At 35.0% G+C, this 230686-nt stretch carries 206 protein-coding genes and 2 tRNA genes (2 of these 208 only partly in view); 89 read left to right on the top strand and 119 right to left on the bottom strand.

Going from position 1 to position 230686, the window contains the following annotated elements; genetic code table 11:
• A protein-coding gene (locus AC0608_RS05680) for a HesA/MoeB/ThiF family protein (RefSeq protein ID WP_478288396.1) crosses the window boundary here: on the top strand, nucleotides 1-646 show its 3' portion. It extends 65 nt beyond the left edge of the window; 646 of the gene's 711 nt are visible here — the last part of the coding sequence; its start codon lies beyond the left edge, outside the window; the stop codon is at nucleotides 644-646.
• Here AC0608_RS05680 and aat read toward each other — a convergent pair.
• The 3 genes from aat to AC0608_RS05665 all read right to left on the bottom strand — a co-directional run bounded on the left by aat (nucleotide 643) and on the right by AC0608_RS05665 (nucleotide 2642).
• Nucleotides 643-1287, bottom strand: a complete 645-nt coding sequence (gene aat, locus AC0608_RS05675; RefSeq protein ID WP_478288395.1) for a leucyl/phenylalanyl-tRNA--protein transferase — start codon at nucleotides 1285-1287, stop codon at nucleotides 643-645. The genes AC0608_RS05680 and aat overlap by 4 nt on opposite strands.
• A gap of 74 nt (nucleotides 1288-1361) precedes the next feature.
• Entirely contained in the window at nucleotides 1362-1739 is a 378-nt protein-coding gene (locus AC0608_RS05670; protein ID WP_416856237.1) for a DUF3127 domain-containing protein, read from the bottom strand.
• 27 nt (nucleotides 1740-1766) lie between these two features.
• Nucleotides 1767-2642, bottom strand: a complete 876-nt coding sequence (locus tag AC0608_RS05665; RefSeq protein WP_478288394.1) for a flavin reductase family protein — start codon at nucleotides 2640-2642, stop codon at nucleotides 1767-1769.
• Nucleotides 2643-2817: 175 nt separating this feature from the next.
• Here AC0608_RS05665 and AC0608_RS05660 point away from each other — a divergent pair, with 175 nt between their 5' ends.
• Complete coding sequence (locus tag AC0608_RS05660) at nucleotides 2818-3972, top strand: ATP-binding protein (protein WP_417958720.1); 1155 nt, start codon at nucleotides 2818-2820, stop codon at nucleotides 3970-3972.
• 5 nt (nucleotides 3973-3977) lie between these two features.
• On the opposite strand, the gene AC0608_RS05655 is transcribed toward AC0608_RS05660, so the two are convergent.
• The 3 genes from AC0608_RS05655 to greA all read right to left on the bottom strand — a co-directional run bounded on the left by AC0608_RS05655 (nucleotide 3978) and on the right by greA (nucleotide 6203).
• The gene (locus AC0608_RS05655; protein WP_478288393.1) at nucleotides 3978-5135 is read right to left on the bottom strand and encodes a transglutaminase domain-containing protein; all 1158 of its coding nucleotides are present in this window, start codon (nucleotides 5133-5135) and stop codon (nucleotides 3978-3980) included.
• A 100-nt stretch (nucleotides 5136-5235) separates the two neighbouring features.
• Entirely contained in the window at nucleotides 5236-5625 is a 390-nt protein-coding gene (locus AC0608_RS05650) for an HIT family protein (protein WP_478288392.1), read from the bottom strand.
• Between the two features lie 101 nt (nucleotides 5626-5726).
• Nucleotides 5727-6203: a transcription elongation factor GreA gene (gene greA, locus AC0608_RS05645; protein ID WP_417958723.1), complete on the bottom strand. Its 477-nt coding sequence runs from the start codon at nucleotides 6201-6203 to the stop codon at nucleotides 5727-5729.
• Nucleotides 6204-6365: 162 nt separating this feature from the next.
• Here greA and AC0608_RS05640 point away from each other — a divergent pair, with 162 nt between their 5' ends.
• The gene (locus AC0608_RS05640; protein WP_417958724.1) at nucleotides 6366-6779 is read left to right on the top strand and encodes a Rieske (2Fe-2S) protein; all 414 of its coding nucleotides are present in this window, start codon (nucleotides 6366-6368) and stop codon (nucleotides 6777-6779) included.
• A 127-nt stretch (nucleotides 6780-6906) separates the two neighbouring features.
• Here AC0608_RS05640 and AC0608_RS05635 read toward each other — a convergent pair whose 3' ends face one another.
• The 6 genes from AC0608_RS05635 to AC0608_RS05610 all read right to left on the bottom strand — a co-directional run bounded on the left by AC0608_RS05635 (nucleotide 6907) and on the right by AC0608_RS05610 (nucleotide 13823).
• The gene (locus tag AC0608_RS05635) at nucleotides 6907-9057 is read right to left on the bottom strand and encodes a TonB-dependent receptor (protein ID WP_478288391.1); all 2151 of its coding nucleotides are present in this window, start codon (nucleotides 9055-9057) and stop codon (nucleotides 6907-6909) included.
• A 244-nt stretch (nucleotides 9058-9301) separates the two neighbouring features.
• Entirely contained in the window at nucleotides 9302-9706 is a 405-nt protein-coding gene (gene arfB / locus AC0608_RS05630) for an alternative ribosome rescue aminoacyl-tRNA hydrolase ArfB (RefSeq protein WP_478288390.1), read from the bottom strand.
• Nucleotides 9707-9728: 22 nt separating this feature from the next.
• Nucleotides 9729-11852 (bottom strand): DUF4301 family protein, encoded by a 2124-nt coding sequence (locus AC0608_RS05625; RefSeq protein ID WP_478288389.1) that lies wholly within the window; start codon nucleotides 11850-11852, stop codon nucleotides 9729-9731.
• Complete coding sequence (pnuC, locus tag AC0608_RS05620) at nucleotides 11807-12436, bottom strand: nicotinamide riboside transporter PnuC (RefSeq protein WP_417958728.1); 630 nt, start codon at nucleotides 12434-12436, stop codon at nucleotides 11807-11809. The genes AC0608_RS05625 and pnuC overlap by 46 nt, the downstream gene beginning before the upstream one ends.
• 2 nt (nucleotides 12437-12438) lie before the next feature.
• Nucleotides 12439-13155, bottom strand: coding sequence for a phosphoglycerol geranylgeranyltransferase (locus AC0608_RS05615; protein ID WP_478288388.1), 717 nt, complete (start codon nucleotides 13153-13155; stop codon nucleotides 12439-12441).
• Between the two features lie 35 nt (nucleotides 13156-13190).
• Nucleotides 13191-13823: a 4'-phosphopantetheinyl transferase family protein gene (locus AC0608_RS05610; RefSeq protein ID WP_478288387.1), complete on the bottom strand. Its 633-nt coding sequence runs from the start codon at nucleotides 13821-13823 to the stop codon at nucleotides 13191-13193.
• A gap of 250 nt (nucleotides 13824-14073) precedes the next feature.
• Between AC0608_RS05610 and ahcY the strand changes: the two genes are divergently transcribed.
• The 3 genes from ahcY (at nucleotide 14074) to AC0608_RS05595 (ending at nucleotide 16444) form a co-directional block, all read left to right on the top strand.
• Nucleotides 14074-15390 (top strand): adenosylhomocysteinase, encoded by a 1317-nt coding sequence (ahcY, locus tag AC0608_RS05605; protein WP_417989585.1) that lies wholly within the window; start codon nucleotides 14074-14076, stop codon nucleotides 15388-15390.
• Between the two features lie 369 nt (nucleotides 15391-15759).
• On the top strand, nucleotides 15760-16098 hold the full coding sequence (locus AC0608_RS05600) for a DoxX family protein (RefSeq protein ID WP_417958732.1): 339 nt from the start codon (nucleotides 15760-15762) through the stop codon (nucleotides 16096-16098).
• Between the two features lie 7 nt (nucleotides 16099-16105).
• A complete protein-coding gene (locus AC0608_RS05595; protein WP_417958733.1) occupies nucleotides 16106-16444 on the top strand; it encodes a DoxX family protein in 339 nt (112 codons plus the stop codon).
• 204 nt (nucleotides 16445-16648) lie between these two features.
• Here AC0608_RS05595 and rpmA read toward each other — a convergent pair whose 3' ends face one another.
• Together rpmA and rplU are read right to left on the bottom strand one after the other, a co-directional pair.
• A complete protein-coding gene (gene rpmA, locus AC0608_RS05590; protein ID WP_086453627.1) occupies nucleotides 16649-16915 on the bottom strand; it encodes a 50S ribosomal protein L27 in 267 nt (88 codons plus the stop codon).
• A 23-nt stretch (nucleotides 16916-16938) separates the two neighbouring features.
• Entirely contained in the window at nucleotides 16939-17361 is a 423-nt protein-coding gene (rplU, locus tag AC0608_RS05585) for a 50S ribosomal protein L21 (RefSeq protein ID WP_417958734.1), read from the bottom strand.
• A 234-nt stretch (nucleotides 17362-17595) separates the two neighbouring features.
• Here rplU and AC0608_RS05580 point away from each other — a divergent pair, with 234 nt between their 5' ends.
• Together AC0608_RS05580 and AC0608_RS05575 are read left to right on the top strand one after the other, a co-directional pair.
• Nucleotides 17596-18921 (top strand): M16 family metallopeptidase, encoded by a 1326-nt coding sequence (locus AC0608_RS05580; RefSeq protein WP_417989586.1) that lies wholly within the window; start codon nucleotides 17596-17598, stop codon nucleotides 18919-18921.
• A gap of 11 nt (nucleotides 18922-18932) precedes the next feature.
• Nucleotides 18933-20981 carry an insulinase family protein gene (locus tag AC0608_RS05575; protein ID WP_417989587.1) on the top strand — a complete coding sequence of 683 codons (2049 nt, stop codon included), beginning with the start codon at nucleotides 18933-18935 and terminating at the stop codon, nucleotides 20979-20981.
• A gap of 94 nt (nucleotides 20982-21075) precedes the next feature.
• On the opposite strand, the gene AC0608_RS05570 is transcribed toward AC0608_RS05575, so the two are convergent.
• Nucleotides 21076-21942, bottom strand: coding sequence for a DMT family transporter (locus AC0608_RS05570; protein ID WP_478288386.1), 867 nt, complete (start codon nucleotides 21940-21942; stop codon nucleotides 21076-21078).
• A 108-nt stretch (nucleotides 21943-22050) separates the two neighbouring features.
• On the opposite strand from AC0608_RS05570, the gene AC0608_RS05565 reads away from it, so the two are divergent.
• Nucleotides 22051-22428 carry a heavy-metal-associated domain-containing protein gene (locus AC0608_RS05565; protein WP_478288385.1) on the top strand — a complete coding sequence of 126 codons (378 nt, stop codon included), beginning with the start codon at nucleotides 22051-22053 and terminating at the stop codon, nucleotides 22426-22428.
• 64 nt (nucleotides 22429-22492) lie between these two features.
• Here AC0608_RS05565 and gldD read toward each other — a convergent pair whose 3' ends face one another.
• The 4 genes from gldD to mutY all read right to left on the bottom strand — a co-directional run bounded on the left by gldD (nucleotide 22493) and on the right by mutY (nucleotide 26018).
• On the bottom strand, nucleotides 22493-23056 hold the full coding sequence (gene gldD / locus AC0608_RS05560; protein ID WP_478288512.1) for a gliding motility lipoprotein GldD: 564 nt from the start codon (nucleotides 23054-23056) through the stop codon (nucleotides 22493-22495).
• A gap of 88 nt (nucleotides 23057-23144) precedes the next feature.
• The gene (locus AC0608_RS05555) at nucleotides 23145-24440 is read right to left on the bottom strand and encodes a gliding motility-associated protein GldE (protein WP_478288384.1); all 1296 of its coding nucleotides are present in this window, start codon (nucleotides 24438-24440) and stop codon (nucleotides 23145-23147) included.
• A gap of 23 nt (nucleotides 24441-24463) precedes the next feature.
• Nucleotides 24464-24904: a single-stranded DNA-binding protein gene (locus AC0608_RS05550; RefSeq protein WP_417958740.1), complete on the bottom strand. Its 441-nt coding sequence runs from the start codon at nucleotides 24902-24904 to the stop codon at nucleotides 24464-24466.
• Nucleotides 24905-24950: 46 nt separating this feature from the next.
• On the bottom strand, nucleotides 24951-26018 hold the full coding sequence (mutY, locus tag AC0608_RS05545) for an A/G-specific adenine glycosylase (RefSeq protein WP_478288383.1): 1068 nt from the start codon (nucleotides 26016-26018) through the stop codon (nucleotides 24951-24953).
• 133 nt (nucleotides 26019-26151) lie between these two features.
• On the opposite strand from mutY, the gene AC0608_RS05540 reads away from it, so the two are divergent.
• Both AC0608_RS05540 and AC0608_RS05535 read left to right on the top strand, forming a co-directional pair.
• Entirely contained in the window at nucleotides 26152-26442 is a 291-nt protein-coding gene (locus AC0608_RS05540) for an HU family DNA-binding protein (RefSeq protein ID WP_016989051.1), read from the top strand.
• A 324-nt stretch (nucleotides 26443-26766) separates the two neighbouring features.
• Nucleotides 26767-28311: an Rne/Rng family ribonuclease gene (locus AC0608_RS05535; protein ID WP_417958742.1), complete on the top strand. Its 1545-nt coding sequence runs from the start codon at nucleotides 26767-26769 to the stop codon at nucleotides 28309-28311.
• 180 nt (nucleotides 28312-28491) lie between these two features.
• Here the strand turns inward: AC0608_RS05535 and AC0608_RS05530 are convergent, their stop codons facing one another.
• Nucleotides 28492-28935, bottom strand: coding sequence for a nucleoside deaminase (locus AC0608_RS05530; RefSeq protein ID WP_478288382.1), 444 nt, complete (start codon nucleotides 28933-28935; stop codon nucleotides 28492-28494).
• Nucleotides 28936-29058: 123 nt separating this feature from the next.
• Between AC0608_RS05530 and AC0608_RS05525 the strand changes: the two genes are divergently transcribed.
• A complete protein-coding gene (locus tag AC0608_RS05525) occupies nucleotides 29059-30840 on the top strand; it encodes a 1-deoxy-D-xylulose-5-phosphate synthase (RefSeq protein ID WP_478288381.1) in 1782 nt (593 codons plus the stop codon).
• A 37-nt stretch (nucleotides 30841-30877) separates the two neighbouring features.
• Complete coding sequence (locus AC0608_RS05520; protein WP_478288380.1) at nucleotides 30878-31906, top strand: DUF3078 domain-containing protein; 1029 nt, start codon at nucleotides 30878-30880, stop codon at nucleotides 31904-31906.
• Between the two features lie 48 nt (nucleotides 31907-31954).
• On the opposite strand, the gene AC0608_RS05515 is transcribed toward AC0608_RS05520, so the two are convergent.
• From AC0608_RS05515 to AC0608_RS05505, 3 genes are all read right to left on the bottom strand, one after another.
• Nucleotides 31955-34618, bottom strand: coding sequence for a T9SS-dependent M36 family metallopeptidase (locus tag AC0608_RS05515; protein ID WP_478288379.1), 2664 nt, complete (start codon nucleotides 34616-34618; stop codon nucleotides 31955-31957).
• Nucleotides 34619-34703: 85 nt separating this feature from the next.
• The gene (gene dgt / locus AC0608_RS05510; RefSeq protein WP_478288378.1) at nucleotides 34704-36047 is read right to left on the bottom strand and encodes a dGTP triphosphohydrolase; all 1344 of its coding nucleotides are present in this window, start codon (nucleotides 36045-36047) and stop codon (nucleotides 34704-34706) included.
• 131 nt (nucleotides 36048-36178) lie between these two features.
• Nucleotides 36179-36640: an Lrp/AsnC family transcriptional regulator gene (locus AC0608_RS05505; RefSeq protein ID WP_282710921.1), complete on the bottom strand. Its 462-nt coding sequence runs from the start codon at nucleotides 36638-36640 to the stop codon at nucleotides 36179-36181.
• A 155-nt stretch (nucleotides 36641-36795) separates the two neighbouring features.
• On the opposite strand from AC0608_RS05505, the gene metE reads away from it, so the two are divergent.
• Nucleotides 36796-39120, top strand: coding sequence for a 5-methyltetrahydropteroyltriglutamate--homocysteine S-methyltransferase (gene metE / locus AC0608_RS05500; RefSeq protein ID WP_478288377.1), 2325 nt, complete (start codon nucleotides 36796-36798; stop codon nucleotides 39118-39120).
• A 119-nt stretch (nucleotides 39121-39239) separates the two neighbouring features.
• On the opposite strand, the gene AC0608_RS05495 is transcribed toward metE, so the two are convergent.
• The 5 genes from AC0608_RS05495 to AC0608_RS05475 form a co-directional block, all read right to left on the bottom strand.
• Complete coding sequence (locus AC0608_RS05495; RefSeq protein ID WP_478288376.1) at nucleotides 39240-39938, bottom strand: type 1 glutamine amidotransferase; 699 nt, start codon at nucleotides 39936-39938, stop codon at nucleotides 39240-39242.
• Between the two features lie 17 nt (nucleotides 39939-39955).
• Complete coding sequence (locus tag AC0608_RS05490) at nucleotides 39956-40450, bottom strand: RDD family protein (RefSeq protein WP_417958751.1); 495 nt, start codon at nucleotides 40448-40450, stop codon at nucleotides 39956-39958.
• Nucleotides 40451-40826: 376 nt separating this feature from the next.
• Entirely contained in the window at nucleotides 40827-43238 is a 2412-nt protein-coding gene (locus AC0608_RS05485) for a ribonucleoside-diphosphate reductase subunit alpha (RefSeq protein ID WP_417958752.1), read from the bottom strand.
• A gap of 214 nt (nucleotides 43239-43452) precedes the next feature.
• Complete coding sequence (locus tag AC0608_RS05480; RefSeq protein WP_478288375.1) at nucleotides 43453-44430, bottom strand: ribonucleotide-diphosphate reductase subunit beta; 978 nt, start codon at nucleotides 44428-44430, stop codon at nucleotides 43453-43455.
• A gap of 264 nt (nucleotides 44431-44694) precedes the next feature.
• Nucleotides 44695-45261, bottom strand: a complete 567-nt coding sequence (locus tag AC0608_RS05475) for a DUF3109 family protein (RefSeq protein ID WP_417989600.1) — start codon at nucleotides 45259-45261, stop codon at nucleotides 44695-44697.
• 478 nt (nucleotides 45262-45739) lie between these two features.
• Here AC0608_RS05475 and AC0608_RS05470 point away from each other — a divergent pair, with 478 nt between their 5' ends.
• The 4 genes from AC0608_RS05470 to AC0608_RS05455 all read left to right on the top strand — a co-directional run bounded on the left by AC0608_RS05470 (nucleotide 45740) and on the right by AC0608_RS05455 (nucleotide 48037).
• On the top strand, nucleotides 45740-46315 hold the full coding sequence (locus AC0608_RS05470) for a MarC family protein (protein WP_417958755.1): 576 nt from the start codon (nucleotides 45740-45742) through the stop codon (nucleotides 46313-46315).
• A 127-nt stretch (nucleotides 46316-46442) separates the two neighbouring features.
• Nucleotides 46443-46643: a hypothetical protein gene (locus AC0608_RS05465; protein ID WP_417958756.1), complete on the top strand. Its 201-nt coding sequence runs from the start codon at nucleotides 46443-46445 to the stop codon at nucleotides 46641-46643.
• A 644-nt stretch (nucleotides 46644-47287) separates the two neighbouring features.
• Nucleotides 47288-47596 carry a hypothetical protein gene (locus AC0608_RS05460; RefSeq protein WP_478288374.1) on the top strand — a complete coding sequence of 103 codons (309 nt, stop codon included), beginning with the start codon at nucleotides 47288-47290 and terminating at the stop codon, nucleotides 47594-47596.
• Between the two features lie 6 nt (nucleotides 47597-47602).
• On the top strand, nucleotides 47603-48037 hold the full coding sequence (locus tag AC0608_RS05455) for a lysophospholipid acyltransferase family protein (RefSeq protein WP_478288511.1): 435 nt from the start codon (nucleotides 47603-47605) through the stop codon (nucleotides 48035-48037).
• 29 nt (nucleotides 48038-48066) lie between these two features.
• Here AC0608_RS05455 and AC0608_RS05450 read toward each other — a convergent pair whose 3' ends face one another.
• The 3 genes from AC0608_RS05450 to AC0608_RS05440 are packed head-to-tail and all read right to left on the bottom strand — an operon-like array spanning nucleotide 48067 to nucleotide 50665.
• A complete protein-coding gene (locus tag AC0608_RS05450) occupies nucleotides 48067-49638 on the bottom strand; it encodes a S41 family peptidase (RefSeq protein WP_478288373.1) in 1572 nt (523 codons plus the stop codon).
• Nucleotides 49639-50070 (bottom strand): deoxycytidylate deaminase, encoded by a 432-nt coding sequence (locus AC0608_RS05445; RefSeq protein ID WP_417958759.1) that lies wholly within the window; start codon nucleotides 50068-50070, stop codon nucleotides 49639-49641.
• A gap of 1 nt (nucleotide 50071) precedes the next feature.
• The gene (locus AC0608_RS05440; protein ID WP_417989605.1) at nucleotides 50072-50665 is read right to left on the bottom strand and encodes a HupE/UreJ family protein; all 594 of its coding nucleotides are present in this window, start codon (nucleotides 50663-50665) and stop codon (nucleotides 50072-50074) included.
• A 178-nt stretch (nucleotides 50666-50843) separates the two neighbouring features.
• Between AC0608_RS05440 and AC0608_RS05435 the strand changes: the two genes are divergently transcribed.
• Complete coding sequence (locus tag AC0608_RS05435) at nucleotides 50844-51275, top strand: TerB family tellurite resistance protein (RefSeq protein WP_417958761.1); 432 nt, start codon at nucleotides 50844-50846, stop codon at nucleotides 51273-51275.
• Nucleotides 51276-51333: 58 nt separating this feature from the next.
• Here the strand turns inward: AC0608_RS05435 and fbp are convergent, their stop codons facing one another.
• On the bottom strand, nucleotides 51334-52353 hold the full coding sequence (gene fbp / locus AC0608_RS05430) for a class 1 fructose-bisphosphatase (RefSeq protein WP_417958762.1): 1020 nt from the start codon (nucleotides 52351-52353) through the stop codon (nucleotides 51334-51336).
• A gap of 252 nt (nucleotides 52354-52605) precedes the next feature.
• Here fbp and AC0608_RS05425 point away from each other — a divergent pair, with 252 nt between their 5' ends.
• From AC0608_RS05425 to AC0608_RS05410, 4 genes are all read left to right on the top strand, one after another.
• Nucleotides 52606-53085, top strand: coding sequence for a GNAT family N-acetyltransferase (locus AC0608_RS05425; RefSeq protein ID WP_417958763.1), 480 nt, complete (start codon nucleotides 52606-52608; stop codon nucleotides 53083-53085).
• Nucleotides 53086-53115: 30 nt separating this feature from the next.
• On the top strand, nucleotides 53116-54372 hold the full coding sequence (locus AC0608_RS05420; RefSeq protein WP_478288372.1) for an aspartate kinase: 1257 nt from the start codon (nucleotides 53116-53118) through the stop codon (nucleotides 54370-54372).
• Between the two features lie 190 nt (nucleotides 54373-54562).
• A complete protein-coding gene (locus AC0608_RS05415; RefSeq protein WP_478288371.1) occupies nucleotides 54563-57994 on the top strand; it encodes a DUF8818 domain-containing protein in 3432 nt (1143 codons plus the stop codon).
• 95 nt (nucleotides 57995-58089) lie between these two features.
• Nucleotides 58090-59172, top strand: coding sequence for a glycosyltransferase (locus AC0608_RS05410; protein ID WP_478288370.1), 1083 nt, complete (start codon nucleotides 58090-58092; stop codon nucleotides 59170-59172).
• A 56-nt stretch (nucleotides 59173-59228) separates the two neighbouring features.
• Here AC0608_RS05410 and AC0608_RS05405 read toward each other — a convergent pair whose 3' ends face one another.
• Nucleotides 59229-60290, bottom strand: a complete 1062-nt coding sequence (locus AC0608_RS05405; RefSeq protein WP_417958767.1) for a sensor histidine kinase — start codon at nucleotides 60288-60290, stop codon at nucleotides 59229-59231.
• Nucleotides 60291-60974, bottom strand: a complete 684-nt coding sequence (locus AC0608_RS05400; protein WP_417958768.1) for a response regulator transcription factor — start codon at nucleotides 60972-60974, stop codon at nucleotides 60291-60293.
• Nucleotides 60975-61150: 176 nt separating this feature from the next.
• Between AC0608_RS05400 and AC0608_RS05395 the strand changes: the two genes are divergently transcribed.
• The 4 genes from AC0608_RS05395 (at nucleotide 61151) to AC0608_RS05380 (ending at nucleotide 66856) form a co-directional block, all read left to right on the top strand.
• Nucleotides 61151-63901: a TonB-dependent receptor gene (locus AC0608_RS05395; protein WP_478288369.1), complete on the top strand. Its 2751-nt coding sequence runs from the start codon at nucleotides 61151-61153 to the stop codon at nucleotides 63899-63901.
• Nucleotides 63902-64078: 177 nt separating this feature from the next.
• Nucleotides 64079-65287 carry a beta-helix domain-containing protein gene (locus tag AC0608_RS05390; protein ID WP_478288368.1) on the top strand — a complete coding sequence of 403 codons (1209 nt, stop codon included), beginning with the start codon at nucleotides 64079-64081 and terminating at the stop codon, nucleotides 65285-65287.
• A gap of 102 nt (nucleotides 65288-65389) precedes the next feature.
• Nucleotides 65390-65728, top strand: a complete 339-nt coding sequence (locus AC0608_RS05385; protein WP_478288367.1) for a T9SS type A sorting domain-containing protein — start codon at nucleotides 65390-65392, stop codon at nucleotides 65726-65728.
• A 147-nt stretch (nucleotides 65729-65875) separates the two neighbouring features.
• Complete coding sequence (locus tag AC0608_RS05380; RefSeq protein WP_478288366.1) at nucleotides 65876-66856, top strand: LuxE/PaaK family acyltransferase; 981 nt, start codon at nucleotides 65876-65878, stop codon at nucleotides 66854-66856.
• A 37-nt stretch (nucleotides 66857-66893) separates the two neighbouring features.
• Here the strand turns inward: AC0608_RS05380 and tyrS are convergent, their stop codons facing one another.
• Entirely contained in the window at nucleotides 66894-68192 is a 1299-nt protein-coding gene (gene tyrS, locus AC0608_RS05375) for a tyrosine--tRNA ligase (RefSeq protein ID WP_478288365.1), read from the bottom strand.
• A 93-nt stretch (nucleotides 68193-68285) separates the two neighbouring features.
• On the opposite strand from tyrS, the gene AC0608_RS05370 reads away from it, so the two are divergent.
• Nucleotides 68286-69275, top strand: coding sequence for an NAD-dependent epimerase/dehydratase family protein (locus tag AC0608_RS05370; RefSeq protein WP_478288364.1), 990 nt, complete (start codon nucleotides 68286-68288; stop codon nucleotides 69273-69275).
• An 11-nt stretch (nucleotides 69276-69286) separates the two neighbouring features.
• Here the strand turns inward: AC0608_RS05370 and AC0608_RS05365 are convergent, their stop codons facing one another.
• Genes AC0608_RS05365 through AC0608_RS05355 form a run of 3 tightly spaced genes read right to left on the bottom strand, consistent with a single transcriptional unit; the run spans nucleotide 69287 to nucleotide 71802 of the window.
• Nucleotides 69287-69712: a DUF4296 domain-containing protein gene (locus tag AC0608_RS05365; RefSeq protein WP_417989613.1), complete on the bottom strand. Its 426-nt coding sequence runs from the start codon at nucleotides 69710-69712 to the stop codon at nucleotides 69287-69289.
• Between the two features lie 11 nt (nucleotides 69713-69723).
• On the bottom strand, nucleotides 69724-71064 hold the full coding sequence (locus AC0608_RS05360) for a dihydroorotase (protein ID WP_478288363.1): 1341 nt from the start codon (nucleotides 71062-71064) through the stop codon (nucleotides 69724-69726).
• A 12-nt stretch (nucleotides 71065-71076) separates the two neighbouring features.
• Nucleotides 71077-71802, bottom strand: coding sequence for a polyprenol monophosphomannose synthase (locus tag AC0608_RS05355; protein ID WP_417959391.1), 726 nt, complete (start codon nucleotides 71800-71802; stop codon nucleotides 71077-71079).
• A gap of 105 nt (nucleotides 71803-71907) precedes the next feature.
• On the opposite strand from AC0608_RS05355, the gene AC0608_RS05350 reads away from it, so the two are divergent.
• From AC0608_RS05350 to AC0608_RS05340, 3 genes are all read left to right on the top strand, one after another.
• Complete coding sequence (locus AC0608_RS05350; protein ID WP_478288362.1) at nucleotides 71908-72579, top strand: DUF4271 domain-containing protein; 672 nt, start codon at nucleotides 71908-71910, stop codon at nucleotides 72577-72579.
• A gap of 13 nt (nucleotides 72580-72592) precedes the next feature.
• Entirely contained in the window at nucleotides 72593-73342 is a 750-nt protein-coding gene (locus AC0608_RS05345; protein ID WP_417958778.1) for a uroporphyrinogen-III synthase, read from the top strand.
• A 269-nt stretch (nucleotides 73343-73611) separates the two neighbouring features.
• Entirely contained in the window at nucleotides 73612-74082 is a 471-nt protein-coding gene (locus AC0608_RS05340; RefSeq protein ID WP_417989616.1) for an Lrp/AsnC ligand binding domain-containing protein, read from the top strand.
• A 95-nt stretch (nucleotides 74083-74177) separates the two neighbouring features.
• On the opposite strand, the gene AC0608_RS05335 is transcribed toward AC0608_RS05340, so the two are convergent.
• Together AC0608_RS05335 and AC0608_RS05330 are read right to left on the bottom strand one after the other, a co-directional pair.
• Nucleotides 74178-74864, bottom strand: coding sequence for a zinc metallopeptidase (locus AC0608_RS05335; RefSeq protein ID WP_478288361.1), 687 nt, complete (start codon nucleotides 74862-74864; stop codon nucleotides 74178-74180).
• Between the two features lie 233 nt (nucleotides 74865-75097).
• Nucleotides 75098-78073, bottom strand: a complete 2976-nt coding sequence (locus AC0608_RS05330) for a leucine--tRNA ligase (protein ID WP_478288360.1) — start codon at nucleotides 78071-78073, stop codon at nucleotides 75098-75100.
• A gap of 216 nt (nucleotides 78074-78289) precedes the next feature.
• Here AC0608_RS05330 and AC0608_RS05325 point away from each other — a divergent pair, with 216 nt between their 5' ends.
• The 4 genes from AC0608_RS05325 to truB all read left to right on the top strand — a co-directional run bounded on the left by AC0608_RS05325 (nucleotide 78290) and on the right by truB (nucleotide 80999).
• A complete protein-coding gene (locus AC0608_RS05325; protein ID WP_417989618.1) occupies nucleotides 78290-79165 on the top strand; it encodes a cell division protein FtsX in 876 nt (291 codons plus the stop codon).
• Between the two features lie 73 nt (nucleotides 79166-79238).
• On the top strand, nucleotides 79239-79481 hold the full coding sequence (locus tag AC0608_RS05320; RefSeq protein WP_417958783.1) for a DUF3098 domain-containing protein: 243 nt from the start codon (nucleotides 79239-79241) through the stop codon (nucleotides 79479-79481).
• A complete protein-coding gene (locus tag AC0608_RS05315) occupies nucleotides 79482-80291 on the top strand; it encodes an undecaprenyl-diphosphate phosphatase (RefSeq protein WP_478288359.1) in 810 nt (269 codons plus the stop codon). It begins immediately after the preceding gene.
• 6 nt (nucleotides 80292-80297) lie between these two features.
• On the top strand, nucleotides 80298-80999 hold the full coding sequence (truB, locus tag AC0608_RS05310) for a tRNA pseudouridine(55) synthase TruB (protein ID WP_478288358.1): 702 nt from the start codon (nucleotides 80298-80300) through the stop codon (nucleotides 80997-80999).
• A 564-nt stretch (nucleotides 81000-81563) separates the two neighbouring features.
• Here the strand turns inward: truB and AC0608_RS05305 are convergent.
• A complete protein-coding gene (locus AC0608_RS05305; protein ID WP_478288357.1) occupies nucleotides 81564-82169 on the bottom strand; it encodes a thioredoxin family protein in 606 nt (201 codons plus the stop codon).
• 105 nt (nucleotides 82170-82274) lie between these two features.
• On the opposite strand from AC0608_RS05305, the gene AC0608_RS05300 reads away from it, so the two are divergent.
• The 3 genes from AC0608_RS05300 to frr all read left to right on the top strand — a co-directional run bounded on the left by AC0608_RS05300 (nucleotide 82275) and on the right by frr (nucleotide 84463).
• A complete protein-coding gene (locus AC0608_RS05300; protein ID WP_478288356.1) occupies nucleotides 82275-83054 on the top strand; it encodes a patatin-like phospholipase family protein in 780 nt (259 codons plus the stop codon).
• 67 nt (nucleotides 83055-83121) lie between these two features.
• A complete protein-coding gene (gene pyrH, locus AC0608_RS05295) occupies nucleotides 83122-83829 on the top strand; it encodes a UMP kinase (RefSeq protein WP_417958788.1) in 708 nt (235 codons plus the stop codon).
• A 70-nt stretch (nucleotides 83830-83899) separates the two neighbouring features.
• Complete coding sequence (gene frr, locus AC0608_RS05290; protein ID WP_417958789.1) at nucleotides 83900-84463, top strand: ribosome recycling factor; 564 nt, start codon at nucleotides 83900-83902, stop codon at nucleotides 84461-84463.
• Between the two features lie 77 nt (nucleotides 84464-84540).
• On the opposite strand, the gene AC0608_RS05285 is transcribed toward frr, so the two are convergent.
• Together AC0608_RS05285 and AC0608_RS05280 are read right to left on the bottom strand one after the other, a co-directional pair.
• Nucleotides 84541-84870: a DMT family transporter gene (locus AC0608_RS05285; protein ID WP_478288355.1), complete on the bottom strand. Its 330-nt coding sequence runs from the start codon at nucleotides 84868-84870 to the stop codon at nucleotides 84541-84543.
• Between the two features lies 1 nt (nucleotide 84871).
• Nucleotides 84872-87142, bottom strand: coding sequence for a cation:proton antiporter (locus AC0608_RS05280; protein ID WP_478288354.1), 2271 nt, complete (start codon nucleotides 87140-87142; stop codon nucleotides 84872-84874).
• Between the two features lie 198 nt (nucleotides 87143-87340).
• Between AC0608_RS05280 and AC0608_RS05275 the strand changes: the two genes are divergently transcribed.
• The 4 genes from AC0608_RS05275 (at nucleotide 87341) to AC0608_RS05260 (ending at nucleotide 94329) form a co-directional block, all read left to right on the top strand.
• Complete coding sequence (locus tag AC0608_RS05275) at nucleotides 87341-89758, top strand: efflux RND transporter permease subunit (protein ID WP_478288353.1); 2418 nt, start codon at nucleotides 87341-87343, stop codon at nucleotides 89756-89758.
• A 465-nt stretch (nucleotides 89759-90223) separates the two neighbouring features.
• Nucleotides 90224-91660, top strand: coding sequence for an asparagine--tRNA ligase (gene asnS, locus AC0608_RS05270; RefSeq protein WP_417989805.1), 1437 nt, complete (start codon nucleotides 90224-90226; stop codon nucleotides 91658-91660).
• A gap of 83 nt (nucleotides 91661-91743) precedes the next feature.
• Nucleotides 91744-93210: an RNA polymerase factor sigma-54 gene (gene rpoN, locus AC0608_RS05265; RefSeq protein WP_417959249.1), complete on the top strand. Its 1467-nt coding sequence runs from the start codon at nucleotides 91744-91746 to the stop codon at nucleotides 93208-93210.
• A 210-nt stretch (nucleotides 93211-93420) separates the two neighbouring features.
• The gene (locus tag AC0608_RS05260) at nucleotides 93421-94329 is read left to right on the top strand and encodes a hypothetical protein (protein ID WP_478288352.1); all 909 of its coding nucleotides are present in this window, start codon (nucleotides 93421-93423) and stop codon (nucleotides 94327-94329) included.
• An 87-nt stretch (nucleotides 94330-94416) separates the two neighbouring features.
• On the opposite strand, the gene AC0608_RS05255 is transcribed toward AC0608_RS05260, so the two are convergent.
• On the bottom strand, nucleotides 94417-95007 hold the full coding sequence (locus AC0608_RS05255; protein ID WP_039108599.1) for a thymidine kinase: 591 nt from the start codon (nucleotides 95005-95007) through the stop codon (nucleotides 94417-94419).
• 247 nt (nucleotides 95008-95254) lie between these two features.
• On the opposite strand from AC0608_RS05255, the gene AC0608_RS05250 reads away from it, so the two are divergent.
• The 6 genes from AC0608_RS05250 to AC0608_RS05225 all read left to right on the top strand — a co-directional run bounded on the left by AC0608_RS05250 (nucleotide 95255) and on the right by AC0608_RS05225 (nucleotide 101041).
• The gene (locus AC0608_RS05250) at nucleotides 95255-96298 is read left to right on the top strand and encodes a DUF8457 domain-containing protein (RefSeq protein WP_478288351.1); all 1044 of its coding nucleotides are present in this window, start codon (nucleotides 95255-95257) and stop codon (nucleotides 96296-96298) included.
• Nucleotides 96299-96374: 76 nt separating this feature from the next.
• Nucleotides 96375-97088 carry a 16S rRNA (cytidine(1402)-2'-O)-methyltransferase gene (rsmI, locus tag AC0608_RS05245; RefSeq protein ID WP_417959246.1) on the top strand — a complete coding sequence of 238 codons (714 nt, stop codon included), beginning with the start codon at nucleotides 96375-96377 and terminating at the stop codon, nucleotides 97086-97088.
• A 14-nt stretch (nucleotides 97089-97102) separates the two neighbouring features.
• Nucleotides 97103-97447 carry a HopJ type III effector protein gene (locus tag AC0608_RS05240; protein WP_417959245.1) on the top strand — a complete coding sequence of 115 codons (345 nt, stop codon included), beginning with the start codon at nucleotides 97103-97105 and terminating at the stop codon, nucleotides 97445-97447.
• Between the two features lie 116 nt (nucleotides 97448-97563).
• Nucleotides 97564-99252: a single-stranded-DNA-specific exonuclease RecJ gene (gene recJ, locus AC0608_RS05235; protein WP_478288350.1), complete on the top strand. Its 1689-nt coding sequence runs from the start codon at nucleotides 97564-97566 to the stop codon at nucleotides 99250-99252.
• A gap of 14 nt (nucleotides 99253-99266) precedes the next feature.
• Nucleotides 99267-100535 carry an MFS transporter gene (locus AC0608_RS05230; RefSeq protein ID WP_417959243.1) on the top strand — a complete coding sequence of 423 codons (1269 nt, stop codon included), beginning with the start codon at nucleotides 99267-99269 and terminating at the stop codon, nucleotides 100533-100535.
• Between the two features lie 149 nt (nucleotides 100536-100684).
• Nucleotides 100685-101041, top strand: coding sequence for a hypothetical protein (locus AC0608_RS05225; RefSeq protein ID WP_478288349.1), 357 nt, complete (start codon nucleotides 100685-100687; stop codon nucleotides 101039-101041).
• A 3-nt stretch (nucleotides 101042-101044) separates the two neighbouring features.
• On the opposite strand, the gene AC0608_RS05220 is transcribed toward AC0608_RS05225, so the two are convergent.
• From AC0608_RS05220 to AC0608_RS05210, 3 genes are all read right to left on the bottom strand, one after another.
• Complete coding sequence (locus AC0608_RS05220) at nucleotides 101045-101797, bottom strand: UDP-2,3-diacylglucosamine diphosphatase (RefSeq protein ID WP_478288348.1); 753 nt, start codon at nucleotides 101795-101797, stop codon at nucleotides 101045-101047.
• Between the two features lie 4 nt (nucleotides 101798-101801).
• Nucleotides 101802-102266, bottom strand: coding sequence for a 6-pyruvoyl trahydropterin synthase family protein (locus AC0608_RS05215; RefSeq protein ID WP_417989801.1), 465 nt, complete (start codon nucleotides 102264-102266; stop codon nucleotides 101802-101804).
• 249 nt (nucleotides 102267-102515) lie between these two features.
• Entirely contained in the window at nucleotides 102516-103283 is a 768-nt protein-coding gene (locus tag AC0608_RS05210) for an enoyl-CoA hydratase/isomerase family protein (protein WP_478288347.1), read from the bottom strand.
• Nucleotides 103284-103408: 125 nt separating this feature from the next.
• On the opposite strand from AC0608_RS05210, the gene AC0608_RS05205 reads away from it, so the two are divergent.
• Nucleotides 103409-103482 (top strand) — tRNA-Ala (locus AC0608_RS05205).
• Between the two features lie 88 nt (nucleotides 103483-103570).
• On the opposite strand, the gene mtgA is transcribed toward AC0608_RS05205, so the two are convergent.
• Nucleotides 103571-104317 carry a monofunctional biosynthetic peptidoglycan transglycosylase gene (gene mtgA / locus AC0608_RS05200; protein ID WP_417959238.1) on the bottom strand — a complete coding sequence of 249 codons (747 nt, stop codon included), beginning with the start codon at nucleotides 104315-104317 and terminating at the stop codon, nucleotides 103571-103573.
• Nucleotides 104317-105429 carry an NAD(P)/FAD-dependent oxidoreductase gene (locus AC0608_RS05195; protein WP_478288346.1) on the bottom strand — a complete coding sequence of 371 codons (1113 nt, stop codon included), beginning with the start codon at nucleotides 105427-105429 and terminating at the stop codon, nucleotides 104317-104319. Before AC0608_RS05195 ends, mtgA begins: the two co-directional genes overlap by 1 nt.
• 255 nt (nucleotides 105430-105684) lie before the next feature.
• Here AC0608_RS05195 and AC0608_RS05190 point away from each other — a divergent pair, with 255 nt between their 5' ends.
• The gene (locus AC0608_RS05190; protein ID WP_478288345.1) at nucleotides 105685-107586 is read left to right on the top strand and encodes a S9 family peptidase; all 1902 of its coding nucleotides are present in this window, start codon (nucleotides 105685-105687) and stop codon (nucleotides 107584-107586) included.
• Between the two features lie 266 nt (nucleotides 107587-107852).
• Complete coding sequence (locus AC0608_RS05185) at nucleotides 107853-110132, top strand: ATP-binding response regulator (protein ID WP_478288344.1); 2280 nt, start codon at nucleotides 107853-107855, stop codon at nucleotides 110130-110132.
• Here AC0608_RS05185 and AC0608_RS05180 read toward each other — a convergent pair.
• The 9 genes from AC0608_RS05180 to pdxA all read right to left on the bottom strand — a co-directional run bounded on the left by AC0608_RS05180 (nucleotide 110129) and on the right by pdxA (nucleotide 117477).
• On the bottom strand, nucleotides 110129-111475 hold the full coding sequence (locus AC0608_RS05180) for a sigma-54-dependent transcriptional regulator (protein ID WP_417959234.1): 1347 nt from the start codon (nucleotides 111473-111475) through the stop codon (nucleotides 110129-110131). The genes AC0608_RS05185 and AC0608_RS05180 overlap by 4 nt on opposite strands.
• Nucleotides 111476-111591: 116 nt before the next feature.
• On the bottom strand, nucleotides 111592-111888 hold the full coding sequence (locus AC0608_RS05175) for a hypothetical protein (RefSeq protein WP_417959233.1): 297 nt from the start codon (nucleotides 111886-111888) through the stop codon (nucleotides 111592-111594).
• A 43-nt stretch (nucleotides 111889-111931) separates the two neighbouring features.
• Entirely contained in the window at nucleotides 111932-112228 is a 297-nt protein-coding gene (locus AC0608_RS05170) for a hypothetical protein (RefSeq protein ID WP_478288343.1), read from the bottom strand.
• Between the two features lie 263 nt (nucleotides 112229-112491).
• Nucleotides 112492-113838, bottom strand: a complete 1347-nt coding sequence (gene accC, locus AC0608_RS05165) for an acetyl-CoA carboxylase biotin carboxylase subunit (protein WP_417959231.1) — start codon at nucleotides 113836-113838, stop codon at nucleotides 112492-112494.
• 84 nt (nucleotides 113839-113922) lie between these two features.
• Nucleotides 113923-114402, bottom strand: a complete 480-nt coding sequence (accB, locus tag AC0608_RS05160) for an acetyl-CoA carboxylase biotin carboxyl carrier protein (protein WP_417959230.1) — start codon at nucleotides 114400-114402, stop codon at nucleotides 113923-113925.
• A 23-nt stretch (nucleotides 114403-114425) separates the two neighbouring features.
• Nucleotides 114426-115424, bottom strand: coding sequence for a beta-ketoacyl-ACP synthase III (locus AC0608_RS05155; protein ID WP_478288342.1), 999 nt, complete (start codon nucleotides 115422-115424; stop codon nucleotides 114426-114428).
• Between the two features lie 171 nt (nucleotides 115425-115595).
• Nucleotides 115596-115790: a 50S ribosomal protein L32 gene (gene rpmF / locus AC0608_RS05150; protein WP_007137315.1), complete on the bottom strand. Its 195-nt coding sequence runs from the start codon at nucleotides 115788-115790 to the stop codon at nucleotides 115596-115598.
• A 9-nt stretch (nucleotides 115791-115799) separates the two neighbouring features.
• A complete protein-coding gene (locus AC0608_RS05145; protein ID WP_478288341.1) occupies nucleotides 115800-116342 on the bottom strand; it encodes a YceD family protein in 543 nt (180 codons plus the stop codon).
• 85 nt (nucleotides 116343-116427) lie between these two features.
• Nucleotides 116428-117477: a 4-hydroxythreonine-4-phosphate dehydrogenase PdxA gene (gene pdxA, locus AC0608_RS05140; protein ID WP_478288340.1), complete on the bottom strand. Its 1050-nt coding sequence runs from the start codon at nucleotides 117475-117477 to the stop codon at nucleotides 116428-116430.
• Between the two features lie 58 nt (nucleotides 117478-117535).
• Between pdxA and AC0608_RS05135 the strand changes: the two genes are divergently transcribed.
• Nucleotides 117536-118123 (top strand): riboflavin synthase, encoded by a 588-nt coding sequence (locus AC0608_RS05135; protein ID WP_478288339.1) that lies wholly within the window; start codon nucleotides 117536-117538, stop codon nucleotides 118121-118123.
• Nucleotides 118124-118154: 31 nt separating this feature from the next.
• On the opposite strand, the gene AC0608_RS05130 is transcribed toward AC0608_RS05135, so the two are convergent.
• The 3 genes from AC0608_RS05130 to mce all read right to left on the bottom strand — a co-directional run bounded on the left by AC0608_RS05130 (nucleotide 118155) and on the right by mce (nucleotide 119208).
• Complete coding sequence (locus AC0608_RS05130; protein WP_478288338.1) at nucleotides 118155-118394, bottom strand: Fjoh_0651 family PID-CTERM protein; 240 nt, start codon at nucleotides 118392-118394, stop codon at nucleotides 118155-118157.
• Nucleotides 118395-118590: 196 nt separating this feature from the next.
• Nucleotides 118591-118664: transfer RNA gene (locus AC0608_RS05125), tRNA-Ile, on the bottom strand.
• Between the two features lie 142 nt (nucleotides 118665-118806).
• Complete coding sequence (mce, locus tag AC0608_RS05120) at nucleotides 118807-119208, bottom strand: methylmalonyl-CoA epimerase (RefSeq protein WP_417959408.1); 402 nt, start codon at nucleotides 119206-119208, stop codon at nucleotides 118807-118809.
• Nucleotides 119209-119417: 209 nt separating this feature from the next.
• On the opposite strand from mce, the gene AC0608_RS05115 reads away from it, so the two are divergent.
• Entirely contained in the window at nucleotides 119418-121070 is a 1653-nt protein-coding gene (locus AC0608_RS05115) for an Ig-like domain-containing domain (RefSeq protein ID WP_478288337.1), read from the top strand.
• On the opposite strand, the gene AC0608_RS05110 is transcribed toward AC0608_RS05115, so the two are convergent.
• Complete coding sequence (locus AC0608_RS05110) at nucleotides 121067-121843, bottom strand: nitrilase family protein (RefSeq protein WP_478288336.1); 777 nt, start codon at nucleotides 121841-121843, stop codon at nucleotides 121067-121069. The two genes, AC0608_RS05115 and AC0608_RS05110, sit on opposite strands and share 4 nt — an antisense overlap.
• Nucleotides 121844-121916: 73 nt before the next feature.
• Here AC0608_RS05110 and AC0608_RS05105 point away from each other — a divergent pair, with 73 nt between their 5' ends.
• The gene (locus AC0608_RS05105) at nucleotides 121917-122480 is read left to right on the top strand and encodes a hypothetical protein (RefSeq protein WP_478288335.1); all 564 of its coding nucleotides are present in this window, start codon (nucleotides 121917-121919) and stop codon (nucleotides 122478-122480) included.
• A gap of 108 nt (nucleotides 122481-122588) precedes the next feature.
• Here AC0608_RS05105 and AC0608_RS05100 read toward each other — a convergent pair whose 3' ends face one another.
• The 4 genes from AC0608_RS05100 to AC0608_RS05085 form a co-directional block, all read right to left on the bottom strand.
• Nucleotides 122589-123335 (bottom strand): succinate dehydrogenase/fumarate reductase iron-sulfur subunit, encoded by a 747-nt coding sequence (locus AC0608_RS05100; protein ID WP_417959221.1) that lies wholly within the window; start codon nucleotides 123333-123335, stop codon nucleotides 122589-122591.
• Nucleotides 123336-123423: 88 nt separating this feature from the next.
• Nucleotides 123424-125424 (bottom strand): fumarate reductase/succinate dehydrogenase flavoprotein subunit, encoded by a 2001-nt coding sequence (locus AC0608_RS05095; protein ID WP_417989785.1) that lies wholly within the window; start codon nucleotides 125422-125424, stop codon nucleotides 123424-123426.
• 12 nt (nucleotides 125425-125436) lie between these two features.
• Nucleotides 125437-126102, bottom strand: coding sequence for a succinate dehydrogenase cytochrome b subunit (locus tag AC0608_RS05090; protein WP_478288334.1), 666 nt, complete (start codon nucleotides 126100-126102; stop codon nucleotides 125437-125439).
• A 380-nt stretch (nucleotides 126103-126482) separates the two neighbouring features.
• The gene (locus tag AC0608_RS05085) at nucleotides 126483-127964 is read right to left on the bottom strand and encodes a helix-turn-helix domain-containing protein (RefSeq protein ID WP_478288333.1); all 1482 of its coding nucleotides are present in this window, start codon (nucleotides 127962-127964) and stop codon (nucleotides 126483-126485) included.
• Nucleotides 127965-128082: 118 nt separating this feature from the next.
• Between AC0608_RS05085 and aceB the strand changes: the two genes are divergently transcribed.
• Nucleotides 128083-129684: a malate synthase A gene (gene aceB / locus AC0608_RS05080; RefSeq protein WP_478288332.1), complete on the top strand. Its 1602-nt coding sequence runs from the start codon at nucleotides 128083-128085 to the stop codon at nucleotides 129682-129684.
• Nucleotides 129685-129723: 39 nt separating this feature from the next.
• Nucleotides 129724-131004: an isocitrate lyase gene (gene aceA / locus AC0608_RS05075; protein ID WP_478288331.1), complete on the top strand. Its 1281-nt coding sequence runs from the start codon at nucleotides 129724-129726 to the stop codon at nucleotides 131002-131004.
• A gap of 73 nt (nucleotides 131005-131077) precedes the next feature.
• On the opposite strand, the gene AC0608_RS05070 is transcribed toward aceA, so the two are convergent.
• Complete coding sequence (locus AC0608_RS05070) at nucleotides 131078-133915, bottom strand: WD40/YVTN/BNR-like repeat-containing protein (protein WP_478288330.1); 2838 nt, start codon at nucleotides 133913-133915, stop codon at nucleotides 131078-131080.
• Nucleotides 133916-134120: 205 nt separating this feature from the next.
• Between AC0608_RS05070 and AC0608_RS05065 the strand changes: the two genes are divergently transcribed.
• Entirely contained in the window at nucleotides 134121-135413 is a 1293-nt protein-coding gene (locus AC0608_RS05065) for an aminopeptidase P family protein (RefSeq protein WP_478288329.1), read from the top strand.
• 392 nt (nucleotides 135414-135805) lie between these two features.
• Nucleotides 135806-136606 (top strand): TIGR00266 family protein, encoded by an 801-nt coding sequence (locus AC0608_RS05060; protein ID WP_478288328.1) that lies wholly within the window; start codon nucleotides 135806-135808, stop codon nucleotides 136604-136606.
• A gap of 36 nt (nucleotides 136607-136642) precedes the next feature.
• Here AC0608_RS05060 and AC0608_RS05055 read toward each other — a convergent pair whose 3' ends face one another.
• Nucleotides 136643-137881 carry an AbiH family protein gene (locus AC0608_RS05055; RefSeq protein WP_417959212.1) on the bottom strand — a complete coding sequence of 413 codons (1239 nt, stop codon included), beginning with the start codon at nucleotides 137879-137881 and terminating at the stop codon, nucleotides 136643-136645.
• 106 nt (nucleotides 137882-137987) lie between these two features.
• On the opposite strand from AC0608_RS05055, the gene AC0608_RS05050 reads away from it, so the two are divergent.
• Nucleotides 137988-138770, top strand: a complete 783-nt coding sequence (locus AC0608_RS05050) for an alpha/beta fold hydrolase (RefSeq protein WP_417989777.1) — start codon at nucleotides 137988-137990, stop codon at nucleotides 138768-138770.
• Here the strand turns inward: AC0608_RS05050 and AC0608_RS05045 are convergent.
• The 4 genes from AC0608_RS05045 to AC0608_RS05030 all read right to left on the bottom strand — a co-directional run bounded on the left by AC0608_RS05045 (nucleotide 138767) and on the right by AC0608_RS05030 (nucleotide 147534).
• Nucleotides 138767-141532: a PD-(D/E)XK nuclease family protein gene (locus AC0608_RS05045; protein WP_478288327.1), complete on the bottom strand. Its 2766-nt coding sequence runs from the start codon at nucleotides 141530-141532 to the stop codon at nucleotides 138767-138769. The genes AC0608_RS05050 and AC0608_RS05045 overlap by 4 nt on opposite strands.
• Before the next feature lie 64 nt (nucleotides 141533-141596).
• Nucleotides 141597-143030, bottom strand: a complete 1434-nt coding sequence (locus tag AC0608_RS05040; RefSeq protein ID WP_417959208.1) for an OmpA family protein — start codon at nucleotides 143028-143030, stop codon at nucleotides 141597-141599.
• A 112-nt stretch (nucleotides 143031-143142) separates the two neighbouring features.
• Entirely contained in the window at nucleotides 143143-144336 is a 1194-nt protein-coding gene (gene kbl, locus AC0608_RS05035) for a glycine C-acetyltransferase (RefSeq protein ID WP_417989774.1), read from the bottom strand.
• Between the two features lie 48 nt (nucleotides 144337-144384).
• Entirely contained in the window at nucleotides 144385-147534 is a 3150-nt protein-coding gene (locus AC0608_RS05030) for a UvrD-helicase domain-containing protein (protein WP_478288326.1), read from the bottom strand.
• A 221-nt stretch (nucleotides 147535-147755) separates the two neighbouring features.
• On the opposite strand from AC0608_RS05030, the gene rbfA reads away from it, so the two are divergent.
• Together rbfA and AC0608_RS05020 are read left to right on the top strand one after the other, a co-directional pair.
• The gene (rbfA, locus tag AC0608_RS05025; protein ID WP_417959205.1) at nucleotides 147756-148148 is read left to right on the top strand and encodes a 30S ribosome-binding factor RbfA; all 393 of its coding nucleotides are present in this window, start codon (nucleotides 147756-147758) and stop codon (nucleotides 148146-148148) included.
• Between the two features lie 3 nt (nucleotides 148149-148151).
• Nucleotides 148152-149351: an ABC transporter permease gene (locus AC0608_RS05020; RefSeq protein WP_417959204.1), complete on the top strand. Its 1200-nt coding sequence runs from the start codon at nucleotides 148152-148154 to the stop codon at nucleotides 149349-149351.
• Between the two features lie 97 nt (nucleotides 149352-149448).
• Here AC0608_RS05020 and dusB read toward each other — a convergent pair whose 3' ends face one another.
• The gene (dusB, locus tag AC0608_RS05015; RefSeq protein ID WP_417959203.1) at nucleotides 149449-150441 is read right to left on the bottom strand and encodes a tRNA dihydrouridine synthase DusB; all 993 of its coding nucleotides are present in this window, start codon (nucleotides 150439-150441) and stop codon (nucleotides 149449-149451) included.
• A gap of 292 nt (nucleotides 150442-150733) precedes the next feature.
• On the opposite strand from dusB, the gene lepA reads away from it, so the two are divergent.
• Nucleotides 150734-152530, top strand: coding sequence for a translation elongation factor 4 (gene lepA / locus AC0608_RS05010; protein WP_417959202.1), 1797 nt, complete (start codon nucleotides 150734-150736; stop codon nucleotides 152528-152530).
• A gap of 94 nt (nucleotides 152531-152624) precedes the next feature.
• Here lepA and AC0608_RS05005 read toward each other — a convergent pair whose 3' ends face one another.
• Nucleotides 152625-153557 (bottom strand): 1-phosphofructokinase family hexose kinase, encoded by a 933-nt coding sequence (locus tag AC0608_RS05005; RefSeq protein ID WP_478288325.1) that lies wholly within the window; start codon nucleotides 153555-153557, stop codon nucleotides 152625-152627.
• Nucleotides 153558-153663: 106 nt separating this feature from the next.
• Between AC0608_RS05005 and thiL the strand changes: the two genes are divergently transcribed.
• Complete coding sequence (thiL, locus tag AC0608_RS05000) at nucleotides 153664-154710, top strand: thiamine-phosphate kinase (RefSeq protein WP_417989769.1); 1047 nt, start codon at nucleotides 153664-153666, stop codon at nucleotides 154708-154710.
• 53 nt (nucleotides 154711-154763) lie between these two features.
• Here the strand turns inward: thiL and AC0608_RS04995 are convergent, their stop codons facing one another.
• The 4 genes from AC0608_RS04995 to AC0608_RS04980 form a co-directional block, all read right to left on the bottom strand.
• Complete coding sequence (locus AC0608_RS04995; RefSeq protein WP_417989768.1) at nucleotides 154764-155459, bottom strand: response regulator; 696 nt, start codon at nucleotides 155457-155459, stop codon at nucleotides 154764-154766.
• A gap of 28 nt (nucleotides 155460-155487) precedes the next feature.
• A complete protein-coding gene (locus AC0608_RS04990) occupies nucleotides 155488-157512 on the bottom strand; it encodes a tetratricopeptide repeat-containing sensor histidine kinase (RefSeq protein ID WP_478288324.1) in 2025 nt (674 codons plus the stop codon).
• 103 nt (nucleotides 157513-157615) lie between these two features.
• Nucleotides 157616-157801 (bottom strand): hypothetical protein, encoded by a 186-nt coding sequence (locus tag AC0608_RS04985; protein WP_478288323.1) that lies wholly within the window; start codon nucleotides 157799-157801, stop codon nucleotides 157616-157618.
• Nucleotides 157802-157975: 174 nt separating this feature from the next.
• Nucleotides 157976-158788: a LytR/AlgR family response regulator transcription factor gene (locus AC0608_RS04980; RefSeq protein WP_478288322.1), complete on the bottom strand. Its 813-nt coding sequence runs from the start codon at nucleotides 158786-158788 to the stop codon at nucleotides 157976-157978.
• A 477-nt stretch (nucleotides 158789-159265) separates the two neighbouring features.
• On the opposite strand from AC0608_RS04980, the gene AC0608_RS04975 reads away from it, so the two are divergent.
• Nucleotides 159266-159784: a DUF3575 domain-containing protein gene (locus tag AC0608_RS04975; RefSeq protein ID WP_417989764.1), complete on the top strand. Its 519-nt coding sequence runs from the start codon at nucleotides 159266-159268 to the stop codon at nucleotides 159782-159784.
• A gap of 82 nt (nucleotides 159785-159866) precedes the next feature.
• On the opposite strand, the gene AC0608_RS04970 is transcribed toward AC0608_RS04975, so the two are convergent.
• Entirely contained in the window at nucleotides 159867-161408 is a 1542-nt protein-coding gene (locus AC0608_RS04970; protein WP_417959194.1) for a glycine--tRNA ligase, read from the bottom strand.
• A 97-nt stretch (nucleotides 161409-161505) separates the two neighbouring features.
• Between AC0608_RS04970 and AC0608_RS04965 the strand changes: the two genes are divergently transcribed.
• Nucleotides 161506-162189: a ComF family protein gene (locus tag AC0608_RS04965; RefSeq protein WP_417959193.1), complete on the top strand. Its 684-nt coding sequence runs from the start codon at nucleotides 161506-161508 to the stop codon at nucleotides 162187-162189.
• Nucleotides 162190-162540: 351 nt separating this feature from the next.
• The gene (locus AC0608_RS04960; protein WP_417989762.1) at nucleotides 162541-163149 is read left to right on the top strand and encodes a superoxide dismutase; all 609 of its coding nucleotides are present in this window, start codon (nucleotides 162541-162543) and stop codon (nucleotides 163147-163149) included.
• A gap of 243 nt (nucleotides 163150-163392) precedes the next feature.
• Here AC0608_RS04960 and AC0608_RS04955 read toward each other — a convergent pair whose 3' ends face one another.
• The 4 genes from AC0608_RS04955 to AC0608_RS04940 form a co-directional block, all read right to left on the bottom strand.
• Nucleotides 163393-165291, bottom strand: a complete 1899-nt coding sequence (locus tag AC0608_RS04955) for an amidophosphoribosyltransferase (protein WP_478288321.1) — start codon at nucleotides 165289-165291, stop codon at nucleotides 163393-163395.
• A gap of 132 nt (nucleotides 165292-165423) precedes the next feature.
• Nucleotides 165424-166347 (bottom strand): PfkB family carbohydrate kinase, encoded by a 924-nt coding sequence (locus AC0608_RS04950; protein ID WP_417989760.1) that lies wholly within the window; start codon nucleotides 166345-166347, stop codon nucleotides 165424-165426.
• 167 nt (nucleotides 166348-166514) lie between these two features.
• Nucleotides 166515-167030, bottom strand: a complete 516-nt coding sequence (locus tag AC0608_RS04945) for an ankyrin repeat domain-containing protein (protein WP_478288320.1) — start codon at nucleotides 167028-167030, stop codon at nucleotides 166515-166517.
• Nucleotides 167031-167093: 63 nt separating this feature from the next.
• Nucleotides 167094-168617, bottom strand: coding sequence for a catalase (locus tag AC0608_RS04940; RefSeq protein WP_478288319.1), 1524 nt, complete (start codon nucleotides 168615-168617; stop codon nucleotides 167094-167096).
• Nucleotides 168618-168717: 100 nt separating this feature from the next.
• Between AC0608_RS04940 and AC0608_RS04935 the strand changes: the two genes are divergently transcribed.
• A complete protein-coding gene (locus tag AC0608_RS04935) occupies nucleotides 168718-169656 on the top strand; it encodes a hydrogen peroxide-inducible genes activator (protein ID WP_478288318.1) in 939 nt (312 codons plus the stop codon).
• A 3-nt stretch (nucleotides 169657-169659) separates the two neighbouring features.
• Here the strand turns inward: AC0608_RS04935 and rnhA are convergent, their stop codons facing one another.
• Nucleotides 169660-170133 carry a ribonuclease HI gene (rnhA, locus tag AC0608_RS04930; RefSeq protein ID WP_478288317.1) on the bottom strand — a complete coding sequence of 158 codons (474 nt, stop codon included), beginning with the start codon at nucleotides 170131-170133 and terminating at the stop codon, nucleotides 169660-169662.
• 2 nt (nucleotides 170134-170135) lie between these two features.
• Complete coding sequence (gene purN, locus AC0608_RS04925) at nucleotides 170136-170705, bottom strand: phosphoribosylglycinamide formyltransferase (protein WP_478288316.1); 570 nt, start codon at nucleotides 170703-170705, stop codon at nucleotides 170136-170138.
• Between the two features lie 176 nt (nucleotides 170706-170881).
• On the opposite strand from purN, the gene AC0608_RS04920 reads away from it, so the two are divergent.
• From AC0608_RS04920 to AC0608_RS04895, 6 genes are all read left to right on the top strand, one after another.
• Complete coding sequence (locus AC0608_RS04920) at nucleotides 170882-171118, top strand: acyl carrier protein (protein ID WP_007137004.1); 237 nt, start codon at nucleotides 170882-170884, stop codon at nucleotides 171116-171118.
• Nucleotides 171119-171299: 181 nt separating this feature from the next.
• Nucleotides 171300-172553, top strand: coding sequence for a beta-ketoacyl-ACP synthase II (gene fabF, locus AC0608_RS04915; protein WP_417959183.1), 1254 nt, complete (start codon nucleotides 171300-171302; stop codon nucleotides 172551-172553).
• A 6-nt stretch (nucleotides 172554-172559) separates the two neighbouring features.
• On the top strand, nucleotides 172560-173300 hold the full coding sequence (rnc, locus tag AC0608_RS04910) for a ribonuclease III (RefSeq protein ID WP_417959182.1): 741 nt from the start codon (nucleotides 172560-172562) through the stop codon (nucleotides 173298-173300).
• A 114-nt stretch (nucleotides 173301-173414) separates the two neighbouring features.
• Entirely contained in the window at nucleotides 173415-173903 is a 489-nt protein-coding gene (locus tag AC0608_RS04905) for an IPExxxVDY family protein (RefSeq protein WP_478288315.1), read from the top strand.
• A 5-nt stretch (nucleotides 173904-173908) separates the two neighbouring features.
• The gene (gene pyk / locus AC0608_RS04900; RefSeq protein WP_417959180.1) at nucleotides 173909-175339 is read left to right on the top strand and encodes a pyruvate kinase; all 1431 of its coding nucleotides are present in this window, start codon (nucleotides 173909-173911) and stop codon (nucleotides 175337-175339) included.
• Nucleotides 175340-175504: 165 nt separating this feature from the next.
• A complete protein-coding gene (locus AC0608_RS04895) occupies nucleotides 175505-176275 on the top strand; it encodes a Bax inhibitor-1/YccA family protein (protein ID WP_417989755.1) in 771 nt (256 codons plus the stop codon).
• A 57-nt stretch (nucleotides 176276-176332) separates the two neighbouring features.
• Here AC0608_RS04895 and AC0608_RS04890 read toward each other — a convergent pair whose 3' ends face one another.
• The 3 genes from AC0608_RS04890 to AC0608_RS04880 all read right to left on the bottom strand — a co-directional run bounded on the left by AC0608_RS04890 (nucleotide 176333) and on the right by AC0608_RS04880 (nucleotide 180161).
• A complete protein-coding gene (locus AC0608_RS04890) occupies nucleotides 176333-176848 on the bottom strand; it encodes a PAS domain-containing protein (RefSeq protein ID WP_478288314.1) in 516 nt (171 codons plus the stop codon).
• Nucleotides 176849-176943: 95 nt separating this feature from the next.
• Nucleotides 176944-178026 (bottom strand): DNA polymerase IV, encoded by a 1083-nt coding sequence (gene dinB / locus AC0608_RS04885; RefSeq protein ID WP_478288313.1) that lies wholly within the window; start codon nucleotides 178024-178026, stop codon nucleotides 176944-176946.
• Between the two features lie 47 nt (nucleotides 178027-178073).
• The gene (locus tag AC0608_RS04880) at nucleotides 178074-180161 is read right to left on the bottom strand and encodes a transporter-like protein (protein WP_478288312.1); all 2088 of its coding nucleotides are present in this window, start codon (nucleotides 180159-180161) and stop codon (nucleotides 178074-178076) included.
• A gap of 378 nt (nucleotides 180162-180539) precedes the next feature.
• Between AC0608_RS04880 and AC0608_RS04875 the strand changes: the two genes are divergently transcribed.
• A complete protein-coding gene (locus AC0608_RS04875; RefSeq protein ID WP_417959175.1) occupies nucleotides 180540-181007 on the top strand; it encodes a CYTH domain-containing protein in 468 nt (155 codons plus the stop codon).
• Here the strand turns inward: AC0608_RS04875 and AC0608_RS04870 are convergent, their stop codons facing one another.
• The 11 genes from AC0608_RS04870 to uvrC form a co-directional block, all read right to left on the bottom strand.
• A complete protein-coding gene (locus AC0608_RS04870) occupies nucleotides 181008-181424 on the bottom strand; it encodes a septal ring lytic transglycosylase RlpA family protein (protein WP_417959174.1) in 417 nt (138 codons plus the stop codon). It abuts the gene before it with no gap.
• 147 nt (nucleotides 181425-181571) lie between these two features.
• Entirely contained in the window at nucleotides 181572-181994 is a 423-nt protein-coding gene (locus AC0608_RS04865; RefSeq protein WP_417959173.1) for a hypothetical protein, read from the bottom strand.
• A gap of 96 nt (nucleotides 181995-182090) precedes the next feature.
• Complete coding sequence (locus AC0608_RS04860) at nucleotides 182091-185396, bottom strand: TonB-dependent receptor (protein ID WP_417959172.1); 3306 nt, start codon at nucleotides 185394-185396, stop codon at nucleotides 182091-182093.
• 375 nt (nucleotides 185397-185771) lie between these two features.
• Complete coding sequence (gene pgi, locus AC0608_RS04855; protein ID WP_478288311.1) at nucleotides 185772-187415, bottom strand: glucose-6-phosphate isomerase; 1644 nt, start codon at nucleotides 187413-187415, stop codon at nucleotides 185772-185774.
• A gap of 178 nt (nucleotides 187416-187593) precedes the next feature.
• The gene (locus AC0608_RS04850) at nucleotides 187594-188814 is read right to left on the bottom strand and encodes a M23 family metallopeptidase (protein WP_478288310.1); all 1221 of its coding nucleotides are present in this window, start codon (nucleotides 188812-188814) and stop codon (nucleotides 187594-187596) included.
• Nucleotides 188815-188836: 22 nt separating this feature from the next.
• The gene (locus AC0608_RS04845) at nucleotides 188837-189772 is read right to left on the bottom strand and encodes a tryptophan 2,3-dioxygenase family protein (RefSeq protein WP_478288309.1); all 936 of its coding nucleotides are present in this window, start codon (nucleotides 189770-189772) and stop codon (nucleotides 188837-188839) included.
• Nucleotides 189772-190542, bottom strand: coding sequence for a DUF3108 domain-containing protein (locus AC0608_RS04840; RefSeq protein ID WP_417959168.1), 771 nt, complete (start codon nucleotides 190540-190542; stop codon nucleotides 189772-189774). Before AC0608_RS04840 ends, AC0608_RS04845 begins: the two co-directional genes overlap by 1 nt.
• A 290-nt stretch (nucleotides 190543-190832) precedes the next feature.
• On the bottom strand, nucleotides 190833-191993 hold the full coding sequence (gene hppD, locus AC0608_RS04835; protein ID WP_417959167.1) for a 4-hydroxyphenylpyruvate dioxygenase: 1161 nt from the start codon (nucleotides 191991-191993) through the stop codon (nucleotides 190833-190835).
• A gap of 193 nt (nucleotides 191994-192186) precedes the next feature.
• Nucleotides 192187-193344, bottom strand: coding sequence for a homogentisate 1,2-dioxygenase (locus AC0608_RS04830; RefSeq protein ID WP_417959166.1), 1158 nt, complete (start codon nucleotides 193342-193344; stop codon nucleotides 192187-192189).
• 188 nt (nucleotides 193345-193532) lie between these two features.
• A complete protein-coding gene (locus AC0608_RS04825; protein WP_478288308.1) occupies nucleotides 193533-195731 on the bottom strand; it encodes a patatin-like phospholipase family protein in 2199 nt (732 codons plus the stop codon).
• A gap of 36 nt (nucleotides 195732-195767) precedes the next feature.
• Nucleotides 195768-197570 (bottom strand): excinuclease ABC subunit UvrC, encoded by a 1803-nt coding sequence (gene uvrC / locus AC0608_RS04820; protein ID WP_478288307.1) that lies wholly within the window; start codon nucleotides 197568-197570, stop codon nucleotides 195768-195770.
• Nucleotides 197571-197697: 127 nt separating this feature from the next.
• Here uvrC and AC0608_RS04815 point away from each other — a divergent pair, with 127 nt between their 5' ends.
• The 3 genes from AC0608_RS04815 to AC0608_RS04805 are packed head-to-tail and all read left to right on the top strand — an operon-like array spanning nucleotide 197698 to nucleotide 199478.
• Complete coding sequence (locus tag AC0608_RS04815; protein ID WP_417959163.1) at nucleotides 197698-198681, top strand: succinylglutamate desuccinylase/aspartoacylase family protein; 984 nt, start codon at nucleotides 197698-197700, stop codon at nucleotides 198679-198681.
• On the top strand, nucleotides 198671-199243 hold the full coding sequence (locus tag AC0608_RS04810; protein WP_478288306.1) for a 5-formyltetrahydrofolate cyclo-ligase: 573 nt from the start codon (nucleotides 198671-198673) through the stop codon (nucleotides 199241-199243). Before AC0608_RS04815 ends, AC0608_RS04810 begins: the two co-directional genes overlap by 11 nt.
• Before the next feature lie 37 nt (nucleotides 199244-199280).
• Complete coding sequence (locus AC0608_RS04805; protein ID WP_417959161.1) at nucleotides 199281-199478, top strand: hypothetical protein; 198 nt, start codon at nucleotides 199281-199283, stop codon at nucleotides 199476-199478.
• Nucleotides 199479-199543: 65 nt separating this feature from the next.
• Here the strand turns inward: AC0608_RS04805 and AC0608_RS04800 are convergent, their stop codons facing one another.
• The 9 genes from AC0608_RS04800 to gdhA all read right to left on the bottom strand — a co-directional run bounded on the left by AC0608_RS04800 (nucleotide 199544) and on the right by gdhA (nucleotide 211043).
• Complete coding sequence (locus AC0608_RS04800) at nucleotides 199544-200149, bottom strand: lipoprotein signal peptidase (protein WP_417959160.1); 606 nt, start codon at nucleotides 200147-200149, stop codon at nucleotides 199544-199546.
• A gap of 85 nt (nucleotides 200150-200234) precedes the next feature.
• A complete protein-coding gene (locus AC0608_RS04795; protein ID WP_417989745.1) occupies nucleotides 200235-200615 on the bottom strand; it encodes a TraR/DksA family transcriptional regulator in 381 nt (126 codons plus the stop codon).
• 7 nt (nucleotides 200616-200622) lie between these two features.
• Nucleotides 200623-204081 carry an isoleucine--tRNA ligase gene (ileS, locus tag AC0608_RS04790; protein ID WP_417989744.1) on the bottom strand — a complete coding sequence of 1153 codons (3459 nt, stop codon included), beginning with the start codon at nucleotides 204079-204081 and terminating at the stop codon, nucleotides 200623-200625.
• A 298-nt stretch (nucleotides 204082-204379) separates the two neighbouring features.
• On the bottom strand, nucleotides 204380-205417 hold the full coding sequence (locus AC0608_RS04785; RefSeq protein WP_478288305.1) for an alpha/beta hydrolase: 1038 nt from the start codon (nucleotides 205415-205417) through the stop codon (nucleotides 204380-204382).
• 353 nt (nucleotides 205418-205770) lie between these two features.
• Nucleotides 205771-205974, bottom strand: a complete 204-nt coding sequence (locus tag AC0608_RS04780; protein WP_417959155.1) for a helix-turn-helix transcriptional regulator — start codon at nucleotides 205972-205974, stop codon at nucleotides 205771-205773.
• A complete protein-coding gene (locus AC0608_RS04775) occupies nucleotides 205964-206425 on the bottom strand; it encodes a hypothetical protein (RefSeq protein WP_417989742.1) in 462 nt (153 codons plus the stop codon). The genes AC0608_RS04780 and AC0608_RS04775 overlap by 11 nt, the downstream gene beginning before the upstream one ends.
• A gap of 110 nt (nucleotides 206426-206535) precedes the next feature.
• Nucleotides 206536-207249 (bottom strand): DNA repair protein RecO, encoded by a 714-nt coding sequence (gene recO / locus AC0608_RS04770; RefSeq protein WP_417959153.1) that lies wholly within the window; start codon nucleotides 207247-207249, stop codon nucleotides 206536-206538.
• A 37-nt stretch (nucleotides 207250-207286) separates the two neighbouring features.
• On the bottom strand, nucleotides 207287-209575 hold the full coding sequence (gene porZ / locus AC0608_RS04765; RefSeq protein WP_478288304.1) for a type IX secretion system anionic LPS delivery protein PorZ: 2289 nt from the start codon (nucleotides 209573-209575) through the stop codon (nucleotides 207287-207289).
• A 124-nt stretch (nucleotides 209576-209699) separates the two neighbouring features.
• On the bottom strand, nucleotides 209700-211043 hold the full coding sequence (gdhA, locus tag AC0608_RS04760; protein ID WP_417959151.1) for an NADP-specific glutamate dehydrogenase: 1344 nt from the start codon (nucleotides 211041-211043) through the stop codon (nucleotides 209700-209702).
• Between the two features lie 277 nt (nucleotides 211044-211320).
• Between gdhA and AC0608_RS04755 the strand changes: the two genes are divergently transcribed.
• On the top strand, nucleotides 211321-212124 hold the full coding sequence (locus AC0608_RS04755) for a THC0290_0291 family protein (protein WP_478288303.1): 804 nt from the start codon (nucleotides 211321-211323) through the stop codon (nucleotides 212122-212124).
• A 127-nt stretch (nucleotides 212125-212251) separates the two neighbouring features.
• On the opposite strand, the gene AC0608_RS04750 is transcribed toward AC0608_RS04755, so the two are convergent.
• A complete protein-coding gene (locus AC0608_RS04750; protein ID WP_478288302.1) occupies nucleotides 212252-213397 on the bottom strand; it encodes a cystathionine gamma-synthase in 1146 nt (381 codons plus the stop codon).
• Nucleotides 213398-213498: 101 nt separating this feature from the next.
• Between AC0608_RS04750 and AC0608_RS04745 the strand changes: the two genes are divergently transcribed.
• The gene (locus AC0608_RS04745; protein ID WP_478288301.1) at nucleotides 213499-214242 is read left to right on the top strand and encodes a DUF3298 and DUF4163 domain-containing protein; all 744 of its coding nucleotides are present in this window, start codon (nucleotides 213499-213501) and stop codon (nucleotides 214240-214242) included.
• A 125-nt stretch (nucleotides 214243-214367) separates the two neighbouring features.
• On the opposite strand, the gene AC0608_RS04740 is transcribed toward AC0608_RS04745, so the two are convergent.
• Complete coding sequence (locus AC0608_RS04740) at nucleotides 214368-214823, bottom strand: DinB family protein (RefSeq protein ID WP_478288300.1); 456 nt, start codon at nucleotides 214821-214823, stop codon at nucleotides 214368-214370.
• A 76-nt stretch (nucleotides 214824-214899) separates the two neighbouring features.
• Between AC0608_RS04740 and AC0608_RS04735 the strand changes: the two genes are divergently transcribed.
• The 5 genes from AC0608_RS04735 to nadD all read left to right on the top strand — a co-directional run bounded on the left by AC0608_RS04735 (nucleotide 214900) and on the right by nadD (nucleotide 218443).
• Nucleotides 214900-215250 carry an arsenate reductase family protein gene (locus tag AC0608_RS04735; protein ID WP_478288299.1) on the top strand — a complete coding sequence of 117 codons (351 nt, stop codon included), beginning with the start codon at nucleotides 214900-214902 and terminating at the stop codon, nucleotides 215248-215250.
• Nucleotides 215250-216137: a DMT family transporter gene (locus AC0608_RS04730; RefSeq protein WP_417959146.1), complete on the top strand. Its 888-nt coding sequence runs from the start codon at nucleotides 215250-215252 to the stop codon at nucleotides 216135-216137. Before AC0608_RS04735 ends, AC0608_RS04730 begins: the two co-directional genes overlap by 1 nt.
• A 139-nt stretch (nucleotides 216138-216276) precedes the next feature.
• Nucleotides 216277-217137, top strand: a complete 861-nt coding sequence (locus AC0608_RS04725; protein ID WP_417959145.1) for a YicC/YloC family endoribonuclease — start codon at nucleotides 216277-216279, stop codon at nucleotides 217135-217137.
• Nucleotides 217138-217233: 96 nt separating this feature from the next.
• Nucleotides 217234-217806, top strand: a complete 573-nt coding sequence (gene gmk / locus AC0608_RS04720; RefSeq protein ID WP_417959144.1) for a guanylate kinase — start codon at nucleotides 217234-217236, stop codon at nucleotides 217804-217806.
• 55 nt (nucleotides 217807-217861) lie between these two features.
• The gene (gene nadD / locus AC0608_RS04715) at nucleotides 217862-218443 is read left to right on the top strand and encodes a nicotinate (nicotinamide) nucleotide adenylyltransferase (RefSeq protein WP_478288298.1); all 582 of its coding nucleotides are present in this window, start codon (nucleotides 217862-217864) and stop codon (nucleotides 218441-218443) included.
• Here the strand turns inward: nadD and AC0608_RS04710 are convergent, their stop codons facing one another.
• A complete protein-coding gene (locus tag AC0608_RS04710) occupies nucleotides 218444-219340 on the bottom strand; it encodes a LysR family transcriptional regulator (protein ID WP_478288297.1) in 897 nt (298 codons plus the stop codon).
• Between the two features lie 86 nt (nucleotides 219341-219426).
• Here AC0608_RS04710 and AC0608_RS04705 point away from each other — a divergent pair, with 86 nt between their 5' ends.
• The 4 genes from AC0608_RS04705 (at nucleotide 219427) to AC0608_RS04690 (ending at nucleotide 222922) form a co-directional block, all read left to right on the top strand.
• Nucleotides 219427-220191 carry a type 1 glutamine amidotransferase domain-containing protein gene (locus AC0608_RS04705; RefSeq protein WP_417959141.1) on the top strand — a complete coding sequence of 255 codons (765 nt, stop codon included), beginning with the start codon at nucleotides 219427-219429 and terminating at the stop codon, nucleotides 220189-220191.
• Between the two features lie 4 nt (nucleotides 220192-220195).
• On the top strand, nucleotides 220196-221359 hold the full coding sequence (locus AC0608_RS04700; protein ID WP_417959140.1) for an iron-containing alcohol dehydrogenase: 1164 nt from the start codon (nucleotides 220196-220198) through the stop codon (nucleotides 221357-221359).
• Nucleotides 221360-221669: 310 nt separating this feature from the next.
• Nucleotides 221670-222665 (top strand): NAD(P)H-dependent glycerol-3-phosphate dehydrogenase, encoded by a 996-nt coding sequence (locus AC0608_RS04695; RefSeq protein WP_417959139.1) that lies wholly within the window; start codon nucleotides 221670-221672, stop codon nucleotides 222663-222665.
• A gap of 38 nt (nucleotides 222666-222703) precedes the next feature.
• On the top strand, nucleotides 222704-222922 hold the full coding sequence (locus AC0608_RS04690; RefSeq protein ID WP_417959138.1) for a hypothetical protein: 219 nt from the start codon (nucleotides 222704-222706) through the stop codon (nucleotides 222920-222922).
• Between the two features lie 221 nt (nucleotides 222923-223143).
• Here AC0608_RS04690 and AC0608_RS04685 read toward each other — a convergent pair whose 3' ends face one another.
• From AC0608_RS04685 to AC0608_RS04675, 3 genes are all read right to left on the bottom strand, one after another.
• Nucleotides 223144-223551: a hypothetical protein gene (locus AC0608_RS04685; protein ID WP_478288296.1), complete on the bottom strand. Its 408-nt coding sequence runs from the start codon at nucleotides 223549-223551 to the stop codon at nucleotides 223144-223146.
• A 71-nt stretch (nucleotides 223552-223622) separates the two neighbouring features.
• A complete protein-coding gene (pheS, locus tag AC0608_RS04680; protein ID WP_417959136.1) occupies nucleotides 223623-224642 on the bottom strand; it encodes a phenylalanine--tRNA ligase subunit alpha in 1020 nt (339 codons plus the stop codon).
• 101 nt (nucleotides 224643-224743) lie between these two features.
• Nucleotides 224744-225100, bottom strand: a complete 357-nt coding sequence (locus tag AC0608_RS04675; RefSeq protein ID WP_131990612.1) for a hypothetical protein — start codon at nucleotides 225098-225100, stop codon at nucleotides 224744-224746.
• Nucleotides 225101-225242: 142 nt separating this feature from the next.
• On the opposite strand from AC0608_RS04675, the gene AC0608_RS04670 reads away from it, so the two are divergent.
• Nucleotides 225243-225746, top strand: a complete 504-nt coding sequence (locus AC0608_RS04670; protein WP_417959135.1) for a CvpA family protein — start codon at nucleotides 225243-225245, stop codon at nucleotides 225744-225746.
• A 120-nt stretch (nucleotides 225747-225866) separates the two neighbouring features.
• On the opposite strand, the gene AC0608_RS04665 is transcribed toward AC0608_RS04670, so the two are convergent.
• The 5 genes from AC0608_RS04665 to AC0608_RS04645 form a co-directional block, all read right to left on the bottom strand.
• Nucleotides 225867-226610: a tetratricopeptide repeat protein gene (locus AC0608_RS04665; protein WP_478288295.1), complete on the bottom strand. Its 744-nt coding sequence runs from the start codon at nucleotides 226608-226610 to the stop codon at nucleotides 225867-225869.
• Nucleotides 226611-226681: 71 nt separating this feature from the next.
• Nucleotides 226682-228427: a BatD family protein gene (locus AC0608_RS04660; RefSeq protein WP_478288294.1), complete on the bottom strand. Its 1746-nt coding sequence runs from the start codon at nucleotides 228425-228427 to the stop codon at nucleotides 226682-226684.
• Between the two features lie 20 nt (nucleotides 228428-228447).
• The gene (locus tag AC0608_RS04655) at nucleotides 228448-229206 is read right to left on the bottom strand and encodes a tetratricopeptide repeat protein (RefSeq protein WP_478288293.1); all 759 of its coding nucleotides are present in this window, start codon (nucleotides 229204-229206) and stop codon (nucleotides 228448-228450) included.
• Nucleotides 229207-229253: 47 nt separating this feature from the next.
• The gene (locus AC0608_RS04650) at nucleotides 229254-230285 is read right to left on the bottom strand and encodes a VWA domain-containing protein (RefSeq protein ID WP_478288292.1); all 1032 of its coding nucleotides are present in this window, start codon (nucleotides 230283-230285) and stop codon (nucleotides 229254-229256) included.
• 43 nt (nucleotides 230286-230328) lie between these two features.
• Nucleotides 230329-230686 carry the end of a vWA domain-containing protein gene (locus AC0608_RS04645; RefSeq protein ID WP_417959129.1) on the bottom strand. Its footprint extends 644 nt past the window's final position, so the window shows 358 of its 1002 coding nt (coding positions 645-1002); the start codon falls outside the window, past its right edge — the gene reads right to left on this strand; it ends in the stop codon at nucleotides 230329-230331.

Raw genomic sequence — 230686 nt, 5'->3', positions numbered from 1 at the left:
GGGACAGGAAAAACTCAAGAAAGCCAAAGTTTTAGTACTTGGCGCAGGCGGATTGGGTTGTCCAATTTTACACTATATGGCAACCGCTGGAGTGGGAACCATAGGAATTGTGGATTTTGACACCATAGAATTGCACAACTTGCACCGCCAAATTTTATATATGGAGCAGCACGTTGGGAAATCAAAAGCACTTACAGCCAAATGTGTTTTAGAAACCTTAAATCCATTGATTCATATTGTTGCTTTTGAAGAAAAATTAACCGTTGAAAACGCCAAAGAAATCATCATGGATTTTGATGTAATTGTTGATGGCTGTGATAATTTTGAAACCCGTTATCTGGTAAATGACACCTGCGTAAAACTAGGAAAATCATTGATCTATGGGAGCATTTTGAAATTTGAGGGACAAATGGCCCTTTTCAACCATAATGGAACTAAAAATCTACGTGATTTATTCCCAGAACCACCAAATCCAAAAGACGTTCCCAATTGTAATTCGAATGGTGTATTGGGTACGCTTCCAGGAATTATCGGAACTATGATGGCGCATGAAACGTTGAAACTGATTCTGGAATTACCTACTTTAGAAAATGAATTGGTGCTTTACAATACTTTAGATTGGAGTTTTACTAAACTGAAGTTTTAAAACGGTTGTCTTTTTAATATTTCCATAAAATCACCTCTTTCAATTTCTCTACAACCCAGACTTTCGAGATGGGGATTATACACCTGACAATCTAATAATTGATAATTGGCTTTCATTAATTCGTTTACCAAAGCGATGAAAGCTACTTTTGAAGCATTGGAAACTGTAGAAAACATACTTTCTCCACAGAAAACATGACCTAAATCGATACCATAAAGTCCGCCTACTAATTTTTCGTTTTGCCAAACCTCTACTGATTTAGCACTACCTAATTCGTGTAGTTTACAATAAGCTTCAATCATATTATTGGTAATCCAAGTCCCGTTTTGACCCTCGCGTTTTATGTTTTGACAATTCGAAATGACATCTCTAAAATTCTGGTTGAAAGTAACTTTAAAAATAGGGCGATTAAGAATAGTACGCATACTTTTTGAAACAATCAATTCATCCAGAAACAAAACCATTCTGGGATTTGGTGACCACCATGTAATGGGTTCTCCATCTTCAAACCATGGAAAAATTCCACTTTTGTAAGCAAGTTGCAAACGTTCAGCAGACAAATCTCCCCCAAGAGCGAGAATACCCGCAGCATTAGTCTGAGAAACTGGAGGAAAGAATAGTGCTGCAGTTAAATAATACATTCTTTATTAAAAAATAAACCCGACAGCTATTATAACTGTCGGGGTGTTAACTATTATGAATAAAAATCAAATGATTAAAATGGCAAATCGTCTGCTTCTTCTTCGTTTAAATTTGTAGCTGGAGCAAATGCTTCGGCAGCTGGCATTGGAGGCATTTGCGCATTAGGTGCATCAGCCGCAACTCTTTCTACTCTCCATCCTTGAATTGCATTGAAATATTTAGTCACACCTTGTGGATCTACCCATTCGCGGCCTCTTAAATTGATAGAAACTTTTACCGCTTCACCTACTTTAAAACTATTCAATAAATCACATTTATCTTGTACAAATTCCACTAAAATGTGTTGCGGATATTGTTCTTCTGTTGTTACTACAAGCTCTCTTTTTAAGAAACTACCGTTTCCTACATTTTTAGCATCCCCAAGCATTTTAATTTTTCCTGTAACTTCCATCTTCGTTATTTTTTATTGTTATTTATGTTATTTTTTTGCTAAAAGCACTTTCCAAGCAGACAAAACATCATTGTCATCCAGATATTTTTTAGCCTCTAAGTGCACTTTTTCTGGGTCATCAGAACTTAAAACTCCTTTTACAGCAAAATTCTGGTGTACAAATATACTAACTTCTTCCATTGTAGGCAAGGCTTCTATATTCCCTAACCTACCTAAATCATTCCCATTAAAAATCGGACTTTCTTTTATAAAACTGGGTATCGCATCAACCCCAATTCCTAATGTCGATAGAGGTTTTGGGACTTCAAAAAGTCCTTGATTTGATCTGGAATACCAGTTACCGCCTAATCTGGAAACCAAATCTATTTTATACTGGTCAATTGCTCCGTTTTCGTCTAAAACCGCTTCATCAATATGAATTCTCACCACTTCACAAAGTATTAAATTTCCCGCTCCTCCTTCACTTCCCAAAGGAATAATCTGGGTGACTTTACATTCAAATTGCACTGGAGATTCTTTTACCCTGAAGGGCTTTACCACATCAGAAGCAATGGGCGTCAAACCTGATTTTACAAACTCATTTACACCAGCGGCGTACTCTGTACTTGCAAGAGATGTTTGTTGTACCATATCATAATTCACCACATTAATGACCACTTCACGTGTTGCTTCGGCATTGATCAAAGTGTGTTTAATTGAATTATCACGAACACGTCTGGCCGGTGAAAATATTAAAATTGGAGGATTGGCGCTGAACACATTAAAGAAACTAAAAGGCGATACATTTGGATTTCCTTGCGCATCCATAGTACTGGCAAAAGCAATAGGTCTCGGCCCTACTGAACTTTGCAGATACCCCTGCAATTGTGCCGTTTCAATACTTTTAGGATCTATTGTAATCATATATTTTTGATTTATTACTATAAGACACAAAAGTAGACAAATCAATTAAGTTTTAGAAGTAGTAGACGAAATTAGAATACAATTTTAGGTGGATTTATTCTAAAAAAAAATCTTTGATTAAAACTAAAATACTACAGCCTTTATTTCGTTATATTTATAATTCAAATTTTCATTTATGCAGTTTTCTGAAAGAAGAAATACAACCCGTTGGATTATAATTTTTGCCTCTTTTTTAATAATTTCATTAATTCTTTGGAATACTTATACTTTTTTTCAAATCTTCAAAAACGAAGAACGATTAAAAATGAATCTTTGGGCACAAGCCCAAAAAACACTTATTAACGCTGACGAAAACACTGATGTTGAACTTCCGCTCCAAATTTTTAGTGATAACACCTCGATTCCTATTATCCTTACAGAAAATGACCGCATTATAAACACCGTCAATATTGATGAGGTTATTGTGAAAAACAAACAAAAAGCTATTGCTTTTTTATCCGATTTAAAAAATGAAAATGAGCCCATTGTTATTGAATATGTTTCGGGAAAATTTCAAAAATTATACTATGGAAACTCCGCTTTACTCAATAAATTAAAGTACTACCCTATTGCTTTAGTGCTTATCATTGTACTTTTTGGGGGGTTAGTTTACAATTTTTATCGAAGTACCAAAATGGCCACCCAAAACAAACTTTGGGCAGGAATGGCCAAAGAAACCGCACACCAGATTGGAACGCCGCTCTCTTCATTGATTGGCTGGGTTGAACTCCTGAAATCCGAAGATGTAGCTGAAAGCACTACTTTTGAAATCGAAAAAGACATTGAACGCTTGCAAACCATAACCGATCGTTTTTCGAAAATAGGTTCCGAACCAAAATTAGAAAACAGAGATATCATTCAAGAGACCCTTCAGTCTTACGACTATTTGCAATCCCGGTTTTCCAAACAAATTGAGTTCTCATTCCATGCACCAAAATCACCTATTATGGTATTACTCAATCCTACTTTACACAGTTGGACTATTGAAAATTTAGTAAAAAACGCTATTGATGCGATGAAAGGAAAAGGGAAATTAGCGCTAAGAATTGAACCTGTAGGTGATTATGTAAACATAAATGTTTCTGATTCAGGAGCCGGGATTCAGAAAAAACAATTCAAAACCATCTTTGAACCCGGTTTCACCACTAAAAAAAGGGGCTGGGGATTGGGTCTTTCATTGACTCAACGAATCGTAAAGGAGTACCACAAAGGAACCATCAAGGTACTGGATTCCGAAATTGGAAAAGGAACAACGATGCAAGTGAGTTTTAAAAAAAGTAATTTAGTTTAAAAAAATCACAACCAAGTTACGCTAGAAAACATCGTTTTCCGAACCATTTTAGACTTACTTAAATAGTTTTGCACAAACAACGCATGTTCTTCAGCTTGCGCCAAAGCTTTACTTATCGATTTTTTTATCGATGCCACACTTGCTGCATTTTCTGTACCAACTGAACCAATGCTATAAATTTCGTTTTGACATTTAGCCAGTTTATCCACTGGTATTTCAATCATACTACTAATTTCAGTATCCGAAAAAACAGGGTTAAACTTATTGTTTCTGTAGTGAATAAAATCATTCAATAACACAACGGCATCATTCATTTCATTTACAATAGAATTTAACTTTTCTATATTGGTGTTTTTTCGCAAATGCATAAACTGTCTCTTTTTACCCTCATACCGTTCTACAATCATCGTGTTTTTCAATCCGTTTTTTTCAATTCTATCCGCTGCGGCCAACAATTGATCAACTTCTGAAAAGGCGTTGTATTTGGTAATTTCTTTTTCAAAATCAAAATATTTCTTGCTTTTATTCATTTGGATTTTTCCCTCATAAAACTCCTGATTGGTAACAGGGTAATTCAAAAATTGCCAGACATAGTCAAATGGGATATGAGAGGCAATTATTGTAGTAGGTTCTGCTTTGAAATACAGATTATTCAGTTTTTTTGAAAACTGACCATTGTTTACATAACCCGATCCCCAAGTGGGATCAAAAACATACCATTTTTCATCAATTTTTGCAGCAGTCCAAGCATGAGCCAAATTTCCCACCTTGCCGTTTTGCTTCGTATACCCTTGAATTATATAGGACTGAATTCCGATTTTTTCAGAAAGTGCATTCAAAACTTCAGCATAATGTATACAGACGCCTCTTTTGGTTTTTAAAGTCCTTGCGATTTTCTCTTGTGTTGATTCCTGAAAATTTACTGCATACATATTGGCAACATTATAGCTAATATTGGATGACGTCCAATAAAAAGCAGCTCTGATTTTATCCGTATCGGTTTTAAAATTTAGAGTAATGTATGTAGCGATTGCATCTATAGAATTAGTTGAATTAGCAGGAATAGCAGCCATTTTTGCATCGACCGCAGCATAAGCAGGACTAACTTGACCATAACTAAATAAAGAGAAAAAGAGAAAAAGGAGTACGCAACTATTTTTCATAGTATCGGTTTAGAATCCATAAATTAGAAAAGGGAATAGGTTTTCACCTATTCCCTTTTCTAAACGAAAACCATACCAATTTATTTTATTTGCGTACTTATCACAAATTGGCTTTGATCCGTTCTGCCAAAGCTTCAAATTCATCTTTAGTTAACGATACTTTATTTTGAAAACGCATTTCGTCCATTTCATTCAAGGGAATCAAATGAATGTGAGCATGAGGGACTTCAAGACCTATAACTGCCATCCCGATTCGTTTACACGGAATAGTTTTTTCAAGAGCTACAGCTATTTTTTTTGAAAACTGCATCAACCCAAGGTATAACTCATCTTCTATCTCAAAAAACTTACCAATTTCTTTTTTTGGAATACACAGTGTGTGCCCTTTTGCATTTGGATTTACATCCAAAAAAGCCAAAAAATTATCATCCTCGGCAATTTTATAACACGGAATTTCTCCGTTTATGATTTTTGAAAATACACTACTCATGAGTCTGGTTTTTAGATAATCACTTTTAAAATAATATATAAAGAAACAGCAGATCCTGACCCCTACTTTTAGAGACCAAATACAAATGCCAAATAGTACCTTTAATCTCTTGTAATTTCTAAAATCTCAAATTTTAAAACACCATTAGGAACTGTGATTTCGGCAAATTCACCTACAGATTTCCCTAACAACCCTTTCCCTATTGGGGAAGTTACTGAGATTTTTCCCGTTTTTAGATCCGCTTCACTTTCGGCTACTAATGTGTATTTCATTTCCATTCCATTGGTTTGGTTTTTGATTTTCACATTGGACAATACTAATACTTTAGAAACATCCAGATGCGTTTCATCAATCAACCTGGCGTTAGAATGTACTTCTTCCAATTTCGCAATACGCATTTCCAGCATGCCTTGTGCTTCCTTAGCCGCATCATATTCGGCATTCTCAGAAAGATCGCCTTTATCTCTTGCTTCAGCTATATCCGCGGATGCTTTTGGACGCATTACGCTCTTTAAATAATCCAATTCTTCTCTTAATTTTTTCAATCCTTCTGCGGTGTAATACGATACTGCGCTCATAATTTCTTCCTTTATATAAATAGAAAAAATCCCATCAGGACGGGATTTCTTTCCACAAAGATACTATTATTATTTTTTCGTCTATAAATATATGTTAATCATATATAATTCAAAGTTAAATAAATTAAATTTGTTTCACTAATACTTTGACACTATTTTAAAATGAAAAAATGTGCCCTGCTTTTCTTTATCATTCCTTACTTTTTTTCGTGTAGTGATTCCGGTTTTGACAACACCAATCCGTTTGTGCCTAATTACAGCTTTACTACAGACGTTAATATGAATTTGCCGGCATATTCAAATCTTAAATTTGTTAGTAATGCGGTTTATATTTCTGGAATAGGTGCTCGGGGTGTTATTATTTTCAATACTGGAAGCGGATACAATGCTTTTGATGCCGCTTGTCCTAATCAGGCTATAAGTGCCTGTTCTACTATGACCATAAATGGGATAAATGCCATTTGCGGATGTGACAGCAAGGAATACAGTTTATTTACTGGCCAAGGCGATTTACAATATCCTATGAAGCAATATCGGGTTCAAGTCAATGGAAATGTGCTTCGAGTTTATAATTAAAAGGAGGGCCTATAACACAAAAAAACAGTAGTAAAACGGAACTTACTACTGGGTAAAAAAGCACTTTTATTTTTCTTAATCCTGTATTGTTTTTTCTAGGACCAGACATTGTTGCTACAATAACATCCTAAAACTTCAATGTCAATCCAGCAAGGAAATTAATTCCCGCTTGCGGATAATAATACGGATACACATCATACATATAACCATTGGAAATGTATTTTTTGTCTAAGAAGTTATTCACTAAGCCCGTCAACACAATTTCTTTGAAGATCGTTTTAGGGGTAAAAGAGTAGGCAATATTTAAATCATTAACAAAATAATCCGCCAACTTTGCTGCCGGCAATTCAATATTATTCATGTACTGTTCCCCGACGAATTTTTGCAACCATGAAATATGAAGATGCTCCACTGGCGTATAGACCAAAATATTTCCTGCAATAATCGATGGTGAATATGCGATATCCGTTGTCCCATAATTTTGCCATTCTACTGCTAAATTCGTATTTTTATTAGCACTCAAAGTAAAATTAGGACGAATAATCAATTGATTTGTCAACGCTATTGTAGCATCTACTTCCAGTCCTAAACGGTAACTTTTTTCACTATTGGAACGTATTGGAGCGCCTACATCATCTAAACTTCCTGTCAAAATCAATTGATCTTTATAGGCCATATAATACACATTCGAGTTGAAATGTACTTTCTCTGCAACATATCGCCACCCCAGTTCAAAGTCATTCAATTTTTCCGGCTTTACGTTTCCGCCTTCATAATCACTCCTATTTGGTTCACGGTTGGCTCTGGCATAAGACAAATACACCGAATTTCCAGAATTGATCGTATAGGTTAATCCCGCTTTAGGGTTAAAGAAATTAAAAGTATCATCCACAAGTGTTGGTTGAACGCCATTGGCTTTGTAATTGACTGATCTATATTGCAAATCTCCAAACAAACTTAGCTGTTCCGTGATTTGGTAATTGGCTTTTGCAAAAATATTTTCGTCCGTTTTAGTGGCATAATCATCGTAATACCGATCTCCTAACTCACTCTGCGAAGCTAATCGTGCCCAAATCACTTTACCAAAGTGACTGCCTTCATACTTATTCCATCCGCCACCAAAAATCACATCCAGTTGATCACTCTTATAATTAGCCGAAAATGTCGTTCCGTAAAAATCGTTATCCAACCATTTTTGACGAATCAAGTCCGTTGTTGTTTCTGCGCCTACGGGCTGCAATCCATAATCAGCAAAATCAGCGTCTTCCTTATAATTTTCAAAGAAACCCTGCCCTTTGGTGTAATGCAAAGCAAAATTAGTACTCCAGTTTTCAGATATTTTTTCGTTCCAATGCAACTGAGCGTGATCTTGCTGGTAATTATCGGTTTCATTGTCATAAAAACGAGCCTTTCCTTGTTCATCCGTAAAAGCTCCTGCTGAATTAAACGTCCTATCATTATTCAGCATTTCTCCATCAATTCCGTTCCATGATTGATACGTTTTCTCTTTTCCTCCAAAAACCAAGGCTTTTATCAAAGTAGTTTTCCCTACATAAGTTCCTTGCAGAAAATAAGATTTCAAATCAGACGCTCCACGATCCACATATCCATCTGAATTTAAAGCAGACAACCTTCCCGCGATTTCGAAATGATCATTCATTAGACCTGTACTGAATTTTATAGTATGTTTTCTGGTATTAAAGCTTCCATACGAGTTTGAGATTTCCCCAGAACTTTCTTTGGAAAAATTATCAGTTAGCATATTTAAACTCGCCCCGAAAGCGCCTGCTCCATTAGTCGAAGTTCCTACGCCGCGTTGTAATTGCAAACTCTCCAACGAGGAGGCAAAATCTGGCATATTTACCCAATACGTTCCATGGCTTTCCGAGTCATTATACGGAATTCCGTTGATGGTAACGTTTACACGGGTGGCATCGCTACCCCGAACTCGGATTCCGGTGTACCCCACACCATTTCCAGCATCTGAAGTGGTGACTACAGAAGGTAGGTAATTCATCAGAATTGGAATATCTTGTCCTAAATTTCGGAATTTGATATCCTTTTTGTCCAAATTACTGAAACTAACTGGTGTTTTTGTAGTAACCCGTACTGCCGAAACTAAGACTTCATCGAGTTGGTTTAACTTGGTTGTGTCTTTGACTTGCGAAAATGTAAAAAGTGAAAAGTGAAAAATAAAAAGTATAAAAAGTACTCGAATTGATCTTTCTTGGCTCTTGGCTCTTAGCTCTTGGCTCTTTTTCTTAAATAAAATATTCATCCGTAAAAAAATTACGAATAAAAGGGGGAATTATTCTTTTGTTAAATTAAAAAATGGTTGCTTTCTATGAAAAATAAAGTAGTTACATCCTATTTATTTATCATTTTTTCCCTTGACAACATTACTTGTCCAGGTTCTTTGGGTATAATCTCAGCTCGTTATTTAGAGCACCCCTTTGAGACAACGCAAAAGTAGTTTTTTTTGTTTAAAGTTTAAAATTTAAAAAAATAAAAGTAAAAAGGACTTACTCTACATTTGGTCTCTTCCTGTTTTTCTTAACCTCAGACACATTTTTTTTGTCCTTTATTCGCTTTCTAATAACAGACTTAGGAATTCTCGTGGGTTTTCTTTCTTTGGGAATTACCAATGCATTTTTGAGGAGTTCTAAAAAACGTTTGATTACAATTTCTTTATTTCTAAACTGACTGCGATCTTCGTCACAATTTAAGATTAAAACAGAATCAACTGTCAATCTAGAATACAATTTGGTTTCCATCAAGCGTTTTTCCTCTTCCGTTAAAGCCTGAGAATGATGCAAATCAAAACTCAACACCACTTTCGAGGAAACTTTATTTACGTTCTGACCACCAGCTCCACTGCTGCGAACGGCTTTAAAACTTAATTCAGTTATGATTTTTTCAATTTCCATTGATGTTGCTTTTTTTGTAAAATTATTTAGATTGATGTGCGGGTTTTAATAAATCATTCACCGTTTTTACCGGATTAAAAGTAATTAAAGGCACCTCAACAAATATTGTGAGCCACTTTGCCATGGCACCGTTCCACAAACCAGGTAATTCATAAGCTTTACTATTTTTTCCTAATGTACTTTTCTCCACAATAAAACCACTATTATGATCCACAAATTGTGATAAATCAAACTTCTCCTTTTTATAATTTTTGATACCACAAACTAGATCAACCGGATTGAAATGTGTGGCAGCATGGAGAATCCTCTTTTGATTGTCATTAGACAAATCAACTTGAAAACTTTCTACAATTTGTAATGATACGAGACCATGACTATCTCTGACCCAAAAAGGACCACCACCTGGTTCACCCTCGTTTTTCACCATACCGCAAACCCGAATTGGCTTGTTTAAAATTGATTTTACCTCAGAGACCTTACTCTCAAAACTATAGTTATAAAAACCATCAGAAACTTTGATATTCAATTTTTCTTCTATAAAAAGAATTATTTCATCTATCCACTCTTGCTCTATCGACAAGGTATCTAAACTATGTAAATAATTAAAGACCTGTTGTTGTATTTCTATTAAAGTCCCCGCCAAAGCCTTTTTGTACAAAGCTATTTTTTTGCTATTATTTTGAATTACATTGTCAATATTTTTAATAAATACAATATCCGCATCCAAATCATTTAGATTTTCGATCAAAGCCCCATGCCCTCCTGGTCTAAAAACCAACTCTCCCTTTTCGTTCCTAAACGGTTTATTTTTAAGATCTACTGTAAGTGTATCCGTTTTTTTATTCTGGTACGAATAACTAACAGCGATTGCGGTTTCAGATTGAACTTCAATTTTAGATTTAATATTTTTAATAATATTTTCAAAATGCTTTTGATGCGATTCTGAAACCGTAAAATGCAAATGAGAACTGTTATTCGAACTCGAATAATGAGCACATTCGTGTAAATGTTCCTCAATGGGAGTTGCTATATGAGTTTTGTATTTATGAAAAGGAAGAATTCCCTTTGGTTTGTTGGCAAAATCAAAATAATCGGATGACAACAGCAATTTTATGAAATAATAATTTTTTAAACTAGGATCCATAACATCAAAATCAGCAAAATCGGTTCTCAATTGCAGGTCTATTGCTTCATAAAAAGGGAATTTTTCCATTCCTACAATGAAAACAGAAAGTTTGTTTGCCTGTTTTCGGTTGATGTAAGCATTTATGGTTTCATTCTCTACATCAAAATCTACCAGAAATTCAATTAGAAATTTAAACATTCTACTGGCAGCTCCTGATGCTGGAACGAATTTTTTTAATTTCAAATTTAACTTTTGAAGGTCAAAAAAAAGTGCTTTTTCTTGAAAATCCTTCTCAGAAAATTTTAAAATTCCATTAAATAACTTTGCTGGACTCACTAAATCTGTTTTAGGCATTCCGTGTTCAAAAAAATACAATTGTTTTTGAATATTTTTTAATGGAATTCCATGATCATTGATCTGTACAAAATCAACTGAAGAAAACCCACAATCTTTTGCAAGGGATAACTCCTCAATAATAGAAATTGCTTTTTTAAGTCTCAAATCCTTGTCGCCAGAAAGCGTAATAAAGGGTTTGTTATTATCAATTAAAGATTGTTTAAAGACCGCAAAAACAGATTCTCTCCCTTCTGCTTTATCTCTTAAATCATCTTTTTTCCAAGGCACATCGATATCTGTCAGAAAAAATAAATCATATTCATGATCGCAAGCGGCAATCTCTAATAAAGGATCACAATAATTATAATATACCTCCGAAAAAACTTTAGTAACCATGAGATTAGTATCACAAAAAAGAAATTTATTAGCGGTCAGTGCGCGTTCATTTTCCAATTTGGTCTGGCCATAAGCTATAGATAACATGTCACCTATAACACATACCTGCTCAGCTGTATCCCATTTCTCTTGCAAATATTCTCGTGCAAATTCCGGAACCCATTCAGTTTTATAATACTCAGCAAGTTGCCTGGCTAATGTTGTTTTTCCGGTACTTTCGGGACCAAATAATACTATTTTGATTATTTTTTTAGTTCCGTTACTGTGCTGTCTGAGATTTTCTTCCATTCTAAATAGCCAAAAATGGCAACTACTGTAAATACTAGATACTGAAAACTGGTAAAAGTATAGCCTTTTGCAAAATATAATGGAATGGAAATTACATCCCCAATAATCCAAAATACCCAATTTTCGACTTTCCTTTTAGCCATGAGCCACATTCCTACGAAGAAAATTCCCGTAATAAAGGTATCAACATAGGCATACCAAGTAGTAAATTTCCCAAAATAATGATAAACCGAAACTACAAAGGCAACCGTAAATATAAAAAGAATTATGGCAATTCGTTTTTCTGATCTTGAAATTTTTGAAATTGGAAATTCATCATTCTCCCCTTTTTTTCGCGACCAATGGTACCAACCATATATACTCATCACAAAATAATACCCATTGATCATCATATCACCCCATAGTGTCCATTTCCAAAGCAAGTAAACAAAAATTAAGGTACTGACTAATCCTGTTGGAAAAACTAAAATATTATCTTTTTTAGCAAACCATACACTCAATAAACCAAAAATTACAGCTACAATTTCCAGAACGATATCTAATGTAGGGTAAGTTGCATATTGAGAAAAAAAGTATTCTATCATTATTATGTATTAAAAAAATTATTGTTGCTTTCAAATGCAGTCCCTATTACAACCAAATCAGCTCCTGCATTATGAGCCTTCTGAATTCCTTGCAAATCTACAATACCGCCTCCAACAACTAACGGGATTTTAATATTTTGAGCTACTTGTTTAATCATTTCGAAAGGGACTGCTTGTTTTGCTCCGCTTCCCGCCTCAAGATAAATCAACTTATTCCCAAGCATTTCTCCTGCTTGGGCGGTTTGAATGACATAATCAATATCATTACGATCCAATGGTTTGGTTTTGCTAATGCGTACAACTGCCGGTTCATTCCCGCTTTCGATTAAAATATAGCCCGTTGAAATTACTTCTAAATCTGTTTTTTTCAAAATCGGAACCGCATTTACCTGATGTTCTATTAAATAGTCGGGGTTTCTTCCTGATATTAAAGACAGGAATAAAATCGCATCGGCTCTATCTGAAATCTGTGATGGATTCCCCGGAAAAAGAACGATTGGCAAATCACAACTTTGTTTAATTTGTACAATTAATTCATCTAAAATAGTAGTGGTAACCAAGCTTCCGCCAATGAAAATATGCGTTGCTGGCGAATAATTGATTTTTGAAATTAAAACGGTTAAATTCTCCCAAACAATTTTATCAGGATCAAGAAGTATGGCCAATAGTTTTTGGCTTTCGACTTTTGATTGGATGATTTCATTATAAATATTTGTCATTTTTGGTACGCAGATGAGGCTAATTTTACAGATTATTAATTTTCAAATGCATAAACCAATATAAAATTTTCTATTTCTTCAAAATAAATTTCAAAATTTTTAATAAAACCATTAAAGTCTAGTTCCGCTTTGGTTATCAAATCATTTGTTTTAAAGGTTTTAACCTTAATATGATCCTTAAAACTAATTCCTTGCTCATTTCTAATTTTAAAGACCGCTTCTTTGGCACCCCAAATAACCGTCAATTTCTTAATGAAATCTTGATTTTCTTCAGGTTTTAAATACGAAAATTCTGAGTCTACAAATTTATTGGCAATTCGAATGATTTTCTCTCGCTGCAGTTCGATATCGATTCCTACCGTTCGAGCACTTACAATAATTGCTGAAAAATTATGGGAATGCGTAATCGAGATGTGCTTACCATCATGTAGGTGGGGTTTACCAAACGTGTCATAATACAAATCATGATCCGTATAACTGGCTTGTTGCAATAACTTCCGGACACTAAGAAAAGCGCGTTGGTGCATATGGGATTTCATTCCATCAAGTCGGATCCGATTACTATCATTTAGCACAACTTGCCCAAATAATTCTTCGAATGTTTCGGTGATTTTCCAAATTAGAATTTGGGTAGATGGATTGAAGTATATGGTTTTAAAAAGCGGCATCGTATACTGGTTTCGTTTTTTAGCCCCGGTAGCAGCGCCATCCTTTTTTAAGCATTTTTGCGTAAAAAAAAGATATAGCAAATAACGGGAATAGCTCCTGAAACTGAAACAAGTTCAGTTTTGAAAAATTATTTACTTAATGTTCAAAAGATTAGCGTATTAAACAATTCACAATTATTTTAGAATCTCGTTAAATTATAAAGTTAATGCGTAAATTTGCAAAAAATATACAATTACAAATATACAATAAATGAGTACAGCAACTATGCCTTATGTGGCTTTCAAAGTAAAAGACATTTCTCTAGCGGCCTGGGGAAGAAAAGAAATTGAATTAGCAGAAGCTGAAATGCCTGGTTTAATGGCGCTTCGTGCGGAATACAAAAACGAACAACCACTTGCTGGTGCTCGTATAGCAGGATGTTTACACATGACGATTCAGACTGCGGTTTTGATTGAAACTTTAATCGCTCTTGGTGCTGAGGTGACTTGGAGCTCTTGTAACATTTTCTCTACACAAGATCAAGCTGCCGCTGCAATAGCTGCTGCAGGAATTCAGGTGTATGCTTGGAAAGGGTTAAACGAACCTGATTTTGATTGGTGTATTGAACAAACATTATTCTTTGGCGAGGACAGAAAACCATTGAACATGATTCTTGATGATGGAGGCGATTTGACAAACATGGTGATTGATCGTTACCCGGAATTAGTTGCCGGAATCAAAGGATTGTCTGAAGAGACTACAACTGGAGTTCACAGATTGTATGAAAGAGTAAAAGCAGGAACGTTACCAATGCCTGCTATTAATGTAAATGACTCGGTTACTAAATCGAAATTTGATAACAAATACGGTTGTAAAGAATCTGCAGTTGATGCCGTTCGTCGTGCAACTGATATTATGCTTGCTGCAAAAAGAGTAATCGTTTGCGGGTACGGTGACGTAGGTAAAGGTACTGCTGCTTCTTTTAGAGGTGCCGGTTCTATTGTTACTGTGACTGAAATTGACCCAATTTGTGCGCTTCAAGCTGCAATGGATGGTTTTGAAGTAAAAAAATTAGATACCGTTATTGCTACTGCTGATATCATCATTACCACTACTGGAAATAAAGATATCGTTTTGGGTTCTCATTTCGAAAAAATGAAAGACAAAACTATCGTTTGTAACATCGGACATTTTGACAACGAAATTGATATGGCTTGGTTAAATACAAACCATGGTGCATCAAAAATTGAAATCAAACCACAAGTAGACAAATATACGATTGCCGGAAAAGACATTCTTATCCTTGCCGAAGGTCGTTTAGTGAATCTAGGTTGTGCTACAGGTCACCCAAGTTTTGTAATGAGTAACTCATTCACAAACCAAACGCTAGCTCAAATCGAATTGTGGAAAAACAGCGCGGCATACAACAACGAAGTGTACATGTTACCAAAACATTTAGATGAGAAAGTAGCCATGTTACACCTTGCTAAATTAGGTGTTGAATTAGAAACCTTACGCGTGGATCAAGCAGATTATATTGGAGTTCCAGTTGAAGGGCCATTCAAACCGGAATATTACAGATACTAGATTACTGATTTTAAATTAGCGATTTATGCTTTCATATTTAAGAACCCTTGCAAAAATGCAAGGGTTCTTTGTTTTAATACACTACCTCACCTAACCTTTTTTTAGTAGTAAGAAACCCAATCTAAAAGATTTATCTGTAGTTTAACAATGCCCAACCTCATCTAATTTTTAAATTATTACCTACAAACAAAGATTCGATTGGCGTCATAATGAAAACACCTTTATTATTTACTAATAAACCAACAAAGAAATCATTATAATGTAAGTTTATGGTATATTTGAGAGAATTATTTTTTTTTTAGTAAATTAAACTTACTAAAAAGTCACATTTACAAAACCACAAAAAGAAACAATCTTAACCATAAAATTATGAATACGTATACTATTATTGCCCAACTTGTAATCGCATTGTCTGTAGGTTATGTTTGGATTTTTAGGTTTGACAACATCGTTAAGGAATTCAAACAATACGGTTTATCGGATTTGACAAGAAACGCAGTGGGTGCGACAAAAATAGCCTTATCAACCTTGTTAATAACAGGGATTTGGTTCCCTGAATTAGTTTTTATACCAGCACTTATAATGGCTTTGCTGATGGTAAGCGCACAATTTTTTCATTTCAAAGCAAAGAACCCTTGGTCTAAACATTTCCCCTCTTTATTCCTTTTGGCATTATCCCTTTTTGTTGCACTATACGCTTCCAAATAATCAAAATATGAATTTTTTAAATGCACTCATTTTCTTTTCAGCAATCTCTTTTCTCATCTATGGAATCGCTTATTTCACCTCTACCAGTATGAAAAATGAATTCAAACGTTTTGGTCTTGAAAAGTTTGGAACATTAACTGCTATTTTAGAATTAACGGGTGCTTTAGGCTTATTTATAGGTGTCGAGAATCAAACAATTTTGATTCTTGCTTCTGGAGGGCTAGCTTTACTGATGTTGCTTGGTGTATGCGTAAGAATAAAGATGAAAGACTCTCTATTGGTTTCCTTGCCTGCCTTTTTCTACTTTGTGTTGAATCTCTATATTTTATACAGAACCTTAGAATAAATTAATACTAGGCTTCTCTTACTAATTACTGACGAGTTTTACAATACACTGATAATAAACATCACTCTACTTTATTTCAATTAAGATATCAAACCATTTCAATACTACAACAATCTACAGCTATACTGTAAATCACAATATGAATTTTAAAAACAAAAAACCCGTTTCTTTCGAAACGGGTTTTTTAATAATTGAGAAAATCAATTATGCTTCAACTTCAAATGGAAGGATTGAAACGTATGATTTATTATCTCTTTTCTTTTGGAAGAAAACAACTCCGTCTACTCTTGCGTGTAGGGTGTGATCTTTACTAATGTAAACATTTGCACCTGGATTATGTTTTGAACCTCTTTGTCTTACGATGATGTTCCCAGCAATAGCAGCTTGACCACCAAAAATCTTAACACCTAAACGTTTTGATTCTGATTCTCTACCATTCTTAGAACTACCGACACCTTTCTTGTGAGCCATGACGTATTAGTTTTATTTTGTTATTATTCTTGTGTATCTTCTTTTTTCGCTTTAGCTACTTTTTTCTTAGGAGCTTCAACTTCTTCTGTAGTTGCTTCAACTGCTGCCTTTTTAGGAGCTGCTTTTTTAGCACCAACACCAGTAATACCTTCAATTACAATTTGAGTAAGATATTGTCTATGACCGTTTCTCTTTTTGTATCCTTTTCTTCTTTTCTTTTTGAAAACGATAACTTTATCTCCTTTTAAGTGTTGTAACACTTTAGCTTCTACTGAAGCACCTTCTATAGCTGGGGCGCCTAAAGTGATAGTTCCGTTATCATCTAATAAAAGAACTTTGTCAAAAGTAACTTTTGAACCTTCCTCATTAGTCAAACGGTGAACATAAACCTTTAAGTCTTTGCTTACTTTGAATTGTTGCCCTGCTATCTCTACGATTGCATACATACTGAATTGTTTTAATAATTTTTAAGGTTGCAAATATACAATTAAATATTTAACCTGCAATTTGTAGACCGAAAAATATTTTTAACTACTAAACACTTGATTTTCTTCGCTTTTGCAAACCATAAATAAAAAACCAGACTGAACGGTTGTTAAAGTTTCATTCTGTTGTATTTTTGATGTAACAAAAAAATGACAAATACTACTTACATTTATATCAACAAAATTATTAACCTTATGAAAAATTCATTAATGGCTTTAGGTGCTTTGTTTATGCTAGGTGGAGTCGCTTCAGCGCAGAAAGTAGCTTTTGAGGAATACAAATTAGAAAATGGCTTGCATGTGATTTTACACAACGATCCATCTGCTCCTACTGTTATTACCTCCGTAATGTACCATGTGGGTGCTAAAGACGAAAATCCGGAAAGAACTGGTTTCGCTCACTTTTTTGAACATTTGCTATTCGAAGGAACAGAAAACATCAAACGTGGCGAATGGTTTAAGATTGTAACTGGAAATGGCGGTGTAAACAATGCCAATACTACTGACGATAGAACGTATTACTATGAAGTCTTCCCTTCTAATAACCTGGAATTAGGGTTGTGGATGGAAGCAGAAAGAATGCTTCACCCAGTTATCAATCAAATTGGAGTGGATACTCAAAATGAAGTAGTAAAAGAAGAGAAAAGACTGCGTGTAGACAATCAGCCTTATGGAAACTTTTTAGCAGAAGTAAAAAAGAATATTTTTACAAAGCACCCGTATCGTTGGGCAACTATTGGTTCTATGAGCCATTTAGACGCTGCTACTTTAGAGGAATTTCAGGCTTTCAATAAGAAATTTTACATTCCCAATAATGCGGTTTTAATTGTTGCCGGTGACTTCAAAAAAGAACAAGCCAAAGAATGGATTCAAAAATATTTTGGCCCAATCAAAAAAGGAGCTGCTATTCAAAGAGAAACATTTGTTGAAGAACCGATTACTCAAACGATAAAAGCTAAATTTGAAGATGCTAACATCCAAATACCTGCGATCGTTGCTGCCTACAGAACTCCATCGATGAAAACGAGGGATGCTAGAGTTCTGGACATGATTTCTTCTATTCTAAGTGATGGAAAAAGCTCCAGATTATACAAAAAAATAGTAGACGACAAGAAAATGGCCTTACAAATTGGTGCTTTTAGCAACAATCAAGAAGATTATGGCAGTTATATCATTTACGGTTTGCCTCAAGCTCCAAACACTACTGAAAATATTCTTGCCGAAATTGACTCTGAAATTGTGAAACTACAAACAGAATTGATTTCCGAAAAAGACTTACAAAAATTACAGAATAAATTTGAAAATCAATATGTAAACAGCAATTCTACTATTGACGGTATTGCAGACAACTTGGCTTCCTACCATTTATTATACGGTGATGTAAACTTAATCAACACCGAAATTGAAATGTATCATTCTATCACTCGGGAAGAAATCAGAGATATTGCTAAGAAATATTTAAATCCAAACCAACGATTAGTTTTGGATTACGTGCCATCTAAAGACAAAGCTCAAAACTAAGATATATCATTATGAAAAAATCAATATTAATTTTATCAAGCTTGTTCTTAACAATAAGTATGCAAGGACAAATCATCCCTCAGCCAAAACCAGGAGTCGCTCCGTCTATAAAAATCGGAAAGCCAGTAACCTTTGAATTAAAAAATGGTTTAAAAGTTATGGTTGTTGAAAACCATAAATTACCAAGAGTTTCCTTCAGCCTTACACTAGACAATGATCCGTACGCAGAAGGTGACAAGAAAGGGGTTGCAGATATGACGAGTACCTTAATTGGCAGTGGGACCACTAAAATTTCTAAAACGGCTTTCAATGAAGAAGTCGATTTCTTAGGTGCAACTATCAATTTTAGTTCGAATGGCGCTTCAGCAAGTGCCTTGTCTAAATACTCTGGAAGGGTTTTAGAATTACTCGCTGATGGAGCATTAAATCCAAACTTTACTCAAGAAGAATTTGATAAAGAAAAAACAAAACTTATTGAAGGCTTAAAAGCCAATGAAAAAAGTGTTTCAGCGGTAGCCGCCAGAGTTGTTGATGTTTTGACCTTTGGGAAAAATCATCCTTCCGGTGAATACTTAAGCGAAGCCACCTTGAAAAACGTAACTCTTGCTGATGTAAAATCGAATTACAACACTTATTTTGTTCCAAGTAACGCTTACCTGATTATTGTAGGTGATGTTAAATTTAATGAAACAAAAAAAATGGTAGAGAAATTCTTTGGATCATGGAAAAAAGCAACTGCTCCTTCTATCTCGTATAACGATCCAAAAGATGTTTCCGCTTCACAAATCAACTTTATTGATATGCCAAACGCAGTTCAATCAGAAGTTGCTGCAGTGAACCTTGTAAACTTAAAAATGACTGATCCTGATTATTTTGCGGTTTTGATCGCAAACCAAATTCTTGGCGGCGACTTCAACAGTTACATCAATATGAATTTAAGAGAAGCTCACGGATGGACCTACGGCGCAAGAACAAGCATCTATGGAGACAAACGTATTTCTACTTTTAATGCTTCAACACAAGTTCGTAATGCCGTAACAGACAGTACCGTTGTTGAAATTCTGAAAGAATTTAAAAAAATCAGAACGGAAAAAGTGACAGATGAAATGCTAGCCAGTGTAAAAGCAGGCTATATTGGTCGATTTGTAATGCAAATTGAGAAACCACAAACGGTAGCGGGATACGCCTTGAGAATTCAAACACAAAGCTTACCTAGTGATTTCTATGAAAATTACATTAAAAACATCAGTGCGGTAACCGCAGAAGATGTTTTAAGAGTCTCTAACAAATATTTCTTAGCGGATAACAGCAGAATTGTAATTGTTGGAAAAGCGGCTGATGTAGCGCCTAGTTTAGAAAAATTAAAACTACCTGTTTTATATTTTGACAAATACGGAAATCCAACTGCGAAACCTGAGTTAAAAAAATCGGTTCCAGCGGGTGTAACTGCAAAAAGCGTGATTGACAATTACCTCAAAGCCATTGGTGGAGAAAAAGCTGCTTTAGGAGTAAAAACAATTGTAATGAACGGAACTACTACTATTCCTCAAGCACCATCTCCATTAAATTTTACTTCAAAAATTGATGCTAAAGGAAAACTTATGGTTGAATTGGCCATGGGAACCATGAGCTTAATGAAACAAGTGGTCAATGAAAAAGAGGCTTATGTAATGCAACAAGGACAACGCCAAAACATAGAAGGAACGATGCTTACTGATATGAAAGCTAGCGCAACGACTTTCGAAGAATTATCGCTTTCTAAAAAACAAGGATTAACTTTAGAAACTATTGAGTCTGTAAATGGAAAAGACGCTTATGTTGTTAAAAACGGAAAAACTACTTTATATTATGACGTAACTTCTGGTTTAAAACTGGCCGAATCTAAAGTTGTAGAACAAGGAGGCAAAAGCATCACACAAACTATTAACTACGGCGATTACAAAGAAGTGAAAGGAGTTAAAGTTCCTTTTAATATCATCCAAAACGTAGGTTTTGAATTAGATATAAAAATGTCTGATGTAAAAATAAACGAAGGCGTTACGGATGCTGATTTCCAATAATAAAAATTAGAATTCTTGAATAAGGGCTGTCTTTTTAGGCAGCCCTTATTGTTTTTAGACAATAGTAAACATATTAAATTCCCGTATCCAAAACCTATTTTTTGGCCGATAGATATACTCCAATCAAAATTATAAAAGCACCAAAGAACTGAACTGGTGTAAGCATTTCATTGTCTAACAATCCCCAGCAAAAAGCAACAACAGGAATCAAATACGTAACCGATGTCGCAAAAACAGGTGAAGACATTTGGATGAGTTTAAAAAAAAGAATATTGGCAATTCCAGTTCCTACAACGCCCAGAACCATTATAAACAAAACCGATTCCTGCACATTTACATCCTGTACCACTTCAAAGAAACCAGAAAAAAACAAGATTAGGGAGGCCGGAAAAAACAATACCATAAAATTACCTGTAGTAATACTTAGCGGACTTAGATCATGTAGGTATTTCTTGATTAAATTCACATTGACAGCATAGCATATCGAAGCTATTAAAACCAAAATGGCGTAGTAATAATTTTGTTCCGGGTGATGAATAGCTCCATTCAAAATTAACAAAGCGCTTCCTATAAGACCGATTAGAATTCCAAAAATTTGATTTTTTTTGAATTGCAATCCAAAAACCAAAGCTCCTAAAATTAGTGTATTCAAAGGAGTCAAAGAATTCAATATAGAACTCACAGAACTATCAATTTCAGTTTGAGCAATTGCAAACAAGTAAGCTGGTACAAATGTGCCAAACAAAGAGGTTAAGGCTATGTATTTCCACTTAAACCTCGGGATTTTAGTTAAACTTTTAAATCCTATCACTATTAAAAAAACAGCCGCAAAAATAATTCGTAAGGACCCCAGTTGCAAAGCCGTTAAACCTATCAAACCTTTTTTTATTAAAATAAATGAGCTTCCCCAAACTAAGGCAAGAACCATCAAGTACACCCATTTTAATTGCTTCGATTCCATGAAAATAATTTTACCTCAAAATTGTAATTATTTTATGAATTAGAACTCCTTTTTTTAATTAATTTTGTAAAACATTAAGAACCTATAATCTTAAAAACCCACATTATAATGAATTTCAAAAAATCAATACTAACTTTAAGTCTTATAAGTGTTTTATTTGTAGGCTGTAAAGAAAAAACAACAGATACGGTTTCAAAAGAAACAGCTGAATCAACAGTTCCAAAAATTAAAAAAGATATCGCAAAAGCCAATCTACAAACCGCTAGTTTCACCGTTGAAGGAATGACTTGTGCCATTGGTTGTGCTAAAACCATTCAGGAAGATTTGACAACATTGGAAGGTGTTCAAAAAGCAACAGTAGATTTTGATACAAAATTAGCTACCGTCACTTTTGACAAAACAGTTCAAACTCCAGAAAAACTGACTACTGTTGTCGAAGCTGCTGCAGATGGCAAGACGTACAAAGTATCAAAAATGAAGTCCTAATTCAAACTTTTATATTTTCATAAAAAAGCATTTGCGTAAACCGAATGCTTTTTTTTATGAAATATTATTTCCACTTTAGGGTTTCCATAAGCCGCTGCATGTCATTTTTGATATAACTTGCTGCCGGCATAATAGAATCATAATTGGGTTTTGCATAAAAATAAACGGAGCCTGTCACAAAGTGTTTGGTACTATCCGTAACATAAAATTGTGAACTTGTTGCCGCATTTCCCTCAACTTGATAAAACATTCCGTAGACTTTTTTGTCAGGATTCAAATACGGTTGCTCCAGAATATCATCGGCTTTTATCACGTGCTCATATGTCAGTTTTTGCGCATCACGCAAAAGTGCATTAATGTTTTCCGTCACCGGTTTATAAGTGAGATAAATAGTCGCTTTCATTTTTGGATACGTAATGGTAAAACCACAATCTTTTTCTTTTTTAATAACAGCATCCGAGTTCATTTCGAAAGCGAAAGGACATTCGTTTGCGAAATTTACATATTTGGCCTCTGGATAATCCAATCGCAAATAGCTTGAGGGCTTTGGTAACACATCATCTTTACAACTAAAGATCAAAAACGACGTTATTACTATTACCAAAAAAGTGATTATTTTTTTAAACATTTGCATTCTAAATTTATTTAATCTTTTATTTTTTATAAGAAACACATTCCACACTGAATCCCCAAGTTTCGGTGGAGTTAGAGGTGAATTATTCAATCGTTACTTTTATTTGCTTCACTCTTTTCTGATCAACTTCTTCTACTGTAAAAAGACAATTTTCGAAAACAATTTTTTGATTTTTTTTAGGGAAATTTCCCAAAATTTCAAGTATAAAACCTGCCAGCGTTTCGGCTTCTCCTTTTTTGATTTCGAATAATTCTTCATCGACATCAATAATTCTATAAAAATCCTTAAGGTTTATTTTTCCTTCAAAAAGATAGTTTCTATCATCAATTTGAGAAAAATTAATATTCTCGTCGTCAAATTCATCACTGATGTCACCTACAATTTCTTCAATCACATCTTCAAGCGAAACCAATCCTGACGTCCCTCCATATTCATCAACTACAATCGCGAGGTGGCTTTTCATGCCCTGAAAATCTTTCAGCAGATTATCTAATTTTTTATTTTCAGGTACAAAGAAAGGTTCTCTCAACAATGATTTCCAGTCAAAATCATTCGTGTTAATATGTGGCAGCAAATCTTTTACAAATAAAACACCCTCAATCTGATCTATATTGTCCCGATATACCGGAATTCTTGAATATCCTTTTTCTATAATTTTAGGACAAATAACGGCAAACGATTCGTCTATTTCTAAAGCAAAAATATCGATTCGAGGGCTCATCACTTGTCTCGTATCTGTATTACCAAAACTTACAATTCCTTCTAATATTTTTTGTTCTTCGGTGGACGTTTCATCAGAAGCGGTTAGTTCTAAGGCTTGAGATAATTGATCGACGGAGAAATTTGTTTTTTGTTTACCTAATTTGTTATGCAAATAAATAGTGGCGACCCGCATGGGTAAACTTATTGGAGACAATATTTTATCCAGAAAAGCAATTGGATAGACCACTAATTTGGCGAATTTTACATTATTTCTACTGGCATACACTTTGGGCAGAACCTCTCCAAATAACAAAATCAAAAATGTCACTACTAATACCTCTACAATAAATTTTAAAAAAGGCGACACTATAACTGAAAAAACATTTTCTCCCAAAAAAGAAAACAATAATATTATAGAAATATTCATAAAATTATTTGCCACAAGGAGCGTTGCCAATAGTTTTTTGGGCTTTCCCAATAGTTCCGAAATAATTTTCCCTTTGGAGTTATTTTCTTGTACCGTTTCATCGATGTCTTTTTGTGACAACGAAAACAAGGCTACCTCAGCTCCTGATATTAGTGCGGAACAAAACAGTAAAACGGCAATTCCTGTAAAGCCTAATACTACATTAGTATCAATAGCATACGCAAAAAATAAACTGGGCTCTGGGTCCAAATTAGTTAAGATTAATTAAACAATCAAAATGGCAAGTCATTAATAGGCAAGACATTATTTTCCGGATCAAAATTAGTGTTTTTCGGAATATCAGCTGCAGGAATTTGTTTGTTGTTTTCACTATCTTTTTTGGTTGTAAGAAAAGTGAATTCGGTTACCTGAATTTCGGTAGTATGTTTCGTACTGCCATCCTCTGATTGCCATTGACGGGATTTAATGCGTCCTTCCACATATATTTTATCTCCTTTAGAAAGGTATTTTTCACAAAGTTCCGCCGCTTTATTGCGTACTACCAGATTATGCCACTCTGTGGAAGTGATTTTTTCATTAGTAGTTTTGTTGATGTACACTTCGTTTGTTGCCAACTGAAATCTTCCAATACAATTGCCTCCATCAAAATAATGCATTTTGACTTCGTCGCCTAGAAAACCGATTAGCATAACTTTATTTAATGTTCCGTTCATTGTTAGGATTTGGTATTTATATCAAAGATACATTTTTTTGTAAACGCTATAAATCCTTTTCTATAAAATTATGAATCACAATTGGGAAAGGAAAAGTTCTCAAAGTTCCAGCATCAATTCCGTTTTCAATTGTACCTTGTACCTTTACTTTCCAAAACTTGATGTGTAAATGCTGGTGTGATAATTTATGTACGATACTTTTTTCGTTGAATTCTAGCATACTTACCAAAGTATTATTTTTAAAATAATCCCTTTGAACGGATTCACTAACAAATTCAAAATCTTCTTCCTTTTCGGTTTCGATCAAAGGGAATTCATAGAGATTGTGCCAAATCCCCTTACCTGTTCTTTTCTGTATAATTGTATTCCCCATTTCATCGGCAACAACTAAATAATTAAAGTATCGGTTTCTCACTTTAAGTTTTTTGGACTTTACAGGCAACTGATCAACTTTGTTTTTTTGCAAAGCGGCACAACTTTCGTTGAAAACACAAATGTCGCAATTCGGACTTTTAGGAACGCATTGCAAAGCGCCAAATTCCATAATGGCCTGATTGAAAGTAGCCGGATTATATTCGCTCCATTTGGATCCGCCTCGGGTGTCTTTTGGCATCAGTTCGAAAGCCAAAGCAAAGAATTCTTTTTTGGCGGAAGCCTGAGCAATATCAGTTTCAATATCGAAATAACGTGATAAAACTCGAAATACGTTTCCATCCACCACGGGGACGGCTTCATTATAGGAGAAAGAAGCAATGGCGGCTGCAGTATATTCTCCTACTCCTTTTAATTGCAACAAGTCACTATATGTCCCTGGGAAAATTCCTGATAAATTAAAAGCAATATGTTGTGCGGTTTTATGTAAGTTTCGGGCTCTGGAATAATACCCTAATCCTTGCCAAAGTTTTAAAACTTGTTCTTCATTGGCTTTGGCCAAATCAAAAACGGTAGGAAAGGCGGTTGTAAAAGATAAAAAATAAGGCATACCTTGTGCAACCCGCGTCTGTTGCAACATAATTTCAGAGAGCCAAATAGGGTATGGATTGGTCGTGTTTCGCCAAGGTAAATCACGTTTATTTTGTAAATACCATTGTATTAGTGTATTAGAGAAAATCATATTTTAATTATTTGTTAGCAAAAGTAAAAGTTTATGTAATTAAAATTTAATGAATTAGCTTGAATAATTGTTTTTTAAATTCCTATATTTGCAAACTCAAAAAAATAGTACAACATTATAAATAGGAAAGAAAATGACGAAAGCAGATATCGTAGCAAAAATTTCAGAAAAGTTAGGTCTTGAAAAAGGAGATGTACAGGCAACTGTAGAGACTTTTATGAATGAAGTAAAAAATTCATTAGAAACTGGAGACAATGTTTATTTAAGAGGTTTTGGAAGTTTCATAGTAAAAACTAGAGCGGAGAAAACAGGAAGAAATATTTCCAAAAATACTACAATAAAAATCCCTGCACACAACATTCCTGCATTCAAACCTGCAAAAGTTTTTGTAGAAGGAGTGAAAATAAATAACGAAGCAAAATAAAAATATTAATTAATCATAAAATCGACAAGATATGCCAAGTGGTAAAAAAAGAAAGAGACATAAGGTAGCAACGCACAAACGCAAGAAAAGAGCGAGAGCTAACCGTCACAAAAAGAAAAAGTAGTTTTAAACTACTTTTTTCTTTTTAAACGTTCATTGAAATTGAGAAAAAGAAAACTAGAACAAAGAAGAAAGAATTAAGACTTATAAATCTTGCTTCTTGTCTCTTTAATTTCTATGTCTTTTCCTCCCCGGGTTCAATACCTGTTAAAATATTGTTTAATCCATTTGTTCGCTTTAGCGAATAGATAAAAAATTTACAGTGTGAATAAAGAATTAATCATTAGATCTAGTTCTGAAGCCGTAGATTTTGCCTTATTAAAAGATGGAAAACTAATTGAATTACACAAAGAAGAAGAAAAAAGCAACTTCCAAGTTGGTGATATTTTTATTGCTAAAATCAGGAAACCAGTTGCTGGATTAAATGCTGCTTTTGTAAATGTAGGCTTCGAGAAAGATGCCTTTTTACATTATCATGATTTAGGTCCAAATTTAGCTTCCCAACTGAAATTCATAAAACTTGTAAGCACAGGTAAATTAAAAGATTTCTCCCTAAAAACCTTTCAGTTTGAAAAAGAAATAGACAAAGATGGTACCATAACTGATGTTTTGAGTGCCAATCAATCTGTTTTAGTACAAGTCGTCAAAGAACCTATATCTACCAAAGGACCAAGAATAAGCGCTGAGCTTTCTCTTGCCGGAAGATTTATAGTTTTAGTTCCGTTTTCTGACCGTGTTTCTATTTCACAAAAAATAGAAGACAAAAAAGAAAAAGAACGCTTGAAACGATTAGTACAATCCATCAAACCAAAAGGATTTGGTGTTATTGTTCGCACAGTAGCCGAAGGCAAAAATACAGCCGAATTAGAAAAAGATTTGCAGAACCTGCTTAGCAGATGGACTGCAATGTGTAAAAAATTACCAACTGCTCATCATCCATCAAAAGTATTGGGAGAACTCAACAGAGCCTCTTCGATATTAAGAGATGTATTTAATGATACCTTTAGCGGTATTCAAATTGATGATGAAGAGTTGTACAACCAAACAAAGGATTATTTGCAAGAAATTGCACCATCTAAACAATCAATCGTTAAGTTTTATCAATCAAAAGACACACCTATTTTTGAGAAATACAACATAGAGAGACAAATCAAAACTTCTTTTGGAAAAACAGTATCCATGAGTAAAGGGGCGTATCTTATTATCGAACATACTGAAGCTTTGCACGTCATCGATGTAAACAGCGGAAATCGTTCTAATAAAGCCACCAACCAGGAAGATACCGCCATGGAAGTGAATATGATTGCAGCTGCCGAAATCGCAAGACAATTACGTCTTCGTGATATGGGCGGAATCATCGTAGTCGATTTTATCGATATGTCAAATCCTGAAAATCGTAAAGTCCTGTTCGATTTCTTAAAAGAAGAAATGAGCGACGATAAAGCGAAACATAAGATCTTGCCTCCTAGTAAATTTGGGTTAGTTCAAATTACAAGACAAAGAGTACGACCAGAAGTAAATATTAAAACTAGAGAAGAAGATCCAAACAATGAAAGTGGCGAAATTGAAGCGCCAATTCAAATCATTGATAAAATCGCTTTTGATCTAGAAAGAGTATTAAAAAATCATAAAGATGTTGTACTTAATGTACATCCCTTTGTGGCCGCATACCTTACCAAAGGTTTTCCATCATTACGTTCAAAATGGTTTCTTGAACATAAAAAATGGGTGAAAATTATACCTCGTGATGCTTACACGTATTTAGAATATCATTTCTATGACAAAAAAGAAAATGCTGTCATAGAATAAATTACAAACTCCTCAAGAAATTGAGGAGTTTTTTTTTGCCTTTTTTTAGAATTTTAAGGAGCTAATCCAGCTATCCGTTACAATCTTTTTAGTCCTGAACTTGTTTCAGGATCCTGAAACAAGTTCAGGACTAAAAAGGATTTCTTATGCTATCTGGGCTAGGCATTTACGTAAACCGAATTACTTCCTTCTCTCCACAAAAAATCGCTTCATCAACTCCGAAGCTTCATTAGCCAAAACACCTTTCACAACAGTGGTTTTAGGATGCAGTTGCGTTCCCATTTTTACAAAACCGCGATTTTCATCGGTTGCCCCAAAAACAATTTTCGAAATCTGGCTCCAATACAAAGCACCGGCACACATCTGGCAAGGTTCCAGTGTCACATAAAGCGTACAACCTATTAAATATTTCCCACCGAGATAATTCGCAGCAGCAGTAATGGATTGCATTTCGGCGTGGGCCGTAACGTCATGGAGTAATTCGGTAAGGTTATGTCCTCGAGCAATGACCTTATTATCGATAACAATTAGAGCACCAACAGGAATTTCGCCCTTTTCAAAAGCAATTTCGGCTTCCTGCAGCGCCTTTTTCATGAAATATTCGTCGGTGAAAGGATTTATCATAGTATGGACCGCAAATTCGCAAATTTAAATTTTTTGTGAATCTTCTCTTTATTTTGTGACTCTTTGTGAAACAACTTTTTTTATCGAATGCAAAAATACAATTTCAAATCGTACCTTTGCTTCATGTCAGATAATTTACTTTCAAACATCAACAACCCAACCGATTTACGCCTGCTTGATGAAACCCAACTTCCTCAAGTCGCTCAAGAATTACGGGATTTCATTATCGAAATTGTGGCGGTAAAAGAAGGCCATCTTGGCGCAAGCCTAGGCGTTATCGAATTGACTATTGCATTACATTACGTTTTTGACACACCAAACGATTTATTAATTTGGGATGTAGGACATCAAGCCTACGGACATAAAATACTAACGGGAAGAAGAGAAAGCTTTCATACCAATAGGCGACTCGGCGGTATTTCCGGTTTCCCAAAAAGAAGTGAAAGTATTTACGATGCATTTGGTGTAGGCCACTCCTCTACTTCCATTTCGGCAGCTTTGGGAATGGCAATTGCTTCTAATTTAAAAGGCAATTTCAACAAACAACACATTGCTGTAATTGGCGACGCTTCCATAGCCTCAGGAATGGCTTTTGAAGGCTTAAATCACGCCGGAGTTACAGATGCAAACTTATTGGTGATTCTCAACGATAACGCCATCGGAATTGATCCAAGCGTAGGTGCTTTGAAACAATACCTCACTGCCGTAAAAGAAGGAAAAAATCCGAGGCAAAACAACATGATTAAATCCTTAAATTTTAACTATTCAGGTCCAATAGACGGTCATAATATTTTTGACGTTGTTAAAGAATTAAAACGTTTACAAAAAATAAAAGGACCAAAATTTCTTCATATCATTACCACCAAAGGAAAAGGACTGCTACAAGCCGAAGAAGACCAGGTAAAATACCATGCTCCCGGAAAATTTGACGCTGTAACTGGAGAAATTCACATTAAATCAGAAGAAAATTTACCTCCAAAATATCAGGATGTTTTTGGCTTGACCGTATTGGACTTGGCTAGAAAAAACGAAAAAATAATCGGGATTACACCTGCAATGCCCTCCGGAAGTTCGTTGAAATTCATGATGGATGCGTTTCCTAATCGTGCTTTTGACGTGGGAATCGCCGAGCAACATGCTGTTACATTGGCAGCTGGAATGGCAACTCAAGGAATGGTTGTTTTTTGTAACATTTACTCCACTTTTTTACAAAGAGGGTACGATCAGATCATACACGATGTCGCTTTACAAAATCTTTCGGTAATTTTTTGTCTGGACAGAGCCGGTTTAGTGGGAGAAGATGGCGCAACGCATCACGGTGTTTTCGATTTAGCTTATTTGCGCTGCATTCCTAACATGATAGTCTATGCTCCAATAAATGAGATAGCCTTACAAAACATTCTATACACTGCACAGTTGGGCTTAAACCAACCTATTGCAATTCGTTATCCTAGAGGCCGCGGCATCATTGTAGATTGGCAAAATAAGCACCTAGGCAACTATAAAAAAATAGAAATTGGCAAAGCACATTGTGTGAAAGAAGGTGCGACAGTGGCCGTTTTATCAAATGGTACAATTGGCAACAATGTTACTTTGGCAATAGCTAAAACAAACCATCCAGAAACTATTGCGCATTATGACTTCCCTTTTGTCAAACCTTTAGATAAAAACATGTTATGTGAAATTTTAAAAAAATTTAAAAACATAATTACCATAGAAGACGGCGTTGTAAAAGGTGGTTTCGGAAGTGCAGTTCTCGAGTTTGCCGCTGAAAACAATTATACCACAAGAATAATCGCTCTTGGCATTCCTGATGAATTCATTGAACATGGATCTGTAGCTGAATTACAACAATACTGTAAAATTGACGTTAAAAGTCTTGAAATACTTTTTTCAAGCTATTAAATAATTATCTAGAATGCTTAAATATAACTACACCAAAATGAAATTATTAACCTACACAACACTAGTATTCATAATCTCTTTTTATTGTTCATCCCAAGAAACAGCACCAACACCTTTAACCGTAACACTTAATCCTGTTACATCAATCTCACCCGAAAACAAACCATTAAGGGTAGCCCTAAAAATACTAACCAGACCAGCGTTTATTCCATTATCTCATTGGACTAAAAAAAATAGCTTGGCCTTTGACATTTCAGAAGTTGCTTTTGTCAACTGGAGCGCTGGGGGAACAAGTTCCATTTCTGGATTATTTAAAGGTAAATTTCATAGAGTCTACAACCGAAGCAATTATATTTGGGCAAATGAGCTTTTAATACGATATGGCTTAAACAAACAAGAGCGCACCGAAGTAAGAAAAACCGATGATGCCATACAACTAAACTCTACATTTGGTTACCGTCAAGACACTTTATCCAATTGGTACCATTCTGCAAAATTTAATTTCAACACCCAGTTTACCAATGGATATGCCTATCCAAACACCGAAAAAGCGATATCTAAGCCTTTTGCACCTGCTTATATTTTTATGGGAATTGGTGCCGAAAATGTAAACAAAGAAAAGAAAAGAACATTTTATATATCCCCTTTCACTTTTAAAACTACCTTGGTTTTAGATCAAACATTAGCCAATCAAGGTGCATTTGGAGTTCCTAAAGCTACCTATGATCTGGATGGAAATTTGCTTATTGAAGGAGAAAAATCAAAAATGGAATTGGGTATATTAGCTACCGGTCATATTAAAAAAGAAATTTTTAAGAATATCCATTTAGAAAATCGCTTAAGCTTGTATTCCGATTATGTAAATCGTTTTGGTAATATTGATGTGGATTATGATCTTCAAGTTGAGCTCGTGGTTAATCAATATGTAAAAGCTAATATTGGAGCACATGTTATTTATGATGATGATATCAAATCAAAAAGAGAAATTGCAGGCATACAAGTAACCGAAGGTCCAAAAATGCAAGTACGACAGGCTATTGGTGTTGGAATTGAATATGTTTTTTAAAAACAAAAAGGCCTGAAAAATCCCAGGCCTTTATAATATACTCTTTTTTTAATTTATAATTATTTTCTCCGTGTAATTTAAACCTTCTCCAGTAATTTCAAGTATATAAATTCCTGAATTCAGTTGGCTTAAATTAAAAGTCTTTTCATTATTAAACTCCTGTTTAAAAGCTTTATAGACGAGCCTTCCATTACTATCTACCACTTTAACATCTACATTTCCTGTAAAGTTATTAATTCGCACCGTAATATCTCCCTTAGATGGATTTGGAAAAACTTTCATTACATTGTCATTATCAAAATCAGCAACAGCTAGAGAACAATTAGCCCCATTAGCCGGCCTAGTGTAATCTTCTACTTGATCATTTCCTTTATTTCGATCTCCTGCAGATGCATTGACGCCTAAACCTCTTGAAGCAAATACTTCCCAAATCATGCAAAAATCCTTTCCGCCAGTAATGGCCTGATCCGCTGCTATAATCGCATCTCTTGCATCTATAAAAGAAGGACTGCAAGGTTGTAACTTAATCCCATCCAATACAATTTGCATTAACTTATTATTTCCTCCCAAACCGGAGTATTTATTGTTATCAAATCCATACTTATTGATATAAGCCCATGATAAATCCCATAACATTGTAGCCCAAACTGATCCTACTCCATGAACCGAAGTTTGTTCAACATTATCGCTGTCTAAAAATTGATAATTATTGGTAAAATTATAAGTCATCGGATTAATAGCTCTATCGGTTGAATATGGATAGTCTCTGATCCCTTTACCATCTGTAGGTTCCGATGAAACAAAGGTTCCAATTCCTCTTTTGGCTCCACTGAAATCACCTGGTTTTATTTGCATCATTAATGCAAACCAATCAGACCATCCTTCTCCCATCTGATCTGTATTATTCAAACAACTAGAGTTATTAGGTCCTCCAGCTAAACGAATTGAAATTCCATGGCCATACTCATGCGCAATAATACCGTTGTCAAAATCCCCGTCGGTATTTATAAACGGAGAAGATTCTGTTTGTATTTTTACATTTACAGCCTGCGTTCGCATTTGATTCAAAATATTTTCTCCAATGGAACTGCTGATACTAATTGCAGGGATTATAATTGTTGCATCAGCACCGGACATAGTTAAGTCACCATCTACGTTATTTACAACAATAACAGCTATAGCACCTGCATTTTGAGCTGCTTTTACTTTGATCGCAAAACTACAGTTCCCTCTTCTTAAAATTACTATTTTTCCATTCATCTCAGCTCCATTAGAAGGAGTGACGCACGCCTCTGATGTAGTGCCAGAACTATCAAGGTACAGTACCAAATCTGATTGTAAAAAATCTGGTGCAACCGGCAAAGCAACACGTCCAGGATTAAAAGAATTTTGCCTTGCTACATAGCTTCCTGCCAGACTTGTGGGTGAAGTAATAATTAATGGCTTAATTACAGGTCCTCTATTCCACAAAAACATTTGCATCCTCCCTCTATTACCATCTATTGGAGCTGAAAAATTAGCATTATTCAAACTCATTGGTACAGCCAATGATCCGTCTTGTGCTTCAGCATTTACATAATCCCCTGCTTTTCCACCACGCTCATAATTGTTGTCTTGAAAATTTCCATTTGCTTCATTAAAACCATATTGATACCAAACATCATGCATCACATTATTCATATAAAATAAATTCGTATTTGCCGCATCTATGTAGGTAGACGCATCAACATTGGTACCTTTATAAGGAAAGTCAAACAGTAGCGATTGTCCTCCATCAGGACTGGATCCATTATTTAAGTTATCCCCAGCAAAATCATCTTTAGCCCACACATTATTCCCCCGTGTTATGGTATATTCTGCACCAGCTGCTCCGTTAATATCATGCCATCCAAAAGGAGACGCTTTACTATCCGAAGGGTTGGAAACAAGTTGAAAAGGGCCATGTATCGGGCTTTCAAAATTAAATGGAATGACACGGTATGAACCTCCAGTAGCAACAGAGGAAGATCCTGAATAAATTTGCTTATACGTATTCCCCAAATATTTAGTTGTTGAATTATCTGCTTTGGTAGTGTAAGCCTTATTCTTATCAAAACTACAAGAAATTACAAAATCATTTTTCTCTAACATTTTTCCAGTCAGCGCATCTATCCTCACACTCCAAATATGATCATGGGTACGGGTATGGATTGTGAAATCCCAAGCTAAAATCAATTTATTATCTTTTGCTTGATGGTAAACTAAATTTGCAGTAACAGGCTCTTCTGTTCCCCAACCATTACTTAATTTAAATCTATTCCGTTCTGAATTTTCTAAAACAGTAAATGGATTAATTGCCTTAATTCCTAAATGAAAATACGCATTAGCTAAAGCATCTGAAACTGATAGCGACGGTTTTTTTGCATTAACTTTATTTGAAACATCCTCAACTATCCTTTTCTTAACATCTATTACTTTACTACTCTTTACAGAAAAATTTGAAACCGCTCTGAATATTTCAATTCCCTCATAACGTTGAATTACATAACAGTTTTCTATTCCAGAACTGGTAGATCCACCTTCGCTTTGAATAATCCAATCGTTGAAATCACGATTTGATATACTACTTTTAGCCTGAGGTGTACTTAAATAATTTTGAATTATTTCTTTGTTAGATTGAGAAAAAACCAATAATGGTAGTACAATAAGTATAGAAAGTAATATTTTTTTCATAAATTTTAATCATTTAGCAATATCCTTAGTTAAAAGAACAAACTTAATTATTTTTATTTAATATTACAATTGAATCTAAAAACCTTTAATTTTTAACAGCGGTAATTGTTTTATAGAACAATAAAGCATTCCCATCAGTCAGCAAAGAGATAAAATGACAAATATGAAGTAATCTTCCGTAAAGGTCTTCTTTCTCCAAGTGATGCTTCTCCGGTAACATTTTAAGAATTAAGGCATCATAATTAGATGCATTGCCGTTGAATTTGTTGTTAAATGCTGTTATAAATTTATCCAACAAGGTTTGAATAATTTGATACCCCACAATCTCTTTCTCTATAACTTCGCGGCTTTGATAAATATTATTAACACTAATCTTTATTATATCATCCATTTGAGCTTTGTACTTGCTTTTGTCCATTATAGCGAATGGAAACTTTCCGTTAAGAATTAATACTTCATTTTCGATAAAAACTTTAACGGCATCATTAATTAAACTCCCAATCGCCAAAGCCCGCAAATAACTTATTCGGTCTTCCTTGGTTTCTAAAGTCTTGTATTTAGATGTATCAATACTGTCTTTCACCAATTTAATTAAATACTCCAAAGCAAAATCTTCGGAAACCAATCCTAAATTGATCCCGTCTTCAAAATCGATAATGGTATAACAAATATCATCGGCTGCTTCGACTAAATAAGCCAAAGGATGTCTTTCAAAACCAATGTTGTCTCCCGATTTATTTGGAATCAAACCCATATCAGATGCAACATCTTGAAAAAAGGCTTTATCAGTTTGAAAGAAACCGTATTTCTTATCCGCAATAGCTGCGGTAGGCTTTTTCGGCAGACTTTCTTTTGGATATTTCATAAAAGCACCAAGAGTCGCATAGGAAATTCTAAGTCCGCCGTCAATTCCGGGACGACTAGCCGTCAAAACCGAAAAGCCATTGGCATTCCCTTCAAAATCAATTAAATCCTGCCACTCTTTGGCTGTAAGTTGATCTTTATATTTTAGCCCGTTTCCAATGGAAAAATATTCCCCGATTGCTTTTTCACCAGAATGTCCAAAAGGAGGATTGCCAATATCATGCGCCAAGGATGCTGCTGCTACTATAGCTCCAAAATCATTCATGTGATAGCCATGAACTTCTTTCAAGTATGGGTATTTTTCAATTATTTTTTTACCAACCAATCGTCCCAAAGAACGCCCCACAACTGAAACTTCTAAACTATGCGTCAATCTGGTATGCACAAAATCAGTTTTTGATAACGGGATAACTTGTGTTTTATCCTGTAAACTTCTAAAAGCGGACGAGAAGATGATACGATCATAATCAACCTCAAACCCCAAACGGGTATCGTCTTGTTCTACACGCAATCTTTTGCCTTTGTCGCCCTGTCGTTTTAATGATAAAAGTTGTTCCCAGTTCATTATGATTTATAATTTCAGATTAATGAATTTTGATTTCCGATTTAAAAGAACCAAAAATACATTTTATTTTAAGATTTTACACAGCAATTAAAATTCTCTTAAACCAAAAATCCCAATGAATTTACGCATTATCAAATAGCCAGTGCTGTACTGTGCTTGATTTCTCCCATCACAAAAACGCTTTGCGTATTCCCGATATTTTCGATAGTAGACAGTTTATTCATCACAAAATCTTGATAACTGGACATATCTTCGACCAGAATTTTCAACATAAAATCATAATCGCCTGCAATGTTGTAGCATTCGATAATTTCCGGAAGGGCTACGATATCTTTCACAAAATTACTACCCACATTTTTGGCGTGTTCTTTGAGCCGAACATTACAAAATACGGTCATTCCAAGATTCAATTTTTTCTTGTCCAATAAGGCAACATATTTCATTATATAGCCATCCCGTTCCAGTCTTTTTATCCTTTCATAGACTGGTGTCACCGTCAGAAATAGTTTACTGGCCAACTCCTTTGTATTGATATTTGAGTTTTCCTGCAGGTGTTTTAAAATTTGTAAATCAATGTTATCGATATTTTCCATAGTATTTTTTACTGTTAAAAATCATTTTTAAAGTTTCATTCAGAACTAAAACCTGCGTTACATCTATATAACACTTTTATTCACTGAAATAATGTGCTAATTTAAGTTTAAATATCCAATACAATAACTTTGCCTAGTAAAAAATACTGTAAATAATGAAAACAAATAACCTAGGTTATCCAAGAATTGGCAGCAACAGAGAATTAAAAAAAGCCTGTGAATCCTATTGGGCAGGGAAAATTTCCGTAACAGAACTTTTAGCTGTAGGCACAACAATCCGTAAGGAAAACTGGCAATTACAAGCCGAGGCCGGAATCGATTTAATTCCTTCCAATGACTTTTCGTTTTACGACCAAGTATTGGATTTATCCCTTACATTGGGTGTTATTCCAAAACGGTATCAAGAGTTAGCCAAAACAAACTCCACTATCGATTTGTATTTTGCCATGGCCAGAGGCTCTCAAAAAGAAGGACAGGATGTAGTGGCAATGGAAATGACAAAATGGTTTGACACCAATTACCATTATATCGTACCGGAATTTACCAAAGACCAAGAATTTAAATTATTCTCCGAAAAAATAATCGACGAATTCAAAGAAGCCAGCGCTTTAGGAATCAAAACAAAGCCGGTACTTATAGGTCCTGTAACGTATCTACTCCTTGGAAAAGAAAAAGAACAAGGTTTCCATAGAATGGACCTTATCGATAAATTACTTCCAGTATATTTTGAAATTTTACAAAAATTAGAAGATCAAAATGTAGAATGGATTCAATTTGACGAACCTTTTTTGGCTTTGAATCTAACGGATAAAGAAAGAAGCGCTATCACTTATGTGTATACCGAAATCAACAAACACTTCCCTAAAATCAAATTAATTCTGGCGAACTATTTTGATTGTTTTGGAGAAAATCTTAAAACCGTTCTTGCATTACCTGTGCACACTTTACATTTGGATTTGGTGCGTTGTCATTCGCAATTGGATGACATTTTAGAATCAGGACAATTGTCTAATACTGTAAGTCTTTCGCTTGGTGTTGTCGATGGTCGAAATATTTGGAAAAATGATTTCAAAAAATCGGTAGCCCTTATCAAGAAAGCGACTGATGCACTTGGCGAAAACAGAATCCTAATTGCGCCATCGTGCTCGCTGATTCACTCGCCCTGTGATTTAGATTTAGAAACCAATAAAACTACGCTGACTCCCGAAATCAAACAATGGCTGGCTTTCGCCAAACAAAAAATTGAAGAAGTCGTTCTGCTCCAAAATTTCGCTTCAGGTGAGATAACCCTTGGTGATTCTGTTCTATTTCAAGAAAACACGATCGCCAACGAAAACCGAAAAATATCAAAGTTAATCCATAATGATGCGGTTAAAAATCGTGTCGCCAGCATTACAACTGGTGATGATCAAAGAGAAAATCCATTTTCAGTCCGTAGAAAAAAGCAAATCGACGTATTGAATCTTCCGTTATTCCCAACTACAACTATTGGTTCATTTCCGCAAACTACCGAAGTCCGAAGCTGGAGAGCGAAGTTCAAAAAAGGCGAATTAAACCAACAGCAATATGATGAATTGCTTCAGAAAGAAACCGAAGAAACGATTCGCTTTCAGGAAGAAACAGGCATTGACGTATTGGTTCACGGAGAATTTGAACGCAATGACATGGTAGAATATTTTGGAGAGCAACTAGACGGATTTACGTTTACCAAAAACGGCTGGGTACAAAGTTATGGCAGCCGTTGCGTGAAGCCTCCCGTTATTTATGGTGATGTATCGCGTCCAAATCCAATGACGGTGAAATGGTCGGCCTTTGCACAATCGCTGACGCCAAAATGGGTTAAAGGAATGCTAACTGGTCCCGTGACGATTTTACAATGGTCCTTTGTCCGCAACGATCAACCGCGCTCAGAAACCTGTACCCAAATTGCACTGGCGATTAGAGATGAAGTAGTCGATTTAGAAAATGCAGGAATTAAGATTATTCAAATTGACGAACCCGCCATTCGAGAAGGATTGCCTTTACGCAAAGAAGAATGGGCAACCTATTTGGATTGGGCTGTAAAAGCCTTTAGAATTTCGGCCAGTGGCGTAAAAGATGACACTCAGATTCATACGCACATGTGTTACAGCGAATTCAACGACATTATTCAAAATATTGCCGATATGGATGCCGATGTAATCACCATAGAATGTTCGCGTTCCCAAATGGAACTACTGGATGCTTTTGCCGATTTCAATTATCCAAACGAGATAGGACCCGGGGTGTATGACATTCACTCTCCCCGTGTTCCTTCTAGTTCCGAAATGGTGCAGTTATTAGAAAAAGCGTCGGCAGTAATTCCTGTAGATCAGCTTTGGGTAAATCCAGACTGTGGCTTAAAAACCCGTCATTGGGACGAAACTAAAAAAGCACTAATCGAAATGGTAGCTGCAGCTCAAGAAATGAGAATTGCTGTTGCAAACATTGCAATCGATTAACAACCTGAATTCGGCTAAGCACTAAATTAAAACCCTAGTAAATTCTCGATTTATTAGGGTTTATTTTAAAAAACAATCGGGTTCTATTTAAACAAATTATCCAAAAGCGAAAACATCAGTCAATTATTTTCTTTTATAAATGTAGTATTACTTACAATCTCATCATAGGTTTGAACATACGTGTCTTTTACTAATTCTGATCTTTCATAAAAAGCCATTTTTTTCATAGCCTCATTCGTTACTTCTAAATGGAATTGAAGTCCTAATACTTGATCATTATATAAAAAAGCTTGATTTGCACAGGCTTCTGATTCCATTAAACGAATGGCATTTTTAGGAATCGAAAACGTTTCTCCGTGCCAGTGAAAAACAGAAAATGATTTTGGATAAGCCTTCAGAATCGCAACATTTGAATCTAAAATTGAAACAGGAAACCAACCAATTTCTTTTTGCTCATTATCCGTAATATTTCCTCCCAACACATTTGAAATTAATTGCGCTCCCAGACAGATTCCAATTATTTTTTTTCGCCGGTCAATTGCGGACTTGACGAATACTTTTTCGTCTTTTAGCCAAGGGAATATGGCTTCGTCATGAATACTCATGGGACCGCCCAAGATAATCAGAGCGTCTATCGTATCAAGATCCGGAAATTTAGGATTGTGGTATAATGTGGTATACGAAAGGGAATGCCCGTGCTCTTGAATCCAATTCTCTATACAACCCAGACCTTCAAAAGGAACGTGCTGTAAGCAATGGATATTTAATTTTTTACTCATACTGTCTTGTTCCGGTTCTCCACAAAAATAATGAATCATTACTTTTAGAACTAGTATTATACTCCAATTTCATCCGATGACGCAAACAATTTCATTTTCTCGACAAACTCGTGCTTTTTCACCACATACGTTGCGGATAAAGTATCGTGTAAACCTCTTTCTGCTTTACCCAGAAATGAAAAAGGGTCCATAGGATTGAGGCGGGATACCGTTCGTATCATAAAGTTTTTGGTAGCGGGTTTAGAACCATCAATTCGTACTACAATAGTTTTGGTGAAATACTTAGCGAAGGTTCTGGAGAAATACATTTCCGTAAATGCATAATAAAAAAACAGGATTACAAGCCCAAAAAAGACCTTTTCAATTAAACTCAATGATGTAACCCAATTTGAGGCCTCATAACTATGGGTCAAATCTCCAATGATAATTACTGTGGTGCCAATGCTAATTCCAATAATATAAACAATCAATACATCGATAATAAAATTCAGGAAACGCTGGCTTTTGGAAGCTAATAAATCATCTGTAACAGTAAATTTTTTATTTTCCATTTTTTATCGTTTTTGATTGATACAAAAAAGTTTAAAGAAATAATAACACTCTCAAATATAATGAATTATTTATAATTTCAATATTACCACTTCATAATTTAGCCCCGATTACTTCACTCAACTTTTATTTTATTTGGATTTCAGTGAACTTTGTTTAAAGTGAAAATCTTTTTTATCTTTTCCTTTAAAATAAAAAGATTCCAACGAAAAGAGGGACACGAGCAAAGCGAACTGACTAAATAAATAGCTACAAAAAAAAAGCAGTCATCATTACAATAACTGCTTGAAATTTCTCCTTCGCCAAAATGACTACAGGTTTATTTATTACTGATTTTCGATCAAAAATCAAAAATCGTTAATCATCATTCTTAAATCTTTAAGACCCGCACATCTCACAATCCTCAGGACCAGCGTTTTTAGCTAGTTCGATCATAGACCTGTATTCCTCAGCACTCATTTCTACCGCCGCAACTACAGGAACGGCAATCGGTTGCGATTGAATTTCAATAGGTTCCGCTTTTTTATCGTTGTTCAATGTGAATTTAATCGCATCTACCGCAGCTTTTGTTCTTAAATAATACATTCCAGTTTTCAATCCGGATTGCCAAGCATAGAAATGCATCGATGTCAATTTAGAATAATTGGCATTTTGCATAAACAAGTTCAACGATTGGGATTGATCCACAAAGTACCCACGCTGACGGGACATGTCTATAATGTCTTTCATCGACATTTCCCAAACGGTTTTGTACAATTCTTTCAAGTCTTGCGGAATATTCAGATCTTGAACCGAACCGTTATTTCGCATTAATTCTTGTTTCAATGTTTCGTTCCACAAACCACGCTCCACTAAATCATGCAACAAGTGTTTGTTTACCACAATGAATTCTCCCGAAAGGACTCTTCTAGTGTAAATATTAGAAGTATAAGGTTCGAATGCTTCGTTGTTCCCCAAAATTTGTGATGTAGAAGCCGTTGGCATTGGCGCGACTAACAACGAGTTTCTCACCCCGTGCTCCATCACCTCTTTTCGCAAAGAAGCCCAATCCCAACGACCAGATAATTCCTCATCTTTCATTCCCCACAAATTGTATTGGAATTCTCCTTGAGAAATTGGCGAACCTTCAAAAGTGGAATAAGGACCTTCTTCTTTGGCCATTTCCATTGAAGCGGTTACCGCAGCAAAGTATAATGTTTCAAAAATTTCCTGATTTAGTTTTTTAGCCTCATCACTTGTAAATGGCAAACGCAACATAATGAAAGCATCGGCTAGTCCTTGTACTCCAAGACCAATTGGCCTGTGGCGTTTATTAGAATTCTCTCCCTCGATTACCGGATAATAATTCCTATCGATTACTTTATTCAAGTTTCTAGTTACCCGTTTTGTAACGGTATACATCAATTCATGGTCAAACTTTCCATTAGAAACAAACATCGGCAAGGAAAGAGACGCTAGATTACAAACTGCAATTTCATCTTTGGATGTAAATTCCATAATCTCGGTACACAAGTTCGAAGAACGAATGGTCCCTAAATTTTTCTGGTTTGATTTTCTATTGACGGCATCTTTATACAACATGTAAGGGGTTCCAGTTTCGATTTGCGATTCTAGAATTTTCTCCCAAAGTTCATGCGCTTTAATGGTTTTTCTACCTTTTCCACGTTTCTCATAATCTATGTACATCGCCTCAAATTCTTCGCCATACACATCATACAATCCCGGACATTCGTTAGGACACATCAACGTCCAATAACTGTCTTCTTGAACTCGTTTCATAAATAAATCAGACGTCCACATGGCGAAGAATAAATCTCTGGCGCGCATTTCTTCTTTTCCTGTATTCTTTTTCAAATCTAAGAATTCGAAAATATCCGCATGCCAAGTTTCGATGTATATTGCAAAACTTCCTTTGCGTTTTCCACCACCTTGATCTACGTAACGTGCCGTATCATTAAAAACACGTAACATCGGTACAATTCCGTTTGACGTTCCATTAGTCCCACGAATATAAGAACCTGTTGCTCTTACATTGTGAATAGAAAGTCCCACGCCACCTGCTGACTGCGAGATTTTGGCCGTTTGTTTCAACGTATCATAAATCCCGTCAATACTATCATCTTGCATCGCCAGAAGGAAACAGGAAGACATTTGTGGTTTTGGAGTACCTGCATTGAATAATGTAGGCGTTGCATGCGTAAAGAATTTTTTCGACATTAAGTCATACGTCTCAATCACTGAATCTAGATCATCTAAGTGAATCCCAACCGAAACACGCATCAACATGTGTTGCGGACGCTCTACTATTTTGCCGTTTATTTTCAGCAAATAGGATCTTTCCAAGGTTTTAAAACCAAAATAATCATAATTAAAATCTCTGTTATATATCACATGTGAATCCAAAAATTCAGCATTTTTCATAATCACTTGGTGCACTTCTTCAGATAACAAAGGTGCATCTTGTCCATTTCTCGGGTTTACATAATGAAACATATCGTTCATTGTTTCCGAAAATGATTTTTTAGTATTGGAATGCAAATTCGAAATTGCAATTCGCGCCGCCAATTGTGCATAATCAGGATGCGCAATAGTCATTGACGCTGCTGTTTCGGCTGCTAAATTATCTAATTCTGACGTAGAAACTCCATCATAAAGCCCTTCAATTACTCGCATTGCGACTTTCACGGCATCAACCAAATCATTCAAACCGTAACATAGTTTTTTAATTCTATCTGTGATTTTGTCGAACATTACAGGCTCTTTACGGCCGTCTCTTTTTACTACGTACATACTTTTGTTTGTTTTCAAAACAGAAAATCCCTTTGCTGTTTTTCGTTATTTGTATTATTTTTTTGGAGCTATTTCTAGCTATCCATTGCAATCTTTCTAGTCCTGAACTTGTTTCAGGATCCTGAAACAAGTTCAGGACTAGAAAGGATATTCATTACTATCTGGGCTATTAGAACAGAAGCACGAAGAAATCTAAGGATTCAGGACTCAAATTTTAAAAATCGGCGTCAAAGGATATTTTTTGAGCATCCCCATCCGTATTCATCACACCCGCTTTTTGATATTCAGCCACTTTCTTTTCAAAAAAATTGGTTTTCCCTTGAAGCGAAATCATATCCATAAAGTCAAAAGGATTCGAAGTATTATACTCTCTTTCGCAACCTAATTCGACCAACAATCTATCAGCAACAAATTCTAAATACTGTGTCATTAACACCGCATTCATACCTATCAAACTCACAGGAAGCGATTCAGTAATAAACTCTCTCTCTATATTTAAAGCATCAACAATAATACTTCTAATTCTTTCTTTTGGCACTTTATTTACCAAGTGGTGGTTGTGCAAATGCACGGCAAAATCACAGTGAACCCCTTCATCACGAGAAATCAATTCGTTAGAGAAGGTCAATCCTGGCATTAATCCACGTTTTTTTAACCAATAAATAGAACAAAATGCTCCCGAAAAGAAAATTCCTTCTACCGCTGCAAAAGCGATTAAACGCTCCGCAAATGAATCGGATTCAATCCATTGCAAAGCCCAATCTGCTTTTTTCTTAATTGCTGGGAAAACTTCTAAAGCATTGAATAAATCATCTTTCTCTGCTTCATCCTTTACATAAGTATCAATCAATAACGAATAGGTTTCGCTGTGGATGTTTTCCATCATGATTTGAAAACCATAGAAGAATTTTGCTTCAGCATATTGTACTTCATTCACAAAATTTTCAGCTAAATTTTCATTTACAATTCCATCAGAGGCTGCAAAAAAAGCAAGAATGTGCTTGATGAAATATTTCTCATCACTATTCAGTTTATTATTCCAGTCATGTAAATCCTGTGACAAATCGATTTCTTCAGCAGTCCAGAAACTGGCTTCCATACTTTTATAAAATTCCCAAATATCATGGTGTTTGATAGGAAAAATCACGAAACGATTCTTGTTTTCTTGTAAAATTGGTTCAACTTGCGTCATTGGGTGGGTATATTTTTTTTGAGATTTTAACGAAATTTTGTGCTTTTTGAGAGATACAAAGATTGTGAAATATTGCCGAAGTTAAAAGCCAAACTTATTCACAATCCCCTCTAGTTTTTAACAAATAGAAAATATAGTGTGCTTTTTATAAAAATATCAAAAACATTAAAAATCAATGCTTTGAAAATTAAAAACGAATGAAAAACACCGTAAAATATAGGCATTTTATAATATAAAACTAATGAATATTTAATTTTATGTAAATTATTTTTTCATGTCTTGGGCAACTTTTTCAAGCTCTGCATACCAGTCTTCGCCAAACCTTCTAACCAAGGCCTCTTTGACAAACTTGTAAACCGGAACTTCAAGTTCTTGACCTAAAGAACAAGCCGGATCACAAATATCCCATTTGTCATAATTGACAGCAGCAAACTCGGTAAAATCTTTTATCCGAACCGGATACAAATGACAAGAAACCGGTTTTTTCCAGTCAATTATTCCTTGATTGTATGCTTGTTCAATTCCACACAAGGCTGTTTTACCATCAAAAATAACATACGCGCAATCTTTATTGTCAATTAGCGGTGTTTCAAGATCACCATCGGTTCCTGTTACCCACGTTCCTTGAGCTTCAATAGCAGCAATTCCCTGCTTTCGTAAAAAAGGCTTGACTTTTGGGTAAATAGATTCAAGAATTAAAGTTTCCTCAAGACTCAATGGTGCGCCTGCGTCGCCGTCTACGCAGCAAGCGCCTTTACATGCAGTCAAATTGCAAACAAAATCTTTTTCGAGTAAGTCTTCTGAGACGATGGTTTTTCCTAGTTGAAACATTCTGCAAAGGTATTCAAAGAAATTCAAAAAGCACCTCAGCAAATCATAAATTCTAAAACAAAAAGGAGGAAATTAAAAACTAAACCGTATAAATTTTCAATCTGATTTCACAAATACCTGTACCTTTTTCTCTAAATTTAAACAGGCCACTCAGATACTATTTCCTTTACATATTAGGTCTTATATCTGCACATATTTAACACTAATCACCCTAACCATTTTAAAACCAAAACACCTCCCATTAGGTTCCAGATAACAATCCATAAACAGCTCTTTTATAAGGCCATCTATTTTAAATCATATCCAAATCCATTAATTGACCGCCATGTAGTTGTGCTTTTTTTACAAGAAAAAAGAATCAAATTATTACTTAAAAACTGAGTGAATCTGAACAACAAATACGATTGTAAATTAAAAACCAACGTAGTCGATAACCAAACAAATTTCAATACTTTTGCAATTAATAAACACCAAAATTATGGAATTCGACATTAGAGAAATAATCACAGTAGGAATGGTGCTTTTTGCAGTAATTGATATTGTGGGATCGATCCCGATAATTGTTGATTTAAGAACTAAACATGGGCATATTGAATCTGAAAAAGCTTCTATTGTTGCTGGTATCATTATGATTGTTTTCCTTTTTGCAGGTGAAGAACTTTTAAAATTAATTGGTATTGATGTGAATTCTTTTGCCGTGGCCGGCTCCTTCGTTTTATTTTTTCTAGCGTTGGAAATGATTTTGGGAATTCGGATTTATCGTGACGAGGAAGCAAGTTCCGCCTCTATTGTTCCCTTGGCGTTTCCTTTGATCGCCGGAGCAGGAACCATGACAACTTTACTCTCTTTACGGTCTCAGTTTTACACCATAAACATAGTTATTGCGATTGTATTAAATATTATTCTGGTATACATTGTCTTAAAATCATCCTCTAAAATCGAAAAAATGCTAGGTGAGAACGGACTTGGAGTAATTAGAAAGACTTTTGGGGTTGTACTGCTTGCTATTGCTGTTAAATTATTCGCTGCGAATGTTAAAGGTTTGTTTGTCTAAAATAAATTTTCATAAATTTACCCCTAATTTTATGTAATAAAAACAATTAGATTCTTTGGGGTTACCACTTTAATATAAAAAACACCTCAACTATCTGCTACTCTCAAAACAAAAACAATAACGAATTATGAAAATTTTCACTAACATATTGGTATTTTTAGCAATCGCTTTAATCCTCTTTAATGTTACTTTGCTAGATTTTAGAAATCCATTCCAAGGAGAAAGTGTCGTTGCTTTTATTGGAATTGCAGCTTCCTTTTGTGCTGTAATGATTCTTTTAATCTTTAAAATTTCAAAAAGAATTGAAGAAAAAACCAACGAAAAGTAGTTGTTGTCTTTGAAAAATTTATTTTAAGCAATGGCACTGCAGGAATATCATGTTCCATTATTTTGTATTCGTCTAAAATATATTTTTAAGTGATGAAAATTTGCTTTTTAACAGTATAAACAGCCTTACTCCATTTAGCAGTACTCAACAATACTTACGCGATTTCTCCAAAAACAATATACTCTTTTTTATAAAAGAAAAATATCAAACAACTTTTAGAAAGTTATCCTGAAATTCCTCAAATTCCAGATTAAAAAATTCTGAAAACTGAAGGGCACCATGTGCAATTCTCAGCTATCACAAACAAGAATTCCTATCGCATAAATAATCTTCATAAGCAATAGATAAATTGATACCGTATTCTGAACCAAGTCAAAAAACCCTTCCTGAGAAACAAACCACTCAATTGAAAAATAGTACCACAAAGTTATATAAGGAATATATGTGACCGGAACTTTAGCTGGCTGGAGAGACCATCTCATTATTGCTGCCGGAAAATATCCCTGCGGTTGTAACAAAACTTCTTAAATCGTGGACTAACGGTATGCTAACTCGTCCAGACAACAGTTAAAAGTAAATAGAATTTCATTCTTAAAAATTTCTAAAAAAATAGTGTTAGGTTTACATTTTCAATACACTTTTTTATGTTATCATTTTTATTGGGCTTAACAAGACTCATCGTTTTTATTGTATTTATTTCCTTTTTCTCGGTTCTTTTCTATTTAATGAGTTTCTTTTGTAGCGAGGAAGCGAATACTAAAAGGGCACTTGGCCTGCGTGATTTTTTAATCCGAGTGTCTAATTCCATTTTAGGCATTCGCACCATAATTTACGGAGAAAAACCTAACATACAAGGACTTATCGTAGCCAATCATCGTTCTTATTTTGACCCAATCGTTATCGTAAATGAAATACATGCTTTTCCTGTAGGAAAGAAAGAAGTCGCCTCATAGCCTGTTATTGGGTATATCTGTAAAATATCTGGTGTTGTATTTGTCAATAGAGCGTGCTCAAAAAGCAGACAAGAAACTGCCGAAAATATTAGAGAAGTTCTTGCTAAGGGATATTCCATTATTAATTTTCCGGAAGGCACAACAGCTGTTTTGCCTACGACTGTTGATTTTAATTACGGTTCCTTTGTGATGGCCACTAAGATTAAATCTGCGGTTATTCCTATTTCCATTGATTATAAAGAAAAAACGGATGCTTTTGTGGGAGACGATACTTTTATTCCGCATTTTATTAAATGCTTCGGAAAATGGACTACCGAAATTAAAATAACTTTCTTCCCACCTATTTATTCTGAAGATGCAACCTATTTATTAACTACGTCTAAGAAAATGATAGACGAAGAACTGATTCGGTATAGAAAAGAGTGGGACAATGAAAATTAGGTGCTTTAAACGAATGTCTTCCTGCACTGTTACTTCTTATTAATAGCCTTAATCATCGCATCGTCTTTCAATACAATCTCATAGTAATAGCTTTCTCCATACAATTGTCTTGCAAATTCAGCCGCCAAATATCGTTTTACCAATGATTTGCTTCTTCCAAAATTTAAATCCAAACCATTCCCAAAAATAAATTTTTGAAACAAATTAAAATACAAATCCGTTTGATTCATTTTAATTTTGAATTGATCAAAAGACAATCCTTTAAAAGTGCTTCTGTTTTTATCTAATTGTTCGAAAACAAAATTACCCACGATTCCCGATTGCAATAAATAAGCGGTACTTTCATTTCCATGCTCTACTTCAAGCGGCACAAAAACATCAGGAACAATTCCGCCGCCGCCGTATACAACTTTACCCTTTTTAGTCCTGAATTTTATAGTATCCGAAACTTTTATACTGTCTTTTTCATACAATTCTCCATTCCCAAAACGTGCTTCTGATTCTTTAAAATACGCTTCGTTTCCTTTAGAATAGGGCTTTTGAATCGAGCGACCTGTTGGCGTGTAATACCTCGCTATTGTCAATCGAACGGCTGATCCGTCTGCAAAACCCATTTCTCGTTGTACCAATCCTTTTCCAAAAGAACGACGTCCTACAATAGTTCCCCGATCATTATCCTGAATGGCGCCCGCAAGGATTTCGCTGGCAGAAGCGCTATTTTCATTAATTAATACAAATACATTTCCGTTTTCAAAACTGCCTTTCTGGGTTGCAAATGTTTTGTCTGTGTTCCCATTTTTATTTTTGGTAAAAACAATCAACTGCTTATCCATCAAAAATTCATCGGCAATAGCAATAGCCTCTTCCATATAGCCACCGCCATTATCCCGAACATCAATTACCAGCGATTTGGCACCTTGTTGCTTGAGTTTAGTTAAACCCTCCATAAACTCCCTGTAGGTAGTTTCGGCAAATCTATTTATTTTTATATAACCTGTGGTACCACTCAGAAGCAAAGCGACATCAACACTTTTTAAAGGAATGACATCCCGTATTATTTGTATTTTTAATTTTTTCCTTTCCGATTTTCTGTAAATGATAAGCTCAATATTAGAACCCACCGCTCCTTTTAATTTAGAATACAAACTGTCATTTGGTAATTTTCGTCCAAATAATTTAGTTTTATCAGCATACAAAATGCGATCCCCTGCCTTTATCCCTGCTTTTGCCGAAGGGCCGTCAGCAACTGGTTTTATTACCGCAACAGAATCCTTGTACATGTAAAAATTCACACCAATTCCAACAAAATTTCCTTTCATACTTTCAATAACTTCAAGCTGTTCGCTTGGTGGTATGTAAACAGAATGTGGGTCTAATTTTGCCAAAATATTATCAACGGTGAGATTTACAATAGAATCGGTATTGACATTATCTACGTATTCATTATCAATAAAATCAATCAGTTTATTGAGTTTACTTTTCGAATTATTTTTGACTAAATAATCCGCGGTATTGGGAAAATTCAACATTCCACCCAAGACAACACCCAAAGCAAGTGTTGAGAAAATAAGAATGGGCAAATATTTAGTATTAACGTTCATTTATTCTTCTAAAATTGAAATATGCTCCACTTCTATTCCGGCTTTTATCAAGAACTGAATTCCTGAATCATCCCGATATCCATTATGATACACCACTCTTTTTATTCCGGATTGATGAATCAATTTACTGCACTCTTTACAAGGTGAAAGCGTAATATACAATGTTGCTCCCTCACAGGATTGTGTGGATCGAGCTACTTTTAGAATCGCATTTGCTTCAGCGTGTAAAACATCCCAACGCGTTAATCCTTCTTCATCTTCACAACAATTTTCAAAACCAGATGGTGTTCCGTTATATCCGTCAGAGATTATCATTCTATCTCGCACAATAATTGCGCCAACTTGTTTGCGTTTGCAATACGACAGTAAACTCCATTCTTTTGCAATTCTAAGGTACGCTTTATCGTATTTATTTAATTTTTTTTCGCTCATTTTATCTAATCCAAATTTCACTTTCAACTATCAATGGTATTACAACTCCTATTATAAATGCTGACATTACTAAAGTCCAATCTCGTTTTGAGAATCTAAAAACCGTCTGAACAATATAGGACAAAATTAAAACCACAAAAACCACTACAATCTGTGCCGCTTCTATCCCTAATGCAAATTCTGACAGCGGCAATACTTTAGAGGTTGCATCACCACCAAGAATCGATTTAAAATAGTTTGAAAAACCCAATCCATGGATTATTCCAAAAAAAAGGGTGATAAAAAACACCACATTTATACTTTCTTTCTTGTTTGATTTTCCCGCTGTAAAAATATTAAACAACGCTGTTATTAAAATCGTTATTGGAATTAACAATTCAATCACATTTACTTTTACTGCAATTATTCCATAAACGGAAAGCAACAAAGCCATCGTGTGCCCTATGGTAAAAAGTGTCACCAAAAGTACTATTCGCTTCCAATCCTTAAAAGAGAAAGGAATCGCTAATGCTATTAAAAATAAAACATGGTCGTACGCATGAATATCTAAAACGTGTTTTAATCCTATTTGAAAGTAAATCCAAAATTCTGACATCAGTACTGTATTAAGTTGTTATTGGGGTTGTAAACTTACGATTAATTTTGAAAATGATTGATTTGATTCTTTAATAAATGCAATTCAGCAGCGTTCTAATGGCCCGAAAAAATATAAAAAAATTAAAATCATTAATTTAAAAATAGATTTATCTTTGTAAGATAAAAAACCAATAATTATGTCATTTTCAGATTTATTTGATAGCGAATTCAAACAAAGAAATAAAGGTCATTTTTCAGCAATTGTTCGTGTAGCACTTGCTGACGATAAGTTTGCTCCAGAAGAAAAACTATTTTTAGACAAACTGGCTGTTCGATTAGAAATTTCTAGTGCAGAGTACGAAGAGATTTTAGAAAACCCATTAAAGTATCCTATAAACCCTCCTTATTTACATGAACAAAGACTAGAACGTTTGTTTGATTTAGCAAGAATGGTTCATGTTGATCATCAATTAGGGGACACACAAGAATTATTATTACGGAAAATTGGGGTTGCACTTGGCTTTAATGCTGAAAATGTAGATTACATCATACACAAAGCACTTAAATTAGTAGATAGAAAAGTAGATTTAGATACTTTCCTTTTCGAAATGCAAAACATGAACAAGTAATTATAAAGTATAAAAAAAGCTCTCAGACTTCTGAGAGCTTTTTTATTAAATTTGAATTTTAGTATTTGCTTAATTTAGCGTTATGCATAAATTCTTCTGCTTTTTCCACCATGTTGTAGCTTCCACAAAAGAACGGCACCCGTTCATGCAATTCGGCTGGTTCAATTTCCATGATTCTATTAAATCCGTCAGAAGCTTTTCCTCCGGCTTGTTCTGCAATAAAAGCTAATGGATTGCATTCATACAATAATCGCAATTTCCCTTTTGGTGCTTTTGAACTCGTAGGATATAAATAAATTCCCCCTTTAATCATATTTCTATGGATATCAGAAACCAGACTACCTATGTATCTTGAAGTATAAGGCCTATCTCCTTCTTCTAATTGACAATATTTTATATAATCCTTAACTCCTTGAGGAAAGTGAACATAATTGCCTTCATTGATAGAATAAATATGACCGTCAGTTGGAAATTTCATTTTTGGGTGCGATAAATAAAAAGTACCAATGGCTGGATTCAACGTAAATCCGTTCACTCCGTGCCCAGTTGTATAAACCAGCATCGTCGAGGTTCCGTAAATCACATATCCTGCCGCAACCTGATTGATTCCTGGCTGCAAAAAATCCTCGATTGTAACAGGAGTACCTATGGGAGTGATTCTTCTGTAAACCGAAAATATTGTTCCTACCGAAACATTCACATCAATATTTGAGGAACCGTCAAGCGGATCCATTAGCACGACGTACTTATTATTATGGCTGTTGTCGCTTCCTTCTACGGTGATGAAATCATCATTTTCTTCAGAGGCAATACCACAAACTATTTCGCGATTGATCAATGTTTGTATAAAAACTTCATTTGCATAAACATCGAGTTTTTGCTGATCTTCTCCTTGAATGTTTTGTTCTCCAGCAGCCCCAACAATATCCACTAATCCTGCCTTGTTTACTTTATAATTGACCACTTTAGCAGCGAGTCGGATAGAGTTAATGATACGGGATAATTCGCCTGACGAATATTGAAAAGCGTTTTGATTTTCAATGATAAATTCTCCTAGTGTTTTGTTGCGTTCTTCCATTACGAAATCGATGTAGTTATTTTGAAGTCACAAATATCGTTTTTTTTGTGAAAATGATTTGAATAAAATTTACTTAGTTTATCAGTATTGTATATTTGCTGATTAAAGCTCTGAATTACTACGTAAAAATGCTGTTTTATCGTATTTTAGAATCATTAAAATAAAAATTTATGAAATGAGCATTCCAGAAGGTTGATAGAAACCCTGAAAAATATGCTAATTTCCTAATCAAACAAAAAAATAAAACTACATATGAATATTAGAAGAGGTAATGCCAATGATATGAAAGCTGTTCTGGGACTTATCCAAGAATTAGCCCTGTTTGAAAAAGAACCAGATGCGGTCCTTGTCACTGTAGATGATTTAATTCGAGATGGTTTTGGCGCTACTCCCCTATTTTATGTTTTTGTAGCTGAAGTGGAAGAGGAGATTGTAGGTATTGCATTGTATTATTACCGCTTTTCGACTTGGAAAGGAAAAACAATCCATTTAGAAGATTTAGTGGTAAAAGACAAAATGCGTGGAACCGGATTGGGATATGCTTTATATTCAGAAATTATAAAACAAGGCAAAAAAGATCAGGTGCGAAGAGTAGAATGGAATGTATTGGACTGGAATACTCCAGCAATTGAATTTTATGAAAAATCTGGCGCTAAAGTGCTTCGAGACTGGTATGTTGTGCAAATGGATGAAATAGGAATCAACCATTTTGTGGAGAATAAATTAAAATAACGGATTAAAGAATGATTTTTGTTTAAAACTATGAGAGTATTCAAATTTGGAGGAGCTTCTGTAAAAGATGCCGCAGGAATTAAAAACGTGTATGACGTTTTGCAAAAAGTGGGCTATGAAGATGTATTGTTAGTAGTTTCTGCTATGGGGAAAACGACAAATGCACTGGAAGTAGTCATAAAAAACTATTTCGATAAATCAGCGGAATTAAATTCATCTGTACAGGAAGTAAAAAAATACCACAATCAAATTTTAATGGATTTGTTTGAGGATGAAAAAAACGAAGTTTTTACAGCCGTAAACACTCAATTTACAGATTTAGAATATTTCTTGACACATAATAAATCCCCTAATTATAATTTTGTTTACGACCAGATAGTAAGTTATGGTGAATTAATTTCGACAACTATTCTCAGTCATTTTATGAATTTCATGGGAATAAAAACACAATGGCTGGATGTTCGCAACTTTGTAAAAACAGATGCTAATTACAGAGATGCCGAAGTTGACTGGGAATTGACACAGAAAAACATTGCCAAAAACGTAAAACGCAAAACATTAAATATTACGCAAGGTTTTTTAGGTTCTGATGAAAATAATTTTACTACCACTTTGGGCCGAGAAGGATCTGATTATACTGCTGCTATTTTTGCCTATTGCCTGAATGCCGAAAGTGTAACCATCTGGAAAGATGTACCCGGAGTAATGAATGCCGATCCGCGCTATTTTGAAAATGCCAGTTTATTGAATCAAATTTCGTATCGTGAAGCCATTGAATTAGCTTTTTATGGCGCTACAGTTATCCACCCAAAAACATTGCAGCCATTACAAAAAAAGGAAATTCCTCTCTATGTAAAATCATTTATAAATCCATTATTGAAAGGAACAAGTGTCTCTAAAGGTGTTGATTTAGAACCATATTTACCCTGTTTTATCGTCAAAAGAAACCAGCTTTTGATTTCGCTTTCTTCAATAGATTTCTCTTTTATTATGGAAGAAAACATCAGTGAAATTTTTGCGTTATTTCATCAATTCAAAATAAAAGTAAACTTAATTCAGAATTCAGCGATTAGTTTTTCGGTGTGTGTAGAGGATAAATTTAACCATTTCAAAGCGTTGAACGCTATTTTGTCTAAAAAATTCAAAGTTGAATTTGACGAAAATGTGACTTTGTATACCATTCGACATTTCAATGATACCGCTACTCAAACTGTAGAAGAAAACAAAGTCGTTTTATTGAAGCAAGTCAGTCGTGAAACCATGCAAGTGATCACTAAAGAAGTGTAAGCGCTGTTTATAACACCCTAAAATGGGAATCAATACAATTTGATTCCCATTTTTTATAGTTTTAAAAGACAAAATCTAGAGCTCTAAACTAGAATATCGTAATTTCCTTTTTAACGGATTTTCTGATTGATGGATTTGGTAATTATCAAATTATAAATACTACTTTTGACACTTTCGAGTTATAGTATTTATGTTGAAACCATTCCTTTTTTGGATTCTAATAAGCAGCTTTTCTGGGCTCCACGCACAGGAAATTAATTCGTTATACAAAACCAAAAAAATCCTTCCTTCCCGGGATACTATTTATATTGAAAAAGAAAGTATTAACCCCAGTTTTTTCAAATTGCTGGATACCAATGGCAAACTTATTGACACCACTTTATTTAAAATAAATTTCGAGAAAGGAACTTTAATTTTAAAGGAAAACAGCACTTCAAATGCTGATTCGCTTACGATACAGTATTTGAAATTTCCGGAGATGCTGACCAAAGAATACCGCATTTATGATCCAAGTCGAGTAGTTAGTAATGAGGCTGGATCTGAAAAATTATACACAATTGAAGATAAAAATTTAAAGAAAAACATTCCTTTTGACGGATTGAATACTTCGGGTAGTATTACTCGGGGTGTGACTATCGGAAACAATCAAAATGCCGTTTTGAACTCCAATTTAGACTTGCAAATCACAGGGAAAATTTCTGAAAAAGTGAGCTTAAGGGCCTCCATTCAGGACAGCAATATTCCGTTACAAGATGGAGGGTATTCCCAAAAACTAGATCAGTTTGACAATATTTTCATGGAATTATTCAGCAACGATTGGAACATTCGAGCGGGTGATATTTTTCTGGAAAACAATAAAACTCAGTTTTTGACTTTTAATAAAAAAGTACAAGGATTAGCCACTTCCTTCAACTTTGGTACAGACCAAAACAAAACGAATGTGTTTGCCTCAGCAGCATTAGTTCGAGGACAATATGCAAAAACTGATATTGCAGGACAAGAAGGCAATCAGGGTCCTTATAAATTAAAGGGCCAAAATGGAGAACTGTACGTTCTTGTTATTTCAGGTTCAGAACGAGTTTATGTAAATGGTATTTTACTGAAACGGGGTGAAAATAACGACTACACTATTGATTACAATGCTGGTGAAATTATTTTCACTCCTCTTTTTACGATTACTTCCGAAATGCGTATTGCCATAGAATACCAATATTCAGATCGAAATTACACCCGCTTTGTAACCTATGCTGGTGCAACACATGAAAATAATAAGTGGCGTTTTGGTGGGTATTTATATTCAGAAAACGACTTGAAAAACCAACCCCTTCAACAAAATTTATCTCAAGAGCAAGCCCAAATATTAATCAGTTCAGGAGATAATCCAGATTTAATGGTTGCTCCATCAGCTTACCTTGATACCTACTCTGAGAACAAAGTCCTGTATCGAAAAACATTTTTAAATTCCGTTGAAATTTATGAATATTCTAATGACGCGCAACAAGAATTATTCAATGTAAGATTTACTTTAGTAGGAAACAATAATGGAAATTATATTTTAAAAAATTCGGCGACTCTCACTCGAGTATATGAATACATAGCCGCTATAAATGGAACTTCTCAGGGTAATTACGAACCCATAATACAACTTGTTGCACCTACGAAAGTACAAGTGGCTACTTTTTTGGGGAAATACAGTCCTTCTGAGAAAACAGCTGTCGATTTTGAAATTGGCATCAGTAATAACGATAGCAATTTATTTTCACCCATTGATGATGCCAATAATAAAGGTCTGGCTGGAAAAATCAACGCAAAGCAACGGCTTTTTTCAAAAAAATGGCAAATGGATGCTTTCACAAATTATCAATTTATTCAGGAAAATTTCAGATCAGTGGAGCGGCTTTACAATATTGAATTTGATAGGGACTGGAATTTAGGAACTGCTGGTATTGGAAACCAAAGTCTATTGGTTTCTGGGCTACAACTGGATTTAAATCCAAAACCCAACACTAGAAATAAAGGGCTATTATTGTATCAATTTGAAAAACTGGATTTCTCTGAGAATTTTTCGGGAAACCGACATGTTTTAAATGGTTTATTTCGAATAAAAAATTGGACCTTTCAAAATCAAGGGAGTTATCTAAAAAGCAGCAGTACTTTTCTATGGTCAAATTTTTTAAGAAACCACTCTCAAATACGGTATCATTTTAATAAAAACTGGATTGGTTCCAGCTTAAGATTAGAAGACAACCGAGAGAAAAATAAAACGACAAATCAGTTTTCGGCTTTGAGCCAAAAATTCACGGAATTTGGGTTTTTTACCGGACGCGGGGACAGCACCAACGTTTTTATAGAATTGGGATATCTTCGACGAACCAACGACAGTTTGCAAAATGGTATGATCCAACGGGTAAATTCCTCTCAAACGTTCACCGTTAAATCTAAATTGATTCAGAACAATAAAAGTGATTTATCCGTTTATGCTAACTACCGTATATTGGATTTTGTGAATACTACCCGAAAAAGGGAGTCTACCTTAAATTCCAGAATAGTTTACACGGATCGTTTTTTTAATCAATTGATTCAAAGCTCCACAGTTTATGAAACCAATTCCGGTAGCATTCCACAGCAGGAGTTCACCTATTTGGAAGTTCCCATTGGGCAAGGTGTTTATACTTGGAATGACTACAATAGCAATGGCATTCAGGAATTACAGGAGTTTGAAGTAGCTCCATTTATCGATCAGGCAAAATTCATCAGAGTATTTTTGCCAAATCGGATTTACATCAAAACACATCAGAATAAGTTTTCGCAATCTGTGACATTAAACCCCAATCAATGGCAAAATGAAAAAGGATTAAAGAAAATACTCTCGTACTTCTATAATCAAACTGCTTTTATAATAGACCGAAAAAACAGGAGTGATGATAATAATTTTGAATTGAATCCGTTTAGTGGATCCAATGAGAATGTATTAGGATTAAATTCCAGTTTAAGGAATAGTTTGTTTTATAATCGAGGGAAACAAAATCATTCCACAACCTATTCTTACTTAGAAAATAAAACAAAAAACCTACTATCAATAGGTTCTCAAGAAGCTACCAACAATTCACATCAAGTACAGTATAACCATTTGTTCCAAAAAAATTGGTTGTTTGGATTTTTCGCGAAAACAATCCAGACGGCTATTCAATCCGAGAATTTTCCAGAAAAGAATTACGCCATCAACGGTTATCAAGTGGCACCAAAAATCAGTTATCTTTTTTCCAAGAACACTAGTTGGGACCTCTTTTATGAACTGCAAAACAAAGAAAATCAAATTGGAATTTCAGAAATGCTACAACAAAACCGCCTTGGAACAGCCTTTTCTTATGCAAATATTAAAAAATTCACTATGAACGGAGAGCTTTCTTTTTATCAAAATAAATTTATAGGAAATGAATTTTCTTCGGTTGGATTTCAGATGTTGGAGGGATTGCAAACAGGTCAAAACTTAACCTGGAGATTACTTTTGCAAAAAAACATCACGCAGTTTTTAGACATAAACTTAAATTATCAAGGTAGAAAAAGCGAATCGACCTCTGCTATTCATACTGGAAACATACAAGTGAGAGCTTACTTTTAACTACATAATTTAATAGTTTGGTAATACCCTCGCAATATGAGAAACGGGTACATTGTCTAACTTTAATGTTAAAATAACGAACTTAATTACCGCGCATGGATTTTAAATCGACCCAAAAGACAATATTAATTACACCTTTAAATTGGGGCTTAGGTCACGCTACACGATGCATTCCCATAATTAAGGCTTTAGTAGAAAATAATTTCACTCCCATAATTGCATCTGATGGTATTGCTTTGACCTTACTACAAAAAGAATTTCCTAATGTACAAACGTTAGAACTTCCCTCTTACCAAATAGAATATGCTAAGAAAGGAAAAAATTTCAAATGGAAATTATTAAAAAACGGTGCGAAAACAATTAAAGCAATTTGGCAAGAAAAGAAAATAGTTGAAAACTGGGTTGAAAAATATGCTATTGACGGGATTATTTCAGACAATAGATTGGGCGTTATTAGCAAGAAGGTCCCCTCCGTTTTCATGACACACCAATTGAATGTGATGACAGGAAACACCACCTGGTTGACCAGTAAATTACACCAGCATATTATAAAAAAATATGCCGAATGCTGGGTTCCAGATCTTGCGGGTTCAATAAATTTAACAGGGAAATTGGGGCACACAGATGATCCAAACATAAACATTAAATACCTTGGCCCATTGAGCCGTCTGGAAAAAAAATTAGTCCCAAAAAAATATGATCTGCTCATTATTCTTTCCGGACCTGAACCGCAACGTGGGATCTTGGAAAATCATTTAAAAAACGAAATAACTCAATTCAAAGGGAGTGTGATTTTTATAGAAGGCAATATAGAATGTGAGCAAAAAACTACAGTGAAAGAAAATGTAACCTATTATAACTTCATGAACTCAACTGAGCTAGAACAAGCTTTTAACGAAAGTGAAATGGTACTTTGTCGTTCTGGCTACACTACAATCATGGATTTAGCACAATTGAGAAAAAAAGCTTTTTTCATACCGACTCCAGGTCAATATGAACAAGAATATTTAGCTAAAAAATTGAAAAAAGAAGGTCTGGTCCCTTATGCAAACCAAAATGATTTTAAAATGGAGAATATTCAAGAAATTCAGGATTATAAAGGTCTTCCTCGATTAGACTTTAAAATTGACTGGAGTGATTTGTTCCGAGTTTTTGAAAAAAAACAGCATTTTGTTTAAAAAAATAAAAAAACCGATTCGAATGAATCGGTTTTTTTATAATACCATTTTTACTATTAGATAATTTTCTGTATCGGCTTTACTTTTTCAAGGGTAAAAGAAAATTCAGAACCAACACCAAATGTACTGTCTACATAAATTTTCTCGTCATGTGCTTCAATAATGTGTTTCACTATAGATAATCCCAAGCCAGAACCACCTTCTGTTCTCGCGCCACTTTTATCCACTCTATAAAAACGCTCAAAAAGTCTTGGGATATTCTTTTTCTCGATTCCTTCTCCATTATCAGTTACTCTAACAATGACTTTTTCATCAGTCAAATCCTCTATACTTACCTCAGTTGATCCCTTAAATTTACCATATTTAATTGAATTTACAATCAAGTTCATCACAACTTGTTGGATTTTTTCCTGATCTCCAACTACCCTAATGGGCTTGTAATATTTCATATCAAACATTAACAAGATATCTTTCTTAGAGGCCTTCATTTCTAGTAAATCAAACACATTTTGAACGAGTTTAACAATGTCAAATTCAGCTATCTCTAAATTCAAATCCCCTATTTCGAGTTTAGTAATCATATCTAAATCCTGCACAATGTATATGAGTCTTTCTACTCCTTTTTCAGCTCGCTCCAGATATTTTTTTCGTATTATTTTATCGTTCATAGCTCCATCAATAAGCGTTGATAAATATCCCTGAACCATAAAAAGCGGTGTTTTGAGTTCGTGAGAAACATTCCCTAGAAATTCTCTTCTATACTCTTCACGCACTTTTAAGGTTTCTATCTCAAGTTTTTTGTCTGTTGCAAACTTCTTAACTTCACGAGTAAGGGTTGCCATATCAGTTGTTATGGGCTGGTTTCTAAAGGTACTGGATTCCAACAAAGAAACGTCATCGTATATTTTTTTTACTTTTTTGTAAATAAAACGCTCCACACGATATTGTATTACAATAAATGAAAAAGATGCGATTGAAATAGCAAAAATCAAGCAAAATTGATAGGAAAAAGAGAAAAACAAATAGGTCAGATAACCAACTAATCCTGTAGAAAAAAGAGTAATATAAAGTGCTGATTTAACAGCAAACCGATATGTTTTTTTAAAATTTATTGTCATTTATACCTCAAACTTATACCCTACACCCTTTATTGTTTTGAATAATTCTTCTCCTATTTTTTCTCGTAATTTTCGGATATGAACATCGATGGTTCTTCCGCCTACTACTACTTCATTACCCCAAACTTTATCTAGAATTTCATCACGTTTAAATACTTTCCCTGGTTTTGAAGCAAGCAGATAGAATAATTCAAATTCTTTTCTTGGTAATGCAATCTCAATATTATCTTTTACTATTTTATATTCTTCTCTATTTATTTCGATTCCGCCTACATTAAGAGTTTCACTATTTTGCTCTTTCTCTTTCAATCGACGCAACAAGGCTTTTACTTTGCTGACTAATAATTTAGGTTTAATTGGTTTAGTAATGTAATCATCAGCTCCTGCATCAAAACCCGCAACTTGAGAGTAGTCTTCGCTTCTGGCGGTCAAGAATGTTATCAACACATTACTGAGTTCCGGAATTTTACGAATACTCTCACAAGCCTCCATCCCATCCATTTCTGGCATCATAACATCCATTATAATAAGGTCTGGAATTTCTTTTTTAGCTTTGGCTATAGCCTCTTTCCCGTTGGCCGCTGTAAAGATTTGATATCCTTCCTGAGAGAGGTTGTATCCTACAATTTCTAAGATATCCGGTTCGTCGTCTACTAATAGAATCTTCGTGTGTTTTTTCTTCATAAAGCGCCAAAATTGTTTTTGAATTGTAAATGTAATAATAAAAGAGCCATCGAAAAGGCCTTAACAGTAATTTAATATTGAGCCTATTATACAGTCCAAAACAAAACACAAACGTAACAAGTCAGTAACTTACATTTTACATTTCAAGCGTTACTTTGCAAAAAAATTTAAACCAAATGAAATTCAAATTATTGTTTTTAACGTTATTTATAACTGCTATTTCTTTTTCACAGAATAAAGGAACAATAGCTGGAATCTTGACAGACAAAAATGCTAACAATCAATCATTGCCATTTGCAAATGTTCTTATTAAAGGAACGACTAATGGAACCAATACAGATATTGATGGAAAATACTCCATTACAGCAGCACCTGGAAATTACACCATCCAATTTAGTTTCGTAGGATATGAATCTGTTGAAGTTTCCGTAACGGTAGTAGCGAATCAAACAGTAACCTTAAATCAAGCACTAGGTTCTGCAGGATATAAGTTAGAAGACGTAGTAGTAAGAGCTACTGTAAGCAGAGAAAAAGAAACAGCCTTACTACTTGACCAAAAAAATGCGGTTGAGATAAAACAAACTATTGGAGCACAAGAACTTTCTAGAAAAGGGGTTAACGACGTTGCAACAGCAGTAACTAAAACTACAGGAATAACTAAACAAGAAGGTTCTGGGAATATATTTGTTAGAGGTCTAGGAGATCGCTACAACTCTACTACTATGAATGGTTTACCAATTCCATCAAATGACCCTGAAAAGAAAAATATTAATTTAGAAATTTTCTCTACTGATATTTTAGAATACGTTTCCATAGACAAGGTGTACAATAGTAAATTATATGGTGATTTCGCAGGAGGAAATGTAGACATCGTTTCTAAAGATTACAGAGGAAAAGGATTTGTAAAAGTTGATATTGGGACAAAAGTAAACACTAACTCTATTAACGAAAATAACTTTTCTCTACAAAAAGGACCTAATTTTTCGGGATTTAGCAATGCATCTATACCCGCGAATCCTTTAACTCAATATAATTTTGGGACCTTGCAATTAGACAAAAAGGCTCCTTTTGGAAGTTCTGTTGGAATCTCTGGAGGAAAATCATTCAATGTAGGCTCAGAAAGCAAACTTAATGTTTTTGCAAATGTATCCTTTGGTAACGATTATACTTCTAGAAGTGATGGTTCAGCAAAAGGAAATGTAAACGGGAGTGGTGTGGTTAATAAAAACTTTGAAGACTATACTCTAATTAGTTACAATACCAATTTTACCAGCATGGCTAATATTGGATATAAAATAAACAACAATAATAAGATCAACTTTAATTCAGTTTTTATCAATACCTCTTCACTAAGTAGAGAGGAATACACTGGATATATCGTTGATATTGCCAACAATGGTAACGGTTTAATCCGTCGTAATAAATATGAAAAAAACAGTTTATTTATCAATCAACTATTAGGGGAACATAAAATAGGAGAACGTTCAAAATTAAACTGGGGAGCTTCTTACAATATGATCAAAGGTGACATGCCGGATAGATCTCAAAACATCTTTAGAAAAGAACCAAATGGATATGTTTTATCTAGTATTTCTGCTCCAGACAATCACAGATATTTCCAAAAACTAACAGAAAATGAAGCTGCTGTAAACCTTTCATTTGATTATAAATTTAACAAAACAGATGACGACGCTTACAAAGGTAAATTTACTTTTGGCTACAACGGTAGATTTAAAACTAGGAACTTTGAAGCTTCACAATTTAATTTTAAAGCAAATCAAAACTTCAGTAGCACAATTGTTGATCCAAACAATTTAGATTTATTTTACAACCAAGCAAATTTCAGCAATGGCTATTTTGACATCACAACATTTAGAGGTGGCTTTCAAGTTGCAAATGCCCTGGATCCACAAACATACAATGGTAATCAATATATTAATGGCGGTTTCTTAAACACCGAATATAAATTTAAAAGACTAACCACTGTTGTAGGTTTGAGAGGAGAATATATATTTCAAAAAGTAGACTGGAACACTCAATTAGATCCGGATGGTGGATTTAATGAATTAGATAAAATTGCTTTTTTACCAAGCGTAACAATGAAATATGAGCTAAATGAAAAACAAAATTTACGTTTTGGATTTAGTAAAACCTATACGTTACCACAATTTAAAGAAAGAGCACTATTTGTATACGAAGATGTTACAGAGGTTAAGGTAGGAAATCCAAACTTGTATGCATCTGATGATTATAATTTTGACTTAAAATGGGAAATGTTTCCAAAAAGTGAAGAATTAATATCAGTAACTGCTTTTGGTAAATATATTCTTAACCCTATGAATGAAGTAACAATTGCTTCGTCAACAAATGATATTTCATTTATTAATACTGGAGATTTTGGTTATGTTGCCGGTGGAGAGGTGGAATACCGAAAATTACTTTTTAATTTTGATGAAAATAATGCCAAAAAATTATCAGCAGGAATCAATGCTTCGTATTTATACAGCAATCAAGATTTGAACACTGAAAAGGTAATTAAAGAAACTGATTATAATGTAGTGTTTACTAATGCAAAAAGTGAATTTACTGGTGCATCAGACTTATTATTAAATGCAGATATCTCTTTATTGAACGAATGGAATGATAAAGAAGGTAGTCTCAACACAACCTTAGCCTACACGTACTTCTCAGATAGAGTTTATGCAATTGGAACTAACGATAAAGGTGATCTAGTAGACAAATCATTTGGCTCATTAGACTTTATAGCCAAATCTAAATTAAATAAAAAATTAGGAATAGATTTTATAGTAAAAAACCTTTTGGATCCTACCATAGATAGAGTCCAAGAAAACAGATCCGGCGATGTAAACGTTTTATCTTACAAAAAAGGCCTCCTTTTTAGTGTGAATTTAAATTACCAATTCTAATATTCAAGAGCAGCTAACACTGCTCTTTTTTTATGGAAAACTATCTTAACAAAAGAAACATTAAATTAACAATAAGGTCAAGTTAATTTAAACAAACAATTACAGTTGCTTAACCTTCGCAAAGCAAACTTACAAGACCTTTGACAAATCTAAACAAACACAAATTTTATTACAATCATGAAAAAATCAATTTTACAATTATTAGGAATTTTAACTTTATCGGCAACTCTTGCAACAGGTTGTTCAACAGATAATAATAGTACTGATAATCCTTCGTCAACATTTGTAGTTAATCCTAGTGATTTTAAAGGAACAATTACTGATGGCGAAGTTGTATTAGTATCGGGAACAACATACAAATTGACAGGAAAAATTCAAGTGAGTAGTGGTGCTACATTAACTATTCCTGCAGGAACAAAAATTGAAGGTATCGGTGGAACAGCATCTTACATCGCAGTAGCTCAAGGCGGAAAATTAAACGTAAACGGTACTGCTAGTAATCCTGTTGTAATGACAAGTGGTTTAGCTACTAAAAAAGCTGGAGACTGGGGAGGTTTGGTTATATGTGGTAAAGCACCTATCAACCGTGTAAGTGGTGGAACTAGTACTGCTCAATCAGAAGTTGCAGATTTAACTTATGGTGGTACTATAGCAAATGACAATTCTGGATCTATCAGATATTTAAGAATAGAATATGCTGGAGCTGCTTTTAACAGCGAAAAAGAATTTAACGGAGCATCTTTATTTGGAGTAGGTTCAGGAACGACTTTCGAGTATGTTGAAGCTTACCAAGGTGCTGACGATGGTTTCGAATTTTTTGGAGGAACAGTAAATACATCTAACTTAATTTCTTTTGGTAATGAAGATGACCAATTTGACTGGACTGAAGGTTGGAATGGAACAAACACAAACTGGTACGGAAAAATATCATTTGGAAAAGGAAATAGAGGAATTGAAGCAGATAATTTTGAATTAGGTTTTGCTAATACTCCAATTTCTAATCCAACAATTACTAACATTACTTTAGTTGGTCCTGGAAGTACAGCTTCAAGTGCCACTTATACTGAAAATCAAGGTATAAAATTGAGAAGAGGAACAAAAGCAATTTTCTCAAACGTAGTTTTAAGCTCATGGGCTACAGGAGTTGATGTAGAAAACGATGAAACATTAAGTGCTATTGGTACTGGTCTTAAAATAACTGGAATAAACTTTGTAGCGGATGTGACTACTAAAACAAAAGGAAAAAAGACAGCTGTAGCACCTGCTACAAGTGGAGTTAGTGCAGATGCATCATTAATTATTGTTTCTGAATTAAGCACGTCAAATGGAGCAGGAAATGGCGTAAATGCTCCTTCTTGGTCTACAGGATGGTCAATAGGACTATAGTTTTCACACCATTTCATATTAAACATCCTGAGCAATCAGGATGTTTTTTTTTGGTATGCTTTTTGAAATATATTTTGTATATTTACTATACAAACTAATCTGATGGCAAAAAACTACTTTTATATTATTACAGTATTGGTTATTTTATTTTCTCTAAGCCTTAGTGCTCAGGAACCGAAGCAACAACCAAGAACACAAGAAACCGCCACAATTGAAGGTTTAAGCTTGTACCCGAACCCCGTGAATAATGGGAAAGTCTACATTTCTACAAAAAATGACTTAGATAAAGAAATAATTATCTTTGATGTTTTAGGAAAGAAAGTACTTCAAACAATGTTAAGCTCAAAAGAACTTAATGTTTCTAATTTATCTTCTGGTGTTTACATCATAAAAATCAATGAAAAGGAAGCATCGGCTACGCGGAAATTAATCATACGATGATATTCTAAAGATACAACACATAAGCTTCAATTTTAATTGGGGCTTTTTTTATGTCTTTAACTTACTAAATCAATACCTACATTAAAGCATATACAATCCTGCTATTGGTTTGCCTATAAAATTTTGTTTACTTTTGCAAAAAAAATCTTGATAACATCTTTAGATATATTTGCTCTTTCCAGTCAAAAACAGTTTGAGAAAATTGCCTTAAAAGTGTTTCGTTTCCAGTATGAAAAGAACTTAGTCTATCAAGAATTTTGTAATTTATTAAAAACAGATCCTCATAAGGTAAAATCTTTACAGCAGATTCCATTTTTACCGATTCAGTTCTTTAAGAGTCATCAAGTGATTTCCAATAGCAATCCCATTCAAGAAATTTTCACCAGCAGTGGCACAACCGGAATGATTACCAGCAAACACATCGTCACTGATGTTTCCTTGTATGAAGAGAGCTACCGCAAAGGATTTTCCCAATTTTATGGCAACATTGAAGATTATGTTGTTTTAGCCTTGCTTCCATCCTATCTGGAAAGAGAAGGTTCTTCCTTAATTTACATGGTCAAGGATTTAATTGCATTATCCAATCATTCTGAAAGTGGTTTTTACCTGCACAACCATGACGAACTGATTGCCAAGCTTATCACTTTAGACCAAGCGGGACAAAATGTGATTCTTATTGGAGTTACATTTGCCTTATTAGACTTAATTGAAAAACATCAGTTTCAATTGTTGCATACTATTATTATGGAAACTGGAGGTATGAAAGGGAAACGTAAAGAAATGATTCGAGAAGAATTGCACGAACAGTTGTGTAAAGGATTTGGCGTCTCAGCCATACATTCTGAATATGGAATGACCGAATTGCTTTCACAAGCCTATTCTTTAGGAAACGGCGTATTTGAATGCCCTTCTTGGATACAAATCCTGGTTCGTGACACTGAAGATGCTTTGACCTATATTCAAGACGGAAAAACAGGCGGAATCAACGTGATTGATTTGGCTAATATCAATTCTTGTTCGTTCATTGCCACGCAAGATTTGGGCAAAAAAAATCCCAACAACTCTTTCGAGGTATTGGGACGTTTTGATAATTCTGATATTCGAGGTTGCAACTTGATGGTTTTGTAAACGTTGATATGGTAATTTGTTTATTTGGTCAACCAAATTAAACCACTCTTACCACAAAATAATTTTTCTTTCCACTTTGCAACAATACAAACTGATTGTTGATAAAATCTTTTGTCGAAAGCACAAAATTTTCCGCCACTTTTTCTTTATTTACTGAAATAGAATTAGCTGTCAAAGCGCGTCTTGCTTCACCATTCGATTTTAGAAATCCTGTTTTTTCGTTTAGAACGACAACAATATTGATTCCCGATTCAATTTCATTTCTACTAATTTCCGCTTGAGGAACACCATCAAAAACATCCAAGAAAGTTGCTTCGTCCAATTGTTTCAAATCATCTGAAGTAGAATTGCCGAACAAAATATTCGATGCTTTTATCGCATTTTCTAAATCCTCTTTTGAATGAACAAAAACTGTAAGCTCTTCAGCCAATCTTTTTTGTAAAACTCTTAAATGTGGAGCCGTTTTATGCTCTTCAATTAATGCAGCTATTGTTGCAGCATCTAAGAAAGTAAAAATCTTAATGTATTTTTCTGCATCAACATCTGTCGTATTCAACCAAAACTGGTAGAATTTATAAACCGAAGTTTTATCTGCGGTTAACCAAACATTTCCGCCTTCGGATTTTCCAAATTTTGTCCCATCCGCTTTTGTGATCAAAGGACAAGTCATTGCGTATGCTTTAGCCTCTTCACCTACATTCATACGACGGACTAATTCAGTTCCTGTGGTGATATTTCCCCACTGGTCGCTTCCACCCATTTGCAACAAACAATTGTATTCTTTATGTAGATGGTAAAAATCATACCCTTGAATTAATTGGTACGTGAACTCCGTAAAAGACATTCCTTCGCCTTCACCGGACAATCTTTTCTTTACAGAATCTTTAGCCATCATATAGTTCACAGTGATTCGTTTACCTACATCACGAGCGAAATTAATGAATGACAAATTCTTCATCCAATCATAATTATTTACCAGAACTGGCGCATTTATTTGATTCGAATCAAAATCTAAAAAACGAGATAAAACACTTTTTATTCCCTCTACATTATGATTCAAAGTCGCTTCATCCAAGAGATTTCTCTCATCTGATTTCCCAGATGGATCACCAATCATTCCTGTAGCTCCACCAACCAATGCAATAGGTTTATGTCCGAAATTTTTCAAGTGAACCAAAAGAATTATAGGCACTAAGCTTCCAATATGTAAGGAGTCGGATGTTGGGTCAAATCCTATGTAAGCCGTTGTCATTTCTTTTAGAAGTTGCTCTTCGGTTCCAGGCATGATGTCGTGAACTAAGCCGCGCCATTGTAATTCGGAAATAATATTTTTCATTTTATAAAAATCAATTTTCACAAAGATAGCTTTAATTGCATAATTTGAAAATCTATCGGTCTAAAAATCGAACAATCTAATTATCTTTACCAAATGATTTTAGTCACAGGAGGAACCGGTTTAGTAGGCGCACATCTATTGCTTCATTTAATTGAAAATGGAGAAAAAGTACGCGCTATTTATCGAAGCATTGCTTCAATCGAGAAAACCAAATCCCTATTCGCTACCTATAAAAAAGAACTGCTATTTGATCAAATTGAATGGGTTCCCGCAGATATTACCGAAGTTCCTTCGTTAGAAATTGCGTTTCAAAATATTGACACCGTGTACCATTGCGCCGCTTTGATCTCTTTTGACCCAAAAGACGAAGATATATTGCGAAAAACAAACATTGAAGGCACAGCGAATATTGTGAATTTCTGTGTTTCCTATAAAATAAAAAAATTGTGTTTTGTAAGTTCTATAGCCACTTTGGGCGATTTACTACCTCACGAAAAATTCATTACCGAAGAAACCGAATGGAATCCGGAAAAGCCACATAGTGATTACGCCATTTCTAAATATGGTGCCGAAATGGAAATCTGGCGTGGACAACAAGAAGGTTTAGATGTAATCATTGTAAATCCAGGCGTTATTCTCGGACCCGGTTATAGAGAACAAGGAAGTGGACAACTTTTTACAAAAGTAAAAAACGGATTGAAATTTTATACGTTGGGTTCAACGGGATTTGTTGCCGTTACTGATGTTGTTCGAATCGCACATCAATTAATGCAAAGTGAAATTAAGAATGAACGCTTTACCCTGATTGCAGAAAATAGTATTTTCCGTGATATTCTCAATACTATGGCCGATTCATTAAATGTGAAAAGACCTGAAATTCATGCAAAGCCCTTTTTTACGGAAATACTTTGGAGATTGGATTGGTTTTCGTCTATTATTTCACAAAGAAAGACAGGATTATTCCAAGCCACTGCTAAAGCTTCGTATTCAAAAAATACCTATTCCAACCATAAGATTAAAGAAACGCTAAAAATAGATTTTACAGACATCCACCAGTATATAAAAGAAATTTCACACCTTTGATCTGATTTATCCTATTTCAATTTTGTGGTATCTCTGACCATTATAACTGGTTTTTTCTTTTTTTGAACAGCCGGCTTCTTTTTCTTTTTTTCCAAAACAATTAAAGAATCCAATCCTTTTTTTCTAGTATCCAATCTTTTTGTAATTTGATCAAACATCAATTTGTATTCCTCAAAATCGGCCGCGTAATACACATTACTTTTGGCAAACTGAAGGCTGTCTATTTTATATTTTTTATAAATAAAATCTCTTGGATTAATTTTAAAAGTATCTAATGAGGCGGGATTTTGATACTTTATAGCCTCCAAAATTGATAAATCATACATAATATCAACCATAACATCCTTCTCGATAAGACGTACCGGTTTTTGGACTACTTTGTCCTTGCAGCTTATTAAAAGAGTCAGTAACGCTAAAAATGTTATAACTTTTCTCATTGGTCAAATTTTTATCGGTCGAACAACAAACGTTTCCCAGCACGAATATCCTTCACTTTAAAAGCAGTGTAGACTAATTGTCCGTTTACAAAAGTATGCGTAATCCTAGATTTAAAAGTAAAACCTTCAAATGGAGACCAACCACATTTAGCCAAAATATTTTCTTTTTTCACGCTCCACGGCAAACCCGAATTTACAATCACCAAATCCGCATAATATCCTTCTTTAATAAAACCACGCTTTTCTATTTTAAAAATTTTGGCTGGATTGTGACACATTTTTTCTACAATCTTTTCAATACTTATTTTTCCTTGATGATACGCTTCAAACATAGCAACCACAGCATGTTGTACTAATGGACCGCCTGAAGGCGCCTTCAAATACGATTGTTTTTTTTCTTCTAATGTATGTGGCGCATGATCTGTTGCAATTACATCAATTCTATCATCCAGTAAAGCTTCCCAAAGTATTTTTCTATCATTTACTGTTTTTACAGCGGGGTTCCATTTAATTAAATTCCCTTTAGTGGCATAATCGTCGTTAGTAAACCACAAATGATGTACACAAACTTCAGCAGTAATTTTCTTGTCCTCTAATGGAATTTTGTTTGTAAACAAATCCATTTCTTTGGCAGTCGAAAGATGAAAAATATGCAAACGAGCTCCTGTTTTTTTAGCCAACGCCACCGCTTTAGAAGAGGAAATATAACAAGCTTCCTCGCTTCGGATCAGGTGGTGAACAGTAACTGGGACATCCTCTCCAAATTCAGCTTTGTATTTTTCTAAATTACTCTTGACAGTCGCTTCGTCTTCACAATGCACCGCAATAAGCATCGGTGTACTTGAAAATATTTTTTCTAGAGTAGCTTCATTATCAACTAACATATTGCCTGTTGAGGAGCCTAAAAATATTTTTATTCCGGCAACATTCTTGGGATTTGTTTTTAGAACTTCCTCTAAATTATCATTGGTAGCTCCCATCATAAAGGAATAATTAGCATAGGACTTTTGTGCTGCCAATACGTATTTTTCTTCCAGTATTTCCTGCGTAACCGCATTTGGAATCGTGTTGGGCTGTTCAATGTAGGACGTAATTCCTCCTGCAACTGCCGCTTTAGATTCTGATTCAATATCCCCTTTATAGGTAAGTCCTGGTTCTCTAAAATGTACTTGATCATCAATTGCACCCGGCATCAAATAATTACCCTCGGCGTCAATGATTATACATTCAGAAGATTTAGCACTGATACTTTCTGAAATTTCAACAATTAAGTCATTCTCAATTAATACGTCACCTTCAAAAATCACACCCTCATTTACTATTTTGGCATTCTTAATTAAAACCCTGTTCATCCTATCTTTTTCTTATAATGTGTTGAATATTCTTTTTAATCTAAGTGCAATAACACCAAAAACAGCTTCAATAATTATCGAATTGCTCATCTTGGATTGCCCTTTAGTTCTGTCGGTAAAAATAATTGGGACTTCCGAAATTTGAAATTTTTTACAATACGTCCTGTATTTCATTTCTATTTGAAAGGCATAACCTACAAATTTTATATCTTTTAACTTTATATCTTCTAAAACTTTTCTTTTGTAACAAACAAAACCAGCGGTAGCATCATGAATTTTCATTCCAGTAACCATGCGCACGTATACTGATGCAAAATAGGACATTAACACGCGGCTTAATGGCCAGTTTACCACATTTACTCCAGTAACGTATCGAGACCCAATTGCTAGGTCAGCATCCCCAAAATGACAAGCGCTATATAATTTTTCTAAATCGTTTGGATTGTGAGAAAAATCGGCATCCATTTCGAAAATATATTCATATTTATGCTTCAATGCCCACCTAAAGCCGTGTACATAAGCCGTTCCCAGACCTGATTTTTTGTTTCTTTTTTCCAAAAATAATCTGCCCTCAAATTCTGACTGAAGCAAAACTACCTTGTCAGCGGTGCGATCCGGAGAATTATCATCAATAATTAGAACATGAAAAGGTTTATGTTGCGAAAGCACTGATCGAATAATGCTTTCAATATTTTCTATTTCGTTATAGGTAGGAATTATAACAATACAATCATTCATGTTTTCAACTAATTTCCCAGCAAAAGTAAACTTTTTATGCCATTTCATCCTTATTAAAATTATAATAAAAAGAATGATATAAAAAATTAGTAATTTTGCACCGTTATGATCGAAACTATACTTCATCCAAGAATAACAGAGAGCAAAGACTGGGCTACTGCCCTTTTTGTTTTATCATTTGCTATTATTGCAATTACTAAATCTGTTTTCGAAAATAGATTTGGGGATTTTGCAAATCTGTTTTTTTCTAATAAATATACCAATGTTTATAGAGATAGCAGCCATTTAAAAAGTACGTTTACGGTATCTTTATTTTTTGTTCAAGTTATTTCACTTGCTTTCTTCATTCAAATTTCGCTAAGCTATTTTGGTTATGCCTCAAAAACGGATTGGCTCCTGTACATTCAGATATTTACCTTTCTGGTTTTCTTCATTTTATCTAAATATTTGGTAGAAAAAATAATTGCCACATCCTTTAATATTGAAGAGTTTATGGAGCATTTTAACCTCCAAAAGGTAACTTACAGAACCTATATTGGGTTATTGATACTGCCTTTCAATATAATTTTGTTTTATTACGACTCAATTTCAAGAAATATTCCCTTAATTATCATATCTATAATTCTTATAATCAATACATTAACTTATTTTATTTTAATAAAAAATTATAGAAATTTAATATTCGGTAAGTTGTTTTATTTTATTTTATATCTTTGCGCTCTCGAAATAGCTCCCTATTATTTTATGTATTACTGGTTTACGAAAGGGAGTGCTTAGAAAAAGTTAAAATATGAAAGTGAAAACAATTTTGGTGTCACAACCCGAGCCTAAGGTGGAAAATTCACCTTACTTTGAACTTCAACAAAAGCATAAAGTAAAAATTGATTTCAGGCCTTTTATTCACGTTGAAGGAGTTAATGCAAAAGAGATTAGACTTCAAAAGATTGATCTCAACCATTACACTGCCATTATCTTAACGAGTAAAAATGCTGTTGACCACTTTTTCAGAGTAGCCGATGAAATGCGTTTTAAAGTTCCGGAAGGATTAAAATATTTCTGTCAATCAGAAGCAATCGCTTTTTACCTGCAAAAATATGTAGTCTACAGAAAACGTAAAATTTACGTTGGACCTAAAGATTTTGCAGATTTATCTCCATTGATAAAAAAATACAAAGACGAAAAGTTCTTGTTACCTGCTTCAGACCAATTAAATGCTGATGCTCCAATAACATTGAATGCATTAAAAGTAGACTGGACACCTGCCATTTTTTACAAAACGGTAATGAGTGATCTATCGGATCTAGCTGATGTATATTATGACGTTTTGGCTTTCTTTAGCCCAACTGGAATAAAATCACTATTTATGAACTTCCCAGACTTCGAACAAAACAACACTCGAATTGCAGTTTTTGGAAGCACAACTCAAAAAGAAGCATTGGATCATGGCTTGAGAGTAGATATTCTTGCTCCAACACCTGCAACACCTTCCATGACAATGGCTTTAGAAAAATACATTACTGAAGCGAATAAAGGAAAATAAAAAAAACTTTTTGATACAATTACCATAGCCATTCACAACCTGAATGGCTTTTTTATGGCCCTAAATATAAAATTGCGTGTTTCTTTATCGGGTATTAATGATCCGTATAAATTCTATTATCAGTTCAAGCGCAGTCGATAATTTTTTTAGTATCTAGACTGCGCTTGATGTAACAAAAAACACACTAAATAATGGATTAAATCATTTTTTAATTAAATTTGATTTACAATGTAAATAAATTTTCTTATTTTAGTTTAAAACAACAACTTATGAAAATCAATTCGCTAGTAGTAGAAATAGACGGTATCGATAAAGAAATCTTACGCGACTTGATGGAAGATGCCCGAAAGCCAATTCTTCAGATCGCCAACAAAATAGGGATTTCAGGAGCTGCGATTCACCAGCGTTTGCGAAAACTAGAACAGTCTGGCGTTATTTCGGGATCAAAATTTACGGTAAACAATAAAATTCTAGGCTACAACACCATGGCTTTCGTTGGAATTTATCTGGACAAAGCAGCTCGAAATCCAGAAGCAGTACGTGATTTAAAAAAAATTCCGGAAGTATTAGAGTGCCATTATACCACTGGAAACTGGTCAATATTAATCAAGATTATTTGTAGAGATAATGAACATTTAATGCATTTGCTCAACACCAAGATTCAAGCGATAGAAGGCGTTTCCAGAACAGAAACTTTTATTTCTTTAGACCAACAAATTGAAAGACAAATTCAACTGTAGGTTTTTGGTTGAATCAGTTAATCGTCGATATGCTAATTACCAAAAAATCCGTCTTGTTTTTTACACGAGACGGATTTGTATTTTCAAGCGAATATCTAATTTCTTCTTCCACCCATATAAATCGAAACATAATACAAGAGTGTGGCAATAGATCCTAAAGCGGCCACTACATAAGTTCTGGCAGCCCACTTCAAGGAATCTTTAGCTCCAGCATGTTCTTGTGGCGTCAGCATTCTTTTGTTTTCTAACCACGCCAAAGCCCGATTACTAGCATCATATTCGACCGGCAAAGTGACTATAGAAAACAAAGTAGTTGCTGCAAAAATGAGAATCCCCACCAGTAGTAATTGTGGAAAAGTCTTCATCATCAAGATTCCTCCTAGCAAAATCCACTGCATGTACGTAGAGGCTACATTTACCACAGGCACTAATTTAGAGCGCATGGTTAGCCACTGATACCCGACGGCATGTTGCACGGCATGTCCACATTCATGCGCCGCAACAGCTGCCGCAGCCGCATTTCTTTGATTATAGACCGCTTCACTTAAATTCACTGTTTTGTCTGCTGGATTGTAATGATCCGTTAAACGTCCTGGCGTAGAGATTACTCGTACATCACGAATACCGTTATCGGCAAGCATTTTCTCGGCGATTTCTGCGCCAGACATTCCGTTTTGCAATTGTAATTTAGAATAATGTTCAAATTTACTTTTTAGTCTTGAACTAACTAACCAGCTGAAAAGCATAATTGCTCCGGCAAGAATCAAATAACCCATTCCCATATTTTTGTTTTTTAATTGTATTGTTTAAAGTTATAAAAGAAACATCAAAATCTGAACCAATTTTTTACAATGTCAATTTGGCATTCCTGAAATAGAACGCGAATAACACAGTTGAAACAAATTTTATGGATTGAAATAAAAAAATCCAAATTCTAAATATAGAATTTGGATTTTTTTATATTATATAGAGACGCACCGTAGAGATGCACTGCAGTGCGTCTCTACAACAGACGTTATCCCACCAAATTAATAATTTTTCCCGGAACAATAATCACCTTGTTTGGCGTTTTTCCTTCTAATTGTTTGATGGTTCTTTCGTCTTTCATTACGATTTGCTCGATTTGTTCCTTGGTTAAATCCAAAGGCAAAACCATTGTGAAACGCATTTTTCCGTTGAAAGAAACGGGATATTCTTTACTGCTTTCCACTAAATGTGCTGGTTCAAATATTGGAAAATCAACTGTCGCAATAGAACCTGTATTTCCTAACAACGACCATAATTCCTCAGCAATATGCGGTGCATAAGGCGAAATCACAATTGCTAATGGTTCCAGAATTGTACGTGAATGACAGCTTTGAGTGGACAATTCATTCACACAAATCATAAACTGAGAAACCGAAGTATTGAAAGAGAAACTCTCAATATCTTCCGCTACTTTTTTGATGGTTTTGTGCAATGATTTTAAGTTGTCTTTGGTTGGCGCATCATTGGTCACAATCAAACCATTTTCATCAAAATACAAACGACACAGTTTTTTCAAGAAACCAAAAACTCCCGAAATCCCGGCTGTGTTCCAAGGTTTTGCTTGTTCCAATGGCCCTAAGAACATTTCGTACAAACGCAACGTGTCTGCTCCGTATTCATTGCAAATATCATCTGGCGTTACGACATTGTATTTGGATTTCGACATTTTTTCGATTTCACGACCGACAATAAATTTACCGCTATCGTCTGTGATAAACTGAGCATTGGAATAATATTCTCTCCAATTTTTAAACGCTTTAGTGTCTAATTCATCCGAAGAATTTATCATAGAAACATCTGCGTGAATTGGCGAAAAACTCATCCCAATCTTAATCAATTCTGGCAAATCTTCATTTATACTTTTATAAAATCCTTCTATTTTATCTTTCGTATGTTTTTCACCTTTATTGATAATTTCTTTTGAAACAAAAATAGTCAACTCATCAGTACACATTAATTGATAAGCAAACGCGCTCATCCCCAAAATCATTCCCTGATTAATTAGTTTTTTGAATGGCTCTTCGGTGGGTGCAAAACCTTTGTCTTTTAGGAATTTGTTCCAAAAACGAGAATACAATAAATGTCCGGTGGCGTGCTCGCTTCCGCCAATGTATAAATCTACGCTTTCCCAGTATGCCAAAGCGTCTTTACTGGCAAATTCGTTTTCATTGTGTGCATCCATATACCGCATCCAATACCAAGAACTTCCCGCCCAACCTGGCATCGTGTTCAATTCAAGAGGATGAATTGTTTTATTGTCGATTAAATCCGTACTAACTACTGAATTCGTGTCTGTATTCCAAGCCCAAACCAAAGCGTTACCTAAAGGCGGCAAACCTTCTTCGGTTGGCAAGTATTTCTCTACTTCCGGAAGGATAATTGGCAAATGTTTCGCATCAATCATTTGCGGCAAGCCATTCACATAATAAACCGGAAACGGCTCTCCCCAATACCGCTGGCGAGAGAAAACAGCATCACGCAAACGGTAATTCGTTTTTCCTTTTCCTTGGTTTAGTTTTTCTAATTCTTCTATCGATTTTTTAGTGGCTTCTTTGTACGTCAATCCGTTTAGGAAATCCGAATTAGCAATAATCACATTGTCTTTCGAACCGTATGCCACCTCAGAAATATCCACATTTGCAAAAATGTTTTTGATTTCCTGCATTCCGTTTTGACCTTTGAAGAAATTCGCAAAAGCATAATCTCTTTCGTCGCCACAAGGAACCGCCATAACCGCGCCTGTTCCATAACCTGCCAAAACATAATCCCCAATCCAAACCGGAATTGGCTCTTTGGTAAAAGGATGTTCCGCATACGCTCCGGTGAATACTCCTGAAATGGTCTTTACATCAGCCATACGTTCTCTTTCGGATCGTTTTGACGTTTTTTCTACATACGCTTCTACTGCTGCTTTTTGTTCCGGAGTGGTGATTTGTGCTACCAATTCGTGTTCCGGAGCCAAAGTCATGAACGTAACTCCAAAAATCGTATCAGGACGGGTTGTAAACACATCGATATATTGTTGCTCACTTTCGCCTTTCGACTTTTGACTTTCGACTTTAAAAGAAACTGTCGCCCCAACGGATTTTCCAATCCAGTTTCTTTGGCTTTCTTTGATGCTTTCGCTCCAATCGATATCGTTCAAACCTAGCAACAAACGTTCCGCATAAGCTGAAATTCGCATGCTCCATTGGGTCATTTTCTTGCGAACAACCGTAAAACCGCCACGTTCTGAAACACCATTTACAATTTCGTCATTCGCCAACACCGTTCCTAATCCAGGACACCAGTTGACCTCAGTCTCGGCTAAATAAGTCAATCTGTATTGCAATAAAATCCGCTCTTGTTGTTCCTTTACGAAAGAACACCAGTCTTCTGCTGAAAAAGCTTCAATAGTATCATCGCAAACCGCATTAACAGTTGTGTTTCCTTCCGTTGAAAAAATGGAAACCAAAGTCGAAATATCTTCGGCTTTGTCGCTGTTTTTATTGTACCAAGAATTGAATAATTGGATAAAAATCCATTGGGTGTGTTTGTAATAATCCGGATTTGACGTGCGCACTTCTCTACTCCAATCGAAAGAGAATCCAATTTTGTCTAGTTGCTTTCTGTATCCCGCAATTTTATTTCCTTCCTTATCGGTTCCTCCATCAATATTTACTGAAGTAGTATCCTCAGGACGTTGCCCCGTTTGTATGGCATATTGTTCCGCTGGCAATCCAAAACTGTCGTAGCCCATGGGATGCAACACATTAAAACCCTGATGTCTTTTGTATCTGGAATACACATCTGAGGCAATATATCCCAATGGATGTCCTACGTGCAATCCCGCTCCAGATGGATACGGAAACATATCAAGTACGTAATATTTAGGCTTTTCTGAGTTATTTTCGGCTTTAAACGTTTCGTTTTCTAACCAATATTGCTGCCATTTGGCCTCTATTTCGTTCGGATTGTATTTCATTCTACTTTCTTAATTGTTTTTTAATGGAGTCATGCTTTGACACACTCAAGTCTTTTAGCTATTTATTTTTACTCATTCAGGGTTTGGAACGCTGAATGGGTTGTGAAATTTCAGGTCGCAAATTTACGTTTATTGTACTAAAGTTGAAACTTTGAGCGTTATTAACTTTAAATAAAGAAATTCTTTGTTATTTTTACCCAATAATTTCAGTAAACTATGAGTTCTTCTTTTGATAATTTCCAAAAACGTCGCTTAATTTCCTCTTATTTTTCAGTAGTGCTAAGTGTATTCTTAGTTTTATTTCTATTGGGAATGTTGGGTCTTTTCATTATAAATTCTAAAAAATTGGCGAATGATTTCAAGGAAAATATTGCCATGACTGTTTTTTTCAAAAACGAAGCCAATGACAGTATTGTAAAAAGTTTTGGAACTGAATTAAAATCAAGTCCTTTTGTTAAATCTTCTAATTACGTGACCAAAGAAGCTGCCGCCAAAGAACATACCGACATTATTGGTGAAGATTTTATGGAGTTTTTAGGTGAAAATCCTTTGCAAAATTCTTATGATATTCATTTAAAAGGGGACTATGTGGTTAAAGACAGTATCACAAAAATTGAAACGGGCTTACGCAAAAACACCATGATATCAGATATTGTTTATGACAAACAATTAGTAAACTTAGTGAATGACAATATCAAAAAAGTGAGTATGTGGATTTTAATAATCAGCGGATTCTTAGCTGTCATAGCCGTGTTACTGATTAATAGCTCTTTGCGTTTATCAATTCACTCCAATCGATTTATCATAAAAACCATGCAAATGGTAGGTGCAACAAAGTCATTTATCAGAAAACCTTTTGTAATGCGAAGTATAAAATTAGGAATGATTGGCGCAGCTCTGGCTGTTATAGCGCTAATTGGCGTATTAATTTATGTGGAAACCAGTTTCCCGAATCTTGGAATTTTAGAAGACAAAACTTTAATCGGTTTGGTCCTATTAGCAGTTTTAGGAATTGGAGTACTGATCACTTGGTTGAGTACGTATTTTGCAACACAACGCTTCTTGAATTTAAGAACTGACGATTTATACTAATTTTTATTCGTTGATTTCGTTCTTTGATTAACACAAATTCTCATCATTCCGCTTTTTAAATCAATCTCATAAAATGAATAATAACGAACAAAACCCAGAATTTCTTTTTGACAAAATAAATTATAAAATTCTATTAATCGGAATTGGAGTAATTGCATTAGGCTTTATTCTAATGTCTGGCGGAGGGAGTGATGATCCAACCATATTTAGTGAGGATATCTTTAATTTCAGACGCATTCGATTGGCTCCTACTACTGTACTAATCGGTTTTGGCATTACTGTTTATGCGATTCTTAAAAATCCAAAAAAAGCATAAATGAATACATTACAGGCTTTTTTAATTGCTGTTCTAGAGGGATTAACAGAATATCTTCCTGTTTCCTCGACGGCTCACATGGTTTTTTTAAGTTCTTATTTTGGAATTCAAACGGATGATTTTGTAAAACTTTTTCAAGTTTCCATTCAATTTGGAGCCATCCTAGCGGTTGTGGCGTTGTATTGGAAGAAATTTTTCGATTTCTCGAAGTTCAACTTTTATATTAAACTCATTTGTGCTGTAATTCCTGCTTTGGTTTTAGGGAAATTATTTGATGATAAGATTGAAGCAGTTCTGGGAGATCCAATTCCTATAGCGGTTGTGTTAATTTTAGGTGGTATAATTCTGCTTTTTATTGACAGTCGCTTTCAAAGCCCTACTGTTATTCAAGAAGAAGATATCACTATAAAAAAAGCCGTGATTATTGGTTTCTGGCAATGTTTAGCGATGATGCCCGGAACAAGTCGGTCTGCTGCGTCCATAATTGGCGGTATGCAACAAGGGTTAACGCGTCATGCAGCTGCAGAATTCTCTTTTTTCTTGGCAGTCCCAACAATGATGGCAGTAACATGCTACTCCGTATTCTTAAAGACATACGAAACTTCACAAATGAAAGGCTATGAATTAATTTTAAAGTCAAACGAAAACATACAATTATTCCTGATTGGTAATGTCGTTGCTTTTATCGTTGCCATTATAGCTATTAAATTCTTTATTGAAATCATTAAAAAATACGGATTCAAACCTTGGGGATGGTACCGCATAATAGTAGGTGTATTTCTATTGATTTACTTTTCATATTTTAAATAAATTCCTTTGAAGACAGCTGAAGATTTCCAAAACGGACAAATTTTACTAATTGATAAACCTTTAAATTGGACTTCTTTTCAGGCAGTTAATAAATTGAAATGGGCTTTGATTAGCAAACTCAATCTCCCAAAAAAGTTTAAGATTGGCCATGCAGGAACTCTAGATCCACTAGCGACAGGTTTGCTATTAGTTTGTACAGGTAAATTCACTAAAAGAATTACAGAACTTCAGGGTCAAGCCAAAGAATATACCGGGACATTTTATATTGGAGCCACTACACCGTCTTATGATTTAGAAACCGAAATTGATCAAACATTTCCAACGGAGCATATTGATACGGCTTTAATTCATAAAACAGTTGAACAGTTTTTAGGCGAAATTGATCAAAAACCACCCATTTACTCTGCTATAAAAAAAGATGGTGTACGTCTTTACGAGCATGCCAGAGCAGGAGAAACTGTGGAGATAGCGAGCCGAAAAACAACAATACATGAATTTGAAATTACCAGAATCGCAGTACCGGAAGTCGACTTTAGAGTAGTTTGCAGCAAAGGAACTTACATTCGTTCTCTGGCTTTTGATTTTGGACACGCCATGAACTCCGGCTCTCATTTAACCGCTTTGCGTAGAACTAAAATTGGAGATTACAATGTGACTGCAGCAATTGACTTAACTGTATTCGAAGAAAATTTGGTTCCCCATTTGTAATCACAAAACAAAAACACATGACAAATAAATACTAATTTGAATTTGCAATGTGTTTTTTCTAAAATTAAAGTAGTTTTGAACCATACTCTCTTTCTTAACGGTATTGGATTAATAATGCGATATGCTTTCTCCTCCAAATAGCAAATACGATAAGTAATCATACACTCTTTCAAATAGCTTTTTCATAACGATGTTTTTTTAATTGTTAAACAATATTTAAACACCATAATAAAAGTAAATCAAATGGCAAATCTGGCTGGCGATTACTAATTTAATACTTTTTTTTGACATACAAATAAAAAAAAACAAAAAACACATATACAATACTTTGACAAACAGAAGATTACTTATTTAGATAATGCGTTTTGGTATGATTAACATTTTGGTAAAACAACAATAACTTAAAGTTAAAATCAATTTAATAATCGTTTCTAGCATCAATAACGCATCCATGTGAACGAATTAAATTTTATATGATATACATTCCAACACTTAATTGAAGACGTTACTTAGAGTACAAAAAATGGCTTTTGTATTTTATCCGCTAGCAAACATTTTAAAATTCTATTCTTCCAAACTAACCATAAGACTGAGCAATTCATTCTGCGTGCTTAGTCCTTTATCTTGTAAATACCATAATTGCAAGTTCGTTTTAGCCGTTTCATCGATACTGCCAAATTCTTTTTTATAGGTATTAATTAGATCGGTAGCTCCGCTGGGCCTTGGTCCCCACTTACCAAGAACACTTCCTGTTTCTTTATCAACCACTATTACTATCGGGATTGACTTCTTTTTATTAGTCAAAAACAATTTCATCAATTCCTCATTTTCATCGCGCAGTACAATTTTAAGATCTATTTTACCAGAATCAACCGCCATTTTATTCATAATTGGCAAAAGCTGCGCCGCATCTCCACACCACCCTTCAGAAATAACTAACCAAATGTATTCTCTTTTTAAGTTTTGCAATTGCCTTACATTGTCCTCCGTAATTTTCATCGTTTTATCTAACCGATTCATTCGGGTTTCATTTAATGCACTGTACTGTTGTAAATCTTCTGATTGTTCATTACCTGTTGACTTTCCTTCAAGCAGTAAATCTGAAATTAATTTTCGATACTCTAAATAGGAATAACTGTTAAACAACGCTTTAGCTATTGGGACTTTCATAATTAATTATTTGTTTTCACAAAGTTACCATAAAATTGGAGCATAAATAAGACATATATCACTTTCAATTGAGCAAAAAGAGTAATTTTATACCAAATAGGTAAGATGGATTTAAAAACAAAATCGATTGGACTGGTCCTTTCCGGTGGAGGCTCTAAAGGTCTAGCACATGCCGGAGTCATAAAATTTTTAGAAGAACAAAACATTCACCCTTCTCAAATGGCGGGAACAAGTGCTGGCTCAATCGTAGGAGCCTTGTATGCTTGGGGGAAAACACCCGAAGAAATTTTAGAGTTTTTTAAATCAATCTATCTGTTTCACTGGAAACACCTAACGTTTAAAAAAGCAGGTTTAATTGATTCCGAATCCTTCCGGAGTTATTTTCATAGTTTTTTTAATGATGCCGTTTTAGGTGATTTGAAAATTCCCATTCAGATTACGGCAACCGATATGGTTCGCGGAAAACTAAAGATATTTGGTCCAAAAACAAAAATAGTTGATGCGATCTTAGCTTCATCAGCATTTCCAGGAATTTTATCTCCTTATGCGATAGAAGGAAGTGTATACAGTGACGGTGGCATATTAAACCACTTTCCCACGGATATTTTACAAGGCCAATGCGATACTGTAATTGGGGTTTATGTAAGTCCGATACAAAAAATTGAAGCAAAAGATTTGAATTCAATCAAAGCGGTGACTACCCGAGCTTTTGATATTCTTTCAGCAAATTCTAATATACATAAATTCAATATCTGTGATTGGGTGATAGAACCAAAAGATTTATGTCTCTACAGCACCTTTGAAACCAGCAAAGTTAAGATGGATGCCGTTTTCAACATTGGCTATGAAGCCGCAAAAAAATCGTTCGAAAAACTTACTTTATAAACTTTAAGCAAGGTTATTGTAAAAAAAAAGAATATTCTATATTTGCACCAATCAACTCAACACACACATGAAATACAAAAGAATTCTTCTGAAACTAAGTGGCGAAGCTTTAATGGGCGACTTGCAATACGGAATTGACCCAAAAAGACTCGCTGAGTATGCTGACGAAATCAAGCAAATTCATGAAAAAGGAGTAGAAATAGCCATTGTAATTGGTGGTGGAAATATTTTTAGAGGAGTTGCAGGAGCCAGCGCAGGAATGGATAGAGTGCAAGGGGATTACATGGGCATGTTGGCCACTGTGATCAACGGAATGGCGTTACAAGGGGCGCTTGAAGAAAAAGGAATGAAAACCCGTTTACAAACAGCGCTAAAAATGGAATCTATCGCGGAACCATACATCAAAAGAAGAGCGGATCGCCATCTCGAAAAAGGAAGAATCGTAATCTTTGGGGCTGGAACTGGAAATCCTTATTTCACTACAGATACTGCAGCCGTTTTACGAGGTATAGAAATTAATGCTAATGTGATCCTAAAAGGAACTCGTGTGGATGGCATTTATGATTCGGATCCTGAGAAAAATGAATCTGCGGTGAAATTTGACCACATTACCTTTGACGATGTTCTTAAAAAAGGATTGAATGTGATGGATACCACTGCATTTACGCTAAGCCAGGAAAATAAATTACCAATCGTGGTTTTCGATATGAATACAGTAGGCAACCTACTGAAAATATGTGAAGGAGAAAATATAGGAACCGTAGTAAATATATAGTTAATGGTTCTTGGTTTTAGCTGTTGGATTTCTCCAAATTTCTAAAACCCAAAACCCAAAACCTAAAAAAATGACTGAAGAAATAGAATTTATATTAGATAGCACCAAGGAATCCATGACCGGTTCTATTGCGCATTTAGAGAAAGAATTTTTGAATATACGCGCCGGAAAGGCATCTCCAGCTATGCTAGGAAGTGTTTTTGTTGATTATTATGGCTCTGCAACACCGCTGTCACAAGTGTCAAAAATCAGTGTTCCTGATGCCAGAACAATTACCTTACAGCCTTTTGAAAAAAATATGCTACACGTAATTGAAAAAGCAATTATGGTGGCTAACATTGGTTTTAATCCAATGAATAACGGTGATGTAATTATCATCAGTGTTCCCGCACTGACGGAAGAGAGAAGACGCGATCTTGCCAAACAAGCCAAAGTAGAAGCTGAAGATGCTAAAGTGGGTATTAGAAATGCAAGAAAAGATGCTAATACTGATATTAAAAAACTAGAAAAAGAAGGGACCTCCGAAGACATTTGCAAAAGTGCCGAAGAAGAAGTTCAAAACTTAACCAATAGTTACATCCGGAAAATAGATGAACTTTTAGTGGTGAAAGAAGCCGAAATCATGAAGGTGTAATCGACTTTCTCATTTTATTAAATCCGTCTCGTTTATTAAACAAGACGGATTTTTATTATTAAATTGAAAATTTCCTTTTAATGACTTGAAACAAATTTGAGTCCGATAATAGAACTGATCAAAGTGGTGATAAAGAAAATCCTCCAGAAATCAGCCGGTTCTTTAAAAACAAATATTCCAACTAGTACGGTTCCTACTGCTCCAATTCCGGTCCAAACCGCATACGCTGTCCCTATTGGCAAAGTGAGTGTTGCTTTGTAAAGCAATCCCATGCTAATAGCCAAACAAATTAAAAATCCGCCCAGCCAAAATGTGGCAGTTATCCCAGAACTTTCTTTGGCTTTGCCCAAACAAGTAGCAAAACCCACTTCAAAAAGACCACCGATAATCAATAAAATCCAGTTCATATTAATGTTTTAAAATTAATACTGAAGGAACACCACTCAACCAACTGCTTCTGGAATCTACCAGTTGTTTCCAACTTTCCAAGCTTATTAGCATTAAATCCTGATGGTCCAAAAATTCTATTTTAATAGCTTCATCAGTAATTAAACCTATGTTATTAGGGTATTTTTGTTCTAAAGAATCAATAGCACTTTTCATCACAAAATTAGTTTCTACATCACCATTTACGTCCAAAATAATAATTTTAGAATTGTTATTGTAAATCAATTTTTGCACATAATCAATCAAAAAGGAATCTTCAGGACTGAAAATTGGAATAAAAACATGGTTTACATGCTGTAAATCTTTGTCTATCAAAATTCCTATTGGCATCTTGGTTTTAGAAATAATCTGTCTGGTTCTTTCGTCAAAAGGGGAGTTTTCAAACAACCCTTCTTTTCCGGTAAACTTATCAATCAATCGATCCGGATTGATAATTCTAGTTGTAAAACCAATTACTTTTCCAAGAATGGTACCTTCAAATATTGATTTCCCCAGGCCTATAAGCAATAAATCGTAATCCCCTTGGTTGGCAACTTCTGCAATTTCAGTCTCAATATCAAGTGTAGCTTTGAAAATGGTCGTAATGTCCTGATTCAACAGTTGTGATTCTTCTACAATTGGATAAAAACTATTTTTTTCTTTATCTTCCATATTAAAAGTATGCACCTCATCACTTAAAGATAAATGCATCACCGTAATACTGGATTGGCCTTTTTGTTTCTTTATAAAACTGTTCGCTAACCGCAATAAGGATTTCCCCTTTTCATTGTTGCCAAACGAAATTAGAATTCGGTATTTATTGTGGTTTGTTGGCTCTACAATTTCAATACCATCTTTTGTTTTAAAGATATAATTGATTAAATCTAAAGCGGGTCCCGTCATAAAAGTAGTGACCAAAGCCATGATGACCATCATGGTAAACACTTCAGGAGTCAAAACTTTGAGTTCTAAGCCTATATTTAAAACGATCAATTCCATCAGTCCTCGAGTATTCATCAAGGCGCCAATCGTCAAACTGTCACGCCAACTCTGGCCTACAAATTTTGCTGCTAATGCACTTCCTAAAAATTTTCCGACTACCGCCACTAAAATAATAAAACCGGTAACTTTCCACAAATACGGATCATTAAGAAGACCAATTTCAGTTTTTAAACCCGTGAATACAAAAAACAAAGGGAGTAACAGAATCAAGGCAACATCTTCTACTTTTTCAATGAATATTGTTCTTAATTTAGGGACATCCGGCATAATTGCACCTGCCATAAACGCACCAAACAACGCGTGAATACCGATAACCTCCGTTGCATAGGATGACAAAATCAATACCAGAAAAAAGATTGCCACAACCGGTTTTACAATACTGTCTTTAGAACCATATAAATCGCCAATTCGTTTCAAAAATGGTTTCACAATAAAAATCATGGCAACAACATAAAGTACTGCCAGCATAATAATATACAACGAACTCACAAAAGTCCCTGCTTTTACAATTGCAATTACTACCGCCAAAATACACCAAGCAGTAATATCATCGGCAGCAGCACACGTAATCACTATAGAACCTAATTTAGTTTTATGAATTCCTCTTTCCTGAACGATTCTGGCTAATACCGGAAAAGCAGTAATACTTAACGCAATTCCCATAAACAAACTAAAAGCTAAAAACGTAACTCCCTCAGGGGCAAACCGATTGTAAACAAAATAAGCCAGACCAATCCCGAGTGCAAAAGGGATTACTATACTGGCGTGACTAATTACTACCGCTTCATTGGCTTTGTTTTTCAGCACTTTCAAATCGAGTTCCATGCCGATAACAAACATAAAAAGAATCAATCCTATCTGACTTAAAAATTTTAAATTTCCTAACGATTCAACAGGAAATAAAGCGCTGGAGAATTCCGGAAAATACAATCCCAGTAAAGAGGGTCCAAGCACAATACCCGCAATAATTTCGCCTATTACGGATGGCTGTCCAATTTTTTTGAAAACCCATCCAAAAAAACGGGCAACAAGAATTATTGTAATTATTTGTGCTAAAAGTATAGCCAACGGATCCTGAAAATTATGTTGCATAGAAGCTAAAAAATCATTCCAAGAACCATTGCCGCTCTCTGGCGAAACTATTGTTTCTGTTGCTTCTAAGTTTTTCCCTTTGGTTATAATCCAGTACATTAATGCAATAAAACCGCCAGTAACACTCAAATAAAATATTGTGTTTTTATAATTCTTCATATTAGTTTTTATATTGACTTTCCCTTCTTTCAAGAAACAAAGATGAGAAAATCAAATGTATAATTTATATACCACAAAATTATTTTATTGTAAAATATAATATAGTAGAAATTGCCTCATCAACTTAACAAAAAGTTTAACTCAAAACAAATGATTTCTAGCGGTTTTGACTACCTTTGCGGCTGTTAAATATGAAATATGATCAAGTGGTTCAGTTTGGGATTTTGGGAATTAATTGCTCGAATTGTCCTTAGAAATAGAGTTTTAATGTTATCCATAATTATAGCGATAACAGCTATTTTAGCACTGCAGTGGAAAAACATTCACTTCGCGTTTACCGAAGCCAATTTATTACCAGATGACAATATTGTAAATATTGAGTACAACGCCTTTTTAAATAAATTTGGGGAAGAAGGAAATCTAGTCATCATCGGGGTAAAAGATAATGCCATATTTACTCCAAAAGCATATGCTTCGTGGAGTAAACTGATGAACACCCTCAAGGATGACAAGGCGGTAGATTTAGTTATTTCGTTAAATGACTTAAAGAAATTACAAAAAAACGATTCGCTGGAAACCTTCGAATTAGTGCCTTTTGTTGACCAAAGTAAAACCGTTGACCAAGCCTATCTTCAAAAGATTAAAAAGGAACTCTTCAATGATTTGCCTTTTTATGAAGGATTGCTTTTCAATAAAAGATCCGGATGCATTCGCTCTGCTGTTTACATGGATAAAAAAATTGTAAACACGGCAGCCCGAAAAGATTTTATCCTAGATAAATTAGTTCCCGCAGTCGAAACATTCGAAAAAGAAACCGGAATCGACCTACGTGTTTCCGGAATGCCTTATATACGGACGCTAAATGCAAAAACCGTCACTGATGAAATAAGCATCTTCATTGGAGCCTCATTATTAATCACCTCATTGCTTTTCTTTTTCTTTTTTAGAAGTTTCAGGGCGACATTAATATCAATGATTATTGTCATTATTGGGGTAATGTGGTCTTTCGGGTTTTTAGGATTATTGAACTACGAAATCACGGTTTTAACCGCTTTAGTTCCATCTTTAATCATCGTTATTGGAATCCCGAATTGCATTTTCTTGACCAATAAATACCATCAGGAATATAAAATTCACCACAATAAAGCCAAAGCATTACAGCGTGTCACCACCAAAGTAGGAATGGCCACCTTGATGACGAATCTTACCACGGCTATAGGTTTTGCTACGTTTGTGGCTTCTAACAACCAATTATTATTAGAGTTTGGGGTCGTGACTTCCATCAATATTATGGCACTTTTCTTTTTGTGTATCATTGTCATCCCTATTTTTCACAGTTACATTCCGGCTCCAAAAGAGCGCCACATTGAGCACCTCGACCGCAATTACGTTACCGTTTTCATGGATTGGATTCTGAGAAACGTAAAACACAATCGCTTTTCCATTTATGTCGTTTCGGTTATTCTTTTAGTGATTAGTATCGTAGGCATCTATGAAATGCGCATTTCAGGTAGTTTGATAGAAGACATGCCTAAAAAAGAAGCCTTTTTTGAAGACATTGTTTTCTTCGAAAAAGAATTTGACGGGGTGATGCCGCTGGAAATAATGATTGACACCAAACGCAAAAAAGGAGTCATGAAATTGTCTACGCTAAGGCGAATGGATGAACTGGAGGAAACTATTGATGAAATCCCTGAATTATCAAAACCCATTTCGATTGTCAATTTAGTTAAATATTCCAAGCAAGCCTATTATAACGGAAATCCGGACTATTATGAATTGCCTACTTCGCAAGAACAGTCCTTTATTTTGTCGTATGCTAAAAATGCCACAAAAAACTCAAAAGATAATCTGATGAAAAGCTACGTGGATTCGACTGGACAATTTGCTCGAATCACGACTTTTATGCGCGATGAAAACGGGGATAATATTGCCAAAATTGAAGCTGAAATTCGTAAAAAAGCCGATAAAATTTTCCCGCCCGATCAGTACAAAGTGATCATCACCGGAAAAGCACTCGTTTTCCAGAAAGGAACTGGTTACCTACTGGACAATTTGCTTTCGTCCCTGGCTTTCGCCTTTTTTCTGACTGCGCTTTTGATTGGTTTTATGTTCCGTTCGTTCAAAATGGTATTGGTTTCTATCATTCCAAATTTACTACCTTTAATGCTAACTGCAGGAATCATGGGCTTTCTGGACATCCCACTGAAACCCTCGACGATATTGGTTTTTGGGATTGCATTTGGACTTTCGGTAGATGATACCGTACGATTCCTGTCTCAATACCGTGAAGAATTAAAGAAAAATAACTGGAAAATTCGCAAATCGGTTTACGCCACATTTACGGATGCCGGCTTGAGCATGTTTTATACTTCTATCGTGTTGTTCTTTGGATTTTCGGTGTTTATGTTGTCCAGTTTTGGAGGAACGATTGCACTTGGTGGTCTGATTTCACTGACATTATTATTCGGGATGCTGTCTAATTTGATGTTACTGCCGGCTTTGGTATTGACCTTAAACAAAACACTGGCCAACGAACAGGATTTCATCGAACCCAAAATTGACATCATTGAACCTAGTGATGCTGAAATTGATGAGTTAGAGAAAAATAAGTAGCAGTATTTGGAGCTTTTTCGCGCTATTCGTTACAATCTTCCTGTTTTTTAAAGAAAAAAACAGGAAGGATTTCCACTCCTATCGGGGCTAGGGAATTGTGGAAACTAGAAACTTTTTTTTCAAAACTTACCCGACAACTTGTCATTTCGGCAATAGAGAAAACTTACATATAGGAGCTGAACCTAGCGCGATTTTTCCTTCGTAGAAATGACAAAAAAGAAATAGAATAACAAAACGATGCAGGAAATTCACCCTAATATTTCTGAAAAATTCTAAATATTGCCATTCGTTTAGCCCCGATAGTAGCGGCATCCTTTTGCTTTTTCCTTTAAAAAGCAAAAGATATAGCGAATAGCGGGAAATAGCTCCTGAATACCCTATTTCTCACAATGACAATTACAAACAAATCCTTTATATTTGCAGTTCGATAAGAAGACACTATTTAATATCAATTATACACATAAAATGAGACATACAAAAGTTAAAGACTTACTAAACAGCACAACAACGCTTCATGAAGTGAATGCAAAAGGATGGGTGAGAACTTTTAGAAACAATCAATTTATTGCCTTAAACGATGGCTCGACCATTGATAATATACAGTGTGTGGTCGATTTTGAGAACACGCCAGATGAAACCTTGAAGCGAATTACGACTGGAGCAGCCATCTCAGTAACGGGAACTTTGGTGGAAAGTAAAGGTGCTGGACAAAAATTTGAAATTCAGGTAGCTCAACTGGAAATCCTTGGAGATTCAGATGCAGAGAAATTCCCGATACAACCTAAAAATAAACCGAGCTTGGATTTCTTGCGTGAAAATGCGCATTTAAGAGTGCGTACCAATATGTTTGGAGCGATTATGAGAGTACGTTCAGTATTGTCATTTGCCGTTCACAGTTATTTTCAAGAGAAAGGTTTTGTATATGTAAATACGCCTATCATTACTGGATCAGATGCCGAGGGTGCCGGGGAAATGTTTAAAGTGACCGCTTTGCCATTTGACGGAACGCCAAGAACTGAGGACGGAAAAGTAAATTATAAAGAAGATTTCTTCGGAAAGGAAACAAACCTTACGGTTTCGGGACAATTGGAAGGAGAAACTTTTGCCATGGCTTTAGGTCAGATTTATACTTTTGGACCAACCTTCAGAGCCGAAAACTCCAATACTTCACGACACCTTGCGGAATTTTGGATGATTGAGCCAGAAGTGGCGTTCAATGATTTAAATGACAACATGGATCTAGCCGAAGATTTTATTCAATATGTAATCAAATATACATTGGACAAATGTCCAGAAGATTTGAAATTCCTGGAAACACGATTGTTAGATGAAGAGAAATCGAAACCAGTTGCGGAGAGAAGCGAAATGGCTTTACTTGACAAATTAAACTTTGTTTTGGAAAACAATTTCAAACGTGTTTCATACACGGAAGCAATTGATATTTTAAGAGATTGCACACCAAATAAAAAGAAAAAATTCAACTATATCATCAACGAATGGGGTGCTGATTTACAATCAGAGCACGAGCGTTACTTGGTGGAAAAACACTTTAAATGTCCGGTAATCTTGTTTGATTACCCAGCAAATATCAAAGCATTTTACATGCGTTTGAACGAAGACGGAAAAACGGTTCGCGCAATGGATATCCTTTTCCCGGGAATTGGAGAAATCGTTGGCGGTTCACAAAGAGAAGAGCGTTTTGATGTTTTGGTCGAAAAAATGAAAGCCTTAGGAATTGATGAAGAAGAATTGTGGTGGTATCTTGATACCCGAAGATTCGGTTCAGCGGTTCACTCTGGTTTTGGACTTGGATTCGAAAGATTGGTCTTGTTTGTAACCGGAATGACAAACATTCGTGACGTAATTCCTTTTCCAAGAACGCCAATGAATGCCGAGTTTTAAAAACTTGTTTCAGGCTTAACGTTTAATTTTGTAGAAAGTTCTGCAACGGTAAACTTTAAACCTTACACTTTTAAACAATAAAAATGCTAAAGCAATTTCTAAATTTAAAATTATCTCAGAAATTATCTCCTCAACAAATTCAGTTGATGAAGTTAATTCAATTGCCTACGCAAGCTTTCGAACAACGTTTATTAGAAGAAATGAACGAAAATCCAGCGTTGGAAACCGGAAAAGAAGAAGAGGATTATGAAAAAGACGAATTCGAAAACGAAGATTATGACGATTATGATGATTCAGAATCGGATAGAATTGAAGCCGAAGACATCAACATTGACGAATATTTAAGCAACGACGAAACTCCGGATTATAAAACACAGGCCAACAATTATAGTGATGACGATGAAGATCGCGAAACACCTTTTGCCGCACCAGTAAGTTTTCATCAAGATTTAATCAATCAATTGAATACCTTTATCCTCAATGATGAAGAACGCGAAATCGCTGAGTTTTTAGTGGGAAGTATTGATGACATGGGGTACATACGTCGCAGTGTTCCTGATATGGTAGACGACATGGCATTTACCCAAGGAGTCTATACCGATGAAAAAATGGTAGAAAAAATGCTGCAGGTCATCCATGAACTGGAACCATCAGGCGTTGGCGCACGAGATCTACAGGAATGTTTGTTGTTGCAATTAAAACATAAAACACCAACCGAATCTGTGGAATTAGCGACAGATATTATCGAAAACCAGTTTGATGCGTTTACCAAAAAACATTACGATAAGCTGCTACAAAAATACAATGTTTCCAATGAGCAACTAAAAAAAGCCATTCATGAAATAGAAAAACTGAATCCAAAACCAGGTGGTTCTTTTACCGGAAATAACAAAGTGACGGAAAATGTAGTGCCTGATTTTGCCATCCGTATTGTAGATGGCGAGCTGGAACTGACCTTAAACGGACGAAATGCTCCTTCGCTGCACGTTTCCAAAGAGTACCAGGAAATGATGCAAACCTACAAGGATTCCCGTGATAAATCTACACAGCAGAAAGATGCGGTACAGTTTATCAAACAAAAACTGGATTCGGCCAAATGGTTTATCGATGCGATACGCCAACGTCAGGAAACGCTTTTTGTAACCATGAATGCAATTATGCATTATCAGGAAGAATTTTTCCTGGATGGAGATGAAACCAAGTTAAAACCAATGATCTTAAAAGATATTGCCGATATGGTAGGTCTTGATATTTCGACGATTTCACGCGTGGCCAACAGCAAATATGTGGAAACGCCTTATGGCACGAAACTAATTAAAGAATTCTTCTCGGAAGCGATGAAAAATGACCAAGGGGAAGATGTTTCTACACTGGAAATCAAGAAAATCCTTCAGAATACGATTGAGGAAGAAGACAAGAAAAAACCACTTCCAGACGATCAATTAGCCGAAATCCTAAAAGAAAAAGGCTATCCAATAGCGAGAAGAACAATTGCGAAATATAGAGAGCAGCTGGACATTCCGGTGGCGAGAATGAGGAAGAAGATGTAATCTGGAATTTAAAATACTAAAAGGGGAAATTTGTTTTGAAACAAATTTCCCCTTTTTTTATGGAGCAAAATTGCTGATTTACAGGGTGTTAAATATCACTAAATGTGGGTATTGTGTAGGGAATTGAAAATATAGATATTGCAAATTACGGTTTAAGAATAACTACAATACTAATATTCAATAGTGCTCAACTAAAAAATCAAAAAAAGCATGAAAATAATAAAAAAGAGAGTTAGAAATATCGAAAATTACTTATCAACAGTTAGAGATAAAGAAGAATTCCATATTGCGTTTTTAGATTTTGACAATAATATTAATAAATTAAATCAAATCGGATTCACTAACAAGTTAAATATTGGAGAACAAGTTTTACCCATAATTTCAGGTCCAATTTCAAGGTTTAACTCTAATGGAAAACAAAATATTAGGCGAGATTTACCTAAAGAGGAAATTTTTATTGAGAGATATTGGAATAGACGAGATTACCAAGGCAATGAACATCCTGAATATTACTATATTAGAAGAGAAAGATATCCAAGAGAATTAGTTCCACCACCTTGTGAAGAATTATTAATACATTCTTATAATGATACCAAAATAATTGTTTCAAAATCATTTATTAAAAATGAGGCGAATTTGTCAGACATAAAACATACTTTAAATCTTTTTCTTGAAATTTTTGGAGAATGCAACTTGCTAAGAGAAAACTACGCACCTTTTTTATATGAAAATGTAACAAGATTAAACTGGAAAATTTTTCCAAGAGGAGAATATCCTTGGAAAACAGTGAGAGAAATTGTAACCGAAAGAATAGAAAGACAACCAAGAGGAAATAGACCCGTAATAAGTAATAGGTTAGAAAAAATAACATCTCACATTCCAAATTTTGTTGCAGTTGGTCAGGGTGGTTTCTATGATTATGTTGTATTCGGTTTCCCTGTAAAAAATATATTTATTTTAGAAAGCATCAAAAATGGTAATGCAACATATGTTTTCGACAAAAATTGGGAACAATTATCACAAATGACAAAAGCAGATATTTTAAACAATCAATTACAAATCGAAAGAATATTTCATAGACCTGGATGGGAAACAAGAGTAAATGAAATTTTGAATTAAAAATTATCTTTGAATCTATAGCAAACTAGTCAAAGAAAGTCCGGTGAATTCCAAAAATCAGCCGGACTTTTACTTTTATAATAAATTCTACTTCTCCTGATCTTTCCGCATCGCATGATAATAAGCGGCACGACTCAACGGCTCGTACTCTTCGGTTTCGCCTAACATAACCAGTTTATCATTATCGGTTTTACGGAAACTGTAATTTGCCAGATTTCCGGTGCGTGTACATACGGCGTGCACTTTAGTCACATACTCGGCTGTAGCCATTAATGCGGGCATGGGACCAAAAGGATTTCCTTTGAAATCCATATCCAATCCGGCCACAATGACACGAATTCCCTGATTAGCTAAATCGTTACAAATTTTAACAATTTCGTCATCAAAAAATTGTGCCTCATCAATGCCTACCACATCGCAACCTTGCGCCAAAATAGCAATATTTGCGGCAGCAGGAACTGGCGTAGAACGAATTTCATTAGCATCGTGTGACACTACCATATCATCATGATAGCGTGTGTCAATTTCTGGTTTGAAAATCTCTACTTTTTGCTTGGCAAATTGCGCTCTTTTTAGACGACGGATCAATTCCTCGGTTTTACCCGAAAACATAGAGCCACAAATGACTTCGATCCAACCAAATTGCTCTTTATGATTTACTGTATTTTCGAGAAACATTTTGTATTTTTCTGGCTTAAAAAATGAATAGTTTTTATTACTTTGTAATAGACAAACCGACTTAAAAATTGTATACTTTTACGTCGTTCCAAAAGTATAAAATATATATCAAATCGGAGATTTGCGAGCACTTATTTAAAAAAATAAAAAACGCGTTCACAAAGATTCCCATTTCTGGAGGTGATATAAAAAGAAATACAAAAACGCACTAAAAAGACCTGCCTAACCCCCTATAATTTCAACAGTTATGAAAAAAAAATTGGAAGCCGATTTAATCAGCATTGCACACAGAATTTTACAGCTAAAAAATAAATCTGATATCAATCAATTATATCTGGAAACACAGAAATTATACGAAAAACTTTCTGTCTTGCGATTTGTAGAGGACCATTTCAGTGAAGCAAAACCAACAATTGGCATTCAGGAAATTAGCAGCCAAATTGAAACTATTTTTAACAAAACAGAATCGGTTGAACCGGAAGCAGAAAAAGCAATCGAAGCAACTGTTACCAAAGAAATCGTTGGAGCTCCCTTGGAACAAACGAAAGAAACGACTCCTTCAACAGAACAAGAACCAGTTGCTAAGGAAGAAGAAATAGAAACTGAGGAAATTCCTTTAGAAGAAATAATTACCGAGGAAACTATTGAAACGCCTTTGAAGCAAACTGAAGCAATACTTTTGGAGAGCGATAAAGAAGAAGAAACAGCAGTCGAGAAACAAATAGTTCCTACTACGGAAATGAAAGTGGAAGACAAAACATCAGAACCTGAAACTCCTTTTGAACCTGCTTTTGAATTATCCCAAGAAAAGGAAGTACAGACGGAGTTAGAAGTCCCAAAGAAAACGGAAGCTGTTCAAATCTCTTTTGAAGATTTATTAGGAGGGAATTATCATGACACTTTTTTTGTAAAAAAACAACAGGTAGACAATATCCCGACGGCCATTGTAATTGAAACTCCAAAAGAAGTCATACAACCGCAAGAACAAAACCCGGAAACTGCACAAACGGTACCAACCGAAAAAGCAGAACCAAAAATAGTTTCGCTAAATGAAAAATTAGCCAAAGGAATCAACATCGATTTAAACGATCGCCTTGCTTTTATAAAACATCTTTTTGGCAACAGTAGCGAGGATTACAACCGTGTGTTGAATCAGCTCATCACATTTGACACATTTTATGAAACAAGAGATTTCATTCAGGAAATGGTCAAACCAGATTACAACAACTGGGAAGGGAAACAAGAATATGAGGAACGCTTTATGGATATTATAGAGAAAAAATTCTTGTAAATTTCTTTGAACTTTTCTAAATATGCCTTTCAACGAATACAAATTTAACCTGAAATTTGTATTTAATTATTTATCTATGTCAAAATTATACATTGTTCCTACGCCCATCGGCAATCTCGAAGACATGACTTTTCGAGCCATTCGGATTCTTAAAGAAGTCGATTTGATTCTTGCAGAAGACACCCGTACGAGCGGAAAATTGTTGAAGCATTTTGAGATCGGCACGCACATGTACAGCCATCACATGCACAACGAACACAAAACCATTGAGAATTTAATTTCGAGGTTGAAAGCCGGAGAAAATATCGCTTTGATATCAGATGCGGGAACTCCTGCGATTTCTGATCCTGGCTTTTTATTGACTCGCGCTTGTGTTGAAAACGGAATCGATGTGGAATGTTTGCCAGGCGCCACGGCGTTTGTTCCAGCATTAGTCAACAGCGGTTTACCCAATGACAAATTTGTTTTCGAAGGTTTTTTGCCTGACAAAAAAGGACGCCAAACCCGATACTTAGCATTAGCGGAAGAAACAAGAACGATGATTTTATATGTTTCTCCCCATAAATTAGTAAAAACTTTAGCAGAATTCATTACCTATTTTGGCGAAGACCGTCAAATATCCGTTTCTCGAGAATTATCCAAATTGCACGAAGAGAATATTCGCGGGACCGTGAAAGAAGTGGTCGCTCATTTTGATAAAATAGCGCCAAGAGGGGAAATAGTCGTTGTGATCAGTGGAAAAATAATCACTAAAGAACCTAAAAAAAGTAAATTTTCAGAAGAAGAATAACCCATAAAAATACCATGAATTTAGAATCCTTTTTAGAAAAATTAAAGCAGACACCAGAATCTATCACTTTTATAGAAACCATCGCAACAATTGAAGAAAACTACGACTTTACTCCAACGGCGTTTGAAAACGGTTTGCAACACAATGCGGCTGGAGAAAATTCAGGATCTTGCAAGTTGTTTGCTTTCGCTGAAATTCAAAACCTACCAGAAGCAGCGACATTAGCCTGTTTTGGAGCCTATTATCACGAAGATGTTTTAAAAAATCCAAACGGAACAGATCATCAAAACATTCGCAATTTCATGAAAACCGGATGGGATGGAATTGCATTTTACGGAAGTGCTTTAGTATTGAAATAAAATAGCTAAACCGCTCATTCGCCAATGAATTTGACAGACTTAATTAGCCAATGAACGGTTATTGTTTTTTAGAGTTACTAAAATCCTATTTTCAAAATCGAAAATCCTAAATTAATATGCGTTGGACCCTAAAACCAAAACCTTCTGAAGATACCGTTCAACATTTAGCGAAAGCATTAAATGTAGAAGATTTTGTGGCCACTTTATTAGTACAACGCGGCATTGAAACTTTTGAAGATGCCAAACGGTTTTTTCGTCCGAGCTTAGATGATTTACATGATCCATATCTAATGAAAGATATGGAAAAAGCAGTTTCTAGAATCGAAAAAGCAATTGAAAATGAGGAAAATATTCTTGTTTTTGGCGATTATGATGTCGATGGAACCACTGCAGTTTCACTCGTCTCTTCCTATTTAAAAACCTATTACCCAAACGTGGCGACCTACATTCCGGATCGTTATGATGAAGGTTATGGGATTTCATTTAAGGGAATTGACTTTGCTGATGACAATGGATTTTCACTCATCATTGCTTTGGATTGCGGTATAAAATCCATAGATCATGTGGCTTACGCCAAAGCGCGACATATTGATTTTATCATCTGCGACCACCACAGACCGGGAGATTTTTTACCCGAAGCCGTTGCCGTTCTCGACCCGAAACGTGACGATTGTAACTATCCTTATGATGAATTGTGTGGTTGTGGAATAGGTTTCAAATTGATTCAAGCTTTGGCCATCAATCGAAACCAGACCATCGAGGATTTGATTCCGTATCTGGATTTAGTTTCGGCTGCCATTGCTGCTGATATCGTTCCGATGACCGGAGAAAATCGGGTGCTGGCTTATTTTGGATTGCAAGTCATCAACACCGACCCAAGACCGGGAATCAAAGCAATAATTCACCAAATCAAAAAACAAACTTTAGACATTACCGATGTTGTTTTCATCATCGCACCCAGAATAAACGCTGCCGGACGCATCAAACACGGGAATCATGCGGTAGAATTATTAACCGAATTTGATTTTGAGCAAGCCCAACAATTTGCTTCCGAAATTGAAGCGTATAATTCAGAACGAAAGGATTTAGACAAATTAATCACCAAAGAAGCCTTACAACAAATTGAAACCAATCAAGAGAAAGAACGGTTTACTTCGGTAGTTTTTCAGGAAGATTGGCACAAAGGTGTTATTGGAATTGTCGCTTCCCGATTGATTGAAACGTATTATCGACCAACCCTTGTTTTTACAAAAAGTGGCGATAAATACGCGGCTTCGGCACGTTCTGTAAAAGGATTTGATGTGTATAATGCACTCGAAGCCTGTACGGAATATTTGGAGCAATTTGGTGGACACATGTATGCAGCCGGAATGACTTTAGCGGCAGAAAATTATCAGATCTTCAAAAACGCTTTCGAAAAAGAAGTCGAAAGAACCATTCATCCGGATATGTTGACACCAGAAATTGCGGTTGATGCCGAAATTGATTTTGCTGATATTACGCCCAAATTAATTCGAATCTTGAAACAATTTGAACCGTACGGACCACAAAATATGACTCCCATTTTCCTGACCAAAAACATCAAAGACACCGGTTATGGGAAGCCTCTTGGACAAGACGACGAACATTTAAAACTTTTTGTCAAACAAAACAACTCCGAAGGCATCGCAGCAATTGGTTTTAATTTGGGGAGTAAAATCGAATTGACTGCCCATCAAAAACCTTTTGAAGCCGTGTACTGCATCGATGAAAATGAATGGAAAGGGAAATTAAGTGTACAACTGCGATTAAGAGATCTTAAATAATAGATTACGATTATATGAAAAAGAAGGATCCGTATTCTGCACTGCGTTTTAAAGAATTTAATATTTTTTTGTTATTGCGTTTTGCCATGGTATTTGGCTGGTCCATGCAGTTTATCGTCATTGAATGGGAAGTCTACAGTTTGACCAAAAATCCATTATCGCTAGGAATCATTGGGTTAATGGAAGTCATTCCGGCAATATCGATGGCACTATTTGCTGGGCATATTGTCGATCAAAAAGAGAAAAAAGGATTGCTTTTCAAATGCATTTTAGGGTTTTCAGTCATCAGTTTAGGTTTGTTTTTATTTACGTGGCCTCCTTTTATAAAAGATTTTGCTACCCAAACTATTTTATATTCCATTTACTTTTTCGTGTTTTTAGGAGGGTTGGTGCGTGCTTTTCTTGGCCCGACGATATTTTCTCTTTTGGCACTGATTGTCCCTAAAAAAGAATATCCTAATGCTGCTACGTGGAGCAGTTCGGTTTGGCAAATAAGTTCGGTTTTAGGCCCTGCAGTAGCTGGTTTCTCGATCAATTGGATTGGCGTTCATTGGTCAATGTCCATCGTTTTGGGTTGTTCGCTACTTGCGTTAACCGCTTTAACCCAGATTGCAACGAAACCAATTTTAAATCCAAAGATTGGGGAACCCATTATGGAAAGTTTAAAGGAAGGTGTAAAGTTTGTTTTCAATAATAAAACGATTTTAGGCGCCTTATCACTGGATATGATTGCCGTCCTTTTTGGAGGAGCTGTAGCGTTGTTACCCATTTTCGCACAAGACATTTTGAAAGTAGGGCCACAGGGATTTGGTGTTTTGAGAGCCGCTCCGGCAGTTGGTGCTTTTTTGATGCTAATAATCTCCGCTTATATTCCTTTTACCAAAAATGCCGGTATGAAACTGCTGTCGGCAGTTTTTGCGTTTGGTATTTGTATTATCGTTTTTGGACTTTCGTCTATTTTTTGGTTATCCGTTGCAGCTTTGTTTTTAAGCGGTGTTTTCGATGGGATTTCGGTGGTGATACGCCAAACTATTTTGCAATTGAAGACTCCCGATCACATGCGAGGACGTGTTGCCGCAGTCAATTCTATTTTTGTAGGTTCTTCTAATGAATTGGGTGCTTTTGAAAGCGGATTAACCGCAAAACTGATGGGAACTGTTAGCGCAGTGGTCTTTGGTGGAAGCATGACACTGATCACCGTATTACTTACCGGAGCCGTTTCGCCTACTTTTAGAAAACTGGACTTGCAAAAAGATGTCGAGGAACATGAAAAGAGCGAATAATAAATAGTTTTTTTTAGAAAAAAACACTTCCTATAGCCCGTCGGTAAAATAATCTCAAGATTACTTACCGACTTTTTTATATCTTTTTTATGTTTTATTATTTAGAATAAATATAAATAATACGTATTTTTGTTTCAAACTGATGACAGATGCAAGAAATAAAACAAATATATCATAACAATTTAGGCACAGCTTTCTACTGGAGAAAGGATAATGATGTGGTACTAGACAAAGTCCAACTAGTTTTTAGAGAAACGGGTTTTTATTTTACCCAACAGGAATTACAACTATTTAAGCGCTGTATTGAGGACAGTTATATCCAAAATAAATATTGCGACGATTGTGAACTAAAAAATAAATGCCATAAATTTTTACTAAAAACACCTTGCTCCCAAATTGATTTGGCCGTTTCGATGGAAGAATTAGACGCCGTAAAAGACTTGGTGGAAGGGACTTTGTTTAAAATAAATCTGGATGATTATTTGTACGGAGAGGGAATGAATTAGGGTTTAATACTTTTTGATTTCGAAATTCTCGCCATCAAAAACGCCATAAGTAAAATACGTAATCCAGTCACCTAGATTGACATACTCGGCATTTTCTGCTACGGTTACTTTCATAGGCAAATGACGGTGGCCAAAAATAAGGTAATTATAATGTTTGGTTTCCAGTTTTCTTTTGGAATAGAGAATCAGCCATTCGTTGTCTTCGCCAAGAAAGGTCACATCTTCATCGCCAGAAATCAGTTTGTTTTTTACGGAAAGGTATTGCGCCAGTTTCACGCCAATATCCGGATGAAGCCATCTAAAAAGCCATTTGAAAAACGGATTTGTAAATATTTTTTTCATGCGTTTGTATCCTAAATCACCCGGGCCTTTTCCGTCACCATGGCCAATAAGGAATGTTTTATCTCCAAAAGTATATTCTTGATTGTCATGAAACACAGGAATATTCAATTCTTTCTGGAAATAATCGGTCATCCATAAATCATGGTTCCCTACGAAGAAATAAATAGGGATCCCTGAATCTCGGATTTCGGCCAATTTGCCTAAAATACGGACAAAGCCTTTTGGTACTACCGTTTTGTATTCGAACCAAAAATCAAATAAATCGCCCAATAGAAAAATAGCTTCAGCATCACCTTTTACCTCATCAAGCCAAGCCACAAATTTTTGTTCTCTCGGAAAACTCAATTCGGGTGTTGGTGCGCCAAAATGTTGATCGGAGGCGAAATATACTTTTTTGTTATTGAGTAATTGCATGGAGTTACAGTATAGATTTCATATTATCACTGGCAAACCATTCGGCGAAAGAAGATTCGGTTTCTTGTAATTTCAAAGAGAAAAGAGTGATTCCTTCCGGTAATCGGCTACTTATTCTTTGTGAAAAATCAACAACCATGTTTTCGCTAGTGGGTTGGTAGTCTACCAAAATAACGTGGTGTCCGCGACTTATTAATTCGTTTGCCAATTCGACATGCGGTGTTGTACCGTTGAAAACAGTCGCATGATCAAATTGATCTACTATTTCTTCTGTTACAATTTTTTTTAAATCTGTGAAGTCTATAACCATTCCAAATTTTACATTAGAGCGATCTGCAATTGGAGTTCCGATTACCGTTACTGACAATTTATAACTATGCCCGTGAACATTTTTACATTTCCCGTCATAGCCATATAAGGCGTGTCCGGTTTCGAAACTAAATTGTTTTGTAATTCTGATATTGCTCATCGGAGTATAATTTTGGTGCAAATTTAGCAAATTGATATGAGAAATAGGACGTAAATCTTTCCCTCCCCAAAGTGGAGGGAGATAGGATGAAATTATTTTGTTTGTAATCCGAATTTGATAGTTCCAAATACTCTAGCCCTGATGGAAACGGCATCCTTTTTATAAGGTGATTTTTCTTCACCTTATAAAAAGATATAGTGAACAGCAGGAAATAGCTACTGAAATAAATTCAGAATAAATCCTGAAAAATTACTTTTTGAATTGGGCCAATGCTTTTCTGGTAAAATCAGACAATACCAATTTACCCGAAATTGCGGCGCGTTCCAGCAACAATGCGTCCCATTGTTGTGTTCCTTGCCAGAAAACCTTTTTCATTTCCAGTAAAGCTTCGGGATTGTAACCGGATAATTTCCTGCTGAAATCAGCTATCGCGGCATCAAGTTCTACAATGGTTTCAAAGGTATTGGCGTATAATCCTTTAGCTGCCGCCCAATCAGCGGTTTTCCATTCGTGAGCTGCGAGCGTCATTTCGGCCATTGCCGTCATTCCAATTTTCTTAGAAACGACCGGTTCAATGACAAATGGACCAATGCCGATTGCCAATTCTGATAGTTTTATTGAAGCATTTTTTGTGGCCAGTGCGTAATCACAGGCAGAAGCAATTCCTACTCCGCCACCTACTGCTTTACCGTGAATGCGACCCACAATAAGTTTGGAACACGAACGCATCGCATTGATTAAATGTGCAAATCCAGAAAAAAATTGTGTTCCTGCTGCTTCATCCGAAACAGCCAAAAGTTCCTCAAACGATGCTCCTGCACAAAAAGCCCCTGAGCCTTCGCTTTGTATAACTATAACCGAAACGGCTGGGTTCGTACTCAAAGCATTGAACTCACTGGTTAAACGATTTAACAATTCTCTTGGAAAAGAATTGCTCGCAGGATGGCCAAATGTAACGGTTGCGATTTTATTTTCGATTGTTGTGAAGAGCGAACCTGCTGGGTTTTCTGATACCATAGTGGAGATTTTGATGTAAAGTTAAAGAAAGTAAAGGAGGTTTTAACTTTTTTTCAAATAGAATGGATTTGTAATTTGAAATTTGCTTTTTGGAAAATTTAAATGTTATATTTGCGCTCTAGTTTGGGGGATTAGCTCATTTGGCTAGAGTGCTTGCCTGGCAGGCAAGAGGTGACCGGTTCGAATCCGGTATTCTCCACAAAACAAAACCGTAAAATCTTTTAAGTAAGAGTTTACGGTTTTTTATTTTAAAAAATTGTTTGGTGCAGTTATGAGACTGCGACAAACTATTTTGGATATTCAATTTTCCCTACTTGACGCATCACGCGTACAATTTTAGCTTTTCGCCTGTTAATGTACGTGGAAGAACTTGTCGCCGAATATTTTCTTGGATTGGGTAAAATCGCAGCTATTCCTGCAGCCTGTATTGGCGTAAGACTAGAAGCATCCTTCCTATACCAATGCTCAGTGGCAGCTTGTGCTCCATAGACCCCATTCCCCATTTCGATACTATTCAAATAGACTTCCATGATGCGTTCTTTTCCCCAAATGATTTCAATTAAAACAGTGAAATAGGCTTCTAATCCTTTTCTCAAATAACTTCGGCCTTGCCAAAGAAATACGTTTTTGGCCGTCTGTTGCGATATTGTGCTTCCGCCCTTTATTCTTCGGCCTCGTTCATTGCTTTTATACGCTTTTTGCATGGCTACAAAATCAAACCCGTTGTGTTTCAGAAAAGTTCCATCTTCACTGGCAATCACGGCTTTTTGAAGATTCATTGAGATATTTTCAATTGGTTCCCAGTCGTGGCTAAAGAAAACTTCTTTTCCAGTTACCTTATTTTCAATTGCACGAATTGCCATTAATGGGGTAAACGGAACGGGTATAAATTTAAAAAACACCACAAAAAACAAAGAGAGTCCGAGGAACCACAAGAAAATTTTGAATAAAAAACGAGTTAGTCTGCTCATAAAAGAGGTTGGTTCTTTTTTAATGGGTTGTTTTGATTTCCTGGGTGCTATTTTCGTTGCCATTATACTAAATCTGCTAATTCTGTTCCAATTAAACTTCCTATCGCCACTCCCATTCCACCCAATCGTACGCCACAATAGACATTATCCGACAATTGTGAAACAATTGGATTTTTGCTGTTACCAATACCCATGATGCCGCTCCAACGGTGTGCAATTTGAAAATCCTGATTCGGCAAAATTACTTCTTTTAATAATTGTTCCAATTTTTTTTGGACGATTTCTGTTTGCCCAAATTCAGTTGTGTTCTCCGTCTCAAAATCGAGGTTTCTGCCTCCGCCCAGTAATATTCTATCGCCAATATTCCTGAAATAATAGTATCCTTTGTCTAGGTGAAAAGTCCCTTTTATATCTAAATTTTTAATAGGCTCTGTTATTAAAACTTGAGCTCTTGCTGGTTTAACGGCTCCATTAGTCAAACCGTTTGCAAAACCGTTCGTCGCAAACAGTATTTTTTGGCTACTAAAACTAAAATCCCCAAGTGCCACTTCCACTCCACTTCCTTTGTCTATATAAGAGGTAACAGTTTGTTGGTTTAGGATCAAAATATTTTTAGAAACCGCTTCTTTCAACAACGCCTGCATCATATTACCGGTATCTATTTGTGCTTCAAAAGGATTGAAAACTAAATATTCCTGTATTCCGCTAAACCCAAAACGATCTATTTCCTTGGCAAAAACATCGGCTCTAAATAGTGGTTTTAAAATTTCATTGATGAAAGGTAATTTCCCTATACAATCCCCGTAACAACTATCATCGTATTTTAAAAACAACTCATATCCGCCATATGGCTTGAAATCTATTGTGTCGTCCCCCAATCTTTTTCGCAGTAATTGCAGTCCTTTCCATCGTTTTTGAACGAGTTGCATCACTTCTTCTTCAGAATGGGATTTTAAATCATCGATAATTTCTGAAAGGCTTCCAAAACAAGCAAAACCAGCATTTTTAGTACTTGCGCCTTGCGGCAACATTCCTTTTTCTAACACCAATATTTTGCTCTCCGGGAATCTCTCGCGCAAGCGTATTGCCGCATGTAAGCCTACAATACCACTTCCAACGATCGTATAATCTACCTCGGAAAACCAATTTTTCAACTCCCAATAGCTCAAATCCATTTCCAAATATTTTTATAAAAATAATAATTTTTTAGTTTTATTTTGAATTTATTTCAGAAGCTTCTCCTCCTATCCTTTGCGCTCATTAATTTTTAAAGGAAAAAATAAAAAGGATTTTAACTGTACCTAAAATTCACTGCTCTTCAGTAAAATAAAAATACCGAGATGTAGTCAGGGCTAAAAGCAAGTGTTAAAAACGAAAAATCATCAGATTAAATTGGCTAATTTTAGCAATCGAAAACATCAATTTTTACAATGAAAAAAATATTATTTATACCCTTATTAATGATGAGTTTAACTGCAATGGCACAAAATGTAATGACTCCAGAACTGCTTTGGAAATTAGGAAGAGTAACCCCTTTAGGCATTTCCAAAGATGGAAAAAATATAGTATATAAAGTAACGACTCCCTCTGTTCAAGAAAACAATTCGGATACAAAATACTACACGTTACCTGTAAATGGCGGAAATCCAACCGAAGTAAAAGATACCGCAGCCCTATTAAAAGACAAAAACAGTTCTCCGGACGGGAAACATATTGTTTACAATCAAGAAGTAAAAATGGAGAACGTTCACGGAAAAGATTTTTATCCAGAACTGGAAAAATCAGATGTTCAAATCTACAATGGCTTGAACTACCGTCATTGGGATACTTGGAACGAAGGCAAGTACAACCATGTTTTTTATAGAGAGGACAAAGAAGGTGCCGTGGGAATTGACATCCTAAAAGGAGAAAATTTTGACAGTCCTCAAAAACCTTTCGGTGGCGATGAAGATTACATCTGGTCACCAGACAGCAAAAGCATCCTTTATGTAAGCAAGAAAAAAGCAGGAACTGAATATGCTGTTTCTACCAACTCGAATATCTTCGAATACAATCTGGAAACTGGAAAAACCATCAATAGAACCGAAGAAAATTTAGGATATGATTCTGCTCCACAATTTTCTCCGACAGGAAACCTAACTTGGTTGCAAATGAAACGAGACGGGTATGAAGCCGATAAAAACGACCTGATGGTGAGTTTTAAAGGAATAAAAACTAACCTCACAGCAAACTGGGACGGAACGGTAGACAATTTTATTTGGAGTAGTGACGGAAAAAAAATATTTTTTGTTGCTGCGGTAGACGGAACCAAACAATTGTTTGAAGTTAATTTTCCGGGTCTGACTAAAATAGCAATTAACATTCATCAGATTACTACTGGAGAATTTGATGTCAATGATCTAGTTGGTTTTTCGGGCGACAACATTATTGTAACGAGAACTGATATGAATCATGCTGCGGAAATTTTTTCTTTTAATTTAAAGAAAAACACGTGGAAACAATTGTCTAATGTCAATACAACAATCTATAATTCTTTGGTGTTAAGCAAAACAGAAAAAAGGTATGTAACCACTACGGATGGCAAAAAAATGTTAGTTTGGGTGGTTCTCCCTCCTAATTTTGATGCTTCAAAAAAATACCCAACCCTATTATACTGTCAAGGCGGACCACAATCTCCATTGACACAATTTTATTCGTATCGATGGAATTTACAGTTGATAACTGCTAATGGCTATATTGTTGTTGCTCCGAACCGTCGTGGTATGCAAGGCCATGGTGTAGCATGGAATGAGCAAATTAGCAAAGACTGGGGCGGACAAGTTATGAATGATTATCTGTCAGCGATTGATGATGTGGCTAAGGAAAAATATGTCGATGCAACTCGTTTAGGATGCGTTGGTGCGAGTTATGGAGGATATTCGGTTTTTTACCTGGCTGGAATTCACAACAACCGATTCAAAACGTTCATTGCCCATGATGGTGTTTATAATACCCAAAGCATGTTTGGGACTACCGAAGAAGTTTTCTTTAGCAATTGGGATTTTGGTGGTGCGTACTGGGAAAAAGACAATGCAGTTGCTCAAAAAACCTATACGACGTTCAACCCAATGACCTTGGTAGAAAAATGGACTAAACCTATCTTAATTATTCAAGGTGGAAAAGATTTTCGTGTTCCAATAGGACAAGGTCAAGAAGCTTTTCAAGCAGCACAATTACGCGGAATAAAAAGCAGATTTCTGTATTTTCCAGAAGAAAATCACTGGGTACTAAAACCGCAAAATGCTCAGGTTTGGCAAAGTGAATTTTTCAAATGGTTGAAAGAAACCTTGTAAAGTACTTTTTAGACAAAATTGCAAACCTCACTTTTCAGTGGGGTTTTTTGTTAGCATTAAAATATTTTGAATAACTTAACTTTAAACACTTTTGTAATTTTTATCTTTGGAAAATGGAAAGCAAAAAAAGTTATATTCCGATAAAAATTTTCATAAGTTACCTGATATTGGCACTTCTTTTCGTGAGTGTCAGCTGGTTTTTATATACTGAAAACAAAAGCTTTTCTAAAACTGAAAAGAGGTTTACAGAGAAAAGTAGTTCAATATTGAAAGTTAGTAATTTATTATCTGACTTATACAAAACGGAGAGTTTAGCCCGCATTGCGGTTCAATCTGAATCAGCAAAAGATTTTAAAAATTACGTTTTTAAAACCGCTTCTTTGAAAATGAATATTGATTCTTTGAAAACATTAGTGTCTACTCCATATCAAAGCCAGTTACTCGATAGTGTTAAATATTTATTGTCCGAAAAAACTAAAAATATTAAACAACTAAAAGCTATAAAAAACAAAACAGAAGATGAGCTTGCAGTCAGTAATGCAATTAGTGATCTCACAAAGATGGAGGCTTCAATGAGAAAACTTCAATTAGAAGATTTTGTAAAAAACCCTTCATCAATGGGAGTATATGAACGCAACGTACTCAAGAAATATGTAGCCTACTTGAATCAAAACATTCCTGATGACAGTACCAATACATTAAGTAAAAAAGCATCCGATTCAATACTATCAGTTTCAAAGATGCTATTGAATGAGGTACAAAAAGAAACAGCAAAAAAGAAACAATTATTAAATCAGGAGGAAAACAAATTATTAGAAAACGAACTTTCGATATCTGATCAATTAAGAAAAATACTTAGTACTATAGAACGGGAAATCATTCTAAACACAACCGTAAACTATCTCGAAAGAGAAGAATCCTTAAAAAAGACAAATCAAATCGTTACCACTGCAGCAATAATTGGATTACTGCTAACTTTATTTTTTTTAATTATAATCTTGAATGACTATTCAAAAACACAATCGTATAAAAAACAATTGGAGGTGGCCAATTCAAAAACTAAAAAACTACTAACCAGCAGAGAGCAACTTATTGCTACAGTAAGTCACGATTTAAAAACACCGTTGAGCACCATTGTTGGTTATACGGAATTATTAGGCAATTCTGATTTGACTAACAAGCAATTGTATTATACTAAAAACATCAAAGAATCCTCAGATTATATTGCACAATTAGTTCAGGATTTATTAGATTTTACTCAAATAGAAGCGGGGAAAATCACCATTGAAAAAATTCCGTTTTCCCTTTACAAAATCCTTAATGAGGTTGGGAATAACATCCAATCGGTTTACAGACAAAAACCTATTCAGCTGCATATCGAAATTGATCCAAACCTTAAACAAAGAATCGTTGGAGATCCGTTTCGATTGAGACAAATTCTCTCTAATATCATTGGAAATGCTTTCAAGTTCACCGAGAATGGATTCATAAAAATTCAAGCCAAAATAGATCATGAGACCAATACAATAGCGGTACTTATTGAAGATTCCGGAATTGGAATTGAAGAAAAAAATCAGCAATTAATTTTTGAAGAATTTACACAAGCAGATGAAAACATTGAAAAAAAATATGGCGGAACTGGTTTAGGACTTACTATTTCTAAAAAAATGACTGCTATATTAGGTGGTCAATTGCATTTAAAAAGCGAATTGGGAAAAGGAAGTGTTTTTGAAATACTGATTCCCTTACAATTTGACGATACGCTGATTCAAAAAAAATCAAACAACCATCCAGCTGAAAAAGAATTAACCGCTGTTATCATTGATGATGATGAAAGTTTATTAAAGTTGACAACAGAAATTTTAAGGCAGCATCAGTATCTTGTTTACCCTTTTAACAATGCAAATGAAGCATTGGATTGGATTAAAACCTCTGTTTTTGACTTCATTGTTACTGATATTCAAATGCCCGTTATAGACGGATTTTTATTCTTAGAAACCCTGAAAAACATGTCTGAGTACAATTATGAAAATCAACCTGTGATTGCAGTAACGGGAAGAAATGATTTGGATTTAGAACATTACAAAAAAGCGGGGTTCACAACTGTTGTCCACAAACCTTACTCGCCAAAAGCGCTATTAAAAACCATAAAAGCAGTTTTAAATAAAAGTGAAATTCCTATTGAATCGCCTGTACCAATTAATATCACAGACGCAACAAAACCGTATTCATTAAAAGCCCTAAAATCATTCTTATCGAATGACAATGTTGCTTTGAAAGAAGTATTAATATCTTTTATGACCAGTACAAAGGAGAATTTAGAATTTTTAGAGCAAGCAGCATTAGCTATTAATTATGCCGAAATTAAAAATATCGCTCATAAAATGAATCCTATGTTTAAGCAGATAAAAGCCTCTGCTATTATTCCAATTTTAGACAAATTAGAATTAAAAGACTGTACCGTAATAGAAATAAGTACTGATATTACTGATTTAAAAAATAAAATTTCAGCCCTTTTTGTGTTACTAGAAAACGAAATAAACTAATTGATACCGTACAATTTCAATTTGTTATACAAGGTTTTCCTATTGATTTTGAGCAATTTTGCAGCCTCTGTTTTATTGTTGTTCGTTTTATTCAACGCTTCTTGAATAGTTTCTTTTTCGTTTTTTGACAAAGAAAATTCGGTTGTTATTTTCTCTTCATTTTGAAAAAACTCTAACGGTAGTGTTGTTTTTTCTATAAAATCGCCTTGTGATAATAACGTAGCCCTTTTAATGCAATTTTGAAGTTCCCTAAGATTTCCAGGCCATTTGTACTTTTGAAAAATAGTCATTACTTCCGAAGAAAACCCAATAACATTTTTATTTAATTCTAGGTTTGATTTTTCAAGAAAAAAATCTGAAAAAAGCATTAAATCTTCATTCCTTTCGACTAGCGAAGGTGAATGAATCGAAAACTCATTAATTCTATGGTATAAATCCTCTCGAAAATCGCCTTTTTTAACAGCTTCACGCAAATCTTCATTTGTGGCAGTAATAATCCTAATATCCACCTCTATTTCTTTAGTACTCCCAACGGGTTTAATTTTCCGTTCCTGCAAAGCACGTAAAAGCTGAATTTGGTTTTCATAAGAAAGATTCCCTATTTCATCCAGAAAAATAGTTCCTCCATTTGCCGCTTCAAAAAACCCAATTTTATCCTGTATTGCACCCGTAAAAGATCCTTTTATATGACCAAAAAACTCACTCGCGGCTAATTCTTTTGGAATTGAACCACAGTCAACGGCAATAAAACTAGTATTTTTTCTGGAACTGTTTTGATGAATACTCTTTGCAATCACTTCCTTGCCTGTTCCGCTTTCGCCGATAATTAAAACCGAAATATTTGTCGGACTCACCAATTGAATATATTCAGCAAGCTTTTGGGAAGCTTGAGAAATACCCTGAATAAATTTAGTACTAACATCGTTTGCAATCAACTTTGTATTTTTGAGACTGGAGATCCTTTTTTCGGGTTCTTTGTGATGCGCAATTTGCAAAGCATTTGTGATAACCAGCAACACTTCTTCCGGATTAAAAGGTTTAGAAATATAATCCGCCGCACCATTTTTGATTGCTTTCACAGCTGTACTCACATCAGAATACCCTGTCATTAATAGAACCGGAACATTAGGATGAGCTAATTTGATTTCAGACATTAGTGTGATTCCATCATAATCAGGGAGCCTTAAATCCGTTATGATGAGATCAAATTCAGTACTTTTTATTTTTAATTTTGCTTCTTCAGCAGAAAATGCTGTTGTTACTTGAAAAGATTTTTTTATAAGAAATTTTTCTAATAATTTACAAAAGGCAACATCGTCCTCAATCAATAAAATCTTAGCCATTAGTTTTTTAACTTTAATGCTAAAATAAAGTTATTAAATTTGTATAGTCATAATTTTTTGCAAAAAAAAAGAGACTGTTAAAAACAATCTCTCTCCTTAAAAAAAACTCAACTAAATTATTTATTTATCATGTTCCCACTGGCATCTGCATAAACAGTAGCTTTCTGGTCTCCAACTGTAACTTCTAGCTTGTGCTCTTTTTTTGCATTTACATACGCCTTACCGATAATGGCTCCAGGATGTGCTGTTTCTAATGCTTTTTTTACTGCTGCCGGAACTGCTTCTACCTTTACTTCAGTATACTCCTCTTGAATCAATGAGGATTGAGTTACGGGATTTTGAACTGGAAGTGTTGTTGCATAAATTGATAAACTTCCTAATACGATTGCTGCTGATACCATTAATTTTTTCATAATATTTATTTTTAGATTATATTTTTATTTTTGAACTTTTATTTTATTTTTGAATCCAGTTTCCGGTAGCATCTGCAAAAAGGTTTCCTTTTTTACCCGCAATAGTTACATCTAATTTGTATTCTTTCTTTGCGCTTACATAAGCTTTGTCAAGAATTGCACTTGGATATGCCTTTTTAAAAGCCTCTGTTATTGTTACTGGAACTTCTTCAAGTTTCACGTCAGTATATTCCTCTTGAATTGTTAATATTTTCTCCACTCCATTTGCTACGGGAGCCGTAGTTGCGTATGCTGATAAACTTCCTAAAACGATTGCTGCTGATACCATTAACTTTTTCATACTGTTCTTTTTAAATTATTCATTTGTTATTGTTGTTTAGTATAAAGGAATAATCATACCGTTTTTCAAACACCACCATCAATAGCGTTAAAACCTTTATATACAACGTTTTGAAAATATAAAATGATTACTTAAATTGGGAAAAGTGTGTATATTTGTGTGTGATATGTGTAATTTTTACCCGGCTTTATTACCCATCTGAAACCATTTCAAACAAAAAAACCTTGCATCACTGCAAGGTTCTATAACTTAGGCTATTATTTTTATTCTGGATCGTTCATTTTAAAAGTATCCATAAATGCTGTTGTATACTCTCCAGCAATATAACGAGGATCATCCATTAACTGTCTGTGAAAAGGAATAGTAGTCTTTATTCCTTCGATTACAAATTCATCTAAAGCTCTTCTCATTTTACTAATGGCTTCTTCTCTAGATTGTGCAGTTGTAATCAACTTTGCAATCATAGAATCATAATTAGGAGGTATTGTATATCCTGAATAAACATGAGTATCTAAACGAACTCCGTGTCCTCCTGGCATATGTAACGTAGTGATCTTCCCTGGAGATGGACGAAAATCATTATAAGGATCCTCCGCATTGATACGGCATTCTATAGCATGTAATTGTGGCAAATAATTTTTTCCTGAAATAGAAACACCAGCCGCTACGAGAATTTGTTCCCGAATCAAATCGTAATCTATAACCTGCTCTGTAATAGGGTGTTCTACCTGAATACGAGTATTCATTTCCATAAAGTAGAAATTACGGTGTTTATCTACCAAAAATTCTACCGTTCCAGCACCTTCATACTTAATATATTCTGCCGCTTTTACTGCTGCTTCCCCCATTTTCTGACGCAATTCATCAGTCATAAATGGAGATGGTGTCTCTTCTGTCAATTTTTGATGACGCCTTTGTACAGAACAATCTCTTTCAGAAAGATGACAAGCTTTTCCATAAGCATCTCCTACAACTTGAATTTCGATATGACGAGGTTCTTCGATTAATTTCTCCAAATACATTCCGTCATTTCCGAAAGCTGCCGCAGATTCCTGACGTGCATCTTCCCAAGCTTTCAATAAATCTTCTTCTTTCCAAACTGCTCTCATCCCTTTTCCACCACCACCAGCAGTTGCTTTAAGCATTACAGGGTAACCAAAGTCTCTCGATAATTGCAAGGCTTGATCATACGATTCTAAAATTCCTACTGAACCCGGAACACAAGGAACACCCGCTTCAATCATAGTCGCCTTAGCTGAAGCTTTGTCTCCCATCCTATCAATCATCTCAGGCGATGCTCCAATGAATTTGATACCATGTTCTTGACAAATTTTAGAAAATTTAGAATTCTCAGAAAGAAATCCATATCCTGGATGTATTGCATCTGCATTGGTAATTTCGGCAGCCGCAATTATATTCGACATCTTCAAATAGGATAAGTTGCTTGGAGGTGGCCCAATGCAAACTGCTTCATCAGCAAACTTAACATGTAGACTTTCGGCATCAGCAGTAGAATAAACAGCTACTGTTTTGATCCCCATTTCCTTGCAAGTTCTAATTACGCGTAACGCAATCTCTCCTCTATTTGCAATTAATATTTTTTTAAACATCTTATTTTATATTTTAAATTTAAAATTCCAATAGTCAAAATTCAATTTACAATTGGAATTTTGGCTATTGGAATCTCAAAAATATTATGATGGATCTACTAAGAATAAAGGTTGGTCAAATTCAACTGGTGACATATCGTCAACCAATATTTTTACAATTTTACCAGAAACTTCGGATTCAATTTCGTTAAATAATTTCATAGCTTCAATTACACAAAGAACATCCCCTTTAGAAATTGTTTTACCTACTTCAACAAACATGGGTTTATCCGGAGATGGTTTTCTATAAAAAGTTCCAATGATTGGTGATTTTATAGTGATGTAATGAGAATTTTCTACTACTGGAGCTTCAGGTGCAACTGCTACTGGAGCAATTTGCTGTGGCGCTACTGCTTGTTGAAGCGCGCCTTGAGCAGGCATTTGTTGAACATACGTGGTTTCTGTTACATTTCCTTCTAAAGTAGTTCTGATAGTGATTTTTACATCATCCATCTCTAACTTAACTTCTGCAACTCCTGAATTTGCTACAAACTTGATTAGATTTTGAATTTCTTTTAAATCCATAATTATTTGTTTTTAGTTTAAATTTATTTTTTGTCGTATGCCCATTTTAGATAAATAGATCCCCAAGTGAATCCTCCTCCAAAAGCAGCTAAAATTATAGTGTCTCCTTTTTTGAATAAATGTTCAAAGTCACTTAGTACTAATGGCAAAGTAGCCGAAGTTGTGTTTCCGTATTTTTCGATATTCATTAACACTTTTGAATCTTCTAAATTCATTCTGTTAGCCGTTGCATCAATGATACGTTTATTCGCTTGATGAGGAACCAACCAATTTACATCTTCATTCGTCAAATTATTTCTTTTCAAAATTAATTCACTTGAATCTGCCATATTGGTTACCGCATATTTAAATACAGTTTTTCCGTCTTGGATAATATTGTGTTTATTGTCTTTTACGGTTTCAAAAGAAGTTGGGTTAAGCGAACCACCTGCGTCGATTTTCAAAAAATCTCTACCAATTCCGTCACTTCGCAAGTATTCGTCTTGCATCCCTAAACCTTCATAATTAGGCTCGAACAAAACTGCACCAGCCCCATCGCCAAAAATAATACAGGTTGATCTGTCCGTATAATCAACAATCGAAGACATTTTATCTGCACCAATAAGGAGTACCTTTTTATATCTTCCGGATTCTATATAGGCTGCAGCTGTAGACATTCCGAATAAGAAACTTGAACATGCAGCCTGCAAGTCATAAGCGAAAGCATTTATAGCTCCAATTTGAGTTGCCACATACACACCTGTAGAAGCTACTGGCATATCCGGTGTTGCAGTTGCCATTATCAACAAATCTATTTCTAATGGATTTATATTAGCTTTAGCCAATAAATCTTGAGCAGCTTTTATGGCCAAAAAAGAAGTTCCCTTATCTTCGTCTTTTAGGATTCTTCTTTCTTTTATTCCTGTGCGAGAGGTTATCCACTCATCATTGGTATCAACCATGGCTTCAAGAGCTTTGTTCGTTAGTACAAAGTCTGGAACATAGGCTCCAACAGCGGTTATTGCGGCTGTAATTGTATTCATCGTATGCGTTGATTTCTAGTCAAATGTTTCCATTTGAAAATTTTTTAAAAGACTTGAAAATTACAAAAAAAATTCTATTCTCTTTGATTTGGAACTTCTTATTTAATTAAATTATAGACAACAAAAAAACTCTCACGATGTGAGAGTTCGAATATCATTTACAAAAATGTATTAAGCAACAGCTACAGATTTATCTATAACAACTTGCCCTCTATAGTACATTTTACCTTCATGCCAATACGCTCTGTGGTATAAATGCGCTTCTCCTGTGATAGGACAAGTAGCGATTTGTGCTACAGTAGCTTTGTAATGTGTTCTTCTTTTATCTCTTCTTGTTTTGGAGATTTTTCTCTTAGGATGCGCCATTTTACTATATTATTTATCCGTTAATAGTTGCTTTAATTTGTCCCATCGCGGGTCAATATTTTCTTCTTCTTTATTTTCTTTTTTTTCTTCCTTTACTGTAAGTTCATTGAGCTTAGTCAAGGCTTCAGTCTTTAAACTTCCGTCTTTTATACCTGGATGAACACGCCTTAGCGGGACTGACAACACAATCATTTCATAAAGATATTGCGCTACATCTATTTCAAACTCCCCATGAGGTAAAATTAATAATTCCTCATTGTCATTATTATACTCTTCATCAAAACGAACGATTAATTTCATCTTCCCTTTAATAGGCAGATCAAAATCCTCACTTGTCAGATCACACGGCACATTTACAACACCTTTATGCTTAAAACTCAACTCTAACAGCGTACTTTTTTTCTCTAAAACTACATTTACTTTGATATTTGAATCTTGATATTCATTATAATCAAAGATTTCAAAGAACGCATTACTGATTTGATACTCAAAATGATGTTTCCCTAGCTTTAATCCTATAAAAGGAATTAAATATTCTTTTGTGTTCTTCATTTCAACAACAATTTGCCCCTAAACTTCGGGAGTGCAAAGATATAAAATTATTGCAAATCTAATAATGTTATTCACTTTTTTTTGTTCACAACTGCTTTTCTTTTGTTTTCAATGGTTTCGCACTGATTTCGGCATGTTGATTTCTCGAATGATAAATATCGATTGCCAGATACACTGCCTCTTTAAATGAATTGAAATCTGCTATTCCCTTCCCTGCTATATCGTAAGCCGTACCATGGTCAGGCGAGGTTCTTATTTTATTTAATCCCGCAGTATAATTCACTCCTTTACCAAAAGACAATGTTTTAAAAGGAATCAATCCCTGATCGTGATAGGTTGCTATAACCGCATCATATTTCTCGTATTGATTACTACCAAAAAAACCATCCGCAGCAAACGGTCCAAAAACTAATGTTCCTTTATCAAATATTTTTTTTAAGGCTGGTTTCAATATCAGATCATCCTCTGTTCCAATAACTCCTCCATCGCCACAATGCGGGTTTAACCCCAGCACAGCTATTTTAGGCTTATTAATACTAAAATCTTGAATCAACGATTGCTTAATTGTTTCAATTTTTTTCTTGATTAACTCCTCTGTAAGATGCGAAGCCACTTCGCTTAAAGGGATGTGATCCGTCAATAACCCCACTCTTAAATTATCCTGAACCATCAACATAAGAGCATTGCCCTCTAATTCCTGATCCAGATAATCAGTATGACCCGGAAATTTAAATTCCTCAGATTGTATGTTGTATTTATTTATTGGCGCTGTTACCAGCACATCAACAAGCCCCTCTTTTAAAGCTTTAGTAGCAGCAACAAATGATTTTATTGCATATTCTCCAGCTTTCGAATCATTTACTCCTAGATTCAAATCCACACCTTCTCTCCAAAGATTCAAAACATTAATCTTGCCAGGGACAATTTGATCCAGCTTATCAATGCCATGCAATAAGGAAGTCGATTGAAAACCTTTTTTCACAAAGGACAATAACTTAACATTCGCAAAAATAACAGGAGTACACAACTCTAACATACGCATATCCTCGAATGTTTTTAAAACAACCTCGCTTCCAATACCGTTTAAATCTCCAATAGAAATTCCTACGATTATATTTTCTGCTTTTTTCATCATGACGTAACGTTATTTATTGCTAATTTTGAAGTGCAAATTTAGTAAAATAAAACAAGAAATGTTTACAGGAATTATAGAAACCCTTGGCACCGTCCAAGAAATAAAAAAAGAGAAGACCAACGTACACATAACGATGAATTCATCAATTGCCAGCGAACTTCGAATAGACCAAAGTGTCGCCCATAACGGAATATGTCTTACAGTAGTTGCCATAAAAGATACTTTCTACACGGTAACCGCGATAGACGAAACCATAAAAAAAACAAACTTATCAGACTGGAAGCTCGGCGACAGTGTCAATCTGGAAAGAGCAATGAAATTAGGCGACCGACTTGACGGCCATATTGTTCAGGGCCACGTGGACCAAACCGGCATCTGTATCGCTACAGAACAAACAGAAGGTAGCTGGTATTACACTTTTGAATACGACGAAAATCTCAACAACATCACCATCGAAAAAGGATCAATTACTGTAAACGGAGTAAGCCTAACAGTAGTGAACTCAAAGAAAAATCAATTCAGTGTCGCTATCATTCCCTATACCCACGAACACACCAATTTCAAACACTTCAAAGTAGGCACAAAAACAAACCTTGAATTTGATGTCATCGGAAAATATGTTTCTCGATTGTATATCAACAAATAACAACCCTATTCTTAAAGCAAAAAACTCCAATTTAGATTGGAGTTTTTTGCTTTAATTTGAAATTATAAATACTATAAATTCCAAATAAAAGAGCAACTATCATAAATGTGATAATATGCTCATCAATAGGCAATACCTCTCCTGGCGGCGGCGGCGGTACGGCCGAAGCCCTTCCCGCTGGCGGCGGTGGTGCAGGTTGCGCTACTATGGCATTAAAAATACCCAGCAAAAAAACCATTGCAATAAAAAATTTGTTTTTTAAAAACTTCATAAAATTTAGAAAAAATAAAAGATACAATTAATCTTATAAAATATTTTTAAAGAGATGTATTTCCTTGTAAAATAACCACATAGTTTTAACAAAAACAACAGAACTTATAATAAATGGGTGTTTTAGTGTAAAAAAACACTATAAATTTAATATAAACAAAAAAAATCTTTCAAAAAATTGAAAGATTTTTCTATAGTGGTCCCACCTGGGCTCGAACCAGGGACCACCTGATTATGAGTCAGGTGCTCTAACCAGCTGAGCTATAGGACCGGTTAAGAGTGTGCAATATTACCACTATTTTTCATTTGCTCCAAATATTTTTGACTTAGATTTTAATATAGTTTAATTATTAATTTATTTTAAACAGAAACCAACTGAATATTAGAATACTACCCATTTACCTGTACTTAAATTATTTTATTTCCTGACATAATTCAATCAGAACGCCATTCGTGCTCTTAGGATGCAAAAAAGCGACTAACTTATTATCAGCACCAATTTTAGGAATTTCATTCAAAACTATAAATCCTTCGTTTTTTAAACGCGTAATTTCGGATACAATATCTTCTACGTCAAAAGCGATATGATGAATCCCTTCTCCCTTTTTTTCTATGAACTTAGCGATAGGACTTTCTGGATTGGTAGCAGCAAGGAGTTCAATTTTATTGGGTCCATTCCTAAAAAAAGAGGTGGACACTCCTTCAGTTTCTACATCTTCAAATTTATAAGCTGGAGATCCTAAGAGTTTCTCGAAAATTAAATTTGACACTTCTAAGTCTTTAACAGCAATACCTATATGTTCTATTTTTCTCATCATCTATACTATCAGTTCAACGTTTATTGTAAGTTTAATCAGCAAGCTTCAGCAATAAAATTTACTTGACGTAAAATTAAACATTAAAACCAAAAAAAGGCAGCCATTCTAAAAAGTTAGCAAAATTTAATCAGTCATAATAATTCATTAAAAAATTTCGATTGCAAGAATTATAATTGTTATTTTGTACATTCTAATTATGATTTGATATGTTGAAAAACAATTTAAAATACACCTTCTTTTTATTGCTTTTAATTCTTGTTGGATGCGCTAAAAGAGGCACTATAACAGGTGGTTTAAAAGATACTATTGCACCGGTTTTGAAAATGAGTTTCCCAGAAAACTTCAGCACCAACTTTAAGGGAAGTGAAATTAAATTAGTGTTTGATGAAAATATTAAACTTAAAAACCTGAATAAACAATTAATCATTTCTCCTCCAATGAAAAATGAACCGTTGATTTTACCTACAACGGCAAGCAAAACGATATCAATAAAAATAAAAGACACACTACAACCAAATACCACTTACAGCTTTAATTTTGGCCAAAGCATCGCTGACAACAACGAAGGAAACCCCTTCAATCAATTCAAATATGTATTTTCCACTGGCGATTATATCGACTCTTTAAGCCTTGGAGGAACTGTAAAAAGCGCTTATGATAAAGAAGTAGAGCCATTCGTATCGGTAATGCTATACGAAGTCAATGAAAGCTTTAAGGACTCCATTATTTATACTCAAAATCCAAGATACATAACAAATACCTTAGACAGTCTAAAAACATTTCGCCTAGAGAATTTAAAAGCCGGGAAGTATCTCCTTGTAGCTATGAAAGACTACAACAGCAACAACAAATACAACCCAAAAACAGATAAAATTGGATTCCGCAAAGAATTTGTTACTATTCCTAACGACACCATTTATGAGTTGGAATTATTTAAGGAAACACTTCCATTTAAAGCTTTCAAACCAAGCCAAACGTCCGGAAATAAATTATTAATGGGATATGAAGGTAAAATAAATCATGCTAATGACCTACCGAAAATAACCTTGAAAAATAACAATGATATCTTGTCAAATGTCATTACTAAATTTCCGAAGAAGGATTCTCTTCAAATCTGGCACAAACCCATTAAGGTCGATTCATTAAATATAGTTGTTGCCAAAGACAAATACCAAACCAATTTCACCTTTAAAGTAAAAGATCAGAAAAAGGACACCTTAAGTATCTCTGCTATACAAACCAGTTCCTTAAACTTCAGGGAGCGCTTTACAATAGAGAGCTCCACTCCATTAATTCGTATTGAGAATTCTAAAATAAATTTGATCAACAATGCCAAAACCATAGTGCCTTTTACCACTGAATATGACGAATTTAATCAAAAACTATATTTTGACTTTAAAAAAGAACCTTCAGAAAATTACACTTTTGAAATTTTGCCTGGAGCGTTAACCGATTTTTTTGAAAAGTCAAACGATACTTTGACCTATAAACTAAATACAAAAAGCTATTCTGAAACGGCAAATCTAAGGGTGCTATTACAAAACGTAAAACAATTTCCCATCATCGTGGAACTCGCTAACTCCAAAGGTGATATTTTAGCCTCTGAATATTCGGAAAATGGCACTACAGTCGATTTCAACTTACTGGAACCTTCTGTATTTTCGCTTCGGGTAATTTATGACACCAATAAAAATAAGGAATGGGATTCCGGTAATTATTTAGAAAAGCGTCAGGCTGAGGAAGTAATCTATTCTTCTAAAGAAATAAATCTACATGCTAATTTTGACTGGGAAGAGATATTTGACTTGAGCTTACCCTATAGCCCGGAACCTAAAAAGAAAACAGAAAAGATAAACTAGTGCTGTATCTTTTTTATTTCAAAAGAATCTCTGTCGTTTAAAAAGCCTAATTTTTGTCGGGTTTCTAACATTTTTTCTTTGTCTAATACTACTGTAAAAACACCTTCAGACTCTTGCGGTTCTAAAACATAATTTCCGAGAAAATCGATCGCTTGTGAGTGTCCTATGTATTCATAACCATTGGCATCGTTTCCTATTCTATTAACACCAATTGCATAACTCATATTTTCTATTGCCCGTGCTTTCAATAAAGCATCCCAAGCATTCGTTCTTATTTTTGGCCAACTTGCAACATAAATCACCAAGTCATAATCTTCAGAATTTCTGGAAAATACAGGAAACCTCAAATCGTAACATATTTGAAGGCAAATTTTCCAGTCTAAATAATCAACAATCGTTTTTTGGGTACCACTAGTATAAACTTTATCTTCGCCCGCCAATGTAAACAAGTGTTTTTTATCATAGTACTGAATTGCCCCAGAAGGAAAAACAAATACCATTCTGTTGTAAAAAGTATTATTTTCCTCTATAACTAAGCTTCCTGTAATGGCACTGTTTCTAGCTTGCGCCAAAGCCTTTAACAACACAATCGTTTCACCTTCCATTGTTTCTGCTACAATCGATGGATCCATCGTAAAACCGCTGGTAAACATTTCTGGAAGAACGATTAAATCAACCTTCTCAGTAATCGCATTTATTCTAGCCTCAAAATAATCACGATTTAACTTTGGAGTTTCCCAAACTAAAGGAGCTTGAATCAGGATAATTTTCATTTTACTTTATTTTTTATAAAAATAAGAAATATCACAATACCATAAGTTCATTATATTAGCAAAAAATAATTTTATGAAAAAGACATTCGTCATATACTCCCTACTATTTTCAATTTTTATTTTTGGACAGGAAAAATCAGGAGCAAAAGAATTTTGGGAAAATCTACAAAACCAATGTGGCAAATCATTTGAAGGAGAAATACTAGCAGGCGCAACCAATGATACTTTTAGAGATAAAAAATTAGTGATGCACATTCGCAATTGTGATACAAACTCAATTCGAATTCCATTTTTTGTAGGTGAAGACAAATCTAGAACTTGGGTATTGACATACCAAAACGACCGTATTCAATTGAAACACGACCACCGCCACGAAGATGGATCCGAAGACAAGGTTACACAATATGGTGGAACAGCATCTAATTCTGGTTCCCCTACACTCCAATTTTTTCCAGCTGATCAAGAAACAGGTACTTTAATTCCAAGTGCTTCTACTAATGTTTGGTGGATTACTTTAGATGAAACTTCTTTTACCTATAACCTAAGACGCATTGGTTCAGACCGATTATTTACTGTAAAATTTGATTTAACAAAAACAGTCCCAACACCTTCTGCACCTTGGGGATGGAAAAACTAAACATTCATAAATTAACTATTTATTTATAAAAAAACGCATTCAACTTTGACATTGAATGCGTTTTAAATTATTTTTTAATCTTTAGAATCTAAAGTCTAAAGAAACGTATTATCCTTTCAAACTTGCTGATAAATATTCTCTATTCATACGGGCAATATTCTCAAGAGATATTCCTTTTGGACATTCCACTTCACAAGCTCCAGTATTAGTACAGTTACCAAAACCTTCCGCATCCATTTGGCTTACCATGTTCAAAACACGATCAGTAGCTTCAATTCTTCCTTGTGGTAACAACGCATATTGAGATACTTTTGCAGCAACAAATAACATTGCAGAGGAGTTTTTACAACTCGCAACACAAGCCCCGCAACCAATACAAGAAGCCGCATCAAAAGCATCATCAGCATCTTTCTTATTGATAGGAATCGTATTAGCATCGATGGTATTTCCGGATGTGTTTACAGATATAAATCCTCCAGCATGTTGAATCCTGTCAAAAGAACTTCTGTCAACCACTAAATCTCTTATTACAGGAAAAGCTTTTGCTCTGAATGGCTCAATAAAAATAGTATCACCATCCTTGAACATTCTCATGTGTAATTGACAAGTAGTAACGCCTCTGTCTGGTCCATGAGCTTCACCATTGATGTACAAAGAACACATTCCGCAAATTCCTTCACGACAGTCATGATCAAATGCAACAGGCTCATCTCCTTTCATGATTAATTCATCATTCAAAATGTCAAGCATTTCAAGGAATGACATATCAGGCTCAATATGATCTATAGGGTATTCAACTATTTTACCTTCTGCAGCGGCATTTTTCTGGCGCCATATTTTTAATGTAAGTTTCATATTTTTAGTTTGAAAGTCATAAAGTCGAAAGTCGAAAGTCGATTGACATGGAGCCACTAGACCTTGGGACGTTAGACATTAGACTAAATTATTTATAACTTCTTTGAACTAATTTCACGTTATCAAATACCAGCGGCTCTTTATGCAAAATCGCTTCGCTTGGTTTTCCAGTATATTCCCATGCTGCTACGTAAGCAAAATTCTCATCGTCACGTTGCGCTTCACCTTCTTCGGTTTGGTATTCTTCACGGAAATGTCCTCCACAAGATTCATTACGATGTAAAGCATCTTTAGCAAATAATTCTCCTAATTCAAGGAAATCTGCAACACGAGTCGCTTTTTCCAATTCTTGATTCAAACCATTCGCATCACCAGGAACTTTAACTTCTTTGTAGAACTCATCTCGCAAAGCAGCAATTTCTACAATTGCTTCGTTTAATCCTTTTATGTTACGAGCCATACCCACTTTGTCCCACATAATTTTTCCTAATTTCTTATGGAAATAATCAACAGAATGTGTTCCTTTATTGTTCATGAATCTTTCGATCTGATCTTTTACTGCTTTTTCAGCAGCAACAAATTCTGGCAAATCTGTAGATATTGTTCCCATTTTAATATCCGGTGATAAGTAATCTCCAATAGTGTATGGCAATACAAAATACCCATCTGCTAAACCTTGCATTAATGCAGAAGCGCCAAGTCTGTTTGCTCCATGATCAGAGAAATTTGATTCTCCAATTGAGAAACAACCAGGAATAGTTGTTTGCAAGTTATAATCAACCCAAGTTCCTCCCATAGTGTAATGTACCGCTGGGTAAATCATCATTGGAGTTGCGTATGGGTTTTCATCTACGATTTTCTCATACATCTGAAACAAGTTACCATATTTATTGGCAACCACTTCTGTTCCTAATTTAATAACTAGTGCAATGTCTTTCTCGTCTAAATGCTTGATTCTAGCTTGATCAACTCCATATCTTTGAATAGCTGCAGCGAAATCTAAATAAACAGCTTCTCCTGTTTTATTTACTCCAAAACCAGCATCACATCTTTCTTTAGCAGCACGAGAAGCAATATCTCTAGGTACTAAATTTCCAAAAGCTGGGTATCTTCTCTCTAAGTAATAATCTCTTTCTGCTTCAGATAAATCCGTTGGTTTCTTTTTCCCTTCACGAATTGCTTTAGCATCTTCTAGTTTTGCAGGAACCCAAATACGACCGTCATTACGCAATGATTCTGACATTAATGTCAATTTCGATTGGTGGTCTCCAGAAACTGGAATACAAGTTGGGTGAATTTGTGTGTAACAAGGATTTGCGAAGAACGCCCCTTTTTTGTGTATTTTCCAAGCTGCTGTAGCGTTGCTCCCCATCGCATTTGTAGAAAGGAAAAAAACATTTCCATACCCGCCAGAAGCAATAACAACAGCATGAGCTGAATGTCTTTCGATTTCTCCAGTAACTAAGTTACGAGCAATTATTCCTCTTGCTTTTCCGTTTACGATCACTAAATCCAGCATTTCGTGACGGTGGTGCATTTTTATTTTTCCACGACCTATCTGGCGATTCATTGCTGAATACGCTCCTAATAAAAGTTGTTGCCCTGTTTGCCCTTTTGCGTAAAAAGTTCTAGAAACCAATGTACCTCCAAAAGAACGGTTATCTAACAATCCCCCATATTCACGGGCCAATGGAACACCTTGTGCCACACACTGGTCAATAATATTAGTAGAAACTTCAGCTAAACGGTGCACGTTTGCCTCACGAGCACGATAATCGCCTCCTTTTACTGTATCATAAAATAAACGGAAAGTTGAATCTCCATCTCCTTGATAATTCTTAGCAGCATTGATTCCTCCTTGTGCAGCAATTGAGTGCGCACGACGTGGTGAATCTTGAAAACAAAATGCTTTTACGTTATATCCTAATTCTGCTAATGTTGCTGCAGCAGAACCTCCAGCAAGACCTGTACCAACTATAATTACATCTAAATTACGTTTGTTAGCAGGGTTTACTAAATTAATATGATCTTTATAATTTGTCCATTTGTCCGAAATTGGACCTGTAGGAATTTTTGAATCTAATGCCATTATAATTTAATATTAATGATTAAAATGATGAAATAATGCAATGAAAATGAAACCAAAAGGAACTACAATTGCAAAAGCATATCCTAATGTATGCAAAGATTTTGAATATTTGTTATTAAAACCTACAGACTGAAAGGAAGAATTGAAACCATGCCATAGGTGCAAAGACAACAATAAAAAAGACAAACTGTACAATCCTGTTCTAACGGGGCTTTCAAATTTTTCTGCTAATTCATGAAAATATCTAGTTTCATTCAATGGATTAAATTCTACATATTTATATACCATTTCAGGAACCCAAAAATCGTAAAAATGCAGGGCTAAAAATGCTAAAACAACTGACCCGGAAACAATCATATTTCTTGAAGCCCAAGAAGAATTTGCCGCCCCATTGTTCTTTGCATATGCAATTGGTCTGGCACTTCGGTTTTTAAAATCCAAAACAAAACCCATAATAAAGTGAAAAACAACCCCCACAATAAGAATTGGCTGAATTACAAACTGAACTAATGGATTATTTCCCATAAAATGAGAAATCGAGTTGAAAGTGTTTTCACTAAACACTGATGTCATATTGATAAAAAAATGCTGTGCTAGAAACAACATCAAAAAAAGTCCTGAAAGTGCCATAGCTACTTTTTTTGCTATTGACGATTTCAATAATGCAGATTTTGCCATAAGATTTATATAATTTGTTTTAAAAAATTATACAAAAATAGAGCAATTTGACAGTAACTACAACCTTTGCGCTGTTATTTATAATGATTTTAAAGTGTTTTACGCAAATCGTCACACAATCCCTAAATATCAAACACAAATCTAGAAACGATGTAAAATTAGTGAAACAAAAAAATAAAAAAAGCTTAAATAAAAAAATAAAATAAACTAAAATCAGCCTTACTATTCAAAAGCAAAAATAGTATTTAAGCACTCTGTATTAATAATTTATAAATCAATCTCCACATCTTTAATTACTCTCGCGCGACATTAAAACGTTTAAAATATAATAAAAAGCACTTTCCAGACTAAAATTTCTTTTACCAAAACAGAACTCTATATTAACTGAATTTGGTCATATATTGCTGCACCATTAAATCTGTATTTTCGTTACGCAATTTTTGCTCTAACTGAATTGGAGGAGAAGCTCTTTCTAAACAATTCTTAACTGCACAGGTTTCACAAGTAACCCCGACAATCTGTTTTTTAATAGAGTCATTTTCCATAAACTTGAATTTTTTCTTTACCGCCGGAGTGATTAATATCCCTACCGAAATACTACGAATACAATCTACCTTAAACGGATCGGGTGTTGCGGATGAAAAAACAAGATATTCATTTTTACTGTTTTCATACTTGGAGATCTGCGCATCAAAAAAGTGGTTTTTCTTTTGTTTCAAAGATTCCTCGATCGTACGTATCGAAACCCATCTTCGACAGTAATGCTCATTCATTTCATTCGCGTGCGGTTCCTGCTGATTGGTAATGTGTAATTCCTTTTTTATTTGATAGGTATCCGTACCTATCTGATGGGACAATCGTAGGAAAAAGAGGTTTTTCAGCTGAAAATCTTTTGGCAAAATATTAGTCAGCCTTTGGTAGAACGATTCTGGCGAAACATTAAACCCGCTCATCAAAGCAACCATCTCCTGGGGTTTTGGGTCTGTTTTGGACAAAAATAAATTCAGTTCATCTATCAGTTTTTGCCTTGGAATAAGTAATGCGCCGGCAAAATACGAAGCGTAAAAATTATTCAGAACCTGATCAAAATTATCAAATTTAATCCAACTGAACGTGTATAGCCTTTCGGTAATTTCAAGATAATTATAGGCAATTTCTTTTGCCAAGATAAATGCTTTCTGAGGTTCGTCAATATCTAATGAAAGCAGTAACGTTTTACTTTTTGGCACAAATATCGATCTCAAGTCGCCCAATTGTTCTTGTTCCGAAAAAACAAGTTCTTTGATAGTATACCCATATTCCTCCATTAAGATTGCGGTTAATTCTTCGATAGAAATTTTGGTATCAACATTTACATGAAACGCTTTAGAAAACTGCAACACCTTCTGTTCTAAATCTTCAAAATAGTTGGTATGTGCTTCTTGGTACGAACGTAACGAAGCCAAAAAGAAACTCTCTCTTGTCAAATTATAATGCTGCGCAATTTCAATAATCGTACTGATAAACGCATTTACTTTTGCAGGAGCATTCGCAATAATATCGATAAGATCATTCTCCTGAATCCCAAAAATCTCCAGAGGAATCTCTTTCAAAATACCGGATTTCAGGATTTCCCCAATGGGTGCCAGATTATTATCCAGTTTCAATGAAACCATATTGTCATAAGAAACATCCAGTTTTTCAGACAGCAGAATGATTTTATCCGTTTTGGGATACTTTTTTCCTTTTTCAATTTCGTTCAAATACGATTTTGAAAGGTCTGTGATTTTTGCCAAACCAAATAGTGACAGATTCTTATTGGTGCGAGCCTGCTTCAGTTTTAATCCAAAAATCAACTTGATATAATCCTTTTCTATATTCATATCTCAAAGATATGCTAAAAAAATATTTTCGCCAAAAAAAATATTTTTCATTTTTAGCGTACGTTCGCTTGTTTTGTAAAAAACTTTTTGTAACATTGTCATGTAAAATATTTTAACCATGAAAGATAGTATTGAAAAAGCCAAAAAATCGTTACAGTTTTCCAATGAAACTAAAGAGTATTATCCAGCAATTTTGACGGATGCCGCTACTGATTTAATAACGGAATTGCACCACAGATTCAATGATAAAAGACTTTTTCTATTAGACGAAAGAAAAAATCAACAGCAATTATTTGATGCAGGCGCGTTACCAACTTTTCCTTCTGAAACAAAAAGCATCCGAGAAAGTAATTGGGAGGCAACGACAACGCCAGAAAATTTATTAGATCGAAGAGTCGAAATAACGGGGCCAGTCGATCGAAAAATGGTGATTAACGCATTAAACTCCGGAGCAAAAACGTTCATGGCTGATTTTGAAGACAGCACTTCTCCTACTTGGAGCAACTTAATGACGGGTCAACAAAATTTGAAAGACGCCGTGAATAAAACTATCACTGTTGAAGACACCGTAAAAAATAAAAAATACAGCCTAAATGACCAAACTGCCGTACTGATAGTTCGTCCAAGAGGATTGCATTTACAAGAGAAAAATATTTTGATTGACGGAGAACAAACTTCGGGATCGCTAATTGACTTTGGGTTGTATGCTTTTCACAATTACAAGCAACTTATTGAAGACGGATCAGCTCCCTATTTTTACATTCCAAAACTGGAACATTATCTGGAAGCGAGATGGTGGAATGAAGTTTTCGAATTCACACAGGAATATTTAGGCGTAAAAAATGGGACATTCAAAGCCACGGTTTTAATCGAAACCATAACTGCCAGTTTTCAATTGGATGAAATCATTTTTGAATTAAAAGATCATATTGTAGGTCTTAATTGTGGACGATGGGATTACATCTTCTCGTACATCAAAAAACTAAGAAAAAATCCCGCTTATATTGTTCCAAACAGAGATCAAGTGACGATGACTGCGCCATTTATGAGTGCGTATTCCCAATTGGTGATTCAACGATGCCACAAACGCAACATACACGCAATTGGGGGAATGGCAGCACAAATTCCGATAAAAAACAACGAAGAAGCCAACAAAATAGCTTTCGACAAAGTAATAGCCGATAAGGAACGGGAAGTTAAAAATGGTCATGATGGCACTTGGGTTGCGCATCCGGATTTAGTTTCGCTTGCCATGACAGTATTCGATAAAAACATGCCGACTAAAAATCAGATTCATGTAAAAAGAGAAGACGTACACGTTACTGAAAGCGATTTACTCGAAACTCCAAAAGGTACTATTACTGAAGAAGGCGTTCGGAAAAACATCAGCATTACCGTTTTATATATCGCTTCATGGCTCAACGGACAAGGCGCAGCAGCATTACATAATTTAATGGAAGATGCCGCTACTGCAGAGATTTCGAGATCTCAATTGTGGCAATGGTTACAAAACGAAGTGATTTTAGACAATCAAAAAGTGTTGAATGAAAAGTACTATCACCGACTGGCGATGGAAGAATTTGAGAAAATCAGAAAGCTTGTTGGAAACGAAAATCATGAAAAAAATAAATACAGACTGGCGGAGCAATTATTAGACATTCTGGTCGTAAACGACAATTTTATCGAGTTTTTGACCATTCCCGGTTACAAATACATTTAAAAAAAATTGCAATATCTATTAACAAACAACCAAAAAAAAATGAAAACTACAGAAACAAGAATTCAAGAATTAGTTACTGACTGGATTACGAACCCAAGATGGAATGGCATTGAGCGACCTTACACTGCTGAAGAAGTGGTGAAATTGCAAGGTTCTTATCAAATAGAACATAGTGTTGCCAGAATTGGAGCCAATACTTTATGGAATAAACTAAATGCTCAGGATTTTGTAGCCGGACTTGGCGCGCTAACCGGAAATCAAGCCATTCAAGAAGTAGAAGCAGGATTAGATGCGATTTATTTGAGCGGTTGGCAGGTAGCTGCTGACGCAAATGTAGCCGGCGAAATGTATCCTGACCAATCTTTATATCCTGCTAACAGCGTACCTTTAGTAGTAAAACGCATCAACAATGCGCTATTGAGAGCAGACCAAATACAAGTGGTTAACGGAACCGCTGACAAAAAAGAATATCTGGTTCCTATCGTTGCAGATGCCGAAGCCGGTTTTGGAGGAAACCTGAATGCTTTCGAATTAATGAAAGCGATGATTGAAGCGGGGGCTGCCGGAGTTCACTTTGAAGATCAATTGAGTTCTGCCAAAAAATGCGGTCACTTAGGTGGAAAAGTTTTGGTTCCTACACAAGAAGCCATCAATAAATTAATTGCAGCACGCTTAGCAGCTGATGTAATGGGAACACCAACACTTATTGTTGCTCGCACCGATGCAGATGCGGCCAACTTGCTAACTAGCGATATTGACCCAAGAGATGCAAAATTCATCACGGGTGAAAAAACAGGTGAAGGCTTTTTCTATGTAAATTGTGGTGTAGAACAAGGAATTGACAGAGGATTGAGTTATGCGCCTTATGCTGATTTAATTTGGATGGAAACCAGCAATCCGGATCTTGATTACGCAAGAAAATTTGCCGAAGGAATTCATGCAAAATTCCCAGGAAAAATGTTGGCGTACAACTGTTCACCTTCTTTCAACTGGGCTGCCAAATTATCCGTTGCCGAAATGGAAACATTCCGAGAGGATCTCGCTGCAATGGGATACAAATTCCAATTCATCACTTTAGCCGGATTCCACGCATTGAACACCAGCATGTTCGAATTGTCTAAAGCCTACAAAGAAAGAGGAATGGCTGGCTATTCTGAATTACAGGAAAGAGAATTTGCTTTGCAAAAGCACGGTTTCAAAGCCGTAAAACACCAAGGCTTCGTAGGGACTTCTTATTTTGATGCGGTACAAAACACGGTAACCATTGGAAAATCTTCTACCACTGCAATGAAAGATTCTACAGAAGTAGCGCAGTTTTAAACAAAATAGCCACCATAAAAAAACACGATTTCAGATGGAATCGTGTTTTTATTTTAAAAGTAAGAATGAGTCTTTATTTTGATTCTATAATTTCAAGATCCGTAACGACTTTCTGTTTTCCTTTTTGAATACTGATTGTATTGACTGAAACCGGAAGGTAAAATTTACCATTTTTAGCTGGTTCTAATTTTAATTTTTTATCTTTCTTTTTCCAATTATCCGCTGTTGCTTTCGTTATCGAAAGATCATAAACCTGCTTATTCAATCCTTTTACGGCTTTCACTTTCTGAGAATAAACGACTTCTTTGAAGCTGTTTTCAATTTGTAAAAGCACCTCCGATTCCTCATTCGAATAATACCAAATCTCTGCTTTTGGTTCTGAAGCCTTAGCCCAAGAACTCCAGCTGTTGCCCCATTCTCTTGATTTTTTTATCTTTTTAAGTTCAAAAACATGAAGATTTTCTGCTATAATTTTATCATTCAATTGTTGCAGTTGATCCAAATTGACTTTATAAATAGAACGACCATGAGTTCCCACCACTAAATCTTTTGCTTTCTTTTGAATCACAGCATCGTGAACGGCCACATTTGGAATTCCGCTAGAAAAATCATCCCAGCTCGTTCCTTTATTTAACGAAACATACAATCCGTTATCCGTTCCCAGATACAAAACATTCTCGTTGACATTATCTTCCACAATTACATTTACTGGACTTGCTGGCACATTATTGGCTATATTTTTCCAGGTTTGACCAAAATCATCTGACACGTACACATAACTGGTGAAATCATCATTTCGATAGCCGTTTAAAGTCGCATACACTCTTTCTTTCTTGTGTGCCGAAGCTACAACTCTGGAAATCCATCGGTTTTGAGGTAAATTTCCGGAAATTTTGTTCCAAGTCGCACCGCCATCTTTCGAAACATGAATTAATCCATCATCACTTCCGGTATAAAGCAAACCAAACTGCAATGGGCTTTCACTAACAACAGCAAGTGTTCCAAAAGCGACATTGCCTTCTTTCACTCCTTGCGTCAAATCAGGCGAAATAGTAGTCCACGTTTGTCCTTGATTCATCGATCTATGCAAGAAATTAGATCCCATGTATAAAATATCTTGGTTGTGCGAAGACAACAAAATAGGCGTTTGCCAATTGAATCGAAATGGTTTTTCGTCCTTTTTTGGCTTTGGCGAAACATACTCCCGTTTGTTATTGGCGCGATCAATTCGGTAATAATTTCCAAATTGAAACCCTGTAAAAACAATATTAGAATTCCTTTTGTCGATTTGAGTTTGCATTCCGTCTCCTCCCATCAAATTTTCGTACGGATATTTTCCGGTTTGATACCATTCTGAAGAGTATTTATAATCACTTGGTCCAACCCAAACCCCGTTATCTTGCATCCCGCCATAGATATTATACGGTTCCTGCTCATCGACATTCACCGCATAAAACTGACTTACTGAATGTGAATTACTTTTTACCCAATGCACTCCATCATCATACGAAATATTCAATCCGCCGTCATTTCCATTAATTAAATGCCCGGATTTATTTGGGTTCACCCAAACTACGTGATGATCTGCGTGAACATTCTCTTCGCTTATGGAGGTGAATGTTTTTCCGCCATCATTTGATTTTATAATGGGCACACCCGATAAATAAATTTTATTGACATCGTTTGGATCAACAGAAATAACACTGAAATAATACCCGTATGAATAAAAGAAATCATCAATAAAATCTTGATGGGTCTTCGTCCAGTTTTTTCCTCCGTTACTTGATTTGTATACTTCAGCTCCAATAACTTCTGTTTCCGCTAAACTATTTATTGCATCCAAAACTACTTTGGCAGCTTCATTCGGTTGCAAATATCCGTTTTGAACCCAGTGTTTGATATTTTCGGCTCTATATTTTTCGGTTAATCCATAATTCTTTAAAATAGAATTCAAACTTTTATTGGGTAATTTCAAGAATTCATCTCCCGGCACAGAAAATGCAGCCGGTAACGAATTACTTTTTTGGGTTCCTAACGGTCTTTTAAATTGGTTATCCAAAATAGCGTACACGTGATTATCATCATACACCGCTAAACCAATTCTCCCAACACCTTCGCCAACAGGAAATCCGCTTTCGGCAGTCGAAAAAAGTTTCCATGTCAATCCCGCATCTTCACTTTTATAAATCCCCGAAGTAGCGCCGCTCCCTATAAAATCCCACGCTTTCCTGTCTTTACTCCAAGAAGCCGCAAATTGAACCTTGAAGTTTTTTGGCGAAACAGCCACATCTATAATTCCGGTTTCATCGTCTATATAAAGGGTTTTATTCCACGTTTTTCCGCCATTTGTCGTTTTGTAAATTCCTCGTTCTTCATTTTTAGAATACAAATGACCCACTGCGCCCACTACAACCTCCTCAGTATTTGATGGATTTATCAGAATTCTGCTGATGTGATGGCTGTCGTGCAATCCCATATTTTGCCAAGTCTTTCCTTTGTCATCTGATTTCAAAACTCCAATTCCGGCGTAAGAAGATCGAGACGAATTTACTTCCCCAGTTCCTACCCAAATCGTTCCTCGTTTCCAGTCTATCGCGATATCACCTACATTTTGCGTAGGCGCCGCATCCATAACCGGCGAAAAACTCATTCCGTTATTATTCGTGTACCAAAGTCCGCCCGAAGCATAACCCACATAAAACTCAGTAGGATTTTCCGGATTTACATCTACATCCACCACTCTGCCACTCATCACCGTTGGTCCCACATTTTCGAAAGCAACATGCTGAAAAAGAGATTGTTTCTCCATTGTTTTTTTGACTTCCAAGGCTTGCTGAATTGCTTCAGTAGAAACTTGTCCCCAAGAGATGCTTTGTAGAATAAGGGCCGAAAAGAGTACTATTTTTTTCATGTAAATTGATTTGAATTGGAAAATTAATCATAAAAATAGTTATCTGAAAATTTTATAGTGTAATTAACATCCGTTTCTCTCAAAGTTACTATTTTTGAATATTCAATATAACAACCGAATTGTTATCAAATGAGCGTAGCGAGAAACGATTTCAAAACCAACACTAGCGCTCTGCGAATAACACTTGACCCATAAAAATCAACACATGAAATACCATCAAATTGACCGAGATTTATTTATAAAAAACAGAGCAAAGTTTATGGCTCAGATGAAGCCAAACAGCGTTGCCATTTTCAATTCTAATGATATTTATCCCGTTTCTGCAGATAGTACCTTGCCATTTGCACAACACCGTGACATCTTTTATTTGAGCGGAGTCGATCAGGAAGAAAGCATTTTATTGCTTTTCCCGGATGCGCCATACGAGCACCAAAGAGAAATGGTTTTCTTGAAAGAAACCAGCGAACACATTGCCATTTGGGAAGGTGAAAAACTAACTAAAGAGCGTGCTTTTGAAGTAACAGGTATCAGAACTGTGTATTGGCTACAGGAATTTGAAAAAGTTTTATTCGAAATGATGACGCATGCGGATACCATTTACATCAATACCAACGAGCATTATCGCGCTACTGTAGAAACTGAAACGCGTGAAGCCCGTTTTGTAAAATGGTGGAAAGAGAAATATCCGGCACATGCTGTTGCAAAAAGTAATCCAATATTACAACGCCTTCGTTCTGTAAAAGAAACTGAAGAATTGGATTTAATCCAAAAAGCCTGTACTATTACGGAACTTGGTTTTAGAAGATTATTACCTTTTGTGAAACCAAACGTAACCGAATACGAAATCGAAGCCGAGTTGATTCACGAATTTGTTCGGAACCGTTCCAGAGGTTTTGCCTACACGCCAATTATCGCTTCCGGGAACAATGCCAATGTGTTGCACTACATCGAAAACAACCAACAATGCAAAGCCGGTGATTTAATTTTACTGGATGTAGCAGCCGAATATGCCAACTATTCCAGTGACATGACCCGAACAATTCCAGTTTCAGGAACGTATACCAAAAGACAAAAAGAAGTGTACAATGCCGTTTTACGTGTAAAAAATGAAGCAACCAAAATGCTGACAACAGGAACACTTTGGAAACAATACCATATCGAAGTGGGGAAATTAATGACTTCAGAATTACTAGGTTTGGGTCTTATTGACAAAGCCGACGTACAAAATGAAAAGCCAGAATGGCCTGCATATAAAAAATATTTCATGCACGGAACATCGCACCACATGGGATTAGACACGCACGATTACGGAATCCTGACCGAGCCCATGCAAGCCAAAATGGTGTTCACCGTAGAGCCTGGAATTTACATCCCTGCTGAAGGTTTCGGAATCCGTCTGGAGGACAACATTATCGTTCAAGAAAGCGGCGAACCATTCAACATGATGCGCAACATCCCAATTGAAGTGGACGAAATCGAAGAATTAATGAACAGTTAGTTCCATAAAACATACAACCAAATCGGTTTACAGCAATGTGAACCGATTTTTTTTTGGGCGCAACCCAGCGTCCGTAAACTCCGGCTGCGTCGGGCTATTCGCTGCAAGTCCTCGTCTCGTCAAAAAGACAAGACTGTGGGCTTTCCACTATTATCCCTTGCGCGCTACAACGAGAAAATCTGTAATTCCAAAACACGAATTCCAAAATTCATGGTAAAGCTGTAACTTTATAATCACCCTTCCGACTTATTTAAAACAACAACTATTTTTTAAAACATATACAATATGTAATTTGAATCAAAAAAAAATTAAGAAAATTAAGCTCAGATTCTTAATAAAACTTAATTCCTTAATGTAAAAATTTTTAAATAAAAACTTAAAACACAGAAATCATGCAAGCACACGAAATAGACTACCACATTTACGGCGAGGAAATGCAATATGTGGAAATAGAATTAGACCCACAGGAAATTGTAATTGCCGAGGCAGGAAGTTTTATGATGATGGACAATAATATCCAAATGGAAACCATTTTTGGAGACGGTTCCGGGCAGGAAAACGGATTGTTCGGTAAACTTTTAAGCGCCGGAAAAAGAGTATTGACAGGCGAAAGTCTTTTTATGACGGCGTTCATCAATCAGAATAATACCAAAAGCAAAGTTTCATTCGCATCGCCTTATCCTGGGAAAATAATCCCAATTGACTTGACGCAATTTGACGGAAAATTCATTTGTCAGAAAGACGCCTTTCTCTGCGCTGCCAAAGGCGTTTCTGTGGGGATTGAATTCTCAAAAAAACTCGGTCGCGGATTGTTTGGCGGTGAAGGTTTCATCATGCAGAAAATTGAAGGCGACGGTCTGGCCTTTGTGCATACCGGCGGAACATTAGCCAAAAAAGAATTAGCCGCAGGTCAAATCCTAAAAGTCGACACCGGTTGCATCGTAGGTTTTACCAAAGATGTCGATTATGATATTGAGTTTATTGGCGGCATCAAGAATTCTATTTTTGGTGGCGAAGGATTATTTTACGCCACACTTCGCGGTCCAGGAACGGTTTATGTACAATCCTTGCCTTTCAGCCGACTTGCGGACAGAATCATAGCATCTTCACCAAGAGCTGGCGGAAACAGCCGCGACGAAGGCAGTTTATTAGGCGGATTAGGAAGTTTACTTGATGGAGATAGACGATTTTAAATAATTAAAATGGCTTTCAGAAATGGAAGCCGTTTTTTATTTTAAAGGAAGCTGAATTTGTGGTAAAGGTTGACAAAGTGTTTTGTTTACAATTTTTTCTCTCATTAATTTCTTCTTGTTAAAGTGCCTTGAAATATTTTGAGTAATTTCTGTATAATTATCCTTGACAATTTTACCATGTTCATCTTTTGTTTCATGATAAAAAATTTTTATGGAGCGACAGTTATTATGTTCAAAAACAGTATTCAATAATGTTCTATCCGATAACCCACAAGAATGTCCCATAATGTATACTTGATAAATATCGCTATCAATTAAATCCAAAAGTCTTTTATAATTTGACGTATGTAAGTATTGAAAAGATTTAATATTTTTTAAATATTCATTATCATCTTTCTCTTCAATTTCTTGATACTGTTTATCCATTTCATCTCCAAAACCAAAGTTAATTGGATTACTTTTATCATCTAATCTTCCATGAATTTCATTAAGTGAATCAAGATCCAAACCCAATAATTTTGAGTAATTAAAAACCGTAGTTGTATAATTAAAACATAGAAAGTAGGTCTCTAAACTTAGTTCATCTTTAAAAAGTCCTTGTTTCGGAATATCTCCAGGCGAAAGAAATTCTTTTTCAAATTTATCAAATCTATCTTTGATAACTTGAACATCTTTATTGGACAATTCCGTTAAGAATTTTTCAAGCTCATATTTTTCATAATAACATTTGTTGAAAATCTCAACAAATTCTTCAACTGAATCTTTTGAAAAATCATATTTATCTTCTACATTTTTAAGTAAATACTTTTCTAGTAGACCTTTAACTTGTTCAAATTCTTTATTTAATTTAATTATTTTAGAATTATTATTTTGTTTGACACACTCTTTTAAAAGTTTATAATATTCATTTTCTATATCAACCCAATTTTGAATTGAATCTTCGGAAATTTTTTTAAAAAATAAATTTTTAAATTCCATACCAAATTCACCAGAATTATTTTGTGTATTTCTTCCTATAAAATTCTTTAATTCTTCATAAGATTTTAAGTCATCAATAGCGTTATATTCAGATGAATTATACGAGTATCCAAACTTGCATATAATCGTAACAAACTCATCGTTCTTGTTTATTATAGTTTTAGTTCCTTTAGTGTCACATACATTCTTCCAATAATCATTAATAAAATCTTTATAAGAAGTCGGCAATCCATGCGCTAAATCAAATCCGTTTCCAATAATAACTAGTCTGTTCATAATTATAAATGCTTTTCTCAAATATACTATTTTTAATAAAATTGTTTACAGGAATTGCTTACAGGAACTTATATTTCTTAAATAGTTAAAAAAATAAAATGCTACTTTTGTAGACTAAATTTCCATTTTGAAACAAATTCTCTTTAAAAACACTAACATCTCCTATTCCGATACCGGGAAAGGAACCGCTATTGTCTTGCTTCATGGTTTCTTGGAAAACAAAGGCATGTGGGATTATTATATTCCGGAGTTTGCTAAAAAAAATCGCGTCATTACTATTGATTTATTGGGACATGGCGAAACGGAATGTTTGAGTTACGTGCAAACGATGGAAGATAATGCCGATGCCGTTCACGCAGTTTTATCGGAATTGCGCATCCGGAAAGCCATTTTTGTCGGGCATTCTATGGGCGGCTATGTTGCTTTGGCTTTCGCCGAATTGTATCCTGACACCATAAAAGGATTGGTTTTATTAAACTCAACGGCTAGAGCCGACAGCGCCGAAAGAAAAGTAAATCGGGACAGAGCCATTAAAGCGGTAAAACAATCTTTTATGAATTTTGTTTCACTTTCTATCGCTAATTTATTCAGCGAATCTAACAGAGAACGACTTTCATCAGAAATTGAAAGCGTAAAAAAAGAAGCTTTAAAAACACCGCTGCAAGGAATCGTTGCGTCACTGGAAGGAATGAAAATAAGACACGATCGGGAAGTGTTGTTGCACCTTACACCCTATCCAAAATTATTAATTCTGGGCGAAAAAGATCCTGTTTTAAATTACGAAGAAACCAAAGAACAGATAGAAAACACTGCAGTAAAACTGGTGACTTTTCCGGACGGACACATGAGTCATATTGAAAACCAGGACCAATTATTGATTGTATTGTTGGCTTTTTTTAAAAGCATCTAAATTATTTTCTCTTCAAAAGGCATATTCTCGTCTAAAATTTCGCTTAATAAAAGAACCATTTGTTCTAAATAATTACTCAAAATTTCTTCATTTATAATTGCATTTATTTCTTTCTCTTCTTTAAAATTAAACGGAAGAAAACCTGCTTTTAAATTCTTAAAAGAAATAATTCCCGCTTCAATTGGCTTACCTTTAGCTTCATGCTCATACATGTAAGCATACGCTAGTACCTGGATAATTTTATCGCTTTTAATATCTTCAGTCAGTCCTTTCCAAGATTTCAACGTGACACTTGCTTTCTCTACTTTACCCGTTTTGTAATCGATAATTCGAATGATTCCGTTACGCTCTTCAATTCGGTCTACATTTCCTCTTATCAGTACCGGAAAAGGTAAATTAGGATGATTTAAAGTACGTTCAAATGTTTGTTCCAAAGCTAGAATTTTTATCGCATCGCCGCTCTTAATACTTTCCAGTTCGACTTTCAAGAAATTCGAAACATTACGTTTGGCGACTTCAAACGCCAATAAATTTCTTCCTTTTTTGATTTCGCCTTCTTTGTACACCAATTTGAATTGCTTCAAAACCTCAGCGTCAATTTGTTTGAAACACTTTAAAATAGCACTTTCCGAAATAAATTTATCAATAAATGGTTCGTATAAAACCTTCAACGTTTCGTGAATAATCGTTCCCAGCGTATTCAAGGCAATATTTTCTTCGACTTCTTCGACTTCACTGATGCGCAAAATCTTCTGGAAATAAAACTGAATCGGATTTCGGATATAACTCGTCAATGCCGATGGCGAAAAACCTTTTTCAGCAATCTCTTTCAATCGTACCATCACACTTTCGGATTTTGGAATTACCATCGGTCGATACGCCGTTTCTGGTAAAACTGCATTGTAGATTTCGTGCGTTAGTGTATGATTTTTTTGCTTTTCGACTTCCAATTGGGTTATGAATCGGCTTTTTTCTCCCGCGTCTAAACCTTCACTTTCGGTATTATAAAGCAAGTAGATGTTTTTGGCGCGTTGTAATAAATGATAGAAATGATAGGTATAAATAGCGTCTTTTTCTTTGAAAGTCGGCAATCCTAATTCGCGTTTCACATCATATGGAATAAAGGAATTTTGTGATTTCCCCGCCGGGATTTTCCCTTCATTCATTGAAGTGACAATAACGGTATCAAAATCCAAAACACGACTTTCTAACACGCCCATAATCTGCAAACCATTCAACGGTTCGCCTTCAAAAGAAACTTCTGCCAAATCAATTACTTGTTTGTAAATCGCATAAAGTGTTTCTATTTTATCAATGTGTTCATGCTTCGAATAATAATTAATTAGTTTATTAATTACTTTAAAAATGGCAAAAACAAAAGACTTCGTAACTTTTTCTTCTTCGTTATCGTTGCTTAAATTTTTTTTTATCGTTTGCAATAATGTAGAAATCGTTTCTAATACCGGAATAGAACCATTTTCCCATTTTTGAAATAGCAACAGAAACAACTCGCTTGGAATTGCATTCAATTCCATCAATTTATGATGGGTGATAAATGTGTAATTATTTTGATTAATGATTTTAACTAATACATTCGTACTTGCATACGGCTCCACCAAAGGATGCGTCAAAATATCCAAAACATCTTTGTAATACAACACATAGCTTTTGGCATTTCTAGACAATGCATTCGTATGCATTTTGAATAATTTAGCAATCAAAATCTGTGCTGGATTGTTCTTGCTCGAATACCCCATCGTTATATTCAAAGCCCCAACAGTTGACGGCAATGAATACAAAAGCGGAACCAAAAGATTTTCTTCACCAAGAACAATCGCCACTTTATCAAGTTTCCCTTCCGGATTTGTATTGATGACATTTTCAATGATACTTCCTGCTATTTTGGCCTGACCAATTGTTTTGGGTGTACCAATTACCTGAATGTTTTTAGTCTGTGAAAAATCATCTACAATCCACTCAAACGGATGCTGTTTGTAATGCTTCCAGGTTTCTTTGAAACGGCGTACAAACAGTCCTGCATCGTGATACGGATCGTTTAGAAAGGTTTGGTCTACATCCCAATATATTTTGGCCTGATCAGAAGCGATAAGATGCTGGATTATTTTTTCTTCGGCAGCATTCAACGCATTAAAACCGGCAAAGACAAATTGTTTGTCTTTGACAGAATCTATAAAATGATCCATATTTTTTACGGCTTCCCGATAAATAAGCCCTTGATATCCGATTCCTTTGTTCAGTAAATGAGTATAAAGGGATTGATAATAATTAGGAAGTAACTTCCAAAAATCAATATATTTCTCTAACAAAGCAGTTTTATTTTCGACTTCAATTCCCCATTTTTTGATATCTTCAATATCCTTCAAATACGAAAGAACATGAAGTGGTTCTAATAAATAGCGGTCTATTTCATTGAAGTCCTGTAATAGTGTTTTGGCCCAATTGGCAAACAATTCAAAGGATTGTTGGTTTGCTTTATCAGTAATAGACAAATAAACATCGTAGAATTCAAATAATAATTCTATAGGATCTATAGCTCGGATACCAGCTATGTTTTGAACAAAATCTTCAATACTTATAATTTCTGGAGAAAGAATATTAGTGCTAACTTGATTTCTCAACGCTTCAATCAGAAATATTTTGGCTCGTTTATTTGGTAAAACTACAATGGTATTCGAAAGATTCTCTAAATAATTTTCAATTAAAACCGAAGCTATTTTATCTAAAAAAGAAATATTTGTCATTTTATAAAAATAAAAAAAACGCCCCGATAAATCGAGGCGTTTTCTAAAAAAATTTTGAAGAAAATTATTTTTGCAAAATAACTTCTGTTCTTCTATTTTTTGCTTTACCAGCAGCAGTTTTGTTTGTTTCAACCGGAGTTCCTTCACCAAAACCAATAGCGTTTAAATTCTCAGCTTTAATACCTCTTTCTAACAAAGCATCTCTAACAACGTTAGCTCTATCTTCAGAAAGTTTTTGATTGAAAGCATCTGAACCATCACTATCTGTATGTCCTTCTACACTGAATTTAGCATTAGGATAATTTTTAAGGATGTTTGCCATTGCATCTAATCTAGCTGGAACATCTCCAACTTTGAAAGTAGCTTTACCTGAATTAAAATAGATTGCTCTAGCTTGAATTTTAAGATTGTCTAAAGCTTCAGTAGTTACTTCAGGACATCCTCTGTTGCTAGCTGGACCAGCTACAGTAGGACAATCGTCATCTTTATCTAAAACACCATCTCCATCAGTATCTGGCCATGGACATCCGCCATTTTCTTTAGGACCTGCAACTGTAGGACATTTGTCATCTTTATCAGCGATTCCATCTCCGTCAGCATCTGGACAACCATTTAATGCAGCAAGACCAAAAACAGTAGGACAAGCATCATTTTTATCAGCTACTCCATCTCCATCTGTATCAGGACATCCGTTTAATGCAGCTAATCCAAAATCATTTGGACATTCGTCAGCACTATCTTGAATTCCATCTCCATCAGTATCAGGACAACCATTGAATTCTTTTAAACCTGCAACTTCAGGACAAGCATCATCTTTATCATAAATTCCGTCGCCATCAGTATCTTTTCCACCAAATTTGAAGATAAGACCTGCTGAATGTTGAAAATGTGATGGTGCATCTGGAACACCAGCTGCATCTTCTCTATCTCCAAAAGATTTTTTATATCTTGTAGAAAGTTCTAGTCCAACATTTTCAGTAAACCATAATGTTAAACCAGCACCTGGATTTAAAGTTCCGTAACTGCTATCGCCAAAGAAAGTGTAACCTCCACCAACAGATAAAGACGGATCAATTATTTTTGAATTAATCAAGCTCATAAAACTGTACTTGATAGTTGCATCCACACCGTAATACATTAAATCTCCAGGATTAGAAACAACATATCCACGAGAATCATGACCAACAGCATTTGGAGCAAATCTCACATACTTATCAATTTTGTTAACCGAACCAGAAAGTCCGAATGAGAAATTATCCCCTACATATCTAGATACACTAAGGTATGATACTGAAGGAAGAACATTCCAATTGTTTTTAACGTCAAATGGTTGAGAAAAATGGCGGTCTGCCCAATTTCTTCCTCCCCCAGCACTAGTTCTAGTGTCAACGGCATTAACTCCAAAAGAGATAGCCCATGGATTGTTACTGTCTTGTGCGTGAGAGCTTAAACCCATCACCATCATCACAGCAACTAAAATTTTGTTAAGATGTTTCATACTTAATTTTTTTAATTACAATTTAGTTAATTAGAAACAAAAGTAGTACGTAAATTTTAAACTACAAAATGAAATGTTAAAAAAAACTTATAAACTGAGTGAAAAGTGGGAATTATACAACATTTAACATTCTTCCAACCGCAATAAATGCATTTATTGCCTGATCTAAATGCGCTGTTGTGTGAGCAGCAGAGAGTTGAACTCTGATTCTAGCCTTATCTTTAGGGACCACCGGGAAAAAAAAGCCTACTACAAAAATCCCTTTTTTTAACAATTCATTTGACATTTCTTGTGATAATTTTGCATCATATAGCATTACTGGAACTATTGCAGAATCACCATCAATAATATCAAAACCAGCTTTTTTCATTCCCGCTTTGAAATAATTAGTATTCCATTCCAATTTATCTCGTAAAACAGTATCTCGCTCTAATATCTCAAAAACTTTTATGGAGGCCCCAACAATGGCCGGTGCCAATGAATTTGAAAACAAATACGGTCTGGATCTTTGACGCAATATTTCAATGATTTCTTTTTTGGCTGTGGTATATCCACCCATTGCCCCACCAAGTGCTTTTCCTAATGTTCCTGTAATAATATCAACTCGACCCAGCACTCCTTTGGCTTCGAGAGTTCCTTTTCCGGTTGCACCAATGAATCCAGCGGCATGACATTCATCAACCATGACCATCGCATCATACTTATCCGCTAAATCACAAATTTTATCTAACGGCGCTACTACTCCATCCATAGAGAAAACACCATCGGTAACTATTAATTTGAAACGTGCTCCAGCTTCCGTAGCCTTAATCAGTTGTTGCTCCAAATCATCCATGTTGCTGTTTTCATAACGATACCGTGCCGCTTTGCACAAACGAACACCATCTATGATAGAAGCGTGATTCAAACTATCTGAAATTATCGCATCGTTTTCTCCTAATAATGGTTCAAAAACACCTCCATTCGCATCAAAAGCCGCTGCGTAAAGAATCGTATCTTCGGTACCATAGAATTCTGCTATCTTTTTTTCTAAAGTTTTATGAATATCCTGAGTTCCACAAATAAACCGAACCGATGACATTCCGAAACCATGGGTGTCCAAAGCGTCTTTTGCAGCCTGAATCACTTCGGGATGGGATGACAATCCAAGATAATTATTAGCACAAAAATTCAAAACCGTTTCTCCTGTCGATATTGTGATTTCTGCACCTTGTGGTGAAGTAATGATTCTTTCTTTTTTGAAAATTCCATTGTCTTCAATAGTTTGCAATTCTGACTCTAAGTATTCTTTGATTTTTCCGTACATTTTTTCTTTATTTGTTTATGCTATAATTTGATTCGTTCTCTTTTTAAGTTACAAACTTACTACATCGATTTCTTTTCCTATATAAATAAGTGCTTTTTTTACCACTTTATACCCCATCAATTCAATTGCAATTTGATAATTCTCCAACTGTAGCTTGTATTTAGGACGGTGTATTCCCGTTTTATAATCCAATAAAAAAACCTCTCTATCTTTAGTCATAACCATTCGGTCAGGCTTGATCGTTTTTCCTACTTTTTGAATAATTGTTTGCTCATTCAAAACTTCATTTCCTTCAGCAAAACAAATTTCTAATTCACTGTGATTGACAATTTCCCGAATTGTATTCAACACTGTATCTTTTTGAGCAAAAGTTATCAATCCATTTTCAATAGCCTTTGTAATTGCCAAATCAACATCGCCTTTAGTTTTTACAAAAGAAAGAATTTCGTGTATCACATTTCCATATTCTATAGCGTCCTGTTGGAGTGTGCCCCACATTAAAGCTTCACGTTGTGCAATTTTTATATTCTTTGGATTCAGAATTTCAGCAACTAGAGGAATCGTTTTTGAAGTATCGATGTGATGCTCTAAAGCAGATAACTTCGTTGCATTTCCAAACTCATATTCTAATTTATTTTCATCAAAACTACCTTTATTCTCCAAATAATTAATAAAAAAGCCACACATATTATTCTTTGGAATTTCTCCTTTACTGGATAAATTCATATTCGAAATTACATACAATTGTTCCTCCGCTCTAGTCAAAGCCACGTACAAAACATTAATATTATCTAATAATTCTTCCTGTTTCTTTTGATTGTAAACCTCAGCAGCTTCGACTCCAAATCCTTCTACGGCTTTACTATTGTCAATCAACACTTTTGGCAAACCAAAATCCTGTTCCTCGGCATTTAGCCATAACTTATCTTTGGGTTTTAGACTATAATCTTCTTCTGCAAAAGGAAAAATAACCACTGGAAATTCTAATCCTTTCGATTTATGAATCGTCATAATCCGCACTGCATCGGTCCCTTCCGGTGACGGAATACTGAATTTCTCTGCATTTTTATCCCAGAAATTCAAGAAATCCGAAATTCCTGCTTGGTTGCGAATATCACGCTCGAGCACAATGTCCAAGAAATATTGAACATAGGCGTTACTTATTTTTGGATTTAGGAATTTTGAAATTATAACCTCAACCGCCTCATACAATGATTTTTTTCTAATGTTTTGAAACGAAAGCGAAAAATCAAAACTCACCAACCACTTCTCGAATTCCGTTTCTTGAATCAATGCCATTCCTTGAGCAATAAAATCAGGAATCGGTAATTTATCCTGATTATGCTGCGCTAAATATTGAAGGAATTTTGCTTTGGATTCCAAATCAGAACTATTCTTCAAATATTTCAATAAATGAATAATCAACCGAACTTCGGTGGCATTTTGAATCATGAGGGTTTCCGATGACAAAAGCGGAATTCCTTGCTCCGTCAAATAATTAGCAATCGCAATTCCTTGACTCCTTTTTCGGGTAAGAATCACAATATCTTTGTATTGAAATCCTTGCTGTAGTGATTTTTGAATGACATTTAATGTTGCCAAAACATACAGATCAGTTTTATCCAATGTTTCTTCGTCTTCTTCGGAAGTTTCCAATTTTGGGATAAAAGAAATATTTACATAGCCGCCAATTTTATCATTTGACTTTTGGCGGCTGTGATTTTCATACAAATCTTTGTAATCCAAATGTTCGAATTCATTGGATAACAATTGAAAAAAATCATTATTGAATTCTATTATTTGCGAATAGCTGCGGTAATTTTTATCTAAATGCTCCAGAACTTTCTCCGGATTATTGAATGGATTCAGGTCTTTACTCAATTCAATAAACTGTTCTGCCTTTCCGCCACGCCATCTGTAAATGGATTGTTTTGGGTCACCCACAATCATCAACGTGCCTTTTTCGCCGTCAATTTCACTAGAAGTAGCGTTGTCGATAAGCGGAATCAAGTTTTGCCATTGCATTTCAGACGTATCCTGAAATTCATCAATGAAAAAATGACGGTAGCGTTCCCCCAATCGTTCGTATATAAAAGGTGCAGGCTGGTTTTGGATCTCCCGATGAATAATCGCATTGAATTCTGAAATAGAGAGTACATTTTGCTCTTCTTGAATTTTGGCCAATTCATTGCTGACGGTATTTAGCAATGACAAAGGAGTAATGTTTTTCAGGAACGCTTTATAGAAATGTATCTTCTCGAAGGCACCATAAACCCTAGCCACTATTTGCAAAAATTCAGGAATTAGATTTTCAATAATCGCACGATCTTTAGCCGTTTTATTAATAGCAATATCATCAAACTCATGAAAAGTTTTATTCTTGGGATTGAACTTTCCCTGTTGAATACTATTAATATGGTTTGGAAAAGTACCTCTGGAAAAGGATTTTACATCAATTCCGTTGTTATCAATTAGAGTCAATGCTTCTTCTGCAAAAACAATAGTTTGTTTTACTAAGTCTTTGCAAGCTTCAGACAGTTTGTTTTTGATTTCGACAAATTCAGCGATGGATTTATCTTGAAAATGGGTGATTTCGTTTCGGTTATTTTCATTAAGAACCAAACGTCCGGTTTCGAGAATTTCACGAGAAATATCCCAAGATTTGTCATCATCCGTTTTCTCCATCGTGAAATCGATGAGTAGCTTTGTCAATGTTTCATCTTCTCCCGCTTGTGCGATGATGGCATCGACAGCTTCTATCAATAAACTTTCGGTGTCTAATGTAACTTCAAAAGTCATGGGCAAATTCAAATCATGGGCAAAAGCCCGAATTACTTTATGGGTAAATTTATCAATGGTCGAAATATCAAAAGCGGCATAATTATGAATAATATGCTTGATGATTTGCTGTGATTTGGTTTTGATTTCAATAATGGAAAGTTCCGTATCTATGGCTAAATCCTGCATTAAATCCTGGGCTTTTGAACTTGGTTCGGCTTTTGCAAATTCAGACAAACTACCTACGATTCGGCTTTTCATTTCGTGTACCGCTTTGTTGGTAAACGTAATGGCGAGAATGTTGCGATAGGCGTCATTCTTTTTTGCAACAAGAATGATTTTTAAGTATTCTTTGACAAGCGCGTAGGTTTTTCCGGAACCTGCCGATGCGTCGTATATAGAGAAGGAAGGTCTTTGCATTACGATTTTAGATTTCTGATTAACGATTTTAGATTTCTGATTTAGAATTAGCGATCTAATTTCCCAAATCCCCTAGCCCTGATAGCGGCAACATCCTTATGTGACGGGGTTCGACACATAAGATATAGCGAATAGCAGGAAATAGCTTCTAAAAACACAACAATTTCTAGGTAACTTTTAAAATTTGTTTGTATAAAACTTAAAAGTAGTATTTTTGCAGCATGGAAACAAATAGACAGAAAAAAATAGGTGGGGTGATCCAAAAAGATTTGGTTGACATTCTGCAAGGTGAAGTGAGAAAAAACGGAGTAGCTAATTTAATTATTTCGGTATCCAAGGTTGTTGTAACTTCAGATTTATCAGTGGCTACAGTGCATTTAAGCGTTTTTCCTCAGGACAAAGCAAAAGAGATTTTAGAGGCGGTGAAGTCCAATTCTAAAACAATAAAACATGATTTATCACAGCGTGTTCGTTTACAATTAAGAAAAGTACCAAATTTAGTTTTCTTTATCGACGACTCTTTGGACTATATTGAAAAAATTGACAATGCCTTAGCCAATAGAGACAATCCTATAGAAAACAGAGACCTTTTGGACAAACGCAGATTTCAATAAAACTTGAATTTCCCCCTTTACATCGCCAAACGTTACATTCGCAGCAACAGTAAAAATAATGCGATCAATATCATCAATCGGATTGCCAGCATGGGAATTATTGTTGGTGCCATGGCTTTGTTTGTAGTTTTATCTGTTTTTAGCGGCTTGAAAGTTTTTAGCCTTTCGTTTACCAATGACATTGATCCTGATTTAAAAATAAGCAGCACTTTAGGAAAATCTTTTTTAATTGCTCCAAATCAGGAGACCCAAATCAAGAAAATTGACGGCTTGGTTTCCTACACCAAAATTATTGAAGAACGAGTTTTATTCACTTTTGACGGTAAACAGGAAGTTACGTACTTAAAAGGCGTTGATTCTAATTTTAGCAAAGTAAATGCTATTGAAAAGAAACTTTTTAACGGACAATGGCTTAAACCAGATACCTATCAAGTGGTGGTTGGTTACGGAATTGCCCAAAAATTCTCGATGGGATTGCTTGATTTCAACCGTCAATTGGAAGTTTTAGTTCCAAAACCAGGAAAAGGTGCAATTGAAAATCCGGAACAAGCTTTTAATAAAACCGATCTAATTCCTGTTGGGATTTATGCCATCAGCGAAGACCTTGATTCTAAATATGTTTTTGCCGATTTAGGTTTAGCACAAGAATTATTGGAGTACAAAACCAATCAGGTTTCTGGAATTGAAATCAAAGTGAAAGCTGGCGCTGATGAAAGTGCTATTACTGACGAACTTCAAACTATTTTCAATAATAAAATCACCGTAAAAAACAGGGCACAACTCAATGAATCGCTGTATAAAATGTTGAATACAGAGAATATTGCGGTGTATTTAATTTTTACTTTAGTTATTGTTGTGGCACTTTTCAACTTGATTGGCGCCTTGATTATGATGATTTTAGACAAAAAAGGAAACTTGAAAACCCTTTTTAATCTGGGAACGGAAATCAAGGATTTACGGAAAATATTTTTGCTTCAAGGCACTTTGTTGAGTGTTTTTGGCGGAATTATTGGACTGATTTTAGGAATTATAATTGTGTTACTGCAACAACATTTTCAACTGGTTATGATTACTCCTACACTGGCGTATCCTGTAGTTTTCTCTCTTGAAAATGTATTGATTGTTATGGGAACGATTGTCTCACTTGGTTTTATTGCTTCGCTAATTGCAAGCAGTCGTGTGAGTAAAAAGTTATTGGCGTAAGATTTTTGATTTCAGATTAAAAAATAAAACAAAAATTCCACTAATTTACACGAAATAACTTGTGCAAATTAGTGGAATTTTTGTTTGAAATATTTAGTTAAACAACCTCATAACCCGCATACGCTTCTTCGATTTCATTCAAAGCGGCGAACAACTCATCCGGTCTATCTAAGGTTACTAATTTTTGTTTGTGGGGTTTAAAAGAATGAATCCCTTTGAAATAATTGGTGTAATGAGGACGCGTTTCCACAATTCCCAATCTCTCTCCTTTCCATTCCATTGCCCAAGTAAGGTGATTTCGTACTGCTTCGACTCTGTCTACAACAGTGGGTTTTGCTAAATGTTCTCCCGTTTTGAAGTAATGTTTGATTTCGTCAAAAATCCAAGGATAACCAATGGCAGCTCGACCAATCATGATACCATCGATGCCGTATTCGTTTTTGTACTGCAATGCTTTTTCGGGTGAATCAATGTCGCCGTTTCCAAAAATAGGCATCGTAATTCTGGGATTATTTTTTACTCGTGCAATGTGGGACCAGTCAGAATGGCCTTTGTACATTTGGGCACGAGTTCTGGCGTGGATGCTCAAAGCGGCTACGCCAATGTCTTGCAAACGCTCTGCAACTTCATCAATATTAATGGAATTATCATCCCAACCCAAACGAGTTTTTACAGTTACAGGCAAATGCGTGCTGTCGATAACAGCTTTCGTTAAACGAATCATCAAATCTATATCTTTTAAAACACCGGCTCCGGCGCCTTTACAAACGACTTTTTTGACAGGGCACCCAAAATTGATGTCTATTAAATCCGGGTTTACAGCTGAAACAATTTTGGAGGACATCGCCATGGCTTCTTCATCTCCGCCAAAAATCTGGATTCCGACAGGGCGTTCATAATCGAAAATGTCTAATTTCATTCGGCTTTTGATGGCGTCCCGAATTAATCCTTCGGAAGAAATAAATTCCGAATACATCATATCGGCACCATGGGCTTTACACAACCTGCGAAAAGGCGGATCGCTCACATCTTCCATAGGCGCGAGAAGTAAAGGGAATTCGGGTAATATTATGTTGCCAATCTTGACCATCTTCATGTATTTTGGTGCAAAATTACGATTTTTAGATGAAAGGATAAAAGAAGAAAGAAGAAAGACTTAGTATTAAACCGATTAGTTTGCGAATTCGGGACTTTGAAACTGTTGAATTTAGCTTATATTTGCAGATTAATTGTCGCTGTTTGGCGATTGCGTGAGGGATTGCAGCAAAAATCCTTTTCCTTTTTTCTTTAAAAGGAAAAGATTGTAGCGGAAAGCCCGACCCTTGTGGTCACGCCCTGAAACAATTCAGGATAAACCAAAATAAATTTGATACCAACGGAAAATGAAACATATACGGAATTTTTGCATTATTGCACATATTGATCACGGGAAAAGTACGCTTGCTGACCGATTACTTGGCGCAACACAAACGGTAACCGCTCGTGAAGAAAAAGCGCAATTGCTTGACAACATGGACCTAGAACGCGAACGTGGTATTACGATTAAGAGTCACGCGATTCAGATGGAATATACCTATAAAGGACAAGAATACATCCTGAATTTGATTGATACTCCGGGACACGTGGATTTTTCGTATGAAGTTTCCCGATCGATTGCGGCTTGCGAAGGTGCGCTTTTGATTGTAGATGCAGCGCAAAGCATCCAGGCACAAACGATTTCGAATTTATATTTGGCTTTGGAGAATGACTTGGAAATTATTCCCGTTTTGAACAAAGTGGATTTACCAAGTGCCAATCCAGAAGAAGTAAGTGACGATATTATTGATTTACTGGGATGTAAATTAGAGGATATTATTCACGCTTCGGGTAAAACTGGTTTTGGTGTAGAAAATATATTGGCAGCCATCATCGAAAAAATCCCACCTCCATCAGGAAGTGTTGACGAACCGCTACAAGCGTTGATTTTTGACTCGCATTACAATCCGTTTCGAGGAATCGAAGTTATTTTCCGTGTGAAAAACGGACAGATTAAAAAAGGCCAGAAAATTAAATTTATGGCTACCGGAAATGAATATTTTGCGGATGAAATTGGTACTTTGAAATTAAATCAAGTTCCGAAACAAGTCATTTCAGCGGGTGATGTTGGCTATTTAATTTCTGGAATTAAAGAAGCGAAAGAAGTAAAAGTAGGCGATACGTTGACGGATGCAAAAACGCCAACAACAAATATAATTAAAGGTTTTGAAGATGTAAAACCAATGGTTTTTGCGGGAATTTATCCTGTGGACACCGAAGATTATGAGGAGTTGAGAAACTCGATGGAAAAACTGCAGTTGAACGATGCTTCCTTGGTATTTTTACCGGAAAGTTCAGCCGCTTTGGGATTTGGTTTCCGTTGTGGATTCTTGGGAATGTTGCACATGGAAATTATCCAGGAGCGTCTGGAAAGAGAATTTAACATGACTGTAATTACTACCGTTCCCAACGTTTCGTATTTGGCTTACACCAAAAAAGATCCTACTACGCCACTTATCGTAAATAACCCTTCGGACTTGCCGGAGCCTTCTCGTTTAGACCATGTAGAAGAACCGTTTATTAAGGCAACTATCATTACCAAATCTGATTATGTGGGGAATGTAATGAGTTTGTGTATCGAAAAACGTGGGTTGATTACCAATCAAACGTATTTGACTACAGAACGCGTAGAGTTGACTTTTGATATGCCGTTGGCAGAGATTGTATTTGATTTTTACGACCGTTTGAAAACTGTTTCTAAAGGATATGCCTCGTTTGATTATACGCCAATTGGGATGCGAACTTCTAATTTGGTGAAAGTGGATATTTTATTGAACGCCACCATTGTGGATGCTTTATCATCCTTAATGCATGCCGACAATGCGTATCACATTGGTAAAAAAATGTGTGAGAAATTAAAAGAATTAATCCCGCGCCAGCAATTTGACATTCCAGTGCAAGCGGCTATTGGGGTAAAAGTAATCTCTCGTGAAACGATAAAAGCGTTGCGTAAAGACGTTACCGCCAAATGTTATGGTGGAGATATTTCCCGTAAACGTAAATTATTGGAAAAACAGAAAAAAGGTAAAAAACGCATGAGACTGGTTGGAAATGTTGAAATTCCGCAGGAAGCGTTTATGGCGGTGTTGAAGTTGAATGACTAAAAATTATTTTAATTCTGACCCGAGCAAACTGGTAAAGCAATTTTAAATTATAAATGAAACCTGACGATGTGAAAATTGTCAGGTTTTTTTGTTTCTATTTATTCTTCAACCATTCAAACAATCGTTTTGCATCTTCGAATTTAAACAATTGGGTTCCTTCATTCATCGTTGCTGCCGATCCGCAAGCAACTCCCCAACGGATGACTTCTTTCAGGCCTTTATTTTCCGAAAGCGACCAAACCATTCCACCCACCATACTGTCACCGGCACCCACAGTACTTTTTTTGGCAACATTAGGAGCAGGGACAAAATCATAGAAATCTTTGGTAACTAAAACTGCGCCTTGCGGACCAAGTGAAACAACTACGATTTCGGCGCCGCCTTTTGCAATGATTTGTTTGGCGGCTTCGTTTACTTCTTCCAGTTCCAATCGCTCCACGCCTATTAATTTTGCCAGTTCTCCAACATTTGGTTTGATCATATAAACGCCAATTTCTAACGCTTTTTTTAATGATTCACCAGAGGTATCCACAATTAATTTAGCATTTGTTTTTTTTGCGATTTCTGCTATTTTTTGATAAAAATCTATTGACAAACCTTCGTTCAAACTACCACTGGCTACCAAAAATTTTGGTTTAAAACTAGCTATGGTTTCTAATATTCTATTGCTTTCTTCGGTAGTAATTTGTCCTCCTGTAAATCCAAATCGGTATTGTGAATTGGTGTTGTCATCTACCGCGACAAAACTTTCACGGGTCCAGGTTTGGACTTCGATTGTTTTAAATTCAACTGATTCTTTACTCACCAATTCCTCCAGCATTTTACCCATTGGTCCACCAGAAGTAAAAACTGCTAAAGACGTCCCTCCTAGACGAGAGATCGCCTTAGAAACATTGATTCCTCCTCCTCCCGCATCATAACGCGGTTCATCACATCGTATTTTTTGTTCTGGTACTAATCCTTTAAAATGAGTGCTTTTATCTAAAGCAGGATTAACGGTAAGGGTAACGATATCAAATGTCTTCATTTTTCACGAATTTAATACTCTAAAGGTCGGATAAAATTGATAGAATTTGATAGAATTCAAGGCGAATATTTCTTTGTATATTTGCAACCTCAAAACAATTAAAATAATGATCGAAGATAAAACCCCACAACGCACAAGTATTGCTCAATTAGGAGAATTTGGATTGATAGACCATTTGACAAAAAACTTTGAAATCAATCAACCTTCGACTCTAAAGGGAATTGGGGATGACGCTGCCGTTTTGGATTTCAAAGATAAAAAAGTAGTCGTTTCAACAGATTTGTTGATTGAAGGTATTCATTTCGATTTGGCTTACATGCCACTAAAACATTTGGGCTATAAAGCGGTTGTTGTTAATGTTTCTGACATTTGCGCGATGAATGCCAAACCAACACAAATCACAGTTTCTATAGCGGTCTCTAATCGTTTTCCTTTGGAAGCATTAGATGAATTATTTGCAGGAATAACGCATGCAGCACGTGAATATAATGTAGATGTTATAGGTGGCGACACCACTTCTTCCCAAAAAGGATTAATCATCAGTATAACAGCTCTTGGCGAAGCTGATGAAGAAGAAATCGTTTATAGAAACGGTGCCAAAGAAACTGATTTATTAGTGGTTACAGGCGATATTGGAGCTGCTTATATGGGGTTGCAAGTTTTGGAAAGAGAAAAACAAGTTTTTCAGGTAAATCCAAATTCACAACCAGATTTAGATGCATATACCTACCTAATAGAACGTCAATTAAAGCCAGAAGCGCGTAAAGATGTTCGTACTTTATTGCACGCTTTAGAAATAAAACCAACATCAATGATTGATATTTCTGATGGACTCTCATCGGAGATTATGCATTTGTGCAAGCAGTCTAAAGTGGGTTGTAATTTATATGAGGACAAATTACCAATCGATCCACAGTTTATTAACGTTTGTGAAGAATTCAACATCGATAGTACTACTGTTGCTATAAACGGAGGCGAAGATTACGAATTGCTTTTCACCATTGCTATGGAAGATTTTGAAAAAATAAAAGGAAATCCAAATTTCACGATTATTGGCCACATGACACAAGAAAGTGAAGGAATTCATTTAGTTACTCGGGCCAATACCAAAATTGCTTTAAAAGCGCGTGGCTGGGATGCTTTGAGTGAATAAAATCTCTTAATTAAACAATAAACGACACTTTTCAGTGTCGTTTATTGTTTAATTTAAAAAAGCAGGCCTCTTTTCTTTGCCTCCCGGACTAAATCAGCATCACTCCCGTGCTCTATTTTTAATAATTCTTTTAAGTTTAATTTTCTTCGTTCTATTGCTCCTAATGAAATTGGTATATATTGAGGTATATCATTCAACTTAGTCCCCTTTGAAATATGAAATAAAATTTGCTCATCAAATTGATCAATTTCGATAACATCTTCTTCTGCTTGATTTAACATTTTTAAAACCGATTGGCTATAATACTTTTCATCTTTTATAACTTTATCAAAAGCAAAAAGCAATTCATCAAATGTTAAGTCATTTTTAATAACCAGTCCATTTGGGTTTATCGTCTTGATGATGGTCTTTATCTTCAACAATTCAGTGTACATGGTAAGCAAAATAATTTTGCAACTGGGCATATGTTCTGATAATAGCTTTGCTAAATCCTCACCAGAATAAATATTTTTTTCTTCGTAAGCCGGCATACTAATATCTAAAAAAGCAATGTCAAATGTATCGTTATCTGGATTTGTGATGATGTGGTAGGCTGATTCACAATCTTTAGCTTGTGTTATAGAAAACTCAAACTCTTCAGGATTATACCTTGTTATTGCGTTTTTATACCCTTCAATAATAAAAGGATGGTCGTCAACTATTAATATTCTATTTTTTGTTATTACTTTATCAACTGAATCAATCGCCATTTTTGTATAGGTTCTAGGTTTATTTTTATTAAATTGGGATTTTAATGGTGAGAACTGTTCCGTCGCCTTTTTTTGATTTTAAATCAAAAAACCCTTCACATTCCTGGGTTCGAGAAAGTATATTTTGGAGGCCAATCCCTTTTTTTGCAGTTTTTACATTAAAACCAATGCCATCATCACTTATTTTTAAAACCAAGTTATTCTCTTCTTTTTTTAGTTCAATTTTAATACTACTGGCATTGGCATACTTGTTCACATTTTGAAGGGATTCCTGAAGAATACGGTACAAATTAATTTTCACCGCATTACTGACCAATTCCCATTTTATGGTTGAATCGATATTCGTTGTTAGTTTTGATTTAAATGTCTTTTTTTGATCTTCTAATAAATTATCTACAATAGTAACAAAGTTATTGATTAATTCTGATTTTTCTCTATTCAAATCATGAGATATTTCCCGAATGTCCTGCTCGATATTTTTCAACTCTACTAAATAAGTGTTTCGTTGATTAATTGCAATTTCATCATTGAATTTATTTAAACCGTCCAGATTCATTCGGATGCCAAACATCCTGCCCAAAACTCCATCATGGAGCTCTTGTGCTACTCGCTTCTTTTCTTTAACCCTATTGATCTCTATAGTACTTTGCTGCGAAATCATTAAATTATAAATTTCTTCATTCGCCTTTTGTTGCTCTTGCTTGAATAGCAACTCTCTATTTTTGGTTTTTTGTATTTTTATAATAAATAGGAATAAAACAAGCATCGCTAATCCGCTGAAAATATATACTAAATTTCTGTTTGTTTCTACTAAATCAGTATTTTTACTCTTTATTTCCTCTGTTTCATATTCTATACGGGTGAATTTATTCCCTATTTTTCGCTCTTCTTTTTGCAATTTTTCGCTAACTTGTATATATTCGGTCGCATAAGTCGCCGCGTTTTTAGGCTCAATAAAAGACAATTGCTTTAGAGAATTTAAAACATTTCGATAATTGTTCGTTTTTTGGGATAATTCTAGTGCTTGTTTGGCAAACTCGCTTGCTTTTAAGGTATCGCTCTTTGAAATAAAATACTCTGATAAATTAATTTTACTGGCAATTACACCCGCTGTAAGTTGTAGACTATCCCGTATTTTTAATGATTGAAAAAATAAATCGGGAAGCCCTTCCTTATCGTGTAGTTTGAATTTAGAATAAGCTAAATTATTCAATAACATAGCATGTAACGAAGGTTTATCTTCAGATACATTTTCCTCCTCTAATCCTCTCTGAAAGTATATTTTCGCTTGCCTGTAATTTTGTCTTTTAAGATAAATATAACCTATGTTATTATAAGAAGTCGCTTCTGGTTGAAATACTGATGGAATTATCTTATCAATACTAGCTAAAGCTTTATTGTGATATGCCATCGCATTAGTGTAATCCTCTAGTTCATTATAAATCAATCCTAAAAGATTGTAAGAATCATATAAGACATCGTTTTCATTCGTATTCTTTATAATATTTAAAACTTTAATAACAGCTTTTTCGGATCCTAATAAGTCGCTTTGATTGAATTGCAGGTTTGCCTTTTTTATAATGGTTTTGGCCAGATTAATGTTATCTTTCAATTCAGCATACATTTTTTCTGCTTTATCATAATATAGAAAAGAACTATCCGGTATCGCTTGAGAATCGTAATAATCACCTAAATAAATAAACCCTTTTGCAAGACTGAGAGTATCCTGCTTAATTTTTGATTTTTTCAGAACCAGATGCACTGTTTTTTTATAGTCTTTCCAGTTATCTAGATTATAATACCTGTTGGCAATTTTAAATAAATTTGTCCGATGAAGGGAATCATTTTCTTGTACAATTACAATTTTTAATGCTTTCTCTATGTATTGGGCTCGTTGTTCTCCAAGTAAAGCATAATCATTTGCCATTTCTAAATAGCTAGAAAGACTGTCTTTTTGTGAATTAATTATAGCTTCCGAAGTCTTTTTGGGCGTACATCCAAAAAAAACAAATAGAAGTAATAACAATAATAATGTGTGCTTAAAATATTCCACTAATAAAATCTAATTTTATCAAAAATAGTAAAATAAAATTAGTACCATAAAAAAAGGCTGACAAAATAGTTTTGACAGCCTTTATTATTATTTTGGAAGATAATTAATCTACTTTCTTGTTCCCACCAGTTGAACCATTTCCAACAAGTTCCAATTTTAAATTTTCGATTTTAAAAATTTCCGCTTTGTTATCTTTTTTAATTGTTGAAGTTAATTCTTCATTTGAAGAAAAAGAAGTTAATACCATTACTAAAGAAAATAATCCGATTGTTAAAATTGCTTTTTTCATAATTTGGGGATTTTATGTTGTTGTTTGATTTTGTTTGTTTATGAACTCAGTTTCGCTGAATTCTTTTGTAAAACTACACAGACAACTTGATTTTTTCCTACAAAAAAAGACGTTTATGGTAGAATGCATCCGTTTGATAGTGGATGAACATCAAATTTGAGTAAATAGCTGATTTTATATTTCTAAATAATTTCCGTTAGCAAATTCGGAGATAACAAGATCGATATTGACCTTATACGATTTAGAAAAAGGAAGTTTTTCAGTACTATTTTTAATATAACAGAGAGAGTTTCCACTATGAATTCTGGAAATATAATTACGGTTCACAATATAACTATTATGGATTCTTATAAATGGATACGACAATGCGCCTTCAAAATGTTTCAATGTTTTAAAAGCTGTTATCATTTCTCCATTGTTTAGATAGATATCTGTTGAATTATTATCCGCTCGGAGATAACTTATGTCTTTTGCATCAATATAACGATAATCTCCATAAGACTTAATACATAAAGTCAACGAGTGCCCCGGACTTACTGTTTCTAGCTGTGGCAGGCATATTGGTTTTTCCTCAAAAGTTATTGATTCGTTCAAGTCTACCTCATCTTCGACTTTTGCTTTATTTAACTTTAAAATCAATTTTACAAAATCGATTCGCACCAATGGTTTCAATATATAGTCCGTCACTCCATGTTGTATTGCCTCAAAAGCCAAATCTTTTTTACTGGTTGTCACAATAATTTTAGGAATAACTTTTAAATACCTGTGCAACTCATTGATAAGCGACAATGACAAATTACTGGCTTTGTTTACAGGATCAATTTCGAGAAAAACTAATTGCGGAGTATACTCTAAAATAAGGTTTAACCCATCTGAATAATTATTTGCGGACGCCAAGAAGATAAGTTCTGAAAAACTATCAGCAATGCCTTTTGTTTTCAAAACACTTTCTGGATTGTCGTCAATAATAATGTACGAATAATTCATCAATGGCTTTTCCAGGAATTATTAGGCATAAATCATATATCCAAAATAAAAAATATTTTGGACCATTAAATTACTATTATAGTCTAGGGAAACTACTTATGCAAAAGCATAAAATATCAGACAAAAATGCTTGTTTAACATTCTAAAAATAAGCATTTAGCCTTTTTTATGTGGCTGTTGTTGATATGTTTTTAACAAATGTTGATACATTAAGATGAAATGCAAATATATCCGATTAAGAGCACTGGAGTTTTTTGAAAGAAATTGAAAATAAAAATTTATTTAAAAAATTATCCCCAAAAAATCTTCATTGTCAATCCTATAAAACGTATAATCTAGGAGTTGTAATACCTCCTAGATCAAAAAAATACCTTATTTATCGATGATTTTTATATCAAAAATAACTGTTTCAAAATTAAATGCAAAAAACATTTTTTTTACAAATTTATCTTACTTTTATCGAAAAAAAACAACGCTATGAAAAAACTATTCACTTTAATGTGCTTATTCACTTATTTATTTGGTTTCAGCCAAGAAAATGAACCAACAAGTTTTAAGAAAAATGAAATTAAATTAAATGTTGCCTTTTTGGTTGCAGGTGGTTTCGAAGGAACTTTTGAAAGGATAATTAGCGAAGAATCTGCTTTTGGAGTTTCTTTATTTTTTCCTGTGATTGAAGATATTGAACCAAACTTTAGCCTGACCCCGTATTATCGTTATTATTTTGGAAAAAAACCTGCAGCTGGATTTTTTGCAGAAGGATTTGGAATGTTGAATTCTTATGATAGTTATATTTATAATGACAATTCATTTAATTCAGACATAGAAACCCGAACTGATTTTGCGCTTGGCTTTGGACTTGGGTCTAAATGGATTACCAAAAAAGGATTTCTTTTTGAAATAAATGCAGGTGTTGGACGAAATTTATTTAACAGCTCTGATACCGACTACGAAATTGTTGGTCGCGGTGGCGTAAGTTTTGGTTACCGATTTTAAAATAATAAAGAAAGGCTTCTCGAATCGAGAAGCCTTTCGTATTAAACAAACGATTTAACACATAATCGAGTATACTTATTTATTACATTTTCATCAACCAGTTTTTTATTGAAACCTCATTTTCTATAATTGATTTCAAGTCTTCGATCGCTACACGGTCTTGTTTCATCGTATCTCTATGACGAATCGTTACCGTTTGATCTTCGATAGTTTGATGATCTACCGTAATACAAAATGGAGTTCCCAATGCATCTTGTCTTCTATAACGCCTTCCAACAGCATCTTTTTCATCATACGTCACGCTAAAATCCCAACGTAAATCGTCAATGATTTTATGCGCGATTTCTGGCAGTCCATCTTTTTTTACCAATGGCAAAATTGCCGCTTTAGTTGGAGCCAGAACCGAAGGCAATTTCAGAACCGTTCTTGTGGAGCCATCTTCAAGCGTTTCTTCTTTTAATGAAGTTGCAAAAACTGCCAAAAACATCCTGTCCAATCCTACAGAAGTTTCCACTACATAAGGCACATAATTTTGATTCAATTCGGCATCAAAATACTGAAGTTTTCGTCCTGAAAATTGTTCATGTGCTTTCAGATCGAAATCGGTACGAGAGTGAATCCCTTCCAATTCTTTGAATCCAAAAGGAAAATTAAATTCAATATCAGAAGCTGCATTGGCATAATGTGCTAATTTTTCGTGATCGTGGAAACGGTAATTTTCTCTTCCTAAACCAAGTGATAAATGCCATTTTAAACGAGCTTCTTTCCAAAATTCATAATGCTTCATTTCTTCGCCTGGACGTACAAAAAATTGCATTTCCATTTGTTCAAACTCCCGCATACGGAAAATAAATTGTCGGGCAACAATTTCATTTCTAAACGCTTTTCCGGTTTGTGCGATTCCAAAAGGAACTTTCATTCGTCCTGATTTTTGGACATTTAAGAAATTTACAAAAATACCTTGAGCCGTTTCCGGACGCAAATACAAATCCATTGCAGAATCAGCTGATGCTCCTAATTTTGTACCAAACATCAAATTGAATTGACGCACCTCAGTCCAATTTCTGGAACCTGATTCCGGACAAGCAATTTCCAATTCTTCAATTAATGCTTTCACATCTTCCAAGTCTTCGTTGCCAAGTGAACGCGCCATTCGCTCCAGAATTTCTCTTTCTTTAGCTTTATATTCAATTACACGGGCATTTGTAGTTATAAATTCCTGTTCGTTGAACGCATCCCCAAACCGAGTTCTTGCCTTTTCGATTTCTTTGACTGCTTTTTGATTCAGCTTTTCGGCATAATCTTCAATCAAAACATCCGCTCTATATCTTCTTTTTGAATCTTTGTTATCAATCAATGGATCATTAAAGGCGTCTACGTGACCTGAAGCTTTCCATGTAGTTGGGTGCATCAATATTGCCGCATCAAGACCTACGATGTTATCGTTCATTTGAACCATTGCTTTCCACCAGTATTCGCGTATGTTCTTTTTTAACTCTACTCCGTTTTGTGCATAATCATAGACTGCACTTAAACCATCGTAAATTTCGCTTGACGGAAAAATAAATCCATATTCTTTTGCGTGCGAAATTACATTCTTAAATAAATCTTCTTGTTTTGCCATAATGATGCAAAAATATAAAAAGTGAACTTAAAAAAAAGAAAATTGTTAAAGATTGAAGCATTGATTTGTTTATTTTTATAAATAAATCCCTGATTAGATGTTTGAAAGCCTTATAAATTTATTTTTTCCAAAAGTCTGTTCCGGCTGTAACTCCTTTCTACTGGTAAATGAAAATGTGATTTGTACGGTTTGCAGACACGAGATTCCACTGACCAATCACCATTTGAACCCTGAAAACGATGCTTTCAAAAAATTTTACGGACGGATTCCGGTACAACATACCTCGGCATTATTTTATTTCCATAAAAAAGGAATTGTCCAAGAACTTATTCATAATTTAAAATACAAAGGGCATGAGGAAATAGGAACAATTTTAGGCGAATGGTATGCTCAGGATTTAAAGAAAATCAAATTATTAGAATCGGTAGATCAGATTATTCCAGTTCCATTACACCGAAAAAAGTTAAAAGAAAGAGGATACAATCAAGTTACCGCTTTTGGAAAAGCACTTTCTTCGGTTTTAAAAGTCGGATACAATGATTCACTGTTGATTAGAAAGGTATATTCAAAAACCCAATCTAAGAAAAATTTATTAGGAAGAACCGAAGGAATCGAAATGATTTTTGATGTTGTGTTTACTAAAAAAGACTACAACAAACATTTCCTGTTAATTGATGATGTTATCACTACCGGAGCTACATTAGAAGCTTGTTCCAAAGTTTTACTTAAAATCCCCGGTGCCAAAATTAGCATTGTTTGTATGGCGATGGCGCAATCGTAACTCGGGACTAAATACATGTATTCAAAATCGAGTTACAATTTAAAGCATGAAGTTTTTTAGCACTCATGAGTTCTCCTAACTTTAATTCTACAAGGAGCTCCAGGAACCTCTTAAGAAGTAGAAGAATTTTTCATCCGTCTTTTGGGCGACTAAAAAGTTTAAAGCGAGAAGCAGCACGCGCAAAAACGAACTGACAAAGTGAATAACTCCTGAAAACAAGTTTGTTACCAGTTCAAACAGTACGCCATCAAATTAATTTAATGAAATTATAACCAAATAGAATTTCCGTTTCCAAAGTTTAATGTTTAAATTTGAATAAAAATTTTTATAAATCATTTAAACAATCATATTATGGCTTTTGAATTACCACAATTACCTTATGCGTATGACGCATTAGAACCTCATATTGATGCGCGTACAATGGAAATTCACCATTCTAAACATCACAATGCGTACACAACCAATCTAAATGCTGCAATTGTTGGTACAGATATGGAAGGCAAGACAATTGAAAATATATTGATTAATCTTGATATGAAAAACGCAGCTGTTCGTAACAATGGTGGTGGTTTTTACAACCACAACTTGTTTTGGAACGTAATGACTCCAAACGGAGGCGGACTTCCTACTGGAGATTTACTAGTTGCAATTGAAGCTGCTTTTGGAACTTTTGAAGAATTTAAAGCAAAGTTTAGCAAAGCAGGAGCAACACAATTTGGTTCTGGATGGGCTTGGCTTTGCGTTCACAAAGGCGGTAAAGTAGACGTTTGCGGTACGCCTAATCAAGACAATCCATTAATGCCCGGTGTAGGTTGTGCTGGAACTCCAATTTTAGGAATGGATGTTTGGGAACATGCTTACTATTTGCATTATCAAAACAGAAGACCCGATTATATCGAAGCTTTTTTCAATGTAATTAACTGGACGGAAGTTGCTAGAAGATATGCCTTAGAGAAATAATCTTTTCTCTTTTACACAAAAGCGCCGATTTCAAATTTAGAAATCGGCGCTTTTTTTATGGCATTTCTTCACTTTATTCCAATAAAAAAGGTGGAATCTCTTCCACCTTTTTTGCCCCAAATCTACCATAAATTTAACCTACTAATGTTATGGTGAGTCAAAATTATACTAGTTCTTCGTTGCTGCCAAATAAATTAGATGAATAACTTAGAAAACCGATTAAAAACCAATCAGTTCCAATTATTAATAGGCTCTTGCATCTTTCCCTTCATAAAAATTCATGAATGCACGATTTACCACTCGGTTGCCTCCTGGAGTAGGATAATCACCGGTAAAGTACCAATCTCCTAAATTTTTTGGACAGGCAGTATGCAAATCATCTACCGTTTGAAATATTATTTTTACTTCGGCTTTTATCTCCGTAGAACTTAACATTTGTGCAATTTTATCCGAAACTTCTTGTGGTTGAAAAGGTGCGTATATTGCTGTTACATAATTGACCACTTCAGTGTCATTGAAGTTTTCCTGTGCTTTACATTTCACATATACTTCATCAACAATATGGTACAAGTTTCTTTCTTTTAGCAATTCTAAAGCGGCTTTGAAAGCTACTAATCCTTCTAATTTTGCCATGTCAATTCCATAACAATCCGGATAGCGTATTTGTGGCGCAGAGGACACTACAACAATTCGTTTTGGATTCAAACGATCCATCATTTTGATAATACTCATTTTGAGGGTTGTACCTCGAACAATACTATCATCGATAATTACTAAATTATCCGTTGGCTTTATCACACCATATGTAACATCATACACATGGGCAACCAAATCATCACGGCTACTATCCTCTGTAATAAATGTTCTTAGTTTTGCATCTTTAATCGCTACTTTCTCGGTACGTATTTTTACAGACAGGAGCTCTTGTAATGATTCCTTAGTCAAGGTATTTCTATTCTGAAGAATATAATTGTTTTTTCTTTGATTCAGGAAATCTTGAGCTGCTTCTACTAAACCGTAGAAAGAGGTCTCGGCAGTATTTGGAATATAAGAAAAAACAGTATTGTCCGTATCCTCATCAATAGCGTCCAAAACAGCGGGTAAGATAAGCTTCCCTAATGTTTTTCTCTCCTGATATATTTCTGCATCACTTCCTCTAGAGAAATAAATTCGTTCAAAAGAACAGGCTTTTTTTACTGTTGGAGGAAGAATCTCTTCCATTGAAACCGTGCCATTTTTTTTAATTATTAATGCCGTTCCAGGTTCTATTTCTTGTACTTTTTCGAAAGGCACGTTGAAAACGGTTTGTATAACCGGTCTTTCAGAAGCAACAACAACTACTTCATCATCTTGATAAAAATAAGCGGGACGTATCCCGGCAGGATCTCTAAAGACAAATGAATCGCCATGTCCTAAAAGTCCAGCCATAGCATATCCCCCATCTAAATTTTTAGAAGAACGTCTCAAAATTTTAGCAATATCCAAGCGCTCGGCAATTACAGGAGAAGCTTCTCTTTTAGACAAACCTTCTTCTTTACAATCCTGATACAACTGCATCACTTCTTTGTCCAAAAAATGTCCTATTTTTTCCATAACGGTCACTGTATCTGCCATTTCTTTTGGATGCTGACCCAATTCTACCAAATTTTGAAAAAGTTCTTTCACATTGGTCATATTGAAATTCCCTGCCAATATCAGATTACGATGCATCCAATTGCTCTGACGCAAAAACGGATGAACGCTTTCGATACTATTTTTTCCAAAAGTTCCATAGCGCACATGGCCCAAAAACAACTCTCCTAAGTACGGAATATTCTCTTTTTGAAGCGCTACATCATCCGCATACTCCGGATGAGCTGCCATCTCCTCATTTATTCTTTCATTTATTTGTTTAAATACATCTTGAATGGGCTGCGAATGATTGGATCGCACGCGACTAATATACCGCTCCCCAGGTTCAACATCCATTTTAATACTTGCAAAACCTGCTCCGTCTTGCCCGCGATTGTGCTGCTTTTCCATAAGGAGATACATTTTTTGTATTCCGTAAAAAGCCGTTCCGTATTTCTCTTTGTAAAATTCAAGCGGTTTGAGTAGTCTAACTAGTGCTATTCCACATTCATGTTGTAAAGCGTCGCTCATTGTGTTGTTGTTTGTTGTTGTGTTATTCTAAAAATGAATTTGACTAATTTGTATGTATGACAATAATCAAACCAGATGCTATACCTTATATTTTTTTAACAAAAAAAACCCCGTTTCCGAGGTTTTCATGCATTATAATTCTATGTCAAACTGTGTCAATGATTTGAATTGTTGCAATCTTGACACAACTTCCTCTTTGTTTAAATTAACCATCCGTTCCGTTCCAAATTTCTCAACACTAAAGGAAGCTAAATTAGAACCGTATATAACCGCATTTTTCATGTTCTCAAAAGATATGTTTTCACTCTGTGTTAAATATCCTGCAAAACCTCCTGCAAAAGTATCTCCTGCTCCTGTTGGATCAAAAACTTCTTCTAATGGCAGTGCTGGTGCAAAGAAAACTTCTTTATTATGAAACAAAAGTGCTCCGTGTTCGCCTTTTTTAATTACTACATATTTAGGCCCCATATCCTGGATCTTAGCAGCCGCTTTCACTAGTGAATATTCTCCCGAAAGTTGTCTTGCTTCTTCGTCATTGATTGTAATTACGTCAACACGTTTCATCACATCCAATAATTCGGGCAAAGCACAATCCATCCAAAAATTCATAGTGTCTAGCACTACTAATTTTGGTTTCGTTTCCATTTGGTCAATTACACTACTTTGTACTAATGGATGTAAATTTCCTAGCATCACTATATCGGCATTTTTAAAATTCTGAGGGACTTTCGGTTGAAAATCACCCAAAACATTAAGTTCCGTTGCCAATGTATCTCTTGAATTCAAATCATTATGGTAAAGCCCGCTCCAAAAAAACGTTTTCCCACCTTTTACTACTTCAAGTCCAGAGATATCAATGTTTCTTGCTGTTAATAAATCTAAATATTCTTGTGGAAAATCATCGCCAACTACAGAAACTATGGCAGATTGTAAATTAAAAAAAGAAGCCGAAAGTCCTATATAAGGTGCAGCTCCACCTAAAATTTTATCCGTTTTACCAAAAGGCGTTTCTATGGCATCAAAAGCAACGCTTCCAACAATCAATAATTTATTCATTTTATGAGTTTCGAATTAAGGCGCAAAGATAGTTTATAAGTTGTAAAATTGCAACGGGTCTCAATTGTAAAATTTTACTAATTTAAACCATTCGCTTTTTAATAATTTACATTGTAAATAATTAAAAATCTCATTATTTACAATCTACAGATCTAATGAAAATGTCTTTATTTCAACCAGGAAATAATAGCCTCATTTTCTTGATTCACTGCATAATCCAAAGCCGTTTTTCCAAAAATATCCTTTTGATGCGTATTGATTTTATATTTCAACAAAATTTCTACACATTTTTCCTGACCAAAAGTGGCAGCAAAAAACAACGCATTGGCCTTATTATAATTTACTAAATCTGGACTCGCTTTGTGTTCCAACAACAATTCTGCTAAAGAAGAATACCCTTTGAAACACGCACCCATTAAAGCAGAATTACCAGAGGAATCCTGAATATCTAAATTTGCTTTTTGCGAAATCAAATAGGCTACAACATCATAATTATTATTGTAAACAGATAGAATAAGTAAACTATAACCAGAAGAATTTAATGAATTTATATCATTCCCTTCTTGTACAAAGCTTTCAATCGTTTTTACATCATTCGTTCTTGCCGCCTCAAAAACAGCTGTGTTTTGCGCATTCAAAAAACCAGAAATTAAAACTACTAATATGGAAATTATTTTTTTCATTTTTTTAAAATTTAAATAACAAAGGAGCGCTAAAAAACGCTCCTTTGTTAATTTTTCTTACAATTATTGCATCATTAAAGTTTCTATCTCTTTACGATCCATTTTAAGTTCTTTTGCTAAACGCATTCCGTATTCACTGTCCGCTTGGTAAAAATGAGCAATCATTTTAGCAACAATCACTTTATTTTTCACTTGTTTCAATGCTCCAGATAAATTATAGATTAACGCATCTTGATCTTTTTTAGAAAAACTACGATACAAATCGCCTGCCTGAGCAAAATCATTTGGTTTCGAAATTTTTGCTTGAGCTGTTGTTACGTTAACAAATTCTGACTTTGAATATTTAAATTTTACATCATCCTTTACCTCCGGTTTATTTGTTGAAGGCTGATAATTCACATCACCCGTTTGAGGACGCAATGACATATACCCATTTTCATTGTATGTTGTAACTGCATTTTTAGGCATGTTTACAGGAATTTGTTGAAAATTACCTCCTAAACGATGGCGTTGTGTATCAGAATACGAGAACAATCTCCCTTGCAATAATTTATCTTCGGAAGGCTCAATTCCCGGAACCAAAATTGCGGGTGAAAATGCCGCTTGCTCTATTTGTTGAAAATAATTGGAAGGATTTTGATTCAAAGTCATCGTTCCTACTTTGATCAGTTTAGCAATTTTTTCAGGCCAAATTTTAGTAGGATCAACAGCATTAAAATCCAAAACCAAAAAGTCTTCTTTTTTCAACATTTGAACATACAAATCCCATTTTGGAAAATTCCCTTTTTCAATTTCATTACGCAAATCCAAAGTGGCATGTTCAATTTGTGTGGATTGAATTGCATTGGCTTCGGCTTGTGATAAATTACGCACTTCTTGCTGTGGAACCCATTTGTATTTTACGTAGGTGACTTCTCCTTTCGCATTTACCCATTTGTATGCATGTACTCCATTGCCTTCCATTTGGCGAAAATTTGCAGGGATTCCGTAATCAGAAAATACCCAAGTCAACATGTGTGTTGATTCTGGAATATTGGAGAAGAAATCGAATACTCGATTCGGATCTGATGCGCCATTTGTTATTGGGGACGGTTTAAAGGCATGAACCATATCCGGAAACTTCATCGCATCACGAATAAAAAAAACAGGCAAATTGTTTCCTACTAAATCATAATTCCCTTGTTCAGTGTAAAATTTAACAGCAAAACCTCGAGGGTCACGGTACGTTTCTGGAGAACCCGCTTGGTGTGTTACAGTTGAAAAACGAACCAGTAGAGATGTTTTTTTACCTGCTTTGTTTAAAAAATCTGCCATAGTAACATCCGAAAAATCAGAAGTTGCCACAAATTCTCCAAAAGCACCCGTTCCTCGAGCATGAACCACTCTTTCCGGAATACGCTCCCGGTCAAAGGCTGCTAGTTTTTCAATCAAATGTATATCTTCAAGCAGGACTTGTCCGTCTTGCCCTATTGTTTTTGAATTTTGATTGTCTCCTACTGGAGCTCCAGAATTTGTAGTCAAGGTTTGACCAAATGTTAGCTGAGTTATCACTATGGCTAATGATAACACGAATGCTTTTTGTTTCATAAAACTTTTTTTAATTTATTTATCATTGCAAAAATATTGACAAAAAACATATTGACATAACTGAAATTTTATATCTTTGTCATTGACAACGTCTATATACATGAACATCCAACAATTAGAATACATAATTGCAGTAGATCGATTAAAAAACTTTACAAAAGCTGCTGAATATTGCAATGTTACCCAAGCTACTCTAAGCACAATGGTCAAAAAATTAGAGGAAGAGCTTGAAATAATCATTTTTGATCGAAAAAAAAACCCAACAGAAACTACCGAAATTGGACTTGAAACAGTTGAAAATGCCAAAAAAGTAGTTCTTCATAGCCAACTTTTAAAAGACAACGCAAAAAAGGTTAATGGAAAAATTGAAGGGAAGATTAGAATTGGAATCATCCCTACAATTGCGAACTCCTTACTACCAAAAATCATAAAACCTATTTTAGAAAATTATCCTGATTTAAAACTAGAAATCTCAGAATTAACAACTAATTCCATTACAAAACAGTTGAAGGAAGGCCAACTTGATATGGGAATCGTTGCAACACCCTTACACGAACCCGAAATTGAAGATATCATTTTGTTTTATGAAACTTTAATGGTGTATGGCGATATTGATCCGGTGCAAAACTACATTTTACCCGATGAAATTAGAAATCATAAAATCTGGCTTTTAGAGGAAGGGCATTGCCTGAGAGAGCAATTTATTAAATTATGTTCTTTAAAGAAAAAAGAGAAAATGATTGGAAATTTAAAATTAGAAGCCAGTTCGTTTGATACTTTATTGAATATGATTGACGAGTTTGGCGGATTAACTTTGATTCCGGAATTATACTACAACACGCTTTCTCTCGAAAGGAAAAAACAAGTCAGTTTTTTTAACGCGCCCATTCCAGTGCGTGAAATGAGTATTATTTACCACCGTCCCTATGCCAAAATCCGAACAATAGAAGCGCTCGCCAAAATTATTCAAAGTACAATAAACAAAAAATTAATTTCGAATAAATTTAAAAAAAGCGAATTAGCAATAACTCAAATATAACGATCATTCACACGTACTTTCATAAAAAGCATCTATTGAAAGGTGTTTTTGCATGGAAGCCATTACAGCTAGGGCATCACATCTTTCGTTTTGAATATGATTATTATGCCCTTTGATCCATTTAAAATCTACTTTGTGTTTTCGATAAACAATTAAAAATCGTTTCCACAAATCAGCATTTTTCCGATCTGTAAATCCTTTTTTTTCCCAGCCCAAAACCCATTTTTTTTCTACTGAATCGACCACATATTTAGAATCAGAAATCACCAATACCCTAGTATTTGGATTTTTTAGTTTTTCGAGACCCACAATTACTCCCAGCAATTCCATTCTGTTATTTGTCGTTCTACGAAACCCTTCATAGAATTCTTTTTTATAGGGTTTTCCAACCCATTCCATTACTACTCCATAACCACCGTTACCTGGATTACCCTTAGCAGCCCCGTCTGTGTAGATGTGTACGTCGTGAGAATTCAAAATTATAAATTATGCATTAATAGTCTTTCAATCACTTCCGGAAAATACTTTTGTTCCAATTCATGAATTTTTTGGGCAACTTCTTCAGGAGTTTCATGTCCTGATAAAATTATGTTTTTTTGAAAAAGAATGTTTCCCTCGTCATAATTTTCATTAACATAATGAATCGTAATTCCGGTTTCTTTTTCTTTATTCCCAACAATTGCTCTGTGAATATGCATTCCATACATCCCCTTTCCTCCATATTTTGGCAACAATGCAGGATGAATATTTATTATCTTATGGGGATAGGCAGTAATGATATTTTCAGGGAATTTTAATAAGAATCCCGCTAAAATTATCAAATCAGGTTGAATTACATTTACTTTTTGTAGTACTTCACCTTCAAAAAGTTGTTCTTTTGAGAAAACCTCTGTTGGTAAATCATAGTTTTTAGCTCTTTCTAGCACACGAGCAGTTGGGTTATTTGTAAAGACCGCCACAACACTTCCTGTTTTTGTTTTTTCAAAATACTTTATGATGTTTTCAGCATTAGTACCCGATCCAGAGGCAAAAATCATAATTTTTTTCATAACCTAACATGTTTTAATGGTACAAAAAAAGGCATAAAAAATGAAAATAAATAACATTGCACCAGCTTTGTTAAAATAAATTTCATAAATTAGATCTCACATTTATTAACTAAATAGTTGTTTTAAAATAAAGTTTTTTATTTTTGCCAACAAATTAAATTCTAAAATTAAAGATTATGTCAGACATTGCATCAAGAGTAAAAGCGATTATCGTAGACAAATTAGGTGTTGACGAAAACGAAGTTGTAACAGAAGCAAGCTTCACTAATGATTTAGGAGCTGACTCATTAGACACTGTTGAGCTTATTATGGAATTCGAAAAAGAATTTGACATTCAAATTCCAGACGATCAAGCAGAAAACATCGCTACTGTAGGTCAAGCAATCTCTTACATCGAGGAAGCTAAAAAATAATAAAGTACACACCCGTTTACAGTTTTGTAAACGGGTGTTATTATTTTTTTTAAAATTAAATTCGAGATTGTATTTCAATCAAAATTATATTTATTGTATTACCCATGGCTCTTTTGTAATAGTTATACAATAAAGAAAGCATGGGTTTTATTTGTTTAAAGAACACAAAAATAAAGAATTTATGGTATTAAGACGAGTTGTTGTAACAGGTTTAGGCGCTCTCACACCCATTGGAAATAACATTGAAGAATATTGGAACGGGCTTATTAACGGCGTTAGCGGTGCAGCTCCAATAACCTATTTTGATGCTTCAAAATTTAAGACTCATTTTGCCTGCGAATTAAAAAACTTCAATGCAGAAGATTTTTTAGACAGAAAAGAAGCCAGAAAAATGGATCGCTATGCTCAATATGCAATGGTTTCGTCTGATGAAGCTGTACTTGATGCTGGTTTTAATTTTGAAAAATTAGACAAAGACAGAGTAGGTGTTATTTGGGGTTCTGGAATAGGCGGACTGGAAACGTTTCAAATTGAAATGTTGAACTTTGCAGCTGGAGATGGAACACCAAAATTTAATCCCTTCTTTATTCCAAAAATGATTTCTGATATTGCGGGTGGCCATATTTCAATAAAATACGGATTTAGAGGTCCAAACTTCACAACTGTTTCTGCTTGTGCTTCTTCTACAAATGCTATTATTGATGCGTTCAATTATATCAGGTTAGGCCATGCAGATGCTATGGTTACGGGTGGCTCTGAAGCTGCAGTAACAATTGCCGGCATGGGTGGTTTCAATGCCATGCACGCTTTATCAACAAGAAATGATGATCCTAAAACAGCTTCTAGACCGATGGATAAAGACAGAGATGGCTTTATTTTGGGCGAAGGCGCTGGAGCATTAGTACTAGAAGAGTACGAACATGCAATCGCTCGTGGTGCTAAAATTTATTGTGAAATAGGCGGTGGCGGTATGTCAGCAGATGCGTATCACATTACTGCTCCGCATCCTGAAGGACTTGGCGCTAAAAATGTAATGTTAAACTGCTTGAGAGATGCTGGTTTACAAGCGACTGATGTTGACGGTGTAAACATGCACGGAACTTCAACACCTCTTGGTGATATGGCAGAATCTAAGGCGATATTACATGTTTTTGGCGAACATGCTTATACCATGAATTTAAATTCAACTAAATCCATGACGGGCCATTTACTTGGAGCAGCTGGAGCGGTCGAAACAATTTCTTCGATCCTTTCGTTAAAACACGGAATAGTACCTCCTACAATAAATCATTTTACTGATGATGAAAACATAGATTCTAAGCTCAACTTCACATTTAATAAAGCGCAGAAAAGAGAGATGAATGTGGTTATGAGTAATACTTTCGGTTTTGGAGGTCACAATGCTTGTGTATTGGTAAAAAAATTAGAACTTTAATTCTATATGCGTATAATCAAAAAAATATTTTCAAAATCCCGTTCTCCAGAAGACGGGATTTTTTTTGATTCTATTCAGAAAATTTTAGGGTTTTCTCCTATAAATCTTGATTATTATAAAAAAGCATTTACCCATAGGTCCTCCAATCGTCTTGATGTTTTAGGAAATCCAATCAATTATGAACGATTAGAGTTTTTAGGTGATGCAATGCTAAGTGCGGTTATTGCTGCCCATTTATTCAGTAAAGCCCCCGCAGGCGACGAAGGTTATTTAACAAAAATGCGTTCAAAAATTGTTAGCCGAGAACATTTAAACGAATTAGGTAAAGATCTAAATCTAGTACAATACATAGAAAGCAAGGTACCACTACAGCATTTTGGCGAAAACATACATGGGAATATCTTTGAATCATTAGTTGGAGCAATATACTTAGACGGAGGTTATGCGTATTGCGAAAAATTCATTCAAAAGAGAGTTATCATTCCCTATGTAGATATTGCCAGACTTGAAGGAAAAGTAATAAGTTATAAAAGTTTAGTCATAGAGTGGTGCCAAAAAGAGAAAAAAATATTTCATTATGATATCTTTGAGGACAATGCCATTGATGGACAACGCTTATTTGGTGTCAAACTTAGTATTGACAATAAAGTGATTGCAAAAGCAAGAGCTACCTCTAAAAAGAAAGCCGAAGAAAAAGCATCCCAACGCGCTTATTTTGCATTTCAAGAAAAAATGGATAGAAAATAACTTCAATATTCATAAAACTATATCGTTTTCGTTCATAAATTAACAAAAACATCCCGTTTTGGGGAGTTGATACTTCAGTAGAAATACTATATTTACATCTTATTTTTTCATGAAATGGCTGTTCATAAACTGGATCTTGGCGAATTTGACGAAATAGATTACTATCTTATTGCCATTCATACTTCCTTAGAGGACTATCGATTGGCATTTTTTATTAATCAAAAGTTGCCTGTAAATCTAAGTAAAAGCGACGATGAAATTCAAATCAATATAAAAGAAGGAGAAACTAATTTTTCCAGATTTTATTATAACAATATCGAAAGTAGCATTTCCTGGAATTTAATTCAAAATAAAAACGAGGTCGTCCAGTATAAAAAAGGAAACGCTACAAATCTATTTTCAGATGTAACCATGGAAGTAGCTACAAAAGTCTTTTTACTACCTGAATTTAAAAAAGTGGATTATTTTTTGAAAATTGAAAATAACGGCGATACGATGGATGTATCCAAAATTCAGCTCCTATTAAATACCATAGACAGCATATCAACTGTTTACATAGTAGATACAAATAAAATAAAATCTAAAAACAATTTAATTTTTTAATACAAATGCTTACAAACAAAAAAACTAAAATTGTAGCCACACTTGGGCCAGCATGTAGTACAAGAGAAATCATTAAAGACATGATTGACGCCGGTGTGAATGTGTTTCGAGTAAATTTTTCGCATGCGGATTATGAAGATGTGAAAGAGAAAATAAATCTGATACGAGGTCTTAATGAAGAATTTGGCTACACAACAGCAATCCTGGGTGACCTACAAGGTCCAAAACTTCGTGTAGGAATTATGGAAGAAGGAGTTGTAGTACGAGATGGTGACCTAATTACATTTACCACTGCTGAGGACATCCTTGGAACCGCTAAAAAAGTATTCATGAAATACAAAAACTTTCCAAATGATGTAAATCCAGGGGAAAGAATATTACTTGATGATGGTAAACTAATCTTCGAAATTGTTGAGACTGATAAAAAATCAGAAGTTATTGCAAGAGTAATTCAAGGAGGAGAATTAAAATCTAAAAAAGGCGTTAACTTACCCAATACAAAAATATCACTACCGGCACTGACGGAGAAAGATATTGCAGATGCAATTTTTGCGATTGGCCAAAACGTAGACTGGATTGCCTTATCATTTGTAAAAACACCAAGAGATTTACAAGACCTACAGGAATTGATTGCAGAGCATTCTGAGTATAAAATTCCAATCATTGCCAAAATAGAAATGCCGGAAGCGTTAGAAAATATAGACAAAATTGTTGCCTATTGTGATGCATTGATGGTTGCTCGTGGAGATCTAGGTGTTGAACTTCCTGCTCATGAAGTACCTTTAGTTCAAAAAGAATTGATTCGCAGAGCTAAAACAGCTCGTATTCCTGTAATTGTGGCTACACAAATGATGGAAACAATGATCACCAGCCTTACGCCAACTCGTGCAGAAGTAAATGATGTGGCCAACTCAGTGATGGATGGTGCAGATGCAGTGATGCTTTCCGGAGAAACAGCAACTGGAAATTATCCCGTTCAAGTAATTCAAAAAATGACACAAATCATTGAAGCGGTTGAAGATTCTCCACTGATTCAAGTACCCCAAAATACCCCACAGATAAAAACCAAACGCTTTATTACTAAAACAATATGTCATCACGCTGCAACCATGGCTAATGTAATCAAAGCTAAAGCAATTTGTACCTTGACAAATAGTGGCTATACCGCATTTCAAATTTCAGCTTGGAGACCTAATGCACATATTTTAGTGTTTACCTCAAACAAAAGAATCCTTACTCAACTTAATTTATTATGGGGTGTAAAATCGTTCTTCTATGAAAAAACAGTAAGTACTGATGATACAGTAACGGATATAAACGAAATTGTACGACAAAAAGGTTTTGTACAAAAAGGGGATTATCTTATTAACTTAGCAGCTATGCCAATTAAAGACAAAGGAATGGTTAATACCTTAAGGGTTTCTGAAATAGAATAAAAGCCATTTAAACAAATATTATAAATCCGTCTCGTTAGATAAACAAGACGGATTTATTGTTTTTCAGAAAATAAAAAACTCTATTTACTTCAAAAAATTTAAGAACAATTAAACAGTCTTCTGCAAAATAAAATTTACATTTGAATAACAAAAATTATATCAACCATGAGTTTTAATTCAAAAAATCCATTTTTAAATAACAAAACTTTTTCGGCTGCAGTCTCAAAAAAAGAGGAAATACATCAAGCGACGATTATTGATTATAACGACGAGATGACTTTATCAGGCACTATCAATAAGAGTTTAATCTTATTTCTACTCCTTACCGCTTCTGCAACAGTAATCTGGTGGTTAACGTTTAATGGCATGAACCCGATGGTTCCGGCCATAGGAGGCGCTATTGTTGGGCTCATTCTAGTAGTGACTGCTGCATTTAAACCACAATATTCTCCGTATTTAGCTCCCGGCTATGCGGTGTTTGAGGGTTTATTTATAGGTGGGATTTCTGCTATATTTGAAGCGATGTATCCCGGTATAGTACTCCAAGCCGTTGGAGCAACATTTATAACTTTTATGATTTGTCTGGGACTGTATAAATATAAAATTGTAAAAGTGACAGAACAATTCAAATCAGTAGTTGTGGCTGCTACTTTAGCCATCGCAACGTACTACCTTATATCGTGGATGTTTTCCCTTTTCACTAGTTTTGAACCGGTACATTATGGCAACTCCATGATGAGTATTGGAATTAGCGTTTTTGTTATAGTGATTGCGGCTTTAAATTTATTTTTAGACTTTGATCGCATTGAAAAAGGTGCTGAACAAAAAATGCCGAAATTTATGGAATGGTATGGAGCAATGGGATTAATGGTTACCCTGGTATGGCTATATATTGAGTTTTTACGATTACTTTCTAAATTGAACAGTAAAAACTAATAGCATGGTTTCATTAAAAAAGTAAAAACCTTTCTAATTGGAAAGGTTTTTACTTTTTTATGCAGCTTTTTCAAAAGCAATGTAATGACTTAGCTGTCCTTTAATATTGAAAACCGGAAATCCCTTTATCAAACAGGCATAAATATCTCCGTTTTTTTTATAATTCATAACCGTTTTCTCAAATGGCTCCTGGTCTGCTATTGCCTTACGGATCTCATTTGAAATGGTTAGATTTGTGGCCTTTCCTTGAAACATTTTTGGACTTTTCCCCAAAACTTCGGCTTCCACATATCCATTCATTTTTTCTATGTTATGTGAAGCAAAAACGATCTTAAATTTAGCATCTGTAACAATTATTACTTCTTCTTTAAGGCTGTTTCTTAAATCCCAGTTGTTATGAATCCACCTGTTTTGTGAAGCAATTGAATTGAGCTTGTTTATATCCAAAAAAAAGTTTTTTACTGCTGTTAAAAAATTATTGTGAAAATCCCAGCAATAAACGGGAACCGTTTTAACACTCAAGCTATTGTGATACAAAGCTATAGCATCTTCATATTGTTTAAGATTAGTCATGATTTTTCTATTTAAAAGTCAAATGTAATTTTATTTACAAATATAAAATAACAATTATAAGACTTTAACCATTGTTGAACGCACCAAACACTAAATTAAAAATCAAATTTTAATTGCACCACCACAAATTTCTTCTCCTCAATGTTTAAGTTACTTAATGATATTCCTAGTAAACGGACGGAATCCTTCATACGCTCCTGATATAGTAATTCCTTTACGATTTCTAAAATTAATCCTTTATCTGAAATAAAGTAGGGTAACGTTTTACTTCTAGTTTGTTGCGTGAAGTCACTATATTTGATTTTTAAAGTAATCGTTTTTCCTGCTATACTGTGTTTTTTTAATCTTTTTTCTAAGGTAGTCGCAATACTTTCTAATTTTTCTATCATAAAAATTTCAGATGACAGATTCACATCAAAAGTATGTTCCGCAGCAACTGACTTTGTAATCCTATTAGATTTCACTTCACTATTATGAATTCCTCGAACCACGTTAAAATAAAAATTACCTGATTTCCCAAAATGTTTTTCCAAAAACTCTAAGGACTTCCCTTTTAGTTCCACTCCTGTAAAAATACCCAACTGGTACATTTTTTCAGTGGTAACTTTCCCTACGCCATGGAATTTCCGAATGGGTAATTCTTCCAGAAATAAAATAACTTCATCTGGAGTGACAGTTTTTTGTCCATTAGGTTTATTGAAATCACTAGCGATTTTTGCGACAAACTTATTAACCGATATTCCTGCCGAAGCAGTCAGACCTACTTCATTGAAAATACGTTGCCGTATTTCCTGAGCCAATAAAGTAGCACTTGGGTTTCCTTTTTTATTATTAGTAACGTCTAAATAAGCCTCGTCGAGCGATAATGGCTCTACCAAATCCGTATACTCATAAAAAATCTTTTGAATTTTATCCGAAATTTCCCTATACCGATCAAACCTTGGTTTTACAAAAATAAGTTCGGGACAATTTTTCTTGGCCATTATGCCACTTATTGCACTACGAACCCCGAATTTTCTGGCTTCATAACTCGCAGCAGCCACTACCCCGCGATTTTCAGATCCTCCCACCGCAATAGGCTTACCTCGCAATGATGGATCATCCATTTGCTCCACCGAAGCGTAAAAAGCATCCATGTCAACGTGTATAATTTTTCTATTTGGAATTAATTCCTGCATGATAAACAAATTATTAATCGCTCCTTTTTCGACTCTCTTGTACCAACTTACAAATCTTTAGGCACTTCAGTATGTAAATAATTTTTGACTACAATGGATTTTTGCTTCTCTTCTGTGGGGAAAAAGAAACTTAAAGGTCTTGATTTAAAATGGATCCAAATAGAAATCATCACAAATCGTAATTCAAATAATGAGATGGCCCTAGAACGGAATGCAAGACCTAAAGAAAGACTGAAACTAACCATAAAGTTAACCAATCCCATTATTCCTATTCCGAAAATTCCCCAAAACAACATGGAATCACTTACTTCATAATTTGCTCCATATAATCCCAACGCTAAGTTTCCGCTACCAAAGGTTATGTGCCTGACATCAAGGTTTAATCCTAAGAACAACCCAATCGAAACGGTACTCCCCATGAATATACCAAACCAAAAATTAGAAATAATACCAGCCCATCTTTTTTCATACAGTTTAGCTAGCTTCAAAGTGCTAGTTTTTCCAAAACTCCTTTTTAGCCAGGGATGCTCTATAATTCTGAAATAAACTTGATTGTGTTTGTCTCTGTTAGCTACACTCCCCGAAATAATTCCTGATAGAAACAGGAATACTCCTGCAATAGCAGCGTGAAAAATAGCCAATGAATGTATTGGACTTAAATCAATAAGCAACCTTTCCCACTTGGATGCGGCAATATTATAATCTAAAAAATAATCAATTAACCAAATGCCAAGTAATGATATTGGAAAAGCCATTATTACATTGCCTACAAAAGCAATGAACTGAGAGCGAAAAACACGTGCAAAAAGAATAGAAAAAGCTTTATATTTTTCGGAATCCTTACCTTGTTTTAAACCCCCTTCTTCAAGCGCTTTAATCAATGCCGAAGCCGTCATGGCCGGTTGCTTTGTTGCTAGAGTAAACCCTAATAGATAAATAGTGATAAATCCCAGAGCGTAGTTTACGCTATAAAGAAACGCATGTCCAAAAAAACTGGTATCCACCTTAGCAAGCATTACTTTAATAACACATAAAATACCCACTATCAAACCACCTCCTAATGCCGTTCGGAACATTTTAAAATATTCATGACGGTTTTCTGTAATATAATGTTCTCCCGTTTTAGCTGTATGCTGTGTTATTTCATACGATATCAATTGTGTGCTTTCACCAATGAATTTGCGAACATTATTCTTGTAACAATTGTATTTTATCAACTGCAACATTAATGCAATTGCATTACTCCTTTTTTGTTCCTCTTTATCTATTATTAACAACGGAATTAAATGCTTTAATCGATCTAATTGTTGCCTTATTTTTAATAAGTTTTGATTTACACGAAGCGAAATCCCATACTTTGAACTGTTATGAAACGCTTTGTCGACAAAACTTTCACATTGTTTATGCAAAACTAATAACTGAGCATAAGACAAATCATGTGAAGTAATAAAATGATTATCTGAATTTCTGATCTTATCTTCCAGATGAAATAATTCTTTTTCATAAGCAGAAAATGGGCTTGCATAATCATCAAACTCGGGTACCATTTTGATTACATCCGTTTCCATAGCCCGCCCACTAATGCGCTGAGTGATTAGGTACATTGCAAACAACAATTCTGACAAAGCTGAATTTTGTACCGGATTTTCATAAATGGATTTAAATTTTAGAAGACTGTATAATTCTTCCAACTGACCAACCGGAATCTTGTTCATCCAGATCGTATCTGTAGCTAAATAGAATACCTGATTAAGAATGTATTCTAAAGTATTTATTTGAGGCTGATAGGGCAAAACCTTCGCGAAAATTCTTTTTTTGACTTCAAAAATAAAATCTACATCTTGTAGAATAGCTGCGTCAGATAGTATTTTATTGAACTTTTTATCTTTTAAAATTTCTTTAAGGTAAATGGAAAGCTGTTTGCGACAAGAATAATTTTCTTTTAGAAAAGAAATAATTTCTTGTAAGTCTACCGTTTCTACTTTTTTAGCTTTCAACGGGCGAATGAGCCTTATCAACTCAATTAAGGGTACTAAACTGTCATTTGTTTCTCGCCAAGATTCTGCTTCACCAAAAAATTCAGTTAGTATTCCTGCTGGTGTTGACTTTGATTTTACTTTGAAAAATTCTATCATGACTCCATTCAATTTTTGTAAAAATACAAATCAAAAAAGAACTTTCAGCAACTTACTCATAAAATAGCGATTACAAAAAACCACGAAACTTTTAGTTTTTTATTTTAAATTGTTATTTTCTATTGGCTTAGAGAAGACTATCCAAGTCAAAATTTAAATTCTAAAAATAGGGACATAAAGCGTAAACCCAAAAAGTAAAATATTTGATACCTTTGAGCAAGGCATTCATCCTATAAATTGAAAATAGTAGACTAAAAAAACCTCTTTTTAATATAAAAAAGCGATTACAGAAGCTTTTCCCAATACAATTTTTATCCGTGCAAAACCAAAGCTGATTATCAAAATGAATGCTCAAGATATTTTAAAAACAACAAAGAAATGATTGAAATAGAAAGAAAATTTTTAGTTAAAAACGATTCGTTCAAAAAAGAAGCTTTCGCAGAAAGTCCTATTGCACAAGGTTATTTAAGTTCCGTTCCAGAGCGAACAGTACGTGTACGCATAAGAGCTAATAAAGGATATCTGACTATAAAAGGCGCTTCTAATAGTAATGGACTCTCTCGTTTTGAATGGGAAAAAGAAATTCCTGTTACCGAAGCTAAGGCACTATTGCTTTTATGTGAAAAAGGAGTCATCGATAAAACTCGTTTTGAGATAAAAAGCGGAAACCATATAATCGAAGTGGATGAGTTTCATGGCGAAAATGAAGGATTGTTAATCGCCGAAATTGAACTTGATTCAGAAACCGATGTCTTTGAAAAACCAAATTGGCTCGGGCAAGAGGTAAGTGGAGACGTACGGTACTACAATGCCTATATAAGTACTAATCCTTTTAAAAAATGGTAATTATTTTGCCATTATTTCTATGGTCACTTGCATTCCTCCGCTACTTTTATTAGACGTAATATCCATAAATGCACGTTTTGAAAGATCAATTTCTCTAGACTTTACAAAAGGTCCTCTATCTGTTATTTCGACAACCACAGATTTTCCGTTCTTCTCATTAGTCACCCTTACCTTAGTCCCAAAGGGTAACTTTTTATGTGCTGCCGTGTATTTATTATTATCAAATTTTCGGCCACTAGTGGTTCTCCGCCCATTAAACTTATCCGCATAATAAGAGGCATGAGCCTCTTTCTTGAAAGGTTTGAAAACCGCTAATACATTAACCAGAGAATCTATTCTTTTTTCTTCAATATCAGGTGCCATTTTACTCTTTTTGATAGAGTCTCTTTGAAAGGAAGCTTTTTGTCTATCGCTCATAGAAGTTTGACTACTGACTAAGCTAATGACTGCCAGTAAAAAAAACAAAGTAATTGATTTTTTCATATATATTGTATTAGTTGAATCTATTTTACAAAAACCATACCTAGATAAAAAAAGCTCTATTTCTAGAGCTTAATTCGTTTTTTATAACCAGATATTCCATGGAATTCTACTCAAAATAAGGACTAAACCTAAACCATAAAAAATTGAAAAGGTTTTAAATTTTGATTCACTCGAAATTATTTTTTTATGTTTAGACCAACCTATTGTAATTAATACAATTGCAATAATATTTATTAATGGATGTTCCAATGAAGTCAGACGTAATGCCTTATCCGCCATTTGTCCTAAAGAAGCGAAACCTAACGGGGATACAAAATATAAAATGACACCAATCAATAATTGGATGTGGATTGCTATTAAAGCAAACAATGCAATTTTTCGATCTTTTGAAGCGAACTCTTTTTTAGAAAACAATCCGATGAAGGAGTTAACCACTGCAACCACTAATACCAAAAGCGCTAAATAAGCCCATCCAGAATGAAATTTTTGAATAAAATCGTACATAAATAATATTTTTGTTTTAACAAATATAAGAAAAAAAGGCATAAAAAAACCACGCTTTTCAACGTGGTTTTAAATATTCAATAGCTTAAAATACGCTTATTTACCAAAAATGTATCTAAGTGTGAATTGTGCTTGCCAAACATCAAAAGTTGAAGCATTTTTCTGGAAAGTATCTTTAATTAAAATTCTACTTCCATCAGCTTCTACTTGAGTTGCTAATTGGAAAAACGGTACATTCACAGTAGCTGTTCTGTAATTCAAGACATTTGCATTAGTCACCCTTTGTGTAACTCCCCAATCTTTATTAATAAAATTGGTAAAGTTTAAGATATCTGCTCTGAATTGGAAATTGTTCTTTTTTCCTGCGATTGTAATATAAAAATCTTGAGTTGCTGATAAATCCAAACGATGTAACATAGGTAAAACCCCTCCGTTTCTCTGTGCATACTGCCCTCTTCTTGTAGAAAGATATTTATCTTGACTGATGTAAGAATCATACGCTTGTTGTTGTTGTGCTTCAGTATATGTAGTTACAACATTAACTCCATTTACAACATTTGTAACTGGCAATGGTTGAAAACGAATCTCATTTCCATTTTTAGGAACGTAAATCAAGTCATTATTGTTTACTCTATCACCATTCATATCTCCTCCGTAAGAGTACGAAAATGGTCCTGCTTGCTCTCCAATATACCCTAAGTTGATTGAAGTCGCCGCACCAACATTTTTACCATATTCGATTTTGTATCCTAAAATACCAACTAATCTATGTGGTGTGTTGTTGTTAGACAATGCTAATGGTAAATTGTTATTTCCATTTACAGATCTAGCACCAGTCCATGAACCAGAAGCAATAGAACCTGGAGATAATAAATCGTTAGCACTTGAATGTGTGTAAGCAAAAGATCCCCAAAGACCTTTTTTGTATGGATACTCTAATTTAAAAGTTGTAGAATAAAAATATCCTCTATCCGTATTAGTTAAAACTACCGCACTTGAAACATTGTCATTTACACGAACACCCGCATCCGTACGCGCATATCTTGGTCTGTTATCCGGACCACTGAAAGTTCCAACAGGCGCATCAAAATTACTATTGTAATAATGGATCGCATTAATATTTCTTTGAAAAATCCCTTCTATTGTACCTACAAAACCTAAAGGAAGTTTTTGATCAACTGCAACATTGGTTTTCCAAACTTGAGGAAACTTAAATTTTTTATCGGTGAAAGCCAATTCAAATGTAGTTGGAAGAGTTGGTGTATTTGGAATAAAATAATCATTAGGATTTGGAGTAAAACCATATCCTCCTGATGCTAATGCTGTACCACTCACGTCAACAAATCCTGTAAGTACTCCATTATTACCAATCGCATTCGATAAATAAACAGAAGGTGCTCTACCGGTAAATACACCACTACCTCCACGAAGAAGCGTAGATGAATCACCGTTTAAATCTAAATTAAAACCAACTCTAGGCTCTAACAAATACTGCGTTTCAGGCATCTCCCCAGTATTAAACTTTTGCCCTTGTGCAAAAGTTAATGCAGTAACTGCTGGATTTTCAAGAGCCGTATCAGCAAACCAAACTGCTGAAGCACGAAGACCAACTGTTAATTTGAATCTATCACTCAATTTCATTTCGTCCTGAGTATACAAATCTAATTTATTAGACTTAAATACTTGTAATGGTTCTTGAGCTCCCGGCAATGCAGAATATCTAAATTGGAAACGTGCAGGAAGTGCTGTTGTAGATGGCGCTCCTCCAGTATTTGCTGATTGATTAGCCGCTGCATAAAAATCAGTTAATGAATTAAATACATAAACACCATTAGAACCAGAGAAAAACAAATTACTAGATTTGAAATGTTCAAAATTAGAACCAAACAATAAAGAATGTTTTCCAATAGTTTTAGTCAAATTATTGGTAAAATGTAAAGTAGAATATGTCAATTTATTTCCTTGTGTGAATGGATCTAATCCTGCAGAAATAAATGTGTTTGATCCATTTAATATATCAATCGTTGGGAACAAACCACCACCTTGTAATGCTCTATCTTCAATTTGTTTGTCGTAACCCGCAATAAAGTTGTTGTACCAAGAATTACTTAATTTACTGTTTAATTCTAAAACTGCTGATCTCGTATTATCTAAAATAACATAACCACTGTTTTTAAAAGACATAGCAAGCGGACTTGTTCTTCTGTTTCCAAAACCTAATGAATTTGAGTTTGATGTCAGCTCATCAGAATTTGAGTTATGAAAAACATAACGAGCCGTCAATTGATGATTGCTATTAATATTCCAGTCAACTCTGGCAAGGAATTTTTTTGAAATTCTTTCTGCATCATAATTCTCCCAAGGCCCAGTCGTGTAATTAAACTTGTCTCTTAAAAAATTAGAAAGTGTTTCCATTTGCGCATAAGTAGGCGCCGAAACTTGAGCACTTGGTTGTGGTGAACCTGTAGAAGTCCAAGTGGTAGCCGGGCTTATGTTTTCTATAGTTTCAAAATTTCCAAAGAAAAATAATTTATCTTTAATGATTGGCGCACCAATTCTGGCTCCCCAAATCTTTTCTTCAAATTTTCCAGGAACTACTGTTCTTTCCCCTGCTTTAGTTCCTATAAAGTCTTTCTTATTGCTTCGGAATGAATGGTAAACTGATCCTTCCACTTCGTTTGTTCCACTCTTAGTAACTGCATTTATTCCAGATCCTAAAAATCCTGATTGACGAACATCATAAGGAGCTATACTTACTTGCAATTGTTCGATTGCATCTAAAGAAATAGCTGTTGAACCTGTTCTTCCTCCTGCTTGTGAATCACTACCTAAACCAAAACCATTATTAAAAACAGATCCATCAATAGAAAAATTGTTTAATCTTGAATCTTGCCCTCCAAAAGTACCATTACTACCCGCATTGGCATTGTACTTTGTAATTGAGTTTATAGAACGTGCGCCTGTTACCGGTATAGCTGTAATTTCTCTATTTGTGAATTGTTGAGATGCTCCAGTTCTACCTTTATTAAAATTTCCTTTAGATTTTGTAGAAACAATTACTTCATTCAAAGCATTTGATTCTTCTTCTACTACAACATTTACAGTTAAATTATTTCCTAAAGGTGCATTGATTTCAGTAATTTCTGTTGTTTTATAACCTACGTAAGTTACTTTTACGGTGTAAGGACCACCTGGTCTAATTCCTTGAACTGCATACCCTCCATTAGCACTTGTCGTAGAAAAATATTTCGTTCCTGTAGGCTTATGAACAACCTCAACTGAAGCTCCAGGAAGAGTTTCTCCAGAATTTGATTTAACAGTACCAGACATAGCAGAACTAGTAACCTGCGAATGACCTACAACTGATAAAAAAATAATCAAAATAAAAATAATTCTTTTCATTTTTGTTTTTTTGTTTAGTTTATTAATTTTCAGCAAAAATAAAACATTTTTGCTTTAAAAAGTTAACATAATGTTAAGGATATCCTTTTTCAAAATAGGAATTTTAACTTTAAATGATTTTTCTTGTTTTTTGTTAAAAACTCCTATTATTAGGTATCATATTAATTTTTTATTAATTTTTTCATAAAAAAAGTTGAAATTTTACCTTAACTCACACTCCAATTTCTTCTAAAAAAGTATTACAACAGCGTTACTTCTACAAAAAAAAGCCCTAATTACTTAAAATCAGGGCTTTTGAATCTCATATGTTCTCATGAAAAGATCAAAAAGTTTAAATTACATTAGAAATTATTAAAAACAGTGATTAAAAAAATCCTATTTATTCAATAAAAAATGGTTTAGTAAAAAAGCCGTAGAACTATCATGGCTTTTAACTGTTTTCGTGTTAATTTCTTCTAAAATTGAATTCGCTAATTGTTTACCCAATTCAACTCCCCATTGATCAAAACTAAAAATATTCCAGATAACCCCTTGTACAAAAATTTTATGTTCATAGAGCGCGATCAGAGAACCTAAAGTTTCCGGGGTAAGTTTTTGAATCAAAATAGTATTGGTAGGTTTGTTACCGGAAAAGACTTTAAAAGGCAGAAGAAATTCTGCTTTTTGTGCGGCTAACCCTTGTTGCTCAAATTCAGCTTGAACTTGCTCTTTTGATTTTCCATGCATTAACGCTTCTGTTTGTGCAAAAAAGTTAGACATTAGCTTATCATGATGATCATTATCACCGTATAAAGGGGTTACAAAACCTATAAAATCCGCTGGGATCAACTTTGTTCCTTGATGAATCAATTGAAAGAATGCGTGTTGGGCATTAGTACCCGGCTCTCCCCAGATGATAGTTCCTGTTTGATAATTTACCGGCTTCCCATCGCGACCCACGCTTTTACCATTGCTTTCCATTGTACCCTGTTGCAGGTAAGGCGCTAGTTTTTGCAGATACTGTGTATAGGGAATTAAAGCTTCGCTTTCTGCCCCAAAGAAATTATTATACCATATACTCAATAAGGCCAAAATTACTGGCATATTTGTATCAAAATCAGTGGTTTTAAAATGATCATCCATTTTATTGGCCCCTTTTAAAAGTCCATCGAAATTGTCATAACCCACCGCTAAACTTATCGTAAGTCCTACTGCACTCCATAGGGAAAACCTACCTCCAACCCAATCCCACATAGGAAAAACATTGTCAGGATTTATCCCAAAATCTGTTACTTTTTGAATATTTGTAGAAACTGCAACAAAATGCTTAGCCACATCTTCTTGTTTTGCAGACTGTAAGAACCATTTTCTGATTGTCTCAGAATTAGTTAGGGTCTCTTGTGTGGTAAATGTTTTAGAAACAATTACAAAAAGAGTAGTTTCTGGATCTAATTTATTTATGATTTCATTTACATGATCTCCATCTACATTAGAAACAAAATGAACATTTAAATGATTTTTATAGAACTCTAAAGCCTCAACAACCATAGCGGGTCCTAGATCAGAACCTCCTATCCCTATATTAACAACATCCGTGAAGAGTTTTCCTGTAAACCCTCTTCTTTCTCCTGAAGTCACTTCATCCGTGAAGGCTTTAATTTTATTTTTTACATCATACACCTCAGGAATTATATCAATTCCGTCGACAGTAGTAACTGCTGATTCATTGGCACGCAAGGCAGTATGCAATACAGCTCTATTCTCTGTTTGGTTGATGAGTGCCCCATCAAAATAATCTTTAATCGCACTTTTCAAGCCAACTTCAGTAGCCAATTCTAACAATAGTTGAATTGTTTCTTGATTGATAATATTTTTAGAATAATCGATTAAAAAATCATTCCACTTCAAATTGAATTTTTCTGTTCTCTCTCCATCTAATAAAAATAGCTCTTGCATAGAAGCTTTTTTCATCTCTAAGTAATGAATTTCAAGTTTCTTCCAAGCGCTTGTTTCTGTTGGGTTTATTGTATTTAAAGCCATTTATAAAAAAATTGTAGTAAGGTTAAAAATTTAGGCAAAAATACTCAAATTAGTTTTAATGGAAAAAGTGTTTCGAATTATATCACAATTTAACAACAAAACCACAAATTGTACCACTTTGAAATTGCCCCAAGCCCCTCATTTTCAAAAAAAATACGGTTAAGCTAGCGCTGTACAATTATAAATTAGCAACACTGTCTAATTGAAATTTTAATGGGGTGATTATTTTAATAAAACGATTTTTATTACTACCACTCATTGGCTCTCCATTAGGCAATTTAAGTTTTAGTGCATCTACTTGTCTACCGTTTTTCCAAAATCGATAACATACATGCGGTCCTGTAGCAAGACCTGTACTCCCAACTAAGCCAATAACTTGACCTTGATTGACCCGTTGTCCGCGTCTTACCAATATTTTGGACATGTGCAAGTACTGTGTCGAATACGTTCCGTTGTGTTTTACTTTTACAAAATTTCCATTTCCCGCAGTAAACCCACTTTGTTCTACAATACCCCCTGCGGTAACGGTAATGGGAGTTCCGCGAGGTGCAGCATAATCCGTTCCTTTATGTGCTTTCCAACGGTGTTGCACCGGATGAAATCGACTGGATGAAAACCGTGAGGATATTCTGCTGAATTTTATTGGTGATTTTAGAAAGAAATTTTTTAGTGTTTTCCCTTCTTCATTATAGTATTGTATTTTATCTGAATTAGGGTTCTGAGCAAAAGGAAATGCATAAATAATTTTCCCTCCATATTCAAAAAACGAAGCCTCAAGTTCCTCGACCCCATCATAAACCGTATCATTTATATACCGCTCCGTAAAAGTGATTGCAAAACGATCTCCTTTTTTAAGCTTCATGAAATCGATGGAATAGGCATAAATTTTGGCGATTTTGCTTGCTAGAGCCCCTTCAATTCTGGCATTTCCTAAAGTCTCAGACAATGATTCTTTTAAAACTCCGCCAATAGTGCGTCGTTTAATGGTAATGGGTTTGGTTTTTTTATAAACCACTAGTGCTGTATCACGGAAATCAACTACGTAATAACTTAAATTATCGGGTTGATAGATAAAAACCTCTAAATTATGTTTCTTGTTTTTAGATCGCAGGATTGTAAAAGGTTTATTTATCCTGATGCTTCTCACATCAAAACTGTCTCTTACTTTGGCAATAATATCATATACTTTTCGCTCCCCAATGTTCTGCTCTTCTAATAAGGTCCCAAAAGTATCTCCTCTTTTTATAGTATCGTGGACTACATTAAAATCAGCATATACAAATCCGAACTCACTTTTTTTAGGAACAACTTTCACTGTTTTCTCTGGCTCTATTTCCTTTTTTTTGTTACATGATATTAAAAAGAATAGTGCTATAATAACTATAAATATTTGTTTCAAACCTTGTTGTTTTTTATTCAATCTACATTTCTACTCCCCAATTGTCTAATTCATGGCTACTCCATAATTCCGGGAAGAAAATTCTTCTCTGGTATTTGGGATGCATGTATTTTTTCCAGTCACTTCCTCCAGTAGCTTCGCCATCTCCTTTCCCGCTTTGATCAATATATTTTTTTGCTGTATTCAAATGTTGCATTACCCACGTAATATTCACCGTATGATCATAATGGCGCATCGCTTGAATTAGTTCTGGATTTTTTTGATCTAATTCTGGTAATTGTTTGAATTTTTGCCAAATATTAATGGTATTGTATTCTTCCATATGGCTCAGGAACAAATTCTTATATTTTTTTTCAAACTCCTCCAATAAAAACGATTTTTTACCGGTGTGATAATCCTTACCTGCAGCTTGCCAATACAGGTGCTCTAAAGCAAAATCGTATGATGTGTTTCTATCTATTGAATCTCTATAACGGTGATCGATCAAATTTATTAGGTCAGTAGACGAAAATTCTATTAAACGGTATTGTGCACTTTGAAAACCGCTAGCAGGAGTCAGCGTATTTCTAAACTTCATGTATTGTTCTACTTCCATTCCATCACCCATAATGCTAAAAGAGGTCGTTAACATATCAAAATAACGGCTGATTCTCATTAGTCGTTCTGTAAAAAAGACCGTATTGATATTCTCACAATATGAAATTTGCTTCATTTCCCAAAGTACCATCTTAAAAATCAATTCATTCACTTGATGGTACATAATAAAAACCATTTCATCAGGAAGCGTAGTTCGTTGAATTTGAAGAGCTAACAAAGCATCTGTTTGAATATAATCCCAGTATGTAATGGGTTTTGACCACAACAATCCCTCTAACTGGGTCTCCGTTTTTTGATTTATTGCATCGTACTTAAGCTCAATTTCTTTTAAAATAGCTTCTGAATTTTCATTATTGTTCATTATTTTTTTGTTTTAAAAGGATTTTTCAACCCTTTGTATGCATCAAGATCTGCTTTAATTGAACCTACTGCCAGACTGGCTTTTATTCTTAACGGTACTTTATTATCATCATCCGAAATCCATACGGTAAGACTTTCTTGTTCTTTAAAAACCCGCCCGGATTGTACTAAAGGCCTAAAAATCATTGTAGGAACAACACCAAATTTTGTAGTTATGCTTTCTCGTCCGATAAATTTTAGTTTGAACTTTGTAGTCTCATCATCAAAAAACATATCGATTGCCACTGATTCCCCAATCTTTAACTTATCAATAGTAGGATAATTTCTTAAATAATAAAAGGTAGATAAAATATCTTGTGTGTTTTTTGGAATGTATAGCGTTTTTTCGGTCTTGTGTTTGTAATCTTTTACAACAACTTTATTGGTAGACTGATTAAAAAAGCCTTCTTGGTTTTTAGTATACCCGCCTTCATTAATTTTTCGGACAAACTGGTATGGATTTCTGGTTTCCTTATCAATATAGCTTTCATAAAGATCATCTACTTTGAAAAAAAAGCGTGACATTCCTGTTGTATAGCCTTTACCCACTACATGAAAAGTCTTTTTGTTATTGACAATTGCATCTTTTACCTCCAGGGTAGCATAACCCGCATTGACAATCCCGTAATGGATCCTAAATTTAAACCATTCCCCCACATCGTAAGCGTCCTCTTGGGGAGAATCAAAACTTACGGTAATAATCAATACAAAGAATAAGATTAGTTTTTTCATTACTTAATTTGTCAAGATACTGTCTGTAAGCAAATTTTGTTCCAAATATATTAAAACAAAAAAACTCAGTCAAATAATGACTGAGTTTTTATGCTATTAACTAACCAAAAAACTATAAACTATGAAATTTATATGAAATCAGGAAGGAAACCACCCCTTCCCTTTTTGCGAGTGCAAAGGTAGCTAACAAATTCAGTTATTTTAGTGAAAAATAAAGTTTAACACAACATTTACAAAAAAACACGCTATTCATCGATTATTTTTTCACTATCTATAAAAATAATGCTTTTTTATAACGTTCCTCGCAATTGCTGTTCTCTCTCAATTGATTCAAATAGCGCTTTAAAGTTCCCTGCACCAAAACCTTTGGCTCCCATTCTTTGTATAATTTCAAAAAACAAGGTTGGTCTGTCTTGGACCGGTTTTGTAAATATTTGCAGTAAATATCCTTCTTCATCAGCATCAACCATGATGGCTAATTTTTCAATTTCATTTAAATCCTCCTTCATCATTTTCATGTGATCGCCCAATCGCTCCGGTATTGCTTGATAATAGGTATGCGGAGGTGCCGATAAGAATTCGATTCCTCGCGCTTTAAGTTGAGATACTGTCTGGATAATATCATCGGTTGCTATTGCGATGTGCTGAATTCCAGGTCCACCATAAAAGTCAAGGTATTCCTCGATTTGTGATTTTTTCTTTCCTTCGGCAGGTTCGTTGATTGGAAATTTGATTCTTCCGTTTCCATTAGACATTACTTTACTCATCAATGCGGAATATTCCGTATTGATTTGCTTGTCATCAAAAGAAAGAAAATTCACAAATCCCATTACTTCTTCATAGAACTTCACCCAAGTGTTCATTTCGTTCCAACCCACATTTCCCACCATGTGATCAATGTATTTTAAACCGGTTGGTTCTGGATTGTAATCTGATTTCCATTCCTTATAACCTGGCAAGAAAACACCATTGTAATTTTTGCGCTCCACAAAAATATGCACGGTTTCCCCATAAGTATAAATCCCGGAACGCACTACTTCTCCATGCTCATCTTTCTCTACTGTTGGCTCCATAAAAGAGCGCGCACCCCGCTTCATGGTTTCTTCGTACGCACTAGTGGCATCTTCTACCCAAAGAGCGGCAACTTTCACGCCATCACCATGTTTTCTCAAATGCTCATGTATGGGAGAATCTTGCGTTAAGGGCGTGGTTAATACAATACGAATCTTATCTTGTTTTAAGACATACGACGTTCTGTCTCTCACTCCGGTTTCTAATCCGGCATACGCCAAGGATTGGTAACCGAAAGCTGTTTTATAATAATGTGCGGATTGTTTTGCATTTCCTACATAGAATTCTACATAGTCGGTTCCCAATAAAGGAAGGAAATCTTGTGCTCCTTCAAATATTTTTTCGAGTCCGTATTCTACTGATTTTACTTCTTTTGACATGGTATCTATTTTTTGATTCGGTATCGCTAATTCCAGAACGCCGTTGACGCTACTACAATAGATTTACACAGATTAAATTATTTAAAAAAATATTATTGATTATAATAAAGCCCAGCCCTGATGGAAACGGCATCCTTTTTCTGGCTTCTTTAGTCAGGAAAAGATAAAGTGTACAGCAGGAAATAGCTCCTGATTATTCTACCCAAGATTTATAATACTGGCCATCATCAAGTCCCATAGCCACTTCGGTTACCATTAACGGGCGGAATGTATCAACCATTACCGCTAATTCGTGGGTTTCAGTATGACCGATGCTGCGTTCCATTGCTCCTGGTGCGGGCCCATGCGGAATCCCTTTTGGATGTAATGTAATGTGCCCTTGCTCAATATTGTTGCGGCTCATAAAATCGCCATCTACGTAATACAACACCTCATCACTATCGATATTACTGTGATTATAAGGCGCCGGAATTGCTTTTGGGTGGTAATCATACAATCGCGGACAGAAGGAACAAACTACAAATGTCGAAGTTTCGAAAGTTTGATGAACCGGTGGCGGCTGGTGCACCCGACCTGTGATAGGCTCAAAATTGTGAATACTGAATCCGTAAGGGAAATTATATCCGTCCCAACCTACTACATCAAAGGGATGCGAAGCGTAAACGAATTCGTGTATCATTCCTTCTTTTTTGATTTTGATTAAAAAATCTCCTTTTTCATCGTGCGTTTCTAATTCTGTTGGCAAAATAAAGTCACGCTCGCAAAATGGAGAATGTTCCAAATGTTGACCTGATTCGTTTTTATATCTTTTAGGCGTATAAAATGGAGCAAATGATTCTACATAAAACAATCGATTTTCCGTTGTTTCAAAATCAATTTGATAGATAATTCCGCGAGGAATAATCAAGTAATCACCATATTCGAAAGGGATATTCCCCATCATGGTGCGCAATTTTCCTTTTCCTTTATGAATGAAAATCATTTCATCGGCATCGGCATTTTTATAGAAATAGTTTCGTAATGATTGCCTTGGCGCGGCTAACCCAATAGTACAATCTTTATTGACTAACATCGCTTTGCGACTGTCCAGAAAATCATCTTCCGGTTTTAGCTCAAACCCTTTTAATAATAACGATTTTATGTTTTTTCCAATGGCAATTTTCGGCTCTACCGAATAGGATTTTAGAATTTCCTTTACCTGTGTTGGTCTGTGAACGTGATATAACAAAGCGGAGTGTCCGTGAAAACCTTCTGTTCCAAAAAGTTGTTCATAATACAATCCACCATTTGGCTTTTCGAATTGCGTGTGTCTTTTTTGGGGGAAATTTCCCAATTTATGATATAAAGGCATGATTTTTTTGTTTAAAAGTGATAGTCTTAAAGTTTAAAGTTTCATCGAACTAAACTTATTTAATTAAATCAAAAAAATGCAATCTATTCGGGATTCCTCTTGATGAGAAATTGCAGATATCCTAATAAACCGCTCCAAGTTGTTTTCATGATAACAAATATCGGAATTAATATTGAAATAAATTACAATTAAAACATAAACCCAATGCTGAACCAAGTAAAGCCTTTGGGCTGTTCTGGTGACCAGGAATATTTTATCTCTACAGGGCCAATTACGGTTTCTAAACCGTATCCTACTGCATATCCTGAGTATTTTGGAATAGAGATCCAATCTACAGTCTCGAAAATCCGATCACCGATATTAGCAAAATTTGCCGAAAAATTGACATGATTTTTTTTATAAAATTCATAATCTACTGTTGCTGTAGATTTTATATAACTATTGGCAGCTACACTCAAATAATCGTATCCATACAAATATTTGAAGTTATTAAGCGGATTATATCCATACCCACCCAAAATAAAATTAAAAAAAGAAACACTTTCCTGACCAAAAGAAAACCCAGCATCCGTTTGAAATTTTACTGTTGCGTTTTTGAATAAGGAAGCTGCTACACCAAAATCAGCTTTAGCAATCGAAAAGGGTTTGAAATCACCGGTATAATTAGACGAGAGCAAATACGATTGAATATCTCCGGTAAAATACCACCCGTTTTTAGGGAAATATTTATTATCAAAAGAGTCAAATTTCATATAGCCGAAAAGACTTAGATAGTTACTATTGTCAATCGTTGGGTCAACATTGGACAATGTTTCGGATTTTATCTTTAAATATTTCAACTCAACTCCTCCTCCAATTAAAAATTTTTGAACAAATAAAGATTGAAAATAAGCTTGATTCGTGAGATCCATGAAATCCACATTGATAGAATTAATCCCTAAACCTTCTAAATTCAAACTGCTTATTTCTCTGGCAATATTTCTATTAAATTGATTGTAATTCGATTTAAAACCAAAACTTAAATTAAATCCATTTTCAATATAGTAGTCTAAATTATATCTGATATTATCTCCTAAAACAACATCAAGAGAAGCGATATCGTTTTTAAAAAGTGTTTTTTTGCGAGTCAAATTTACCAAAACACCACTTTTGAATAAATTATCATAATGCAATCCGAATTTCAAATACGTTTTTGTTCCATTTTCTGTTAAACTGATATTCAGATCTACATTCTCTTTATTTGGTTCCAATGTATACGAGATAGCACTAAAATTTTGAGTGGCATTGATATTATTAATTCCCTTTAACAAATCATCATAACAGGTCTTTGTTCCTGGTTTGAATTTTAATTTACTAATGATATACTCTTTTGTATAATTATCTAATTCATTGCTATTTATAGCTCCTATCTGCAAGCTATCCGAATAAAATTTAAGCTTAGGCTTTCGACACGGATTGGACTCATCAACAATTTTTTTTATTTGTTCATAAACCGCAAAAGTAGCTTCTTCCCCTTTTCTAATTATTTCTTTTCCTTTGTCAAAAGAAATTACACCGTATTGTGTTACATCGGGTCTGATATAAATATCGGTGTCACTCACATTTCTCTTCATTCGCTCTATAGATTGAAGATTCGTAATTTGCACTAAAATCTTAGTCGCATCCTTTAGTTGTGTCCTGTCCAATAAATCATTTTGAACATCAACACCTATAATTATATCCGCCCCTAATTTTCGTACTTCCTCAATGGGATAATTATTAACAACTCCCCCATCAACTAAGATTTTTCCATCAATTTCAACAGGAGAAAACAAAGAGGGAAATGCAGAGCTGGCAATCATCGCTTGAGCTAAATTGCCTTTGTTTAACAACACTTCTTCCCCTGTTTCTATGTTGGTACCAATACATAAAAAAGGAATTGGAAGCTGATTAAAATCCTTTACATCTCTTACATTTCTTGTTATCCTACTCAATAAGTTATAATTGTACATTCCTTTTGACAATGCCTCCGGAATTCCAATTTTCATTTTATTAAACGGCAAAACCAACGCATACAATTCGTCGTTTCTTCTTTCGTAGAAATTTTTGGAAGATCTGGGAATAAAATCATTGATTAATTCATTGAAATTTGTGGCCTGAAAAATAGAATCAATCTGATTTGCATTGTAACCCGAAGCATAAAGTCCGCCAATAACAGCTCCCATACTGGTTCCTCCAATGTAATCAATCTTGACACCTGCTTCTTCTAATACTTTCAGAACTCCTATATGAGCAAATCCTTTTGCACCACCACCACTCAAAACCAAGCCTATCTTGGGTCTTTTTTGCGCTTGTGAAAAAACCGTTAAGCTGCTTAAAACAATCAGTAATAGTGTGATTTTCTTCATAAACAGCAATTTATTCCGTCATCAAATGCGGGTGTATTAATTTTCGTTTGTGGCCTTGTAAAATTCGGTAATTTTTTTGGCTTTTGATATACCTATAACGTCAGAAATTTCTTTTTCTGTCGCTAACTTTAATCTTTTAACACTTTTAAAGTGTTGGATTAAGGCTAACATCGTCTTTTCACCAATACCGGGAATGCTTTCAATGGAAGAGTTTAATGCTGCCTTACTCCTTTTATCTCTGTGATGTGTAATCCCAAATCGGTGCGCTTCATTCCGCAATTGCTGGATTATTTTGAGTGTCTCTGATTTTTTATCTAAATACAACGGAATAGAATCACCCGGATAAAACAACTCTTCCAGTCTTTTGGCAATACCAATTATAGCAATCTTTCCTCGCAAACCCAATTCATCAAGGCTTTTCAGTGCTGCTGATAATTGTCCTTTTCCTCCGTCAATAATGATTAAATTAGGTAAGGGTTCTTTTTCGTCCAGCAATCGTTTGTATCGTCTATAAACTACCTCGGTCATCGAAGCAAAATCATCCGGCCCTTCAACCGTTTTAATATTAAAATGACGGTAATCCTTCTTACTAGGTTTTCCATCTTTAAAAACCACACAAGCCGAAACAGGATTCGTTCCTTGAATGTTCGAGTTATCAAAACATTCGATATGCCTTGGCTCTACCGGCAAACGCAAGTCTTTTTGCATTTGAGCCATAATCCTTTTTGTATGGCGATCCGGATCTACAATTTGCAATTGTTTCAGTTGTTCGATTCGGTAAAACTTTGCGTTTCGAATGGACAAATCCAAAATTTGCTTTTTGTCCCCTAGCTGCGGAACGGTAATTTTTATATGTTCCCCTAAATCTACGTGAAACGGAACGATAACTTCACGAGACAGCAATTGAAAACGTTCACGTAACTCGACAATCGCCAATTCTAGTAATTCTTCATCGGGTTCATCCAATTTCTTTTTGATTTCCATCGTGTGCGAACGAATAATCGAACCATGAGAAATTTGCAGAAAATTTACATAGGCCGCACTTTCATCCGAGACAATTGAAAATACATCAATATTCGTAATTTTTGGATTTACAATCGTAGAGCGTGATTGGTAATTTTCGAGAACTTCTATTTTCTCTTTAATTTTTTGGGCTTCTTCAAAATGCATATCGGCTGCCAGATTCGTCATGACCCGTTTGAAATCCTTCATACTTTCTTTGAAATTTCCTTTCAGGATTTCGCGAATGGCATCCACCTGCTTTTGATAATTTTCTAAAGTTTCTAATCCTTCACAAGGCCCCATGCAATTACCAATGTGGTATTCGAGACACACCTTAAATTTTCCACTTTCGATATTGCTTTTACTTAAATCATAATTACAACTCCGTAACGGATACAACTCTTTGATGAGTTCTAAGATAGTGCTGACGGTTTTGAAACTGGTATACGGCCCAAAATATTCCGACCCGTCTTTGACCATTCTTCGGGTGGCAAATATCCGAGAAAAAGGTTCTTTCTTGATACACAACCAAGGATAACTTTTATCATCCCGCAACAACACGTTGTAACGGGGCTGCAGGGTTTTTATCAGGTTATTTTCTAGTAACAGCGCATCGGTTTCCGTAGGAACCACGATGTGCTTTATGGTTACAATTTTCTTTACGAGCACATTGGTTTTGGCCGTATCGTGAATTTTATTGAAATAAGAAGAAACTCTTTTTTTTAAATTTTTGGCTTTACCCACATACAAAATTTTCCCTTCCTTGTCGTAATATTGGTATACGCCGGGCCCATCCGGTAATGTTTGAATTTGAAGCACTAAAGTAGTTGGATTCATGTAACAAAGTTAATCTCAAAAATCACGAAATACAAATCAATACTCTTGAAATCTTTCTGCCGAAATTTTTATCAGAATTGTAGTTTCTAATTCGTTATTATCGTTATTTTTATGGTTTCAAGAACCTATGATAAAAACCAATACCACACCAATCGTAATTTTCGGCGAAAGCATTGTTCCCGGCGAAAGCAAAACCATCAATGTCGAAATTGCCCGATTACACACCACCACAAAACTAAACATCCCCGTTATTGTAAGACGCTCTAAAATTGATGGCCCGGTCGTGCTTTTCTCTGCAGGAATTCATGGAGATGAAATTAACGGTGTAGAAATCGTTCGGCAATTGATCAGCAAGAAAATAAACAGACCAAAAAAAGGCACAATTATTTGTATTCCTATCATAAACGTATATGGATTTGTCAATAAATCCAGGGAATTTCCTGACGGCCGGGATTTAAATCGGGTTTTTCCGGGTAGCAAAACCGGATCATTAGCCAGTAGATTTGCCTTTCATATTTTAACAGAGATTATGCCAATTGTACAATATGCTGTAGATTTTCATGCTGGTGGTGCCAGTCGATTCAATGCGCCACAAATTCGTCTTACCCAGAACAATGAACAATTAAAAATATTAGCCGATGTTTTTAATGCTCCGTTTACGTTGTATTCCAAAAACATTTCAGGTTCTTTCCGAAGTTCCAGTGAAAAAATGAATGTAAAAATGCTGCTTTTTGAGGGCGGTAAATCACTTGATATTAATAATTTCGTTGCTGACGAAGGAGTTAATGGTGCAAAACGCCTGTTGTCTCATCTTGGTATGTTAGATCCAAAACATATCGTTATGAAACCAAAATCGCCGTCAATCTATATTGAAAAATCAGGTTGGATTAGAGCCAAGTGCTCCGGATTATTGCACGATTATAATACTATTGGTAATTTTGTACAAAAGGGAACAATTCTAGCTACTATAACCGATCCCTATGGGAAGTTTGAGCGAAAAGTTAAAGCGCCAAATGATGGTTACGTAATCAACGCCAATCATTCTCCTATTGTTTATGAGGGTGATGCTATTTACCACCTGTCAAACACTAATGAAGAAGATGAAGAATAAAACAGCCTTACGAAAAAAATACAAAGCCTTACGAAATTCCCTTTCTGAAAATGAAATTGACGAATTGAGCTTAGCGGTCTCCAATACACTACTAAAACTTCCCATTTGGGATAAAACGTACTTTCATATTTTCCTTCCCATTATGGAACATAAGGAAGTCAACACCGAATATGTTTTGCACGTATTATCGGGAAAAGACAAGGAAATTCTGGTTTCGAAAGCTGATTTCACGACCCGTAACATGACTCATTTCCTATTGACAGACAATACTCGAATACAAAAAAACGAATACAATATTCCGGAACCTGTAGATGGAATTGAAGTGCCTTCAACTAAAATTGAGGTAGTTTTTGTACCACTTTTGGCTTTCGATAAAAAAGGACATCGCGTGGGGTATGGCATGGGGTTTTATGATACCTTTTTATCTAAATGCAAACCCGATATAATCAAGGTAGGGCTTTCGCTATTTGAACCAGAAGAACTAATTACCGATATTTTTGAAGGTGATGTAAAGCTAGATTATTGTGTGACACCCGATTCCATTCACTCCTTTAAATTTTGAATTCGTACTTTCGCAACCGATAAAACCTAAATAAGTTATGAGAACATTTAAAAATTCAAGATTTGCCGTATCCCTTATGGTAATTCTATTTGCAGTTTCATTATCAAACTGCAGCATTCGTACTGGAACTAGCAGATCAACCTATAACGCTAAAAAACTTCCACCTGGACAAGCTAAAAAAATATATGGCGGCAAAAGTGCCAAACGTTATGCTCCAGGACAAAACAAACATTAATCTAAAAGACCTATTTCTATCCTGAAATAGGTCTTTTTTATTTTATAAATTTCTGATTGAAAAATTTATGCCGTTTTATGATGAAATGCTTTATTATTGAAAAAAATCAAAATACCAACCCCTGTTGAAATGGCAACATCCGCTATATTAAAAATAGCGTTAAAAAAAGTAAATTCTCTTCCGCCCCAAATGGGTAGCCAGCTTGGTAAATTTCCATGCCAAAAAGGAAAGTAAAACATATCGACTACTTTACCGTGAAACCAGGTTCCATAAGGCTGATCAGAGAACAAAGTCGCTAGTTGCTGTTGACTATCATCAAAAATAACTCCGTAAAAAACAGAGTCTATAATGTTGCCAAATGCACCGGCAAGAATTAATGAAATAGCTACAATCAAGTAATTCGAACTGTGTTTTCTCTCAACAGAGTCCCACAACCAGTATCCTATTCCAGCTACTGCAACCAGTCTAAACAAGGTTAGGACTAACTTGCCATAAGCACCTGGAATTTCAGTACCCCATGCCATCCCCTCATTTTCTATGAATAAGATTTTGAACCATTTGAACACTTCAACTTCTTCTCCTAAAATAAAATTAGTTTTAATGTATATTTTTGAAACTTGATCAACAAGCAATAGAATAAAAATAAGGAGATACGCTTTTCGTAATGACATTTTATAAATTTTAGTGGCGCAAAAATAGCAATTTAATCAAAAAAAACGCTCCCAATGGAGCGTTAAATAGTGTTTAACAAAGGGATTATCGTTGCAGGTTTTTCGCTTCGATACTCATTGTGGCGTGAGGAACAATTTTCAATCTTTCTTTTCCAATTAATTTGCCTGTAACTTTACAAATTCCGTACGTCTTATTCTCAACACGGAACAGAGCATTTTTCAAATCACGGATAAACTTTTCCTGACGAATCGCCAGTTGCGAGTTTGCTTCTTTAGACATCGTTTCGCTCCCTTCTTCAAAAGCTTTAAATGTTGGTGATGTATCATCAGTTCCATTATTTAAATCATTCATATAGGCACTTTTTATCAAATCTAAATCTAATTGTGCTTTTTGAATTTTACCAAGGATTATCTCTTTGAACTCTGCTAAATCAGCTTCTGAGTATTTTGCAATTTCATCTACCATTTTTATATTATTTTGAAATTAATATCATTGTTTTTATATCATCAAATTCTATCTCTGTACCGTTTTCAATTTCATCGACAAAAACCAAATGATTGGTTAATGTTTCTGATTTTATATACGCTTCATTTTTAATAATTGCCTCTTCTAAAGACCCATTTCTTTTCAGCTGAACTTTAATTTTGTCCGTAACTTCAAATCCTGAATCTTTACGAATATTCTGAATTCTGTTTACCAATTCTCTTGCAATACCCTCTTGTTTCAATGCTGGAGAAATTGTTATATCAAGCGCAACCGTTATGCCATTTGAGTTGGCTACCAGCCAACCTTCAATATCTTGTGAAGTTATTTCAACGTCTTCTAAAGTTAAAGTTACGTTATTTCCTGCAATTATAACATCCAGACTTCCTTTCTTATCCAATTGACTTATCTGAGCTACTGTGAAACCTTGTATCTCTCTGGAAACCAATCCCATATCTTTACCAAAACGGGGTCCTAGCGCTTTAAAATTAGGTTTGACTTGTTTTACCAAAACTCCTGAGGCATCGTCCAAAAGCACTATCTCTTTCACGTTAACTTCTGCTTTTATGAGATCAGAAACCGCCTCTATTTCAGCCCTTTGATTCTCATCAAGTACCGGAATCATTACCTTTTGCAAGGGTTGACGTACCTTTATCATTTCCTTTTTTCGAAGTGACAAAACCAAAGATGAAATGGTCTGCGCCTTCTGCATTTTGCTCTCTAACATTTTATTAACATAGTTTTCAACCGAAATTGGAAACTCCGCCAAATGTACACTGTCATATTTTTCTGACTGTGTTGCTAACGTTAAGTCTCTGTAAAGTTTGTCCATGAAGAAAGGCGCAATAGGCGCACCCAATTTACTTATGGTTAACAAACAGGTATACAAGGTTTGATACGCAGCGATTTTATCTTGTGCATATTCCCCCTTCCAGAAGCGTCTCCTGCACAAACGAACGTACCAGTTGCTCAAGTTTTCCTGTACAAATTCAGAAATGGCACGAGCGGCTTTAGTAGGCTCATAATCCGCATAAAAACCATCCACTTCTTGTATCAAAGTGTTCAATTCAGAAATGATCCATTGATCAATTTCCGGTCTTTCACTTAATGGAATCTCCGCTTCTTCGTATTTGAATCCATCAATATTCGCATATAAGCTAAAAAACGAGTACGTGTTGTATAGTGTTCCAAAGAATTTTCTACGTACCTCAGCAATTCCCTCTAAATCAAATTTCAAGTTGTCCCAAGGATTCGCATTCGCTATCATGTACCAACGCGTCGCATCTGGGCCGTATTCCTTTAATGTTTCGAATGGATCTGCTGCATTCCCAAGACGTTTAGACATTTTTTGTCCATTTTTGTCCAAAACCAATCCGTTAGAAACCACATTTTTATAGGCTACTTTATCAAAAACTAAGGTCCCAATAGCATGCAAGGTATAAAACCAACCACGCGTTTGATCGACTCCTTCAGCAATAAAATCCGCTGGAAAATCCTTATTCTCGTCAATTTTATCTTTGTTTTCAAAAGGGTAATGCCATTGTGCATAGGGCATAGAACCTGAATCAAACCAAACATCAATCAAATCAGCTTCTCGCGTCATTGGTTTTCCGGATGCAGAAACCAAAGTAATTTCGTCAACTACATTTTTATGCAAGTCCACTAAATCGTAGTTTTCTTCTGCCATATTCCCTATTTCAAACCCTTTGAAAGGATTTTGATTTTGAAAACCAGCTGCAATTGATTTTTCGATTTCGTTGTATAATTCTTCAACAGAACCGATTAAGATTTCTTCTTGTTTGTCTTCGGTTCTCCAGATTGGCAATGGAATTCCCCAAAATCTGGATCGTGATAAATTCCAGTCATTGGCATTTTTTAACCAATTTCCAAAACGTCCTTCTCCGGTTGCTTTTGGCTTCCAGTTGATGGTTTCGTTCAAGTCAAACATTCTATCTTTAACTTCCGAGATTTTTATAAACCAAGAATCCAGTGGATAATATAAAATAGGCTTGTCTGTTCTCCAGCAATGTGGATAACTGTGGACATATTTCTCTACTTTAAATGCTCGGTTTTCTTCTTTCAATCGAATGGCGATTTCAACATCTACAGACCGTTCTGGCGCTTCACCGTCGTTGTAATATTCATTTTTTACGTATTTACCAGCATATTCTCCCACATGTGAGGTGAATTTCCCTTGTAAATCTACTAACGGAACCGGAGTTCCATTTTCGTCCAGAACTAACATTGGCGGGATCTCTGGCGTAGCTTCTTTAGCTACCTTGGCATCATCAGCACCAAAAGTAGGCGATGTGTGCACAATTCCTGTTCCATCTTCGGTGGTTACAAAATCTCCAGAAATTACTCTAAAAGCATTTTCAGCATTTTGATACGGCAGCACTAATGGCATTAATTGTTCGTAACGAATATCAACTAAATCCGCTCCTTTGCATTCCGCCAAAACCTGATACGGAATTTTCTTATCGCCTTCTTTGAAGTTTTCAAAATCAGCAGGTTCACTACTTTCGAAGAACCCTTTCCCAAACTGTTTGGCTACTAATTTCTTAGCCAAAATCAATGTTGCCGGACGGAACGTATATTGATTGAATGTTTTTACTAAAGCATATTCAATTTTTGGACCTACAGTCAAAGCCGTATTACTTGGCAATGTCCAAGGCGTTGTGGTCCATGCTAGGATAAAGATTTCCTCTAAATCCAAAACTTCTAACTTATACTGTACTAAATTATGAGAACTGATGTAATCATAAAACTTAGAGAACAATAACTCTTTATGCGCATCAATCACTTTAAATTGTGCCACAACAGTCGTATCTGTCACATCTCTATAACTTCCCGGTTGGTTTACTTCATGAGAAGATAATCCTGTGCCTGCTTTTGGAGAATACGGCTGAATGGTATAGCCTTTGTACATCAAATCCTTATTGTAGATTTGTTTCAAAATCCACCAAACCGTTTCCATGTATTTGGATTTATAGGTCACGTATGGATCTTCCATATCCACCCAATAGCCCATTTTTTCAGTCAAATCATTCCATACGTCTGTGTAACGCATTACGGTTTTTTTACACGCTTCGTTGTATTCTTCGATGGAAATGGTTTTTCCTATATCTTCTTTGGTAATTCCTAATTCTTTTTCAGTACCCAGTTCCACAGGTAAACCGTGGGTATCCCAGCCCGCTTTGCGCTTCACTTGAAACCCTTTTTGAGTTTTATACCTGCAAAAAATATCTTTAATAGCACGTGCCATTACGTGGTGAATTCCTGGCAATCCATTTGCCGAAGGCGGCCCTTCAAAAAATACGAATGGGGTGTTTCCTTCACGAGTGGTTACGCTTTTCTCGAATATGTTTTCTTTCTTCCAAAAATCCAGAACTTCTGACGCCACAGTTGGTAAGTCAAGTCCTTTGTATTCAGTAAATTTTGTGCTCATTTTATCCTTTTCTAAATCGAATTGCGAAAGTAATAAATAGTTATGAGTAATGAGTAATGCGCGACGAATTTTTGCGTGAGAGCGTAACGGAATCCTTTATGGTGATTCAAAGGAGTGAAAACTTAAATAAAGACCACCAACGAAGTAAAATAGCTGCAAATATTTTTTAATCCCGAACAAAAAATAATCCATAAACTAGTCCTAAAAAACGCTCTAAAACAAATAAAAAGCATCTAGAATTCAAGATTCAGGATGCTTTTTAGAAAACTTACATTAAGCTATTGTTGTAAAAGCCAAACTATTTAAGTGCCTTTTTTAATTCCGCTGCAGCTTGCAACAACGCTGATTTTGTGCCGGGAATTGTACTTATTGCATTTAATAAACCCCAATCGTGGATCATTCCATTGTAACGAGTTGCTGTGACTTTTACTCCTGCTTCATCTAATTTACGGGCATACGCCTCTCCTTCATCTCTTAGAATATCATTTTCGGCAGTTTGTACTAATGCGGGTGGCAATCCTTTTAACTGGTTGGTAGTCGCTAGTAAAGGGGAAGCATAAATTTCTTTACGCTGTTTAGGATCTGTTGTGTAATTATCCCACATCCACATCATTAAGTTCTTAGTCAGGAATCGGTCTTTGCCAAATAAATTATAAGATTCTGTTTCAAAATTAGCATTGGTTACAGGCCAAAATAAAACTTGTAATTTAATCTCTGGTCCTTTTTTATCTTTAGCCATCAGTGCAACAACAGTAGCCATATTTCCTCCAACGCTGTTTCCTGCAACCGCTAGGCGTTTTCCATCAACACCAATTTCTTTCCCATGTGCTGCTACCCATTTTGTTGCGTTATAGGCTTGAGTAATGGCAACAGGGTAATGTGCTTCTGGAGAGGGTGTGTAATTTACAAAAACGGCTACCGCACCAGAGGCAACCACTAAATCACGTACCATTCGTTGATGTGTAGGGAAATCGCCCAGCACCCAGCCACCACCATGAAAAAACATAAAGACAGGTAATGTCCCTTTTGCATTTTCTGGCTTCACTATATTTATTTTAATGCTTTCTCCGCTCTCAACAATTGTCTTTTCAGTAACAGTTATACCAGACATATCAACCTTAACAGATGCTTGAGCACCTACAAGCACTTTTCTAGCTTCGACAGGAGACAATTGCTCTAATGGCTTTCCTGTTCCCGAATTTAGCACTTTAAGAAACCCTCTAATATTGCTTTCAATGTTAGGATCCTGTGAAGCATCTTTTGTTTGTGCAGACACTTCACTAGAAAAAGCAATGGCTAACAATAATGTTCCTACTTTTTTGAATTTTGATTTCATTTGATCTTTTTTTAATTTAAAGGTATAATTAAACTCTGTAGGTGAATTCAAAAAAATGAGACGTGCTATTTAACAAATTACTCTTTAAGATATAGCCTTTTAAAACGCGACTAACAATATATTAGCAAGTTTACTTTAAAAGACTCGGGTAGTCAAAATTTTGATTTTCAGTAGGTTAAAAATGAAAAAAATTACTTATTTATATCAAATATAGTAAATAATTATTTGAGAATTTTAAAATTTATAAGTTCTTTAATAGCATTTTTAATAGTAAGCTAAATCAGAAAAAATAGTACTAATTCTTGACTGTCTGAACTATGTACGGTTTCTTATCAACTTGTAGTTATTACCTATTATTTTTCATCGCCTTCTAACTCAAAGAAATCATTAACCGATTTTTCAAATAACTTTGATAATTTTAGGGCAAGAACTGTTGATGGCACAAACCGATTGGTTTCAATTGAATTTATCGTTTGTCTAGAAACCCCTATTTTCTCTGCCAATTCCTCTTGAGTTAAATTTAAAATGGCGCGTTCTACTTTTAGTCTATTCTTCATTATACGCTTTTTTTAACTTACGGAAAGTAAGAATTTGCATGAACAATAAAAACCCAAATATTGGAATATCCTTAACACCTTCCATTTTTGGGGCATCAGAAAAACTAAAGGAAATTATATAATTAACAAATGGCAGTGATAAATAGCCTAATACCGTTCCAATAACAGCGTAATGGTAGGATTGCATCCTAATCTTTGCGATTAACTCATCTTCTACTTTTTCCTTAGAAATTGCAATCATGAGCAAACTTAAAATAGCTAGAGTCGAACCTATCCTTTGAAATAAATCTTGGTGTTTACTATTTTCTAAATAGATTGAAATAAGTGGAACAGAAAAGAATGACATAACAAACAATATTAATCCAATAATTTTAAATCTGTTGGGTAATTGATAACCTGTAAACTTATCAATTTTTTCAATATCTCCTTCTTGTTTTGCTTTTGGTTCCATAAAGTTAAGTAGTTAAAGCTTGCTTTCCATAAAGGACAATAAACTTGATTAAAAGACAAATATACTTTACTTTTTGATACAAAAATAAATTATGAAGAAATTTTTTCCACCTATGAAAAAACTTCTTTCAAAACGTCTAATGATTTTGGTTTTTTAAAGCCGTCCAAGTGAAAACTGTAGTAATCGATTAGAATTCGTAAAACGATTTGTCTTTCGATGACGTGGAATGTTTTTTGATTGGTATCGAATTTTAGGTCAATCAGTTTTTTGAACAAATTACTTTCATGTTCCGTGAGCGAACTGATGGCATGAAAAGGGGTAAAAATACCTTCGGTCATTTCGAAAAAAGGCATGTCCATGTCAGAAATATCAGGATAAAAACCCAAATATTTTGTGGTTTCCAATAGTAAAATGAGATGAAAATTGGCAATTTCATCATGATTATCGAGCCAATGCAATGCCGTTTCCAGAAAAGTAAAAAGATGCTCGTTCGTTTCTTCTTCGTGAATGGAATGGTGCAGCATTTCAGAAATAAACATTACGATTGTGCTTTTATAAATATCCGAATGTATTGAATGGAAAGGTTCGGCAATTTTTATCTCTTTGAAGTTTTCTAAAGTGCCTTTGTTTTTATGAACCGCTTCAATTTCGAGAATGGTCAACGGTTGAAAATACGCGATTTTTTGATTGGATTTTCTGGAGGAAAAAGCATCTCGAACAAAATAGGATTTTAAACCATGCGACAACGTAAAACATTTTACAATCAAGCTTTTTTCTTGAAATTTTAAAGACGAAATGACGATGGCTTTGGTTTTTACGAGCACAGTTTTAATTTAAAGATTGAAAAATTCAATTTTCTGATTACCTTATTATCATTACTTTTTTAACTTTCGTTTCTACTCCGTCTTGTGCCGAAATAAATATCATGTACACTCCAGAAGCGACTTTGTATTTCCCAAAAGCAGTGGTGTCCCATTCTAGTGTTCCACCTTCGGAAGTCGCTTCATGCACTAAATTCCCTTCAATATCGGTGATTTTAATAGTAGCTTTATCCAGTAATCCGGCAATTTTAATGGTGCCTTGGTATTCTGGTCGCACCGGATTTGGATACACATACGCATTACTTAAATCATCATTGGCAGCAGTCGAAACTCCTTTGAAAGAAACCAGCCCTTTAGCAGTAGCGATAAAAACTTCGCCGGTAACATTGTTTATATCGATGTCATTTATAACGTTACTGGGCAATGGTGAATTGTTTATTGTAAAATGGTACTTGGTTTCCTGTCCGTTTGGCGATACTAAAAACAAGCCTGAATCCGCAGTGCCAATCCATTTATTGTTGGCTCCATCGATAGCAATGTCCGTAATAAATTGTTCGTACAATAACTCCTGTGCCAAATTATCTTCTAAAATTATTATTGGATTCGCTGTCATTTGGTCTTCTGTTTGAAAACTACCTACATTCGGCAAAACCCGCAATCCTTTTGTCGTTCCTATCCAAAGCTGGTTTCTATTATCCACTGCGACCACCCTTACATTTGAAATTGGCAAATTCCCAGTATCGGGTCCTGTTGTTATTTTTTTAAATTTATTGTTACTTTCATTAAAACCAACAACCCCATCTTCACTGGTAGAAAGCCATTTGGTTCCATTTTTATCGATGGCAATTGTACCAAAATTATTATCTATCGCTGAAGTCAAAACAGCATCCATGGCATAACTTTGCCACTGCCCGTTTGGTTTTAATACTTTTAATCCATTTTTTATGCGGCTGGTAGTCACCCAAAGATTTCCTAATTTGTCAAATGCCGTTCCGTTAACCCTGATGTCTATATAATCAGGACCCACAAAGGTCAAAGACTCTAAACCGCTATTGGTTTGATTGTACAAAATTTTTGGTTTGTCATTTTCTATTTTTAATAATCCTGAAAAAAAAGAACTTGCATATACTTCGTTTTCATTGCTTGGATTAATTGTAATCCTTGTCATGGATTGCGCCCCTAAAACTTCTTTATACGGAATATTCAACCATCCTACGGCACTCCATTTACTTAACCCGTAACTGTCTAACGGATACGGATTATAATCTCCGGTATAATCTCCGTAAACAGCCCATAGCACATTAGATGTGGCCTGAAGCGCAAATATATTGTTTCTGGAAGGGCCGGTAGGCGTTATGTTTTCAAAAGTTACGGCCGAAGAAAGGGAAGTCGCAATCAATCCATTTTCTTTTGTTCCAATAAAAACAGCATCTCCTATTAGGGTGGCACATGTAAAACTAGGATTACTTTCCATAATTTGGTTTGTGTTTATCTGACGGACCAAGGCCATTTGACTGTTGTAAATATAAATACGGCTTAGTGTCGTTACTATCAAATGATCTTTCACTGCCCTCATATCTGACGAAGGTTGTGATTGCGAAATAAATCCTATGAAAGAATTGGAAACAGAATTAAATTTATGAATATATCCTGCTGAATTGATTGCATATAAATCCGCACCAAAAGGAGTCACGCTAGACCAATTTCCCATTGCAACTGTTGCCCATTGATTGAAATCGATTAAGTTTTTATTAGAAATAGCCGCTCTTTTTATTCCATTGTTTGTAGCTGCGTAAATAAACCCATCGAATACTGCTGTTTGAGACACTATTATTTCAGCTCCATTATCCCCGATGAAATACGTATCGCCAAATTGCATGCTGACCAAATTGAATTGAACAATTCCAAAATCACAAGAGACATAAAGAATGCCCTCAAATTCCATAAAATGATTGATTTTTTTTATACCAGAAGGAAGTTGTTTATTAATAATATCCACTACATTCAGGATGCTTCCATCCGCTTCATTGACTATTATTATCAAGCCGTTTTCATAGCCTACAACTGTTTTATTGAATGACATGCTGTGGTATACTGAAGAGATGGTTTGCCCAGAGAGGCCATCTACAGTATTGGTGGTTTTAAGGAGATTTGTTGTCGTATTCTTGGAAAATAATGCATTTTCGGAAGCGGCAAAAACAGTAGTTCCAGATTGCGAGACATCTTTAATTTCATTGTAAGAGAAATAACCTTGCCACGACAAATCCTTTTGAGCTAAAGCCATTTGTACATAAAGCAGAAGCAAAAAATATAAAACGCTCTTTTTCATTATTTGCATGAATATTGGTTTACAAATATAGAACAATCGAAAGTATTAGCATTTTGTTACTTAAAAAAAATGCCTTCCACCAATATATCGGCAGAAGGCATTTTCATTTATAATCAGATTCGATTTATACTACTCCTTGAGCCAGCATAGCATCGGCAACTTTTACAAATCCGGCAATGTTTGCTCCTTTTACATAGTTTACATATCCTTCTTTATCCGTTCCATATTTTTTACATTGATTGTGAATTCCAACCATGATTTCTTTCAATCTGGAGTCCACTTCTTCACTCGTCCAGTTTAAACGAATTGAGTTTTGAGTCATCTCTAATCCTGAAGCCGCCACACCACCGGCATTTGCTGCTTTACCTGGTGCAAAAAGTACTTTGGCTTTCAAGAATTGTTTGATCGCTTCTAATGTACATGGCATATTTGCAGCTTCGGTTACACAAATAACACCGTTTGCAATTAATTTTTTAGCATCTTCTTCATTCAACTCATTTTGAGTAGCACAAGGAATTGCAATATCAACTTTCACTTCCCATACGCTTTTGTCTTTATGGAAAACAGCTTTTGGGTATTTCTCTAAATACGCTTCGGCTCTGTTATCGCCTCTAGCTCTCATCTCAAGCATAAAATCGATTTTTTCGCCTGAAATCCCTTCTTCATCATAAATGTAACCATCAGGACCCGAAATAGTAACTACTTTCCCTCCTAAATCATTTACTTTCAAAGCTACTCCCCAAGCAACATTCCCAAATCCTGAAATTGAAACGGTTTTCCCTTTGATATTTTGACCAATGGTTTTAAGCATTTGTTCTGCAAAATACACTACCCCATATCCTGTTGCTTCTGGTCTTATTAAAGAGCCTCCATAAGCCAATCCTTTACCTGTTAAAACTCCGGTAAATTCATTTTTAATTCTTTTATACTGACCAAACAAATACCCTATTTCTCTAGCTCCAACGCCAATATCTCCCGCAGGAACGTCTAATTGTGGTCCAATATGTCTACATAATTCCGTCATAAAAGACTGGCAAAAACGCATTACTTCACCATCTGATTTTCCTTGTGGATCAAAGTCAGAGCCTCCTTTTCCTCCACCCATTGGCAAAGTAGTTAAACTATTTTTGAATACCTGTTCAAAGGCTAAAAACTTAAGAACGGATAAATTTACCGTGTGATGGAAACGTATCCCGCCTTTATATGGTCCAATTGCAGAGTTCATTTGAATTCTAAAACCTCTATTTACCAGAATTTCTCCATTATCATCTACCCATGGAACACGAAATATAATCGAACGTTCTGGTTCAGCTATTCTAAGGAGCAAATTTTTTCCATCGTATTTTTTTTGCTCTGCAATAAATGGAATTACAGTTTCTGCAAATTCCCTAACAGCTTGAATAAATTCAGGTTCATTTGGATTCTTGGCTTCAACTTGAGCCATAAAATCATTTACTTTTAGTAACATAGATTATAAGTAATTAATTAAGAAAACGATTTCGTTATAATTCACAAAGATACATTTTATAAAAATATTCAGACTCAGTTTTTTTTATTTATCAATAGAATTATTTTTTTATTACCCATTCGCTAACAATTATGTTTAAGATATACGCTTTTAAACCTAATGACCACCACTTTCGTAAATAAATAAGAATTTGTCTGCTTATTTTTAATTTTGCTTTTATTTTAATAAATGAATGATGTTTTTATATATTTGTCAGGATTTGAAAATTTTACCCATAATGATCAAACAAGCGACACTTCTTATATTAATTCTTATTGGATTTTCTAATAAAGCAAGTGCGCAATTCGGTGGTTTTTCACATGAGGTCGGAATTATTGCCGGTCCTATTGCTTTTCAATCTGATTATGGGGAACGCAATAACTTGTCTACAAACTCTGGGAATACTGGGATTGGGATTGGGATCATTCATTATTTAAATTTTTCGTACAAAGCCGAATGTAATTGTTACACGCCTGAAACGTATTTTAATGATCATTTTAAACTGAGATCTGAGCTATCCTATAACAAAACTAATTTAAAACATTTTGGCGAAGAAGTTGCTCCTGCTAAAACGTCTTTGGGTGCACAGCAATTGCGAGCCATGACCGGAAACACTGCCGTTACTAACTTAGGAATACAATTAGAATACTTCCCCTTTAGCATTCGGGATTTTACAGCCCGCACAGGAAGCTTAGGGCCCTTTATTAGCGTTGGAGGTCAATTTAGTTATTACACCTCAAAAGCTTCTTCAACATTAGGTCCTTTAGGAACACCATTGACTACTTTCCCAAAATATTTAACCCCAACAGAGGGTCGCCCTTATGGCTTTTCTAGCGAAAGTGATTCGGTATGGTCCATAGTCTCTAGTGTAGGAACCCGCTATAAACTAACCCCTTTATCGGATGTAATGGTTGACTTAAGAATGCAGTATTTCTTTTCTAATTGGGTAGATGGGTTAAATCCTAATCCGGAAATTTATAAAGAGAATAAGGCAAATGACTGGTTAGTGTGGTTCAATGTAGGTTATATCTATTATTTATAACGTTCAAGGAAATATTAGCTATTAAAGAAGATAAAACCCCAATTCTAAGTTTAGAACTGAGGTTTTTTTATGTCTGATTCCAATCGTAAAACACTTCAAAAGACAACGAAAGGAACTACATGATTTATTAAGCCAATGCTTGTTTCAAATCTGTTATTAAATCCTCAGCATCCTCAATACCAACGCTTAGTCGAACAAGATCATCAGTGATTCCAATTGCTGCACGTTTCTCTTCCGGAATGGAAGCGTGTGTCATTAAAGCCGGATGATTTGCCAGTGATTCAACACCGCCTAAAGATTCCGCAAGTGTAAAAACTTTTAATTTTTCCAGAAACGCTATGGCCTCTTCTTTTTTACCAGAAACAAAGGTAAAGGATACCATTCCTCCAAAACCACTCATTTGCTTTTTGGCAATTTCATGATATGGATGAGAGGATAATCCCGGGTAATATACCGTTTTCACTTTTGGATGGTTATTTAAGAACTCCACCACTTTACCACCATTTTCACAATGCCTTTCCACACGCAAATGCAAGGTTTTTATCCCTCGAAGTACTAAGAAACTATCCATTGGTCCCAATGTAGCGCCTGTGGCAAATTGTTGAAAATGTAATTGTTCTCCGAGTGCTTCATCCTTTACAATCAAGGCTCCCGCGATCACATCCGAGTGCCCTCCAAGATATTTAGTAGCTGAGTGCATCACAATATCTGCGCCTAAATCTAATGGTTTTTGTAAATAGGGTGTAGCAAAAGTATTGTCAACTGCAAAAAGGATTTTATTAAGTTTTGTGATTTTAGCAATCTCCTGAATATCCGCTAATTTCATCAATGGATTCGTTGGTGTTTCTACCCAAACTAATTTCGTGTTTTCATTGATTAATGACTTAAATTTTTCTATGTCATTCATATCTACAAAATGGAATTTTATACCGGAATCTTTATAAATACGAGTAAACATTCTGTAGGTTCCGCCGTATAAATCGTCCATCGCTATAATTTCATCACCTGATTTGAAAGAACGCAAAACACAATCTGTGGCCGCTAATCCTGATGAAAAGGCCAATCCACGTGTTCCATTTTCTATACTCGCTAGCGCATTTTCCAAAGCACTACGGGTTGGATTTGCGGCCCTACTATATTCATAATCCGGATTTATAGGTTGCCCAGGACTTGTTTGTACAAAGGTTGACGTTTGGTATACAGGTGGCATTACTGCCCCCGTACTTGGGTCGTGGTGTTGTCCACCATGAATCACTTTAGTATTGAATTTCATAAGTTGAATTTTTAATGCAAAATTGTTTTACAAATTTACCTTTTAATTTATTTTAACCAAGCCACAAGTAGGTACCTTTGTATTTAATTAACAATTTTGTGATGAAACATTTTTTCATATATACTTTACTCCTTTTTTCAGCAGCCCAATGTTCTAATGAATTGGTTTTTGAAGAGGAAACTTTTCAAAAAACAACAACAATACCTTGCAAGGAAAACTGCCCCTCTATTCTTGTAAAAATACCTGTTGCAAATGCCGTCCCTGTTGTGGCGGATAGCATCAACAAAAAAGTCTTTTCAGTATTGAAAGAGATAATATATTTTGGTGAAAAGCCATACACCGCAAAAGACTACAACGGCTTATTAACTTCATTTATAGATTCCTATGAAAAACTTCAGAAAGAATTTCCCGCAGATAAATTTGGTTGGGAAGCGAAAATTGAAGGAACTGTGCTATACCAATCTGAAAATGTATTGAATATAGAAATAAAACATTACACGTACACTGGTGGTGCTCATGGTTATCAAGGATTACGCTCTTTGATATTTGATCCAAGTACTGGAAAATCTTTAGCAAATGACGAATTATTTAGTGACAAGGAGGCTTTTACTGCTTTTGTCGAAAAAAAGTTCAGAACCAAATATAAAATTCCTGCTAATAAATCAATCAATGCAACTGGTTTAATGTTTGAAAAAGAAAAATTTCAACTTCCTCAAAACATTTTTTATACTGATAAAGGATTACTCCTGTATTACAATTCCTATGAAGCGGCGTCCTATGCTGATGGACCTAAAGAAATACTATTGCCTTATAAAGAAATAGAGGCATATTTAGTAATTATTTAAAATCCGTTTCCTTCTAAATACTATTAAAAATCCTTTTTTAAATTTTAGTTCAAAAAAGGATTTTATACACTTTTATTTGAAAAGCAATGCAATGAATTTAATGTATCAAATAGCACATTTAAGTATTAAATAAACTTTTTAAGGTTCATCATAATACCGATATGAAGCCCTTCATGAAAATTATTAAATACTAAGGCATCTTCAACTCTTTTTAAAGTAAAACCCGTTGAAGTAGGATATTCATTGTAATTTTTGAAATTTTTATTGTCAAAATCAGCTTTAGTTTGATGAATAGTTTCTAACAATAACGCATTTATTTCATCTACTTCAGCTTGCGTTACAATATCTTCCGGTTTAGTTCCCTTTCTATATTTTTCAACTAATTCCTCCGAAATCATCATAGGCAAACCCGAAAGCTTGTATACTAAAAGTTGTTGGGTAACGATAATGTGACCAATATTCCAAATTAAATTGTTCTTATATCCTTCCGGTATCCTATTGAGTTGCTCTAAAGTATGTGCCGTTAGAAATTTTGAAACCATATTTCTGCTGGTAGTGTTGACATCGAATGTTTGATTCATTTTTCTAATTTTTTGATAAAATTAATCATTTTCCGTCTCAAATGATTTTTCTTTGCACAAATAAATCGCTAATTACATGGACAAAATATACTATCTCGCTTCTTGCGACACCTGCAGAAAAATTATAAAATCTTTACCGAAAGAATATGATTTTAAGTTTCATGACATCAAGCAAGACCCAATTACTCTAGCAGAATTAGAGCAAATGCGCGAACTTTCCGGAAGTTACGAAGCCCTTTTCAGCAAAAAGGCACAGTTGTACAAATCGATGGATTTAAAGAATAAAGCTTTAACAGAGGACGATTACAAGAAATACATTCTGGATCATTATACTTTTTTAAGCCGACCTGTTTTTATTATCAAAGACAAAATTTACATTGGAAATACACAACAAAACATGTTGCAGGTAATGAAAGCGTTGATGTAATGTCGAAAAGAAATGGTGCGCTCATTGGCGCTACAATCGTATCGATAATTTACGGCGTTACATTTACCATTGCCAAGGATGTCATGCCCTTGTACATTGATGCTTATGGTTTTATTATGTTACGAGCTGGTGGTGCTATGCTTTTGTTTTGGTTGGTTTGGTTTTTTATGCCAAAAGAAAGAATTGCACTAAATGATTTTCCTAGAATTCTTGCAGCTGCCTTCTTTGGTGTAGCTTTTAACATGCTTACTTTTTTCAAAGGATTAAGCCTAACTTCGCCTATTAGTGCCGCGGTAATTATGGTATCTACGCCTATGATAGTTTTGACACTTTCGGCATTGATAATGAAGGAACGCATGCCAAAACGTATGGTTTTTGGGATCATCCTTGGTTTGATAGGTACCGCTTTTCTAATACTTTATGGAAAATCTATTGGCAGCGCAACAAACGCCGGATTGGGAAATTTTCTCGTTTTGGTCAATGCTATTTCTTATGGTTTTTATTTAATTATTGTCAAGAAATTAATGGACAAGTACAATGCTTTTACGTTTGTAAAATGGATTTATCTTTTAGGGTTTCTTATGGTTTTGCCTTTTGGATGGAGCGAATTTAACGCTGTTGAATGGACTTTATTACCAATAGACATTTGTTGGAAAATAGGATTTGTAGTTATTTTTTCGACTTTTCTTACCTATTTACTGAATTTACTTTCGATGAAAGAATTAAAACCTACGACCGTTGCCGTTTTTATTTATTTACAACCGCTATTCGCATCAGTTTTTGCAATTGGCTTGGGGAAAGATGAATTAAGTTTAGTCAAGATTGTATCGGCAATTTTAATATTTGTAGGCGTTTATTTAGTGACCCAGAAAAAGAGTATTCAGTAATCAGTGTTCAGTCGTTAATTTAATCTTCTAATTTCAATTCATTTACAAGTCCAAACCTATTTACAAAAAAAAGCACTAAATACTAAAAACGGACCACTGACCACTTTTTTAGTATCTTTGACCTCTTTTAGAAAAATATATGATACAATCAATGACGGGTTTTGGCAAAGCGACTTTGCAATTACCAACCAAAAAAATCACCGTAGAGGCAAAATCCCTAAACAGTAAAGGTTTAGATTTGAATGTGAGAATGCCTTCGCTGTACCGCGAAATGGAATTGGGTTTACGCAACCAAATCGCACTAAAACTGGAAAGAGGAAAAGTAGATTTTTCTATTTTTATCGAAAGTACCGCGGAACAAACTTCTACGAAAGTGAACGTACCGATTGTTAAAGCATACATCAACCAGTTAAGAGAAGTCTATGCTGACGCTGATGAAACGGAACTTATGAAAATGGCTATTCGCATGCCGGATACTATGAAAATAGAACGGGATGAGATTGATGAAAACGATTGGATTCAAATCCAAACTGTTGTCGAAGAAGCGTTACAAAACATCTTGAACTTTAGAAAAGATGAAGGAATGTCTCTTGAAAAAGAATTTCAATTGCGAATAGGCAATATTCGTCACTACATGACCGAAGCTTTAGCACTTGATCCAGAACGCGTACAGGCCATAAAAGACCGTTTGCAAACTGCAATTTCAGAACTTAAAGTAAATGTAGACGAAAATCGTTTCGAGCAGGAATTGATTTATTATTTAGAGAAATTAGACATCACCGAAGAAAAAGTGCGTTTGACCAATCACCTGGATTATTTCCTGGAAACCATCAATGGAACTGAAGCCAACGGAAGGAAATTAGGCTTCATCACGCAAGAAATGGGACGTGAAATCAACACGATGGGTTCAAAATCCAACCATGCACAAATGCAAAAATTAGTAGTTCAGATGAAAGATGAATTAGAAAAAATCAAGGAACAAGTGCTTAATGTGCTATAAGGCTACACGCAAGATTTTAAATACCTTGTTGCTTTCTACAATAAATTAATTATACCTACACTGTTTCAAAATAACGTGTAGGAAAGGCATAAAATAATGAAAAAAGGAAAATTAATTGTTTTTTCAGCACCATCTGGTTCCGGAAAAACGACCATAGTTAGGCATTTATTAAACAAAGAAGATTTGAATCTAGAATTTTCTATTTCCGCAGCAACACGTGAAGCACGTGGCGAAGAAGTAAACGGAAAAGATTATTACTTTATGTCATTGGAAGAATTTAAAATGCACATCAAAAACGAAGATTTTGTAGAATGGGAAGAAGTCTATCGTGATAATTTCTATGGAACCTTAAAAAGTGAAGTGGAACGAATCTGGGCCAAAGGAAAAAATGTGATTTTTGATATTGATGTGTCTGGCGGATTGCGCATCAAACATAAATTCCCCGAAGAAACTTTAGCTGTTTTCGTGAAACCACCAAGTGTAGATGAACTAAAAAGAAGATTAAAGGAGCGCTCTACTGAAAGTGAAGACAAAATCAATATGCGTATTGCAAAAGCATCTGTCGAATTAGCCACGGCGCCGCAATTTGATGTTATTATAAAAAATTACGATTTAGATATTGCTTTAGAAGAAGCGTATCAATTGGTAAAGAATTATGTTAAGGATTAAAAGTTAAAGAATTGAAAAAATCAAAGTTATTACCAATTTTTAAATCTTTAAAGTAATGAAAATAGGACTTTATTTCGGAACCTTTAATCCCATACATCTTGGACATCTGATCATTGCCAATCACATGGTGGAACATGCTGATTTAGAACAAGTATGGATGGTGGTTACACCACACAATCCTTTGAAGAAAAAACACACTTTACTCGATGATTACCACCGGTTGCAAATGGTGCATCTTGCCACCGAAGATTTTCCAAAAATAAAACCTTCGGATATTGAGTTCAAATTATCACAGCCCAATTATACTGTGAATACGTTAGTCCACATACAGGAAAAATATCCAAATTATGAGTTCTCCTTAATCATGGGCGAAGACAATTTAAAATCTTTACACAAATGGAAAAACTACGAAGTTATTCTTGAAAATCATGAGATTTATGTGTATCCTCGAATTTCTATAGAAGCAGAGAACCTAATGTTTAAGGACCATCCAAAAATCCACACGATTGATGCACCAGTTGTTGAAATATCGGCTACATTCATTCGGGATAATATTAAAAAAGGAAAAAACGTGCAGCCCTTATTGCCTGCGAAAGTTTGGAAATATATTGATCATAATAACTTTTACAAGAAATAATTACGACAAAACTCTTTTTAATTCTAGTTGAATATTATCAAAAACAGTACTTAGATTGTCATTTTTACCAGACATTAAAAACACTTCTGTACTTGGCATTTGACTGCTATCCCACAACAATTGTATTTTTTTTTCTGCTATTAAACTTTTCGCATTGCAATTCCATACAACCGCTACTCCACTGTTTTTAGAAATTATTTCGAGCATTTCGTATTCGGATGGAATGATATAATTAGGGATCATCGAAGGTCTTTTTTTATTAAAAACATACAACCAAAACAATTTGATGTGTGGAATCTGTGCATTGTGGCTGAACCATTTTTGGTCGTTTAACCAATGTTCGACGGCATCTAAATTTTTAGTTTTAATTGTTGATTTTAATTCAGACGCATCGATGGCATTTGAACCTACAATTACTTGTTTAATTTCCCCAACCTTTTTTTGAATCGTGTCAAACGTATCAAATTGTTTGGTAACAATGGCAAAATCGAGTTTCTTAGAATCGACCAATTCAAAGAGCGAATCATTTTCATGAAAGCTAAAATCAATAAATTCAAATTTAGAAACCAAAGAACTCCCTAAACTACGCATCAGATGTTTAGAAATTCCAATTGAAATTAATCGATTTGCATTGAATGCTTTGGCACGAAAACCATACTCCACATTTTCTAAACGGTCTAATGCCTCGATGATTAAATTATTGAGTAACTTAGCATATTCTGTTGGTTCTACACCTTTAGACTTTCTGTTGAAAAGTTTATACCCAACATGCGCTTCTAACATAGAAATGTGTTGGCTTACCGCAGGCTGACTGATAAATAATTCTTTGGCTGCCAAAGAAAAATTTCCGTTTTTGTAAACCGATTTAAAGGTTCGATACCATTCGAGATTAACCATGATATAAGTATATTTATCACAAACATAATTTAAATTATTTTTACTAATAGCATATTCAAGCTAAATTTGCATAAAGTAAATTAGAAATGAATAAAATAGCACTATTTACCATTATAGCATTAACCGCAACTTGCATCATTGCAACTGCACAAAATAAAAAAGGTATGAAAAAAGTATTATTTGTTGTTACCAGTCACGATAAATTAGGTAACACGGGAGAGAAAACAGGATTTTGGACAGAAGAATTAGCGGCTCCATATTACGAATTATTGGATAAAGGTGTTGCCATTGACATTGCTACTCCACTAGGCGGACAGCCACCGATTGATCCAAAAAGCGAAGATCCATCAGCTGCAACTGATGACACCAAAAGATTTGATACTGACACGGAACTATTGACTAAACTTAAGAATACACATAAATTAGCAGATATAAAAGAATCTGATTACGATGCCGTTTTTTATCCGGGAGGTCACGGTCCATTATGGGATTTAGCCACAGATAAAAATTCTAGCGCATTGATTGAAGCATTCTATACTAATAACAAACCAGTTGCTTTCGTGTGTCACTCACCAGCAGTATTGAAAAACGTAAAAGTGAACGGCGAATTTTTAGTTAAAGGAAAAAAAATAACTGGTTTTTCTAATACAGAAGAAGCAGCTGTAGGATTAACTGATGTAGTGCCTTTTTTACTGGAAGACGCTTTGCAAGCGAATGGCGCAACCTATTCAAAAATAGGTGACTGGCAGCCTTATGCCGTAGAAGACGGTTTATTGATTACGGGACAAAATCCAGCCTCTTCTAAATTAGTTGCAGAAAAATTATTAAACCAATTGAATTCAAAAAAATAATAACATGTTAAATTTCGAACTATACAATCCTACCAATTTAATCTTTGGAAAAGGACAAATTGAAAAATTACCAACTTTAGTACCTCAAGGTGCAAAAATTCTCTTAGCTTATGGTGGAGGAAGTATTTTTAAAAATGGAATTCACGAACAGGTGATCAAGAACCTAAAAGGTTTTGATATTGTGGAATTTGCAGGAATAGAAGCAAATCCACATTTTGAAACATTAATGAAAGCCGTTGCTATTATTAAGGAACAAAACATTGATTTTATTCTTGCAGTAGGAGGAGGATCCGTAATTGACGGAGTTAAATTTATTTCGGCTGCGGCTCACTTTGACGGAAATCCAATAGATATTCTTCAAAAAAGAATAATGACTACTGATTTGACTACGACAATTCCTTTTGGGACCATACTTACCTTACCGGCTACAGGTAGCGAAATGAATTCTGGTGGAGTCATTACTATCGAATCCACTCAAGAAAAATTATCATTTGGCGGTAGCGCTTTGTTTCCAAAATTCTCTATCTGCGACCCAACCGTAATTGAATCTTTACCAAAAAGACAATTACAAAACGGAGTTGTGGATGCTTACACTCACGTTTTAGAGCAATACCTGACGTATCCGCACGAAGGATATCTTCAAGACCGAATTGCAGAAAGCATACTGCAAACCTTGATTCAAATTGGCCCAGATGTAGTAGAAAAACCTACTGATTACGCTTTAGCTTCTAATTTTATGTGGAGTTGTACTATGGCATTGAATGGATTAATCCAAAAAGGAGTTCCAAGTGACTGGGCAACGCACATGATTGGGCACGAGTTAACAGCTTTGTACGGAATTGACCATGCGCGAACACTGGCAGTTGTTGGTCCAAATTTATACCGAGTAATGTTTGAGACAAAAAAAGAAAAATTAGCACAATACGGGAAACGTATTTTTAATTTGACTGGAACTGAAGATGAAATTGCTAATGAAGCCATCAATAAAACCGTAGCATTTTTCCATACTATGGGTATGCAAACCAAACTATCCGATTATACTAAAGATTATGATCATACCGCAGATTTCATTGTGAATCGTTTTGAGGAAAGAGGTTGGATCGGATTAGGGGAAAAACAAAATATTACTTTAGACAAACTGAAATCAATTGTTGAGATGAGTTATTAATTCAAATAAAACAATGTCAACTGTTATTAACAGCATAAAAAAAGGCGTTCTCATCTTGGGAACGCCTTTTAAAATTCTAAAATATAACTAACTAACTCAACTCACATAATTGTGTTAAAATACTAAACAATAGTTATATATAACGGAATACAGATAATTATATTGCAACGATAAGTCAAAAAAAATAATCCAAATATAAAATATTAGGAAAACCACACCCTAGAACTATGTGAATACTGGGCTTTTGGCATTAATTTAATTTGTTTAAGTACCAGTTTTTTAAGTACTTTTGATTAAATTCAATAAAAAAATGCCAGAAAATATAAAATTCGCAGTAATTGGTGGTGGAAGTTGGGCGACAGCAATAGCAAAGATGTTATGTGTAAATCTCACCGAAATTTCGTGGTACATGCGTAATGAAGCTGCTATAGAACACATTGTAACTTACAAGCACAATCCAAATTATTTAAGTTCTGTTGAATTTGATACCAAAAAACTAAAACTGACCAGCGATATTAATGAAGCTGTAGCGTATGCTGATTACATAATCTTTGCTATTCCTTCTGCTTTTTTAGATGCCGAATTAGAAAAATTAACCGTTTCATTAAAAGACAAAATAATCTTTTCAGCAATTAAAGGAATCGTTCCCGAAACGAGTTTGATTGTGGGGGAACATTTTCATGTAAAATATGACATTCCGTATTACAACATCGGTGTAATTACTGGTCCTTGTCACGCTGAAGAAGTGGCAATGGAGCGCCTATCATATCTCACTATTGCTTGTGGAGATCCCGATAAGGCAAAAATTGTCGCTAAAAATTTGTCTGGAAACTACATCAAGACTAAAATTACTGATGACATTATTGGAACAGAATATGCGGCCATGTTAAAAAATATTTACGCCATTGCTGCTGGTATTGCTCATGGTTTGGGTTACGGAGATAATTTCCAATCCGTGTTAATGAGTAATGGAATCCGTGAGATGAAAAAATTCATCAAAAAAGTCCACAAAATGAAACGCAACATCAATGATTCCGCTTACTTAGGAGACCTATTGGTTACGGGTTATTCCGTTTTTTCCAGAAATAGAATGTTTGGTAATATGATTGGTAAAGGCTACACGGTTAAATCAGCAATGATGGAAATGAGTATGGTTGCCGAAGGTTATTATGCTGCTAAAAGCGCCTATAAACTCAATCAAGCCTATGGCGCCAAAACACCAATTATAGATGCCGTTTACAATATTCTGTATGAAGGTCAGGACGCTAAATCCGTGTTTAAAAAACTTACTGATAAACTGGATTAATTTACCTGTAGGTGTAACAATTAAAATACAATCATTTCATGAGTGAAAGATGGAAATATCAAATTAAAACTGGCGGAATTTGGGGTATGTTTATGACAATTTTCAATGTTTTATTCGACATCAAAGAAATCCCTTTTTCGGAACAGGCTGCTACCGCTAATTTTTATATTCGAGCAGCTGCTTACATTCTTGTAGGGATATTTGCTTTAGGTTATTTCACTTGGAAATCCAAGGTTAAACAACAAGCCGCTAAATAATCTTTATGAATAAAAGATAGATATTTCAGATTAAATTGGGGTGATTTGGGGAGGCACTGTCTCTTTTACCATGGCTAATTTACCTTATTAGAAATGTCTTTTGAAGATGCTTTTTTGTCTAAAAAAATTTACTCCGAATAATTTATTTGATTTTAGCCGGGATATTTGTGGTCGGTTATTTTAGTTGGAAGAAAAAAACAGGAATAGAAAATAGTACTGACCTACCTCACGATAACACCATCAACAAATAAAATAGGCACCTCTTCCACAAAATCCTCATGGATCGAATGTGCTTTGAAAATGAATTTTTTATCGTATAATTTGTCTCCAATAAAAAACGTAAGCATGAACTCATTGTTGAGTGCCAAAACAGTTTTTTCAATCATTTCAATTTTTTTTACTGACACCGGAGGCACTGCTACAAAAGCGTGGCGTAAGAGTGATGTTTTTTTCATTTCGCCATCAATCGTTCCAAAAGCTTTAGAAACCACCATGACACTTTCAATAAGAAAATCACTGTCATTTACCAAATAGGCATACCACACTTTTTCCATAAAATCGTCACTCCATTCCTGAACTGCTGCCAGGAATACGTTTTCTACTTCGGGGATGATTATGTCTTTTTTCATACGTTATTCTTAATGCATTAGAGGCAAGTGAAGTCTAAAACAGGTATTTCGTTCGACTTTATAATTTTTGACTAAATTGAGGATTTGAATTGTTCTAAGAAACGAACGTCATTTTCATAAAACATGCGAATATCGCCGATTTGATACAACAACATAGCGATTCTTTCGATTCCCATCCCGAAGGCAAAACCATTGTATTCATCAGGATTGATACCACAATTTTTCAAAACATTAGGATCGACCATGCCGCAACCCATGATTTCTAACCAACCGGTTCCTTTGGTAATTCTATAATCGGTTTCTGTTTTCAAACCCCAATAAATATCCACCTCAGCACTTGGCTCCGTAAAGGGGAAATAGGAAGGACGCAATCGTATTTTTGATTTTCCAAACATCTCTTTGGTGAAATACAAAAGTGTTTGTTTTAAATCGGCAAAAGAAACGTCTTTATCAATATACAACCCTTCGACTTGATGAAAAATACAGTGTGATCGGGACGAAACAGCTTCATTACGGAATACTCTTCCCGGAGAAATAGTACGAATCGGTGGTTTGTTTTCTTCCATGTAACGCACTTGTACAGATGATGTATGCGTGCGCAACAAAATATCGGGATTCGTTTGAATAAAAAACGTGTCTTGCATATCACGTGCCGGATGGTATTCCGGTAAGTTTAATGCGGTAAAATTGTGCCAGTCGTCTTCAATTTCAGGACCTTCAGAAACATTGAAACCAATGTTTGAAAAGATATCTATAATTTGGTTTTTTACTAATGAAATAGGATGACGGGAACCAATAATCATAGGCTCAGCTGAACGGGTCAAATCGCCGTAAAACCCTTTACTTTCTTCTTTGTTTTCCAAAGTATCCTGTATGGCTTTTACTTTATCTTCAGCAGAAGTTTTAAGCAGGTTGATCACCTGTCCGAATTCCTTTTTTTGGTCATTAGGAACGTTCTTAAATTCAGCAAAAAGGTCTTTTAAAAGTCCTTTGCTTCCCAGAAATTTAATTCGAAATGTTTCTAATTCGGCTGTATCTTGCGTTGAAAAAGCTTGTGCTTCGCCAATATATTCTTTTATCTTGTCTATCATTTTCATCCAATAATTGAGAGTGCAAATTTAGGGAAAAGTTTTCAGTTTACCGTCTCAGTATTCAGTAGATTCGTTCTGAAAACAGAGACTGCGATTGCAAATTACGAAATAAGTTCTCTTTCCAGAAAATAATTCACAATGGCTTCTTTCATCAAAACCGATTGTTCTCCAGCTTTTAGTGGTGGTAGTTCCTCTTTTACTTTGTAATGGGGCCATCCTTCTTCATCAAAAAATTCGAATTCATAGAAACCATACGGCTCTAATAACCTACAAATGGCGATGTGCATCAGGTTTAGTTTTTCGTCTTTCTTGTATTCACTGTGTACTTTCCCGAGTTCTTGTACGCCAATTAGATAAATAATAGCGTCGAGATCTAAATCCTCACCTTGAGAAAATTGATTGGAAAGTATATTGACAAGCTGTTCCCAGCGTTCTTTAAGTTGTGTGTCTCTTGACATTTCTTTAGTTATGAGTTATAAATTATGAATTATGAATCCATATTTTATAAAATTATTTGGGCAAAGATAAGAACTTGAAAATTGGCAATGGTAAAGAAGAATTCTTTTATATTTGCACTTTTATTTTTCTTAATTGAGTATTATGGGATTTTTAGATATCATTTTGGGCGTACTGCTTGCCTTTGCTTTTTATAAAGGCCTGCAAAACGGTCTTTTTATAGAATTAGCTTCGTTGGTTTCGCTGTTGGCAGGAATTTATTTTGCAGTGAAATTTTCTTCTTTCATGAGGGATATTTTAGTAGGATTTGTGAAATGGAATCCCAATACCATTCAAGTTGTTGCCTTTATACTCACTTTTATTGCTGTGGTTGTAATGGTCTCACTATTAGGAAAATTCCTGACAGGAATAGCCGATTTTGCTTTTTTAGGGTGGTTGAATAAAGTTGGTGGTGGTTTTTTTAGAGTATTAAAAACAGTTTTGATTATCAGTATCGTCTTTGCGGTTTTCGAAAAAATAAATTTCAATCATATTTTAGCCAAAAAAGAAACATTGGACAATTCAATGTTTTACAATCCCATTCAAAAAACTGCCGGATACATGTATCCGTCATTAAAACAATGGTATAGTAGTTTAAAGAAGAAGTGATGAGCGTGTGGACTAGTAATATAAATAGTGCAATGTTCCTCTTTTTAGTTTCGGTTTTGTAAAGCCATTAATGATATTGCTTCTTGATTGATTTATTTTAACTGCTGAAGACTAAAGTTACTACTTCACTTCCTTAATTGCACTACTCTCGATCCAGCCTTCAGTTCCATCCGTCAGTTGTACTTTTTTCCATTTCCCAATGGCTTCCTCCACATATACTTTTGTTCCTTCGTGCAGCACAAATATTGGCTGACCGCCATCTCTGGGTTCACTTTTTACATTTGTTCTTTCGGCAAAAACGATCGCTGGTTTTTCTGTATCAAAATGGCTTTTCTCAATGACTGCTGCTGATACTGTCATTAGCATTATAAAAATAACCAGAAACATACCCAAAAAGAAAATCCTTTTACACAGTGTTTTTTCTGAAAAATAATACCCAATAAAGAAAATTAGGAAAACTGAACTCAGCACTACAGAAATCCATCCCCAAGTATCGTAGTCATAAATCCCTGTAAAATCGCGAAGTAATTTTCCAAAACCTACTTTTGGGATTACTTTAATCTCATCGATAGTTCGTTTTTGAGCGAATTTCAGGTTGTTAATTGCATCGGTATTATTAGGATTTAAAACCAATGCTTTTTCATAATTGTAGATTGAAGGTGCTACTTGATTCAATTTATAATAGGCATTCCCTAAATTGAAATACAATTCAGAGGAGTGTTTTTTTTCTGTCAAAACGTTTTCATAAGCTGCAACAGCTTCACTATATTTTCCCTTTTGATAATACGCATTTCCTTTTTCAAAGCCGTTTTGAGCAAAGAAAATCTGGGTTGAAAGTAAGAGTATGTATAGTATGTTTTTCATCTTTATGTTTTTTAACCAAGAAGGCATAAATGGGTAAGTTTGTTTCCTTAAGATTAACTTTTGTCCTTATGTTAGGCCATTTGCTTCTCTAGTTCAGAGATTATAAATACCGCCTTATCAAAATCCTGTTGTATCGCAACACTTGACGAAGGCGCATAACGCGCTACCTCACAATTCTCGGTAAGCGTAATGAAATCATTAACCACCTCTGGTTTTACATTTCGAGACAGCAATAGGTCCTGAATATTATCCTTGCTCATTTCAGATGTTTCGATATGCAATTTTGCTTTTAGGAAATTGTGCATGGCTTTCTCCAACGCAATGTAAAACAGTTCTTTGTTGTTGATTTGTTTCTTAGCTTCAGATAAATATTTCTTAGCCAGTTTATTATTCATTCGGATTCTGTTCCCGGCAATATCCCCATCAATAGCTTCTTTTTTCTTTTTGAACACTATAATCAGAGGTACCAGTAAAAAAGGCAGCAATAGCAATCCGATAAATAGATTAGACCCAAAGAAATCCTTCTTCTCAATCGCAGATAGAGAGCTCTTTAGTTTAATAGATTTGAATTCCTCTACATTCGAAATTTTATTTTTGTTGCCATCAGTTGCAGAAGAATCAGCAGGTGTTGGGCCATCGAGGGCATTAATCATTATCTCTGGAGAACTTACTGTTTTATAGGTTCCTGAACCCAAATCAAAATATGAAAACTGCAATGGCTTTACTGGATAATTTCCTTTGTACTGTGGAATTATAGTATAGCTGTCTGAGATTTTTCCGCTCATGCCCATAAGTGAGGTACTGATGTCCTCACTGTGAATCGCATCGTACATCTCTAGTGCATTTGGCACGACCGGTTTTGGTAAACTAAATAATTTCAAATTTCCCTTACCCGTTACACTTACTACTAAATTAAGACTTTCTCCATTTTTTAAATTAGTCTTTGACGGGATAACTTTAAAGTCAAAATTCCCAACTGCTCCAGAAAAATTCTCTGGTTTTCCTGCCTCGGGAAGTGGTTTAACCGTGATGGTTTTGGCACCAGCAGAAACTCTTTTAGTAGTTTCCGTGAGCATCATTCGGCCAAAAACATCCCTGCGGTTCGTTGGCAATTGCACATCTACCGATAATGATAACGGCTCAATTTTAAGTCTACCAGATTTTTGTGGATAAAGCACTACTTTTTTCAGTACAATAAACCTGAAATTCTGGCCTTTGAAAATTCCTTCTTCAGCAGCCAGTTGTTTGATTTCGATATTTTGACTCCAAAAATCATTGTACTTAGGCTTACTTGATTCTCCTAAATTTGAAATTCCAATGTTAGCAAAATACAATTTGTACACTACCGTAATGGGTTCGTTGATGTATGGATTTGTTTTAGAAACATCAGCAACCAGATATAGGTTTTCATCCCCAGACATCTGAGAATCGTTAGGATCTCTAAGCTGTTCTATGGCAGCGGTCACAATAATTCTTACAGGTGCCGTTTTGTAAATTTGACCGTTGTACTCAATCGCTGCCTGCTTGATAACAAATGTCCCTTTTTGATTTGGTACCAGAAAATAAGAGTACGCTTTTTCAAAAGAACTTCTTCCGTTTACCCACGACTGACTTACTTGCTGGCTCGGTCCAGCAATAATTCTGAATCCTTCAAAAGACGGCGGTACGAAATTATCTCCGTCTACATTCATCATAAAATCAATACGCAGCCTTTCATTCAAGCCTAGCGTAGTTTTACTTACTCGAGCCTCAAACTGAACCTGAGCGCTAAGCAAGTTGCTTACCAGTAAAACAATCACTGCTATATATTTCTTCATTTTCAAACTATCTAATTGAACTACCAATCCTTCTCTGTTCTAACTGGCTTTCCTTGAACTTTCTTAGCATTCACTTTATCCTGAACCTTCTTTTCTTCTCTGTTTACTGCATTTAGGAGATTTTCCAAGCGATCTTTAGAGATCCCACCCGGTGCTGGTTTTGGCTCCCCATTTTCATTTGGTTTAGGATCTTTGTTCTGTTTGTCTTGATCGCCTTTGTCTTCTTTTTTGTCTTGGTCTTTTTTATCTTTTTCGCCGTCTTTCTTATCGTCCTTTTTATCTTCTTTTTTTTCTTTATCCTTTTTCTCGTCTTTTTTCTTATCGTCTTTTGGCGGATTGTCTTTCAACATTTTTTTGGCTAAAGCATAATTGTAACGCGTTTCCTCATCTGTCGGGTCATTCCTCAACGCATTTTTATATGCCTCCACTGCTTGTGTATAGTCTTTGTCGTTCATAAAAACATTCCCAAGATTATGAAAGGCACGGTGTTTCTGAGGTCTGGATGTTGAACTTTTTAATGCTTTCGCATACGCAAATTTAGCTTCTGAGGACTGTTTTTGTTTGTAAATTGTATTCCCAAGATTAAAAGGGGCAACTGATTTATTCGGAAATTTAGAATCAGAAATTCTGTACATGGCTTCGGCCTCTACAAATTTATTTTCGGCATACTCCTTGTTTGCTTTCGGCAAAATCCGATCTTTTTCTTGTGCATACACACCTGTAGTTCGTGAAAAAGCGAACATAAAAAAGGCAATTATTAAAATTTTAAATCTTTTCATTTATTCTATCTATAGATCCAAAAGGCTTTAAAACCCTTTAGAAATAATTATTTATTTTCGTTAAATAAATCCAATTTCTTAACCCAACTTGTTTTTCTTTCCAATAGAAAAACATCTACAAATAATAACAAAAAAGCAAACCCTAAAAACCATTGAAATTGTGATTGAAAATCGGCCATTTCCGTTGCTTCAAACTCTGTTTTTTGAATATTATCCAATGCATTCTTTACATAATCTAGGACTTCTTTCGTATTAGTACCGTTTACATAGCCTCCTTTTGTGGCTTTAGCAATAGCCGTCAAGCTTTCTGGAACCAGTTTGGTTATAACAACCTCATTGTTATTGTCTTTTTTAAATCCCTCAACAATACCATTTCTTTTCAATGGAATTGTACCCCCTTTTTCAGTTCCAACCCCAATAGTAATGATTTTTATACCTAACTTATTGGCTTCTTCGGCTGCTGCCTCTGCTCCTTCGTTGTGGTCTTCACCATCTGAAATCATGATCAATAACTTACTCGTTTTTTTATCATCAAAATAAGTTGCAGACAATTTGATGGCTTCGTTGAACGATGTTCCTACTGAGGAAACCATATCCGTATTCATACTTTGTAAAAACATTTTTGCAACGCTGTAATCCGTCGTAATAGGCAATACTGGGAAAGCACTACCGGCATACGCAACAATTCCTATTCGGTCACTTCCTAATTGATTGATAATTTGCGAGACAATTTGCTTGCTTTTATCCAACCGGTTGGGAGCAACGTCTTCGGCCAACATACTTTTAGAGACATCAATCGCAAAAACAATATCGATTCCTTCTCGCTTTACGGTTTCCATTTTTGTGCCAATTTTTGGATTTACCAATCCCAAAATTAATCCAACCAACCCCAAGAGAAGTATTCCAAACTTTAAAACGGGTTTAAAAGCTGAACTTTCTGGACTCAATTTTTTAACCATTTCTAAATCCCCGAACTCGCGTTGCTTTTTTCTTTTCCAATATAAATTAGCCAGAAAAACAACCACCAAAAGCGGCAGTATCAAAAGAAGGTATAAATATTTTTTTTCGTCTAATTCCATTTTTTTACTTTTGAACACAGTTCCTTTAGAACTGAGACTGATGTTATATGAAGCTTTTAAAAACCGTATTTCGCAATCCTATTTCAAATAGCAATAAAAAACCTGCAAACCATATAAACGGTCTGAATTTTTCATCGTAATCATAAAATTTTAGTTCTTCAATTTCGGTCGTTTCTAACTTATTTATTGTTGCATAAATCTCGGCCAACTTATTATTACTGGTTGCTCTAAAATATTTTCCACCGGTATTGTTGGCAATTTTTTTCATCATTTGTTCATCAATCTCCACTTTCATCATTTGAAAGAGAAACTTCCCGTTAGGTGCAATTGCATAAGGGAACATTGCCATTCCATTTGTTCCAATCCCTATGGTATATACTTTTATTCCGTATTGTTTTGCA

The sequence above is a fragment of the Flavobacterium sp. GNP008 genome (assembly GCF_056428965.1).
This window is presented reverse-complemented; position numbering and strand designations above follow the sequence as displayed.

Bases quoted from the DNA above. Each gene is read 5' to 3' on its own strand.
- AC0608_RS04840 (WP_417959168.1), bottom strand. From the start codon at position 190,542: ATGAAAAAACTAATCTTATTCTTTGTATTGATTATTACCGTAAGTTTT.
- greA (WP_417958723.1), bottom strand. From the start codon at position 6,203: ATGAGCGCAGTATCGTATTACACCGCAGAAGGATTGAAAAAATTAAGA.
- AC0608_RS05255 (WP_039108599.1), bottom strand. From the start codon at position 95,007: ATGTTTCTCGAAAATACAGTAAATCATAAAGAGCAATTTGGTTGGATC.
- AC0608_RS04800 (WP_417959160.1), bottom strand. From the start codon at position 200,149: ATGTCATTACGAAAAGCGTATCTCCTTATTTTTATTCTATTGCTTGTT.
- AC0608_RS05145 (WP_478288341.1), bottom strand. From the start codon at position 116,342: ATGAAGAACACAAAAGAATATTTAATTCCTTTTATAGGATTAAAGCTA.
- AC0608_RS05405 (WP_417958767.1), bottom strand. From the start codon at position 60,290: ATGACAATAAATTTTAAAAAAACATATCGGTTTGCTGTTAAATCAGCA.
- AC0608_RS05480 (WP_478288375.1), bottom strand. From the start codon at position 44,430: ATGACGCAAGTTGAACCAATTTTACAAGAAAACAAGAATCGTTTCGTG.
- AC0608_RS05230 (WP_417959243.1), top strand. From the start codon at position 99,267: ATGAAAAAGAAGGATCCGTATTCTGCACTGCGTTTTAAAGAATTTAAT.
- AC0608_RS05415 (WP_478288371.1), top strand. From the start codon at position 54,563: ATGTTGAAACCATTCCTTTTTTGGATTCTAATAAGCAGCTTTTCTGGG.
- AC0608_RS05100 (WP_417959221.1), bottom strand. From the start codon at position 123,335: ATGAAACTTACATTAAAAATATGGCGCCAGAAAAATGCCGCTGCAGAA.
- AC0608_RS05090 (WP_478288334.1), bottom strand. From the start codon at position 126,102: ATGGCAAAATCTGCATTATTGAAATCGTCAATAGCAAAAAAAGTAGCT.
- hppD (WP_417959167.1), bottom strand. From the start codon at position 191,993: ATGTCAAAAGAAGTAAAATCAGTAGAATACGGACTCGAAAAAATATTT.
- AC0608_RS05420 (WP_478288372.1), top strand. From the start codon at position 53,116: ATGAGAGTATTCAAATTTGGAGGAGCTTCTGTAAAAGATGCCGCAGGA.
- AC0608_RS04810 (WP_478288306.1), top strand. From the start codon at position 198,671: ATGAAGAATAAAACAGCCTTACGAAAAAAATACAAAGCCTTACGAAAT.
- AC0608_RS04650 (WP_478288292.1), bottom strand. From the start codon at position 230,285: ATGGAATTAGACGAAAAAAAATATTTATACCTTCTTTTGATACTGCCG.
- AC0608_RS04685 (WP_478288296.1), bottom strand. From the start codon at position 223,551: ATGAAAAAAGACATAATCATCCCCGAAGTAGAAAACGTATTCCTGGCA.
- rplU (WP_417958734.1), bottom strand. From the start codon at position 17,361: ATGTATGCAATCGTAGAGATAGCAGGGCAACAATTCAAAGTAAGCAAA.
- AC0608_RS04880 (WP_478288312.1), bottom strand. From the start codon at position 180,161: ATGATAGAATTTTTCAAAGTAAAATCAAAGTCAACACCAGCAGGAATA.
- asnS (WP_417989805.1), top strand. From the start codon at position 90,224: ATGAGACATACAAAAGTTAAAGACTTACTAAACAGCACAACAACGCTT.
- AC0608_RS05495 (WP_478288376.1), bottom strand. From the start codon at position 39,938: ATGATTCATTATTTTTGTGGAGAACCGGAACAAGACAGTATGAGTAAA.
- AC0608_RS05065 (WP_478288329.1), top strand. From the start codon at position 134,121: ATGAAATACCATCAAATTGACCGAGATTTATTTATAAAAAACAGAGCA.
- AC0608_RS05385 (WP_478288367.1), top strand. From the start codon at position 65,390: ATGGCAAAAAACTACTTTTATATTATTACAGTATTGGTTATTTTATTT.
- AC0608_RS05395 (WP_478288369.1), top strand. From the start codon at position 61,151: ATGAAATTCAAATTATTGTTTTTAACGTTATTTATAACTGCTATTTCT.
- AC0608_RS05435 (WP_417958761.1), top strand. From the start codon at position 50,844: ATGTCATTTTCAGATTTATTTGATAGCGAATTCAAACAAAGAAATAAA.
- AC0608_RS05110 (WP_478288336.1), bottom strand. From the start codon at position 121,843: ATGAAAATTATCCTGATTCAAGCTCCTTTAGTTTGGGAAACTCCAAAG.
- AC0608_RS04845 (WP_478288309.1), bottom strand. From the start codon at position 189,772: ATGAACAATAATGAAAATTCAGAAGCTATTTTAAAAGAAATTGAGCTT.
- aceA (WP_478288331.1), top strand. From the start codon at position 129,724: ATGAAAACTACAGAAACAAGAATTCAAGAATTAGTTACTGACTGGATT.
- AC0608_RS05610 (WP_478288387.1), bottom strand. From the start codon at position 13,823: ATGCCGCTTTTTAAAACCATATACTTCAATCCATCTACCCAAATTCTA.
- AC0608_RS05330 (WP_478288360.1), bottom strand. From the start codon at position 78,073: ATGAAATACAATCCGAACGAAATAGAGGCCAAATGGCAGCAATATTGG.
- AC0608_RS05595 (WP_417958733.1), top strand. From the start codon at position 16,106: ATGAATTTTTTAAATGCACTCATTTTCTTTTCAGCAATCTCTTTTCTC.
- AC0608_RS05530 (WP_478288382.1), bottom strand. From the start codon at position 28,935: ATGATAAATCCTTTCACCGACGAATATTTCATGAAAAAGGCGCTGCAG.
- AC0608_RS05540 (WP_016989051.1), top strand. From the start codon at position 26,152: ATGACGAAAGCAGATATCGTAGCAAAAATTTCAGAAAAGTTAGGTCTT.
- AC0608_RS05210 (WP_478288347.1), bottom strand. From the start codon at position 103,283: ATGGTATCAGAAAACCCAGCAGGTTCGCTCTTCACAACAATCGAAAAT.
- AC0608_RS05490 (WP_417958751.1), bottom strand. From the start codon at position 40,450: ATGGAAAATAAAAAATTTACTGTTACAGATGATTTATTAGCTTCCAAA.
- fabF (WP_417959183.1), top strand. From the start codon at position 171,300: ATGGTATTAAGACGAGTTGTTGTAACAGGTTTAGGCGCTCTCACACCC.
- pgi (WP_478288311.1), bottom strand. From the start codon at position 187,415: ATGGCTTTAAATACAATAAACCCAACAGAAACAAGCGCTTGGAAGAAA.
- AC0608_RS05215 (WP_417989801.1), bottom strand. From the start codon at position 102,266: ATGAGCAATATCAGAATTACAAAACAATTTAGTTTCGAAACCGGACAC.
- AC0608_RS05660 (WP_417958720.1), top strand. From the start codon at position 2,818: ATGCAGTTTTCTGAAAGAAGAAATACAACCCGTTGGATTATAATTTTT.
- AC0608_RS04695 (WP_417959139.1), top strand. From the start codon at position 221,670: ATGCCAGAAAATATAAAATTCGCAGTAATTGGTGGTGGAAGTTGGGCG.
- AC0608_RS04725 (WP_417959145.1), top strand. From the start codon at position 216,277: ATGATACAATCAATGACGGGTTTTGGCAAAGCGACTTTGCAATTACCA.
- AC0608_RS05465 (WP_417958756.1), top strand. From the start codon at position 46,443: ATGAAAATTTTCACTAACATATTGGTATTTTTAGCAATCGCTTTAATC.
- AC0608_RS05365 (WP_417989613.1), bottom strand. From the start codon at position 69,712: ATGAGAAAAGTTATAACATTTTTAGCGTTACTGACTCTTTTAATAAGC.
- AC0608_RS05655 (WP_478288393.1), bottom strand. From the start codon at position 5,135: ATGAAAAATAGTTGCGTACTCCTTTTTCTCTTTTTCTCTTTATTTAGT.
- AC0608_RS04700 (WP_417959140.1), top strand. From the start codon at position 220,196: ATGTTAAATTTCGAACTATACAATCCTACCAATTTAATCTTTGGAAAA.
- AC0608_RS05045 (WP_478288327.1), bottom strand. From the start codon at position 141,532: ATGACAAATATTTCTTTTTTAGATAAAATAGCTTCGGTTTTAATTGAA.
- AC0608_RS04825 (WP_478288308.1), bottom strand. From the start codon at position 195,731: ATGAAGAAAATCACACTATTACTGATTGTTTTAAGCAGCTTAACGGTT.
- AC0608_RS04860 (WP_417959172.1), bottom strand. From the start codon at position 185,396: ATGAAAAGAATTATTTTTATTTTGATTATTTTTTTATCAGTTGTAGGT.
- purN (WP_478288316.1), bottom strand. From the start codon at position 170,705: ATGAAAAAAATTATGATTTTTGCCTCTGGATCGGGTACTAATGCTGAA.
- thiL (WP_417989769.1), top strand. From the start codon at position 153,664: ATGATCGAAGATAAAACCCCACAACGCACAAGTATTGCTCAATTAGGA.
- AC0608_RS05005 (WP_478288325.1), bottom strand. From the start codon at position 153,557: ATGAAGACATTTGATATCGTTACCCTTACCGTTAATCCTGCTTTAGAT.
- AC0608_RS05515 (WP_478288379.1), bottom strand. From the start codon at position 34,618: ATGAAAAAAATATTACTTTCTATACTTATTGTACTACCATTATTGGTT.
- lepA (WP_417959202.1), top strand. From the start codon at position 150,734: ATGAAACATATACGGAATTTTTGCATTATTGCACATATTGATCACGGG.
- rpmF (WP_007137315.1), bottom strand. From the start codon at position 115,790: ATGGCGCATCCTAAGAGAAAAATCTCCAAAACAAGAAGAGATAAAAGA.
- AC0608_RS05520 (WP_478288380.1), top strand. From the start codon at position 30,878: ATGAAATTATTAACCTACACAACACTAGTATTCATAATCTCTTTTTAT.
- AC0608_RS05105 (WP_478288335.1), top strand. From the start codon at position 121,917: ATGAAAAAGACATTCGTCATATACTCCCTACTATTTTCAATTTTTATT.
- AC0608_RS04815 (WP_417959163.1), top strand. From the start codon at position 197,698: ATGATAAAAACCAATACCACACCAATCGTAATTTTCGGCGAAAGCATT.
- AC0608_RS05225 (WP_478288349.1), top strand. From the start codon at position 100,685: ATGCAAGAAATAAAACAAATATATCATAACAATTTAGGCACAGCTTTC.
- AC0608_RS05315 (WP_478288359.1), top strand. From the start codon at position 79,482: ATGAATACATTACAGGCTTTTTTAATTGCTGTTCTAGAGGGATTAACA.
- rpoN (WP_417959249.1), top strand. From the start codon at position 91,744: ATGCTAAAGCAATTTCTAAATTTAAAATTATCTCAGAAATTATCTCCT.
- uvrC (WP_478288307.1), bottom strand. From the start codon at position 197,570: ATGAATCCAACTACTTTAGTGCTTCAAATTCAAACATTACCGGATGGG.
- gldD (WP_478288512.1), bottom strand. From the start codon at position 23,056: ATGTTTAAAAAAATAATCACTTTTTTGGTAATAGTAATAACGTCGTTT.
- AC0608_RS04955 (WP_478288321.1), bottom strand. From the start codon at position 165,291: ATGAGCGACGCTTTACAACATGAATGTGGAATAGCACTAGTTAGACTA.
- AC0608_RS04805 (WP_417959161.1), top strand. From the start codon at position 199,281: ATGAGAACATTTAAAAATTCAAGATTTGCCGTATCCCTTATGGTAATT.
- rbfA (WP_417959205.1), top strand. From the start codon at position 147,756: ATGGAAACAAATAGACAGAAAAAAATAGGTGGGGTGATCCAAAAAGAT.
- dgt (WP_478288378.1), bottom strand. From the start codon at position 36,047: ATGAACTGGGAACAACTTTTATCATTAAAACGACAGGGCGACAAAGGC.
- AC0608_RS04710 (WP_478288297.1), bottom strand. From the start codon at position 219,340: ATGGTTAATCTCGAATGGTATCGAACCTTTAAATCGGTTTACAAAAAC.
- rnc (WP_417959182.1), top strand. From the start codon at position 172,560: ATGCGTATAATCAAAAAAATATTTTCAAAATCCCGTTCTCCAGAAGAC.
- AC0608_RS05665 (WP_478288394.1), bottom strand. From the start codon at position 2,642: ATGATTACAATAGATCCTAAAAGTATTGAAACGGCACAATTGCAGGGG.
- AC0608_RS04935 (WP_478288318.1), top strand. From the start codon at position 168,718: ATGAACATCCAACAATTAGAATACATAATTGCAGTAGATCGATTAAAA.
- AC0608_RS04895 (WP_417989755.1), top strand. From the start codon at position 175,505: ATGAGTTTTAATTCAAAAAATCCATTTTTAAATAACAAAACTTTTTCG.
- AC0608_RS05275 (WP_478288353.1), top strand. From the start codon at position 87,341: ATGATCAAGTGGTTCAGTTTGGGATTTTGGGAATTAATTGCTCGAATT.
- AC0608_RS04705 (WP_417959141.1), top strand. From the start codon at position 219,427: ATGAATAAAATAGCACTATTTACCATTATAGCATTAACCGCAACTTGC.
- AC0608_RS04890 (WP_478288314.1), bottom strand. From the start codon at position 176,848: ATGACTAATCTTAAACAATATGAAGATGCTATAGCTTTGTATCACAAT.
- AC0608_RS05425 (WP_417958763.1), top strand. From the start codon at position 52,606: ATGAATATTAGAAGAGGTAATGCCAATGATATGAAAGCTGTTCTGGGA.
- aceB (WP_478288332.1), top strand. From the start codon at position 128,083: ATGAAAGATAGTATTGAAAAAGCCAAAAAATCGTTACAGTTTTCCAAT.
- AC0608_RS04865 (WP_417959173.1), bottom strand. From the start codon at position 181,994: ATGTACGATTTTATTCAAAAATTTCATTCTGGATGGGCTTATTTAGCG.
- AC0608_RS05370 (WP_478288364.1), top strand. From the start codon at position 68,286: ATGATTTTAGTCACAGGAGGAACCGGTTTAGTAGGCGCACATCTATTG.
- AC0608_RS05625 (WP_478288389.1), bottom strand. From the start codon at position 11,852: ATGGAAGAAAATCTCAGACAGCACAGTAACGGAACTAAAAAAATAATC.
- AC0608_RS05485 (WP_417958752.1), bottom strand. From the start codon at position 43,238: ATGTACGTAGTAAAAAGAGACGGCCGTAAAGAGCCTGTAATGTTCGAC.
- pyrH (WP_417958788.1), top strand. From the start codon at position 83,122: ATGAAATACAAAAGAATTCTTCTGAAACTAAGTGGCGAAGCTTTAATG.
- pheS (WP_417959136.1), bottom strand. From the start codon at position 224,642: ATGATAGACAAGATAAAAGAATATATTGGCGAAGCACAAGCTTTTTCA.
- AC0608_RS04965 (WP_417959193.1), top strand. From the start codon at position 161,506: ATGTTTGAAAGCCTTATAAATTTATTTTTTCCAAAAGTCTGTTCCGGC.
- frr (WP_417958789.1), top strand. From the start codon at position 83,900: ATGACTGAAGAAATAGAATTTATATTAGATAGCACCAAGGAATCCATG.
- accB (WP_417959230.1), bottom strand. From the start codon at position 114,402: ATGGATTTAAAAGAAATTCAAAATCTAATCAAGTTTGTAGCAAATTCA.
- AC0608_RS05220 (WP_478288348.1), bottom strand. From the start codon at position 101,797: ATGCAATTACTCAATAACAAAAAAGTATATTTCGCCTCCGATCAACAT.
- rpmA (WP_086453627.1), bottom strand. From the start codon at position 16,915: ATGGCTCACAAGAAAGGTGTCGGTAGTTCTAAGAATGGTAGAGAATCA.
- AC0608_RS05180 (WP_417959234.1), bottom strand. From the start codon at position 111,475: ATGGCTAAGATTTTATTGATTGAGGACGATGTTGCCTTTTGTAAATTA.
- AC0608_RS04995 (WP_417989768.1), bottom strand. From the start codon at position 155,459: ATGGCGATTGATTCAGTTGATAAAGTAATAACAAAAAATAGAATATTA.
- AC0608_RS05135 (WP_478288339.1), top strand. From the start codon at position 117,536: ATGTTTACAGGAATTATAGAAACCCTTGGCACCGTCCAAGAAATAAAA.
- AC0608_RS04980 (WP_478288322.1), bottom strand. From the start codon at position 158,788: ATGAATTATTCGTACATTATTATTGACGACAATCCAGAAAGTGTTTTG.
- AC0608_RS05505 (WP_282710921.1), bottom strand. From the start codon at position 36,640: ATGGAAAATATCGATAACATTGATTTACAAATTTTAAAACACCTGCAG.
- AC0608_RS05460 (WP_478288374.1), top strand. From the start codon at position 47,288: ATGTTATCATTTTTATTGGGCTTAACAAGACTCATCGTTTTTATTGTA.
- AC0608_RS04975 (WP_417989764.1), top strand. From the start codon at position 159,266: ATGAAAAAACTATTCACTTTAATGTGCTTATTCACTTATTTATTTGGT.
- AC0608_RS05070 (WP_478288330.1), bottom strand. From the start codon at position 133,915: ATGAAAAAAATAGTACTCTTTTCGGCCCTTATTCTACAAAGCATCTCT.
- AC0608_RS05095 (WP_417989785.1), bottom strand. From the start codon at position 125,424: ATGGCATTAGATTCAAAAATTCCTACAGGTCCAATTTCGGACAAATGG.
- AC0608_RS05115 (WP_478288337.1), top strand. From the start codon at position 119,418: ATGTTGAAAAACAATTTAAAATACACCTTCTTTTTATTGCTTTTAATT.
- AC0608_RS04670 (WP_417959135.1), top strand. From the start codon at position 225,243: ATGGGATTTTTAGATATCATTTTGGGCGTACTGCTTGCCTTTGCTTTT.
- AC0608_RS04675 (WP_131990612.1), bottom strand. From the start codon at position 225,100: ATGTCAAGAGACACACAACTTAAAGAACGCTGGGAACAGCTTGTCAAT.
- AC0608_RS05155 (WP_478288342.1), bottom strand. From the start codon at position 115,424: ATGAATACAATTACAGCCGCAATAACCGCTGTTGGAGCCTATGTTCCA.
- AC0608_RS04985 (WP_478288323.1), bottom strand. From the start codon at position 157,801: ATGAAAAAAGCAATTTTAACAATCGGATTATTTTCTTTAGTAATGGTA.
- AC0608_RS04750 (WP_478288302.1), bottom strand. From the start codon at position 213,397: ATGAAATTCAATACTAAAGTGATTCATGGTGGACAACACCACGACCCA.
- AC0608_RS05340 (WP_417989616.1), top strand. From the start codon at position 73,612: ATGAAAATCAATTCGCTAGTAGTAGAAATAGACGGTATCGATAAAGAA.
- AC0608_RS05440 (WP_417989605.1), bottom strand. From the start codon at position 50,665: ATGTCAGAATTTTGGATTTACTTTCAAATAGGATTAAAACACGTTTTA.
- AC0608_RS04905 (WP_478288315.1), top strand. From the start codon at position 173,415: ATGGCTGTTCATAAACTGGATCTTGGCGAATTTGACGAAATAGATTAC.
- AC0608_RS05450 (WP_478288373.1), bottom strand. From the start codon at position 49,638: ATGAACGTTAATACTAAATATTTGCCCATTCTTATTTTCTCAACACTT.
- AC0608_RS05360 (WP_478288363.1), bottom strand. From the start codon at position 71,064: ATGAACAGGGTTTTAATTAAGAATGCCAAAATAGTAAATGAGGGTGTG.
- AC0608_RS05030 (WP_478288326.1), bottom strand. From the start codon at position 147,534: ATGCAAAGACCTTCCTTCTCTATATACGACGCATCGGCAGGTTCCGGA.
- AC0608_RS05400 (WP_417958768.1), bottom strand. From the start codon at position 60,974: ATGAAGAAAAAACACACGAAGATTCTATTAGTAGACGACGAACCGGAT.
- AC0608_RS04785 (WP_478288305.1), bottom strand. From the start codon at position 205,417: ATGAAATCAAAATTCAAAAAAGTAGGAACATTATTGTTAGCCATTGCT.
- AC0608_RS05300 (WP_478288356.1), top strand. From the start codon at position 82,275: ATGGATTTAAAAACAAAATCGATTGGACTGGTCCTTTCCGGTGGAGGC.
- AC0608_RS05130 (WP_478288338.1), bottom strand. From the start codon at position 118,394: ATGAAGTTTTTAAAAAACAAATTTTTTATTGCAATGGTTTTTTTGCTG.
- mtgA (WP_417959238.1), bottom strand. From the start codon at position 104,317: ATGGCAACGAAAATAGCACCCAGGAAATCAAAACAACCCATTAAAAAA.
- AC0608_RS04795 (WP_417989745.1), bottom strand. From the start codon at position 200,615: ATGGTAGATGAAATTGCAAAATACTCAGAAGCTGATTTAGCAGAGTTC.
- metE (WP_478288377.1), top strand. From the start codon at position 36,796: ATGAAAACAAATAACCTAGGTTATCCAAGAATTGGCAGCAACAGAGAA.
- AC0608_RS05335 (WP_478288361.1), bottom strand. From the start codon at position 74,864: ATGGGAATGGGTTATTTGATTCTTGCCGGAGCAATTATGCTTTTCAGC.
- rsmI (WP_417959246.1), top strand. From the start codon at position 96,375: ATGTCAAAATTATACATTGTTCCTACGCCCATCGGCAATCTCGAAGAC.
- AC0608_RS05040 (WP_417959208.1), bottom strand. From the start codon at position 143,030: ATGAAACATCTTAACAAAATTTTAGTTGCTGTGATGATGGTGATGGGT.
- mutY (WP_478288383.1), bottom strand. From the start codon at position 26,018: ATGATTTTCTCTAATACACTAATACAATGGTATTTACAAAATAAACGT.
- ahcY (WP_417989585.1), top strand. From the start codon at position 14,074: ATGAGTACAGCAACTATGCCTTATGTGGCTTTCAAAGTAAAAGACATT.
- AC0608_RS04755 (WP_478288303.1), top strand. From the start codon at position 211,321: ATGATCAAACAAGCGACACTTCTTATATTAATTCTTATTGGATTTTCT.
- AC0608_RS05320 (WP_417958783.1), top strand. From the start codon at position 79,239: ATGAATAATAACGAACAAAACCCAGAATTTCTTTTTGACAAAATAAAT.
- pdxA (WP_478288340.1), bottom strand. From the start codon at position 117,477: ATGATGAAAAAAGCAGAAAATATAATCGTAGGAATTTCTATTGGAGAT.
- AC0608_RS05170 (WP_478288343.1), bottom strand. From the start codon at position 112,228: ATGAAAAAGTTAATGGTATCAGCAGCAATCGTTTTAGGAAGTTTATCA.
- AC0608_RS05085 (WP_478288333.1), bottom strand. From the start codon at position 127,964: ATGAATATAGAAAAGGATTATATCAAGTTGATTTTTGGATTAAAACTG.
- AC0608_RS05525 (WP_478288381.1), top strand. From the start codon at position 29,059: ATGTCAGATAATTTACTTTCAAACATCAACAACCCAACCGATTTACGC.
- AC0608_RS05640 (WP_417958724.1), top strand. From the start codon at position 6,366: ATGAAAAAATGTGCCCTGCTTTTCTTTATCATTCCTTACTTTTTTTCG.
- gmk (WP_417959144.1), top strand. From the start codon at position 217,234: ATGAAAAAAGGAAAATTAATTGTTTTTTCAGCACCATCTGGTTCCGGA.
- AC0608_RS05305 (WP_478288357.1), bottom strand. From the start codon at position 82,169: ATGAAAGTCCCAATAGCTAAAGCGTTGTTTAACAGTTATTCCTATTTA.
- kbl (WP_417989774.1), bottom strand. From the start codon at position 144,336: ATGTACGGAAAAATCAAAGAATACTTAGAGTCAGAATTGCAAACTATT.
- AC0608_RS04830 (WP_417959166.1), bottom strand. From the start codon at position 193,344: ATGCCTTTATATCATAAATTGGGAAATTTCCCCCAAAAAAGACACACG.
- AC0608_RS04870 (WP_417959174.1), bottom strand. From the start codon at position 181,424: ATGAGCGATAGACAAAAAGCTTCCTTTCAAAGAGACTCTATCAAAAAG.
- recJ (WP_478288350.1), top strand. From the start codon at position 97,564: ATGCGTTGGACCCTAAAACCAAAACCTTCTGAAGATACCGTTCAACAT.
- porZ (WP_478288304.1), bottom strand. From the start codon at position 209,575: ATGAAAAAGAGCGTTTTATATTTTTTGCTTCTGCTTTATGTACAAATG.
- AC0608_RS04690 (WP_417959138.1), top strand. From the start codon at position 222,704: ATGAGTGAAAGATGGAAATATCAAATTAAAACTGGCGGAATTTGGGGT.
- dusB (WP_417959203.1), bottom strand. From the start codon at position 150,441: ATGGTCAAGATTGGCAACATAATATTACCCGAATTCCCTTTACTTCTC.
- AC0608_RS04655 (WP_478288293.1), bottom strand. From the start codon at position 229,206: ATGAAAAGATTTAAAATTTTAATAATTGCCTTTTTTATGTTCGCTTTT.
- AC0608_RS05280 (WP_478288354.1), bottom strand. From the start codon at position 87,142: ATGAAGAATTATAAAAACACAATATTTTATTTGAGTGTTACTGGCGGT.
- AC0608_RS05240 (WP_417959245.1), top strand. From the start codon at position 97,103: ATGAATTTAGAATCCTTTTTAGAAAAATTAAAGCAGACACCAGAATCT.
- AC0608_RS04745 (WP_478288301.1), top strand. From the start codon at position 213,499: ATGAAACATTTTTTCATATATACTTTACTCCTTTTTTCAGCAGCCCAA.
- AC0608_RS05475 (WP_417989600.1), bottom strand. From the start codon at position 45,261: ATGTTTCAACTAGGAAAAACCATCGTCTCAGAAGACTTACTCGAAAAA.
- AC0608_RS05670 (WP_416856237.1), bottom strand. From the start codon at position 1,739: ATGGAAGTTACAGGAAAAATTAAAATGCTTGGGGATGCTAAAAATGTA.
- accC (WP_417959231.1), bottom strand. From the start codon at position 113,838: ATGTTTAAAAAAATATTAATTGCAAATAGAGGAGAGATTGCGTTACGC.
- AC0608_RS05470 (WP_417958755.1), top strand. From the start codon at position 45,740: ATGGAATTCGACATTAGAGAAATAATCACAGTAGGAATGGTGCTTTTT.
- AC0608_RS05285 (WP_478288355.1), bottom strand. From the start codon at position 84,870: ATGAACTGGATTTTATTGATTATCGGTGGTCTTTTTGAAGTGGGTTTT.
- AC0608_RS05550 (WP_417958740.1), bottom strand. From the start codon at position 24,904: ATGAACGGAACATTAAATAAAGTTATGCTAATCGGTTTTCTAGGCGAC.
- AC0608_RS04920 (WP_007137004.1), top strand. From the start codon at position 170,882: ATGTCAGACATTGCATCAAGAGTAAAAGCGATTATCGTAGACAAATTA.
- AC0608_RS04940 (WP_478288319.1), bottom strand. From the start codon at position 168,617: ATGAAACAAAAAGCATTCGTGTTATCATTAGCCATAGTGATAACTCAG.
- fbp (WP_417958762.1), bottom strand. From the start codon at position 52,353: ATGGAAGAACGCAACAAAACACTAGGAGAATTTATCATTGAAAATCAA.
- AC0608_RS05260 (WP_478288352.1), top strand. From the start codon at position 93,421: ATGAAAATAATAAAAAAGAGAGTTAGAAATATCGAAAATTACTTATCA.
- AC0608_RS04945 (WP_478288320.1), bottom strand. From the start codon at position 167,030: ATGAAAAAAATAATTTCCATATTAGTAGTTTTAATTTCTGGTTTTTTG.
- AC0608_RS05580 (WP_417989586.1), top strand. From the start codon at position 17,596: ATGAAAAATTCATTAATGGCTTTAGGTGCTTTGTTTATGCTAGGTGGA.
- AC0608_RS04730 (WP_417959146.1), top strand. From the start codon at position 215,250: ATGTCGAAAAGAAATGGTGCGCTCATTGGCGCTACAATCGTATCGATA.
- AC0608_RS04735 (WP_478288299.1), top strand. From the start codon at position 214,900: ATGGACAAAATATACTATCTCGCTTCTTGCGACACCTGCAGAAAAATT.
- AC0608_RS05635 (WP_478288391.1), bottom strand. From the start codon at position 9,057: ATGAATATTTTATTTAAGAAAAAGAGCCAAGAGCTAAGAGCCAAGAGC.
- AC0608_RS05600 (WP_417958732.1), top strand. From the start codon at position 15,760: ATGAATACGTATACTATTATTGCCCAACTTGTAATCGCATTGTCTGTA.
- AC0608_RS04775 (WP_417989742.1), bottom strand. From the start codon at position 206,425: ATGGAACCAAAAGCAAAACAAGAAGGAGATATTGAAAAAATTGATAAG.
- aat (WP_478288395.1), bottom strand. From the start codon at position 1,287: ATGTATTATTTAACTGCAGCACTATTCTTTCCTCCAGTTTCTCAGACT.
- AC0608_RS04950 (WP_417989760.1), bottom strand. From the start codon at position 166,347: ATGAATAAATTATTGATTGTTGGAAGCGTTGCTTTTGATGCCATAGAA.
- nadD (WP_478288298.1), top strand. From the start codon at position 217,862: ATGAAAATAGGACTTTATTTCGGAACCTTTAATCCCATACATCTTGGA.
- pnuC (WP_417958728.1), bottom strand. From the start codon at position 12,436: ATGATAGAATACTTTTTTTCTCAATATGCAACTTACCCTACATTAGAT.
- AC0608_RS05410 (WP_478288370.1), top strand. From the start codon at position 58,090: ATGGATTTTAAATCGACCCAAAAGACAATATTAATTACACCTTTAAAT.
- AC0608_RS04970 (WP_417959194.1), bottom strand. From the start codon at position 161,408: ATGGCAAAACAAGAAGATTTATTTAAGAATGTAATTTCGCACGCAAAA.
- AC0608_RS05565 (WP_478288385.1), top strand. From the start codon at position 22,051: ATGAATTTCAAAAAATCAATACTAACTTTAAGTCTTATAAGTGTTTTA.
- AC0608_RS04665 (WP_478288295.1), bottom strand. From the start codon at position 226,610: ATGAAAAACATACTATACATACTCTTACTTTCAACCCAGATTTTCTTT.
- dinB (WP_478288313.1), bottom strand. From the start codon at position 178,026: ATGCAGGAATTAATTCCAAATAGAAAAATTATACACGTTGACATGGAT.
- AC0608_RS05190 (WP_478288345.1), top strand. From the start codon at position 105,685: ATGAAAAAAATATTATTTATACCCTTATTAATGATGAGTTTAACTGCA.
- AC0608_RS05445 (WP_417958759.1), bottom strand. From the start codon at position 50,070: ATGAGCGAAAAAAAATTAAATAAATACGATAAAGCGTACCTTAGAATT.
- AC0608_RS04660 (WP_478288294.1), bottom strand. From the start codon at position 228,427: ATGAAGAAATATATAGCAGTGATTGTTTTACTGGTAAGCAACTTGCTT.
- arfB (WP_478288390.1), bottom strand. From the start codon at position 9,706: ATGGAAATTGAAAAAATCATAACTGAATTAAGTTTTAAAGCCGTTCGC.
- AC0608_RS04740 (WP_478288300.1), bottom strand. From the start codon at position 214,823: ATGAATCAAACATTCGATGTCAACACTACCAGCAGAAATATGGTTTCA.
- gdhA (WP_417959151.1), bottom strand. From the start codon at position 211,043: ATGTTACTAAAAGTAAATGATTTTATGGCTCAAGTTGAAGCCAAGAAT.
- AC0608_RS05390 (WP_478288368.1), top strand. From the start codon at position 64,079: ATGAAAAAATCAATTTTACAATTATTAGGAATTTTAACTTTATCGGCA.
- AC0608_RS05570 (WP_478288386.1), bottom strand. From the start codon at position 21,942: ATGGAATCGAAGCAATTAAAATGGGTGTACTTGATGGTTCTTGCCTTA.
- AC0608_RS04960 (WP_417989762.1), top strand. From the start codon at position 162,541: ATGGCTTTTGAATTACCACAATTACCTTATGCGTATGACGCATTAGAA.
- AC0608_RS05350 (WP_478288362.1), top strand. From the start codon at position 71,908: ATGATCGAAACTATACTTCATCCAAGAATAACAGAGAGCAAAGACTGG.
- AC0608_RS05060 (WP_478288328.1), top strand. From the start codon at position 135,806: ATGCAAGCACACGAAATAGACTACCACATTTACGGCGAGGAAATGCAA.
- AC0608_RS05575 (WP_417989587.1), top strand. From the start codon at position 18,933: ATGAAAAAATCAATATTAATTTTATCAAGCTTGTTCTTAACAATAAGT.
- AC0608_RS04780 (WP_417959155.1), bottom strand. From the start codon at position 205,974: ATGAAGAATAGACTAAAAGTAGAACGCGCCATTTTAAATTTAACTCAA.
- AC0608_RS05650 (WP_478288392.1), bottom strand. From the start codon at position 5,625: ATGAGTAGTGTATTTTCAAAAATCATAAACGGAGAAATTCCGTGTTAT.
- ileS (WP_417989744.1), bottom strand. From the start codon at position 204,081: ATGAGCACAAAATTTACTGAATACAAAGGACTTGACTTACCAACTGTG.
- pyk (WP_417959180.1), top strand. From the start codon at position 173,909: ATGCTTACAAACAAAAAAACTAAAATTGTAGCCACACTTGGGCCAGCA.
- AC0608_RS04875 (WP_417959175.1), top strand. From the start codon at position 180,540: ATGATTGAAATAGAAAGAAAATTTTTAGTTAAAAACGATTCGTTCAAA.
- mce (WP_417959408.1), bottom strand. From the start codon at position 119,208: ATGAGAAAAATAGAACATATAGGTATTGCTGTTAAAGACTTAGAAGTG.
- tyrS (WP_478288365.1), bottom strand. From the start codon at position 68,192: ATGAAAAATATTATTTCCGAATTACAATGGCGCGGCTTAGTTCACGAC.
- AC0608_RS05175 (WP_417959233.1), bottom strand. From the start codon at position 111,888: ATGAAAAAATTAATGGTATCAGCAGCAATCGTATTAGGAAGTTTATCA.
- AC0608_RS05355 (WP_417959391.1), bottom strand. From the start codon at position 71,802: ATGAATGATTGTATTGTTATAATTCCTACCTATAACGAAATAGAAAAT.
- AC0608_RS05195 (WP_478288346.1), bottom strand. From the start codon at position 105,429: ATGGATTTGAGCTATTGGGAGTTGAAAAATTGGTTTTCCGAGGTAGAT.
- AC0608_RS05325 (WP_417989618.1), top strand. From the start codon at position 78,290: ATGAGTTCTTCTTTTGATAATTTCCAAAAACGTCGCTTAATTTCCTCT.
- AC0608_RS05345 (WP_417958778.1), top strand. From the start codon at position 72,593: ATGAAAGTGAAAACAATTTTGGTGTCACAACCCGAGCCTAAGGTGGAA.
- AC0608_RS05615 (WP_478288388.1), bottom strand. From the start codon at position 13,155: ATGACAAATATTTATAATGAAATCATCCAATCAAAAGTCGAAAGCCAA.
- AC0608_RS05250 (WP_478288351.1), top strand. From the start codon at position 95,255: ATGAAAAAAAAATTGGAAGCCGATTTAATCAGCATTGCACACAGAATT.